This window comes from Pseudomonas sp. GW821-FHT03E01, from assembly GCF_059420765.1.
The window spans coordinates 57,672-288,357 of record NZ_JBWKUI010000003.1; the positions used below are offsets into that span (position 1 = coordinate 57,672).

Genomic DNA, 230,686 nt, shown 5'->3' on the forward strand with positions numbered 1-230,686 from the left:
ATCGTTCCCTGGAATTCTCCGTTGATGATCACCGTCTGGAAGCTCGCCGCGTTGCTGGCGGCAGGCTGCACCGTGGTCATCAAACCTTCGGAAGAGACGCCGCAGTCTGCCCTGCACCTGGCGGTGCTGGCTCAGGAAGCGGGCTTCCCTGACGGTGTGATCAACGTGGTCACCGGCTACGGCAATGAGGTGGGTCGCGCCTTGTGCGAACACCCGCTCGTTGCCAAGATCAGCTTCACCGGCAGCCCCGAGGCCGGACGCGAAATCCAGCGCACCGCCGGTGTGCTGTTCAAGCGCGTGGCATTGGAACTGGGCGGCAAAAGCCCCCAGATTGTCTTCGACGATGCCTCTTTCGAAGACGCGCTGCGCGGGTGTGCGCTCGGCCTGTTCGCCAACCAGGGCCAGGTCTGTGCGGCCGGCTCGCGCATCCTGGTGCACCGCAGCATCGCAGATCGCTTCGGCGCAGCGCTGGCCGATGCCGCAGAGGCAGTCAACGTGGGCGACCCTCGCCAGCCCGGTGTACAGATGGGACCGGTGGCCAAGAAAGCGCAATTCGATCGCGTTAACCGATACATCCAACTGGGAATAGACCAAGGCGCCTCGCTGCTGGCCGGTGGTGTATCGACGCCTGAACAGGGCTGGTTTGTCCGGCCGACGATCTTCACCAACGCGAACAACGCCATGGCGATCGCCCAAGACGAAATCTTCGGGCCCGTCGGCACGCTGATCACGTTCGACAGCGAAGAGGAAGCTATCGCACTGGCCAATGACTCCTCCTACGGCCTGGCGGCCACGGTCTGGACGACCGACCTGGTGCGAGCGCACCGCGTAGCCGCTGCGGTGAAGGCCGGTGCCGTGGGTATCAACTGCTGGAGTCCGCTGGACGCCAACCTGCCCTGGGGTGGCGTAAAGACCAGCGGTATCGGCCGTGAAGGCGGGTTTGCCGGCGCGGTGGCCTACACCGAGGAGAAAGTCATCACCGTGCTGCTACCTTCCTGAGCACGATCCCTGTCCTGACCGAATAACCCTCCGGCCCCTGTGCCGCGAGGGTTAGCGTTCAAAAGTGCATCCCTGATGCCGTTGATAATCAATGGAGAGACTGCGATGAACCCGATAGATCAACAAACAACCGATCGGTATCCGACGTCCCTGCGAATGTTGCACTGGGTGCGTGCCGCACTCATCGCAGGCCTCCTCTGGGCAGGCTGGCATATGACCGGTCTGAATGACGAAGTGGCGAGCAAGTACGAGCTCTATTACCCGTGGCACAAATCCTTTGGGCTGTTGGTGTTTCTGGTTGTCCTGACCCAGATCGCCCTGCGCTTTCGGACCCCCGTGCTTCCGCAGCCGCTGGAAACGCTGGCAAGTTATGAAAGGTTCCTGTCAAGGCTTACGCAGCGTGTCATGTATGCGCTCGTCGTGATCGTGCCGTTGATGGGCTACTCAATGTCGAGCACTTACACGATGAGCGACGGGGTGTTCTTTTTTGGGGTCAACCTGCCGGAGCTCCTTCCGAAAAATGACAATTGGTTCGTCGTCTTCCAATGGCTGCACAAAGTGCTCGCCTACACCCTGCTCGGACTGATCCTGTTGCATGTCGTAGGCGCCCTCAAACACCGGTTTTACGACCGGGACCCTCGAAACGACGTCCTGCGCCGCATGCTGTAACTTGATGAGGCGTGGGCGCAAGATGTCCACGCCTTCGTGGCTCTGACCTGAGGGGGCCCGGTACAGTCACTTGCGTACGGGGTTCTTGAAGTTTTCAGTTCTGTTGTGCTTACCTGCTATCAGTTTGGCCCAGGTCTGACGAGGTGAGCCCGCCATGCTGAAATCACTCGCAGTTATCGCCGTTGGTGCGTCACTTGGTGCCTGGTTGCGCTGGCTCCTGGGCATGAAGCTGAACGCCCTGTTCCCCACGATTCCCCCGGGCACGGTGGTCGCGAACATGGTCGGGGGCTACATCATTGGCCTGGCTATCGCGTTTTTGGCCGCCTCACCCACCTTGAGTCCTGAGTGGCGCCTGCTGATCATCACGGGTTTCTGCGGTGGGCTTACCACCTTTTCTACGTTTTCGGCCGAAACAGTTGCCCTGATCCAGGAAGGCAGACTGCTCTGGGCGCTCGGCTCAATTTCATTGCACGTCGTAGGCTCGTTGGTGATGACCGCTGCCGGGCTTTTGTCCTATCAAATCATTGGCATGCGATGAGGAGATGAAAATGAAAGGTTTTCTGGTGATTTTCTTCACTCAACAGAACCGCCGTTATCAGGGAAAGATGCTTGGCGAATGGATCGTCGATGTGGCCAAGGAGATGGGGCTGCGTGGTGCGACTCTCTCTACGGCTATCGAGGGTTTTGGACACACCGGTCGACTGCACTCTTCGCATTTTTTTGAACTCGCGGATCAGCCTACGGAGATTCGCATGGCTATTACCGAGGACGAATCCGAAAGGTTGCTCAAGAGGCTGGAGGCTGAGGAAATCTCTGTGTTCTACATAAAGACCCCAATCGAGATGGGCTTCGTCGGCAAAAAAACCACCTAGCCTGGCCCCTCCTCGATCGCCTGTTGCCTGGCGACCTCCCATCGGGAATGCGCCACCGCGGGTGGCGCCCCCGATCAAGATACCGGCAACAAACCTTCGTCGTTACGGCGTGAGCGGCGACTCAGAACGTCATCCAGACGATGAACTGGAAGTAAGTGTTCGTTGATGCGCTCCCGCTCTGCAGACCACCGTCCCCGAGCCACTTTTCGGGCTTGTAGAAGCCGACCAGAGGCGAGAGTGTGACGTTATCCGTCACCATCCAATCCAGAAAAAGGTCGACCTCACGTGCAGCGAAGTCCTGCTCATGCGTACGGGAGAGCTGGTGGTAGTTGAAGGCCATTGCGTTAAGGGTCAATTTATCGGTCGGCTTGACTGAGAGGAGCACGTCGTTGATCGCCATGTTCGAGGTCACTGAACCTGCGTAATTGGCGGCGACTTCACCCTGGTATCGCTTGCGAAAACCTCCCTGGAACAGAAAGTCGTAACCTTCGGAATAGCGCGAATATCGATAGCTCACCGTCGGTTGCCATTGGGTGTCGGCAAAGGTGTAGCCCGCTTCGAAGAACATCGCCCGCTGTGAGCCCGAGCGTTTTTCCTGACGTGCGACCTCGAACGCAAAGTCGGCATTCTCGATCCCGGCATTGCCCTGCCCACGAATGCTGTAGATGTTCATGCCCTTGCGCTCAAGCCGATCACCAAAGGCATATCGCTCGTCAACATCCAGACCGTGCACGTACGTCGAACCGATCGAGCCGACGGGCGTCGTGTAGTCGAGGGTGGCGGCAGCCACTTCGGTCTTCGACTGCCCGGGGTTATCGGATTTGAGCCATATCAGGCTACCGTGCAGGCCCTCCTGACCACCCAGTTTCAAGACTGCCGTATTCCCGAATGCCAACCGCGGGCCAAGGTAAAAGGCGCCACCGCGATTGAACCGGCCATCCCTTACGCCCTCGATAGGGCTGAAGGCCTTCCCGGGGGCGAACCCGTCGTCAGTGATCAGGAAGCCGTCCACCGTAACGAGCTGCCGGCCAAAAGAGAAATCAACGCCGTCCTTGCCCAGTGCAGGAATCAGATCACCTGACTTCCAGCCCAGGTAGGCGTCTTCCACAGCCGTTCTCCTTTCATCCCCGGCGGTGACCCCACCCGCGTCCCCGTCGCCCCATGACCCCGTGCTGATCCAGCTGAGTCCGCCATAGATCGAACCGGCATTGATCTTGTCTGTCGTGCCGTTGAGACCGTACTTGGCGAAGCCTTCTTGCCACCGCATCCCGCCGGGCTCCCTCTGCGGGTCACCGATGTAGTTCTTCTCGCTGCCGAACCAGCCAAACCCCGCCGAAAGGTCGGCGTTCAGAACGGTTCCACCATCGTCTTCGTTGTAGAGCTGATAGGCGTGTGCCTGCGGCTCAAATGTACAGAGTGCAACCAGCGAAAGTAATGGGGCGTAACTGAGGGTGCGCATGACGTCTCTCCTGTTTTTATATTTATGAGGCGAGCCATGAGTGTTCCGGCTTGGGTCGCGCAAGCGGTAACCCAAATCAGCACTTTCAAGGGGCTGGCCACCCATCCCTTCGCGCGATACCTCCCCCACTGCAAAACATCCTCAGCGCCTTCAATGGTTGCCGTTTTGGGCTACGGCCTCTGAGCGCACTCCCCCTATGCTGGGCCCATAAGAACCATAAGAACCGAGGCACCTGTCATGACCCCTTTGTCACCCTCCCCGTTGTTACGTCAGGGGCTTTGTCTTCTGACCCTCTTCGCCTGCAGTGCCCTGGCACCTGTTGCCAGTGCTCACCATTCGTTCGCGCTTTTCGACCAGACCCAGACCGTCTCGATCAAGGGTGTCGTCGAGCGCTTTGCCTGGAGCAATCCTCACATCACGATTTACCTCGATACACCCGGCCCGCCGGCCCAGCGATTCAAGATCGAAACGGGCAGTGTCAACGCGTTACAGCGCACGGGCTGGACCGCTGAGTCGATCAAGGCCGGCGAGACTGCCGAGGTGTCCTTCAAACCGTTGAAAAACGGTGAGCCAGGAGGGCTGCTCGTGGAGATCAAGATCGGTGACGTCGTACTCACGGGCGGCGGATGAGAAATCCTTCCCTGGCTTCATGACGACCTAACCGACCGGACCAGACCAGCAGCGTGGAGACGTTTCAATGAAACCGACACGAACCTTGAACACGGCAATGATCGTCCTGGGCATCGCCCTCGTGACTGTCGCCGGGATGTGCAACGCCGCTACACCTTCCAAACCTCTAAGCGACAAACACAGCGTCAGCGCACGCCCCGACATCAGCGGCACCTGGGAACGAACCCCGGACGACTGGTTCGGTGAGAACCCCGACAACCCGGTGCACCCAGGCGGACCGATGGACCTGAAGGCGCCCTATGCCGACGAATACGTCGCGCTGAAGAAGAAACAAGCCGCTGCGAACGAGGCCGGAACGCCGTTGGCCACAACAAGTTCCAGATGCCTGCCCGAGGGAATGCCAACGTTGATGGCGGCGCTTTTTCCGATCCAGATCATTCACGACGACAAGCAAGTGGTTGTCCTCGGTGAGTATCTCCAGCAGGTCCGCCGGATTCTCTTGAACGAAGCGATGCCTGCAAAAGAAACCCTGGACCCTAAATATCAAGGCCATTCACGCGGCCATTGGGAAGGCGACACGCTCGTCGTGGAAACACAACGGGTGCGAACGGACGTGAGTTTCTACGACGTTCCACACGGCAAGGACATGAAGATCATCGAACGCATCAGGCTGACGGCGCCGGATCACCTGGAGAACCAGGTCGTGATCGAGGACCCGCAGGTGCTCAAGACCCCGTATCGCTTCACGTTCGAGTACAAACGGTCCAACTACGCCATTCAAGAGTATGTCTGCGAGAACAATCAGATCGTGATCGATAAAGAGGGCAAGGCATCCCTCAGTCTCGAGTGAAGTCGCCATTAATCGCCATCGGAGCTGACCAAATGGAAAGACTGACAACCTTCAGCATCCTGCGGCCGACGCTGCAAAGCGCCCTGCTGTTGCTGATCCTCACGTCGAACACATTCGCAGAAGTGCCGCGCATGCCCACGGCCATCGCGGTGCCGCCCTCCGGCAAGCCACCGCTCTCGTCGGCGAAACGCCCGGGCACCGAATACAGCGACCTCGACAAGTACGGCTACATCGAGGAGGAGTTTTACCTGCAAGGCGTTGCCCCGGCCATTACCGCCTCGGGCAAAACCCTGTTGGAGGCGCCTTACACCACACGCATTCTGGTGCGCAAACCGGCTGACCCCGCGCGCTTCAATGGCACGGTCGTGATCGAGCCGTTCAGCTGGTTCGGCGAGCGCGCCGCGGGATGGATCCTGACCCGCGACTATTTGCTGCGTCGCGGCTACGCGTACGTCGGGTACACGCTGAATGTGAACAAGCCACCAGTCGATCCCAAGTTCATCTCGGACACCCCGGCTGCCGAGGCCGAGCAGATCGCTCAGTACGGACGGATCGTGAACTTCGAGTTCATGCGCCGCTTCGACTTTGCACGCTACGCGCCGCTGGGCACCTATTACGACCCGGAACACTTCACCCGCGGTGAAGCTCCCGATCCGTTTGCTCCACAGTCCCAGGGCATCGGGGCGCAACTGGCGTTGCTGCTGAAAACCAATGCAGCGCAAAGCCCGTTGGCCGGTCTCGATGTTCAACGCATCTACGTCAATAGCTGGGCCGTGACCGCGCAAGTCTGGATGGACTACCTCGACCAGGGCCGGCACCAGCAATGGCGTATGCCCGACGCAAGGCCGCTGATCGATGCCTACATGACCGGCCGCATGGCCTACGGAGAAGTGGGCGGCGACGTCATCCGGGTGCCGCGCCATACGCCCGATGGCGTGCCGTTCGTGACCGTCTACAGCCAGTCCGAACTGATGCACGACGTGATCGAAGGCATCAACCTGCCGCCGGACACCGACAGCCCGCAGATTCGCTATTACGAAGTGACCGGCATGCCGCACCTGCGGCTGGCCGACCTCGGTACGGAGCATACCGAAAAGCTCGCTGCCGACATCGGCAAGGGCGACGACCCACGGTGCCGGACGCTGTACGACGAACCGGCGGAGCTGGTCGTCTCGGCGCTCCTGGATCGCATGGACCAATGGGTGCGCCAAGGCAAACCCATGCCGAATGCTCCGCGGGTCGCCCGCGATGGCAAGACCGCCGCGCGCGACCCTGTTACCGGCAACCTGCAAGGGGGCGTACGCCCACCGTGGATCCAGGTGCCCAGTGCGACCTACCTCACGGATCAGGAGACCGGCTGCGGACTGATCTACGACACCAAGGTGCCTTACTCCAAGGACGTGCTTGACCAGCGTTATGGAAGCTTCAGCAACTACGAACAGAAATTCGAAGACGCCAAAGCCCTTTCGATAAAGGAAGGCTACCTACTGCCAGAAGATGCGGCGGGCCTGCGTTCGATCGCAACGCCTCAAGACTTCTAACCCATTGGGAAGAACAGCAAATGTCATCATCACTCATCATTGCCTGGATCTATGCGTCACCTTTGAGCACAGCCATCCGGGACATTCTCTGGATCATACCCACCGTCCAGAGCATTCATATCCTCGCTATCACAGTGCTCTTCGGCTCTGCGGTCATCTCCGATCTTCGGCTGGCGGGTGTGTTCGCCACGGACGAGCCCTTGCGTGGCGTCGTTCGCCGGTACTACCCGTGGATGCGCAATGCGCTCCTCGTCCTGCTCTTCACGGGGTTGATCATGATCATCGCCGAGCCTGATCGCGTACTCGTCAACTCGACCTTCTGGCTGAAGATGGCGCTGGTCGTGAGTGCGTTCACGCTGACCTTGCTTCTGCGGCGCCCCCTTCTGCGCCCTGCCGACGATGCACAACATGATGGCAAGCCTCCTCTTGTCAAGGCGCTAGCCTGGCTGTCGATCGGCTTGTGGTGCGTCGTCATCATCTGTGGTCGCTGGATCGCCTACGCGATCTAAGCGTTTTCAACGAAAGCTCCCAGGTATTCGCCATGGACATTCAACCAACACTACAAGCCCTCCAGGACACCTCTGTCGCCACCTTCATCCGAGAGTCGGGCTCCGCTTTTCCAACCCTTGAATCGGTGCATGTGATCGGCATCGCCCTTGTGTTCGGGACCATCGCCGTCGTCGATTTGCGTCTGCTCGGCGTTGCCTCCCATCGCCGCAGCGCGCTACGGCTGATAAAAGATTTGCTGCCGTTCACCTGGGTCGCTTTCGTGGCTTGCGTGATCACCGGCCTGCTCATGTTCGCCGCCAATGCCACGACCTATGCCGAGAACACCGCGTTCTTGTGCAAGATGGGCGTGTTACTGCTGGCGGGGCTCAACATGGGGGTATTCCATTTGGGCGTCTTTCGCCGCATTGCCGAATGGGACACAACGCTAACGCCTCCCAGCCAGGCGCGTGTCGCAGGGTTCAGTTCGTTGGCATTGTGGGCGGGCGTGGTGTTCCTCGGCCGCTGGATCGCGTTTCTCTGATGGCTCGTCTATCGCCGCGTCGCGCATCTGGTGCAGCTATGCCCAGCGATCACGCAAACAGCGCAATCAAGGTGGTGCGCCCGGTATCCGGCCGATGGGAATCGCTGGCACTGTTGCTTGCGGCCCTGGCAGTCATCGCCAGCGTGGCAGGCTATATAACGCTGCGCCCCCAGAAAGTCGGCCCACCGATAACCTTGAGCTGGCAGGTGCGTTCCTTCGATGGCCTGGGTGCGGTCGATCAGGCGATTCACAGCGCTCTGCTGCCGGCCGGTGAAGAAATCATCTGGTTCAACAACGATACCGGCGGCTGGATCACGCTGGAGCGTGCGCAGAAAATCTTGCTGCCGCCCTTCTACCGTGACGCCTTCTGGAAGACCAATGGCGAGGTGCAGTGGCAATTGATTCTGCCTGGCACTCACCTGCCGCATGCCGCTTCCGGCGACGTGCACGCCGATGCGCCTGTCACCCCGCCGGACCAGACCGCCAACAAGGTGTCGCAAGCCACCCAGGGCCAGGGCGCTACGGTCTATTACGGCTCGGGCGGCCGCGCGCCGGGCCAGAGCGCCTACCTGCTCGTCATCGGTCACGCGCATGCCGGTGTCATGTGGGCCAACCAAGCGACGATCTGGGTCCACCGCGACCCGAACGCGCCCTACCCTGGCATCGTCAAGCCCGAATCGCTGGTCGGCGATGGCTGGCGCCAGGTCATCCCTTACAACGGTGCCAGCGAAGTCGAACGCGTAAAAGGAACCCAGCCATGACCGTTTCTATGAAACACCGCGCACTGTGGCGCCGATGCATCGCGCTATTGCTGCTGATACCCGCCATCGCACTCGCCAGCCCGGCTCCCTCTTCGGGCAAGAAGCTCAAGATCGGCGTCACACTGCATCCCTACTACAGCTTCGTGGCAAATATCGTTGGAGATCGGGCGGAAGTCGTTGCGCTCATCCCGGCGGAAGCGAATCCGCACAACTACCAGCCGCAGCCCGATGACATCACCCGCGCGATGAATATCGATGTTCTGGTCGTCAACGGCATCGGACACGATGAATGGGCCTTCCAGATCATCAAGGCCGCTGGCCGCGGGGCGACCCTGCCGATCATCCAGGCCAATGCCTCCGTTGCGCTCATTCCAATCGGCGGCGGCCAGGACGGCGTCAAGGTGGTCAATCCGCATACCTTCGTATCCACCACGGCAGCGATACAACAGGTCTTCGAGATCACTCGCCGGTTGGGGGAACTGGACCCGGACAACGCTGCGGCGTATCGACAAAACGCCCTGGCGTATGCCGCGCGTATCCGGGCGCTAAGGGCCGGCTTCATGACCCGTTTCGCCGCGCTGGATTTGTCTTCCTTCCGGTGCGCGACAACCCACGCTGGCTACGACTACATGATGCAAGAGTTCGGCCTGTTCGTGAGTGCGGTGATCGAGCCGCGTCACGGCGTCGCGCCGACTGCGCGCCAGTTGGCCAACACCATCGACGCGATCAAGAAGGCCAATGTGCGTGTGCTTTTTGCCGAGAAGAATTTCTCCCTCGACCTGGCCAAGCCTATCGAGGCAGCCACCGGCGTGAAGGTGTTCGCGCTGTCTCACATCACCGGTAATACCTACAGCCCGGACGAATTCGAGGTGGCGATGCGTGAAAACCTCGAGACCTTGGCCGAAGCCGTTGAGTTTACGCAGCGATGAACGCGATGAAGGAGGAACAAGCGATGCGCGGCCCCGCCATAGTGTTCGATAACGTCTCCCTGCAACTGGGAGGTACGCAAGTGCTCGACAAAGTGAGCTTCCGGGTAGAAGCCGGTGCGCTGCACTGCCTGGTAGGCCCGAACGGCGGCGGCAAGACTTCACTGGTGCGTGCGCTGCTGGGCCAGATGCCGCATTCAGGGACGGTCCGGTTCGAAGGCGAGGTCACGACACCCATGGGGTATGTCCCGCAATTGCCGGACTTCGACCGCAACGTGCCGATGACGGTCAACGACATCATGGCCCTTCTCGGTCAACGCAGGCCGGCCTTCCTGGGCTCAAGCCGATCTGCCAAGGCGGCCAATGCCCAAGCGCTGGAGCGCACCGGCGTGGCCGGAATGGGCGCAAAACCTTTTGGCAGCCTGTCCGGTGGCCAGCGTCAGCGAGTGCTGCTGGCCCAGGCGATCAGCCCGGCGCCCTGGCTACTGATCCTTGACGAACCGACCGCCGGCATCGACGAACCGGGTGTGCGACTGGTGGAGGCGCTGGTGGCCGAGCTGAACGGCCGCGGCGTCACCATCCTCTGGATCAACCATGACCTGGAACAAGTCAGGCGCATCGCGCAATCGGTGACCGTTATCAACCGGCGGGTGCTGTTCCATGGTTCGCCCGACCAGGTCGCCTACCCTCTGGAGGCTACCCAATGAGTGCCCTGTACGAATTGATTCGCAACCAGCTCCAGGCGCTTGCCGCGAGTGGCATCCTGCCGCAACCGTTCGAGTACGAGTTCGTGATCAATGCGCTGCTCTGTGCAGTGCTCATCGGACCGCTACTGGGCGTGCTGGGCTCGATGGTGATGATCAAGCGCATGGCGTTCTTCAGTCAGGCCGTCGGTAATGCGGCGATGACCGGCGTTGCCATTGGCGTGCTGATCGGCGAGTCCTACACCTCCCCCTACTTCTCAATGTTCGGCTTCTGCCTGCTGTTCGCCCTGACGCTGAAGTACACGCAGCACCGCACCACGCTGGCCAATGACACGCTGATCGGCGTGTTCTTGTCCATCTCGCTGGCGGTCGGGGCCTCGTTGCTGCTGTTCGTGTCGGCGAAGATCAACACGCACGTAATGGAAAGCGTGCTGTTCGGTTCCATCCTGGCGGTCGACTACACCGACATGAACGTGCTGCTTGTGGTAACGGCGACGTGTGCTCTGCTCGGACTGCCGATGTACAACGGCATGCTGTTGGCCAGCCTCAATCCGAGCCTGGCACATGCTCGCGGCGTGCGCGTGCGAAGCGTCGAGTACCTGTTTGTCGTACTGGTCACCCTGGTGACGGTAGCCTGCCTGAAAATCATCGGCGCAGTACTCGTCGAAGCCCTTCTGCTCATACCGGCCGCGGCAGCACGCAACATCAGCCATTCGCTCCCGGGGCTGGTCGTGCGCGCCATCCTGATCGCGACTTTTTCCTGCGTGGTCGGCATCCTGGCACCCATGCAATTTCACATTCCCGTACCGACAGGCGGCGCAATCGTGATCGTCGCCGCCCTGGTGTTCGTCGTCACCACCGTCATCCGCGCTACCGGGGCCCGGTTCAGAGGTGCCAGCGTATGAAATGGCTTTGCATGTCACGTCGACCCTGGCTAGCGATGCTGGTACTGCTGCTGGGCAATCCGCTTTCTGCCTTCGCGGATACCGGCAGGCAGCAGGTGCTTGTCGCACTGCCGGCGGTGTATGCGCTCACCTCGACGCTCAGCGACGGCACAACCCTCAAGGTCGTCCGCCTTCCGGCAGACGCTGCCGTGCCCATGGAAAGCCAGGCCAACGCGCTGTCGCGCCTGGAGCCCGCCGTGTTCCAGCAGGCCACCGCCGTAGTTACCCTGGGCAACCTCTGGCGCGCGGATCCGCTTTACACCACGGCACGTCGCCACAATCTGCGAATCGTCGAGATCGATGCCTCGCACTCATGGGACACCGTCAAGCCCGGAGTGGCCGTGGCCCGCGTGCCATCGAACGACGTTCCCTGGGTAACCGAACGCGACGTCGATGGCGGACTGTCGCCGTACGCCTGGCTCGGCCCCGTCAACGCCATGCGCATGTCGGCGATTATCGCTACCGACCTGGCACGCCTGTCTCCCCCCGATGCGCCTCGGATAGAGCGCAACCTCGCCGCACTCGAAGGTCGATTGCGCCAGCTCAAGGCCAACTACGGTGCCCGACTGCTGGCAGTGCCGGATCTGCGCGTGCTGTCGCTGGCCGATGAGTTCACCTACTTGTTCGGCGAGTTCGGGATTTTTGTCGACGGCTGGTTCGTCCGACAGGACATCGACTGGAGCGACGCCGACTGCACCGCACTGACCCGATACCTGCGCGAGCGTGACATCCACGTGGTGGTCCACAAGTGGGCACCGGACGCCAGGATTGCCAAGGCCATCGAGGACGGCGGCGCACGGTTGTTGATACTGGACGCCGGCAACCCGGGAATGCTCGCCGACGCGGCCGACGGGTACGAAGCACTCCTGAGTTCGAACCTGGATTCCTTACTGACGGCCTTCGCGCCACCTGGCCCCAATACGAGCGGCGACCACAAATCGCCGCTCCAATGATCAACCTCGACCGTGGAGATCGAAGACCTTATGAAACCCCTAGGCTCAGCACATCGGATACTGATCGCCGGCGCCCTGGTGTTCTGCCAGGCAGCCTTCGCTCATGGCCCCGTCTTCGACTGCTACATCGAGAGCGATGATCTGGTGAAGTGCGAGGCGGGTTACACCGACGGCAGCTCCGCCGCTGGCAGAAAGGTCCATGTCCAGGACACCAGCAACAAGGTGTTGCTCGAAGGAAACGTCGGCACCGACAACACCTACGCATTCCAGCCCCCAGCCGGGAAATACTCCGTTGTGTTCATGGGCGGAGACAACCATCAAGCCACGATTCAGTCATCCGACATTTCAAGGTGAAATCGACCATGCCGATCAAACGACGACTGCTCCAGGCACTTGCCGCCGTTACATTAGGTTGCCTGACAGGCGCTGCACAGGCCCATTTCCAGATGCTCTACGTCGAGGAAACGGCGCTGCCGCGTGCGGATAAACTGGAGTTCGCGCTGGTGTTCACGCATCCCTTCTCCGGCGGCCCCACCATGACCATGGATGAACCCCGCGCCTTTAGCCACATCAGCTCGCACGGCGGGGAAAAAATCGATCTGCGCCAATACTTGCGCCCTGTCCAGTGGCAGAGTCGCGATAACCAAACGACTGCCTATCGTGCGTCGATTCCGCGGGAGTTGGTTCGCTCACTGGGTGACCATATCTTCGTACTCGAGCCCGAGCCCTACCTGGAAACCGAGGAAGACGTCTACATCCAACAGTTCACCAAGCTGATCGTGAACGTGGGCGGCGTACCCGGCAACTGGGCAGAACCACAAGGGTTGCCGGTTGAGATCCAGCCACTGAACAAGCCTTATGCAAACTGGACAGGCGGAGTGTTCCGCGCCTTGGTGCTGGCCGATGGCAAGCCCGTTCCGTTTGCCGAAATCGAAATCGAATACATCAACCATTCCGTCGATATCGAGAAAAACGCCTTTGGCCAGCAAGACTATGTAACGGCACCTCAAGCTTCATTCAAATCCCTGAGCTCCTACACGGACGCCCAGGGCATCGTGACCATCGGCCTGCCCCGGGCCGGCTGGTGGGGTATTGCAGCGCTCGACATCGGTACAACAAAAACCCACAAGGGCAAACCCTTGTCGCAAGACGCGGTGCTGTGGGTGCAGGCCAGGGATATGAAATGACACAAGCACATCCACGGTCGGTCGTCCGAACCGTTCTGCCCAAAAAATCAATGTCCGCGAATGTACCGTTCAAGCTGCTGTATCAGGTCTGCTTGCTCTGCAATAGAAGCCTTTACCAGATCGCCAATCGACAGCAAACCAAGCAATTCTCCGTTTTCCACAACCGGCAGATGACGAAGATGGCTATCGGTCATGATCCCCATGCAAGCCTCGATACTCTGACGAGAGTCCACAGTTATTGCTGGAAAACTCATGACATCCCTCACGGGTGTACCCGCTGAAGAGCGCCCTTGAAGCACCATCTTGCGCGCATAATCCCGCTCACTGATAACGCCGATTACGCTCCCGTTCTCGACGACCGGCAAAGCACCAACGTTCCGTTCGGCCATAGTCCTGATCGCGTCCAGAACCATTTGACCCGGTAGAACAGTGTGAACTTTATGATTAGCTTCTGGCTTTAAACGAAGTAGTTGCGCAACCGTTTTCATAATGCTCTTCTCTTATTTTTTCCACGCAAGCGCCTTTACCGGGCGATCAGACCGCAATCAATCAAAATAGATAATAAAAGCTCGCACAGACTCAGTGACTGCGACTTCTCTCAACCGTCTTCGATGGCACTTCCGAAAATAATTTCTTATAGTCGGATGAGAACCGACCCAAATGATTAAATCCCCAGCGCATGGCCACCGCAGTAATATTTTCATTGCAGCCGCCTTCCATCAACGCCTGCCTTACAGCTTCAAGCCGAAAACGCTTTAAGTACACAGTTGGCGTGACACCAAAGTACTTCTTGAAGTCATCATGCAGTTTGAAGCGAGACACGCCCACCGCCCGCCCGACTTCGTCCAGATCGACGTCATCGCCAGCATGCTCATTGATAAACTGCTTGGCCTTCAACAAATACTCAGGGCAGCGACTTTGCGAAACGCCAGCCAACTCGCTTGAATAATTGTTTGGCTGCGACAAGATCAAGCCCTTTATCAGCGCTTTTTCCATATCACGAACCATGGAAACATGACCAAAAAAGTTACGCGCCTGATCCATCTCCGCAAGCAGGTATCTGACCAGTCGCCACCATGCCGCCGGCGCGCCCTGACTTGTACCTACTCGCGTCTCGAAGACAATTGGCTGTTGCGTGGGTCGCTGTAATAGTTCCTCCAACATCTGTCGCATGGCTGCACACTTGATGGCGACCTGAATTTTCCGGCAATTACCTGCAATAGAAAGCTCTTGCTGATCATAAGGCGACACGATGAGTCCGTTATCACTATCGGACATCAGCAATCCATTGGGTTTTCGAAGCTCCTGTTGCCCCCGGATCGGAAGACTGATGCTGTAGCTGTTGAGCTCTGACGCATCAATATCAATAGTGACATCGGTACCGTATTCGATATACCCAATCACTGTAGACATCGACTTCAAAACGTTTCCGGCATGTTGAAAATGAAGACGTTGTGGAGACGAGGCCTTGAGCTCGTGGGGACCGCAAATATTAACCATCCAGGCCTGCGCATTCTGCAGGTCATGATGCACCGCATGGATGTCTTGAAAATCAACATCGGACCCCGCATGAGTTTGCAGATTCATCGCAGCACCCTAATGGTTACAGATTAGCGACAACCCTACGTTTAAAGCCCCGGGATCGCTATCCGCATAATGCAAAAATGATCAAGAAAACGCATAAAACACCCTCGCCTGATGGTCCTCACGAAAAGCGCCCCCGCCCCCCCTCAGAAATGGATAGATATCGCCTCGAATCCGGATAGATGCACCACACAGAAAGGCTTTCAATCGGGTCGTGCCTAAAACTACAAAAAGGGTGTACCTGATGAACAGCTCTAGAAGCATTGCGCAGTGGCAAGATTACATTCAGGGTTGCCTGGATTTTCGGCCGGCCGAAGGTATTTACCGCGTCGCCCGTGACATGTTCACAGAGCCGGAACTGTTCGACCTGGAGATGGAACTGATCTTCGAGAAGAACTGGATCTACGCCTGCCACGAGAGTGAAATCGCCAATCCCAATGATTTCCTGACGATGCGCGCAGGTCGTCAGCCGATGATCATCACCCGCGATGGAAGCAATCAGCTCCACGCGCTGATCAACGCTTGCCAGCACCGGGGCGCGACCCTGACTCGCGTCAGCAAAGGTAACCAATCTACCTTCACCTGTCCGTTCCACGCCTGGTGTTACAAAAGTGATGGCCGCCTGGTCAAGGTCAAGGCTCCGGGGGAATACCCGGAAGGTTTCGACAAAGCAACCCGCGGCCTGAAGAAGGCCCGGATCGAGAGCTACAAGGGTTTCGTCTTTATCAGCCTGGACGTCAATGGCAGCGACTCGCTGGAAGACTACCTCGGCGATGCCAAAGTGTTCTTCGACATGATGGTCGCGCAGTCTCCGACCGGCGAGCTGGAAGTACTGCCCGGCAAGTCGACCTATAGCTATGACGGCAACTGGAAACTGCAGCACGAAAACGGCCTGGATGGTTATCACGTCAGCACCGTGCACTACAACTATGTCTCCACGGTACAGCATCGCCAGCAAGTCAACGCGGCCAAGGGCGGCGGCTCCGACACGCTGGACTACAGCAAGTTGGGCGCCGGCGATGCCGAGACCGACGACGGCTGGTTCTCGTTCAAGAATGGCCACAGCCTCTTGTTCAGCGACATGCCCAACCCGACTGTACGCGCCGGGTATGCCAGCGTCATGCCGCGCCTGGTGAAGGAATACGGCCAGCAACAAGCCGAGTGGATGATGCATCGTCTACGCAATCTCAACATCTACCCAAGCCTGTTCTTCATGGATCAGATCAGCTCGCAGCTGCGTATCGTGCGCCCAGTGGCCTGGAACAAGACCGAGATCACCAGCCAGTGCATCGGCGTCAAGGGTGAGTCCGACGCAGATCGGGAAAACCGGATCCGCCAGTTCGAGGACTTCTTCAACGTTTCAGGCATGGGCACTCCCGACGACCTGGTGGAGTTTCGCGAAGCCCAACGCGGATTCCAGGCCCGCCTCGAGCGCTGGAACGAAGTGTCCCGCGGCAGTGAGAAATGGGTCGAAGGCCCCACCCCGAACAGCGAGGCTCTGGGCATCAAACCGGTACTGACCGGCACCGAGTTCACGCATGAGGGGCTCTACATCAATCAGCACGGATCCTGGCAGCGCTTCCTTCTGCAAGGTCTTGCACAAAAAGCCCTGAAGTTGAAGGAGGTGTGAAATGAGCGCACTACAACATTCCATCGAACAATTCCTCTACCGCAAAGCCGAGCTGTGTGATCAGCAGGATTGGGACGCCTACATCGCCCTGTTTGATGAACAGAGCGAATTCCACCTGCCGCAATGGGAGTCGGAGCATGTGTACACCACCGATCCCAAGCGCGGCATGTCGCTGATTTACTACTCGAACCGCTCCGGCCTGGAAGACCGGGTATTTCGTCTGCGCACAGGCAAGTCGGCAGCTTCAAACCCGATGCCGCGCACCTTGCATCAAATCAGCAATGTGCGAATCAAGGAGATCGATAACGGCTTGCTTGAAGTCAAGGCCGCCTGGGTCACGCTCTACACCCGGCAAGGGCTGTCCGAGCAGTTCTACGGCCATGTGACCTACCACCTCAAAGCGGACGCAGACAGCTGGAAGATCACCCGCAAGCACATCGTGCTGCTCAACGACACGATCAACTCAGTGCTTGATTTCTATCACCTGTGAACTGTGGGGCACGCTGTCATGAACCATAAAGTCGCTTTCAGCTTCGCAGATGGCAAGACCTCGTTCTTCGAGGTCAAGCCCAACGAACTGCTGCTCGACGCCGCGCTACGCAATGGCGTGAACATCCCGCTGGACTGTCGCGAAGGTGTCTGTGGCACTTGCCAGGGTCGCTGCGAATCAGGCCAATTCACTCAAGACTACGTCGATGAAGAGGCTCTTTCCGAGCAGGATCTGGCGCAACGCAAAATGCTCTCTTGCCAGACCCGCGTGCAATCGGATGCGTCGTTCTATTTCGACTTCGATTCGAGCTTGTGCAACGCTGGCGCAACCCGGTTACTGCAAACGGTGATCACCGGTGTAGAACAGGTGTCGGCCACCACGGCGATCCTTCATCTGGACGCTTGCGCCCACCAGCAGCAATTGGACTTTCTTCCGGGGCAATACGCTCGACTGCATGTACCGGGCACCAGTGAGTGGCGCTCCTACTCATTCGCCAACCGCCCCAACCCCACCAACCAATTGCAGTTTCTCATCAGGCTCCTGCCTGATGGCGTGATGAGCAACTTCATCCGCGAGCATTGCCGCCCCGGTCAAGTACTCGAGCTCGAGGCCCCATTGGGGAGCTTCTATCTACGTCAGGTGACCAAACCTCTCGTACTGGTGGCAGGAGGAACCGGCCTGTCGGCCTTCCTCGGGATGCTTGATAACATTGCAGAAAAAGGTGGCTGCGGGCACCCGATCCAACTGTTCTATGGCGTCACGCAGGACAATGACCTGTGCGAAACTCAACGCCTGGCTGATTATCGCGACCGCATCGCCGACTTCGACTATCACCTTGTGGTTTCGAAACCCTCCGTGGATTGGCAAGGTAAAACCGGGTGGATTCCTGATCACTTCGACCGTCAGTCGTTCGACGCCAACCCATTCGACATCTACCTGTGCGGTCCTCCGCCCATGGTCGACGCGATTAAAACCTGGTTCAACGATCAGAAGATCGAGCAGTTCCAGATGTATTACGAGAAGTTTATCGATAGCAATTCCAAACATTGAGCAACAGGGAAATATCCGGAGAAGCATCCAGATATTTCCCTGTTTTTTTTATCGCCTGATTACGTCGCAGCCAATCTCCCTTCCGCAAAAAATCAACGATCAAAACGCTCAGCCAAATGACGCAATGCTTCGGCCTGAGCTTTCAAGTCCTCACCAATTCTTTGACCATCCAATGCCTTGTCGACGCTTTGCGCGGATAGCTCAGCCACTTGCAAAACCTGCTGTGACAAGCTCTCGACTACCTGTGATTGCTGCTCCATGGCAGAGGCGATCTGCATGCTCATGCAGGATACTTGGGTCAGTGATAAATTCACTCCAGCCAGATTGCCCTGCACTGACTCCACTTCACGAGTGCTGTGTTGCGCAAATTCTCGGCCCTCATCGGTCAGTTGTACGGTGCGCTCGGTGGCATTACGCAGTTGCAACAAGAGCGGTTGAATTTGCTGGGTGGCTTGCTGGGTACGTGTTGCCAGTTGCCGTACCTCGTCAGCGACAACACTGAACCCCCTACCCGCTTCGCCGGCGCGAGCAGCCTCGATGGCGGCGTTCAGCGCCAACAAATTGGTTTGTCCGGCAATCGAACTGATAATGTTGGTGATAGCGCCGATGGACTCAGTGGAACTGGCCAGTTGTTGCACCGCCAATGCAATATCCCCAACGGATGTGCTGAGCTGCTGCATCGCATCAAGACTCTTGCCGGACAATTGTTCGCCATGACTGGCGAGCCTGACCGCTTCCTGAGTGGCCAGATTGGTCGCCTGAACGTTACCGGCAACCTCCTGGATAGTGGCCGCCAGTTCGCTCAGAGCGGTTACCGATAAGTCGGTTTCATCGCGTTGACGTTCCAGGCGCAGCGTTTCGGCCTGGATCAACTGGGCAAGCTCGACCACCCGCTGCTCGACAACTCCCCCGGTCGTCCCTATTCGCGACAACGCACTTTGCAGGCGGCTTTCCTCCGCAATCAGCGCCATCTCCATCAACGCGGCAGTACCGGGCGCATGACTGTAAATATTGGCGGTCAACGAATCGGTAAACGCTTTTGGATGGGCGATAAAAACCTGCTTGACGGCACGGCTCTGCCGCCAGTCCTGGACACCTGCCATAACGGCTAATCCAGCCACCACCACAGCGCTCTGAGCCCAAAAAGAGTCCAGCAGCCAAAGACCTGCCGACAACAATAATCCAAGAGGCAGGCTCGGTAATGCACAGGCCACCAGTCGATTGATACGAGCGCCCCACTGAAGAACGACCCCTCCAGCACTCAAACGCGAATAGAGCTTTTCTGCACGCGCGGCTTGCGTTTGCGATGGCACGCTATAGACGGCCCCGTAGGCCTGAATCCCATCCGCGCCAAACACCGGTTTTATGTAGACGTTCAGCCAATAGGTCGAGCCATCCTTGCGCTGATTCTTCAACAGTCCCATCCAGGGTTTTCTTTGCAGCAGTGCACCCCACAGGCTACTGAAAATCTGCGGGGGCATATCAGGATGTTTAAGAAGGCTACTTGGCTGTTGCAACAACTCCTTACTCGTATACCCGCTAAGTTTGATAAATGCATCGCTACCGTGGGTAATGCGCCCCTGTAGGTCGGTACGACATATCAGGACAGCATTGTCTGAGGAAGTACGAGGTGTGGACATGACTGAAAGGTCCCAAAAAGGAAAAAAAAAGCCTGCCCATAAGGGCAGGCAGAAGACCAAAGTAATAGCAAGCGATGGAGCACGATGACTGCGGCGGTCTTAAAAGTGATGGACGTAGCGCACTTGCACACGACTGCCGTCAGGGCGGTTCTCTACGTCCTGTTCGAAGTACGCGTTCAAAAACACATGATCGTCCTTGGAGAAGCTATACATCGCCCCCGGACCAATGGCCCATACCTTTTCGCGACGACCGGAAACCTCATGGCCATCGACTTTGGTGTCGGTAATTTGCTTCAGCCAATAACCGTTGATACCCAGACGCAACTGCGGCGTCACCGCATACTCGGTCGCAAAGTTTGCATGTAAGGCCTGGCCAGCTTGAATATCATCAGCGCCACCAAACTCCGGTCCCGGATCATCATTCTTGCCGTTGTAAAGATAGTGAGCACGTACCGACGCGGTCCATTTTGGGGTAAACCAATAAGTAGCTGCCCAATAGGGGTCAAACGACCAGGCGTTGGCTCCGGGGTTGATGCCATGCTTATTGTCGTATTTGCCAGTCGGCACATTGACCTGCAATTCAATACGGTGCGCAAAACGCGGCCCATCGGGCCCCATGATCGGATCAAACTGGATCATCGGGCCTAACAGAAGATCACCCAGACCACTTTGAGCCTTTATCGCCGCATTATTCAGTCCGTCATCAACATCCATGCTGGTCACAAAAGGCAGCACGGCGTTCATGCCCAGCGTTGCGTTACCCAAGCGAATATCGGAAAAGTAGCTGACTTGCGTCACTGCGACCTGATAATCCAGTTCCTGTTTGGGCAAACCCAGTGCCTTGCCATTTTGATCTCGAAAACGATTAGCGCTGTAGTTCTGGAAGTATTCCTGAAAGTACCAACCCGGTCCGGCTGGCGGAGCGCCGTCGAGGAAACTGGTCAACCCCAGATTGACCACCGGCAAGTCATACGCCTGTGCCGGTTCAACTCCCAAGAGGCCAGAGCCCAGCACGCACACCGATAGCAGTTTTATTTTTGTTTTCATAACGCTCTCCACTTGCAGCAAGGCTAAAGGCAAGACTCCTGACTTATCGACTCAACCCGGGATGCTCTGCGGCCACTCGATACTGCCCGCAGTGAAACACCAGCGGTTCCCCTGCACCGTGGCGGTAGTGCTCGATTTGCCCAAGGAAAATCAGATGGTCACCGCCCTCGTACTGAGTGACATTGCGGCAGACCAGCGTAGCGATTACACCCTCGAGAAGCGGTACCCCGGCCTCCCCGGCCGTGAAGGCCACACCGGAGAACTTGTCGGGTGCGGGGCGTGCAAAACGTCCGGAAATATCGTGCTGTTCAGCCCCCAGAACATTGATCGCAAAATGGCTGCACGACAGGTAATCCACCAGGCTCGGAGCGTTGCGAGAAATGCTCCAAAGTATCAGTGGAGGATCGAGCGAGACTGACGAAAACGAATTAGCGGTCATGCCGACATTGCGGCCATCAGCCGTACGCGTGGTGATAACCGTGACCCCCGTAGCGAACTGCCCCAGCAGGTTGCGCAACTCGCGCGGATTACAGTCCTGTGCGCTAACCAGTTCGTGCTGGGTAGACTCTGCGGTAAATGCATTCATGATGAACTCCTGGCTCGATGGCGGCTCAAGCGGCCTGACGGGTCTTTTCCTGAATAAAGGCTTGGCAAGACTGGGCGTCGAACCACCAAGGGGCAAAGTTGCGAGGATCATCGAAGCCATTGGCGATGGCCGATGCCAGCGGCTTTGACTGACTCGCGGCGCCAAGCAGTTCGAGCAGATGTTGAGGCGGTGGTGTCAGCATGGTGTTGGTCCACTTGACCACATGCCGGGCATAGCTCCAGTACTGCTCGAAGGTTTCGTGCATCCAGTCGGGGCTGAAGCCTTGTGCGCCACGGGCGACAATCGCATCCAGATAAACCTTGCTGCACTTGGCTGCATTGTTCGAGCCCTGGCCAGTAATAGGGTCGTTGACCACAAGCGCATCGGCCATGCCAAAAACCTTGCGCCCCGACGGCAACGTCAGCACCGGTTTGCGCACCATCGGCGTGAAGCGCCCAGACAGGAAACCCTTGTCATCGGTCATTTCCAGGGACCGGCAGCGTTCGGCTTCCCAGGGTACGTAGCGATTGACCAGTTCCAGGCTTTTCTCAAGATGTTGCTCGGCAGACGTGATCCCCTGCCAGCAATCCATCGGCCCGCCCGGAATCCCTTCGAAGACCATGATTTCGCAAGGTCCAGTGGTCGTCAGGCAAGGAAACACAAAGTATTCGCCTACACCTGGTATCAGGTTGAAGCTGACCCGTGAAAACGGCGACATCGGTGTCATGCCCCTCACATAGGTCAATGACAGCGCCCGTTGCGGTTGCTGAAACTGAGTCCGCTCGGCATCTTTTTCGAACAGATTGACGATTTCGCCCTTGCCTGCTGCCAGCAGTACAAGGTCATGGCTGGTCGACAAAAGCTCCAACTCGGCCACACCGACATCCTGGATAATGACCTCGCCACCCCGCTTCGCGACTTCGTCCAGCCATACCGGCATTTTCAGACGCTGATCGACGGATTGGGCGTAGCGATCCAGCCGGGTACTCCAGCTGAACAGTGGCTCATTCGGATTCTCGGGGTTGGGCACGGTCAGACCAATCCCTTCAACGGCAGGACATTGGTCTTCCCAGAAGTTCAGCCCCAGATCACGCTCGCTTTGCAGGGCGGCGTTGAACATGCACTGGCTGGACATCACCTTACCGTTGCGAATGTCCTCGCCGTTACGGTTAGTGGTCAGGGTCACATGGTAGCCCTTGGCGAGCAGACCGAGTGCGAGTTGCAGGCCGGCTTGACCGGCTCCGACGATGGCGATTCGACGCATTGTTATTCTCCTGGTTATCGACGGTTACAGGTGCAGCATTCGGCAGTCGCCGAACTGAGTTTCTTGTGAGTGCTCAGTGTTACTCGGCAAGCCGTGGTATCGCTGGCAGGTTCTGTTCCGGCCCCATGACCGAGTAGCCGCCATCGACGGCGTAGTCAGCGCCCGTAACGAAGCTGGCGGCGGGTGAACACAGGAACGCCACTACGTTGGCCACCTCGCGGGGTTCCCCCAGTCGTCCCAACAGGTGATAAGAAGCGGCGACCGCATCAGCCTTTTCACGGTTACCGCCACTGACTTCGGCGATCACCCGCGACCAGGTCCAGCCAGGCGATACCGAATTGACGCGGATGCCGTCCGCAGCAAGGTCCATGGCCATGCAACGAGTCAGCTGCACCATGGCGGCTTTTGAAACCGGATAGAGCCAACGCCCGGTCTGGGCACACTTAGCCGAGATGGAAGTGAAGTTCACAATCGCGCCACGTCGGGCCTTGAGGTCCTGATGCACCGCCTGAGTCAAAGCCACTGCCGAAACCAGGTTCACATCAAGCGCCTGCAACCAATCCTGGCGGCTGGAGGCAAAGCCCTGGTCGCTGTAAGTGCAGGCCAGATTGATCAGCAAATCGATGCCGCCAAAACGTGCGCGCACCTCTTCGACCGCATGTGCAATGAGTTCGTCATCCGTCACGTCAAGGTGAAAAAACACGGCTCGCTCACCGAGTTCGGCCGCGACCTTGAGACCCGCTTCACGGTCGATATCGAACAACGCAACGCTAGCGCCTGCGTCCATCAGCGCCTGCGCGACGGCGGAGCCAATCAGGGTTGCGCCACCGCTGATCACGGCGATTTTATTCTGCAGATGAGACATGGTTACCCCCTTAAACCGGCTTGTCGGCGCTGGAGGCCCAGCTCGGCATTAACGTATTGGAAGGCAGCGATTCATCGAGCAGTTTTTGCGCGGTCACCACACCCGCCACTGGCAACCCGGTCGGATCAAGCAGGCCGATTTGTACCAGCACGCTGGCCTGATCCCAGTAGATATGTTCGTGATAAAGCTTGGGACCGCGGAACTTGACTACCCCAAGCATAGGGATCTCGACATGACGCCCCGTCGGTGCCACCCCGGGAAGCATCCAGTCGATCTCGCAGTCATGGGTAAAGCTCATGATGAATTCATCAACGATCTGCGACGCACCGACCGTGCGAGACAGCGGAGTCAGCGCCATATCCTTGGGATTGCCATGGACGAAGTGATGCTGGTAGAAGCGGCTCAACTCTTTTGCCCCCACCCCACCGGTCATGGTCGGGATGTGGTTGACGTAAGGTTCAGCAACCATGGTGGCCATGGTCGCAGGTACGTCCCGGGTATCGAACTCGTGACGCACGTGCTCATCCCAGAGATCAGAAAGGTTGTAATCCGGCCCTAGCACCCGACGTAGCGCAGCAATGGTCCGTTCGTGAGCCAGCAGCGCTGAGGGCTTGTGATAGTGATGGCCGTTAGGGCGAGCGAAGGCGTGATCAACCCCCGGGTAAACGTAGAGCTCAACACCCGGCTTGTCGTGCAGGACCTCCTGGATCGCGGACCGTGCCTCGGCGGGACAGAATTGATCCTGTTCAGCCATATGCAGCACCAGGCGACCCTGCAGTCCTTCCGCTTCCGACAAGGCGTTTTCAATGCCTACGCCGTAGTAACCGACGGCACAAGCCACTTCAGGTAACCGGCAGGCCGCCAGGTAAGCCAACTTGCCCCCCAGGCAATAGCCCACAACACCCAGGTCACCCGGCTTGCATTGGGGCAAGGTCTCCAGGGCATTCAGACTGGCGCGGATATCATCAATGCCCAGTGCCTCGTCGAAACCCTGGTACAGCTCATAGGCGCGACCAAAGTCGGCCTCGGTGTAACCTAATTCGACACCGGGCTCCTGGCGCCAGTAAAGGTCCGGAACCAGCACGGTGTAACCTTCCTCGGCCAACAGATCAGCGACTTCACGCATGGCCTGGTTAACGCCGAAGATTTCCTGACAGAGCACCACGCCCGGCCCGCGACCATCGACAGAGGTCGCCAGGTAAGCCTGGAAGTGACCGCCGGACGAAACCGGCACGCTGACATACTGGCCTTTCATATCGAATCTCCAAGGGTTCAGGAACGTTGGAGACGATATTGGGCACCTTGCGCGGTGCGGACTATCCGCTGAATGCGACGCCTGTCCGTGACCTGCGGGAAGTTACAAGGGTGGCAGGACCTGATGTGCAAAATGTAATAAAGGGGTGTGAGTGGACTGAAGATGAACAGGGCCAGATCTGAGCAGAGGGCCGCCCTTGCTCCTCGATAGGCTCGACGATAAAAAGAAAAAAGGTGGTCGACTCATACGTGAATCAAATGCATACGCTGCTCAGCGTGATCATTGATTCGAAGGGCAAGAACGAAGCACTAAACGATGGCGGTGCGCTGAAACAGTTCCGGCACGGTTTGCAGAAGCAGGCGCAGTGCTGCGAAAGGATGAACCGCGAAATTGCGCACCTGGTCACTGCGACTCTCGCCGTACAGGCACCAATTGCAGAAATGTTCGCAGTTGTTGGTCAGCAGTCGGTATTGATTTTCTCCCACTCGAGACAGCGCTCGCCGGACCACTTCTTCGCGTTCGAATCTGACCTGCCGGGCACTCCGGACCCAGACCGGTTTCCCCGAGGCAAACCACTGCAATGCAAGCACTTCTACAGGGCCTGCGTGCAAGCCGGCGCAAAGGCCGGAGTAGTGAACGACTTGAGAGGCGCCCAGGTAAATCCCATGATGGTAATAACCATTTCGTGAGGTGATGAGATGGCTTCCCGGAGGTACCTCTGCGCCAGCTTCCCAATCCCAGTCATGCCATTGACGGGTAAGAAGTTCCTCTGCTGGAGAGGATTTAAAGGAGATGTTCATCGAGCTTCGCCTTACCAGAATTGTGGAGGAGTGCCCCCCGTAATGATCTGGACGGCACTCCCACCTCAGTTAATTCAGAAGCGTTGATACGATATTGAACATCTGCCCCGAGAGGGACTATCCGCTGGGTGCTAAACCTGTCCACGGCATGCGGAAAGGTTTCTGATTTGACCTACAGGGCTTTTCGCAAACCCTGATTGTCCATCCTGCAAAAAACACGACACCGCCAACGAAAAAAAACGTTGGACGCCTAATGCTCACAGAGGGATTCTTTGAGCTAATCAAATGCTCAGCAACCGCCCGAACAAACGGAGCCCGGCATGGCATGTCCATTGCTTGAGCAGGTAGATAGCCCCGATGAGGGCACAAAAAGAAACAGACATGCTCACAGGTTATCCGGTTAATGCAGTGACTATCCTTATCCTGCAAAACCTCGGTAACACAACGGTGAGCAATGCCTTGAAACCGTGCATGCAAGTGAGGCGACCATGGGCCTGAACATCATTGCGGAGAGTTGCGGCAGTCTCTTTGACAGAGCTTCGCTGTTCACTCCCAAGAACCAGTTGTTCCTTCTCAATGACCTGGATGCCATCCGCGAAGGTGTCAGCAGCGTATTCACCACTCACGATCTGCGTTGCGTGGAAGAAACCGACCGCATCAGCGCTCGAATGCACCATGTCAATCGTGGGCGTCTGTCCTTGAACAGGCTGGAATATGGAGCAAGGGTGTATATCGACCCCGGCCGCCTGGAAGACTTCTATTTAATCCAGATCCCCATCAGTGGCCAGGCACGCATCATTTGCGGCGACCATGACTTTATCTCCACCCCGCATAAGGCCTCGTTGATTTCACCCAACCTGCCGTTATCAATGTGCTGGGATGCCAACGCCCCTCAGTTGGCACTTCGAATAGAACGAAGCGAAGTTGAGTACCACTGTGCACAGCACCTTGGACATGTGATGGACAGATCACTTGAGTTTCAGCCGGAACTCGACCTGACGACCCCGGGCGGAAACTACTTTCTTCAACTGATTGCCATGCTGGCGGACGCGATTACATTGGACGAACATCCGCTCCACCACTCCCTGGTGCTCAAGCAGTTCGAGTCAGTCCTGATCAATGCATTGGTCTATGGCCAACCCAACAATCTGCGAGAACAACTGGAGTGCGCCAGTAAACCAAAAGCGCTCTTGCCCTATTTCGTCAAAAGGACTGAGGAGTACATGCGGGCTCATGCGAACGAACCGCTGAGCATAGAGCAGTTAGCCGAGCACGCCGGGGTTAGCGTTCGCACACTGTTTGCCGGCTTCCGCGATTTTTGCGATACCACTCCCATGGCCTATCTACGCAACCTGCGACTGGAGCAGGTGCATCTTGAATTGAGCAGCCAGTCTAATGATGCTTCAGTCACCGATATCGCGTTCAAATGGGGCTTTGCCCATTTGGGACGGTTTGCCCAGGAATACAAAAAACGTTTTGGCGAAGCACCTTCAACGACGCTCAGATTCCGAAGCTGAATCCAGAAATCATAAACGGTGCAACGTCTGACGGTGGACTTACACGAATCTGCGAAGTTTGGCGTGCACTAGACGCCATCATCCGCTGTCTTGTCTGTGACGATGAGGGGCTCGATTCCCCAGTCGCCAGACAAATACCAATCCTCTCCGAACATCTCGGCCGGATGCATCGTACGGTCGGAGCCATTGCCGCATGCCAGGGACTTGGCCGGACAATACCGGTCACATCCCCAACAGATCCGCTCGGGGTGCTTGGGGTTGACGGGGAAGTTCTTGGCCATTTCGATCTCCGGTCATTGAGAGACGTTCTTCCAACCTACAGCCTTTGTGCAAAACCATCCTTGATGGATATCAAGAATCGACATCGAGCGACTGCCCTCCCTATCGCGATCCTGGAGCTAAGCTTCTAACGGTTTAATTGATCAAAACTTGATAACAATCATTATTGTTCGCAGCAAAGCTTCCTAGACTCGGGTTCCTACTCGTCAGTGCCCAGGAAGACATTATGCGTACCCACCTCTCACTCGCCCTGCTCTTGCTCGTACCGCTGGCTCACGCAAAGGAATACCCGATCGGGGAGCCACAGCTGTGTCAGGGGCTGGAAGTCGGGGCGGTGTATCTGCAACCGATCGAAATGGCCCCGGCTGGCATGATGCGCGCTACTGTCGATTCTGATGTTCACCTGGAAGCCGACATTCGGGCCACCGCGGACAATCGACAGGGCTTTCAGGAAGGCAGTTTCGTGCCTTACCTCAATGTCTCGTTCAACTTGAGCAGAGCGGGTAACCCGGACGAAATCAAGGGCGACTTCCATGCCATGGTCGCCAATGACGGCCCGCACTATGGCGACAATGTGAAGCTGCTGGGGCCGGGCAAATATCGGCTGACGTTCACCGTGCTACCACCCACCGGTCACGGCTCCCTCGGGCGTCACACCGATAAGGAAACCGGTGTGGCGCCCTGGTTCGAACGCTGCGAACTGCACTACGAGTTCATCTACGCCGGCATCGGTAAAAAAGGCGGCTATTGAATGAAGCGCCTGCATCTTGCCTGGCTGATCGTGGCCGGAACAGTTGCGCCGTTGACGGCGCATGCCGAGTTGCCGAGCTTTGAGCTGACCCTGCGCGATGGCCACTTCTCCCCTGCCTTGCTTGAAGTCCCGGCCGGACAGCGCTTCAAAATCGTGCTGAAAAACGTCGGCCAAGGTCCGGCCGAGTTCGAGAGCACGCCGTTGCGGGTTGAAAAAGTACTGTCGCCGGGCGTGACAACCTTCGTCGTCATTCACCCGCTCAGGCCCGGCCACTATCCCTTTTTCGACGAGTTCAATCCGCAATTGCCCGAGGGCGGCATCCTCGCGAAATAACCTGTTAGCGCACGGAGCTTCCATGAATCAATCAATGTTCATCGTCTGGCGCGAAAGCGTCGAGGCGTTGCTGGTGATCGGCATTCTCCAGGCCTGGGCCAGCCAACAAGGCCAGCGTCATCGCTTGGTCAAATACCTGTGGGCGGGTGTGATGCTGGGGTTGATGCTCTCGGGCCTGCTGGCGGTGTTGATTCTGTTTGCCGGTGAGGCCATGAGCGGGTCGGCCAGTGAATGGTTCCAGGCCGCACTCGCACTGTTTGCCAGCCTGTTAATGGTGCAAATGGTCGGCTGGATGCACCGTCACGGGCGCACCCTCAACCACGATTTGCGACGTCACGCCGATAGCCACCTGGCCCGCCAAGGAGGCGCAGGTCTATTACTGCTGGCCATGCTCGCGATCAGCCGCGAAGGCAGCGAAACGGTGGTATTTCTCTATGGCGCCGGCGCCCGGTTGCGAGGTCCGCAGCTCGGTTTGTTTGCCGTCGGCGGCGTGTTGGGGCTGGTGCTGTCCGCGCTGACCATTACGCTGCTGCACAGCAGTCGCCGCTTCATTTCATGGCAACGATTCTTTGCCCTCAGCGAAGTCATCTTGCTCATGCTCGGCGCGGGGTTGCTGGTCAGCGGCACCGAGCGAATCGGCGGCCAACTGCTCGCCCTGGATGTGCCGGACGTGGTTTACAGCCTCGTAGGCGAATCGCTTTGGGACAGCAGCGCTTGGCTGAGCGACAGCCATGGATTGGGTGGCTTTCTGGCCAGTTTTGTCGGTTACCGCGCAACGCCCAGCGGCATGACCTTACTGGTGTGGGTCGGTTACTGGCTGGTCGTCAGCGCCTGGCTACGCCAACGGGCTGCGGAGAAAGTCCCATGCCTGACCTGAGCCGGCACAATCGATGGCTCCAGCGCCTGGGTGACGGGATGCGTCGCCATGCGTCCGTCATCCGTGCGCTGCAGTGGACTGTCGTAGTGTTTTACGCAGTGCTGTTGGTGACCCCGGCGCTGTTGCCGTTGCCGGACAGCCAGGCACGGATACTCGACAACCTGACCTTGCTCGCGCAGTTTTTATTCTGGGGAATCTGGTGGCCGTTCGTGTTGCTGTCGATGGTGTGCTTCGGTCGACTCTGGTGTGGCGTTCTGTGCCCGGAAGGTTCGCTCAGCGAATGGGCCAGTCATTACGGCAAAGGCCTGGGTGTGCCGCGTTGGTTGCGTTGGGGCGGTTGGCCCACATTGGCGTTCTGCCTGACGACCCTCTACGGCCAATTGATCAGCGTCTATGACTACGCCCAGGCCGCACTGTTGATTCTGGGTGGCTCGACCGTCGCAGCGGTCATCGTCGGGTTGTTGTTCGCCCGGGGCAAGCGGGTCTGGTGCCGTTACCTGTGCCCGGTCAGCGGGGTTTTCGCCCTGCTCGCAAGGCTGGCCCCCGTGCACTTTCAGGTCGATGAGCAACGCTGGATAGAGAATGCCGCGCCACGCCTGCCGCCCCCCAACTGCGCTCCCCTGCTCGATATCCGTCGCCTGCAAGGCGCCAGTGATTGCCACGCCTGCGGACGCTGCAGCGGGCAACGCGGCGCCGTGCAGCTGATCGCCCGCTCCAGCAATCAGGAGATTCTTCACGCAACCGCGCAGGCGCTGTCCCCTTGGGATACACGCTTGCTGCTGTTCGGCGTGATCGGCTTGGCCATGGGCGCGTTTCAGTGGACGGTCAGCCCATGGTTTATCGCCCTCAAACAAACCCTGGCCCAGTGGCTGGTGGAACACAACCAGCTCTGGGCCTTACGGGACAACGCCCCCTGGTGGTTGCTGACCCATTACCCGCAACTCAACGACAGCTTCAGCTGGCTCGACGGCTTCAGCATTGTCGCTTACTTGAGTGTGAGTTCGATCATGCTCGGCACGGCGTTGATGCTGCTCCTGCGCCTGACGGCCCGACTGGCGCGAGATCGCGCACTGTATTGGCCTCTGGCGCTGACACTCACGCCTGTGGGTGGTGCCGGACTGTTTCTCGGGCTGTCGGCCACCACCGTCAAATTACTGCGTTATGAAGGTCTGCTGCTGGAGTGGGTACAACCCGCCAGGGCCTGCCTGCTATTGGCCGCCATGGGGTGGAGCCTGCTACTGGGTTGGAAACGGCTGAAACACGAAGGTATTCCCCTGGCTCGGCGCGTGTCGGGTGGAGTTTGCCTGTTCCTCGCCAACGGCCTGATCGGGTTTGGCTGGTGGTTGCAGTTCTGGGGCTGGGCTTGAGTTTCCCCAGCCCCCGTTACCCCCGCAGCACGAAGGCTGGGAACAACTCGCGCATGGCCTCCCACAACTCTGGCAACAAGGCTTGTGCCGAAATGCTTGGCAGTAGCGGATCGAACATCCGCTCAGTGCGGACCAGTTGCACGGCGAAGCGTTTGACGCCGAGCGCACTCAAGCGTTTTGCCAGGATCAGCAGACGCGCCGGCTCGAACAGATGCCAATGCACTGTGGTGCGACATTCGTAGTCCACACCACTGGCCAGCAGATGCTCAAGGCTGCGCCAGTTAGCCGTTCCACTGCCCTCGACCCGGGTGATGGCCAGGCAATCTTCGGGCAACGCCTTGACGTCGAAACCGACCCAATCCGTGCCAGTCAATGCCTTGGCGAAGGCGGCAGGCTTGATGCCGGCGCTGTGCAAGCCGATGCGAAATCCCATCGCCCGCACTTCATCCATGGCGCCGAGCAAGCCGTCCTGCAGGGTCGGCTCACCGCCGCTGAACACCACGGCATCGAGCAGGTCCTGACGACGTTGCAGAAACACCAACACCCGCCGCCAATCCACTTCCTCACTGCCACGAGGCGGAATCAGCTGCGGATTATGACAGTAACGACAACGCCAGGCGCAACCCTGGCAAAACAGCACGCAGGCGAGCTGTCCCGGATAGTCGATAGTGGTCAGGGGCACCATGCCCCCGACCCGAAGCATTCGACTCATTGGCGCCCGGCCAGTGCCGCGCTTTCAGTGAAGTGCAGCCGCTCGCGGTGCTCCGACTGTTTACCTGGATTGAACGCCGACACAGGACGGTGATAGCCCATCACCCGGGTCCAGACTTCGCAGCGTTGACGTTGAGCCTGGGGCAGTGGTTGCGATGCAGTCATGGTGAAGCTCCTTGCAGTTGAGTGGATCAAAATCAATGAACAGCGCCGGCCTTCTGTTCTTGTAGCAACAGGGCCTCGTCGCATTTGGGGCAGAACTCATGTTCGCCATCGAGGTAGCCGTGCACCGGGCAGATGGAGAACGTCGGGGTCACGGTCAGGTACGGCAGGCGGAAACGTCCAAGGGCCTTGCGCACCAGTTGCTTGCAGGCCTGCACCGAGGAAATCCGCTCGGCCATGTACAGGTGCAAGACCGTGCCGCCGGTGTATTTGCATTGCAGTTCGTCTTGAAGCTCCAGGGCCTCGAAGGGGTCTTCGGTGTAGCCCACGGGCAGTTGCGAGGAGTTGGTGTAATACGGTGCCTGCGCACTGCCCGCCTGGAGAATGTCCGGATAGCGCTTGAGGTCTTCCTTGGCGAAGCGGTAGGTGGTGCCCTCCGCCGGTGTCGCTTCCAGGTTGTAGAGATGACCGGTTTCCTCCTGGAAACGCAGCAAGGTGGCGCGCACATGGTCCAGCAGATTCAGGGCAAACTGTCGGCCATGTTCGGTGTGCATGCCCTCCTCGTCGCCAGTGAAATTGCGCAGCATTTCATGCAGGCCGTTGAGGCCGATGGTGGAAAAATGGTTACGCAAGGTGCCCAGGTAGCGCTTGGTGTAAGGGTACAAACCGGCATCCATGTGGTGCGCAATGACCTTGCGCTTGACCTCCAGGCTCTCCATTGCCAGCTCCATCAGCGTGTCCAGGCGTCGCAACAAGCCACTGGTGTTGCCCTTGAACACATAGCCCAGGCGTGCACAGTTGATGGTCACCACGCCGAGCGATCCGGTCTGTTCCGCCGAACCGAACAAGCCACCGCCGCGCTTGAGCAACTCGCGCACATCGAGCTGCAACCGGCAGCACATCGAACGCACCTGATTGGGCTGCATGTCAGAATTGAGGAAGTTCTGGAAGTACGGCAAACCGTAACGCGCCGTCATCTCGAACAGACGGTCGGCGTTGTCACTGTCCCATGGAAAGTCATGGGTGATGTTGTAGGTCGGGATCGGAAAGGTGAACACTCGCCCTTTCGCGTCGCCAGCCTGCATCACCTCGATGTACGCGCGGTTGAGCAGGTCCATTTCGACTTGCAGGTCACCATAGGCAAACGGCATCTCCTCACCGTTGATGACGGGTATCTGCTCACGCAAATCCTGCGGGCAAACCCAGTCGAAGGTCAGGTTGGTGAACGGCGTCTGGGTGCCCCAGCGTGACGGCACATTGAGGTTGTAGATGAACTCCTGGATCGCCTGGCGCACCTCCTGGTAACTCAGCCGGTCCTTGCGCACGTAAGGCGCCAGGTAGGTGTCGAACGAGCTGAACGCCTGGGCGCCGGCCCATTCGTTTTGCAGGGTGCCGAGGAAATTCACCATTTGCCCCAGGGCACTGCTCAAGTGCTTTGGCGGACCCGCTTCGACACGCCCCGGCACACCGTTGAGCCCCTCGTGCAACAGAGTGCGCAGCGACCAACCGGCACAGTAACCGGCGAGCATGTCCAGGTCGTGCACATGCAAATCCGCCTCGCGATGGGCCTGGCCGATGGCCTCGCTGTACACCTCGTCCAGCCAGTAGTTGGCGGTGACCTTGCCCGACACGTTCAACACCAGCCCGCCCAGGGAGTAGCCCTGATTGGCGTTGGCCTGGACCCGCCAGTCTTCACGGTCCAGGTACTCATTCATAGAAGTCGCCACCTCGACCATGGTCCGGCGGTCACGACGCAAACGTCCGTGCTGTTCGCGGTAGACGATGTAGGCGCGCATGGCGAAGAAGTAACCGGCATCCATCAATACCCGTTCGACCCGATCCTGGATCTGTTCGACGTGCAGCCTTGGCAGCCCTTCCAGTCGGGTGAGTACCGCCTGAAGCAGGCCTTCAACCTCAACCTCGGTGTACTCCCCGGTTGCCTTGCCGGCGGCGATCAACGCCTGGCGGATCTTGTCGGCATCGAAGGCGACCAGACTGCCATCGCGTTTGTGCAAGCGGTTACATCCCACTGAGATCAGCGTGCTCTGCATTTGGCCTCCAGATACTACATATAGATGTTCATACACAAACAAACACAACATGCAGTGAAGACTACGGACAAAGTGCTGTTCTGCAATTGATCGATATCAAGATTTGCCGGTGAAAAAAACCGCCCGAAGGCGGTGAAGGGAAAATCGGTGTGAACACTGTGGCGAGGGAGCTTGCTCCCGCTCGGCCGCGAAGCGGTCGCAATCCTGCAAGCTCGATTTGTCTGAATAATCGTGGTGCCTCATTTAGGGTTGCTTCGCAACCCAGCGGGAGCAAGCTCCCTCGCAACAAGTATTGTGTTTAGCAAACTCTTTCCTTAACAGAACAGCTCAACCGCCACTCATGTTCATGAACCGCACAATCTGCACCTCCCCTTCGGGGTTGAAGTCGTGGCGCAATGGCTTGCCGCGCAAAGCCTTTTGCACCGCATTGATCAGCGGCTGGTCGTCCAGCGGATAACGCCGCAGCAATCCGCGCAAGTCCAGCGCGTCTTCCTGGCCAAGACAGAGCAACAGCTTCCCTTCAACGGTCATCCGCACCCGGTTGCAGGTGCCACAGAAATTGTGACTGTTGGGTGAGATGAAACCGATCCGAGTCTCGGGATGGCGTTCCAGGCGCACATAGCGCGCCGGTCCGCCGCTGTTTTCAGTGCTGTCGAGCAACCGGTGACCACTGGCGATCAGCGCCCGGACCTCATCGCTGGAACAAAACGATTCGCCCCGGGAACGCCCGACATCACCCAAGGGCATTTCCTCAATGAAACTGATATCGATGCGCTGATCGATGGCGTACTGCACCAACGCCGGGACTTCATCGAAGTTGCGCCCCTTCATCACCACACAGTTCAGCTTGATCCGCTCAAACCCCGCGCCCCGCGCGGCTTCAATGCCGCCCAGCACCTGATCGAGATCGCCGTTGCGGGTGATTGCGCGAAACTTCTGCCCGTCCAGGCTATCGAGGCTGATGTTCATCCGCTTGACGCCTGCCTCCGCCAACGGCCGGGCCAGACGGCCCAGCTGCGAGCCGTTGCTGGTCATCACCAGCTCGCGCAAACCGGGCAATGCGGCGATGTTGCGGCACAGATCGACAATGCCCGGACGAATCAGCGGCTCACCGCCGGTGAGGCGGATTTTGCGGACGCCCAACCCGACGAACAGCGTTGCCAGGCGCTGCAATTCCTCCAGTGTCAGGACCTGCTGACGCGGCAGGAAGGTCATGTTTTTCGCCATGCAATACACACAGCGAAAATCACAACGGTCCGTCACCGACATCCGCAGATAATCGATCTGCCGTCCAAAACCATCCTGCATGACAGCGTTCATCACATCTCCCGGTTTGTCTCGATGCTCACTGCACCAGCGGTGAGTCGGCGCCCTGCAAGTGGATGCCACGAATATCCGCCGCTCCGATCAGGGTTTGCAGGTACTGCACCAGCGCTTTTTGCCAGACGCCCTGCTGCAACTGCGTGCGGATCGCCGTCGACACCACTTCATAAGGCAACGGCATGCCTTCAATCCGCTGATCGACACTCACCACATGCCAGCCGTAGCGACTTTCCAGCGGTTTACTGGCCAGGCCGGGCGCCAGCGTGAACAGCTGACGCTCCAGTTCCGGCACGGTCTGGCCCTTGCTGATCTGCCCCAGAGAACCGCCTTGAGCCTTCGACGGGCAGGCCGAATATTTCACCGCCAGCTCGGCGAAACTGCCGGGGAAATCCTCCAGACGTTGCAGCAATATCTCGGCCTGAGCATGCGCAAGGCTGCGAGCCTCGACATCATCCGGCGCGCACTCGAGCAGGATGTGTCGCACCGCCAGCAACGGCGCGCTGTGAAAGCGCCCGCGATTGTTTTCGTAGTAGCGCAGGCTGGTTTCCTCGTCGCACTGCGGCACGTGCACCTCGCGTTCGAGCAACAAACGCGTGGCCGCTTCTTCTTCGTTCTCACCAGCGCCGATCTCCAGCGCCAGGCCGAGTTCGGCAATGCGCTGCTGCAACAATTCGCGGATCACCAGTGCCCTGGCGGCCAGATAGACCGCCTCTTCACGGCTTTCGGCCGGGTGATATTGCAGCTCCTGGGCCATTGCCTCAGGCGTGATCGACACCCCGTTGACGCTGATGATCGGCCACTCCTGTTCGCTGCTGGCGATCAACTGCACCGGGGCGTCCTCGGCCGCCGCCGGCTCGACCGGCAGTGCTTCAAACTGCGCGATGTCGACAACTTCCGGTACCGAAAGCTCTGCATTTTTAGAAGAACCGCAGCCACCGCTGCCGCCGTTACCGCCGCCACATCCACATCCACCTGACATGATGTTCTCCTCAGACTTTCTGCCGAACGATTTGATAACGACGCCCCAGGTACCAGATCGGTGCACTGACGATGTGTACGAGACGGGTGAAGGGGAACAACACGAACAGGGTCAAGCCTAGAAACACATGCAGCTTGTAGGTCAGCCCGACCGGCGCAATGGACGCCGCCGCTTCCATCGGCCGCAACAGCACGGTGTTCTGCGCCCAGTCGGCGAGCATCACCATCACCGAACCGTCCATGTGCGCGGTGGACGCTGCAATCGTCAGCAAACCGAGCAGCAACTGCACCAGCAGCACCAGCAGAATCAAAATGTCCGAAGCGCTGGAGGCGGCACGTACCCGAGGATCGGTGAGCCGCCGATTGACCAGCATCAGCAAGCCGATCAGGCACAACAGGCCGAAGAGCCCGCCGGAGACCATCGCCAGCAACTGCTTGTTCTCGGTGCTGATCACATGGTGATAAACCGATGCAGGCGTCAGCAGGCCGACGAAATGCCCGGCCAGTACAAACAGCACACCGATGTGGAAGAGGTTGCTCGCCACGCGCATGCCGCGCTGGTTGAGCATCTGGCTGGAGCCAGCCTTCCAGGTGTACTGCGACAGATCGAAACGGGCCCAACTGCCAATCAGGCAAATCGCCAAAGCGACATAGGGATAGATCCCGAACAACAACAGGTTCCATTTAGACATTGCCTACCTCCTTGGCTGGCACGGTGGCCAACCCTTCATGCTGAAAATCCACCCAGTGCAACGGCACGGCGCTTTCTTCCCGGGCCTTGCCCGGGGCGCCAGGCAACGAACTGCAACGGTCTTGCTGTTCGGCCTGGAGAAAGTCCACGGCCTCCTCTTCCCAGATCTTGTCGAGGGCTTCGAGGGAGTCGTCGCGCGGTTCCGCCGCCACCTGCGCCCGCAGGTCGGCCACCGCCTGATGCGGCTCGGCCCCGGCGATTTGCAGCAACGCCCGGAAGCAACTGGCATAGGCGCTTTCGCGCTCTTCCAGACGCGCCGCGAGCAAGGCCAGCAAGTGCGAAACATCCGCCAGGCCCTCGCGGGCCTCGAGGTCTTCGCGGGTGGACAGGAACTCCAGGTACAGCGGGATATAGTCCGGCAGCTCCTTGACGCCGATGGCAAAACCGGCGGCTTCGTATTGCGCCATCATGTCGACCATGGCCTGGCCACGATCGCGGGATTCGCCGTGCACATGCTCGAACAACAGCAACGACAGCGAACGCCCCCGGCCGAACAGCGCGCCGTAGTGCTCCTGCCCGTCCATCAGGTCATTGGCGCAGATCAACTCCAGCAATTCGAACAACGCACCGCGCTGTTTAGGGCTGATTTCCCGTGACTGGATAATCGCTTGCTCCAGTTCGTCGCGCCCGCCAATCAGCGTCTCGGTCGGATAGTCGAGCAGCAGCGAAATCACTTTGAGAATTTGCATGCTCATTCCTCCCACAACTGGACGGTTTTCAGGACGTCGCGGCGGTTGGCTTTCTTCGCACCGAACATGTTGGTGTCGGAGCTGCCGCTGCAACCGCTGCCGAAACTGAAGCCGCAACCGGAGCGCTCGGCAAAGGCGTCGCTCATGGCGTCTTCACGGTGGGCACTCGGTACCACAAAGCGGTCTTCATAGTTGGCAATCGCCAGGTAGCGATACATCTCTTCGACCTGGGCCACGCTCAAGCCGACGTCCTTCAACACTTGCAGGTCCTGAACGCCATCGACTTGCTCGGAACGTTTGTAGGCGCGCATCGCCAGCAAGCGTTTAAGTGCGCGCTTGACCGGTTTTTCATCGCCCGCTGTCAGCAAGTTCGCCAGGTACTTCAGTGGAATACGCAGGCTGTCGACATCCGGGATCACCCCGTTCATGCCCACGGTGCCGGCGGTGGCGGCGTTCTGGATCGGCGACAGCGGCGGTACGTACCAGACCATCGGCAAGGTGCGGTATTCCGGGTGCAGCGGCAGTGCGAGTTTCCAGTCCACGGCCATTTTGTAGACCGGCGAACGCTGGGCGGAATCAATCACCGACTGCGGTACGCCATCGGCCAGGGCCTGGCGAATCACTGCCGGGTCGTTCGGATCGAGGAAGATCTCCAGTTGTTTCTCGTACAGGTCTTGCTCATTGGCGGTGCTCGCCACTTCGCTGATGCGGTCGGCGTCATACAGCAGCACACCGAGGTAACGGATACGCCCGACACAGGTTTCGGCGCAAACAGTCGGCATCCCGGCTTCGATACGCGGGTAGCAGAAGATGCACTTCTCGGATTTGCCGCTTTTCCAGTTGAAATAGATCTTCTTGTACGGGCAGCCGCTGATGCACATCCGCCAGCCACGGCATTTTTCCTGGTCGATCAGCACAATGCCGTCTTCTTCGCGCTTGTAGATCGCCCCGCTCGGGCACGACGCCGCGCACGCCGGGTTGAGGCAGTGCTCGCACAGGCGCGGCAAATACATCATGAAGGTGTTTTCGTATTCGCCGTAAATGTCCGCCTGGATCTTGTCGAAGTTCTTGTCCTTGCGGCGCTTGGCGAACTCGGTACCGAGGATTTCTTCCCAGTTCGGGCCCCACTCGATTTTTTCCATGCGCTTGCCGGAGATCAGCGAACGCGGGCGCGCGGTGGGCTGATGCTCGCCCAGCGGCGCGGTATGCAGGTGTTGGTAATCGAAGTCGAACGGTTCGTAGTAATCGTCGAGGCTCGGCAGGTCCGGGTTGGCGAAAATGTTTGCCAGCACGCGGAATTTACCGCCGATGCGCGGGTTGATCGTGCCGTTGGCATTGCGGATCCAGCCGCCCTTCCACTTGTCCTGGTTTTCCCATTCTTTCGGGTAACCGATGCCGGGTTTCGATTCGACGTTGTTGAACCAGGCGTATTCCATGCCTTCGCGGCTGGTCCAGACGTTCTTGCAGGTAATCGAACAAGTGTGGCAACCGATGCACTTGTCCAGGTTCAGCACCATGCCGATCTGTGAGCGAATCTTCATCTCAGTTCTCCTCGATATCGGTCGGCAGAGGACGCGGCAGGTCATCGCCGTTTGAGCCATCGAGCCAGTCGACTTTGGCCATTTTGCGTACCACGACGAATTCATCGCGGTTGCAACCGACCGTGCCGTAATAGTTGAAACCGTAGGCCTGCTGTGCATAGCCGCCGATCATGTGGGTCGGTTTGAGCACCACGCGGGTGACCGAGTTGTGGTGGCCGCCACAGGTCTTGGTGGTTTCCGAACCAGGCACGTTCACGATCCGTTCCTGGGCGTGGTACATCATCACCATGCCGTCCTTGACCCGCTGGCTGACCACCGCTCGTGCGGTCAGCGCACCGTTGGCGTTGAAGCATTCGATCCAGTCGTTGTCTTCGATGCCGGCGCGTTTCGCGTCGTTCTCCGAGAGCCAGACAATCGGCCCGCCGCGGCTGAGGGTCAGCATCAGCAGGTTGTCGCTGTAAGTGCTGTGGATGCCCCATTTCTGGTGCGGAGTAATCCAGTTCAGGACGATTTCGGTCTCGCCGTTGCTGCGCTTGCCTTTCACCCCTGCAATGGTGCGGGTGTTGACCGGCGGGCGGTAACTCATCAGTTGCTCGCCGAATGCCTGCATCCACGGGTGATCCTGGTAGAACTGCTGGCGACCGGTGATGGTGCGCCATGGGATGGCTTCGTGAACGTTGGTGTAGCCGGCGTTGTAGCTGACGTGATCGTCTTCGAGACCCGACCAGGTAGGGCTGGAAATGATCTTGCGCGGCTGCGCTTGAATGTCGCGGAATCGGATCGCCTCGTGTTCCTTGGATAACGCCAGGTGGCTGTGATCGATGCCGGTAAATTCCGACAACGCAGCCCAGGCCTTGACGGCGACATGGCCATTGGTTTCCGGCGCCAGGGACAGAATCACTTCAGCAGCATCGATCGCCGAGTCGATTTTCGGCCGACCATGACTGATCCCGGCAGCCCCTTCGCGGTGATTGAGCGCACCGAGGAATTTCACTTCGGCGTCGGTGTTCCAGTTGATGCCCTTGCCACCGTTGCCGTGTTTTTCCAGCAATGGCCCCAGCGAGGAAAACTGCTTGTAAATGTTCGGGTAATCACGCTCCACCACATGCAGGTTCGGCGCGTTCTTGCCTGGCACTGGGGCCACGCCGGCGCTTTTCCAGTCGGTGCCGCCAAAAGGTTGAGCCAGTTCACCGACGCTGTCGTGCATCAGCGGAATGGTCACCAGGTCCTTCTCAACGCCCAGATGCCCTTCAGCCATGCTGGAAAAGGCCTTGGCGATGCCTTTGTAGATTTCCCAGTCGGAACGCGATTCCCACGCCGGGTCGATGGCGGCCGACAGCGGGTGAATGAACGGGTGCATGTCCGAGGTGTTCATGTCGTCCTTTTCGTACCAGGTCGCGGTCGGCAAGACGATGTCGGAATAGACGCAGGTCGAGGACATGCGGAAATCCAGCGTGGTGACCAGATCGAGCTTGCCGATGGCGCCCTCGTCCACCCATTCGGCTTCTTCGGGTTTGCAATCCCCGACCTGGCCGATGTCTTCGTTCATCACCCCATTCTTGGTGCCGAGCAGGTACTTGAGCATGTACTCGTGGCCCTTGCCCGAGGAGCCCAGCAGGTTGGAACGCCAGATAAACATGTTGCGCGGGAAGTTCACCGGGCTGTCCGGCTGTTCGCAGGAGAAGCGCAGCGAGCCGTCTTGCAGCGACTTGACCACGTAGTCTTTCGGGTCCATGCCGGCTGCCGCGGCATCGCGGCAAATGTGCAGCGGGTTGGTGTTGAGTTGCGGTGCGCTGGGCAACCAGCCGGCGCGTTCGGCACGGATGTTGTAGTCCAGGGCATGCTCGGGAAACTGTGATTTATCGGCCAGCGGCGAGAGCACGTCGTGCATGCTCATCTTCTCGTGGCGCCATTGCGAACTGTGGGCGTAGAAGAAGCTGGTGCCGTTCATCTGCCGTGGCGGACGGTTCCAGTCCAGGCCGAACGCCAGGGGCAGCCAGCCGCATTGCGGACGCAGTTTTTCCTGACCGACATAGTGCGCCCAACCGCCACCGGTCTGGCCGACACACCCGCAGAGCATGAGCATGTTGATCAGCCCGCGGTAGTTCATGTCCATGTGGTACCAGTGGTTCATCGCCGCGCCGACGATGATCATCGAGCGCCCCTTGGTCTTGTCGGCGTTATCGGCGAACTCGCGGGCGATCTGGATCGCTTTCTCGCGGCTGACGCCGGTGATCTGCTCCTGCCAGGCCGGGGTGCCGGGTACGCTTGCGTCGTTGTAGTCCTTGGCGACGTTAGCGCCACCCAGGCCACGATCGATCGCCAGATTGGCGGCCGACAGGTCGAACACAGTGGCGACTTTGGCCACACTGCCATCGGCCAGTACCACGTTGTGCACCGGCACGCGGCGGTATTGCACGGCATCGCCAGCGACGTGCTGGAAGTGCTCGTGGGACTCGCCAGCGAAATACGGGAACGCCACTTCGGCGACGTCATCGCCGATCAGGCTCAGCTTCAGATCGATCTCACGCCCTTCGCCGCCTTCACGAGGCAGGATGTTCCACTTGCCCTTCTCGCCCCAGCGATAACCGATGGAGCCCTGAGGAGAAACCAGTTCACCGCTGACATCCAGCGCGATGGTTTTCCATTCCGGGTTGTTTTCCTGGCCGAGGTTGTCGGTAAGGTCCGAGGCGCGCAAGAAACGGTCCGGCTGGTAACCGGCGCCCGGCGCCTTGTCGACCATTTGTTTGAGCAGCACCAGCACCGGCAAATCGGTGAAGCGCTTGGCGTAGTCGGTGAAATACGCGCTCGGTTTGTCCAGGTGAAACTCTTTGAAGATCACATGGTTAAACGCCTGGGCCAGCGCCGCATCGGTACCCTGCTTGGGGTTGAGCCACAGGTCGGTGAGCTTGGCGACTTCCGAGTAGTCGGGGGTGATGGCGACGGTCTTGGTGCCCTTGTAACGGACTTCGGTAAAAAAGTGCGCATCGGGGGTACGGGTCTGCGGGACGTTGGAGCCCCAGGCAATGATGTAGTTGGAGTTGTACCAGTCGGCCGATTCCGGCACGTCGGTTTGCTCGCCCCAGACCATCGGCGAGGCCGGTGGCAAGTCGCAGTACCAGTCATAGAAACTCAGGCACGCACCGCCGATCAGCGACAGATAACGCGAACCCGCGGCATAGCTGACCATCGACATGGCCGGAATCGGCGAGAAACCGACGATCCTGTCCGGGCCGTATTGCTTGATGGTGTAGACGTTGGACGCGGCAATGATCTCGTTGACTTCCTCCCAGTTGGAGCGAATGAAGCCCCCCATGCCGCGCTTGCTTTTATAGGAGTCGGCCTTGGCCTTGTTCTCGACAATGCTCGCCCAGGCTTCCACCGGCGCCATGGTCTGCCGCGCCTCGCGCCAGAGCTTGAGCAACGGCTTGCGGATTTTCGGGTACTTGAGGCGGTTGGCGCTGTAGATGTACCAGCTGTAACTGGCGCCACGCGGGCAACCGCGGGGTTCGTGGTTAGGCAAATCGTTGCGGGTGCGCGGGTAATCGGTCTGCTGGGTTTCCCAGGTGATCAGGCCGTTCTTGACGTAGATTTTCCACGAGCACGAGCCGGTGCAGTTCACCCCATGGGTGGAACGCACGATCTTGTCGTACTGCCAGCGCGAACGGTAGACGTTCTCCCAGTCGCGAGACTCTTTGCGAGTCTCTCCATGACCATCGGAAAACTCGTTTTGCTTGCGATTGAAAAACCGCAGTTGATCCAGTAAATGACTCACGGTGTGTCCTCTCAGGCTTGCTGCGGGGTTCTGTGCCCCGCCCACGCAATGGTTGGATTCAGGTCGTCTCAGCAGGGTGTCGCGGCGCCTTTGCGCGCGTACCACCACCAGGTCACCACGATGCAGCTCAGGTAAAAAACGACGAACATGTAGAAGGCCATCTCAGGGCCGCCGGTCTGGGCCATCGAAGTGCCGAAGGATTTGGGAATGAAGAACGCACCGAAGGCGCCCATGGCCGAACTGAAGCCCAGGACGGCGGCCGATTCCTTGCCGGCATCCTTGAGCGCCTGTTCACGCACGGCTGGCGATTTCCCGGCCGAGGCTTTTTCGTGCTGCGTGCGGAAGATCACCGGGATCATCCGGAAGGTGGAGCCGTTGCCCACGCCAGTGGTGATGAACAGCAGCATGAACAAGCCGAGGAAGCCGTAGAAGCTGCCGCCCGCGCCGTTCTGCGGCAAGAAGTGCATCACGCCGAAGACCATCGCGATCATCGCCACGAAGTTCCACAGGGTCACTTTCGCGCCACCGAGCTTGTCCGCCAGCCAGCCACCCAATGGCCGCACCAGAGCGCCAACCAGTGGGCCGAGGAAGGCGAATTTCAAGGCAATGACATCCGGAAAGGAGGTTTTGATCAGCAGCGGAAACGCGGCGGAAAAGCCGATGAACGAACCGAAGGTCGCCAGGTACAACCAGCACATCAGCCAGTTGTGCTTGCGCTTGAAGATCACCGCCTGTTCGCTGAACGAGGCCCGGGCGCTGGACAGGTCATTCATGCCGAACCAGGCCAACACTGTCACCAGGACGATAAATGGCACCCAGATGAACCCGGCGTTCTGCAGCCACAACTGACCGCCGTCCGGCAACGCTTGCGGCGAGCCACCCATGAAGCCGAACACACCGAAGGTAATCACCAGCGGCACGCAGAACTGCATCACCGAGACGCCCAGGTTGCCCAGTCCGGCGTTGAGGCCCAGAGCTGTGCCCTGTTGGGACTTGGGATAGAAGAAGCTGATGTTGGACATGCTCGAGGCGAAGTTGCCGCCACCGAAACCGCAGAGCAAGGCAATCACTACGAACACGCTGTATGAGGTGCTCGGGTCCTGCACGGCGAAGCCCATCCAGATCGATGGCAACAGCAGCGACGCGGTGCTCAGGGCAGTCCAGCGCCGGCCGCCGAAGATCGGCACCATAAAGGAATAGAAGACCCGCAAGGTCGCACCGGACAGCCCCGGCAATGCCGCCAGCCAAAACAGTTGGTCGGTGGTGAAGCTGAAGCCGATGGCGTTCAAGCGCACAATCACCGTGCTCCAGACCATCCACACCGCAAAGGCCAACAACAGCGCAGGAATGGAAATCCACAAGTTGCGAGTGGCGGTCTGTTTGCCGCTACTTCCCCAGAACGCGGGGTCCTCGGGGCGCCAGTCATGAATGACCGGGCCTTTGTCAGGCGTTTGCAGAACGGACATGTTCTTCTCCTTGGGCAATGCTGGAAATCGGGGACGGGATCAGCAGCGGCTCTTTACCAAGCACCGGGCTTTTGCGTATTTCGCTGAAGTACATCCAGGTGAGGGAGACCCAGACCACGCCGTACATCAACATGAAGCAGGAAGAGCGCACGCCGGTGAGGTCCACCAGGGCGCCGAACAGGATCGGCAGCACGAAACCGCCCAGGCCACCCGCCAGGCCAACGATGCCGGACACCGCGCCCATGTTTTTCGGGTATTCATTGGCGATGTATTTGAAAACCGAGGCCTTGCCGAATGCGAAGGCGATGCCCATGACGAACAGCAGCACGGTGAACAACGCGGGGCTCAGGCCAATGTGGAAATCCAGCGGGCCGTCGATGGTCTGCACTTGCAGTTGGGTCTGGGGATACGAGAGCAGGAACAGGCAGATCCAGCTGACCCACAACACCCACCAGGTCACGCTTTGCGCCCCCCAGCGATCCGACATCCAACCGCCGACGGCACGCAGTACGCCGCCGGGCAGGGAAAAACAGGCCGCCAGCAGCGCCGCGCTTTGCAAGCTGAAACCGTATTCCTGCACGTAGTACTTGGTCATCCACAGTGCCAGGGCAACGTAGCCGCCGAAGACGATCGAGTAGTACTGGCAGTAGCGCCACACCGCAGGATCCTTCAGCGAGCGCAGTTGCTCACGCAAGCTGGCGCCCGTGGCACTACGATGGCCCTTGTTTTCTGAGGTCAGGAACCAGAACAGCAGCGCAGTGATAAACAAGATCGCACTGAAGACTTTCGGCACCAGCTGCCAGCTGCCGGCGGCGATCAGCGCCGGGGCCAGGAACTTGGTCACCGCCGACCCGGCGTTACCGGCACCGAAGATGCCCATGGCGAAGCCCTGGTTCTCCTTGTCGAACCATTTGGCGACGTAGGCAATCCCAACGGAAAACGAGCCACCGGCCAGGCCGACGAACAAACCCAGTACCAGGAACTGCCAGTAGGCGGTGGCGTGACTGATCAAGTACAGCGGCGTGACGCAAGTCAGCATCAGCAGGAAAAACACGCTGCGCCCGCCAAATCGGTCGGTCAGCAACCCCAGCGGCAAACGCACCAGCGAGCCGGTCAGCACCGGGGTCGCGGCCAGCAGGCCGAATTGGGTTTCGTTGAGCTGGAGCAATTCCTTGATCGGCACGCCGAGCACGGCAAACATCATCCAGACCATGAAGCACACAGTGAAGGCCAGCGTGCTCATGCCCAGCACCAAGCCTTGTCGTACACGCGGTTGGGTCACAATGCTCTCCCGTCAATTAGCCATGGCGGCAGACTAGAGAGGCAAACCCCGCAAAAACTTGACCCAAGTCAACGATGCCCATGTGAGCCTAAGCCTATGCTTAGCCCGCCTACCTCCAAGGAGGTAGTGCTAGAAAACCTTGAAAACCTTTATTTATCAGCTTGTTAAGGGTTTCAACCCACGCTTTTGCCGACAAGGAACTGTCGACAACTCTTTAGAGGTAGCTCGCCCAGGAACGGCGGCAAAACCCCACGCTGGAACGTGCATGCTCTGTTTTCTTATCGCTTTCCCGGACCTGCGCCGATGATCCGCTGGTTGCGCAGCTCCCTGCCCGCTCGCGCCGGGCTGGCGGTGATCCTGATCGCCGTGCTGGCGCTCGCCAGTTCATTGAGCGCCGGGCTGATCGCCTGGTTCAGCCAGGGCGATGCCGCTGCCATCAACACCGCAGGCTCGGTGCGCATGGAGACCTATCACCTGAGCTGGAAACTCGCCGCTGGCGTCGCCGACGAAGAAATCACCACCATCATCGACAGCCTGCAAAACCGCTTGGACAGCCACTCTCTCAAAGCGGTACTGGAAGATGGCCCGACCACCGCATTGCAACTCAGTTATGGGCAAATCCAGCAACACTGGAATGAGGATTTGCGTCCGGCACTGGAGCGCGGCGATGCGGCGGCCTTTCAGGCCCAGGCGCAGTCCTTCGTTGAGCAACTGAACCAGTTCGTCGATCTGTTACAGCGCCAAAGCGAACAAAAGCAAGGCTGGCAACAGGCGATCCAGGGCCTGGCCCTGTTCACCACCATGATCGTCCTGCTGCTCGGGCTCTACGAACTGCAGTACGGCGTCGTTACCCCTTTGAAGGAGTTGGTGGATGCAACCCAGCGCTTTCGTCGCGGCGACTTCAAGGTGCGGGTCAACCATCAGTCCGAGGATGAGCTGGGCCAGTTGGCCATGAGTTTCAACACCATGGCCGAGACGATCGAAGAGTCGCATCGCACCCTGGAAAGTCAGGTCCGGCAAAAAACCCTGAACCTGCAACAAGCCAATGCCGCCCTGGAGCTTCTGTATCAAAGCAGCCGAAGCCTGGCCACACGCCTGGCCAATGCCGAAGGCCTGGATGAGTTGATTCGGCGCTTCCAGCAACGCCTGCCCGGCTTGCGCCTGTCGCTGTGCCTGCAGGGACAGTTGCAGGCACCGGCCCAGCAGTTGCTCGCCCTGCATGGCGCAAACATCCGGGAAGTCTGCGCCAGTAGCGACTGCGCCACGTGCCAGCGACACCCTAAAACCAACCCGCAAATCTTCAGCATCAGCAACCAGGGCAGTGAACTGGGGGAACTCAAGGCGCACTTTGTCGACGGGCACCCCATGCAAGCCTGGGAAACCCAACTGATCCAGGCCCTGGCCAATCTGATCGGCACCTCGCTCTCGCTCAAGCGTCAACGGGAACAGGATCATCGCCTGCTACTGCTCGAAGAACGCACGATCATCGCCCGCGAGCTGCACGATTCACTGGCCCAGGCCCTGTCCTACATGAAGCTGCAAGTCAGCCGCATGCAAACCCTGATGCGCCGGGGCGAACCGGTCCAGACCCTGGAAACCGTCACCAGCGAATTGCGCGAGGGACTGAACAATGCCTATCGCCAGTTGCGCGAGTTGCTGACCACGTTTCGCTTGCAGATTCACGACGCGGGACTGGTACAGGAACTCAAGGACACGGCCGAGGAGTTTTCCCGTCGCGGAGAATTCCAGGTGCACCTGCACGTCGACACGCTGGCCTTTCAACTATCGGCCAGCGAACAAATCCACATTTTGCAGATCACCCGCGAGGCACTCTCCAACTGCCTGCGCCACGCCCATGCGCAAAACGCCTGGCTGCAACTGCGCCAGGATGGCGAGACCGTCAGGTTGTCGGTCGAAGACGACGGGCGTGGGTTCAGTGGCAACGTCGACCAGCGCGAACACCACGGCCTGAACATCATGGATGAGCGGGCTCGCAGCTTGCGCGGCCAACTGCAGATATTTTCCAGGGAGCCCCAAGGCACCCGTGTCCAACTGGAATTCCACCCGGAGTTTCTCGGGCAGCAAACAGAAGGTAGCGCCACATGACCCCGTCCCCACAACACAAAATCCTGCTGGTAGACGATCACCCGATGATGCGTCACGGCATTCGCCAGATGCTCGAACTCGAAGATGACTTCCTGATCATCGGCGAAGCCAGCCAGGGTGAAGAAGCACTCAGTCTGATTGAGCCGCTTCAACCGGACCTGGTTTTGCTCGACAACAACATGCCGCAAATGAATGGCATCGAAACCCTGCGCCGACTACGAGCCATGCACTACACCGGCAAAGTCCTGCTGTTTACGGTGTCGGACGCCGAAGACGACATTCGCGATGCACTGCGCCTGGATGCCGACGGCTATCTGCTCAAAGACATGGAGCCCGAACTGTTGATTCAGTACATCCGCGATGCCCTGAACGGCGCGCTGGTGATCAGCCCGGGACTGACCCAAGTCATGGCGCAAGCACTGCGTGCTCCTGCGCGTCAGGCCGTGGTGGAACTGACCGAGCGTGAGCGTCAGGTGCTGAAAACCATCGCCAGCGGCTTCAGCAACAAGGTCATCGGGCACAAGCTGGGCATCACCGAAGGCACGGTCAAGGTTCACGTCAAAAACCTGTTGCACAAACTCGGCTTGCGCTCACGAGTAGAGGCGGCGGTGTGGGCCATGGAACATCTGCGCAACGCCGGCTGAAGGGTATTCCTCTTTGGAGGTAGGCCTGCAGAGGCATAGGTCATCAAGCCTGCGCTCTCTACTATGGTCGTCAGCGGAGGTACGCCATGCTGACTCACCCTTCCATCGTTTTAACGTTGCGCCGTCATCATCTGTTCAGCCAACTGCCGGAGAAAGTCTTCGAGGAAGTCTGCGGCCTGGCCATGCTCAAACGCCTGAGTTGTCACAGTACGCTCATGCATCAAGGGGATCCGGCCAGGCGTTTTTTCCTGCTGGTCAGCGGCCAGGTCAAGTTGTACCGGCTCACCGGCGAAGGCCAGGAGAACCTGGTGGAGATCATTCAGCCCGGCCAGACTTTTGCCGAAGCCTTGCTGTTCAGCCAGGCTCGTCTGTATCCGGTGAGCGCCACCGCGCTGAAGGACAGCGTGCTGGTGAGCATCGACGGCAACCATTACCGCAATGCCCTGGAGGACCAGCCAAAAGTCTGCCTGGCCATCCTGGCGAGCATGAGTGTGCACCTGCACCTGCGTCTGCGCGATATCGATACCTTGACCATGGCCAGTGCGAGCCGTCGGGTGATCAATTTCCTGTTCCAGGAACGCCACCCGGTGACCGGCCAGATTGTCTTGCAGATGTCCAAACGCCTGGTGGCGTCGAAGCTGGGAATTCAGCCGGAAACCTTTTCGCGGATACTGCATCGCCTGGTGGAAAGCGGCCTGATTGCCATGGAGCGACGCCACATCAGCATCCTCGCTGAAGAGGAACTGGCCGCTTTCCAATAGCCGGAATTGACCGTCATCAAGGTACCCATCCACACCTCTTGCACACTGACAGAGCCCATCCACGGAGAGTGCAAATGCCCCGTTCAACCCTGCCTTTGGTTTACTCCTGCTCAGGCTGCTCCAACGTCGCCCAACTGGCCAACACCCTGGCCGTGCGCCTGGATCGCAGTGGTCTCGCTGAAATGTCCTGCATCGTTGGTGTCGGCGGGCATGTGGCAGCGCTGGTCAACAAAGCGCGCTCGGGGCGCCGGATCTTCGCGCTGGACGGCTGCCCGCTGCAATGCGTCGAGAACTGCCTCAAGCAACATGGCCTGCACGCGGACGTGCACCTGATCCTCAGCCACTACGGGCTGCGCAAACGCTATGGCGAGGACTGCACGCTGGCGCAGAGTGATGAGTTGTTTGAAGGGATCAGGCAGTTGATTGCCAGTGATGCCCGACAGCACGGAAGCCGCCAGTAAACGATTAATGCTGTTCACTTAAGCAATTTCAGCCGCGACGCATTCCTTGTAGCAGCTGCCGAAGGCTGCGTTCGGCGGCGAAGCCGTCGTCAAACCAGTGATTGCGGCGTGTCAGGCAGACCGCACTAGCCGGATTCACGACGGCTTCGCCGCCGAACGCAGCCTCGCAGGCTCGACAGCTGCTACAGATCGCATTACGGCTTAAGTGAACAGCATTACAGTAAACGATGGCCTGAGGGCCAACGAAAATCCAACTGTGGGAGCGGCGGTGCGACGATTCAACCTGCTCGCTCCCACATTTAATCTACGTTGCTCATCCCGCCGCCAAGCCCTTCCCCGCCCGCTCCAGATTGCGCCACAACCACACGGGCAGAACATCGGGATCAAGGCTGTCAATCAGGTTCTTCAGCGCCAGCCCCAGTTCGGTATCACCCTCGATGACCAGCCGCCGGCGAAAGAACAACGTGTCGGGATCTTCCTGACGGCTGGCCAGCAATAAAAATTCGCGCCAGTTACCGCTGATGGTCACGTTCGCCGTAGCGTGCTCGGCAATCCGCAAGCCCTGACGACTGAGCGTCAGGTACCAGGACAAACCCAGGTCCGGAATCCGCAAGCACAGCCAGCGCCCGCGCAGCACTTCGAACTCGCCCTCGCGCAATGGCTCGGCGAGGCAGCGATTCAGCGCCTGCTGCAACGCCAGGCGCTGCACGGCAAAAGGCACCCGGCGCACCAGTGGCAACAACCGGTCGGCGCCTTTCAACAGCCACTTCTTTCGATTCAGCACAGGCCAACCTCCTCGACGCGCAGCATGCCGGCCTGACCATGCCAATAGCCATTGCAACCTTCGACGAACAGCGGCGGTGTTTCGCCCAAACGAACCCGTTGATAGGCCGCGATCACTTCGTCCATGCCCTGAGCACGAGGGCTCAAGCGCAACAGATCGGCACCACAGGCCACCAGTCCGGCGTAATCGGCCAGCAGGTTGGTCACCTCGGCCGACATCGTTTGAATACCGTTAAGGGTAAACAGTGGTTGCCCCTCCTGGCTGGTCAGCGCCAGGCCATCGGGGTAGTTGATGCAGCAGAACCGGCAGTCGTCCTTGGGCCGGTTTTCTGCACGGGCAGTGAAGCAGCGGGCGGAATAGGCCAACGGCAGATGCCCATAGGCGAAGATTTCAACTTCCGGCACTGCACGGCCCAGCTCGCGCACTTGCCCGATCACGTCGCTGATCAGCGTCGCCGAACACTCCACGGGCGGCACCCAGCGAGTCATTCCGCTGTCGAGTAATTGTGCCAATGAGTGGCCGTTGTACAGATTGAGCGCCGGGCCGCCCACGAAAGGTAACTTGCGCTCGGCCAGGAAATGCACCGCGCCCATGTCGTTGGCCTCCACCAACAACTCGCCGTTGTCGCACAGCCGGCGCAGGCTGGAGAGTTCGGAGGCAGCCTCGATCAGCGTCAGGCTGGAAAGCACCAACTGTGCCTGGCTGCATTCCTGTAACTCGCGCCCCAGCCCCAGCCATTGATCCAGGGAAAAGGCCCGGCGTTTGGAGCACACGGTTTCCCCCAGATAAATCACGTCCAGGGGCAAGGTCGACATGTCGGCGTAAAAGTTGCTGAGTTGCTCTTTGTCCCAATAAAACAGGACCGGTCCCAGGCTGAGCTTCATGTCGCGTCCCTCATTGCCATGATCGATGATAAGCGCCCAGGGTGGTCTGGCTGCCTTCGGACAAACCGGCCAGCACCTGACGCCATTCTTCCTTGACCCGAAAACTGCCGGGCGCGCCACGGTGAGCATCCAATGCCGCGCGCCAGACCCGGGTGACTTGTTCGACATACGCCGGGCTGCGTTGGCGGCCCTCGATTTTCACCGCTTCGACGCCAATGGCCGTCAATTCCGGGAGCAAGTCCAGGGTGTCGAGGCTGGTGGGCTCCTCCAGCGCATGAAAGCGTTTGCCATCGACCAGAAAACGGCCTTTGCACAAGGTCGGGTAACCGGCCGATTCGTCAGGGGTGTAGCGATCGATCAGCACTTCGCTGAGGCGCGCGCTCAAGCCTTCGGCGTCCTCGCTCCAACGCACGGCTTTGGCTGGCGAACAGACACCGCACAGGTTCGGCGACTCACCGGTAATGTAGGAAGACAGGTGGCAACGCCCTTCGGCCATGATGCACAAGCTGCCGAAGCCAAAAACTTCGATGGGCACCGAGCTGCTGGCGGCGACTTGACGTACCTGCGCCAACGACAACACCCGTGGCAATACCGCGCGACGAATGCCGTAGCGCTGCGCATAAAATTCCAGCGCCGCGGCATGGGTTGCCGACCCCTGAACCGACAGATGCAGGGCCAATTGCGGGTGACGCTGACTGGCATAGTCGAGCACCCCGGGGTCGGCGGCGATCAGCGCATCGACGCCGAAATCGGCGGCACGATCCACCGCCCGTTGCCAGCGCTCCCAACCCTTGGGTTGTGGGTACGTGTTGACCGCGACGTAGAGTTTGCGTTGATGTTGGCGGATGTGGGCGACGGCGGCGTCGAACTGTTTGTCGTCCATGTTCAACCCCGCGAAATGCCGGGCATTGGTGTCATCGCGAAAGCCGACATACACGGCATCGGCGCCTTGGCGCACCGCCGCTTTAAGCGCAGGCAGATTCCCTGCCGGGCAGACCAGTTGCATGGGTAATCCTCATCAAAAAGCGCAGTCCGGAGCCTGATCAGCCATGGTTGGAATGCGCTTGTGGCGAGCGAGCTTGCTCCGGGCGGCATTCCGACGCTGGACTGCGCAGCAGGCCTGAATAACAGGGCCGCTTCGCGACCCAGCGGGAGCAAGCTCCCTCGCCACACAGTCTAGCCAGACCGGCAGGCACAGCCTTGACGGCAATCAATTGCCATCACTGCATCAGGTCGGCGAAGGACAGGAACATCACGTTGTCGTGCTTGAGCACTTGCTGCTCGCACTCGATCACCGCCAGCCCGTCGGCCCAGCACGCGGCGGTCAACATGGCCGAGCTTTGCTGAGGGTGCAGTTCCACACTCAACTGGCCATCGGCACCGGGAATCAACCTGGCCCGCAGGTATTGTCGACGCTTGTTACGCTGCAACCAGTCGAACCCGGCGGGTACAGCCAACGGCACTGGCAGCACGTCAGTCACGCCCTGGGCCCGGAGCAGGAACGGACGCACCACCACCAACGCGGTAATCAGCGCCCCTGACGGGTTTCCCGGCATACCGATCCACGGTTTACCGGCCACTTCGCCATAGGCCAATGGCTTACCCGGCTGGATGGCCAGCCGCCAGAAATCCACACTGCCCAGTTCCTCGATGGCCTGTTTGAGGTGATCTTCCTCGCCGACCGACACGCCACCGGAGCTCAACAGCAAGTCGCATTCCGAAGACGCCAGGCTCAAGGCATGCCGGCTGGCCACCAACTCATCGGCCATGACGCCATAGTCATGCACCTCGACGCCCCAGCCGCGCAACAACGCAGCAAGGCAATACCGGTTGCTGTTGTAGATCTGCCCCGGTGCCAAGGAATCGCCCGGCTCGCGCAGTTCATTACCGCTGCTGAGCAGGCACACTTGCAACGGCCTATAGACCTCGACCCGGGCGATCCCGGCGCCGGCCAGCAACCCCAGTTCTTGTGCGCGCAGGCGTTTGCCAGCCTTGAGCAGCAGATGCCCGCGGCGAACTTCCTCCCCTTCCTTGCGCACGTGATCGCCAACGGCTACGGGCGGGAACCAGACTCGCTCGCCTTCGACCCGGCAGCGCTCTTGCGGCACGACGGTATCGGCACCCGGTGGCAATGGCGCGCCGGTAAAGATCTGCACCGTTTGCTGCGCAAGCAAGGGCGAGCGCGCCTGATCCCCCGCCGCAATTCGCCCGCCAATCGTCAAACAGCCACCTTCCGCTGGCAGGTCACCAGCCCTGAGGGCATACCCGTCCATGGCACTGTTGTCCCAGGCCGGCAGGTTCACCGGGCAATGAATGTCCACCGCCAGTACCCGCCCCATGGCTTGGTCCAGACGGACCATTTGCGCCAGGGGCGGTGGCGGCGCCTGGTCGAGCAGACGGCTGATGGCCTCGTCCACGGGCATCAGGTTGCCGAGGTCGCACACCCGGCCGCTCATGAGCGTGTCTCGCAGGCGTCGATGACCCGCTGTGCTTGCGCTTTCAAATGCGGGGCGAAGTTACACGGGCCGGTGCGACTGTCCAGTTGCTCGAGCAGAATCTTGTTCCAGGCAGTCCGGCAGGCACCCGGCGAGCCAGGAACGCAGCACACCAGTACACCGTTACTCATCCCGGCCAGTGCCCGGGACTGCAGACTGGACATGCCAATCTCCTCCAGCGACACCTGGCGGAACAATTCGCCGAAGCCTTCCACATGTTTGTCCAGTAGTGGCAGCACCGCTTGCGGTGTGTTGTCACGAGCGGTGAAACCGGTGCCGCCAGTCATCAATATGACTTGCACCCGGGGGTCGGCGATCCACTGGGAGACCGTTGCGCGGATCTGATAAATGTCGTCCTTGACCAGGCCACGATCGATCAGCACATGCCCGGCCGTTTGCAGCAAATCCGCCAGGGTCTGTCCTGAAGTGTCGGTGTCAAAGGTGCGCGTATCGCTGATGGTCAGCACGGCAATGTTCAGGGGTTCGAAACTGCGTTGCGTCAGATGGGCCATATCCAGGCTTTCCCGTAGATGAGGGTATGGCCCAAAGCCTGAACCGGAATAGCGAATGAGCCTATTCCTCCAAGGAGGTACCTCGTCGGGGTCTATGGATTAATGGGGGACTCAAGCCCGTAGCAGCTGCCGCAGGCTGCTACGGGGGAACTTACTCGTCGCTCAAGGCGCCAAGCGGCGCCGTAGCCATGCACCATCTCGCAACCGGTAATCGAGACGGTCATGCAAGCGGTCGGCACGGCCCTGCCAGAACTCCAGACGTTCAGGGTGCAGGCAGTAGCCACCCCAATGCTCGGGACGCGAAACGGTCTGGCCAACGAAGCGCTTGATGGTCTGCGCCAACATCGACTCCAGCGCAGCACGACTGGCCAACGGACGGCTTTGCGGTGAAGCCCAGGCGCCCAGGCGACTAGCCATCGAGCGGGAATCGAAGTATGCATCCGAGAGTTGCGGGTCGAGCCTGGACACCCGGCCTTCGATGCGCACTTGACGCTCCAGCCCCGGCCAGAAAAACGTCATGGCGGCATAGGGATTGGCGGCCAGTTGCCGCCCCTTGTCGCTCTGATAATTGCCGAAAAAAGTAAAACCTTCATCGCTCAAGCCTTTGAGCAACAGCACACGGCAGTGCGGCCGCCCTTCATCATCGACCGTCGCCAGCACCATGCTATTGGCCTCGACAGGTGCGCACTCGGTGTCGCGGGCCTGTTGCAGCCATTGCCGGAACATCGCCAGTGGATCGTCCAGCGCTGCCTCATCTTGCAGGCCATTAAGGGTGTAGTTACGGCGCATTTGGGCCAGGGACAGGGGCATGACGGTGATCTCCGGAAGGTTTTGCGCAGTGTGCGAGGCACTGCGCGATACCACCTTGACCGCCATCAACACCGAGCGTCGACACGGCAGCGCCCTGACCTACTTCAGACGCAGGCGCCGCGCCAGTTTGTGCAAATTGCTGGGGTCGACTTCCAGCATCCGCGCGGCGCTGGCCCAGTTGTCCCCGGACAGGCTCAGGGCCTCGAGGATCTTCTTGCGCTGGTAATCGTCGACGGCTTCGCCCAAGGGCAGGAACGGCAGATCAGCCGTAATGTCCCGGGATGGCTCGACCTCTGCCCCCGATGCTGCCACCGGGCTGTCGAGATCGAGAACCTCTGGCTCCAGCGTCATGATCGATGTGCGACTCGTCCCGCGACTGAGCTGCTTCAATGCGGCCCGACTGATGACGTGCTCCAGTTCGCGCACATTGCCCGGCCAGGTGTATGCCAGCAAGGCTCGCTCCGCCGCCGGCGACAAACGCAAACCTCGCAGGCCGAGCCGCGCCCGATTGAGCTCCAGAAAATGCCCGGCCAGCATCAACACATCGTGACCACGCTCGCGCAGCGCTGGAATCGGCACCGGGTACACCGAGAGGCGGTGATACAGATCGGCGCGAAACAAGCCATCGCGGATGCTGTCCGGCAGGTGCCGATTGGTGGCGGCGATGATGCGCACATCGACGTGCAACGGCTTGTCGGCGCCCAGGCGCTGGATCTCGCCGTTTTGCAGGGTGCGCAGCAATTTCGCTTGCACACTCAAGGGCAACTCCCCGACTTCATCGAGAAACAGCGTGCCACCGTTGGCGGCGTCGAAGCGTCCGGCACGGTCACTCGTAGCACCGGAAAAGGCGCCTTTGACATGCCCGAACAACTCACTCTCTGCCAGCGACTCCGGCAAGGCTGCGCAGTTAACCTGTATCAGCGGTTTGTGGTGGCGCCTTGAAAGACGATGCAAGCGCCGTGCGAACAGCTCTTTGCCGACGCCGGTCTCGCCCAGCAGCAATACCGGCAGATCGGAATCGGCCAGTACATCCAGCTCATTGAGCAACTGATGCAACACCTCACTTTGCCCAAGGATCTCGCCTTCTCCGACGGGCACGCGCAAGTCCTGAGGATCGCTGCGGGACAGGCGCAAGCTGCGGTTTTCCTGCTCCAGGCGGGTGACCCGCACGGCGGCTTCGATCTGCAAAGTGCAACGCTTGAGTTCTTCCCGCGCCCGGTTGTCAAAGGTCCCGGCGTGCAGCGCATCGAGGGTGATCGCGCCCCAGATCCGCCCCTCGACATAGAGGCTCACGCCCATGCAGTCATGCACCGGCAGCGGTTCGCCGACATGGTTGTCGAGCAAGCCGTCGTAGGGGTCCGGCAGGCGGCTGTCGGGCTCGAACCAGGTCGGCTCGCGCGACGCCATGATTGCCGCCAGCCGAGGATGCTGGGCAATGACGAACCGGCGCCCCAACGCTTCATGAACCAGCCCCACCGTTGCAACGGGCCTGAGGCTGTCGTCATCCAGACGCAGCAAGCCCACGGCGCCACTGTTGAAGTATTCGCGCAGGGTCTGGACCAGTCGTTGCAACCGCACGGCATTGGGCAACTCGACGATCAGGTCGGCCGCCAGGCTTTCTCGCAGCATGGTAGTCATCACCCTCTATGGTTGTATTTACCCTGAAGCATCAGGGTGAATATCACCACAACTAAAAATTAATCCATGTTTTTCAATACGTTAAAAATGGCATGCCGGGTGCAATGAGCCTGGGGAACCGTTGAAACCCAAACAAGGAACCCTGATGAGCCAGCCCCTATTGGAACAAAGCCTCGGCCAACTGGCCTGCGACATTCCCGGTGCCACCCGGATCTTTCACACCTTCAAACTGGACTTCTGTTGCGGCGGGCATAAAAGCCTGCGTGAAGCGGCCCTTGGCAAAAACCTCGATCCGGTCCTCATTGCCGACGCCCTGCAGATTCTGCAAGACGCCGGCGAAACCCAGCACGACTGGCGCAACGAACCGTCGGAACTGCTGATCGCCCACCTTCTGACGCGCTACCACGCCCGCCACCGCGAGCAACTGCCGGAGCTGATCCGACTGGCTCGCCGCGTCGAGCAGGTCCATGGCGCGCGCAGCAGTTGCCCCAACGGCCTGGCCGATCTGCTGACAGACATGCAGCAGGAACTCGAAGGCCACATGCTCAAGGAAGAACAAGTGCTCTTCCCGATGTTGCAACAAGGCGTTGGCCCTCAGGCCGCACCGCCGATCCAGGTGCTGCGTTTCGAACACGATCAACATGGTGAAGCGCTGGAGAAGATGCTCGCCCTGACCAATCACATCATCCCGCCCGCCGATGCCTGTAACACCTGGCGTGCGCTCTACCGTGGGCTGCTGGAGTTCAAAGACGACCTGATGCAACACATCCACCTGGAAAACAACGTGCTGTTCATTAATGCCCTGAACCCCCGCCATTGATCGATTACCGGCCCCCCCCAACCCGCGCCATCCAACCGGATGACGCGGGTTTTGTTTATGAGGGACGTATTGCGATCAGCCGTGCCAATAGAACATGGCCTTGGCCAGGATCACGATCAACACCATGTGCCCGAGAATGCTGCGGCGAATCCAGCTTGCGCGGGTCGCGGTCAGGCGCCCGTGGGTCAGCCAATAGGCCAGCAGCAAGTAATGACCAATGATGCTCAAGGCCAACAGGATTTTCAGGCTCAGCAACGTACCAAAACTGCTGGCCAGCGGCTGACTCAATGCGCCACGGTACTGCCACGCCAAACCGATGCCGGCGCCATACAACAGCAACACCACGCCGTGCAGAACCTTACGCGAACGCAGGGCAATCGCCTGATCCGCCGTCACTTGCGCAATCTCCGTCAACGGCTGGCGGGCGCGATGCCAGATGACCACCTCGAAAAACAGCGTGCCAATGAAGGCGATTGCCGCCAGCAAATGCGTGACCAGTAAAAAGGGATACATCAGCGGCTGCCTCCATTCATTCGCGTATTCATCCTGGATGACCGTCGACCCGGGCCCGCAACAGCATCGGCCCATAGCGCCAGGCATACAGTGCAAACGCCAGCGCCCAGCACAGGCCCGCCAACCACAATGCGGCCAAGGGGAAAAACAGGATCAACACCACCCGGCTCAGACACGCCAGGTTGAGCAGAATGAACGCCAGGGTCATGCCCGATGGCGGTTCCAGGGGGCGACCGGTGTGGCCGAGGCTGACCCGCGCGATCATCGCCAGCACCAGGCCAGCCATGGCCCCGATGGTCAGGCAATGCACCGCCAGACTCGGGTTGATCGGCACACCGAAATGCCACAGCGCCATCCCGAGACACGCCACCGCCAGCCAGCCATAGGCCAGATGCAGCGACCACAACAACGGCACGCGCCAGAGTGCCCGGTCATGCCAGCGCACCAGGCGCACCAGATGCCCTGCCGCCAGCACCGCGAACAGCAGGCCCACCCAGACATTGGGGTTGAGCGCCGGTCCTGCGGCATACAACAACGCCACCAGCGGCGAACCGACCAACAGCAGGCGATCCAGCCAGGGCCAGGCGGCAACGCCTTCAACCCGACCAAGGCCGCGCTGGGTGAAGAACGGAATGACCCGCCCGCCGATCAACCCCATCATCGCCGCCACCAGCCAGAGGCCGCTCAGCACGCCCTGGCGTTGCCAGCCTTCGTGCCCCTCGACCAGGCCGTACAGAGACAACCCGTCAGCCAAGGCCAATAACATCAAGACCACCACAATCGGGTAGTTACGTTTCTGCCGCACTTTCCACAAGGTGAAGCCCATGAGTACCGCCACCGCCAACGGGAACGCCAGTTCCAGCACGGCGAGCAACGGCCATGGCGCATTGGCCAGCCAGGCCACCCGCGCCAACAACCACAGCAACGCCAGCGCGGCCAACGGTTTGCTGCTGAGGCCGGGGCGACCGGTCCAGGTCTGCACCGCCGTCAACAGAAAGCCCGCGATAATCGCCAACCCGAACCCGAACAGCAATTCATGCCGATGCCAGCCCAGCCAACCGCCCGCCGGCTGCCAGTTGGAAATCGAACCACTGAAGGCCGCCAGCCAGAGCGGAATGACCAGCACTGCCAAAAGGCAACCGGCGAGGAAAAATGGCCGAAAGGCCAGCCGAAACAGCGGCGTGATTGCCATCGCTTTACGGCGGTCAAGCACTTGCATAAAACCACTCCTCTACCTTGTTGCTGACCTGACACCAACCCGCAGGCGCCGAGGTAAATCCAGGGGCAATCATCGGGTATTACCGATCCATTGCCGTTGTCGCAGATCAAGTGTGCAAGGGGCGTGCCCTGATGCTTTCTCGTATTCCTGTGGCGAGGGAGCTTGCTCCCGCTCGGGTGCGCAGCAGCCGTAAAACCGGCGAATGCGTTCTATCAGACATACCGCGTAGATCGATGTTGGGAGTGCTTCGCACTCCAGCGGGAGCAAGCTCCCTCGCCACAGGGCATTCCGGATCAGGGTACAAATGACCATTAAAGGGTTATTTTCACCCTAATCCTCAGGGTCTTTTTTACCCTCACGCCTGAGAACCCCGCTAAATAAAGGCCTCCAAGCCTGGCCCATGTCTTGCTCAAGCTTGTGGAAATCAAACAAACCGATCCCAGGAGTCGTCATGAAAAAAGTCATCCAGCCACTGGCCTGGTTCGTGGTGTTGACCTCAATCCTGGCCGTGGCCAGTGGCGTTTCCCTGGGCCTCGTCTGACTTGATCACCAGCCCCCCCCTTCTCAATCTTCAGGATGAATTCTCATGGTGCTTCACCGCGTCCATCACCAGATTCTGCGCAGTCATCATCTGTTCGAGCCGTTGAACGAAGAACAGCTGGACGAATTGATGAGTACCAGCCAATTGCTGAGCATCGACAAAGGCGAGCCGTTGTTCCGTCAGGGGGAGCCAGCCGATGCGTTCTACTTCGTGATTGCCGGCGCGGTAAAAATCTACCGGCTGACACCGGATGGGCAGGAGAAAGTGTTCGAGGTCATCAGCGAGCGGCAAACCTTCGCCGAGGCGATGATGCTGATGGACACCCCAAACTATGTGGCCTCGGCCGAAGCGATCTGCCCCACCCAGCTCTATCGTTTATCCAACAGCACCTACATGCGCCTGCTGCAGAGCAATAGTCGGTTGACCTTCGCACTACTGGGCAAGCTCTGCGTTCGCTTACATCAACGGGTCAACGAAATCGAAACCCTGTCGCTGAAAAACGCCACCCACCGGGTCGTGCGTTATCTGCTGACGCAACTGGTGCGCCAGCAAACCGTTGACTGCCAATTCGAACTGCCGATGGCCAAGCAACTGATTGCCGGGCATCTGTCGATCCAGCCAGAAACCTTTTCGCGAATCATCCGCCGCTTGATCGATGAAAACATCATCACTCAGGACGGCCGTCAGATCGCCATTCTTGATCGTCTGCGCCTGGAACAGTTCGAGTGAGTGCCATGCCCCTCTGCCTGTATTGCCAACATGCCAACCCTTCACAAGAAACCGAGTGCCACCAATGCGGCATGCCCCTGCCGGCACTGGCTGAACACGCCGGGGAACGTCGGCAGCGCCGATTCATGTGGTTCTGCGTTGGCCTGACGGTCTTTTGCGTGGTGATGTTTTTCTGGCTGCCGCGCAGCTGAAGATCGCACATATCCCTGTAGCAGCTGGCGCAGCCTGCGTTCGGCTGCGCAGCAGTCGTAAATCCTGAGCCCACGGTACGACTGAAACACCGCGTTGTATGGTTTTGCGACTGCTGCGCAGCCGAACGCAGCCTTCGGCAGCTGCTACAGGGACGCAGGTGGTCAAGGACATCACAGTTGGGTCAGCTGGCGGTACAACTGCGGCAAGCGCAGGGGCAGTTGTTCGGGCTGGCGGATCAAGGTGTAGCCATTGGCGCCGAACATGTACGGCAGGTAATCCCCGGCCTCGCGATCGATCGTGATACAGAACGGCGTCAGCCCCTGACGCCGTGCCTCCAGCACCGCCTCGCGAGTATCTTCAACACCGTAGCGCCCTTCATACAGATCCAGATCATTCGGTTTGCCATCCGTCAGCAGCAGCAACAGTTTGCTGCGCCGCTTGCTCGTGCCCAATAGTTGCGTGGCCTGGCGAATGGCAGCCCCCATGCGTGTGTAATACCCCGGTTTGAGACCTTGAATACGACCTCGGGTGGTGTCGTCATAACGCTGGATGAACGACTTGAGTTCCTGCATGCGCACTTGCTGACGACGCAACGAGGAAAACCCGTACAGGGCGAAATCATCACCCAGCACCGACAAGGTTTCGCCGAACAGCAGCAGGCTGTCGCGGATCACGTCGATGACACGATGCTGATCGTTCAGGTGGGCGTCAGTGGACATCGACACGTCGGCCAGCAACAGGCACGCCAGGTCGCGGCGAGTCTGCCGCTGCTCCATGAACAAACCGCGTTCGGCGCACTGGCCATGCTCGCGATCAACGTGAAAATCCAGCCAGGCCTGCATGTCCAGCTCTGATCCCTGAGGTTGTTGGCGTAACCATTGACGATCATTGCGCAGGTGCTCGAACTGACGCCGCAAACGGTGCGCCGAGGCCTTCAGGCGTAGCGGCAGCGGCTGCGCCTCACAGTCGCGGGGCACCAGCATTTGCAGGTTGACGAAGCTGTCCTGCATCCGTTGTTTGCGATAGTCCCACTCCGGCAACTTGATGCCCTCGCCGAGGGGAATATCGTCGACATCGGCCGGTGGTAAATCCAGATGCAGCTTGAGACCGCCACCCTTGCGCAGGCGTGTGCGCGACAGCGTCAACTCATCCAGGTCGTCGGCGACTCGGGCAGCGTCCGGGTCTTCGCTGTCATCCGACCAGCGATCCAGGTCCACGTGCTCGGTCCAGCTGAACAGGTTCTCCAGACGCACCACCAGCAACCCGCCTTCACGGGTGCTTTCATCGATCCGCGTCGCGCGCTTACGCCCGCCTTTCTGCTCGCCGGGTGGCGTGGTCAAAGACTCTTCGGACTCATCGCCCAGATCGGCAGCCTGGGGACTAGCGAGATTTTGCGGCGGGTACAACCACAGCGGCAACGGCCACGCGGCCCGTTCGCTACGGGGGAAGTGCTCGACACTGCCGGGCTCGCGCAACGCCTGGCATAACGCCCGTTCCAGTGCCGCTTCGCTGCCGTTCAACGAGGCCGGATCGGGGCGCAATTGCAGATGGGCATCGACCAGTCGTTGGTAACGAACACGCAGCGCGGGATAGCGTTGCAGCAGCTGTTGCGTCCAGCGTTGATTGTCCCGGCCCCAGTGGCGCATCTGCCCGGCCTGTGCCGCCAGCAACGCGAGCCAGCGATAGAGTTCCTCATTCAGTGCCACTTCGGGAAACACCGCCAGGCTCGATGGCAGCCGTAAATTACGCTCGTCACACCACGCCAGCGGCACTTGTTTGCAGGTGCCGGCGATTTGCTGCAACACGTTGCGTCGCAGCAGCAGATCGCGGTCGCTGGCCGCTTCCACACCGACGCCATTGGCACCGCCCATGGCGCGGAACAACAGCGCCAGCGGGCGTTGCTGGCTGGCCAGTTCAACCCGTGCTTCGGGGAAATCAGGGCTGGCGCGCCGGGTGATGAAACGATGCCAGACACTGCCTACCCACTCTTCCAGTTCGACGGTAAACGCCATGATGCTTGCCCTTGCTGGAACCAAAAAACGGCCCGCTGTATCAGCCGGGCCGACCTTTTCCTAGCCATTGCACCCGATCATGAAGGTACAACCGCCGCCGGAGCGCGCAAGGCTGCGCGGCCACGTTGCTTGAAGCTGAACAGGTAACAGAGCAGCCCGGCGAAGAAGCCGATACCAGCACCCAGACGCGCCCAGAACAGCACTTGCAGATGTTCGACCGTGGCCATGAATGGCAACGCGATCCCATCGGCCTGCCAGCGTTGCAGGTAAACCTGTACGACACCGGCCGCGGTGAGGAACAGCGTGATCATCACCATCGACAGGGTCATTAACCAGAAGCCCCAGACTTCGAGGGTCTGTGAACGCTCGTCACCCGCTTCACCCAGCCCGCGCAGGCGTGGCATGGCGTAGCTGATCAAGGTCATCACGATCATCGCGTAAGCACCGTAGAAAGCCAGGTGACCGTGCGCTGCCGTCAATTGCGAACCATGGGTGTAGAAGTTGACCGGCGCCAGGGTATGCAGAAAGCCCCAGACGCCCGCACCGAAGAACGCCGTGACCGTGGTGCCCTTGGCCCACAGCGTGGCGGCACGGTTCGGGTGTTGCCGACGACGGTTCTTCACCATGCTGAAGGCAAAGATCACCATGGCCAGGAACGGCAGCGGCTCGAATGCGGAGAAGATCGAGCCGACCCACAGCCAGACCTCGGGCGCACCGATCCAGAAGAAGTGGTGACCGGTGCCGATGATCCCGGTAATCAGCGCCATGGCGATGATCACGTAGAGCCATTTCTCCACGACTTCCCGGTCGACACCGGTGATCTTGATCAGCACGAAGGCGAGCATCGAGCCCATGATCAGTTCCCACACGCCTTCCACCCAAAGATGCACCACCCACCACCAGTAGAACTTGTCGCGGGCCAGATTACCGGGGTTGTAGAAGGAGAACAGGAAGAACACCGCAAGGCCGATCAACCCGGTCATCATCACCATGCTGACGGTGGTCTTGCGACCTTTGAGCAAGGTCATGCCGATGTTGTAGAGAAAGCCCAGGCACACCACCACAATGCCCATCTTGGTGATGGTCGGCTGCTCCAGGAACTCCCGGCCCATGGTCGGCAGCAGCTCGTTATGCGTCAGTTTGGCCAGGCCCGCATAAGGCACCAGCAGATAGCCGAGAATCGTCAGCACACCAGCAGCGGCGAATACCCAGAACAGAATGATCGCCAGCTTCGGGCTGTGCAGTTCGCGGTCGGCCTCTTCCGGAATCAGGTAATAGGCGGCGCCCATGAAGCCGAACAGCAACCAGACGATCAGCAGATTGGTGTGCACCATCCGCGCCACGTTGAAGGGAATGATCGGGAACAGAAAGTCTCCGATCACGTATTGCACCCCCATGATCAAACCGAACAGCACCTGACCGAGAAACAGCATCAGGGCAAACACGAAGTACGGTTTGGCCACGGCTTGCGAGGCGAATTTCAGATGCGGATTAGCGATGCTCATCTCTTAGCCCTCCTTGTTTGGCGGCCAGCCATTGGTGTTGATGTTCGAGCTCCATTTGAGGAACTCGGCGATGTCATCCACCTCTTGCTCGCTCAACTTGAACTGCGGCATCGCTCGTCGGCCCGGTACGCCCAGCGGCTGCATTTTCATCCAGGCATGTAGAAAAGGTTTAAAGCCCTCCTCCCCGCCGCGCCGCTGGAATACGTTGCCCAGCTCTGGCGCAAAGTAGGCGCCCTCGCCCAGCAACGTGTGGCAGCCGACGCAGTTGTTTTGCTCCCAGACCGTCTTGCCGCGAATCACTGATTCGGTTAACTGCGCTTCGTTGCTGCGCACTGGAAAGGTCTGTTCCGTGTGATAGGTCAAGGCCAGGAATATCAGGAAGAAAAAGACGCTTCCCCCAAAGTAGATATTCCTGGCCATGCCTTTGGTGAAGGTCTCTGACATGGTCGCTTCCTCTTTGCTTGGCGTGCCCATGATAGAAAGCGAGGGGGTAAAACCTGCTTGATGGCGATCAAGAAAGGCAGATGGTTTTGGTCGGGTATCAGGGCCAACCTGTAGCAGCTGCCGAAGGCTGCGTTCGGCTGCGAAGCAGTCGCAAAGTCAGACGCCGCGGTGTTTCAGGATGATTGAGGAGGCAGGGTTTACGACTGCTGCGCAGCCGAACGCAGCCTTCGGCAGCTGCTACAGGGTTCGCATAACGACTTAGCGGAACGACGCCAGCGTCAGCCCCACTACTGCCGCCAACACCAGCGCCCAGCTCACCATCAACCGGCGCCACAATCGCGGCGCATGGCGCATCTCCATGAAGCCATCGGTGATCAGCCAGGCCTTGCCAACCGCCACCAGCAAAATGGCAATGGACAACAGCCACGTCGCGCCGACTTGTGACAACACAACGGTGCACACGCTTAATGTGGCCAACGCTGCCCAGCAGACGAGCAACAACCTGGAAGCCGACATCAGAACCTCCGTCAATTCAGCACGTACACCAGCGGAAACAGCACGACCCAGATCAGATCGACCATGTGCCAATACAGCACGCCCGATTCAAACCCGCTGCGGTTGGCGGCGTTGTACAGGCCTCGACGGCAGCGCTCGGCCAGCCATCCGAGAATGACCATGCCGAGCAATACATGGAGAAAATGAAAACCGGTGAGGATCCAATAGAGGGTGAAAAACGTGTTGTGCTCCATGCCCAGCCCCGAGGCCAGCAAGTGCCGGTATTCGGTAAGTTTCAACACCACGTAGACGCTGCCGGCAAGCAACGCGGCCAGCAGAAGTACGGCGCCGTGGCGGGACCGGGAACGCCTGACCTGCTCCTGAGCCAGCGCGGCGAACAGCCCGGCGGTGAGCAGGCTCAGGGTCATCGCCAGGCCGGTAGAGGTGTTGAGCAATTGACGGCTTTCACCGAACAACTGCGGCTTGAGTGCCTGGGTCACGGCGAACGCCAGAATCAGGATGGCGAACACCGACAACTCGGCCAAAATGAAAAACCACATCGCCAGATCGCCCGGCAGGTGGCCACGCGCAACGCCCCTGGACTCAGCCGAAGTGGACATCAACCACGCCCATCAGCGCCGCAACCGTCAGCGGATCATCGCTCAGCGGCTCGGCCAGGCAAGCCATGCACGCTTCACGCGGGCTCATGCCGGAGCGGATCATTCGCGCAGTAAAAATCAGCAGCCGTGTCGAGGCGACTTCCTCAAGATCATGTTGATCCAGCCTTCGCAGGGCCTGCCCCAGCCTGACCACTTGCGCCGCCAGCGCGCTGTCCACCTGCGCTTCCCGGCTGACAATACGCTCTTCGTCGGCCACCGGCGGATAGCCGAAACGCATCGCCACGAAACGTTGTCGGGTGCTGGGTTTCATGCCTTTGAGCAGGTTCTGGTAGCCGGGGTTGTACGACACGACCAGCATGAATGAGGACGGCGCCTGCAACACTTCGCCGGTGCGCTCCAGGAACAACTCGCGACGATCATCGGCCAGTGGGTGCAGTACGACCACCGTGTCCTGCCGCGCCTCGACCACTTCGTCCAGATAACAAATGCCGCCTTCACGCACCGCGCGGGTCAGCGGCCCGTCCTGCCACCAAGTGCCTTGGGCGCCAATCAGATGACGGCCAATCAGGTCGGCGGCACTCAGGTCGTCATGGCACGCCACGGTGTACAGCGGCAGCTTCAGCCGATGGGCCATGTGCTGGACGAAACGGGTCTTGCCGCACCCCGTCGGGCCTTTGATCAGCACCGGCATGCCGTGTCGCCAGGCTTGCTCGAACAGCGCCTCCTCATTATTGAGCGGTTGATAGAAGGGTTCGCAAGACTGGATTCGGTCCATGGGCTGTCTGTTCCAAAAAGCGGATTCAAGTCACACGCTACGGGCGCCTGCGACAACCTGGCAAGTGACATGGCCGGCAAACTTGATCGCGGTCAAGCAAGCATTGGCCTGCTCGGGCATAGCCTTGCACGGCACTAAGAACCTGCGTTCTGCGCTGCCGTTCCAGCACATCGCAAAGGTCTTGCCTGAGGAGAAATGGAATGCTGATCAGCAATAGAAAAACGTTTGCTCTGACTGTCGCCACACTGTGTTCGGCGCTGGCCCTTGCGGTGACTCATGCGGCCCGGGCCGACGAGCCCGCTGCTGCTGCTGCTGCGGCGGCCAGCCCGCTGATGGTCAAAACCGCCGGAGCGCCCGACATGAGTCAGGCCGAGTTCGACGCGTCCAAGGAAATCTACTTCCAGCGCTGCGCCGGCTGCCACGGCGTGCTGCGCAAAGGCGCCACGGGTAAACCACTGACGCCGGACATCACCCAGTCTCGCGGCCAACCGTATCTGGAAGCGTTGATTACCTTCGGTTCACCAGCGGGCATGCCGAACTGGGGAACATCGAATGCACTGACCAAGGATCAGATCACGGCCATGGCCAAGTTCATTCAGCACACACCGCCCACGCCACCGGAATGGGGCATGGCCGAGACGCTGAAAACCTGGAAAGTGCTGGTCAAGCCCGAGGATCGTCCGAAGAAGCAACTGAGCAAACTCAATCTGCCGAACCTGTTTTCGGTGACGTTACGCGATGACGGCAAGATTGCCCTGATCGACGGTGACAGCAAGAAAATCGTCAAGCTGATCGAGACCGGTTACGCGGTGCACATCTCGCGCATTTCTGCCTCCGGTCGCTACCTGCTGGTGATTGGTCGAGACGCCCGGATCGACATGATCGACCTGTGGCCGGTGGAGCCGACCAAGGTCGCCGAAGTCAAAGTGGGCATCGAGGCGCGCTCGGTGGAGACTTCCAAGTTCAAGGGTTACGAAGACAAATACACGGTCGCCGGCTCCTATTGGCCACCACAATTCACCATCATGGATGGCGAAACCCTGGAGCCAAAACAGATCGTCTCGACCCGCGGCATGACTGTCGACAAGCAGGAATATCACCCAGAACCCCGGGTCGCGGCGATCATCGCCTCCCACGAATGGCCGGAGTTCATCGTCAACGTCAAGGAAACCGGCAAGGTCATGCTGGTCAATTACCAGGACATCAAAAACCTCACCATCACCTACATCGATGCCGCCCCTTTCCTGCATGACGGCGGTTGGGACAGCACCCATCGCTACTTCATGACCGCCGCCAACAACTCCAACAAAGTCGCCGTGATCGACTCCAAGGATCGCAAGTTGGCCGCCCTGGTGGACGTCGGCAAAACCCCTCACCCGGGTCGTGGCGCCAACTTTGATCATCCTGTCTACGGGCCGGTCTGGGCCACCAGCCACCTGGGAGACGACGGTATCTCGCTGATCGGTACCGACCCGGCCAAACACCCGCAATACGCCTGGAAACAGGTCGCCTCGCTCAAGGGCCAGGGCGGCGGTTCGTTGTTCATCAAAACCCACCCCAACTCGCGCCACCTGTATGTCGACACCACCCTCAACCCGGACGCCAAGCTGAGCCAGTCGGTGGCGGTGTTCAACCTCGACAAACTCGACGCCGGCTACACCGTGCTGCCCATCGCCGAGTACGCCGGCATCAAGCAAGGCGCCATGCGGGTCGTGCAGCCGGAATACAACAAGGCTGGCGACGAGGTCTGGTTCTCCGTGTGGAGCGGCCAGTCGGACGAATCGGCGCTGGTGGTGATCGACGACAAAACCCTGAAGCTCAAAACAGTCATCAAGGACAAACGACTGATCACGCCCACGGGAAAATTCAACGTCTACAACACCCAACACGACATTTATTGAGCTCCATCAATGAAAGGAATCCTCATGAAAAATACCCTGCTTTCACTGATCGCCCTGACCGGCGCATTGAGCCTGCAACCGGTGGTGGCCCAAGACGCGCCGGAGCTGTTCAAGAGCAAACCCTGTGCAGCCTGCCATTCCATCGACACTAAATTAGTCGGCCCGGCACTCAAGGAAGTAGCCGCCCGGAACGCTGGCGTGGCCGGTGCCACGGACACCCTGGCCAACCACATCAAGAACGGTACGCAAGGCAACTGGGGCCCGATACCAATGCCGGCCAACCCGGTGACGGATGATGAAGCGAAGACACTTGCAACTTGGGTCCTGAGTCTCAAATAGCCAACGGAGGGCGCCATGATGGTTCATCGACACGCAGTGGTTCTGGCGGCCCTCCTCCTTTTTTGCGCGACCTCGGTTGCGGCGCCGAACGCCAAGCGTCAGGCCCAACTCGAGCACCTGCTGGCCCAGGATTGCGGCGCCTGCCATGGACTGCACATGACCGGCGGGCTGGGTCCCGACCTGACGCGCGCAACGCTGGCAGGCAAGTCCCGCGACAGCCTGATTGCCACCGTCACCCAAGGTCGCCCCGGCACCGCGATGCCCGGTTGGGCCCCGTTGCTCAGCCCGGACGACATCCGTTGGCTGGTCGATCTTCTTCTCCAGGGATATCCCGCACCATGATCCGTTCAACCCTGCTTTTAGCGGCGACCGGGCTGTTGTTGTCCGCCTGCGCTCTGTCACCTTTGCGTGGTACCGGCGATCTGGGCGTGGTGGTGGAGCGCACCACCGGCAGCGTGCAAATCATCGAAAGCGATACCCGCACGGCACTGGCCCGACTCGAAGGCTTCGGCGATCTGTCCCATGCCTCGGTGGTGTTTTCCCGCGACCAGCGTTATGCCTATGTGTTCGGCCGCGACGGCGGGTTGAGCAAAATCGACCTGCTGACCCAACGCATCGACCATCGCGTCATCCAGGGCGGCAACAGCATCGGCGGCGCCATCAGTCAGGACGGCAAGTTGATCGCAGTCTCCAACTACGTGCCCGGCGGCGTAAAGGTGTTCGATGCCGTCACTCTGCAACAGGTGGCCGATATTCCCGCGACACCGCTCGCCGATGGCAGCAAACGCTCACGGGTGGTCGGCCTGGTCGACGCGCCCGGACAGCGTTTTGTGTTCAGCCTGTTCGATACCGGCGAGATCTGGACCGCCGATTTCAGTCAGGGCAGCACGCCACGGATCAGCCGCTTCACCGGCATCGGCCAGCAACCCTACGACGCGCTGATTACCCCCGATGGTCGCTATTACATGGCTGGGCTGTTCGGCGAAGACGGCATGGCGCAACTCGACCTCTGGCACCCCGAGCGCGGGGTGCAGCGAGTGCTCGGTGATTACGGACGCGGCCAGGCGAAGTTGCCCGTCTACAAGATGCCGCATCTGGAGGGTTGGGCCGTTGCCGACAACCAGGCCTTCGTACCCGCCGTCGGCCGTCATCAGGTGCTGGTGATGGATTCCCGCACGTGGCAGCAGACCGCTGCCATCCCGGTGGCCGGTCAACCGGTGTTCGTCACGTCGCGGCCGGACGGTCGGCAACTGTGGGTCAATTTCGCCTACCCGGACAACGATCGGGTCCAGGTCATCGACACCGAAACCCGTGCCGTAGTCGCCGATCTGCGACCGGGGCCGGCGGTGCTGCACATGGAATTCACCGCGCGCGGCGACCAGTTGTGGCTGTCGTTACGCGATGGCGATCAGGTTCAGGTCTGGGATCCGTACAGCCTGAAGCAGCTGAGCACCCTTCCCGCCACCGCGCCGAGCGGCATCTTCTTCAGCAGTCGCGCGCAGAAAATGGGCTATTGAAATGAACCTCGACCTGCTCAGCCGCCAACTGATCGACCGCTTCCAGCACGGCATGCCGTTGTGCCCGGAACCTTACAAGGAGATGGCCCGGATTCTCGGTTGCCGCGAGGCCCAGGTGATGGATTGTCTGGAAAAAATGGCTCAGGCCGGCCCCCTCTCACGCATCGGCCCGGTGTTCGAACACAGCCGCGCCGGGGCCAGCACCCTCGCCGCCTTCGCCGTGCCCGCCGAACGTCTGCAACAAGTCGCCGAGCGCGTCAGCCAGTATCCCGAGGTCAATCACAACTACGCACGGGAGCATTTCTACAACCTGTGGTTTGTGCTGACCGGGCCTGATCGCCCCCACATCGAACGTGTTCTCGAAGCACTTGAGAACGAAACCGGCCTTGTTCCGCTGGATCTGCCGATGTTGACCGCTTACCGCATCGACCTCGGTTTTGCCTTGGGAGAAGGCCCATGAAGACGGGATTGAGCCCCGAACAGACACAAGCCTTACGAAGGCACCTGGAAGACGGATTACCGCGTGTTTCGCGCCCCTATCAAACCCTCGCGGAACGGATAAACGCCGACGAAAACCAGGTGCTCGCGCAGATGCACCAGTGGCACGAACAGGGGCTGTTTCGCCGGGTCGGCCTGGTGCTCAACCATCGCGCCCTGGGCTTTACCGCCAACGCCATGCTGGTGCTGGATGTTCCGGACGCGCTGATCGACGAAGTCGGCCAGCGCCTGGGGCGAGCGTCCGGTATCACCCTCTGCTATCAACGGCCACGGCGCCTGCCGCAGTGGCGCTACAACCTGTTCTGCATGGTTCACGGACGCCAACGCGCGCAGGTCGAGGCGCAGATCCAGGCGTTGCTGGAAGAACACTTGCTGAGTGACCTGCCCCATCAACTGCTGTTCAGCACCCATGCCTTCAAACAATGCGGCGCACGCTTTGTCGCCTCCTCAACGGGAACCAAGCCCCATGGATGATCTTGACCGTCGGTTGATCAACCGCTTGCAACTGGGCCTGCCACTGGTGCGTAACCCCTGGCAGGCGCTGGCCAGCGAACTGGACAGCAGCAGTACTGAATTGCTCCACCGCCTCCACGAACTGCTCTGTGAAGGAATACTCACGCGCTTCGGCCCGATGTTCGACATCGAACGCCTCGGTGGCGCCTTCACCCTCGCGGCGCTGGCCGTGCCGGAAGAACGGTTCGAAGAGGTCGCCGAGCAACTGCATGCCCTGCCTGAAGTGGCGCACAACTATCGACGCGAACACGCCTGGAACATGTGGTTCGTGCTCGCCTGCGCGACCGAACAAGACGTCACCGATACCTTGCAATACATCGAAACCCTGACCGGTTTGCCGCTGCTCAACTTGCCTAAAGAGGAGACTTACCATGTCGGTCTGTACTTCCCGGTCTGAAGACACCCTGGCGCACCGGCTGATTGAACTGACCCAGGCCGGCTTGCCGCTGCTGGATGACCCGTGGGCCTGGCTCGCCGAACAGCTGGACCTGAGCATCGAATCCACCCTGGATCTGCTCAAGCGCCTGCAGGCCGAGGGCGCGATCCGGCGCATCGCTGCTGTCCCCAACCACTATCGCCTGGGCTATCGCTACAACGGCATGACCGTTTGGGATGTGCGCGACACCGACATGCCGCGCCTCGGCGCGCTGATCGGCGCACAGCCTTTTGTCAGCCACTGTTATCGACGCCCGCGACGAACCGCGTGGCGCTACAACCTGTTCGCCATGGTGCACGGTCGCAGCCGCGAGGAAATCGACAGCTACCGCGAACACCTGCGCTACTTGCTGGGCGACGCCTGTGTCGCCGACGAGATGCTGGTGAGCAGTCGCATCCTGAAAAAAACCGGTGTGCGTTTAATGCCGCTCAGTTCAACGCATACCTTGTAGCAGCTGGCGAAGCCTGCGTTCGGCTGCGAAGCAGTCGTGAAATCAGGCGATACGGTGTTTCAGATAAACCTTGCACACAGGTTATACGACTGCTGCGTCCGATCGCGGCCCGAACCGAACGCAGCCTCGCAAGCTCGACAGCTGCTACGGGCATCAGGCTTGCGTTTGCTTATTGCTTCGCGCTGAACACACCCTGACTCAAGGAGAGTTGCATGTTGAGGATCAGCCAATACCTGCGTGCCCTGACCGGCCAGGTGCCCGCCCCCAGAACCAGCCCACCGGGCAGCAACCGGCCGCCGGTGGTGATCTGGAACCTGCTCAGGCGCTGCAACCTGACCTGCAAACACTGCTACGCCACGTCCGCCGACAGCGTCTTTCGCGACGAACTGGATACGCCCGCCGCGCTGACCGTGATCGACGATCTGCACGATGCCGGCGTGAAGGTATTGATTCTTTCCGGCGGTGAACCCCTGCTGCATGACGATCTGTTTGTGCTCAGCGCCTATGCCCGCACAAAGGGTTTCTTTGTGGCTTTGTCCACCAACGGCACATTGATCGATGAGCAGAACATTGCGCAGATCCGCGCAGCGAATTTCGACTATGTGGGGATCAGCATCGATGGCCTGGAAGCCACCCACGATGCGTTCCGCCAACTCAAGGGCAGCTTCGCCAGTTCCATGCGGGCGATCCGGCTCTGTCGCGAACAGGGCATTCGCGTCGGCCTGCGCACCACCCTGACCCAGGAGAACCATGCGCAGCTGCCGCAATTACTGGCACTGATGCGCGAATACGACGTGCAGAAGTTTTATCTGTCGCACCTCAACTACAGCGGTCGCGGCAAACGCAGCCGCCAGCTCGACGCCCGACAGCAGATGAGCCGCGAGGCGATGACGCTGATCTTCGAACGGGCCTGGGAAGATATCCAGCACGGTCGCGACAGCGATTTTGTCAGCGGCAACAACGATGCCGACGCGATTCTCCTGCTGCAATGGGTAGGCCTGCATCTACCCGAGCATTACCGGCGCCTGGAACACATGCTCCGCGCCTGGGGCGGCAACGCCTCGGGCAGTGGCATCGCCAACATCGACAACACAGGCGAAGTGCACCCCGACACCTATTGGTGGCAGCACTCGGTGGGCAATGTCCGGCACACGCCGTTTCGCACGCTGTGGCTGGACCGCCCGGACGCCTTGTTGCAGCAGCTGCGCGAGCATCCTCGGGCCGTCGGTGGCCGCTGTGCTCAATGCCGCTGGCTAAGCATCTGCAACGGCAATACCCGCACCCGCGCCTGGGCCGAAGGTGATCTCTGGGGCCAGGACCCCGGTTGCCACCTCAGCGATGAAGAAATCGGCATACCGCCATTAACGACCATCCCTTGCGTCATGCACTGAAGCACCCGCCTGGCGAGCCATCTGACAAAGGATGGGGCCGGCCCACCTGATGAAGTACCAAGGACGTCCCATGCATCCATCGATTATTTTACCGGCTGCACTTGAGTCCCCGTTCAGACCGGGCGAAGTTGCCCTGGTCGGCGCTGGCCCCGGCGATCCACGCTTGCTGACCCTGCGCGCCTGGAGCCTGTTGATGCAAGCCGACGCCGTGGTTTACGACCGCCTGATCAGCCCCGAGCTGCTGGCATTGATCCCCCTCACCTGCGCCCGGCATTACGTCGGCAAGGCCAGCGGCTGCCACAGCCTGCCACAGGATCAGATCAACGAACTACTCGCCGACCTCGCCGATCTGGGGCAGCGTGTGGTCCGGCTCAAAGGTGGCGACCCGTTCATCTTCGGCCGTGGCGCCGAGGAACTGGAGTACCTGCTGCAACGCAACATTGACTGCCAGGTGGTCCCCGGCATTACTGCCGCCTCCGGGTGTAGCGCTTACGCTGGCATTCCACTGACCCATCGGGAGCTGGTCAACTCCTGTCGATTCATCACCGGGCACCTGCAACACGATGGTGAGTTGCAATTACCCTGGAGCAGCCTCGTCGACAGCAGCCAGACCCTGGTGTTTTACATGGGGTTATCCAATCTCGGGATTATTGCCCAGCGCTTGATCGAAGCTGGAATGCCCGCCGAGACACCGGCGGCGCTGATCAGCAATGGCACGCGTCCCGACCAGCATGTTGCACGAGGCAGGCTGCACCAATTGCCGACCCTGGCGCGGGAATGCCCACCTGGCATTCCGACGCTTGCGGTGATCGGCAAAGTGGTCGATCTGTTCGCTGCCCAACAACAGGAATTCCCGGCGCGCTTTTACCCCACAGCGCTGCAACGCCAGCGCAAGGTGGCGATATGAGGCGCATGGTGCTTGGCCCATTGTTATGGATCGGTGCGGCTCACGCCGGTGCAGCGATTCCGCCCACCGACGCGGCCGCCAACCTCTACCAACAGCATTGCCAGAGCTGCCATGGCGCCAATCGTCTCGGCGGTACGGGACCGGCCTTGCTGCCGGAAAGCCTGAGCCGGATCAAACCCGACGAAATCCGCAGCGTGATCCAGGACGGTCGTCCCGCGAGTCAGATGAGCGGGTATGCCAACGTGTTCAACGCCACGCAGATCGACGCGTTGGTGGACTACCTCCAGCAACCACCCGCCACCCCACCCACCTGGAGCAACGATGACATTCGCGGCAGTCATTCGATTCTCGCCGATATCAACAAACTGCCCGACACACCCCAGCATCGCGCCGATCCCCTGAACCTGTTTGTGGTGGTGGAAGCCGGTGATCATCACATCGACATCCTCGACGGCGACCGCTTTGAAGTGCTGGCTCGGTTCTCTTCGCACTTTGCAGTGCATGGCGGGCCGAAGTTTTCGCCGGACGGACGCTTCGTCTACGTGGCTTCTCGCGATGGCTGGATCAGCCTGTATGACTTGCATAACCTGAAACTGATCGCCGAGGTCCGCGCCGGGCTCAACACCCGCAACCTCGCGGTGAGCAAGGACGGCCGATGGGTGCTGGTGGGCAACTACCTGCCTGGCAACCTGGTGGTGCTCGATGCCCGTGATCTGTCATTGGTCAAAACCATTCCGGCGATCGGCCAGGACGGTACCGCGTCACGGGTCAGCGCGGTCTACACCGCGCCGCCACGGGACAGCTTCATCGTAGCGCTCAAGGACGTGAAGGAAGTCTGGGAACTGCCCTGCACCGGCACACCGGATTTCGAACCGCGACGGATCCACGCCGAAGATATGCTGGACGACTTTTCCTTTTCACCGGACTACAAGCAACTGCTGGCCACGTCGCGCGCGGCCAAGGGCGGTCAGGTGATCGACCTCGACAGTGGCAAGGTGGTCACCGACATTCCACTGCCGGGCATGCCGCACCTGGGGTCCGGGACCTACTGGAAACGTAACGGTGAGTGGGTGTTCGCCACGCCGAACATCAGCAAGGGCCTGATCTCGGTCATCGACTTCAAGACCTGGAAACTGCTCAAGGAAATACCGACCCTGGGGCCGGGCTTCTTCATGCGCAGCCACGTCAACTCGCGGTATGCCTGGACCGACGTGTTCTTCGGCCCCGACAACGATGCGATCCACCTGATCGACAAACAGACCCTGGAAATCGCTCACACCCTGCGCCCGATGCCCGGAAAGACCGCCGCCCACGTCGAATTCACCCGCGACGGTCGCTACCTGCTGCTGAGTATCTGGGCCACTGACGGTGCGCTGATCGTCTACGACAGCAACACCCTCAAGGAGGTCAAACGCCTGCCGATGAACAAGCCGTCGGGTAAGTACAACGTGGGCAATAAAATCGAGTTTGCCGAGGGTACGTCGCACTAGATTTTGTGTCTGAACATCGAAATACACATCGCACTTGTGGCGAGGGAGCTTGCTCCCGCTGGGGCGCGAAGCGGCCCTAAAAGCAGTCACTGCGTACATTCAGATTAAACGCAGGTGCTGATTTTACGACTGCTACGCAGCCGAGCGGGAGCAAGCTCCCTCGCCACAGGGTTTGTGTTCACCTCTTCAGCTCAGGGTATAACCGTTATCGACTTTCCAGTCCTGACCATAAACACCCCGCGCGCCTTGAGACAGCTGAAAAACAATCACGTTGGCCACCGCAGACGCATCGAGGAAATGACCGGGCAGCAGACGTTTGCCGAGGGTGCCGGCAACGTCGTCGAGTTCCCCGTCGCTCAACCCCAGGTTGTCCCACATCGAGGTCGCGGTCGGCCCCGGGGAGACCAGATTGATGCGCACGTCATAACGCGCGAATTCCACCGCCAACGTGCGCGCCTGCGCCGCCAGCGCGGCCTTGCTGGCAATGCAGGCGGCCAGACCGGGAAAACTCGAGCCGGTCAGGAAGCTGCCGACAAACACCACCGAAGCCGGACTCGCCAACTCCCCGCGTAACGCCGCCAGGGTATTCAACGCCCCGGCGCCGTTGACCGCCCACTGACGCTGGAAGGCCGGCATGTCGAGGCTATCGGCCATTTCGGCGATACCCGCGTTGGGCACCAGATAATCCACCTGGCCCAGTGTCGATGCACGTTGGGCCAGCGCCTGCAGGTCATCCTGACAGGTCACGTCACCGGCACACCATTGCAAGCGCTCGCCATAGATCTGCTGCAAGGCCGGCAGTTCCCCGATTTTCCGTGACATCGCCAGCACCTTGACCCCGCGCGGCAACAGCGCCGCACACAGGGCCAGGCCTATCCCGGAACTGGCACCCGTGACCACCGCCAAACGATCCTGAAACTCGGTTCTCATCATTTCCTCCTGGCATCGCGGACGCCAGCACTGGGGACTTCAAACGGTACGTGAAAACCGGCCTTTTTGATCAGCGCCCAAATAGGCATCAAACGCCATCGCCGCGCTGCGCATCATCAAATGCCCGTGGGGCAACAACACCAACGCGTCTTTGTGAATCTGCAGCAAGCCATCGCGAACATGCTCGTCCAGTTGCATCAGCGCATCGGCAAAGTAATCGGTAAAGCAGATGTCATGACCCGCTTCAAACTTGCCGAAGTCGATCCGGCCGTGGCACATCAGATCGCTGATCACTTCACGGCGCAGACGATCATCGGCGCTCAACCGGTAACCCCGATGCACAGGCAACAAGCCTTGATCAATGCGGGCGTAGTACTGCGATAGCTCCTTGACGCTCTGGCTGTAGCTGTCGCCGACCTTGCCGATGGAGGACACCCCGAGACCGATCAAATCGCAGTCGGAATGGGTGGAATAACCCTGGAAATTGCGTTGCAACGTGCCATTGGCCCGGGCCAACGCCAACTCATCGTCCGGCAAGGCAAAATGGTCCATGCCGATATAGATATAACCGGCCTCAGTCAGACGACGGACAGTCAGTTCAAGCAATTCCAGTTTGCGCTCCGGTGGCGGCATGTCGGCCGAACGAATCAGCCGTTGTGCGCGCACCAGTTCCGGCAAATGGGCATAGCTGTAGGCGGCAATCCGGTCCGGACGCAGCGCGATGATTTTGCCGAGGGTGACATCGAAACTCTCCACGGTTTGCAATGGCAGGCCGTAAATCAGATCGACACTGATCGATTTGAATCGCGCCTGGCGTGCCGCAGCGACCAGCGCATGGATTTGCTCTTCACTTTGCTGCCGATTGACCGCAGCCTGCACATCGGGATCGAAGTCCTGTACGCCAAAGCTCAAACGATTGAACCCCAACTGACGCAACAACTGGATCTGCTCCGTACTGATGGTGCGAGGGTCGACCTCGATGGAAAACTCATGGTCATCGCTGTCATCCATGTCGAATGCCTGGTGCAGGCAGTCCATCAGGTCAGCCAGTTGCTCGCCGGTCAAATAGGTCGGCGTGCCACCTCCCAGGTGCAGTTGCGTGAGTTTGCGGGTGCGGTCGAACAAGGCAGCCTGCATCACGATTTCGCGCTTGAGGTACGTCAGGTACTCGACGGCGCGGTGGGTTTTCTGGGTAATGATTTTGTTGCAGGCGCAGTAGTAACAAAGGCTCTTGCAGAACGGGATGTGGATGTACACCGACAGCGATTTTGGCGTTGTCGCCTGGTTGCTGTCCGAGGCCGCACGCTGATAGTCATCGACGGCGAACGCCTGATGAAACTGCGGCGCGGTCGGGTAAGAGGTATAGCGCGGCCCCGGGAGGTCATACTTTTCGACCAGGGCACGATTGAAATCAAATGAAGTTGTCATGATCAATCCATTCGTAATGGGGTTCATGCCCCGCACCGTCCGAATCCTTTTCAAACAGGTTGCAGACGGCATCCACGTGCGGCCGACCGGCCGGAAGAATGCTGATGAAACGGTCAGACAGTTCAATCAACCCGTCATGGCTCAATTGCTCAAGCACAGGCCAGGCGGTGAAAAAGTACTGGCGAAAAATGACTCCATGACGCGTCTCGATTGCCTGGATATCCAGCTCCAGATCACACGCCAGGCGTTCCATGACCATGTGCCTGACCTGATCCCCTTCCTCACAGCGCCAGCCACGACTCGTCGGCAGTTGGTCCATGTCCAGTTGCTGCTGGTACCGTTCCAGTTCGTCGGTGTTTTGCGCATACAAACCGTCGATCTGACTGATAGCGCCCAAACCGAACCCGATATGGTCGCAATGCCCGTGACGGGTAAACCCCTCACAATTGCGACGTAATCGGCCGCGCTCCTGAGCAATCGCCAAATCGTCATCGGGTCGGACAAACTGCCCCAGGCCAATGTAGTGATAACCGGCGCCGATCAACTGTTCAAAGCAGATCCGGCGCATGGCGCCTTTATCTTCCTCGCTGCAAAACGCCCCGATTGTGTCTGCAGTCTTTGGCCGATAGCGTTGGGGTGGCCGGGCATAGTCAAACACCAGCAGCCGGTCCGGCTCCAGTTCGATGATGGTCGCCAGTTTCAGCGCAAAACTTTCTGGCGTCTGCCAGGTATGGCCATAACCCAGATCGACATTGATGGATCGATAGCCGAAGGTACGAGCGGCATCGATAAGCGAATGGATCGGTGCCGGATTCTGGTAGCAGGCCACCGACATCGCACGGTCGGCACCGATGTCCGGAACGCCGATGCTGACATGGTTGAACCCCAGGTCACGCAGCATGCCCATGGTCGACCAATCCGTATGGTGAAGGTCCACTTCTATGCTGTAGTCACCGCACTCATGTCCAAGAAAGTTGAATCGGCCACGAAGGTGATTCATCAGCCGTCTCAGTTGGGCGATGGCGGGTGTTCCGCCCCCCAGATGGAACTGCTCGACCCGCTGCCCGGCTCCCAGATGACAACCGACGAGGTCGATCTCATGTTGCAGACGCTGAAGATAGTGTTCGACACCACTGTGCTCGCATGAAGTTTCGCGAGGGGACCACAAGGCACGCTTGAGGTTAGAAGGCAGTTGCACGTTCAGCGACAGCGGACGGCACTTCTGACGGCTGACGCGCAATGCACGATGCAAATCCAGAGAGCCGATGCCGTCGTGAAATTTTTCAGTGTCGACATGGCCGTTGGGGTCGAGCACGCCTTGATCGCACCGGACGTTCAGCTCTCCAGGGCTGTGAAACGAATTGAGCATAACGGGTCTCCGAGACTGGCTGCGGACCGCCAGTGTCGGAGCCTGGCGACCCATGCTCCTTGATTTGCATCAAGCGCGAGCGAAGTGCTTGTCGCGCAACGGACACCAGGTAAGCCCAGTCACCACGTCAGGTAAAACATCCACTTGGCCAACAGCACAATGACAACCATGTGGCAGAACAGGCTGCCATGGATGAAATGCAGGTATCGAGCACTCATCCGGCCACTTTTGAACAAAAACATGGCGACCAGGAAATGCAGCAGTACGCTGACGGCCACCACGATTTTCAACATCAGCAACGTGCCAAACGATGAGGCCATTGGTGTGGCAAGGACCGGTAAATAGCGCAGCCAGACCATCCCCAACCCGGCACCGAACAACACCAGCAAGACCCATGGAATCAAGGTGCGTGCACGTCGACCGACACCCTGCTCGACCAGTAACATGACCTTGACCGGCAGTTGTTTGCGGATACTTTCAAGGAACAGGACTTCGAAGAATACCGTGCCGATGAAAATCATCGCGGCAAACAGGTGCAACGTCAGAAACAGCGGATAGAGCATGGGATTCTCGCTCTCAATACAGCTGAACACGTTCCACTCACCGCGAGGGAAACGTCACTCCCATCGTTGCGCCGCCTCGCGATCACTGTGGCGAGCCTCGACCCAATGGGAACTCTCGGCCACCTGTTCTTTCTTCCAGAATGGCGCTCGGGTTTTCAGGTAATCCATTACAAACGCACAGGCATCAAAAGCCGCTTGACGATGACTGCTGCTGACGCCGACAAAGACAATGGGGTCTCCCGGTTGCAGCGCGCCGATTCGATGGATCAGCACCAGTCCGAGCAACGGCCAGCGCTGCCGGGCTTCGTCGGCGATCTTGCCCAGGACCTTTTCGGTCATACCGGGGTAATGTTCAAGAAACATCCCGGCGACTTCTTGTCCGACGTTGGTGTCACGTACATACCCGACAAAACTCACCACGGCACCGACATTCAGGCTCAAAGCCTGCAGGGCATTGATTTCGGTGCCGGGGTCGAAGCGCTCTGTCTGCACTCGAATCATCGAATCACCCTCCCGTTACGGTTGGGAAAAAACCCACTTCATCACCGTCTATCAACGGCTCATCGAGCCCACACATGTCCTGATTGCGGGCACACATGAGGTTCTGTTCGGCCAGCACCTGCCAGACGCCAGACCGATGTATCAGGTGCTGACGCAACTGATCGACAGAAGTGAAATCACCTTCAATCGTTTCATCGTCCAGGCCAAGCGTTTCGCGGTACCGCGAGAAATACAAAACATTCAGCTTCATTGTTGCGGCGCCTGATACCAGCCACTTTTACCACCCTGCTTCTCCAACAGCCGCACCGATTCGATACTCATGCCCCGGTCCACGGCCTTGCACATGTCATACAGGGTCAAGGCCGCCACACTGGCGGCGGTCAGTGCCTCCATCTCGACGCCGGTCTGTCCGGACAGCTTGCACCGAGAAACAATGCGTACGCGTTGGTCACCTTCAAAACTCAACTCAACGTTAACACTGCTCAGAAGCAGCGGATGACAGAGCGGAATCAACTCGCTCGTGCGTTTGGCCGCCTGAATGCCGGCGATCCGCGCTACCGCAAATACATCACCTTTAGGGTGAGCACCACTGGCAATCAGTTGTCGGGTCTCGGCAAGCATATGAACCCATGCCTCAGCCACGGCTTCTCGGGACGTCACGCATTTATCCGTAACATCGACCATTCGCACGCGTCCCAGTGAGTCGAGGTGAGTCAGCATCAATTCAGTCATGAGCAATAAGCCTTGCGCTACCAACAGTCGGTTTCAGCGCAGAATACAGAGCAGGCCAACTGATGCCGTTGACATCAATCAAGTAATCCAGACAACGCCATTGCTCAACCGATTTCCATGGTGCGTAAGCGCGACTCCGAAGCTGCAATCAGCCCGTCTACTTGTGCCGGAGGGCGAGCTCCGATAATGACACCCGTCACTGCCGGTTTGCGAAGTACCCAGGCGATCGGCTTCTGACACAACAGCGTTTTCACTAAGTCATTAACGCCCGGGCATTGGACTGCGTGGACGTTTTACATCGCGTTTTCGCCTTACCGTGTCAGGGCTGGTAATGCGGCTCGGTTGAGGTAATCGGGGCGTGCGCAGTAACAGACTGATTTCCTCTGCGCTGACCGCTCTGCTGAAAAAGTGGCCCTGAATTTCATCGCAGCCGTTTTCACGCAGGAAGGTTTGCTGCTCTTCGGTTTCGACACCTTCGGCTATGACCTTGAGGTTCAGTTGGTGCCCCAACGAAATCACTGCGGTAGCGATGGCTTTGTCGTTCTCGTTGTCGGGCAGATCGTGCACGAAAGACTGGTCGATCTTGAGTCTTGCGATGGGGAAGCTTTTCAATGCCGCGAGGCTGGAGTAGCCGGTGCCGAAGTCGTCGATCGACAGACTGATCCCCATTGATTGCAGTTCCTTCATTTTGCTGATGGCTTGCTGAAGGTCTTGCATGATCAGACTTTCGGTCAGCTCCAGCTCAAGGTACATCGGGTCCAGTCCGGTCTCTTGCAAGGCATGCCTCACCCGGTCGATCAGGTCCCTTTCGATGAACTGGCGTGCTGAAATATTCACCGACATGGTGATCGGCGGCCAGCCCGCATCCTGCCAGTCCTTGTTCTGTCTGCACGCGGTATGAATCACCCAATCGCCTATGGGCACGATCAACCCGGTCTCTTCGGCCTGCGGAATGAATTTGACTGGAGACACCATGCCGAGCTCGGGGTGCTGCCAGCGGATCAGTGCTTCTACGCCGATAATCTGACCTGTCTGCAAATCCACCTGCGGCTGGTACAGCAGCAGGAACTCGTCATGGTTGAGTGCGTTTCGTAGCCCGTCTTGCATGGCGAGCTTGCCCTGATCCTTGTTATTCATCTCGCTCGTATAGAACTGGTAACTGTTGCGACCCAGTTCCTTGGCCCGGTACATGGCGGCGTCCGCATTGCTGAGCAACGTGTCGGTATCGCTGCCGTCGGCTGGGTAGGTGGCCAACCCCATGCTGCAGGTGACGTGGAGTGTATGCCCGCTGAGCTGAATCGGCCGCAGGATGGCTTCCTGGATCTTGTGCAGGGCTGGAGTAACGCCGTCGAGGTCTGAGGGCTGGTCGAACAGGATGATCACAAACTCGTCGCCACCCAGTCGCACGACGGTGTCGGTGCGGCGCACACACTCCTGCATGCGCTGGGCGACGGTTTTCAGCAGTACGTCTCCAGCGCTGTGCCCAAGGCTGTCATTCACCAGTTTGAATTTGTCCAGATCGAGAAACACCACCGTCACCAGCCGGCTGTAGCGCTGGGCATAAAGTATTGCCTGCTTGAGACGGTCTTCGAGCAGGGTGCGATTCGGCAGCCCGGTCAGTGCGTCATGGTCGCCCATATAGCGAATGCGCTTTTCGGTCAGTTGGCGTTCTATCGCAATACCGGCAAGAGGTGTCGCCATGTCGATCAGTCGCGTCTCGGTCGAGCTGGGGCTGCGGACGGTGTTGGAATACAAGGCAAACGTACCCAATACCTTTCGTTCATGGGACAGAATCGGCGTCGACCAGCAGGCACGAAATCCATAGGGCGCAGCGGCTGATCGGTACTCCTCCCACAGCGGGTCCAGCTCGATATCCGTGACGATGACCGGTTCTCGTCGATACACCGCGGTGCCGCAAGAGCCTACGTTTGGACCGATCGCAATCCCGTCAATGAGCTGGTTATAGGCTTTCGGCAAACTGGGGGCAGCCCCGTGCAGCAGGTGTTTGCCATCCTCATCCAGCACCAGGATGGACACCATCATCCCCTCCAGTTGGGACTCGACCAGGTGAGCCAGGCTCTCGAGGACTTCTGCAAGCTCGGTGCTCCTGGCGATCAGCTCCAGGACATGACCTTGTCCGGCACGGATGATGGCCTCTTGCTCTAATCGGTTGTTTTGCAGGGCGAGCCGCTCTGTGGCGATACTCAATTGGACCGTCTTTTTTTCCAGCTGAAGACGGTCTTTGAGGAATTGATTCACCGCGCGAGCCATGTTGCCGATCTCGTCTTTCCCATGTTCCACCATCATCAAATGCGTTTTGTCAGTGCGTTCCTGACGCAATTGCCGGCTTATTTCATTCAGGCGCACAAGCACATGACGGCCCATGAAGACCCGGGTCACGAACCAGGCGAACACCAGGCTGGCGCCCAACATGATCAGCACCCATTGCTGGCTACGATTTGAGGCCTCGACCAGGCGCTGCACGGCTTCGCGATAGTCTTCGGTGTAAGCACTGGATTGCGCACGGGCCACCGCGACCAGAACCCCGGCCTCATTCTTCAGTTCCTCATTGAAGCGCTGTATGACGTTGCGCTGATTGATGAGTCTCAGGCGCAGGGAGAAGAGATCGGCCGTCTCCACATCAGCGTCGGGTAATTTGCCTGCGGCGCGTGACAGGCGCTCATATCGGATCCGCAGCCGTTGCACGGCATCGCTGTCATTAGCCTGCGGCAGATCGAAAAGTAACACCGCCAGTTCCAGGCTGGCCCGGGTCTGGGTCGCGGTCAACCGGGCAGCGTGATCCTCCAGGGCTTGCTCGAAGGTGACCTCGGTCTGCAACAGGCTTTCTCGCAGTTGCGCAACGATGTTGGCGGTATTGCGGAACATCTGACTCGACTGATGCATGTCGAGTATCGCCTCGCCACTGTTCGCGGCAGTCAGCTCCTGCACCAGTTGATCAAGGGCTTCAAGCTGTTCGACGGTCGCCGCATAGCTTGAACGCAGGGCGTCGGGGGAACGGGTTGTCAGAAGCTGATCGGTCTGGCGTTCGATCAGCAAGGTCCGCTGCACCATGTCTTGCCCATTTTGCATGCGCACCAGTCGTTCATCCGTCAGCTGGCGGGTGGCGCTGTTTGACGTGCGCAACGCGTAGACCGCTGTGGCACCACCCGCCAGGATCAGCAGCGCCAGCGTCAGGAACGCCAGTGTGAACTGGGCGCGCAACGACTGCGGCAATAGCCGGCGTCCGAGCCGGGAAATAGCGTCCAATGTCAGGGATTCCATAGGTGGCGATAGATGTCTCGATAGCCATTGTCAGGGTCGTACTGAAATTTCTTCCCGCCGTCGAAGGCAATATTGTCGGCATTGACCAAGTGAATCGGTGCTACGAAGCCGCTCACCGGCTGCCCTGCAAACAACCGGTTCAATTCATCCATCACTTGCCAGCCATGCAGGTTGAGCGGCTCGGCCACGGTGACGGTCTGGTAGGTTTTTGCCTGTATGCGCAAGAAAGCCGAAGCGCTGCCATCACCGGCAGATAACAGACTGATGCCGTCACTGGGCATTGCGGCGTTGGTCAATGAGGCAATCGAGTAGTCGAAATAGATATCGTTGATGGCCAGCGTGTGGGTCCAGCGCTTGCCATAGCGCTGAAGCAGCTCCTTGGTGAGCGCCGGCATCTTCTCGCCACTTTCGGAGATCGCCACATCGCGCACTTCCAGCAACGTACATTCTCGACAGGCCCGAATGACGTTTTCCATGGCCTTGGCTTTCGCCATGGCGATGCTGTATTTGGAGTCGGTCAGGATGACCACGCCGGCGTGTCCGTTTGACTGTGCCACTGCCGCCATGGCCGTGAGGCGAGCCACTTCGAGCGGGTCGGTCGTGACGTTCATGGCCACCGGCGTGCCGTCAATCGGCCCGGGGCGTGCCCCGGCGTGCCAGCCAACCACCGGCACATCCCTGTTGGCGAAGAGGATCAGCGCCGCATTGTTCTCAAGGGCATCGGAACCGCACAGAATGAGGCCGTCGGGTTTCTCTGCCAGGGCATCGGAGAAGGCCTTTGCGCGCCCGGCCGATGATCCAGCGCCATCGAATATCTTCAGCGTCCAGCCCATCGCCTTGGCTGCCTCGCGAGCGCCCTGCGCGACACCAACGATGCCTCCGTTACGCAAATCCTCTGCGACAAGGGCGATGCTCTTGCCCCGCTGGGCTTTCGGGCCGGATTCTGGGCCGCTCCAGCGAACGGCTTCGAGGGTGGCCCTGGAAACGATTTCCTGCGCTTGAATCACCGTTACCGTGGCGTTTTCGACACCTGCCGCGGTTGGCAGGTTCTGGCCGTATCCGGGTGTTGCCGTGAAAAGACAGAAAACCGTAATTGAAGCCATCAGGAGTAGCCAGGGCCTGAGTAACCAGGGCCCGATCAGACAGGTTCGATCACCGTATGGAATGCCGGGTGTGGAGCCGATGGCGCGATCATAGTCTGGCATGGCGTCCCTTTTTGCCAAGAGTGCAGCGTTCACTATCCGAAAGGATAGTCGGTTCTGCTGTCATCAGGTCTTCGGTAGTTAAAAGTGCGCGAACTTTAGTTTTACAGTACTCATCCTTTACGCAACTTTGAAAGATGCTCTTCATAAGCACGACTGAATTCGCGCCTGAATAAATTGCGCGGGTACTCACTTTTTAGAATAAATCCTATAACCAAAGATACTAAATAATGACCTCCGATCACCGATCTTGAAACGCCTCGGTGTTCACCCCACTGGTCGGAGAGTTTCTTGACAAGAATTGAACAGCGCTAACACTTCCTTGAATTGTAAGGATTAGAGATAACGCCAAAGAGGCGTTGGGCAAAAGGTTAATCCGCTGAAAACGGATTCAGTCGTACGTTGCGTTATGTATTCGAGACGGCCGACTGACGCCCAAACACGAGGCAGAGGAAGCCGTGCATGGCAATCACGCAAAACAACCGTTTGGTGCAGGTCAACTGCCCCCTCGGCGGCGATGTCCTGCTGCTGCGGAGCATGGAAGGCAACGAAGAATTGGGGCGGTTGTTCCACTACGAATTGAACCTCACCTCCGAAGACCGGGCGATCACGTTCGACCATTTGCTGGGCAAGCCGATGGGCCTGACCCTGGAACTGCACGACGGCGGCAAACGCTACTTCCACGGCATTGCCTGCAGCTGTCGACAACTGACCGGCCATGGCCAGTTCGCCGGCTACCACGTCAGCCTGCGGCCCTGGCTCTGGCTGCTCACGCGCACCTCGGATTGCCGGATTTTCCAGAACAATACGGTGCCGGACATCATCAAGCAGGTGTTCCGCGACCTCGGTTTTTCCGATTTCGAAGACAGCCTGAGCGGCAGCTACCGCCAGTGGGAATATTGCGTGCAGTACCGCGAAACCAGCTTCGATTTCGTCAGCCGCTTGATGGAACAGGAAGGGATCTATTACTACTTCCGCCATGAGCAAGCGCGTCATGTACTGGTGTTGGCCGACGCCTATGGCGCCCACTCCACGGTGGCAGATTACGACTCAGTGCCGTTCTACCCGCCCGATCGGCAAATGCGCGAGCGCGATCATTTCTACGATTGGCAACTGACGCGGGAAGTCCAACCCGGTTCGCTGGAGCTCAACGATTACGACTTCCAGCGCCCCCGCGCCAACCTTGAGGTGCGCTCCAGTGTGTCGCGCAGCCACAGCAACGGCGACTACCCGCTCTACGACTACCCCGGTGAATACGCACAGAGCAATGACGGCGAGCACTATGCGCGTACCCGCATCGAAGCCATCCACAGCCAGTTCGAGCGCGTACAACTGCGCGGCCGTGCCCGCGGACTGGGCTCCGGCCACCTGTTCTCGCTGACCGGCTATGAGCGCGAAGACCAGAACCGCGAATACCTGGTGGTCAGCGCGCGCTACCACATCCACCAGGAGCCCTATGAAAGTGGCACCCAGGATCTCTCCGAGCAGTTCGTGGGCGAACTCGCTTGCATGGATGCCAGCCAGGTTTTCCACCCCCTCCCCCTGACCCCCATGCCGATTGTCCGAGGGCCACAGACCGCGGTGGTGGTCGGCCCCAATGGCGAGGAGATTTGGACCGACCAGTATGGCCGGGTCAAAGTGCACTTCTACTGGGATCGCCACGACCAATCCAACGAGAACAGCTCCTGCTGGATGCGCGTCTCCCAGGCCTGGGCCGGCAAGAACTGGGGGGCGATGCAGATCCCGCGAATCGGTCAGGAAGTGATTGTCAGTTTCCTCGAAGGCGACCCGGATCGGCCGATCATCACCGGCCGCGTCTACAACGCCGAACAGACCGTGCCCTACACGCTGCCGGCCAATGCCACCCAGAGCGGCGTGAAGAGCCGTTCAAGCAAGGGCGGCTCACCGGCCAACTTCAATGAAATCCGTATGGAAGACAAGAAAGGCGCGGAGCAACTGTTTATCCACGCCGAGAAGAACCAGGACATTGAGGTCGAGAACGACGAGACCCACTGGGTCGGCCACGACCGCAGCAAGAGCATCGACAACGACGAAACCGTGCACGTCAAACACGACCGCACCGAAACCGTCGATAACAACGAGACCATCACCATTGGCGTCAACCGTACGGAACGCGTCGGCAGCAACGAGACCATCAACATTGGCAGCAACCGCACGATCAGCGTCGGCGCCAACGAAACCGCGACCGTGACCCTGCAGCGCACCCATGCGGTAGGTATCAACGAGACGATCGCCATCGGCGCAGCGCAGGAAGTTGTCATCGGTGCCTTTCAAACGGTGAATGTCGGGGCCTACCAAAACGTCAATGTGGGCCTCTACCAGTCGACCAATGTGGGCGCCAACCGCTCGGTGGACGTGGGTGCCAATCTTTCAACCACGGTAAAGGCAAACGAATCGCGCAAGGTCGGTGCAGGACGCACGACCGATATCGACAACAACGATGCGCTGACGGTGGGCAAGGACCTTGTCATCGATGCCGGTGACTCGGTGACCATCACCACCGGCAAAGCCAGCATCGTCATGAAGAAGGACGGCACCATCAGCATCCGCGGCAAGGACATCACCATAGACGGCTCTGGCGCGATCAACATCAAGGCCAACAAGAACGTGGTGATCAAGGGACGCAAGATCCTGCAAAACTAGGAGTCACGCGTATGACGGTTCAATACCCACTACCCACCCAGGCCCGCATCGATGGCGTGGTCATCGGCGTCCTGCTCGACCTGCCGCAGGCCAGTGCGCCCCTGGTGACCTACCCCGGCTGCCCCGAGGAACAGAGCATCGCCGCCCGCAGCACCACCCTGCTCGCCCCTGAGGACATCGGCACCCAGGTAGCGCTGATGTTCGAAGATGGCGACCCTTTCCGCCCGCTAGTGATCGGCCGCCTGCTTGGCCAGGCCGCGGCGCCCGCACCGGTTGCCTGCGTGCAACTGGACGACCAGCGCCTGGAATTGAGTGCCGACCGCGAGATCGTGCTGCGTTGCGGCAAGGCCAGTATCACCCTGACCCGCGCGGGCAAAGTGATTATCCAGGGCGCCTACCTGTCCAGCCGCTCCAGCGGGGTCAACCGCATCAAGGGTGGTTCGGTGCAGATCAACTAGACAGGTATTCGGCCCATGGAACTGCTCAACGCCAGCAAACTGCTTGCTGCCTATACCCAGGGCATGGAGCCCGATGGCCGCGAATCCTTGGTGGTGGTGGTCAAAGGCACTTTCAATCTGCCGCTGGACGGCCGCGCGGCGACCCTCGCCGACAGCCAGCAACCGCTGCTGATGGCCGATACCTTCCTCGGCGAGCCTGGTCTCAGCACCCCGCTGCAGGAAATGGACTTCGCCCCGATCAAGCCATTCTGCGATGTGCTGGTGCGCGGCAAGGCCTATGCCCCAGGCGGGCGGCCCGTGAGGCAACTGGCTGCGGGCATTCGCGTCGGTCAGATGAGCAAAGCCTTTTCCGTCCTCGGCCCCCGGCAGTGGCAACCGGGGCTGTTGGGCGTTTCTCCCGGCTTGCCGCAGCCCTTCACCGAGCAGCACATCTCTTATGCCCAGGCCTTTGGCGGCAGTCATCCGATGGCCAAAGACTCCGAAATGCGTCACTGCTACCTGGACAATCCAACCGGTTGTGGCTGGTTCCCACGCCATATGGGTAGTGCTGACATCGGTGGCATGCCGATGCCGAACACCGAGGAATTGGGCAAGGCGATCGACAGTCCCTCTGGCGACTACCGTCCGATGGCCCTCGGCCCCATCGGCCGTAGCTGGCCGCAACGCGCCCGCTTCGCCGGTACTTACGACGAGGCTTGGTTGGCCCACTGCTTTCCGTTTCTGCCGGGCGATTTCGACCGCCGCTACTTTCAGGCGGCCCCTGACGATCAGCAGATCCACTATCTGCGAGGCGGCGAGGACGTGCTGCTGCTCAACCTCACGCCCCAGGAGCGCGCGGGCTTTCGCATACCCGAAATCGATGTGCCGGTTACTTTCTTCCTGAAAAAAGGCGGTCATGAGACTGTGCAGGCGGTGATCGATACCCTGCTGATCGACACCGACGCGCTCCAGGTGCAGCTGACCTGGCGTGTCGCCCGCCCGCTACGGCGCAACATGTTCGAGATCGCTCAGGTGCTGGTCGGCACGATGTCCACGGGCTGGTGGCGTGCCCGAGAACTGGGCAAGGATTACTACCCGTCGCTCTCCTCCCTGGTAAAAGACAAGCACGCACCCGAGGAGACGGACTGATGACCGCGCTTTGCATCATCGGCTCCGGCATGGTCAGTGCTGTCGGCCTCAGCGCACCCGCGAGCTGCGCGGCGATCCGCTGCGCCATCGACAATTTCCAGGAAACCCGCTTTATCGACCAAGGCGGCGAATGGCTGATTGCCGCCAGCGTGCCTTTGGAACAGCCCTGGCGCGGCCGCACCAAGCTGATCAAGATGGCCGCCCGGGCCATCGCCGAGGCGCTGCAAAGCACCCCCAACGTCGACCCGGAAAAGACCCCGCTGCTGCTGGGGGTGGCGGAAGTCGAGCGCCCCGGCCGCCTCGATGGTCTCGATAAGGGGCTGCTGCACGCCATCGAAGCCGAACTGGGCCTGCGCTTTCATCCCGGTTCCAACGTCATTGCCCGTGGTCGGGTCAGCGCTGCCGTGGCCCTGCTGAATGCACGCACGCTGATCTACCAGGGCGGCCATCGCCATGTGCTGATTGCCGGCGTCGACTCCTTCCTCAGCGGACCGACCCTGGCCGCTTTCGAAGCACGCGAACGCCTGCTCACCAGCCAGAACTCCAACGGATTTATCCCCGGCGAAGGCGCCGCCGCCGTGGTGCTGGCCGCCCCCGTTACCAGCAAAGAGCCGCTATTGGCCTGCATCGGCCTGGGGTTCGGTATGGAGAAGGCCACGGTGGAGGCCGAAGACATTCCCCTGCGCGCCGATGGCCTGACTCAAGCCGTACGCGCCGCCCTGAGCGAAGTCGGCTGTGGGTTGGAGCAAATGGATTATCGGCTCACCGACATCTCCGGCGAGCAGTACTACTTCAAGGAAGCGTCCTTGGCCCTGAGCCGCACCCTGCGCGTGCGCAAGGAGTTCTTCCACCTCTGGCACCCCGCCGACTGCATCGGCGAAGTCGGCGCCGCCATCGGCCCGGCGATGCTCGCCGTGGCCCTGGCCGCCAGCCGCAAGGGCTATGGCGAAGGCCCGAATATCTTCTGCCACTTGGGCAACGACGCCGGCGAACGCGCCGCCGCGATGCTCAGTTACCAGACTGTGAGGGCTGCGTGATGGCGAATGAGGTCTACGCCAACAATATGGAAGTTTCTTGCAAGGCGGCGGCTGGCAAGTCGATCGCCTGCTTTCCGGATGTCTGCTTCACCCCGCCTCAGGCGCCGCCCACGCCAACGGGAGTGCCCATCCCCTATCCGAATACCGGTATGGCCAAGGACACGACCAAGGGCAGTCGTACGGTGAAGATCAGTGGTAAGGAAGTGATGCTCAAGAACAAGAGTTACTTCAAGACCAGCTATGGGGATGAGGCCGGTTGCGCGCCGAAGAAGGGCGTGATCACCAGTAAGATCAAGGGCAAGGTGTACTTCACCTCCTGGTCGATGGATGTGAAGTTCGAAGGCGAGAACGTAGTGCGACACATGGACCTGACAACCCACAACCACGCATCATCACCTGGTAACACGCCAACGTGGATGCATGTGGATGCGATAGCGTTCGACACTAGCGAAGGCCAGGTCTGCAAAGACGAGCAAAACGCTGCCGAGGATAAATGCAAGGATGCGAAGATACGTCCCAAGCGGGAGACCGAGAGAGGCAACAAAGTACCGGATGGAATGGATTGCGACGATGAATGCAAGAAAGCCAAGGCATGCGTGCTCAAACCGAAAAAAAAAGACAAGAGTTTTTGCTGTCACCCGGAGATCACAGGTCACCACCTGATCGAGGTACATTGTTTCTCTAAGACGGGGGAACGTGGCACTGCCTTGACTGGCTTCGAGAAGTACAAGCAAGACAACGCGCCGTGCGTGTGTGCATCCCAGTCGCGCGACGACGGTACCCATGGAATCCTCCATGCGGTCCAGGGCCAGATGGAGGCGGCCCACAACGACGGTCCGGTGTTGCAATCCTGGCCGGACTCCGGTGACAAGATCAAACCAGGCAGCGACCAGCGACTACCCGCTAATGCCAAATGGACTTACAAAAATGCCCGTGAAGCAGGTGCACTTGCCCACAGTACGGCATTCCCTCATTGCAACTCGAAGTGCATAGCCAACCAGCTGGACGACTATCACCAGAAAAAATGTGACATGGAAGACAACACACCAGTGCGCAGCGATCCAGGCTCGGACAAGCGCTCTTCCGGCACGCTGACTGCCACGCAGCAGAACGCCGTCGACCAGGCGATCGAGGCCATCAAAGGCATCACATCCAACGCCCACTCTGCCGCTTAATTTTCAATTTCAAGAACGATAGGTTTGCTATGTCTAACGAATACTCCTTCCTTTCCGGCTTCATGCAGAGCCGCAATGTTGGTCGAGTCATCGCCCAAGTCGATGTATTGAAGGAAAGTGGCTCGACCGCCTCCAAACTGCTCAAGTGGGACAGGTCCCAGAACCGCTGGTTCTCCTTCAACCTCGAGTGGCACGCCACGCGAATCTGCGCAATTGAAGTACCGGAAATCATGGTTTTCGCTACAGGTCCAGACGGTATTGTGTCAGTCAGCACAATGGTTGGCTCAACCGAAGAAGAGATCGACGACTCGCTCGATGGCCCTGCTCGTCGCGGTCCTATTCGGGATCTGCAACTCATCAACGGTGTTCCCTACGCCACTGGCATGGGCCGCCAGGTTTACCGTCGCGAGGGACCAGCCAAATGGACGCGTCAGGACCAGGGAGTGGTTTTACCCAGAGGCGAGATTGAACTATGCGGTTTCAACTCCATCGACGGTATCAGAGAAGAAAATCTCTATGCCGTCGGATTCAATGGCGAAATTTGGCAACGCCTGGAAGGCAAATGGTTCAATCGGGAAAGTCCAACCAATCTCGTATTGCATCGGGTCAAGGTCGTTCGCGAAGACTTAGTGTTTGTATGCGGGCAGATGGGCACTTTGCTGCGTGGCGATGGTTCGCAGTGGGAAGCCGTTGGACAGGACGCAACCAGCGAAGACCTCTGGGGTATGGAGTGGTTCAACGGCGAGCTCTATTTGGCCTGTGATTCCGGTCTATTGCGCCTCGACGGCAATGACAATCTGGTTGCAGTCGACATGAATTTGCCCGGTAAGCCCAGTAGCCGCCATCTCCATGCAAATGATGGTGTTCTCTGGTCCTGCGGACCGAAGAACGTAGTCTGGACCGAGGATGGGCAGCGTTGGACCGAGGTGACCCCGTGATATCGACCCAGGCAGGCTTAGTTTGATATCCCTACCCATCATCATCGACCAACACGCCGAAGAAGCCGGCTTCCTAGCCGTCCTGCGCGACTATGCCCAGCGCGCGCCGCATTACGATCTGGATGACCTCAGCAAGCTCGACAGCCGCATCGACGCCCACCTCGACGGCCTTCGAATCGCCGGCACCACCGGCCTGGAAACCCTCCTGACCCAACTCGGCCCACACGCCATCGGCGAGATGTTCGCCAGTGCAGTACTGGCCTTCGAGGCGGGTAACGCGCAGGTGTTGTCACGGCTCAGCGAGCACTTGCGCAGTGCCGTGGATACAGAGCGCGGTTATCTGATGGCCTTGGGTTGGCTCGACTGGGAATGGATATCGCCCTGGATCGACCGCATGCTCGCCTCCCCTGAACCTCTGTTCCACCGCCTCGGCCTGGCCGCCTGCGGCATGCACCGCTACGACCCTGGCCCTGCCCTGCTTACCGGACTTTCCCACGCCGACCCAAGCGTGCTGGCACGTGCCGCCCGCACTGCCGGCGAGCTGCGTCGTCGTGACCTGATGTCGACAATTCGTGCCCACCGTCTACACCCGGATCCAGCCACGCGCTTCTGGGCCAACTGGGCCACCGCACAGATGGGCGATGAGCACGCCCTGGAACCGCTGCGCCAGTTCGCCGAGCAACCGGGCGAGTTCCAGTACCGCGCGCTCTGCGTATCGCTGGCCTGGCAAAAGCGTGAAAACAGCATCGCCTGGATACGCCAATTGATAGAGCACCCTGAGCAACAGCGCATCGGCATCCAGGCCATCGGGCTGCTGGGCGATCCGTTCAGTGTGCCCTGGTTGATCCAGCAGATGAGCGACCTGTCTCATGCCCGCGTCGCCGGCGAAGCCTTCAGTCTGATCACTGGCGCTGACCTGGCGCTGCTCGACCTGGAATTGCAGGACCTGCCGGATTTCGATGCCGGCCCGAACGACGATCCTGAGGACGCTAATGTCGCCATGGACCCCGATGAAAACCTGCCCTGGCCCGACCCGCAATTGATTGCAGCCTGGTGGCAGGCCCATGGAGGCGATTTCCAGGCGGGCATGGGCTATGTGCTGGGGCTACAGCAGAGCGAGAACAGTTACCGGCGCGTCCTTGTCCAGGGCCAGCAACGCCAGCGTATTGCGGCCGCCTTCGGCGTTGCTCGCTGGCGACCGAACGAAGTGCTGTTCCCCACCAGCGCACCCGCCTGGCGGCAAAAGATGTTGTTGGGGGAGCCAGCGTCGCTCGTTCGGCCCCTCTGAGGTTTTGCCAAAATAGAATGCAGCCCCTAAGCCCGCAGTTTGTCGACCCGCACCGCGGCTCAGTGAGTATCCAGATGCAGGTGTACGGCGTGTGATTTGCTGTACTTACGGCAGCTGGATTCGCGCTCATGGGCGCTTTCGCCACTACACTTTCCGGTTTTCTACGCCAGCGGCCACGACTTGTGAATGGTCTGACGTGGGGGCAGGAATGACGTTTGTGGCATCGGGGGTATCGATCGCGGCGCTCAGCCAAAAATAGAGCAAGGGACTCGCCCCGCTGAGCACCCTACGCGCGCGCGCCTCGTATGGCTTTAATCACCCACGCCGATCGGTCGCGGCGTTTCATAATTCTTAAGGTTTGATTAAGGACTTTAAAGGTCGCCGGCGGACAGACTTTCCCTAACGATCAGGAGAGCCGCCATGAACCCGCAATCGGTGAATTCAGACCATCCATGTGAACTTGCGAGACCGCTGGGCGCCCTGTCCAGCTGGCAAGAGCGCCGCGCCAAGGAACTGATGCTGCGTGATATGGGCAGTTGCGTTCGCATCAGCGAGATTGCCGAACACTGCAACCTTTCGCGCAGCCATTTTTCCCGGGCGTTCAAAAAAAGTACCGGACACTCACCCCAAGGTTGGCTGGTGAGGATGAAAATCGAAAAAGCCAAAAGCCTGCTGATCACCTCGATGCCGATCACCGACGTCGTCTATGAATGCGGTTTCGCGGACCACTCGCATTTCACCCACACCTTTAGCCGGCTGGAAGGGATGACACCCAAGGCCTGGCGGCGGGCCGTTGATCACGTGATCACAAACCGACGTCCCAACACACCAATGATTGATCGAGACATATCCGACAGGAGAATCCCCGATAGCGTGGTCGACGGCTTGCGACAACTTCGCGCGCAGGCGCTGCACGCGTGAACTGATCGAGGCCAACAGAACGAACTCCTCCCCTTTGGCCGCTCATGCGGCCTTTTTTTATCCGACGCTGGCCGCCGCGATCGGCAGATTGAAACAGATCCTGGCGCCCTGCTCGCTGTCCTGGACCACCAGCGTCCCGCCGTGCGCACCGATCACTGACCTGCAGATGGCCAGCCCCATCCCCATGCCGCTGCCTTTGGTGGTGTAGAACGCATCGAAGATTTGCTCGCGCTGTGGTGCGTCAATTCCCGGCCCATTGTCCTGGAAGCAGACTTGAACATGATCATCCTTGACCGCTGAGCCGATGATGATGCGTCCATCTGGCAACCCGGCTCCGACGATGGCTTCCTGCGCATTGGTGATCAGGTTGAACACCACTTGCTGGATCTGCACCGCATCGACCCAAACCGGGCATTGCGCATCAAGCCGGGTTTGCAGTTGCACGTTGCGGTTCGCCAGATCGGTGGCGGTCAGGCGCACGACCTCACCAATCAACTCGTCGATCTGCACCGGTAGCCGTTGCAACGGCGCCTGTTTGGCGAGCGCGCGAAGTGCCTGGACAATATCGGCGGCGCGGGCGCTGTCTGAGCGAATGTCTTCCAGCCCCTGAATCGCCTCTTCCAGATCGGGCTGATCGCGCTTAAGCCAGCGCAGGCTCGCCGAGGCGTTAGACAAGATGCCCAGCAGCGGCTGGCTGATTTCATGGGCAATTGAAGCAGACAACTCGCCCATGACTTTAAGGTGCGAGCTACGCGCCAGTTCTGCCCGGGAACTGCGCAAGTCCGCTTCCATTTGCGCACGCAGTCGGGTGTCTTCGACCAGCTGCGCATACAGCCTGGCGGTATGCAGTGACACGGCGGCCTGGGAGGCGAGTATTTCCAGCATGGTCAGGCGCTCGGCGCTGAACAGCTTGGGGACCAGGCTGTTTTCGAGATAGACCAGACCGATCAATGTGCCTTGTCTGAGCAACGGCAGGCACAACATGGAACGCGTCTGGCGCTGTAGGAGGTCGGCGCTGTAGGCCTCGGGACAATCTGCCCGGGCATCGTCGAGCACCAGAGTGTTGCGGGTGCGCTTGCTGGCGTTGAGCACCGAGGCAGGCGCCATCTGTTCGAGCGGCTGCCCGGTGTCCAGCGCGACCCGCACGTTGCCGGCCTCGACAGAAGCGGTTGCCGCGAGTTGCAGCTCGGCGCCGCTGACAATCATCAGAACGCCATGATCGGCACCCGCCTGAATCATCAGGTGGTTCATCAGGGTTTCGACCAGTCGTTCCAGCAATACCTCTTGCGAAAGTGCGCGCGCCGCCTCGATTCCCACTTCAAGATCGAGGCGGACCTGGGTCACAGGCCGGACAGGTTCGAACGACGACTCTGCGCTCAGAAACGGGTGCAAGGCTTCCAGCTGGCGGGCCTTGCTGTTGGCCCCCCAGAGGTTGTAACAGTCGCGCGCGACGCGCAGGTGGTGATTGGCACCCGACACCAGCCCGTTAGGTAAGCAGATATCGGCTAGCTGTTCATGCGCCAGCGCCTGCTCGTGGATGAAACCGGCCGCTGCAGCAGCTATCTGGGACTGATCAAAACAGCGGATGGCAACCAGCTCCTGACCGCGTAAACGGGCGATGACCCCTTCGATCAGCAGCAATTTGTTGCGAAAGGTTGCCGGGTTGAGCTCGACCCATGACAGAAACCGCAGACGTTGCCGTTCGAGTTGTTCCAGTTTATCGGCCACCTCCCCCGGTGCCTGCGCACTGCCCAGCGCCAGGCTGTAGAACAGGTAGTAATCGGCGAGATTGATGTGCGCCGGAATGGACCAGGTCAGCGCGGCCGCCTCTTCGAAACGCCGCAATGCGTAAGGGATATCGCCGTAGTAAAACGCGGACATGCCTGAATACAGCCACGTCCAGAACAGAGTCGGCTGTGACACGCTGGTGCGGTCGATGGGGCCGAAACGGTCATGTTCAGTGCCGTCCAGTTCGGTCAGCGGCCGGTGCTGACGCCCATCGCGCAGATCGCTGGCGTACGCCTGTTGCGCCAGCAGGATGCGTTCGATGTCGATATAGTGAAACTGACGCACCCAGGCCAGGCCATGCTCCAGTTCGCTCAACACTCGTTGTAAGGGTTCGCCCATGAACAACAGATCGGAGCCGATGTGGTTGCAGGCATAACAGGACATACCCAGATCACCGCCGGCCTGACCGCACTCGAATGCTGCGAACGCCTTCTGTCGGGCGTACGCCATCGGTCGGGTCCACGGGCTGACTTGATCAAGCGCCACCAGCGTACCTGTGCGTCCGGCTTCGTAGCCGTGTTTGTCAGTGAGTTCAAGGGCCACTTCGGCGAAGGACTGCCCGTCCACATACTCGCCATAGCGCTCGGCAATCATCACGCCAAACCAGGCAAACCCATAACCGCTGCTCGGCGTGGTGCCATGCATCAACGTAAGTTCGACCATTTTCGCCAAATGCAGAAAACGAATGTCGTCGTTGATGAAGAACGAGGAAATCAATGTGCTGAGCAACTCCATGGCCACTTCGACAAGCGGGTCATCGGCCTTGGGCAAATGCACCAGATCGGCGATGCGGCGCGCGCCCACGAGTGCGCGTACCTGGGCAAACACGAGGCTCAGCTGATCGTGCGAGGGCTTGCGCTGCAGGGGAATATCCAGCAGGGTCAACCCGGTCAACGCCTCGGTTATCGCACCCTCGTAATCGGAGTGCAACGTGCGCAAGGTGGCCCGTAACCGATAGGTTTTCGCGCGGTCGAGGGCTGTGGTGGCGTGATTCAGGCAGTCGTCGAGGCGGCGTTGGGCGCTGGCCAGATCGGCCAGCAGCATGTCACATTCGGCAGCCAGCCATTGGGTGGCGAACGCCTGAGTGTAAAGGCTCGACCAACCGGTCTGCCCGAGCAGACGCTCGGCCGTGCGCAGATAGCCCACGGCCTGCTCGACAGCCGCGGTGTCCCTGGCACGTTCGGCAGCTTCGACCAACAGCTCGACGAACGCGGCACGGCGATGCGCCTCCAGTTTATCCACGTCAATACGCTGAACCTGGCTGGCGACTTCAAATACACGCTCATGGATCTGCTCACCCCACTGATCAAGCATGGCGACGGCGATACGGGCATGCTCGGCGGCGCGTCCCGCTGGCGCAGCAAGCTGACAGGCTGCCTCAAGTACACGGTCGTGGGGAAACACCAGTTGCTCACGCTCACGCAACAGAAAACCGGCATCGACCAGACTTTGCACTTCACGGTTGATCTGTTGCTGATCACACGGTAACAACCGGTGCAGCAGCGATTCATCACAGCGCCCGCCGACATATCCGGCCGTGCGCAACACTTCGCGTTCCATCGGTGCCAGCCGTTCGAATCGCTGCACCATCAAGTCCGCGACGTTATCGGCGTAACGGTAACCATCCACCTCCTCCTGGTTCCAGACCCAGCGGCGACCGTGCACGTCGAAGCACACCAGACGTTCATCGATCAACGCGCGCAACACCTGGCTGATGAAAAGAGGGTTGCCGGCCGTCTTGTAGTGCACGACTGGTGCGAGCGACTCGATAGCCTCGGGGTCGGTGTCCAGTTCAGCGGCGATCAGTTCCGCGACTGCTGGCACCGATAGTGGACCCAGCATGACGCTTGTACAGGGTAACGATTGCCCATGCTCCAACACCTGCAGCAATCCACCCTCACGCTGGAGGGACTGCGATTCGGCCTCACGGTACGCCAGAATGAGCGCCAGATGCCGGGGCGGCCGGGCGATGAAGGCTTGCAAGAACGACAGCGTCGAGTCGTCGGCCCACTGCACATCATCTACGAATAGCACCAGGGGTCGTCCCGGCTGAGCGAAGACTTCCAAAACATCGAGCAGCGTTTGATTGGCGCGATCAAGCGCATGCCGGGCCGGCATGTTCGGCAGTTCAGGCGCGACACCGATGACCAGCTCGGCCTCGGGCGCCAGCTCCGCCAGGAGTTTGCCCCGTCCCTTGAGGCGTTCGATCAGTTGCTCGCCCAGCGTCTCCAGTTCCAGAGCCGGCTTGCCCAGCAGTTGGGTCATCAGCGACTTGAGGATCTCTGCCAATGGCGCATAGGGAATTTCCTGCTGCAGCAGATTGCTCTTGCCGCTGGCCCAGTAGCCGGGCGCCAAGGGCCGGACACCCTGGTGGATCAGCGTCGACTTGCCGGCACCCGGCGCGCCACCGATCAGCAGGACCCGGGCGATGCCATCGCTGCGCACTTGACTTATCTGCTCGATCAACTGCATGCGTTCGGCCTCGCGGCCGAACAGAACATCACCGCGGGCCGCAGAAGGCAACGCATCGAAGGCGCCTAGCCGAAACCCATCGATGCGCTCGTGCTCCAGCCACTGCTGTTGGCACCAGGCCAGATCCGCGGCCATCGACTCTGCGCGCTGATAGCGGGCACCCGGTTCCTTCGCCAAGCCTTTGAGCAGCACTTGGCAGATGCCTTCCGGCAGATCGGCAACATGAATTGCCGGTGATTGCGGTTGCACGGCGGCGTGCACGTGCAGCCATTGCGAGGGGTCGCGGGCGGTGAGCGGCAGTCGGCCGGTCAGCGCTTGATAGAGGATTACGGTCAGGGCGTAGATATCGCTGCGCGCGTCAAAACTGGCGGCATCGCGCCGTACCTGTTCGGGCGCCAGGTACGGCCATTGTTCCAGACCGGGCAACTCAGCGGTGGGCGCCTCTGCGGCATGACTGTGAAAACCCAGGAGTCTGACCGAATCGGTGGTTTCCACCATCAAATGGTGGGGCAGCAGGCTGGCATGGCGCACACCCGCGTTCTGCGCGCTGGCCAGCGCGTTGGCCGCCGCCACGGCGATGGCCAACAAGCGCCCCAGCGGCAGCCCGGCGTCACCGATCAGATCCATCAGCGGCGTCCCCGATGCGGGATAGATCAACAAGGGCCCCTCGGCCGAGCGGATAAACGCGACAGGTGCAATCGCCCATGCCGGATCCAGGCGCAGATGAAAATCGCGCTCCAGCCGCTGGCACGTGGCGGGCAGCTGAATCGGTGCCCGGGCGGCAAGCCAGTGTGTGCCCGACGGCCGGTCCTGAAGCGTGAACCAGGTCAGGTCATTTTCCCGGCGCAGCATGGAGAAGGTGCAGCGTTCCAGCCAGGCTTCATCGTGGACGACCTCAAGACTGCGGGAACCGGATGATGAGAGAGGACGGCTGGACATGAACAATCACCGCTGAAGATTCGTTTCGGGCTGAGCCCTGGAGTATACGCAAGGCTCTGGCCCAACGGCTGCATGCCGGTAATCCTGTCCGTAATCGGCACCATGATGGCTGTCTTGCTGCCCCGTTGCCGATGGTTTTTGCGCACTGAAATCACGGTGTGTTATCCCTCGGGATAATTGCATTATGCGGGGCCGTCCCCTAGCGTGTACCTCTGATGAATCGATGCTCCGGCGTCACTCTCCATCCACGCAGTGCAGAGGAACGCATGATCCGACTCGGCCAAGCCACTATTTCCCTGGAGCGGCGCGAAGCCTTTCTTGATGGACGGCCGCTGCGTGTCGGGGGCCGGGCGTTCGAAATCCTCTCGGTGCTGATGCACGCCGATGGCCGGATTGTCAGCAAAGATGAATTGATCACACAGGTCTGGCCCGACACCGTCGTCGAGGAAAACAATCTGCAGGTGCAGATTTCCTCGCTGCGCAAGCTGCTCGGGGAAAAAGAACTTATCCAGACGGTCCCGCGCCGAGGTTACCGATTATTGAAAAAACGTGAACCGCCCCTGCCCCTGTTCCATCCGGTGGCACCGGGCCCTTTGGCGACCGAGGATCAGAAGACGATCGATCCTGACAGCGTGCCGGTGTTCATCGTCGACGATGAAGCGAGCGTGCGTACAGCACTCAGCCGACTGCTGCGGGCCGAAGGCATCGCGCACCGGATATTCGCCTCGGCCGAAGAATTGCTCAACGCTGACCTCGACACCGGCCCCGCTTGCCTGTTGCTTGACGTCAGTCTGCCCGAAACGACAGGCCTGGAACTTCAATCGGCGCTCGGACAGCGCGGGCATCCGTGGCCGGTCATTTTCATGACCGGTTTCGGCACCATCTCGATGTCGGTGCAGGCCATGAAAGCAGGTGCGGTCGAATTCCTGACCAAACCATTCAACGACGACCAGTTGTTGGACACCCTGCGCGCCACCCGTCAGCGTGCAGCGACGGCGTTCGAGCAATGGCAACGCATACAAAGCGCCCGTCAAAGGGCTGCCCTGTTGACCCCCCGTGAGCGCGAAGTGCTGCCGCTGATCGTCGCGGGTCTGTCCAACAAGCACATCGCCAACCAGCTGGGCACCAGTGAAGTCACCGCCAAGGTCCATCGCAAACACATCATGGAGAAAATGCAGACACGCTCGCTGGTCAATCTGGTCAAGCTGTATGGCTTGATCAGCACGGAGCCAGCGTTTGGCATGCAGGGTTCTTCATGACTACGGAGACTGGCTGCGCCCCCGAATCATCCCGTAGCGCCATGATCATCGTCTGCATCGTGGACGACGATGCGTCCGTACGCAAAAGCCTGGCCAATCTGCTCCGGTCGGCCGGATATCGTTCTCGGCTGTTCGCCTCGGGCGAGGAATTCCTGGCCCTCGAAAACTTCGATGACGTTGCCTGCCTGCTGTTGGATCTGAAAATGAACGGCCTGTCAGGGCTGGACGTCATGCGTGCGCTGACGCTCAAGGGCCGAAAGTTTCCAGTGATTTGCATGTCGGCACACTGGGATGAAGCCACACTGGCCGAATCCAGCCGCTATGAGCCCATCGAATGCTTGCGTAAACCCTTCAACGGCGATGCCTTGCTAAGCGCCGTCGAGTTTGCGCTGCAACGTGAGCAATGAACAATCACGTGTTGGACGGTGATTGCGGCGTATCAGGATTGAGTTGCTGACGCCTGAATTGCCCTGGAGGCTGGCCGTGGATCTGGCGGAAGCGTCGCGAAAAATAAGCCTCGTCAGCGAAACCGCACAACCTCGCCACCTCCCCCACCGGTCGTGTCCCATTGAGCAAATAATTGCGTGCCGCGTGCATCCTGCGCTCGAGCACCAGCTCAGTGAAGGTCTTGCCGATTTCCTTGCGCAACCAGTGCGTCAGGTACGTCGGTGACAGGTAAGTCGCAGCAGCCACCTTGATCAGGTTGAGGTCGGGATCGGCAATGTTCTTGCGCAAGTATTCGGACATCCTGCTCAGCGCATCGCGTCGGCTGACTTCGGCGGCATTCTCCTCGGCCAACCGCTTGAGCGGCTCGGCATACAAGGCACAAACGCTCCCCACCAGTTGCAGCAACAATCCCTTGAGCATCTCGCGAGTGCCGAACTGACGGTTTTCATCGAGCACGCGCATCTGTTCGATCAGGGCACAGACTTTGCTGAAATCTTCATCGGACAGAATGAAATCCAGATGCTCCTGAAAGCGGAACGGCGACAACTCGGGTGCCAGCAGAATCGAGACCTCCTCCAGGTCCATCGGGTCGCACTGCAAATGCGGCAACAGGAAGGTCTGGGAAAAGTTGATCACCATGAAATTGCTGTCGGCCGGATGCGGAATCACGTGCACGCGATGCGGCAGGATGAAGGCCAGCGTGTTGCGCGGAAACGGCCGCTCGACGTTGCCGATGTGCTGCACGGTATCGCCACCGAGGTTGACCTGGATCTGGAAATACTCATGGCGATGCGGGCTGGTTTCGGCGCGCCGGCCCTTTTTGTCGCGGATGTAAAAGTCCGTCAATTCGCTGCGTTGCTGCATGACGTAAGTGGGTACTCGACTCGGTGACGACATCGCCTGAGGATCCTCGACAGGTACATGGACAGGTTGTCGTCGCGCCGCGACGCAGGCGGCGACCGCAGTGATTGTGAAGGCAGACACCGCTGGCTTCAACATGTCATAGGATGACAACGAAACACAGAGAATTAATTGTATCCGTGTGTGATGTGTCGCCTGTCCAAAAAAATACGAGCACACAAAAATATTTAATCCTTTAAAAACATAAACTTATTAAGTAAATAACGCATAACGAAGGAAATGAGCCGATTTGATTTCTCTTGGACACCTGCATGAATCACCTTTTACAGGAGAAAAAACGATCTAACGCCTCCGTTGATTTTGAGAGGTTGTACGACCACTGTAACAACCAATGCAGCCCGACCCTTCCAAAAACAATCAAAAGGTGCGCTCGTGATGAACCTGCTTTTTTCCCTCGCCAACCCTCCCCCGACCGAGCCAGTCCGAAGGCGTATCTGAGCGCCTGACAGTAGCTGTCCGCGCCCTCATTCAAGTAGCGATCGCCCTGCCCCGGCACTGGGGGCATCGGCTTCGGCTGCGCGCGAACATCTCGATTCTCCTAACAATAAAAAGGTCTACTCATGTCGAATTCGCAAACCTCCCCGTCCACCGCGCCGTCGGTGAGCGCCGGCGCCCGGGACGCCCTGTTGCCTCAGCGACTACCGACGCGTCGACGCTGGTTCATGCTGTCATTGCTGCTGATTGCGACCATCATCAACTACATCGACCGCGTAAATATCTCGATTGCCGCACCGTTCATGGCCAAGGACCTGGGCCTGGACAAGATCGAAATGGGCCTGATTTTTTCCGCGTTTGCCTGGACCTATGCACTCGCCCTGGTCCCCGCCGGGTTCATCGCCGATCGCTTCGGTTCCCGGTTCACCTACGGGGTGTCGCTGATCAGTTGGTCGACGGTCACCGTGTGCCAAGGCTTTGCCACAGGATTCGCTTCGCTGTTCGGGCTGCGCCTGGCTGTCGGTGCCATGGAGGCTCCAGCGTTTCCGGCCAACAGCCGTGCGGTGACGGTATGGTTCCCGGCCCGTGAACGGGGCCTGGCCAGCAGCATTTACGTGTGCGGCCAGTATCTGGGCACGGCATTGTTTACCGGCATGCTGTTATGGCTGGCCACGACCTATGACTGGCGCCATGTTTTCTACAGCACCGGGATACTCGGCATTGTGTTTGGTGTGATCTGGCTCTACGTGTACCGCGATCCGCTGAGCTGCAAGAACGTCAGCCAGGAAGAACTGAAGTACATCGAAGCCGGCGGTGGACTGGTCAAGAGCAGTCAGGAGCGCACCCGGTTCAACTGGCGGCAGATCGCCGAGCTGTTCAGCTATCGGCAGATCTGGGCGATTTGCATCGGCAAGTTCGCCAGCACCTCGGCGTTGTACTTCTTCCTGACCTGGTTCCCGACGTACCTGATCGAAGAACGCAAGCTGACCATGATCAAGGCCGGGGTCTTCGCCGTGCTGCCGTTCGTAGGTGCAACGGTCGGCATTCTGCTGGCCGGCATCGTCTCCGACTTGCTGATCCGTCGTGGTTACTCAATGTCCTTCGCTCGCAAGTTGCCATTGGTGGTCGGCTCGATGCTGGGGATGTCGATCGTGCTGGTGAATTTCACCGACTCGAACGTGATCTGCATTGCCGTGCTGACCATGGCCTTCTTCGCCCAGGGAATCGCCTCCTCGTCGTGGGCGGCGGTGTCGGAAGTCGCGCCGAAGGAGTTGATCGGATTGACCGGCGGGGTCACCAGCCTGGCCGCCAACATCGGCGGGATCGTCACCCCGATCGTGATTGGCGGCATCGTCCACGCGACAGGCTCGTTTGCCTATGCCTTCTGGTTCATTGGCGGCGTGGCGCTGATGGGGACCTTGTCCTATTCGTTGCTGCTCGGTCGCTTGTATCGCATCGAACTCAAGGCGCGCTGAGCCAAGAAACCGTTTTTCTCCAACACGAGGCGGCTTTCGTCCAACTTTGCAAAAGATTGCCGCCGTACGCTGACGCTTCAAACAGGACGACAACAAAAATGACGATGACCGAGTACGTGTTTACCCCGGACCTGCCCGTGACCTTGCCAGTCGTGGGCAGCCAGCAACGCTTTCCCGTTGGCCGAGTATTTTGCGTCGGCCGCAACTACCCTTGGCCAGACACCCAAGGCCAGTCCCGCCAGCCGCCGGTGTTCTTCATGAAACCGGCGAGCAACGTGGTGGATGCGACGGGCGAAGTGACTTTCCCGCCATTGACCGAAGAGTTTGTCCACGAAATCGAATTGGTCGTGGCCATCGGCGAAGGCGGCGCCAATATTCCGGAGAGTCAGGCGCTGGCCTATGTCTGGGGCTATGCCGTCGGCCTTGACCTGACCCGTCGTGATGTCCAGCGCGCGGCCAAAAGCAATGGTTTGCCGTGGGAAGGCGCCAAGGTGTTCGACGGCTCCGCGCCGATGACCGCCATCGTGCCGGTGACTCGCGCCGGACACCCGGACGGCGAATTGTGGCTGAACGTCAACGGCGAAGAGCGCCAACGCGACAGCCTCGACAGCCAGATCTGGTCGGTCAGTGAAATCATCAGCCGCATCTCGCAATCGGTAGCGCTCCGGGCCGGTGACTTGATCATGACCGGCAGCCCGGCGGGCGTCGATGCGCTGCAACCGGGCGACATCATCAATGCCGGGATCGACGGCATCGGCCAACTGGAAATGCGCGTCGGTCAGCGACCTTGAACCCGACGTACGCTCTCGTGAATTGAAAAAAGGAGATAACAACATGTCCAGTCCTTTGAAAGTGGCCCTGGTCACCGGCGCCGGCAGCGGAATCGGCCGCGCCGTGGCGCTGGCTCTGATGGCAGACGGATTCACCCTGGTGTTGGCCGGTCGCCGAGCGGAGCCTTTGCAGGCCTTGGTCGAATTGGCGCTCAGCGAAGGACACGAAGCGTTGGCGGTGCCCACTGATGTGCGCGACCCGATCAGTGTCGATGCGCTGTTTGCCACCATCACCGAGGTATACGGACGCCTCGACGTGGTGTTCAACAACGCCGGGGTCAACGCCCCTGCTGTGCCGCTCGATGAGCTGACGTTCGAGCAGTGGCGAAACGTGATCGACACCAACCTCAACGGCGTTTTCCTCTGCGCCCGTGGTGCCTTCGCACTGATGCGCCGGCAACAGCCACAGGGCGGACGCATCATCAATAACGGCTCGATCTCGGCGCATACCCCACGCCCCTTCAGCAGCGCCTACACCGCCAGCAAACATGCGGTGCTGGGGCTGACCAAATCCCTGGCCCTGGACGGGCGTGAATTCAACATCGCCTGCAGCCAGATCGACATTGGCAACGCCCTGACCGAAATGTCGGTGCGCATGACCAAAGGCGTGCGCCAGGCCAACGGCACCATCGCCGTGGAGCCGATGGTGGACGTCAAACATGTGGCCGATGCCGTGCGTTACATCGCCGGCCTGCCGCTGGAGGCGAACGTCCTGAACATGACCGTCATGGCCACTGCCATGCCGTTTGCCGGTCGCGGTTGAACCGGTCTTTTTATTCCGCTACACGAGGTTTACATGAAGCCAGAAGTCTTGCAGCTCAGCCCGATCCTGATCCCTGAAATCAACGCGCGGCTCGATGAGCTGTTTACCGTCAGACGTTACTTCCAGCAGGCCGACAAGCAGACTTATTTGCAGGAACACGGCGCGAACATTCGCGGGGTGATCACCGGCGGGCATACCGGGATCAGCCAGGCGCTGATGGCGCAACTACCGAAACTGGAAGTGGTGGCGGTCAACGGCGTGGGTACCGATGCGGTGGATCTGGCTTACGCCCGGGATCGCGGAATCCGCGTAACGGCAACCATCGGAGCGCTGACCGAAGACGTCGCCGACCTGGCCATCGGCTTGTTGATTGCCGTGTGCCGGGGTCTGTGCACCAGTGATCGTTATGTGCGTTCGTGCCAATGGCCCCATAGCCCGACGCCGTTGGCTCCGTTGCCGTTGGCACGTCAGGTATCGGGCATGCGCATCGGCATCGTCGGCATGGGCCGGGTCGGCCGTGCCGTGGCGACCCGGGCCGCGGCGTTCGGCTGCCCGATCAGTTACACCGATCTGCAGCCGATGAGCGATGTGAACCACACGTTCATCGCCGATCTGAAGCAGCTGGCCAGCAACAGTGATGCACTGATTCTCGCGGCCGCTGCCGACAAGGCTGAAGCCATCATCAATGCCGAGGTGCTGCAGGCGCTGGGCAAGGACGGGTATCTGATCAACGTGGCGCGCGGCAAGCTGGTCAACGAGGTCGATCTGGTGACGGCACTGGCCGCTGGAGAGATAGCGGGTGCGGCGCTGGATGTGTTTGTCGATGAACCGAACGTGCCCGAAGCACTGTTTGGTAACGAGAACGTGGTGCTGCAGCCCCATCGCGCGAGTGCGACGCTGCAGACTCGCACGCGAATGGGAGAGATGGTGGTGGCGAGCCTGGTGGACAGTTTCGCCGGGAGAATACCGCAGGGGTCTGTGACTGACTGAACGTTGGCCGCCGAGGAGACGTTGCGTCCCCTCGGCGGTTCGGTGTCAGGTAAACAGCCACGTCGACGCCCACTAAAGCAGCACGCTATGGCCTACGGCTAAAGCTCTGTGGTTTGGTGAACGTCGAGAGGACGAGGTGGCGTCCTATCCACCAGGCTTGCTTGCTTATTGGCGGGTTCAGTTTTCCCCGCATGGTCGGGACGGATCTTGAACCAGATGGAGTACATCGCTGGCAGGAACACCAGCGTCATGATGGTTCCGACGAACGTGCCTCCGATCAACGTGTAGGCCAGCGTCCCCCAGAAGACGGAGTGTGTCAGGGGAATGAATGCCAGGATTGCCGCCAGCGCTGTCAGCAGTACCGGGCGGGCACGTTGGACCGTGGCTTCGACCACCGCGTGAAACGGATCCAGCCCTTCTTGCGCGTTGTGATGGATTTGCCCAATCAGAATCAGCGTATTGCGCATCAAAATGCCTGAAAGGGCGATTAGACCTACCAGAGCGTTGATACCAAACGGCTGCTGGAAGATAAGCAGTGTCGGCACCACACCAATCAACCCCAGTGGCGAGGTGAGGAACACCATGACCATCGCCGAGATCGAACGTACCTGCAGAATAATGATCAGCAGCGTCATGGCAATCATGATCGGGAACAGCGGCAACATCGCTTTACCGGCTTTGCCCGACTCCTCGATTGCACCTGCCTGCTCGATCCGGTACCCGTCAGGCAGCTTGTCGATGACCGGCTGCAGCTCCTTCATGATCACGCTCGAGACGTCCGGTGGCTGCAGGCCTTCGGCAATGTCACCGCGCACGGTAATGGTCGGCGTGCGGTCACGACGTCGGAGGATCGGATCCTCCATACGAACATCGACCTCTCCCACCTGAGACAGCGGAATCCGCTGACCCGCCGTGCCCACCAGCGTAAAGCCTTCTATCCTGGCGGGATCGAGCCTGATATCACCCGCTGCGCGACCGACCACCTGCACCGAGCGAATGTCCTCACGAACTGCGGTGATCGGTACTCCGGTCAACAGGAATTGCAGTTGCTGCGCGACTGAGTTTGACGTCAACCCCACCGCCTCCAAGCGATCCTGATCCAGAGCGAAATGCAGCGTCGGCGTCAGTGGCCCCCAGTCAGTGTTGACGGTTCTCATCATCGGGCTCGACTGCATCACGTCCAGCACCTGGCTCGCGATCTCGCGCAATTTTGACGGATCAGGCCCCATCACCCGATAGGCAACAGGGAACGGCGAATATGGACCAAACACAAGCTGAGTCACCCTGACACGCGCTTCTGGGGCAAGTCCCTCAGCAGCGGCTTCGCGGAGACGGAACTTGAGGGCCTCGCGCTCCTCCTGGCTGTCCGTCAGCACCACAATCTTCGCGAACGATGGATCAGGGAGTTCCGGCGCCATCGCCAGATAGAAACGCGGCGCGCCTTGCCCGATATAAGCGGTGACGATTTTTGCCTCACCCTGCTTTTGCAGCCAGGCCTCTATCTTGGCGGTGGTGGCGCTGGTCTGCTCAATGGAGGTTCCATAAGGCATTTGCACTTCAATCAATACCTCTGGACGGTCCGAGGTAGGGAAGAACTGTTTCTTGACCAGGCTCATGCCGAGAATCGCCACGCCAAACATTGCGATAACAGTACCGGCTACCAGCCATTTTCGAGCGATGACACGCGTCAACACCTGGCGGAAGCGGTTGTAATTTCGGGTGTTGTAGATGGCCGCATGACCACCCTCCACCTTCTTGATGTTCGGCAACATCTTCACACCCAGGTACGGGGTAAAAGCTACCGCAACCACCCAGGAGGCAATCAGGGCAATGCCCACGATCCAGAACATGTTGCTGGTGTACTCGCCGGCTGTCGACTGCGCGAAACCGTTGGGCATAAAGCCGATAGCCGTCACCAGCGTACCGGAAAGCATCGGCGCGGCTGTATGACTCCAGGCGTACGCGGAAGCTTTGATGCGGTCGTAGCCCTCTTCCATTTTCACCACCATCATTTCGATAGCAATGATGGCGTCGTCCACCAACAGTCCGAGCGCCAGAATCAACGAGCCAAGGGTGATACGGTCAAAGTTCTTTCCAGTGGCCGCCATCACCACAAACACCACCGCCAACGTCAACGGCACAGCCGCAGCGACCACAACGCCTACACGCCAGCCCATGCTGAGAAAGCAGACAAGCATCACCACAAGCAGCGCGACGAAAAACTTGACCATGAACTCGCCGACGGCCGAACTGATATTTACAGATTGATCGGTGACCTTGGAGAGCGTCATGCCCAACGGCATGCCTTGATTGATCTTGACCGTCTCCGCGTCCAACGCCTTGCCCAGGTCAAGACCGTTCCAACCCTCACGCATCACGATCCCCAGCAACAAGGCCTCTTCACCGTTATTACGCACGAGAAAGGTTGCCGGATCTTCATAACCACGTTCGATCGTCGCCACGTCCGAGAGCTTCAGCGTCCGCCCCTGAACCGCAATGGGTGTGTCACGAATCTTCTGCACCTTATCGAAGGCGCCATCCAGCCGAAGAAAGACCTGCGGCCCGTCGCTTTCGATCGAGCCGGCAGGCGTGAGCACGTTCTGATTATTCAGCGCGGCAAAGATGTCCTGAGGCGATACGCCCAAGGTAGCCAGCCGATCATGGGAAAAGGAAACAAAGATGCGCTCGGGTTGCTCCCCAATGATGTTGACCTTCTTCACGCCCGGCACATGCAACAGTTGTTGGCGCAACGACTCTGCATCACGCACCAACAGTCGCTGCGGTTCGCCTTTGGCTTTCAGGGCGAACAGTGCAAATGTCACGTCCGAAAACTCGTCGTTGACCATTGGCCCGATGACACCCGCCGGCAGCTTCCTGGCCTCATCGTCGAGCTTTTTACGCGCCTGATAGAACTCCTCCTGCACTTGCGAGGGCGGCGTGCTATCGCGCAGTGACACCATGGTGAAGGCGAGGCCAGGACGGGTGTAGGTTTCCGTGCGGTCGTACCATTTCAGTTCTTGCAGGCGCTTTTCAAGTGGCTCTGCTACCTGATCCTGCATCTCCTGCGCCGTGGCGCCCGGCCACGCGGTAATGACCGTCAACTGCTTGACCGTAAACGGAGGATCTTCCGCACGCCCCAGCTGGAAGAACGACAGGATGCCCGCAACGGCGATCAGGAAGATCAGAAACACCGTGATGGAGCGCTCGCGAACGGCGATCGCAGAGAGATTGAAGCGCCCCTCGCTCATGGATGACTCCCTGCGACCTTGACGCCATCCGGTTGAGCCAGCCTCACCTCCTCACCATCGCGCAGCAGATGCGCGCCTAACGCTACAATCTGCTCGCCGACCTTGAGATCGCCTGCGACTCGCGCTGCGTCGTCGCTCAAGCCCAAGACTTGAACAGGTCGCCAGGCCACCTTCGCAGGTGTACCGGCAATGACCCATACGCCAGTGCCTTGGCCTGGGTCATAAACGGCGGCGATCGGCACTTGCAGCCCCTGCCCTTGCGTGGTGCTTTCAGCGATCCGAAGCGTGACGGTCGAACCTAGCGGTGCATTGGCCAGCGCGCCCTCAAGCACATACCGCGCCTCGAAGGTGCGTGTCATTCGGTCGGCCGAGTCAGAAAGCAACCTCAGCTTCGCTGTAACAGCACCCGTTGTATTGCCATAAAGCGTCGCCTGCGCGGTGGATCCTGCTGCGGGGCGTAGCGTCTCGGGCAGATGCACGATGGCTTCACGTTGCCCCGCCCGCGCCAGTCGAACCACGGGCTGTCCCGGGCTGACGACTTGTCCGGGCTCGGCGAGCGTCTCCACCACTACGCCGTCGGAATCCGCAAACAGCACCGCATAACCAGAAGCATTGCGGGCTACATCAGCCTGCGCTTCAGCGGCGCTGAGCTGCGCCTTTGCGGTATCCGCTGCGGCTTTGATCTGGTCGTAAGCCGATGCGGAAATAGCGCCTGCGGCGACCAGGTCGCGATATCGCGCCTCGTCATCTGCAGTCTGCTTGGCTCGGGCCCGAGCGGCGATGACCGACTCTTGCTGTGCTCGCGCCTGCAACCCCAGGTCGATTGGGTCGAGACGCATGAGTGGCTGACCGCGCTTAACGGTCTGACCGGTGTCAACCAGACGCTCAAGCACCTTGCCTGATACCCGGAAGCCCAGGTCGCCCTGGACGCGGGCAGCCACGACGCCCGTGAAAGAACGTGAGACGTCGGACGAACCCTGAACCGCAGAGGACCTCACCAGAGGGGCATGCGTGCGTGGATCTTCAACGGTGGATGAGTCGCCACACGCCGTCAGGACGAGAGGCAACAAGCAAGCGGCAATGGGGACAGGTCGAAGCCGGCGCATAGGTTCCCTTACTGAAAAAATAGGACAGGCGCCTCATTCTCAGTCTAGTGACCATATCTGTCAATGGTCACGAATCATGAAGTACCGAACCCCATGATCTCAGCACTAGTATTGCCGAATACTGCTGGCCAACCTCGAGCTCAGCCCAAAGAGCGTCGATTGACAGATAGTGACCATAACGTAATATAGTCACAAACATCCTCAATTGAAGGTACCTCAATGCCTCCCCTCCGCCCCATTGCTCTCTTGGTGAGTGCCAGCTTGATGACAGGTTGCGCGGTCGGTCCGGACTATCACCGTCCGGACGCCCCACTGTCGGACCATTACTTGGGGCAGTCTTCTGTCGAACAGAGGCCTGGGGCGACGCCGGCCAGTCTTGTCGCCTGGTGGGAAGGCTTTGGTGATCCGCTGTTAGCCGACTTCGTCTCCAAGGCACTTGAGCAGAACCTGGACCTGGCGCAGGCGTCGGCGCGAGTCACGCAGGCGCGGGCAGGACTGGGCGCTGCAAATGCCGCTTTACTGCCCTCGGGGAACATCAGCGGACAGGCCGCGCGCTCCTACCAGTCAATCGAGACTCCGCTCGGTCAGGTGTTGAACTCAACGCCTGGCTATGACCGGTACGGAAGTTCCTACGAGGCCAACCTCGATGCCAGCTGGGAGGTAGATGTCTTTGGCGGATTGCGCCGCGGACGCGAGGCTGCTCTGGCCGAGTACCAGGCTTCCCAGGCGGGCGTCGCTGCCACACGATTGGCCGTCGCTGCACAGACCGCCGATATCTACATCACTATCCGCGGACTGCAGACCCGGCTGGACATTGCGAACCGACAAGTCAAAACACAGCAGGAGCTACTAGAGAAAGTCCAATTGCTCTACAGCAAAGGGCTCGCCGCCAACTATCAGGTTCGCCAGGCCGAAGGGGCGCTATCGCAGGTCCAGGCGACAGTGCCGGTCCTGCAGACCGGTCTGGATGCTGCCATGAATGCGCTGGATGTCATGCTCGGCACGCCGCCAGGCACTCACCGCACACAACTGGCAAGCGCGGGGAGCATTCCTGTAGCGCCGCAGTTAAAGACGATGGGAACGCCGGCCGATTTGCTGCGCCGCAGGCCAGACCTCATTGTGGCTGAGCGCCGTCTTGCGGCTTCAAACGCACGCATCGGGGAGGCGATTGCTGAGTACTACCCGAAATTCTCCCTCAGCGCATTGCTGGGTAGTGCTACGGCTGTATCCGCAGGCAATCTTTTCACCAGCGGCGCCAGCCAGTCAGCGGGCGTACTGGGCCTGCACTGGAGACTCTTCGACTTCGGTCGCATAAACGCCCAAATCGACCAAGCCAAGGGACAGGAAGCCGAAACCCTGGCCGCTTACCGTCAGTCCGTGCTGCGCGCCACCGAGGATGTGGAGAACGCGCTCTCCTCACTGGTGAATCGGGAAGCTCAAGCAACCACCCTCACCGGGGGAGAGGCGTCTCTGACACAGGCTCGCCAATCGTCGTTCATTGCCTATGAGAAAGGCACGGCCAGCCTGATCGACGTCCTGCACGCCGACGAGACGATGCTGCAGGCTTCCGATGCCCGGGCACAAGCACGAACGGAATCAGCACGGGCGGCGGTCGCGGCATTCAAGGCGCTCGGTGGTGGCTGGCAGCCTCCTGAAGCCCAGCCTGTTGCGACACGATGATTTAACCAGGTGATGTAGCACTTGATGCACGCACCTCCCCCCTCTTTCAGCTACTACCCAATCCGAGAGTGGGTTCGCTCACCGACTGACGCGGTCAGCAGCCAATTGCTCAATAGAAACCAACCGGAGTAAAGCGAAATGAAGTCGAACGAAAATTCCTGGGTGCTCATCACCGGCGCATCAAGCGGATTTGGCGAGGAGTTTGCCCGGCAATATGCAGCGCAGGGAAAATCGCTCGTTCTGGTAGCAAGAAGGCTGAGTAAGCTCGAAGCGCTATCGGCGCAGTTGCGCGAACGCTTCGGCGTTGATGTGATCGTCGAACAAGTAGACCTGTCCTCGATCCCGGCGATCATCGGACTGCATGAGCGACTCAGCGAACGCAATATAGTGATCGATGTGCTCATCAACAATGCGGGTCATGGATTGCAGGGGCCTTTCCTGGATCAACCTCTGGATGAGTCCCTGACCATGATTGATTTGGATATCGCCAGCCTGACAGCCCTGACACGCCTTTTCGCGGCCGACATGCGAGCCCGCAAACGTGGGCACATCCTGATGGTCGCCAGCTTGCTGTCCTTCCAGGGCGTGAAGAATTTCGCCGTTTACTCTGCCGCGAAAGCCTATGTTCTTCGCTTCTCTGATGCGCTTCATCGCGAACTGAAAAAAGACGGCGTCGTCGTTACCGCACTGTGCCCAGGAATGTCGGATACCGGATTTGCAGAAAGCGCCAAGCAACGGATCACACCGGCCTTAAAAATGGTGATGATGCAGCCTCAACCCGTCGTACGCGCAGGAATCCGTGCGCTGCAAGCCGGACGCATGAGCGTGGTGCCGGGTTTTGGCAACAAGGCCATTACTGTCTTGACTTGGGCCACACCTCGTCGGTTTCATCAGGGCCTTATGGCGCAGGTGATGGGAGTCTGAGGGGACGACAAAGAGGCCTTTTACCTCAGGGGAAAGGCCCGAGATGTGTTCCTAAAGGTCGGGAGGCAACGCGTGCTCCCGACAGGACATTCATCGTGTAACAGCACTCAATTAGAAGCGGTAACTCACAGACGTACCGAGCCCGTTCGCACTGTTCTTAAATTTGGCACTGTATGCACCTCTGTTCGCAGAGGCGTCGTTGATCTGCACGCTCTCCTCCCATAAGTAGGAATAAGCAACATCGATCGTGACATTGTCCGCCGGAGTCCAGCCAGCACCGAAGCTGATAACCTTCCGGTCACCCGTAGGAATGCGCGGTCCACGGTTGGTGTTGTTGGTGGGAGACTGGTCGACCGAGAAGCCTGCGCGAAGTACCCATTGGCTGTTCAATTTGTACGCCGTGCCGATAGCGTGAGCCCACGTATCATGCCAGTTCTGTTCTTCGGTAATAGTGCCCAGCGAGCCGCTCAACAAAGGGGGTAAACCCGTGTTCTCGATGGTTAATTCTTTAAAGCGACTCCAGCGTGTCCAGGTACTCCCCAAATATAGAGTCCAGTCATTATTGAGCTGATGAGTCACCGAGAAATCCACTGACTCTGGGGTATCCACATCCAGCGAAGCGTCATAACTCCGGCCGCTGACCCCCAACACGCTAAAGATGCCGTCGGTGACCTTGGTCTTGGCGTCCAAGTGGTAACTGACCTTGGAATGGTAAGTCATGCCCAAGCGAGTTTGGTCTGTAGCCTGCACCAGGATACCGGCGTTGAAACCGAGGGCCGTGTCATCGCCCGTGCTTTTGAGTTTTCCGTCATTGCGACCTGGGCTAAGTGGATTGGGCACCATCCCGGACAGCTCACCGGTGATGCGGTTGATGGTCGGACCGAAGCCGATCGAAACTTTGTCGTTAAAGGCATAGCTGATGGTGGGCTGGAACGTAAGGGTCGTGACCTCACTTTTGTTGGCGTAGTAACGCCCGGCAAAACCGCTGCCATAGTCAGTCATCAGACCGAAAGGTACATAAAAACCTACACCGAACGCCCAATGCTCATCGATGGGTTTGACGTAGTAACCCATAGGCACTGTGGTGGTTGGCACCATGTCGCCGTCTTCCTGGCCTCCGAATGTACTGCGGGTTTGGCTTATGTCGGTCTTCGCGAATAGAGTCGCCGCGCCCACGCTGACCTGCTCTCTTTTCAATCGAGACATACCCGCCGGATTACCGAAGACCGTGCTCGCATCTTCAGCGGATGAGGAGCGCCCGGCAAACCCGGACCCCATCCCACTGACGCTTTGTTCATTGAGAGCGAAACCGCTTGCAAACACATTTGAAGATGCGAGCACGACAGCGAGGCCAAATGGGCTCTTGAGCAACATTTTTTTCATTGTTTGAACTCTATGGGATCACTGAGATGAAGCAGTAGAAGTAACGGCTCACCATATTTATTCATGTGACCAATTCAGTCAACGGTCACAATGCGAATAAATGAAATGCCCTTCGACGACTGGAAGAAGGGCAAAGTGAAAAGCCGTTTTGGTGATGTGTCGCTTACACAGGCGTGACGTAAAACCGTTAGCCGAAGGTCAAGGCATGAGGCTACGCAAAATGAGGTTGGCGGTGAGCGTGGGCGCCTCCTCGACATAATCGAGGTTGTACTGCAGGAGTAAAGGATTGACGAAAGGCCGCAAAGCCAGATGTATCGCTTCTACTGTTTCGTCCAGGGGAGTCTTGCGTTCAAATTCGCCGATCTCTCGCCCCTCCCGCACGATTTGCAACACGAAGCGTTTGATCTGTGCGTCATAAGCCTGCGTACTGGGCCAGCTTTCCGACGCCGCAAATGCTGCAATGTCATAGAGTTTTCGGTCGTTAAAGAACAGATTCACGCCTGTGGCGACCACAGTTTTGACCAATCGTCGAAAGCGTTCCGTCGGCGACAGGTCTTCTACATTGATCGCCTGCTCCACAGCCGCGACGATTTCTGCCAGACAATTTGCGCAGATGGCTTCACCGATCGCCTGCTTGGAATCAAAAAATTTGTAGATGTAGGCCTTGGAAAACCCAATGGCCCTAGCCAGGTCGGAAACCGTGGTTTTGCCGTAGCCGTACTGACTGAAGTGTTCGTTGGCCGCCGCAACAATCTGGTCTCGAATGTCGTGATCGGCTGGGCCACGGGGGCTGGGCGAAGCTGAAGATATTGATGGCTGATTCATGGGAACAGCTTACTCACCCAATCGCCGACTGACAACTTGTGACCGATAAGATATCTAGTCACGAATCGGCCATTTTGAACGACTTTTCCAAGCGCCCACAAACTTCATCACTTGAGCCGGTCGACAGTGGCTGCCTCGAAGAGTTGTTGCAGCGCGACACACGACTGATTTATTGGAGAACATTATCTGATAGTCCTTCAGTGGTGAGTGCGGCCGCCCTTGACACCGTTAACGATCGGCTGTGGATTCAACCGGTCGATGCAACAGATTGGCTAACCCTCCGTATGTCGAGACCAAGCACTGCAAAAGGAGTAAATTTTGAGAGTCCTTGCCCAAGTGGTGTCTATAATTTTTCAGATATCGGCCCCATTGGTCAGTGAATACAAATGCCCGCAGATGACGACTCGCTGCCCGGTTCTGAAATTCTCTTCGATGAAGCTGATTGTGGCTTACTGCTTACCGCAGAAAATGGCCAGATCGCACAGGTCAACCTCACCTTCTGCCGCTGGATTGGCTACCGCAGGAGTGAGCTGGTCGGTCGTCACATCCAAGACCTGATGAGCCCTGAAGGGAGGACGTTTCACAGGACGTACTGGGCGCCCCTTATGCAAATCCAGGGCGTGATCGCTGATGTCAAATTCGATCTCGTTCACTACAACGGACATTCAATTCCGATGATGCTCAGCGCCGTCCGTTGTGAGAGTTCTGCTGGCATATTTCATGAAATGACGCTGTTCAAAGCCGAAGATCGGCAAAGATACGAGCGTGAGCTGCTCCATGCCCGAATGCTCGCAGAAAGACATTTGGCAAAACACCTCAAGGATCAACGGGTGATGGATATCACCCAAGACAAGCTGCGCATCACTTACGCCGCGGCGGAAGACCGGGCCCTGTTCGCCGAGCAGCTTATCGGGATTGTCAGTCACGACCTGCGCAACCCATTGTCGGCGATAAAAATGGCAACAGAACTGCTGGGCCGCAGGGAGATGGATGCTAAGCAGGCACAAATCCTTGGCCACATCACCCACTCCGCAGAGCGCGCGCAGCGGCTGGTGGCCGATCTGCTGGATTTCACCTTGACGCAGGTCGGGCGAGGTATCGCAGTTCTGCCCAAACCCGTCGATCTACACGAACTGGTGGCCGACTGTCTGGACGAGTTGAGTCTGGCGTTCCCCGGGCATGAATTGACCCACCTGCGTTATGGGCAAGGTGACTTTACTGCCGACAGTGATCGACTCTATCAGCTCATCGGCAACCTGGTCGCCAATGCAGTCGCCTACGGTGCTGCCGATAGCGGAGTCACCGTTTCTTCGCGCATCGAAGATCCAGCGGTCATTATTACAGTCCACAACCTTGGCACACCCATACCACCTGAGTTGCTCAAGGACCTGTTCGAACCGATGATCCGCGGCAGTCATGACAATGCTGAACTTAGAAGTGTCGGGCTGGGTTTGTTCATTGTTCGTGAGATCGCCAGGGCGCACCACGGCGACGTGGCTGTAACGTCTTCTCTAACGAGCGGAACAACATTCACTGCAACCTTTCCTCGCACCATAAATTAGCTTGGGTTGACCTTCGCTCAACCCCGTCGCCCTCCTTTGCTAGCCGTCGATAGCGTGGTGTGTTGCTTGCCAATCTGGTCCGCGAAGACTGGTGCCCTTCAACGACAAAACGCCTACCAGTTTACTGTTTGCCCGCAAATTGCCCAATCGCTCAGGCTGGGAAAACACTGGAGTAAGCCGAACGGGGTGTGTCCTGCAGCCACGGTGCACTCCTCGAGCACATGCAAATTAGCCGAGGTTGCCGCGAGGTGCCGCCGTCGAGACTGGTTCGGGGAACGGAACTGCGAACGAAGGTGTCATCTGTATTAGGCACCGTGGTGTCGCAATCCTGTTGGGATAGAGAGGTGATTTTCATGAACAATATTATCTACATCGTCGGGGCAGTTGTGATTGTCCTGGTTATTCTGTCGTTTGTCGGCCTTGTATAGCCTTAGCTGCCAGCTGAGAACCGTCCTGATGGCGCCTGCCTGACAGGGTGCATTTATGTTGCTACCTCCTGCCCTCGCAACATCGCAATATCCCGCTTGGGGGGTACGCCAAACAGACGGCTGTATTCGCGGCTGAACTGCGACGGGCTTTCATAGCCGACCTGGTAGGCTGCGCTTGATACTTCCTGATGCTCGTTGAGCATCAATCGCCTCGCCTCGTTCAATCGCAACCACTTCTGGTACTGCAACGGGCTCATCGAGGTGAGCTGGCGGAAGTGGTGATGAAAGGTGGGTGTGCTCATCTGCACTCGCGCCGCAAGTTCTTCGACGCGAAGTGCCGAGGCGTAATTCAACTTCAGCCAGTCGATGGCTTTTGCGATGCGATAACCCTGGCCATCGACCGAGGTAATCTGCCGCAACCTGGCAGCCTGATCGCTCTTCAAGAGACGATAGTGAATTTCGCGCTGAATCAGGGGCGCAAGCACAGGGATGGCTTCGGGTTCATCGAGTAGCGCCAGCAAGCGCTCGAACGACGCCAACATGGCAGGCGTTACTGAACCAATCCCGACACCTTTCACCACTGATCGATCACGGGCTGGCGGCAAGTCACCCTGCACTATCAGCTCAGCCAGCATGCGCAGATCGAGCTTCAAAGTCAGCCCCAGGCATGGCTGCTCCGGGCTTGCCACCAGCACCTCAGAATTGGCGGGCAAGTCCAATGAGGTGATCAGAAATCGCGACGTGTCATACGGGTAGCCCTCGCCACCTACCCACAGCTGTTTCTCACCTTGGGCGACGAGGATGATGCTTGGCTCGACCATGCAGACGACGGGCGGCGACGGATGTTCGCGCCTGAAAAAGCCCAGGCCCGCAATGGGCGTTCCGTAGTCACCTGGTTTCGGGATCTGCTCGCCAATGATCCGCGCAAGCGTTTCTTGTGGCGACAGGTGTTGAGCAGCGGTGTCGTGTTTGATCGTCATGTTCGCCTTGTACCTCTTCGCTGAACTCTAACTCGCCCGCTTACGACCGTCCTGCAAAAAAACAGAGACTCATAGAATCAGGCAAGTAATCCAGTGCAATGCACTACAGGGAGTCTGGGCAGAGCCGGAAAATGTTCATCCGACAAAGCCATTGAGGACTCTCCCATGCTTGTACAAGCCTATGGTGCTCATGCGGGCGACAAGCCCCTTGAACCGTTGCAAATCATTCGCCGCACACCCGCCACCCATGACGTTCAGATCGATATTGCCTTTTGCGGCATCTGCCATTCGGACTTGCACCAGGTGCGCGCCGAGTGGGCGGGCACGCAATTTCCCTGCGTACCGGGGCACGAAATTGTGGGTCGTGTATCGGCGGTCGGCGCGCATGTTGTGGATTTCAAAGTCGGCGATCTGGTCGGTGTCGGTTGCATCGTCGACAGCTGCAAACACTGTGAAGACTGTGCCACGGGGCTGGAAAACTATTGCGACGGCATGGTCGGCACCTACAACTTCCCGACCCCGGACGCACCTGGCTGGACGCTCGGCGGCTACTCACAAAACATCGTGGTGCATGAACGTTATGTTCTGCGTATCCGCCATCCCGAAGAACAACTGGCCGCCGTCGCACCACTGCTGTGTGCGGGCATCACCACCTATTCCCCACTCCGTCACTGGAACGCCGGGCCGGGCAAGAAAATCGGCGTGGTCGGCATTGGTGGCCTGGGCCACATGGGCATCAAGCTGGCCCACGCGATGGGCGCCCACGTCGTGGCGTTCACTACATCCGAATCCAAGCGCGAAGCGGCGAAGGAGTTGGGCGCTGACGAAGTGGTGGTATCGCGCAACGCTGAGGAGATGGCCGCGCATGCCAAGAGCTTCGACTTCATCCTCAACACCGTCGCAGCCCCCCACGATCTCGATGCCTTCCAGGTTCTACTCAAGCGCGATGGTGCGCTGACCCTGGTCGGTGCGCCCGCCTCGCCGCATCCATCGCCCAATGTGTTCAACCTGATCATGAAACGACGAACGATTGCCGGCTCGATGATCGGCGGTATCCCCGAGACGCAGGAGATGCTGGATTTCTGCGCCGAGCACGGCATCGTCGCCGACATCGAGTTGGTCCGGGTCGATCAGATCAACGAATCCTATGAGCGGATGCTCAAGGGCGACGTCAAGTATCGCTTCGTGATCGACAACGCCACATTGGCTGGCTAAGCGAAAGGCGCCAGCGAATAACCACTCATCAAAAGGACTATCCAGTGAAAGGCATTTTGCTTGCCCTAGGGCTGCTTGTTACCTCTTTTTCTTCAACGGGAGCCGATTTGTCGAACGGCGCGGACAACTTCTACAAAAGCGAAAAAGTGACGGTAGAAAAGGTCACCTTCAAGAATCAATACGGCATGAAGGTGGTGGGCAATCTGTTCATCCTGAAGAACCTCAATCCTCAATCGAAGAATGCCGCGATCATTGTCGGTCATCCAATGGGGGCAGTGAAGGAGCAGAGTGCAAACCTCTACGCCACAAAAATGGCCGAACAGGGATTTATCACACTGTCGCTGGACTTGTCCTTCTGGGGTGAAAGTGAGGGCACGCCTCGCCAGGCCGTTTCGCCTGATATCTACGCCGAAGACTTCAGTGCCGCCGTGGACTTTCTCGGCTCTCGCCCATTGGTCGATCGTGAACGTATCGGCGTCATCGGTATTTGCGGCAGTGGCAGCTTCGCCATCAGTGCGGCCAAGATCGATCCGCGTCTAAAGGCCATCGCCACCGTCAGCATGTACGACATGGGCGCCGCCAATCGTAATGGCCTCAAGCACAGTGTAACGATCGAACAACGCCAGCAAATCATTCGCGAAGCGGCGCAGCAGCGCAACGCCGAATTCTGGGGTGGCGAAGTCCGCTATACCAGCGGCTCACCACTGAAGCTGACCGGCAACGCCGTGGGTGACGAGTTCTACGATTTCTATCGCACACCGCGTGGTGAGGTCACCCCTGCCGGCGCATCGGCACAGACAACCACCATGCCGACGCTGACCAGCAACGTGAAATTCATGAACTTCTATCCGTTCAACGACATCGAGACGATCTCCCCTCGCCCACTGCTGTTCATTGCTGGCGCCCGGGCACACTCACTCGAGTTCAGCGAGGATGCCTACAAACGCGCGGCAGAACCTAAAGAACTGCTCATCATTCCAGATGCCGGCCATGTGGATCTTTACGACCGGGTCAACCTCATACCATTCGCCAAGTTGACCACGTTCTTCAAAAGCAACCTGAAGTAGCCTGAACAGAGCCCTGGCCGGGCATCCGTTCTCACGCGCGGCCTCGTTCCCGGGGCCGCGACGCTTCGCGCATTACAGGATTCAATCAATGATCCAACACACGCTCTCAGCCCCGCGAAAACCTGAACAATCATGGGGCGCCGTGTTCGCCATGTCGCTCGCCGCCTTCGTCCTGGTGGCATCGGAGTTCATGCCCGTCAGCCTGCTGACACCGATTGCCGCCGATCTGCATATCACCGAAGGGCAAGCGGGCCAGGGCATTTCAGTCTCTGGGCTGTTTGCGCTATTCGCCAGCCTCCTGACCGCTTCGGTGGCGGCGCGGGTCGACCGCAAGCCACTGCTGTTGTCCCTGACGCTGCTGATGATCGTTTCAGGAACCGTGGTCGCGTTCGCGCCGAACTACTGGGTGTTCATGGCCGGCCGCGCGCTGATCGGCGTGGCAATTGGTGGCTTCTGGTCATTATCGGCGGCAACTGCCATACGCCTGGTGCCCGACGACCAGATCGCTCGCGCCATGGCAGTCGTCAATGGCGGCAACGCTCTGGCGACAGTGATTGCAGCACCTCTGGGGAGTTTTCTCGGAGCCTTCATCGGATGGCGCGGTGCATTTTTGTGCGTCATCCCGGTCGCGGTAATCGCCAGTCTCTGGCTTTGGGTGAGCCTTCCTGCGATGAAGTCGCAAAGCGGTTCAGGCACTGGAAATGTTTTCAGGTTGATGAAAAGCACACCGGTCGCGTTAGGCATGGCGGCGGTCAGTGTCTTTTTCATGGGCCAGTTCATGCTATTTACCTACCTGCGCCCGTTCCTTGAAACGGTCACGCACGTCAGTATTTCCATGCTGTCACTGATGTTGCTCGTCCTCGGCCTGGCAGGCCTCGCGGGAACCTTCCTGATTGAAGCATTCTTGAAAAATGGCCTGCATCGCACCCTCATCGTCATCCCGATATTGATGGCGGCGATCGCGCTGGCACTCGTTTCGTTCGGCAGCTCTGCGGCTACCACCACCGTCTTGTTGGGTCTCTGGGGGCTGGTTGCGACAGCGGCGCCGGTGGGATGGTGGACATGGCTGGCCAGAACATTGCCAGAGGATGCTGAAGCCGGAGGCGGCTTAATGGTGGCGATCATCCAACTGGCCATTGCATCCGGCGCAACCGTTGGCGGGCTGGTATTTGATTCGAACGGCTATCGAGCGACTTTCGAGTTGAGCGCCACGCTGCTGGGCGTGGCGGCAGTTCTTGCCTTCCTGGCGGCACGCGCTGCCTCGCGAGAACCTGTTGCATCGGAGAGCATCGCTTGAAAAAACACAAGACATGCCAAGGCGAGTCTTGTGTTCCCTGTGGGGCAATCGGTTGCAGACTGGACGGTAAAATCAGCGTGCGCTGTCGATGATTTGGCCACCGTCAGGCGTCAGGCTATACCCCGTCAAAAATTGCCCATCCTTGCTGGCGAGAAACAGCACCACCGGTGCGATGTCCTCTTCGGGTGATCCATAACGGCCAAGTACGTTAGTGGGTGCAGGCACATCGGCCGCAGTACCCCAAGCGTCTGCGACCGGCATGACATTGTTCACCGTTCCTCAAAGGGCCGTGGACGTTGATTACTAATTCAGGGGCAGATGAATCGCTGCTGGCGCCGTTCCGGGCAAACAAAATGATCACCCTTGAAATAGCTGACAGCTGACTGTTCTATGTACGGGCTCAAGGGACAAGCTTTCTTCTCTCGATGGGGACAGACAAGACAATGCTTGTACGTGTCTCACCGTACGCGTTGATCTTCGCAATGATATTTTCGATATCGGCCATTGACCTGGCATAGATCCTGATCAGGTAGGAGTCGTTACCCGTGACGTGCAGGCACTCAACGACTTCGGGTATGTCGTTGAGCGTCGCTATCAATTTGGATTTCGCAGGCTTGAGGGTGGTCATGCCGACGACAGCAGATATGCCGAACCCTAGTTTGGTTGGATCTAACTGAGCGCTATATCCCTTGATGACCCCAGAATCTTCGAGCTTTCGCAACCGATCAGTGGTGGCGGGAATAGAAAGACCTGCGTGCTTGGACAGCTCCGTGATGGAAATGCGACCAAAGTCCTGCACCTTCCCCAAGATTTTGATGTCTATACGGTCCATGTAAGCTCCCACAGCAAAAAGTATAAATTTTAATGAAAAGCACCCGGTTTTCATTAAAAAATAATGCACCAAAATAAAGCAGAGTGCTAGTCTATTTGCAGCCCGGTAAAGCCTAACAAGAACCCGGGTAATCAATAGCTCTGAATCCTTAGCGTTACGCACTGCATAATAAAATATTCTCCTCCAGGGATGGTGTTCGTATGGAAGATGAAAAAATAAAGTGTGAAAAAAAATCCTATCCATCATTCGCGAATTATATTGGAACGCAAGTCCTAAGTTTTCGTGATTTCAAGATGGATCAGATTTTTATGTATTTGGCTGGCGTCGCCCTTTTCTCGGTGGGGGCCAAGTTTTTCATAGTCAGTCAACTGGGGACTGACCCATTAGATGTCCTGATCATCTCGATAAATAAAATACTCATGCTCGGAATGGGCGTTTGTTCGGGTATCGTTTCTCTATTCTTTCTGCTGTGGTGGATGCTCTGGAACAAGAAATATCCTCCGATAAGCCCATTTGTTACAACCACACTTACAGGTCTGTTGATTGACCTCTGGTCCGTGCTGGGGCTTGGAGAGTATTTGATTGTCAGAGTGAATGAGTACACGATATTGGCGATGGGTCTGGTGCTGTGTGCTTATTCGTCTGCACTGATTATCATGAGCGGTATTGGTATCAGAATCATGGACCTTGTGGTGCTTACCATGGTGTCCAAATGGGCGTGGTCATTCACCAAAGCCAAAATGATAATTGAAATTGGCATCTTTTCAACCGGATGGCTTCTAGGCGGGCCCTTCGGTATGGGAACCATTGCATTCTTGTTGGTCATAGGCCCTCTTATACAGCCATTCATGAATATAAACGCCAGGCGTTTTTCACTTAAAAATTATGGATTGACCAGCGTTTCTTCCGCCTATCAATAACTACTAGGGGATTGCTGCCACTGTGGCGGCGGGATTGTTTCGCCTCGACTATTTAAACCGATGATATTGACAGCAACTTCCGTGAAATGAGGAGTGAGAGATGGACACTACAAAAAATAAAAACTGGACCTTGGAAAGCACGCCTGCAAAGTTGGAAGAAATACTCCCGAACGGCGTTGTAAAGTGTCATCTTTCTCCCCGAAACTGTGTCATTCAGGAGGGTAAAGTAGGTTTTTGCAAGGTGCGCGGAAACAGAGGCGGCCGGTTAGTTACATTGAATTATGGCAAAGGCGTTCACAGCACCGAAGAGACCATCGAAACCGAGGCGGTATTCCACTTTGCTCCCGGAGAGCGAATCCTTTCCCTAGGCAATATCGGCTGCATGCTTAACTGCGGCTACTGCCACAATTGGAAGACCTCTCAGGCCAAGTATGTGACAGACAAAGATGTTTACTACTATACGCCTGAACAGGTTGTAGAAACCGCCTTAAAGCATGGTATACGCGTTATCTCCTGGACGTATAACGACCCTGTTGTCTGGCATGAATTTATCCTCGATACGGCAAAACTGGCAAAGGAAGCGGGCTTAATCAATTTATATAAATCAGCTTTTTTTATCAGTGAAGAAGCCATTGATGAACTATTGCCCGTCATCGACATATTCTCGATTTCGCTAAAGTCCATCTCCCCCGAATACTATCGAAAAGTCACAACAGGCTGGGTAGAGCCCGTTCTGGCTGGCATCAAGAAAGTATACGATGCTGGTAAATATGTTGAAGTCAGCACCTTGATGGTTACCGATATCAGTGACGATGAGGATACCGCCAGGAAAATCAGCCAGTGGGTACTGGATGAACTGGGCCCGAATGTACCGCTCCACTTTGTAAGGTTTCACCCTGATTATAAAATGAGTAATAGCATCAGGACGCCCGTGGATAGACTCCTGAAGGCCCGGGACATTGCCCGGAGCATGGGGGTTGAGCATGTTTATCTGGGTAACGTAAATGATGTCGAGGGCACCAATACCAACTGCAATAATTGTAACGCTCTACTCGTTACCCGCTACGGTTTGAATGCTGAACTGATCGGATTGGATAGCAACGGTTGCTGCACCCGTTGTGGGCACGACGCACACTTCAAGTTACTGGGCGAACACAAAGCGAACATGCCTGTTGAACTGCGAGAGGCTGCATTGACCTCTTACGAGAAGCGAAAGTTCGAGTGGCATGGGGATATCGTATCGCTGCACGCCCAAGTGCTGAATACTGAAGACTTTGAACAGACCGTCTACCTGCGGCGCAACTATACCGACGGGCTCAACAGTGATTGGAAATCACTGACATTGCGGCCGTATGAAAGCTATCGATTTATTATTGCCAAGGCACGAATTGATGAATCAGGCCCTGAAGTCTGGCTTCCCAAGGGGGTGAACTCAAATCTTCATGAAGTATTCGACAGGGCTCACTTCCCAACCGAGTCGATTGAAGAGATTGGTATTTCGCAAAACGACATCACGCCGACCATTGGGTATGAAGGCAAGCAGAACATGTATGAGCAGGTTATCAAACTGGTGAGCAAATCATGAGCGTGTCTACTGAAATACTCCACATCAGGGTCGATGACCGAGAGGCCCACCCATCCGTGACGCCTATTTATCAGTGCAGCGCTTTTAGCGCTGACTCGGCGTTCTTCTACTCGAGAAAAGCCAATCCCAATGTGACTGAGCTGGAACAGGTTGTCGCTGCACTGGAAGGAAGCGAATACGCCTTGGCCTACAGCACCGGAATGAGTGCCATCTACATGGTGCTGGAGCTGCTGAAACCTGGTGGGTCGCTGGTGATCAACAAATATATCTATGGCTGTTCTTATAAGCTGTTTCAGCGATATGCGGCACGTATCGGTGCGAAACTGACGATTCTGGATCTCACCACGGAAAGTGGATTGAAAGAGTTGCCGTCGGACGTGGACATGGTCATTTTCGAAACGCCGACCAACCCCTTCCTGAAAGATATTGATATTCATGCGGTCAGCAAGGCGGTTAAGCAAAACAACCCACACGCTCTGGTGGTCGTTGACAACACGTGGGCCACTCCGATATTTCAAAAGCCTCTGAACTTCGGCGCGGATATTTCTCTGTACAGCGCAACGAAGTATTTCTCCGGGCATAGCGATGTCATGGGCGGCCTGGTACTCGTCAACAATGAAATGATTTATACGCGCCTCCTCGAAGGCCGCTTTTACTCAGGCTCAATATTAGCGCCTAACAGCGCATGGCTGCTTCGCAGAAGCATGCAGACATTTAACCTGCGCATGGAGAAACACAGCAACACAACCTCCAGCATGCTCAACTATCTGCGGGAACTGCCCTTTATTGAGCATGTATATTATCCACGAGTCGATGGTAAACAATTGACCGGCTACGGTGGCATTGTGTTTGTTGATATTCGGCCCGATCTGGTCCCCTTTTACAAAACCTTCACCAGCTCCCTCAAATGGTTTGGAACGGGTACGGGAATGGCCTGTGTCACGTCAATGGTTGCGCAACCCTTTAGTGGAAGCCATGCCTCGATGACTGAGCAGGAAAAAGCGGATATGGGAATTGAAAAGGGTTTGGTTCGATTGTGTTTTGGTTTAGAGGCCCTTGAGGATCTTAAAGAGGATCTGCTTCAGGCATTTGTAGCCATGGAAAATATGGCCGATCAAAAAAGCGCACTTAAACCTGCGTAACAGATGTTAATCATGAGCAACGAGCCTTCAATGGCTCGTTGCTTTTTATGGAGAAGCGAGATTGCCCAGCGTACTCGAAAAAACGATATTCGAAGACCCTACTCTGAACGTTATCCATCTTCTAAATTCCATTTCCAGTGAAAATCCAGAGGCAATCTCTCTGGCTTCCGGTCGACCTGACGACGAGCAATGCGACCTGTCCCTTATTGATAAAGGGCTGGCCAGCTATGCACGATACGCCGTCAATCCGGAACACTCGCTTGCGACACTACTTTGCCAATATGGAAAAACCACCGGAATTATCAACGGCATAATAGCCGAACACTTGCAGGTGGATGAAGGCATAAAGATTTTCAACCCTGAAAGTATTGTCGTGTGCATGGGGTTTCAGGAAGCTGCGACCTTGACACTGCTATCAATTTTTGAAGGAGGTGGTGTTTTATTAGTGCCTGACCCTGTGTTTTCCGGAATAACGGGTATTGCGAAATTATTAAGAATAAAAATTGTACCCGTTCCCGAGGACACCTTCCTCGATCCATCTGCCCTGCGCAAGGTAGCTGAAGATCTTGAGTCCAGAGGGGAAAAGGTAAAAGCGCTGTACGCGATTTCAGATTTTAGTAACCCTACTGCTAACAGCCTTTCCTATGAAGACAGAAAGGCCATGCTCTCCTTGGCCAATGAAATGAATTTTTTTATCCTGGAGGATAATGCCTACAGCTACTTCAGGTACGAGGGAGATAAAATCCCCTTGATGAAGTCGATCGACAGTAGTCGAGTATTCCTTCTTGGCTCTTTTGCAAAGTCAATTTTTCCGGGATTGCGTATGGGCTACGTAGTCGCCCCGGAGAGCGCTGGGGTGATTTCCTTTAGCGCCAGGTTATGTAAAGCCAAAAGCTTGATCACCGTCAATACACCTGCCCTGTGCCAGGCAATTGTCGGAGGTTTGCTGATAGAGAACAATTACTCTTTAAAACAGCTTAATCAACCAAGAGTGTTGTCTTACAGGCAAAAAAGAAACCATATGATTGAATGCCTTGAACGTGAATTCCCGGTCAAGGCTGGTTCTGAAAGAAGTGTCACCTGGAACCATCCAGAGGGAGGTTTTTTCATCAATGTACAGTTGCCCTTCACCTTTGAATATTTTGAAATGTGCGAGTGCGCCAGGAACTTCAAGGTTATTGTATTTCCCACTTCCTTGTTTTCGCTGACGAATCAGGCTGTCACTCAGGTCAGATTGTCGTTTAGCAATGCGACAGAATCAGAAATCAAACAAGCGATAGGCAGCCTCAGGGCGTACATTGAATCCAGAATTCAGTAAAGCATCCTCCCGTCAAACCGTAGGGGATTGATGCCAAGGCTTACTCATCAGCCAATAAGAAATAAGCCTTGCCTCATTTCCCTATTAAGCTGCTGTGGCGAGCATAACGCCAGTGGCGACTTGGTAGGCACCCAGAATGGTGATGGTTGACCCGGAAAAATAGTTGATCAACCTGAGCTTTGATTGGGAGATTCTGGTCTTGAATATGGAGGAGAATCCGCTCAATCCCAGCCACCAGACAGCCGAGCCTAGAAATATACCTGTCACCATAGGCAGCACTGAGTGCTGACCGCTTTGATCATTAGCCATGCCGTCGCTCATGGCAGCAAATATCGCAATAAACGACAGGATGGTCATTGGGTTCGACAGTGTCAAAAACAGTGTACTCAAGTAGGCTTTTAACAGGTTGGCTCGTTCACCCGCCAGGGCTGTTGAGCTCGCTTTCGATTTTATTGTTTGATAACCAATGTACGCGAGGAACATCCCCCCCAAAATACACAACCATGGCTTAAAGCTAATGAGTGTCGCTATGATGACTGTGATTCCCAGCGCACCGACAAATCCATAGATCGAATCGGCTGTGGCCGCCCCTAACCCTGTCGCGAAACCTGCTCTCCATCCAAGCGCAAGGCTCCTCTGTATGCACAACAGCCCAATGGGTCCCACAGGGGCTGCAATACAAAGCCCAATGATCATCGACTTAATGAAAATCAACATAAATGCACCTCCACAATTGATGCTTAAAGGTTAGGAGAAGTACATTTTTTTATGAATTAATTATTAATTCCCATAGAGGTTTTTTCGATTTTTTTTAAGAAGTATTCTTATCTTACCTTCATTATTAAGGTGCACTCTGTGATGAACCTTACTAAACACGATCGGGATGCCATTCGCCTTTGACGATGATGCCGGCCAGGACGTTGCAGGCATTCCTGGACGACTTGGGTTTTGAAGGGCTTTGGATAAGAGGTTCGTTGGCGCATGGCGATCCGCTTGTGAGGCCAAAAATGGTGTCCACTGGGTCCATCCATATGACAGGATAGTTCGCGCAACTTGCACCGGGATCTGTTTACCAACGCATTCAAGATCGGCCCGCAATCCCCAGAACCGCTCATGCATTCAGCCTGTGTCGCCTTCGGCATGGAGCGTCTGCTGTTGTCGCTGCTGGCGCAGATTGGAAATCCCGACACACTGCTGGCTCCTTTACGCGATGTGTTGGGCGACCATCGCGGCAGCCGCGAGACAAAGGAATGTGAATATGCGGCACTGGTTTGACGCAGGGGTGGCGAAAAGAATCGCCATCGTCTCGTTTCCATTGATGGGGACGATGGTCGGCAATTTATTGATGATGCTTGTCGACAGGCTATGCCTGGCACACTACTCACAAGATACGCTGGCCGCCTCCGGTCCAGCAGTATTCACGAGCATGGCGATCATCGCTTTCTTCTGTAGCACCGTAGGCGTGTCACGTTCCTTTATTGCGCAAGCGAATGGTCGATCGGGGCTCAGCGAGGCTTGGAATGAAGCCGCACTGGGACTGCTCCTTGGTATTGCCTGCGGTGCCCTGCTGTTTGTCGCCGCTCCGTTGATCGCGATGATCCCACAGCTCAGCTCCCGCCCACCGCAGATTGTCAGCCTCGAATCGCAGTACATGCTCTGGGCGGCGATCTTCGGCGGCGTAATGACGATCGACACAGCGCTGTCCTCATACTTCAACGGTGTGGGTCGAACCCGCGAAACGCTCATGGTCGGCATCGTTGGTCAAGTAGTCGACTCAATCTTCACCGTCGGCCTGGTCTTCGGAAAGTTCGGGCTGCCCGAAATGGGAATGGCCGGAGCCGCTATCGGTACATTGATCGGCACTCTGTCCATGCTGACGTGCTACGCAGTAATGCTGCCTCGAGAAATCTGGCTTGAGTTGATGAACATCTTCATTGCCCGTAGCGAGCGCCTACTGCCTCGGCTGTTTTTCCGGCTGCGTAGAGGTGTTCCCAGTGGCTTATCCGCCGGAGTGGATCAGCTCGGCAACACTGCATTCATCTGGATAGTCGCGGTACTGGGCTCTAGCGCGCTAGCGGCAAACAACGTCAATCTGACGATCAATTACCTGGGCATCATCCCGATTATCGGTTTGGGTATTGGTTGCAGCATTCTGTGCGCCACTGCAGTGGGCAAGGAGCAATACACTGAGTTGGCAACGATCCTACGGGTGACCGTGACCATCGAGCTGTTCTACGTACTGCTGGTTTCCACCGTTCAAATCACTTTGCCACAGGTCTTGCTCAAGGCTTTCGGCGACCTGGGGCACAACCCGGAGATCGTCGCCCTGGCCATCGATACACAACGCGTACTGTGGACATTCTCCGCCGCCTTTGTCTTCTCTATGACGGGTGCAGCCGTCTTGGAGAGTATTGGCATGGCCAGATTTTCGCTGGTCGTGCGCCTGGTTCTGATGTGGTTTATAAGCATTCCGTTGATCTATTACGTCGCAATGAGCAATCGCGATGTCCCGTCGTCGCTGATGACATGCTGGGTCATCGGTTCGGTGTTCGAATTTTCGATTGGCGCAATTTATTTCTGGCGAATCGCCAAAGCCATTCGAGGGGCCGAAAACCGTCTTCACGCCGATCCTCATCCGGCGAGCGAGAGCGCCCTATGAACCTGAATGAAGTCATTCGTTTCGCACCTTTAGCGATCAACTGCTTTACAGGAAGTCTGGCACAACTATCCAGACGAGGCGGTGTCCTCATCAATGAAGCACAACTGCTTGAGGCCAGCGACGGCTACCTCTGTACCGCGCAGGCCTCGATGAGTGGGGCATGCCCGAATACACCTTCGCGGTTGAGAACGTCGGGCTTCGTGCTTGCAAGGCATTAGGCGGCAGAGTTGACCCACACGACTACGCCGGCGTGCTCAATCAGTAGCGTCTTGAGTTGCGTGACCCAATCTTTACCGATCACCAATCGCGCCAGTAGCTAAATAGAGGAACTGCTTGCATACCCAGCAAGGAATCAGGCTTCCTTCAACAACCCTCGCACCATCGACCCAATTGCAGAAGAACCATTCCTGCTGGTCGATTTCCGGGCTCCCGTTGGCAAGTTCTCAAACCCTGTACTACTGTCATCTCGTGCTGGATGCTCGGGATCGTGGACGTTCGATCTCCCCCAAGGTCATGGAATGAAGACCCCATCGTGAACACGCACGTGTTCCAACCGCTGTGCATACGACGTGTACGACGAGCCCAATGTGGCTCCGGTTCACAGGGAGGTGCTTATGGTGGCTTCAGGTCTAAAGCCGCGGCAGCAAATGCTGAGTATTTGCCAATGCATTGATACAAAGCACTCTGCTTTTCTCCCCTACCTCCCCTGGCATCCCCGCTCCAGATTTCAGCCCGCTAAGTACCAGTAACTGAGCATGCGCAGCGTGCACTGCCTGAGCATGTGCCTGGTATGACTGGCATTATAGGAATGATTGGTAGTGCAATGGATCCAAGGGTTATGAATGGACTTTGCTCTGCGAGATCAATGCACTGCCAAGGCAAACAAGCAGTGGTCATTATATACATTAGGAGTGATCGCATAGTGAGCAACATAACTGTATTCAAGTTTCAGGGGCAGTATTTCATTGCTCTATGGATGTGCGTCACCAGCGGTTTATGCATTTTTTTAGGAGGGATATGGATTAAGCGTGACGGTGCATTAGGAGGCGGGATATTTTTATTAATATCCTTATCTTTAATCATATTAGTCGGAGGATTGATTTTAGCTGGACGCTCAACTTTATCCATTGATGATCAGTGCTTATCCAGACAAATTCTTGGTAAAACCTGGCAAAAAATAAGGTGGGAGAATGTCAGCTTAATTACTGCCTTCCCTGTATCTAGCATGCGCGGACTTAATGCCAGAGGATTTAATATATATCCTACAACAAAACCAACATTCCGGATTACTCCATCAGGGAAGATCACATTCACCGACCAGCTTGAAAACATTTCAGAGCTCATCGCTCTTATAAACGACTACGCCAGCCAGAAAAAAATACCAATTAAAATCAGAAAAACATTGTTCGACGAGCTAAAACCCTCAGACAAATTATGAATAATTTCAATATAACAAGCCGACACTCCTGAGGCTTCTGCTGGAGTGCAAATCGCCCAACAGCCAGCAGTACACTGGGCGGAAAAATGATGGCACGGGTGTCTATTATTATCGGGCACTCTCCGGGATTTGGGCGATTTATCTCGGGAGATTCGATTGGCCTTGCGGGTGGGATTAATACGTACGTCTATGTCAGCGGCAATCCGTTAAGTTACAAAGATCCGCAAGGTAAATGGCTAGTCGGTGCAGTAACCGGTGCAGTTATTGGCGGGATCAGTGGCTATGCTAGCGCGTTTGAAATCGGTGGCGATGAGACTGATGCTACTTGGGCTGCTTTATCGGGGGCGCTAGCTGGCGCTGCAGTCGGCGCGATTGCGCCTGAAAGCCCATGGGCTCCTGCTGCAACCAGTGCTGCAGGCGGAGCTGTAGGTGATTGGGCTGGTCAAAAGTTATCGAATCACGCTAAAAGCAAAGAGAATGCTTGTATCCCTCAAGGTAAGGTAAATTGGGGGAGAGGTAGTAGGCGCGGGTATCGGCAGCGCGATTGCCGGCTTGGCGCAGGGCAAAGGAATCGCCGCTGCCATCCTCAGTGGAGAACTAGGCTTTATGGGCGGCGCTGCAGGAGCCGGCATCTGTAATCAGCTTGGAAAATAATTCCACCATGAATACTTGGCATGATAAGACGTTTGGCAGGACCGGCATATGGATTTGGCTTCCTGGAATAAGCCCTATTGTTCTTTTGGGAGTTTTTATTTTTCTTGCTTCTCCATACTATTACCTACAGGACTTTATAGGAGGTGGGATATTATTAGGCCTGCCTGCTGCTTGGGGTATATTCTACATTTCCCAGGTCCGAACAGTACTGCAAGAAATTTCGCTGGATGATGATCGTATTTTAGGGAGGTTGTATTTCGGTAGGCACATAGAGATCAAGGCGCCTGACATCAAGTCAATATCTTATTATCCGATGACGTGGAAAATCCGACAAGTCAACCTATTTGACCGAAATAAGCCCGGTATCAATATTGAGCTTCACAATGGCAGAATACTGCGAATAAATGCAAAAACCGAAGGGTTCGCCAGTTTGGTAGAAACATTAAAGGCGTTTGCTAAAGCATCCGACCAATTTTTTTGCAGCCTATAAAATAACTGTGATTTCTCCTCTGCACCACTCATATGGTGTCGTTCATAAATGTCGCAATTCCAAATCCAATAACGGGTACGGTTTTTGGCTGGTCGGGAACTGCTAGCTTAGATCGACATGGGAGCTGGTACGAGAGTGTATTAGGTGCAGGACTTGGAAAGTCTGCTAATATTATAATTGGAAGTATTACTGCATATGGAATTCGTACATAATCTCATAACACCTGCCCCAGCAACATCCATGACTGCTATCATCAACAACGTCAATACTCCTCAGTTTGGTACGCAACAGTAGTGTGGTCGACAGGGTGATAATCATGATGTTCATCAGATTTTTATGCACTCGCTCCCTGATCTTCTTAGTCTTGTTGTTCGGACTTGGATTGGGATGTGTGTCACTCTCTCAGGCTTCGGCATACGGAAACTGCCCTCCCGAAATGAATAGCCAAGCAGGGTCTTTTTTAGTTGATGCACGTGGAGATTGGCCCTCCCTTTTCAAGCATCAGAGAGTCTTCGCTTCTTGTGATGATGGTGAGCTTGGCGAGGGCTATTCTGAAGCAGTGGCGAACCTCTTCGCCCAAGGATGGGATCAGTTCGATACATTTGTTGCACTTGCAAAAACACACCCTGACTTTCAAAATTGGGCGATACGACATATCGATGCGACTGTCTCAGATGACGACCTAAATAGAATCATATTAAATTCCAATACATGCATTAATAATGCACCGGTGGAAAAACTTTGCAGGGTTATTCGACAGAGTGCTGAAAATGCCCTGATGGAATCTGCACGGATGCGACGATAAAATTTGGGGATAGGTTCTACGCCTATGTCAGCGGCATCCTTGCTGTATGACGCCAACGGCAATATGACCAGTGACGCTCCTGGTACGGCGCGCCGACTTTGTATCGTTACAAAGGAAATTAACCGATGAGCATTCCAAACATTAAGATCTTCATGATTGCAATTTCGTGCCTATTGCCGCCATTGACTGCATGGGCCAAATCACCCTGTGATGGTATTGACCGACGTTTAAACTTATCTGAAATACCGAAGCTACGCATAGAGGCGGGACATCAATTAAATGTCGACAACGTAGAGATTTTACAATCTTTTAAAAGCCTTAGCTGGACGATTTTGTATGCAGCCTCAGATGAGACTGACCCTGCATTTTTATTTTATTCAGACAACCCAATCAACCATCACTTTATAACTCTATGGAGTGGCGGAGCGAAGCCTGATGAGGAGCAAGCTATTAGTTCATGGCTTCAGAAAAACGCCAAAGGCATTCCTACCAATCTAGCGCAATGTTTTGTATGGCATGTGACGAAAGATCGAGACATGTAAACAAATCTCCGCTCGAAAAGCTAAAACATCTTTCCCCATGCTGGGGGGGGGGGAAGATCGATAATTTAGGCCACATCAAACAAGGTCAAGCCCGACTCCCCACATTGCTTTACGGTGAGGGCGGCAGTTGTCAAATATACGCCCCCAAGCGACAATCAGTTGCACTGGCAGCTAATGCACCCGATTAGCCCCGAAACTCCGCATTCCACCGATCGCCTTGGTGACACAATAAACACCATGAATAGAACCAACAACATTATCAGCCCTGATGGAACTGGAAGAATTACAGCATCTGTTAGTCCAATCGAATGACTTGTTTTACGACGAATGAGAACACCCTGCGTACGGGGGTAATTCTCTTGAAAGGTGGTGCGCCATGATCATAAAAAAGTCGACACTTGAATTTTTGTTTACGCTACTCACACTTACAAGCTTAGGCATGCCAGCTTCGGCGAGTGATAGTTCACCCCATTGCCGAGAGGCAGTCATGATGTTTTTAACCACTCCAGAAAAGCGTACTCGTATTGCATTATCAGAATGCTAGCGAAACTGAATGCTGGTCGATTATCGAGCAGTCGAACAGCAACCTCAACCAATTGATGCATTTGGTTGAACAAGGAAATGATTGGAGCGCTCAGTATTTAGTTGAGCACTTAAGAGTGCTAGATGGCGGAGATTTAGAAGACTCACTTATAGCGCTGGGGTTATTTTCTGACCACCATATGGAACGCTTATTGATTTTCGCGAAGAAAGGACAGCTCTCAAAGCAGGAACTCAGTGACACCTTAACCATGCTTCCACTTTCATTGAGTGATAATCCAGCGGGCCAATTGGATTATCTAAAAGCAAGAAGAAATCGAGTGATGCGTGTAACGAGAAAAAATCTATCTGAGCAAAAGACTCTAGCACTAAGCGCTATCGATAATTTTGAGTCCGAGATCAGGTCAAAAAACCCGCAACTCATTGAAAATCCTCAGCATTAGATTAGTGCTTTCATCACCCCCAAGCTCTACATCAAACTGGGCCGAGCCTCAATGTAACCACCTTGAAGGTTCGCCAGGCCAGAAAGACTGCTGTAAGAGAATTCTCGCCAGCAGCCAAGGCAGTGAGACGATCCTCTCTTCGAGCGGTTCGAGGATTAATCCCCTTTCGCATTTTCAGTCAAAGGCATATGTACATCTCCTCGTCTCGATCGATTGAGGAGAGATGTACGGGTTCCAGCAATGCGTCATCTATCTGAAAACCGGCATGCCCTGGGACCGGATTTCGACGTACGTTTTAATGTACAAAAAAGCGTGGCTGGGGGTGGTTCTCAGTAGAAATCACTGGAACGAAAAAAAGAGGCAAAAGCCTCTTTTTTCAATGCTGACAACAAAATACCGCGCAAAAAAAACGCCACTCAATGAGTGGCGTTTTTCTGTATTTGGAGCGGGAAACGAGACTCGAACTCGCGACCCCGACCTTGGCAAGGTCGTGCTCTACCAACTGAGCTATTCCCGCGTCTTGGTGAGGCGCATTCTATAGAATCCAGATGCCCCGTCAACCCCTTGATTCAAAAAAGTTTTATTTCTTTTCCACATCCGTCTTCAGATGCGGCCAGGCGGCCCGCAAGTACTGGACCATGGACCACAAGGTCAGGCCAGCGGACACCATCAGCAAAGCGTAGCCCATCAGGACCCAGAAGCTGAAGTCCGACGGATTGGCCAGCAGGATCACCAGCGCCAGCATTTGCGCGGCGGTTTTCCATTTGCCCAGGTTCGATACCGCCACATGGGCACGGGCACCGAGTTCGGCCATCCACTCGCGCAGTGCCGATACGACGATCTCGCGACCGATGATGACGGCGGCCGGCAGTGTGAGCCACAGGTTGCCGTGTTCTTGCACCAGCAGCACCAGCGCAACGGCGACCATCAGCTTGTCCGCAACAGGATCGAGGAAAGCCCCGAACGGTGTGCTTTGTTCCAGACGTCGGGCCAGATACCCGTCCAGCCAGTCGGTCGCGGCGGCAAAGGCAAAAACCGAAGCCGACGCCAGATAGCTCCAGTGGTAAGGCAAGTAAAACAGCAAAATGAAGATCGGGATGAGCAGGACGCGTAGAACGGTAATCAGATTAGGGATATTCATCGACACAACTGGCTACGAGGTGAGTTGGGCATTCTACTCGCTGTGCAGATTTGCATAAATCGACTCTGCGAGCTTTTTACTGATCCCGGGTGCTTTGGCGATCTCTTCGATGCTGGCACGAGACAGCTCCTGCAATCCACCAAAATGTTTCAACAAATCCCGTCGACGTGTTGGTCCTACACCGGCAACCCCCTCAAGCGTCGAGGTGCGGCGGGTTTTACCGCGCCGTGCACGGTGCCCGGTGATGGCAAAACGGTGAGCTTCGTCGCGGATCTGCTGGATCAAATGCAGCGCGGGGGAATCACCGCGCAAGGTGAATTCATGGGCCGCATCGTTGAGGTACAAGGTTTCGAAACCGGCCTTGCGCGTCGCCCCCTTGGCCACGCCCAGCAGAATCAGGTCGGGCACGGCCAGCTCATTGAGCACGTCACGGGCCATCGACAGCTGACCTTTACCGCCGTCGACCAGCAGAATGTCCGGCAGTTTGCCCTCCCCGTCCTTCAACTTGCTGAAGCGTCGGGTCAGGGCCTGGTGCATCGCGGCATAGTCGTCGCCCGGCGTGACGCCTTCGATGTTGTAGCGGCGGTAGTCGGACTTGATCGGGCCTTCCGGGCCGAACACCACGCAGGACGCCACGGTGGCCTCGCCACTGGAATGACTGATGTCGTAGCACTCGAGACGTTGCGGCGGCTCGTCCAGGCTCAGCACTTCGGCCAGGGCATCGAAACGTGCCGCGACGTGTTGCCGGTTCGCCAGACGTGCGCCCAGCGCCTGCTCGGCATTGGTGACCGCCAATTGCTGCCAGCGCGCTCGGGTGCCCCGTACACGATGACTGATGGTCAGTTCACGACCGCGCAGCTCTTCAATGGCCGCGATCAGGGTCGGAAAGTCTTCGTGAACCACGTTGACGATCAGCTCGCTCGGCAAGTCGCGTTCGGGGCTGCTGATGAAGTACTGACCGAGAAACGCCGCCATGACTTCGGAAACGTCTTCTTCAATACCCACCTGCGGGAAGAAGTTCTTGCTCCCCAACACCCGACCGCCGCGTACACTGATCAAGTGCACGCAGGCGCCACCCGGATTGACGAACGCTGCGATCACATCGACATCGCCCGTCCCGCCTTCCATGCTCTGCTGGTCCTGGACCCGGCGCAGCAATGAGATCTGGTCGCGCAATTCGGCGGCACGTTCGAACTCCAGATTGACCGCCGCCTCCTCCATGGCCGCGGACAACTCGTCCGCCAACGCGTTGCTGCGCCCTTCAAGAAACATCACCGAGTGGCGAACATCTTCGGCATACACCTCAGGCTCCACCAGGCCGACACACGGCGCCTTGCAGCGCTTGATCTGGTATTGCAGGCAAGGTCGCGTGCGGTTCTTGTAATAGCTGTCTTCGCACTGACGTACAAAAAAAGCCTTTTGCAGCAGGCTCAGGCTTTCGCGGATCGCTCCTGCGCTGGGGTAAGGGCCGAAATACTTGCCCTTGGCCTTTTTCGCTCCGCGATGGATGCTCAAACGCGGGAACTGGCCATCCGAGAGAAAGACATAAGGGTAGGACTTATCGTCGCGCAGCAGGATGTTGTACGGCGGGCGCCATTCCTTGATCAGCGTCTGCTCGAGCAGCAAGGCCTCGGTTTCGTTGGCCGTGATGGTGGTTTCGACCTGGGCGATACGCCCTACCAGCGCGGCGGTCTTGGGAGCCAGACCGGTTTTGCGGAAGTAGCTCGCCAAACGTTTCTTGAGATTCTTGGCTTTGCCGACATAAAGCAGACGGGCATCGCTGTCGAACATGCGATAGACACCCGGCCGCCCACTGACCGTCGACAGAAAAGCACTTGGATCGAAGGTTTCAGTCATTTTCAGAGGCTGGCATCAACCATGCCGTGACGAACCGCCAACAGCGTCAACTCGACATCGCTGCTGATCGAAAGCTTTTCGAAAATACGGTAACGGTAGGTATTCACTGTTTTTGGCGACAGGCACAGTTTGTCGGAGATGATCTGCACCTTCTGACAGCCGACAATCATCAACGCAATCTGGATTTCCCGCTCAGACAAGGCGTCGAACGGCGAATCATTGGTTGGCTGGAACGACTTGATTGCCAGTTGCTGGGCAATTTGCGGGCTGATATAGCGTTGCCCGGCAAACACCAGGCGAATGGCCTGGACCATTTCCGGCAGTCCGGCGCCCTTGGTCAGGTAGCCCGCGGCACCTGCCTGTAACAGGCGGGTAGGAAACGGATCTTCTTCGCACACGGTGACCGCGACGACTTTGATGTCGGGATGACTGCGCAATAATTTGCGCGTGGCTTCAAGACCGCCGATCCCGGGCATCTTGACGTCCATCAGCACCACATCGGGTTTCAACTCACGCGCTTTGAGCAGGGATTCCTCTCCCGACTCGGCCTGACCGACTACTTGCAGGCCATCGATGTCAGCCAGCATTCGTGTAATGCCTGTACGAACGAGATCATGGTCATCGACTACTAGCACCCTAATCAAGCAGACACCTCGCGATTTGGTCTTATTGGGTTGCCGGACACCTTAGCAAAAAGCGACTGGCAGACCTAGCGGAAAGCAGCATATAAAAAGTGTCAATTCTTCTGGCGAGGCTTGCTGGCAGTGTGTTTCAGCGATGCAGTCCATTGATATCACGCTGCATTCTCAGGAAACACTGGTCCTTGCCGACCACCTTCAGTCCTTTTCTCTCGTAAAGTATTTTTGCCGGATTATTTTCAAATACAGTCAGACGCAATGCCGGGCGCCGTTCCTTGCAGGCCATGGCGAATACCTGATCGATCACCCAGGAGCCAGCACCCTGCCCCCGGTACGCTTCAAGTAAATGCAATTCGCGGATATACAAGGCGCTGGCGTCACGGCTCAGGCTGACATACCCCATCAGTGTGTCATCACGCACAATCAGCCAGTTTTCGCGTCCCTCCCAAGCAACATCGAAAGCCTCGTCCTGCCACAACAGTTCATGTTGAATGTAGTAGCGCAGCATATTTCGACAAGTCAGGTCACGTGCGAAGTCCAGGTCACGAGACGTTGCCGGGCGCAATTCGAACCCCATTCAAGCCTCCGCGACCGTCACGATTTGCCCCTTCCAGCCGTCAGCATTGCGACGAGCAACCACCATGAGATTCCCCGTCCCCGGTGCCGCCGCAACCAACGAGCCGTCCGCCGCCCAGATTGCACTACGCCCTGCCGACTCCCAGCCACCCGTTGCGCCACCATGGTTGGCCATCAGTACCGCCATCGAGTGGGTGCGGGCATAACCTTGCAACAGTGCGGTATCTGGAGCGTAGCCGCTTTCTGTAATCAACACGCCCGCGGCATAAAGATCAGCGCCCTGCCGTGCCGCGGCGGCTGCATGACTGGCGTGAGAAAAATCGGCGCATATCGCCAACGCGACGGTGTCGGTACCGATCTTCAACGTCGAACCGCCTGTTCCCGGGGCAAATGCCACCTCCTCCCCTGGGTGCAAATGCTGCTTGCTGTAGATCTCGAGCGAACCATCGGCCCCCAATACCAGGGCACCGATCAACACCGGCGAATCGTCCGACAGACGAATCGGCATCCCGACGACACTGATCACACCGACTTCCCGCGCGAAATCGCGCAGAGGTTGCAGCACTCTGGCGTCTGGCGCGATGGCCAGCTCCGCTGCCAGACCGCGCTCGTAGCCGGTCAGCGACAGTTCTGGAAACACCAGCAATTGCACGCCCTGCTCCGCGGCAACCTGCATGAAGCGCAGGTGCCGGGCAATATTGGCGGCAAGATCACCGGCGACGGAGATCGATTGTGCGGCGGCGATGGTCAGCGTCGTCATGGTTCGTCCCTCTGAGGTTGATGGTTTGGACGCCGGTTACACGCCGCCCGTTGCGTAAAGTGTGTCACAACTCCCAACGTACCCAACCGATAGAAACGCCCCGTGATGCTCGATAGCATTTTCTGATTGAATCCGCGCACCGGCCTCTAGTAAGCTCGGCTCATTCTTCGGAGACAGACCATGTTCAACGCCCTCTCACCGCTTCGTACCGCCAGCGCCCCGCGCTCGGTTGCGGCTGCCCGGGCGAATGACGTTTGTGCTTCGGTCAGCTTTTATTTTGGGTATTGGTTTAGCCACTGGCGCGCCTGATACCCACACGGCGCCCACTTTAAACGGGTCGCCACCAGAGAATTCTCAACCCCCGGTCGGCCTCCCGACCGGGGGTTTTGTTTTTTCAGCCCTGAACATTTTTTGCGTTACACCAGACAACTTGAGGATTTACGACATGAATTACGCCACTTATTACCGTTACGACACTTTTACCGCCTGGCGATTTACCAGCTTCCGCTCGGGACAGCCTGCCGCCTCCGATCGGTCACCCACAGGTGGCAAGCACACACACGCAGCCAATCCGGCCAATTGTCGAACACCCCACTAGGGCCGAGCGCGCGGGACGACCCCGCCGCCAGCCCAGGAAGCCCGAATATGAACTCGTCCGTCTCTGCTCTGCCGCTGTCCACCTTGAGCCCTGCCAATGAAGCGCTGACCTTGCGTCTGCCCAGCTCATTGCAACTCAAACAGCAACTGCCACTCAGCAATGCCCTGACCCAACAAGTCGCCGCCCACCGCCAGGCCGTCCGCGCGATCCTCAACGGTGAAGACTCCCGTCTGCTGGTGATCGTCGGTCCCTGCTCGATTCACGACCCACGTTCTGCCCTCGAATACGCCGCCAACCTGGCCCGTCTGTCTGCACAAGTCGGCGACGAGATGCTGCTGGTGATGCGCGCCTACGTCGAAAAACCCCGCACCACGGTCGGCTGGAAAGGCCTGGCCTACGACCCGCACCTGGATGGCAGCGATGACATGGCGGGCGGTTTGACCCTGTCCCGCGAATTGATGCGCGAAATGCTCCAACTGGGCCTGCCCGTTGCCACCGAGCTGCTGCAACCGATGGCCGCCGGTTACTTTGACGACCTGCTGAGCTGGGTCGCGATCGGCGCCCGCACCACCGAATCGCAGATCCATCGGGAAATGGCCAGTGGCCTGAGCATGCCGGTAGGGTTCAAGAACGGCACCGATGGTGGTGTGGCTGTCGCCAGCGACGCCATGCGCTCGGCCGCTCATCCGCACCGCCATTTCGGTGTCGACAGCCAGGGCCATCCTGCGATTATCCAGACACCGGGCAACCCCGACACTCACCTGGTATTGCGCGGTGGCCATCGCGGGCCGAACTACGACCGCGACAGCATTGCCAAAGTGCACAGCGACTTGACCAGACTCAAGATTCCGGCGCGGATCATGGTCGACTGCAGCCACGCCAACAGCGGTAAAGATCCGTTACGTCAGCCCGCCGTGTTCAACGACGTGCTGGAACAACGCCTGCAAGGTGATCGCTCGCTGGTCGGCATGATGATTGAAAGTCATCTGTTCGAAGGCTGCCAACCGTTGAGCCCTTCGTTGCGGTACGGGGTGTCGGTAACGGACGGCTGCCTTGGCTGGACCGGGACGGAACAATTGTTGTTGCAGGGCGCCGAGCGACTTCGTGCACAACGAAGCGCTCAGCAGCCAAAGTAAGCCGTGTCGCCGAGAACCGCGATGCAGCGCGATCGGGTCGGTTTGCACGGAAAAATGACCTACCAGCGGTAGGTCATTGAAAGAAATATCTCGGCCATCGTTAAAAAGATGTCCGGATATTCCGACCAAGACCTCACGCTCATTCGAGTTTTCGTACGATTTCTATTCCGTTTTCATCAGGTTACAGCGGCTTTTTCATACATCGCCGAGCGGTGGGTGTGCTTTAGAGTGCCCCCTTGAGCACACACCTGACCTACTCCGAAAAAGGAAATGTACATGCTACGGAATGCAACCACTGACTATCCGATCCTGCTGGTCCACGGGCTCTTCGGCTTTGATCGCATCGGCAAACTCGAACTGTTCCATGACGTCAAACAGGCCCTGAGAAGCGCCGGTGCGAGGGTTTTCATCCCGCACCTGTCGGCGACCCACAGCAATGAAACCCGTGGCGAACAGTTGCTGGTGCAGATCGAACGGGTACTGCAAGGAACCGGTGCAAGCAAAGTCAATCTGATCGGTCACAGCCAGGGTGCATTGGCCGCACGATATGCGGGGGCGCTGGCGCCACAGATGGTCGCTTCGGTGACATCGGTCAGCGGCCCGAACCACGGCTCGGAACTGGCCGACTTCCTGCGCAAGGCGCTGACGCCCGGGCGCCTGCCGGAACAGGTCGCCGGGGCGGTGGCCACCCTGTTCGCCGACTTCCTGTCGTTGCTCAGCGGCAACCGGCACCTGCCGCAGAACGCCATCGCCGCACTCAACGCGCTGACCACCGAAGGCGTTGGTGCCTTCAACGACAAGTACCCTCAAGGGTTGCCGAAAACCTGGGGCGGCAAGGGTCGCGAACTGGTGAACGGCGTACGCTACTACTCCTGGAGCGGCACCCTGCAGGGAAACATCCTCGACGAAGGGCTCTATGCGCTCAACCCGCTGCACGGGTTCCTGCGGGCGTTCTCCCACTACTTCACCACCGAAGCCGAGCAGAATGACGGCATGGTCGGCCGGTTCAGCTCCCATCTGGGTAAAGTGATCCGTTCCGACTATCCGCTGGATCATCTGGACAGCCTCAGCCAGACCACAGGTCAAGTCCGCAAGGGCATCGACCCCATTGACCTGTATGTGCAACATGCCGAACGCTTAAGAAATGCCGGGCTTTAGACAATGCCTTAAGCTGGACGGCATTTTGAGAAGAAATAGCCCTCTGAATCCGGTAGGCTCCGCACTTTACTGAACATTGAATGGAGTATTTTCCCATGGCCAAAGCCACCGCCCGCCACATCCTGGTTTCCAGCGAAGCCAAGTGCAACGAACTCAAGGCCCAGATCGAAGCCGGCGCCGATTTCGCCGAAGTCGCCAAAGCCAACTCCAGCTGCCCATCAAGCCGCCAGGGCGGTGACCTGGGTTCGTTCGGTCCAGGCCAGATGGTCAAGGAATTCGACACCGTGGTTTTCAGCGCGCCAATCAACGTGGTGCAAGGCCCGGTCAAGACCCAGTTCGGTTACCACCTGCTGGAAGTGACCAGCCGTCAGGACTGATCAACCCCTGAGTTTTCTCCACAACGGCCCGCCTTTTGGTGGGCCGTTGTGTTTTCGTTACGTGATACGGCTGGCGAGGGACGCGCCGCTAGCGTACAAATTGTGCTTATCGATCACCCGGCTCTAAGGCTGACAATGCGACTGGCTTTCCCCACTTTACTGTTCACTGCCGTGGCCCTGCTGTTGGGCGCCGCCGGTGTGAGCGCTGCACCGCAACAGGCGTTGACCGTGTACGGTGAACCGGCGAAGTATCCCGCCGGTTTCAGTCATTTCGACTACACCAACCCGCAAGCGCCCAAGGGCGGCACGATGCGTCGCTCGGCGCTGGAAATCGGTCATTTCGACCACATCCTGCCGTACATCGACAAAGGGATTGGCGTCACACAAGTCGATGGCTTGATCTACTCGCCCCTGGCCGTGCGTTCACTGGACGAACCCTACACCGTGTACGGCCTGGTGGCGCAGCAGATGGAGCGTTCCGACGATGGACTGTCCCTGCGTTTCTACCTGAACCCGAAGGCCCGTTTCGCCGATGGCAAGCCGATCACCGCCGAAGACGTGCGCTACACTTTCGACCTGCTGATGACCCAGGGCAGCCTGCGCTATCGCACGCAATTCGCCGACGTCAAAGGCGTCGAAGTGGAATCACCGCAAACCATTCGGTTCGACTTCAAGAGCAACGAAAACCGCACCCTGCCCCTCGACATCGCCACTTTGCCGGTGCTTCCCGAACACTGGTGGAAAACCCGCGACTTCGCCAACGGTGGCGGTTACGAGCCGCCGCTGGGCAGCGGGCCGTACCGCGTGAGCAAGGTCGACTCCGGGCGCAGCATCACCTTCGAGCGTAACGCCGACTGGTGGGCCAGGGATTTACCGGTCAGTCGCGGCCTCTACAACTTCGATCATTTCAGCATCGAGTACTTCGGCGACACCGACGTCGCCCGTCAGGTCCTGCGTGGCGGCGCCTACGACTACAACCGCGAATTCTCCGCCACCGCCTACTCCATCGGCTACGAGAGCCCGGCCTTGCGCGACGGTCGTCTGCAAAAAGCCCACCTGGCAACGCAGGCACCACAACCGTCCCAAGGCTTTGTGTTCAACCTGCAAAACCCGATGTTCCAGGACCGCCGCGTGCGCCAGGCGCTGGCCATGCTTTGGGACTTCGAGTGGAGCAACCGGCAGATGATGCGCGACCTGTACATCCGCCAGCAGAGCTTCTTTTCCAACACCGACCTCGCCGCCCGACAACTGCCCGACGCGGGTGAGCGGGCGATTCTCGAACCGCTTCGCGGGCAGATCCCCGACGAAGTCTTCACTCAGGTCTTCGAAGCACCGAAAACCGATGGCAGCGGCGTGATTCGCGACAAGCAATTGCAAGCCCTGGACCTGCTCGAACAGGCCGGCTGGAAACCCGATGGCGATCAACTGGTCAACGCCGAAGGCCAACCGCTGAGCTTCACCTTCCTGATCAGCCAGAACGGCATGGACCGATTGCTGCTGCCTTACAAGCGCACCCTGAAACAAATCGGCATCGACCTGAACATTCGTCGCATCGACGCCTCCCAGTACGTCAACCGCCTGATGTCCCGGGACTACGACATGATCGTCACCGGCTATCCGGTCACCAACTCGCCGGGTAACGAGCTGTACAACTACTTTGGCTCGGCGGCGGCCAGCGATCCGGGCTCCAACAACTACATGGTGCTGAAGAACCCGGCGGTCGATACGTTGATCAACGGCCTGGTCCGCGCCAACACCCAGGCCGACATGCTGCGCTACGCCCATGCCCTGGACCGTGTCCTGCAATGGAACTTCTATTGGATTCCCAACTATTACCCGCCCGGCAGTTCGACCGTGTGGTGGAACCGCTTCGGCATTCCCTCTGTACAAGCAAGCAATGACGAAGCCATCGAGAGTTGGTGGGAAGTCAGCTCCACACCCCTGACCAACGAACAGATGACCGCCGAACTCATCAAGCGCGGCAAATCCGGAGGGTCGCACTGATGTGGGCTTACGTACTGCGGCGCTTGCTGCTGATCATCCCGACTTTAGTGATCATTCTTCTGGTCAACTTCGCCATCGTCCAGGCCGCGCCCGGTGGCCCGGTGGAACAGGCCATCGCACACCTGCAAGGCATCGGTGGCGCAAGTATCGGCGGCGGTTCCAGTGAGACCATGCACGGCAGCTCTCGGGCCAGCCGCGGGCTCGATCCGCAGCTGATCAAGGAGATCGAAAAGCAATACGGCTTTGACAAGCCAGCGCCGGAACGCTTGTGGCTGATGCTCAAGAGCTACGCCCACCTCGACTTCGGCAAGAGCTTTTTTCGCGGTGCCACGGTCACCGACCTGATCCTGGATAAAATGCCGGTGACCATTTCCCTCGGGCTCTGGGCGACGTTGATCACTTATCTGGTGTCGATTCCGCTGGGCATCCGCAAGGCCGTGCACCACGGCAGCCATTTCGATATCTGGAGCAGCACCGCGATCATCATCGGTTACGCGATGCCGGCGTTCCTGTTCGCGATGTTCCTGATCGTGGTCTTCGCCGGTGGCACCTCGCTGAACTGGTTTCCGGTGCGCGGCCTGGTCTCGGACAACTTCGATTCGCTGTCGACGGTGGGCAAGATCGCCGATTACTTCTGGCACCTGGTGCTGCCAGTAACGGCGCTAGTGGTCGGCGGCTTTGCGACCCTGACCATCCTCACCAAAAATTCCTTCCTCAATGAAATCACCCGCCAGTACGTGGTCACCGCCCGGGCCAAGGGCTTGAGCGAACGCCAGGTGCTTTACGGCCATGTGTTTCGCAACGCCATGCTGCTGGTGGTCTCGGGAATTCCCCAGGCCTTTATCAGCGTTTTCTTCGCCGGCTCGCTGCTGATCGAAGTGATTTTCTCCCTCGATGGCCTGGGTCGCATGAGTTACGAAGCGGCGGTATCGCGGGACTATCCGGTGGTATTCGGTTCGCTGTTCATCTTCACCTTGTTCGGCCTGCTGATAAAAATCATCGGTGACCTGTGCTACACCCTGGTCGATCCGCGTATCGACTTCGCCGCGAGGAACGCCTGATGTTCAAACTCTCGCCGCTGGGCCGTCGCCGTTTTGAACGCTTCAAGAAAAACCGCCGGGGCTGGTGGTCGTTGTGGTTGTTTGTCGGTTTGTTCCTGCTGACCCTGGGCGGCGAACTGATCGCCAATGACCAACCGCTGGTGCTCAGTTATCAGGGCTCGCTGTACTTCCCGGCGTTCAAACACCACACCGAGCAAGAATTCGGCGGCCAGTTGCCGTTTCAGGCCGATTTCCGCAGCGATTACGTGCAGAAGCTGATTCACAAGGGCGACGGCTGGATGCTGTTTGCGCCGATCCCGTTCAGCGACGACACGCCCAATTACGATCTCAATCAACCGGCGCCGAGTCCGCCGTCGAAGGTCAACTGGCTGGGCACCGACGATCAGGCCCGGGACGTGCTGGCGCGAGTGATTTTCGGGGCACGGGTGTCGATCCTGTTTGCGCTGATGCTGACGTTTATCAGCGCCTTGATCGGTATCGCCGCCGGTGCATTGCAGGGCTATTACGGCGGCTGGGTCGACTTGCTTGGTCAGCGCTTGCAGGAAGTCTGGTCGGGGCTGCCGGTGCTGTACCTGCTGATCATCCTGTCGGGCTTCGTCGAGCCGAATTTCTGGTGGCTGTTGGGGATCATGGCGCTGTTTTCCTGGCTGGCGCTGGTGGACGTAGTGCGCGCCGAGTTCCTGCGCGGGCGTAACCTGGAATACGTCAAAGCCGCCCGTGCGTTGGGCCTGACCGACCGCAAGGTGATCGTGCGACACATTCTGCCCAACGCAATGAACGCCACCCTGAGTTATCTGCCGTTCATCCTGACCGGGGCGATATCCACCCTCACGGCGCTGGATTTCCTCGGTTTCGGCATGCCGGCCGGCAGTGCGTCCCTGGGCGAATTGATTGGCCAAGGCAAACAGAACCTGCAAGCGCCGTGGCTGGGGCTGACGGCGTTTTTCACCCTGGCGCTGATTCTTTCTTTGCTGGTGTTCATTGGCGAGGCGTTGCGTGATGCCTTTGACCCTCGTTCTTGAAGCGGACTGGTGAAATGACTGACAACCTGATCGAAATCCGTGACCTCAACGTGGCCTTCAGTGGCCAGACCGTGGTGCGCAACCTATCTCTGGACATTCGCCCCGGCGAATGCCTGGCGCTGGTCGGCGAGTCCGGATCCGGCAAGTCGGTGACCGCCCACTCGATCCTGCAACTGCTGCCCGAAAACGGTACGCAAACCACCGGCAGCATTCGCTATCGCGGCCAGGAGTTGATCGGCGCCGACGCTAACGTCTTGCGCGAACTGCGCGGTAACCGGATCGCGATCATATTCCAGGAGCCGATGACCTCCCTCAATCCGCTGCACAGCATCGAGAAACAGATCGGCGAAACCCTGCTGCTGCACAAAGGGCTGGGTGGCAAAGCGGCGCAAGCGCGGATTCTCGAATTACTGCAACTGGTGGGCATCCAGAAGCCCGAAGAGAGGCTCAAGGCCTACCCTCATCAACTGTCCGGCGGCCAGCGACAACGGGTGATGATCGCCATGGCCCTGGCCTGCGAACCGGAATTGCTGATCGCCGACGAGCCGACCACCGCGCTGGATGTGACGGTGCAGCGCAAGATCCTGCGGCTGCTCAAATCCCTGCAACAGCAGCTTGGCATGTCGCTGCTGCTGATCAGCCACGACCTCAATCTGGTGCGCAGCATGGCCCAGCGGGTGTGCGTGATGCACGCTGGGGAAATCGTCGAGCAGGCACCTTGCGAAACGCTGTTCACCGAGCCGAAACACCCATACAGCTGTGTGCTGCTGAACGCCGAACCGGAAGGTGAAGCCCTGCCCCGGGACGAGCGTGAAAACGTGCTGGAAGTGGAGAATCTGCAAGTGCAGTTCACCCTCGGTGGCGGGCTGTTCCAGCGTAAGACGTACCTGCGCGCAGTGGACGGCATCAGCCTGAACGTTCAGCGCGGCAAGACCCTGGGCATCGTCGGTGAGTCCGGTTCAGGCAAGTCCACGCTCGGTCAGGCGATCCTGCGCTTGCTTGATTCCGAAGGCAGCATTCGCTTTCAGGGGCAGGCGCTGGATGGCCTGACGCAAAAGCAACTGCGGCCATGGCGCAAGAAGATGCAGGTGGTATTCCAGGATCCCTTTGGCAGCCTCAGCCCGCGAATGTCCGTGGCACAGATCATCAGTGAAGGCCTTGAGGTCCATAGCCAGTCCACCCCTGCCCAATGCGAAGCCCAGGTCATCCGGGTGCTGGAAGAAGTCGGCCTCGATCCGCAAAGCCGTCATCGCTACCCGCACGAATTTTCCGGCGGGCAGCGCCAACGCATTGCCATTGCCCGCGCGCTGGTGCTCAAACCGGCGTTGATCCTGCTCGACGAACCGACCTCGGCCCTCGATCGCACGGTGCAAAAACAAGTGGTCGCCCTGCTCCGCCAGCTTCAGGAGAAATATGGCCTGACCTACCTGTTCATCAGCCACGACCTGGCGGTGGTGCGTGCCCTGGCCCACGACATGATCGTGATCAAGGACGGCAAAGTGGTGGAAAGCGGCGCTAGCCACACGGTGTTCGAATCACCGCAGCACCCATACACCAAAGAGCTGTTGGCGGCGGCGCATCCGGGGTTGGCATAATCCCTGCGATCTTTTGATCTTGATTTCCAAAAATGGACACTCCGATGAACACCACCGAAAGCCTCAAGGACTACCAGCGCGTTCGCACCCTGGCGATCCGCTCGCTGTTCGAGATCATCGAGCAATCGAGCGAAGGCACGGTGATTGTCGACCGCGATGCGAATATTGTCTGGATGAACGAGCGCTATGCCCGGCGATTCGGCCTGGAGTCGGCCGCAGGCGCCATCGGCAGGGCCTGTGAAAGCGTGATCCCCGGCAGCCTGTTGCGCGAGGTGGTGCGTACCGGACGGCCGATCCTGCTGGACATGCAAGACACCCCCAAAGAACCGCTGGTGGTGATGCGCCTGCCGATTCACGACGATGCCGGCGCGGTGATCGGCGCCATCGGTTTTGCCCTGTTCGACGAATTGCGCAGCCTGTCGCCGATGCTCAAGCGCTACCTGAGCATGCAGGAAGAACTGGCGTCCACCCGCTCGCTGCTGCGGGCGCGACAGACCAAGTACAACTTCGCGCACTTCATCGGCACCAGCGCCGCCAGCCTCGAAGTCAAACGCCGCGCCCGACGCAGCGCCAGTGCAGAGTCGCCGGTGTTGTTGCTCGGTGAAACCGGCACCGGCAAGGAACTGCTGGCCCAGGCGATCCACGGCGCATCGCCCCGGGCACATAAAGCCTTCGTCAGCATCAACAGCGCAGCGATTCCCGAGTCGCTGCTGGAAGCCGAGTTCTTCGGCACCGCGCCCGGTGCGTTCACCGGCGCCGATCGCAAGGGCCGCGCCGGCAAGCTGCAGATCGCCCAGGGCGGCACGCTGTTTCTCGACGAAATCGGCGACATGCCGCTGCCGCTGCAAAGCAAGTTGCTGCGGGTGTTGCAGGAGAAGGAATTCGAACCGGTGGGCTCCAACGAGGTGATTCAGAGTGATGTGCGAGTGATCGCCGCCACCTCCACCGATCTGGTGGCGGCGATCAAACGCGGCGAGTTTCGCGCCGACTTGTATTACCGCCTCAACGTGCTGCCGATCCAGGTCCCGCCCCTGCGTGATCGCCTCGACGACCTGCCGGCCCTTAGTGAAGCAATCCTCGAAGAGCTGCGCAGTCAGCATGAATTGAACCGCGAAGCCCTGGAATTGTTGGGGCAACACGCCTGGCCGGGGAACATTCGTGAACTGCGCAACGTGCTGGAACGGGCGGCGCTGCTCAGTGATGACTTGATGCTGAACGCGGCGGATATCCGCGCGGCGATTGGCAGCTTTACCCCGGTGGAGCGTGCGGCGCCTCTGCCCCTTGAGCCGATTACCCATGAAACCTTCAGTGAGGCTCGCGAACGGTTTGATCGGCAGTTGATTGAATCGACCCTCGCGCAATGCGGTGGGAAGGTAATCGAAGCGGCGGCGCGGTTGGGGCTGGGGCGGTCGACGTTGTACAAGAAGATGGCGGCGCTGGGGATTGCCGAGTCTCTATAAAGAGACATGCATCTCTATTGGTAGATAGGGCCTCTTCGCGGGCAAGCCTCGCTCCTACGGGTCGTGCGATTTCGTAGATAACCACACTCCCGTAGGAGCGAGGCTTGCCCGCGAAAGCGGCAGCACAATCGCCAAAAATCTCAATACAGAGACAAAAATCACCAAAATCACTTCACAAACAAATAATCTCCTTATATTTCAATAGCTTAGATATATGGCACGAAACCCGCTATAGCCCTCCCACCAAGCTTCACCCTACAAAAATAACAATCCTGGAGAGACACACCATGAGTGTGATCATTGCCTTGGCAGCCCTCGCGCTGCTGATGGTGGCTGCTTACCGTGGCTACAGCGTTATCCTCTTTGCCCCGATCGCCGCCCTCGGCGCCGTCCTGTTCACCGACCCTTCCGCCGTAGCCCCCGTCTTCACCGGGGTGTTCATGGAAAAGATGGTCGGCTTCGTCAAACTGTATTTCCCGGTGTTCCTGCTCGGTGCGGTGTTCGGCAAGCTGATCGAGCTGTCGGGCTTCTCCCGCTCCATCGTTGCGGCGGCGATTCGCTTGCTCGGCACCCGTCAGGCGATGCTGGTGATCGTGCTGGTCTGCGCCCTGCTCACGTACGGCGGTGTGTCGCTGTTTGTGGTGGTGTTTGCGGTGTACCCGTTTGCCGCCGAGATGTTCCGCCAGAGCAATATTCCCAAACGCCTGATCCCGGCGACCATCGCCCTCGGCGCGTTCTCGTTCACCATGGACGCCCTGCCTGGCACGCCGCAGATCCAGAACATCATCCCCAGCACCTTCTTCAACACCACCGCCTGGGCGGCGCCGTGGCTGGGAGTGATCGGCACGATTTTCGTGTTCAGTGCCGGCATGCTGTTTCTGCAGCCCCAGCGCAACAAGGCCCAGCGCACGGGTGAAGGTTACGGTTCAGAACTGCGCAACGAACCGGAAACCGCACCGGACATCAAACTGCCCAACCCGTGGATCGCGCTGTCGCCGCTGTTGATGGTGGGCCTGATGAACCTGCTGTTCACCCGTTGGATTCCTGTGTGGTACGGCAAGACCCACAGCCTCTCGCTGCCGGGCATGGCCGTTCCGGTGACCACCGACATCGCCAAGCTGACGGCGATCTGGGCGGTCCAGGCAGCCTTGCTGGTGGGCATCGTCATGGTGCTGGTGTTCGGTTTTCAGGCTATTCGCGGCCGGTTGGCCGAAGGCAGTAAAAGTGCGGTCAGCGGCGCATTGCTGGCAGCGATGAATACTGCATCGGAATACGGTTTCGGGGCGGTGATCGCCTCGTTGCCAGGTTTTCTGGTGCTGGCCGACTGGCTCAAGAGCATTCCCAACCCGTTGGTCAATGAAGCGATCACCGTGACCTTGCTGGCCGGCATCACCGGCTCGGCGTCAGGCGGGATGAGCATCGCTTTGGCGGCGATGTCCGAGAGTTTCATCAGCGCTGCCCACGCCGCCAATATTCCGCTGGAAGTGCTGCACCGGGTCGCCGCGATGGCCAGTGGCGGCATGGACACCCTGCCGCACAACGGCGCGGTGATTACCTTGCTGGCGGTCACCGGGTTGACCCACCGCGAGGCCTACAAAGACATTTTCTGTATTACGCTGATCAAGACACTCGCTGTTTTTGTGGTGATCGGTACTTTCTACGCCACTGGCATTGTGTGAGGTATTCATGACGACTCTTTCGGGCAAGACCGCACTGGTCACCGGTTCCACCAGCGGCATCGGTCTGGGGATCGCCCTGAGCCTGGCCAAGGCTGGCGCCAACCTGATCCTCAACGGTTTCGGCGATGCGTCGACGGTAATCGCTGAGGTCGAGCAATTCGGTGGCAAGGTCGGCCATCACCCGGCCGACGTCAGCGACCCTGCACAGATCGCCGACATGATCGAGTACGCCGAGCGTGAGTTCGGCGGCGTGGATATCCTGGTCAACAACGCCGGCATCCAGCACGTGGCGGCGGTGGAAGATTTTCCGGTGGAGCGCTGGGACTCGATTATTGCGATCAACCTGTCGTCGGTGTTCCACAGCACCCGCTTGAGCCTGCCGGGCATGCGTACCAAGGGCTGGGGACGCATCATCAACATCGCTTCGGTGCACGGCCAGGTCGGTTCGGTGGGCAAAGCGGCGTATGTCGCGGCCAAGCATGGCGTGATCGGCCTGACCAAAGTGGTCGGCCTGGAAACCGCCACCACCAACGTTACCTGCAACGCCATTTGCCCAGGCTGGGTGCTGACGCCGCTGGTGCAGAAGCAGATTGATGATCGCGCCGCGACCGGGATCGACCCGCAGCAGGCGCAACACGATTTGCTGGCCGAGAAACAGCCCTCCCTGGAATTCGTGACGCCGCCGCAGCTGGGTGAGTTGGTGCTGTTTTTATGCAGCGAAGCCGGTAGCCAGGTGCGTGGCGCAGCGTGGAATATAGATGGTGGGTGGTTGGCGCAGTAGCCTGCCGCCCGCCCCTGTGGCGAGGGAGCTCTGTGGCGAGGGGGCTTGCCCCCGTTCGGCTGCGAAGCAGTCGCCAGCGACTGACTGTGCATCGAAAGTGCGGCGTCTATCCGGGGGCCGCTTCGCGACCCAACGGGGGCAAGCCCCCTCGCCACAGTAGACTGTGTGTAGACATAAGAAAAAGAGGCCAAGCCATGTCCGACATCCTCTGGCAACCCGGCACCGAGCGCATCGGCAAGAGCCGCATGGAGGCCTTCCGGCGTTTCGTCAATCAGCGACACACCCTTGGGATCGCCGACTACCCTGCCCTGCACCAATGGAGCATCGACCAGCGTGAAGCCTTCTGGCAGGCCATCGTCGATTTCTTTGACATCCGTTTTCACGATCAGCCAGACGCGGTGCTGATCGAAGGCGCGCAAATGCCCAGCGCGCAGTGGTTCCCCGGCGCTACCTTGAACTTCGCCGAACACCTGCTGCGCCGTCGTGACGATGCCGTGGCCGTGGTCGCCATTGGTGAAAACGGCCAACGGGAACAGCTGACCTGGGCCGAACTGGCAAGCCACGTCGCCGGTTTTCAAAATAGCCTGAAAGCCGCCGGTGTCGGCCTCGGCGACCGCGTGGCAGCGTGCATGCCGAACACCTGGCAAACCCTGGTGGCCATGCTCGCCACCACCAGCCTGGGCGCGATCTGGTCCTGTTCTTCACCGGATTTCGGCACCCACGGGGTGATCGATCGCTTCGGCCAGATCGAACCGAAAGTGCTGATCACCTGCGCCGGTTACCGCTACGCCGGCAAAGAGATCGACCAGACCACCAAAGTCAATGAAATCCTCGGACAGTTGCCGTCCTTGCAGCAATTGATTGTTGTGCCTTATGCGCGTCCTCAAGCGCGCATCGAGGATTTCCGCTGCCAGGCCAACGTGACGCTGTGGGACGATTTTTACGACCCGGGCGGCGAGCCGCAATTCGTTCCCGTGCCCTTCGCCCATCCGCTGTACATCCTCTACTCCAGCGGCACCACCGGCGTACCGAAGTGCATTGTGCACGGCACCGGCGGTGTGTTGCTGCAACACGTCAAGGAACATGGCCTGCACACCGACCTCGGCGCCGGTGACCGTTTGTTCTACTACACCACCTGCGGCTGGATGATGTGGAACTGGCTGGTCTCGGCGTTGGCCGTCGGCAGCGCCGTGGTGCTGTATGACGGCTCGCCATTTCATCCAGGGCCAGAGCGCTTGATCGACCTGATCGACGACGAACGTATCAACGTCTTCGGCACCAGCCCGAAATTCCTTACCTCGCTGGAAAGCAATGGCTTGAAGCCGTGCGAAAGTCATGACCTGAGCAGCCTGAGAACCATCCTGTCCACCGGCTCGGCGCTGTCGCCGCAAAGCTTCGATTACGTCTACCGCGCGTTCAAGTCCGACCTGTGCCTGTCTTCGATGTCCGGTGGTACCGATATCGTTTCGTGCTTTGTGATTGGCAACCCGGTCCTGCCGGTGCGCCGTGGTGAGATGCAATGCAAGAGCCTGGGCATGGCGGTCGAAGTGTGGAACGACGATGGCAAGCCTGTGATCGGTGAAAAAGGCGAGCTGGTGTGCACCCGACATTTTCCGGCCATGCCCATCGGCTTGTGGAACGACCCGCAACAGGAAAAGCTGCGCGCCTCATATTTCAGCCTGTTCCCCGGTGTCTGGGCCCAGGGAGATTACGCCGAACAACTGCCCCACGGTGGCATGCTGATCCACGGCCGCTCCGACGCAGTGCTCAACCCCGGCGGCGTACGCATCGGCACGGCGGAAATCTACCGTCAGGTGGAGAAAGTCCCGCAGGTGCTGGACAGCGTCGCCATCGGTCAGCAATGGCAGGATGACGTGCGAGTGGTGCTGTTCGTGCGCTTGCGCGAAGGCGTCGAGCTGGACGAAGCGCTGCAACAACAGATCCGCCAGGTCATCCGCGCCAACACCACGCCACGGCATGTGCCGGCGAAGATTGTCGCGGTGACGGACATTCCGCGGACCATCAGCGGCAAGGTGGTCGAGTTGGCGGTGCGCAACGTGGTGCATGGCCAGAAGGTGAAGAACACCGATGCACTGGCCAACCCCGAAGCCCTGGAGCAATTTCGAAACCGCCCCGAACTGAACGACTGACGCCGTAGATCTACTGTGGGAGCAAACCCGCTCCCGCATTTTTGAACAGCGTCGGCCCCTTCAGTCCATCAACCCCCATTCACCCGGCGGCGTATGGGGGCCGGGTGTTGCCTCGGCGTGCATTTTCAGGCGCAAGCGCAGATTGTTCACCGAATCAGCATGTTTCAACGCCTCTGCCTCATCGATTGCGCCCTCGGCAAACAGCGCGAACAGCGCCCCGTCAAACGTCTGCATCCCCACCTCTGAAGACTTCTCCATGATCCCCTTGAGTTCGCCAAACTCATTGCGCCGGATCAGGTCACCGATGGTTGGTGTGCCCAGCATCACCTCCACCGCCGCCCGGCGCTGCCCGTCGCGGGTACGCACCAGACGCTGGGACACAAACGCTTTGAGGTTGTTGCCCAGGTCGTTGAGCAACTGCCCCCGACGCTCTTCGGGAAAGAAGTTAATCACGCGGTCCAGCGCCTGATTGGCGTTGTGCGCATGCAACGTGGAAATCACCAGATGACCGGTATCGGCAAACGCCAGCGCATGTTCCATAGTCTCGCGGTCACGGATTTCGCCGATCAACACCACGTCCGGTGCCTGGCGCAACGTGTTTTTCAGCGCAGCGTGGAAACTGCGGGTATCGACGCCGACCTCGCGCTGATTGACGATCGACTTCTTGTGCCGATGGATAAACTCGACCGGGTCTTCGATAGTGATGATATGGCCACTGCTATGGCGGTTGCGGTAATCGATCAGCGCCGCCAGCGAGGTCGACTTGCCCGAGCCGGTCGAACCGACGAACAGCATCAGCCCTTGTTTGAGCATCACGGTTTCGAGCAGCACCGGTGGCAAGTTGAGGTCTTCGAAGCGTGGAATGTCGAGCTTGATGTTGCGCGCCACGATGGACACATCATTGCGCTGCTTGAAGATATTGAGCCGGAAACGCCCGACCCCGGGCAGGGAAAGTGCCAGGTTCATTTCCAGGTCCCGATCGAACTCCTGGCGCTGTTCGGCGTCCATGATGGACGCGGCAATGGCCGCCACTTCTCCCGGCTTGAACGGTTGATCGGTCAGGGCTTTGAGCACACCGTCAAATTTCGCGCTGGGTGGCGCGCCCGTGGACAGGTAAAGATCGGAGCCATGGCGGCTGGCCAGAATCTGCAACAGTGCATCGATTTCCATGGCAAAAAGCACCCGCGAAGCATTCAATGAAAAAAAATGACCCCATGCGGGTCATCCAGCGTCTACCGCCTTGCAAGGATAGTAGACGCCGCCACACTGACTCATGCGCAGGACATGTAGATGAACGCACCACCGACCGCCAGCGATGCCCAGGCCTTGATTGCCCGACTGGACTGGACAAACAACCCGCTGGGCGCCGCCGAAAACTGGCCGCAGAGCCTGCGCACCGCGGTGGACATCGTGATCCACTCGCCAATGCCGATGCTATTGCTGTGGGGCCCGCAGCTCACGCAGATCTACAACGACGGCTTCGCCTTCCTCGCCGGCAGCAAACACCCTCACGCTTTCGGACAACCGACGCACCAGATCTGGCCGGAACTCAAAGACTTTACCGACCCGATTTACAGCGCCGTCCTACAGGGCCAGGTGCGGACCTACAGCGAACAGCGCTTCACCTTGCAACGCGACGGTCGGGATTCTGACTTCTGGCTGGATTTGACCTACAGCCCCATTCGCAACGAAAGCGCCGAGGTTGCCGGGATTCTGGTCACGGCCATCGAAACCAACGAACGTCGCCGCATCGCCCTCGAACTGGAACAACGCTCTGCCGCCAGCCTCAAGGCCCAGCAAGAAACCGAGCAGCGCCTGCAACTGGCACTGGCCGCCACCGATGCCGTCGGCACCTGGGACTGGGACATTGGCGAAGACCGTTTCATCGCCGATGCGCACTTCGCGCAATTGCATGGCGTCGATCCGGCCATGGCCAGCCAGTTGCCGATCAGCGAATACCTCCACGGCGTGCACCCGGAAGACCGCGCCATGATCGCCCGCAGCATCAAGCACTGCATCACCCATGGCAGCGAGTACGCCGAGGAATATCGCTTGCTGCAAGCCGACGGCCAGTTGCGCTGGGTGTTTGCCCGGGGTCGTTGCTACAAGGACCACCATGGCCGGCCGATCCGCTTCCTCGGCGCCGCGCTGGACCTGACCGAACGCAAACACATCGAACAGGCCTTGCGCCAAAGCCAGACCGAGCTGCAACTGATCATCAACGCGATGCCGATCCTGATCAGTTATGTGGACCGCGAAGAGCGCTTTCGCCTGAACAATGCCGCCTATCTGGAATGGTATGGCCTGACGCCCCAGGAGCTTTACGGCCGCACCATTCGTGAAGTGCTTGGCGATGAAGCCTATGCCCTGCGCGCCGAATACATCGCCGAGGCGCTGAAAGGCAAGACCTGTTGTTTCAGCATCAGCGCCGATCACCGCGATGGCAGCACCCGCCAGGCCCTGATGAACTACCTGCCACGCCACGGCGCAGACGGCGCGGTGAATGGTTTCTACATCTTCGTGATCGACGAGACCGAGCGCAAACAGACTGAAGAGGCGCTGCGCAACCTCAACGAAACCCTGGAAGAACGCGTGAGCGCTCGCACCCAACAACTGGCCGAAGCCAACCAGCGACTGCAGAACGAGATGTTCGAGCGTGAGCGTGCCGAAGACGCCTTGCGGCATGCGCAGAAAATGGAAGCGGTCGGCCAGCTCACCGGCGGCATCGCCCATGACTTCAACAACATGCTCACCGGGATCATCGGCAGCCTCGATTTGATGCAGCGCTACATCGCCGATGGGCGCGCGGCCGAGATCGGTCGCTTCACCGAAGCGGCGGTGTCCTCGGCCCATCGCGCCGCCGCCCTGACCCATCGGTTGCTGGCATTTTCACGGCGTCAGTCACTGGATCGCAGGCCACTGGACGCCAACCAGCTGGTGCATTCCCTGGAAGACTTGCTCAGCCGGACCAAGGGCGATCACATCGAGCTCAAACTGAAGCTGGCCGATGAGGTCTGGCCGGTCAGTACCGATGTCAGCCAACTGGAAAACGCCTTGCTCAACCTCGTGATCAACGCCCGGGATGCGATGCCCGATGGCGGTGAGTTGTTGATCGAAACCGCCAATGTTCACCTCGACGGCAGCGACGTCACTCCGCTGGAGCCAGTCAGGGCCGGGGATTACCTGATGATTGCCGTCAGCGACAACGGTGCCGGCATGACCCCATCAGTACTGGCCAAGGCCTTCGATCCGTTCTTCACCACCAAACCCATCGGCCAGGGCACCGGCCTTGGGTTGTCGATGATCTATGGTTTCGCCCAGCAGTCGGGCGGGCACGTCAGCCTGCACAGCCGGCCTGGCCAGGGCACCAGCGTTCGCCTGTATTTGCCACGGTTGCACGTCGCCCTGCCGGAACACGCGCAGCTGCCGGTCACCGGCGAAGCACCGCCAGCGGTTGCCGGTGAAACCGTGGTGTTGGTGGAAGACGATCCGGCGGTGCGCATGCTGGTGCTCGACCTGCTCAAAGAGTTGGGTTATCACGCCCATGAAGCCGAAGATGCGCAGAGCGCCCTGCCCTTGCTGGAGTCCGACCTGCGGGTCGATCTGCTGGTCACCGATGTCGGGCTGCCGGGCATGAACGGTCGGCAACTGGCGGAAATCGCTCGTCAGCACCGCCCGGAGCTCAAAGTGCTGTTCATTACCGGTTATGCCGAGAAAGCCGCCGAACGCCAGGGCTTCCTGGAGGAAGGCATGGACATGGTGGCCAAACCCTTTTCCATGGACCTGTTGGCCAACAAGATTCGCACGATGATCGGCCAAGCCGGCTGAGTTAAGGCATAATCGCGCGCCCCACGCTGGCACCAACATAGCCACCACCGTTGCAAGGTACGCCCAATGAAAGCCCAAGCCCGCCATATTCTGGTGAAAACCTCGGAAGAAGCCGAGCAGCTCAAACAACGCATCGCCAAGGGTGAAGCCTTCGATGTGCTGGCCAAGAAATACTCCACCTGCCCGTCCGGCAAACGCGGCGGGGATCTTGGCGAAGTACGGCCCGGGCAGATGGTCGGGGCAATCGATGCGGTGATCTTCAAAAAACCGCTGCGGGTGGTGCATGGGCCGATCAAGAGCAAGTTCGGGTATCACCTGGTGCAGGTGTTTTACCGGGACTGATCGGCTGGCTCGATATATAGGGTGAGGCTTGCCTGTGGCGAGGGGGCTTGCCCCCGTTCGGCTGCGAAGCAGTCGTAGATCCTGCGCACTCGGTGTGTCAGGTCGATCAAGGTCACAGGTTTTGGGGCCGCTTCGCGGCCCAACGGGGGCAAGCCCCCTCGCCACAAAAATCACAGCCACCACAGGCATTGCATTTCAATCTTTGGGGATCAGTGCCCCCGGCACTTGAATCACCCGACTCGCCAAGCGATGCCCCGCTTCAGCAGCCTCGACCGGGCTCCCACCCTTGAGGCGGCAAGCCAGATACGCCGCGCTGAACGAATCCCCCGCCGCCGTGGTGTCCACCACCCGTTCGACCACTTGCGCCGGCACTTCGAACGACTCGCCGTCACAGCGAATCAGACACGCCTCGGCACCGCGCTTGAGCACCACTTCGGGCGTGCCCATCTGCTCATAAGCGGCAAACACCGCCGCGCAATCGGAAAAGTGGAACAGCGCCTGCTCGTCATCAACCGTCAGCAACGCCAGGTCGACATAGGGCAACACTTCGCGATAAGCCGCTCGTGCGTCCTCGACCGAAGCCCATAGGCGTGGTCGATAATTGTTGTCGAACACGATCCGCGCATCCCGCTGTCGGGCTTCGATCAGGGTGTCCAGCAGTTTCTCCCGGCCCTGCTCACCGAGCACCGCCAGGGTGATGCCGCTGAAATACAGCACGTCGTAATCCGGCAGCGCTGCCAGGATCGGCGCGGCCGCCGGGGTGGTAAAGCAATCGCGCACGGCCGCTTCATTGCGCCAGTAGAGAAAACGCCGCTCGCCGGCCGCGTCGGTCTGGATGCAATACAGACCGGGCAAGCGACCGGGCAAACGCTGGACCATACCCAGGCCGATGTGTTCGCTGGCCCAGCTCTGGCACATCGCATCGCTGAAACTGTCGTCACCCAGGGCAGTGACGTAATCCACCGTGCCGCCATCGCCCAGTTCACGGGCCAGATAGACCGCGGTGTTCAGGGTATCGCCGCCGAAGCTCTGTTGCAGAGAGCCGTCGGCGCGCTGCTGCAGTTCGATCATGCACTCGCCGATCAGGGCGATGCGCGGGATGTTGGGGCCCAGAGGGCTGATGTTGTTCATGTTGTGGGGGCTCTTAGAAACAGGTTTCCATGGTCTCGATAACATTCAGCTGCTCATCCACCAGACACCCGATACGCCACTTGTCGAACGTCAAACACGGGTGCGAAGTCCCGAACGAAATGATATCGCCCACCCGCAACTCAACCCCCGGCGCCACGGTCATGAATGCGTGCTGGTCCATCACCGCCGTCACCTTGCAGGCACTTACATCATCGCCGGTCGCCGGCACCACGCCGGCCTTGTAACGCAGCAACGGCACCGGCAAACCGGCGTCGTAGGCCACGTCGCGCTTGCCCAGGGCGATCACCGCAAAACCCGGTTCGGGCAACGACTGCACATGCGCCCAGACTTCCAGCGCCGGGCGCAAACCTTCGTGCAGGTCGCTGCGACGGTCGAGCACGCAACATTGCGCTTCTTTGTAGATGCCATGGTCGTGGGCCACGTAACTGCCGGGGCGCAGCACGCTGAGAAATCGACCGCCGGCATTCTGCGCTTCGAACGACTCGGCGATCAGGTCGTACCAGGCCGAGCCCGACGCGGTGATGATCGGTTTGGCAATCGCGAACGCGCCGCTGTCCTGCAACTGCACCGCCAATCGCACCAAGGAGGCTGCGAACTCGCGGATGCCGCTCACCGCATGATCACCGTGAATCACCCCTTCGTAGCCCTCGATGCCGGTCAGCGCCAACGCCGGTTGAGCGTTGATAGCCTTGGCCAGTGCCAGCACTTCGGCTCCGGTGCGGCAACCGCAACGACCGCCGACCACGCCGTACTCGATCATCACGTTCAGGCGCACGCCCCGCGAGGCGAAAAACGCGCCGAGGTCGGCGACGTTATCCGGGTGATCGACCATGCAATAGAAATCGAAAGTCGGGTCAGCCAGCAGGTCGGCGATCAACGCCATGTTCGGCGTGCCAACCAGTTGATTGGCCATCAGCACCCGGCGCACGCCATGGGCGTAAGCCGCGCGGGTTTGCGTGGCACTGGCCAGGGTGATGCCCCAGGCACCGGCGTCCAGTTGGCGACGAAACAGCGCCGGGGTCATGCTGGTTTTACCGTGAGGTGCCAGTTCCGCGCCGCTGTGGCTGACGAAGTCCTGCATCCAGCGAATGTTGTGTTCCAGCGCGTCGCGGTGCAGCACCAGCGCCGGCAGACTGACGTCCCGCACTAGGTTGGCGCCGGTCTGGGCGGCGCCCTTTTCCACGGCGGCGGTATTGATGGCAGTAGACATGGTCGATCTCCTCACACACGGCCGCAGGCAGCCGCTGTTATTCGTTGATACGCCGGGCGAGGCTGTTGGCGCTGTCGATCAGCACCCGGCGATAGTCGTTGTAATTGTTCTTCGCATCGGCCCGTGGGGCGACGATGCACAGGGTCGCGATGGCCACGCCGTTCGGGTCTTTGACCGGGGCGGCGAAGCAATGGGTAAAGGTGTCGGCGACGCTGTCGAAGGAAAAGAATCCGTCGATGGCGGCCTGGCGGATTTCCTCAAGAAACTGCTCCAGTGGCAGGCGTTCGCCGTCGGGCAGGATGAAGTCGTCGGGGTCGATCAAATCGACAATTTGCTGATCGCTCAGGTGCGCCAGCAGCAGGCGCCCGGAAGCGGTCCAGGGGATCGGCGCGTTTTCGCCGATGTCCGAGGAAATGCGGAAATGCCGCTCCCCCTCTTTCATCAATGCCACGGTGTATTTGCGCCCGTTGAGCAGGCACATCTGCGCGGTTTCGCGGGTCTGGCTGACGATTTCCTGCAAGGCGTGATCGGCCTCGCGGGACAGGTCGAAATGACGCAAATGCGCCTGCCCGAGGAAGTACAGCTGACGACCGAGGTAAACGTGACCTTCCTTGCCCACGGGTTCGAGGATGCGCCGCTCCAATAAGGACGCAACCAGTTCGTAGACCGTGGATTTCGGGCTGCCGATGCCGCTGGCGATTTCGTTCGGGCGCAGGGGCTGGCCGATTTCCTTGAGGAAATCGAGGATGTCGAACGCCCGGTCCAGACCGCGAGCCCGGCGCTTGATGGTGTCTTCGGTCATTTCAGTGGTCCCATTCAAAGTGCCGGGAGTTTACCCAGAAGGCCGCCTTCGCGGGCAAGCCTCGCTCCTACAGGATTTCGCCGTTTGTAGGAGCGAGGCTTGCCCGCGAAGAATTCACTGCGGTTCAGGCCTTTTTCTTGTACGCGATGCAATCAATCTCGACCTTGCAATCGACCATCATGTTCGCCTGCACGCAGGCCCGGGCTGGGGCGTGTTCGCTTTTGAAGTACTCGGAAAACACCTTGTTGAAACTCCAGAAGTCCCGCGGGTCTTCCAGCCACACGCCCGTGCGCACCACGTCTTCGAGCCCGTAACCGGCCTCTTCCAGAATCGCGATCAGGTTTTTCATGGTCTGGTGAGTCTGCTCGACAATCCCGCCCACGATGATTTCACCATCCACCGCCGGCACTTGGCCGGACACGTGCAGCCAGCCATCGGCTTCGACGGCGCGGGCAAAAGGACGGGGCTGGCCGCCACCGGCAGTGCTGCCGGTGCCGTAACGAGTAATGCTCATGGGTGTTTCTCCTGATTAAAAAGTGAAGGCTTAAAAGCGGGTGCTCTTGAGAAATTCCGCCAGTCGCGGCGACTGCGGGCGCTCGAACAGTTCCTTGGGCGGCCCCTGCTCTTCGATCCGCCCCTGATTCATGAACACGATCTTGTCCGAGACCTCGAAGGCAAAACGCATTTCGTGGGTCACCAGCAACATGGTCATGCCATCCTCGGCCAGGCCCTTGATCACGTTCAGCACTTCGCCCACCAGTTCCGGATCGAGGGCCGAGGTGACTTCATCGAACAGCATCAAACTCGGGTTCATCGCAATCGCCCGGGCAATCGCCACGCGCTGTTGCTGACCACCGGACAACTGACCGGGGTAATGATCGCGGCGCTCCAGCAGGCCGACCCGCTCCAGCCATTTCTCCGCCAGCGCCACGGCTTCATCCTTGTGCAGTTTTTTCACCTTGAGCAACCCGAGGGTGACGTTCTGCAACGCGGTGAGGTGCGGGAACAGATTGAATTGCTGGAAGGCCATGCCGGTCATGGCGCGATGGCGGGCGATGACTTTTTCCGGGTGGCGCACGCGCTTGCCGTTGACCTCGTCATAGCCGATGGATTCACCGTCGAGCAGAATCTGCCCGCCCTGGAACTCTTCGAGCATGTTCACGCAGCGCAGCAGCGTGGTCTTGCCCGAGCCGCTGGAGCCGATCAGCGTGACCACATTGCCGCGCTGCATGGTCAGGTCGACACCCTTGAGCACTTCGAGCTGGCCGTATTGTTTGTGCAGGCCGCGGATGTCCAGCAGCGCCTGATTCTGGGTCGAAACTTGAGCTTGTGTCATGGCAAGGCCACCCGCTTTTCAATGTGCCGGCCGAGTAATTCGATGGCGTAGTTGATGACGAAAAACAGCAATCCGGCGAACAGGTAGAACTCCAGGGTCATGAAGGTCCTGGCGATGATCTGTTGAGTACTGAGCAGCAGCTCGGCGACGCCGATCACCGACAACAAGGTCGACGCCTTGACGATTTCAGTGGATGAGTTGACCCAGGTCGGCAAGATCTGCCGCAACGCCTGGGGCAACAACACATAACCCAGCGCCTGGTAAAACGTCAGGCCGATGGCCTTGCTCGCTTCCATCTGACCGCTGGGCAGCGCTTGCAACGCACCGCGCACGATCTCGGCGACATGGGAACCGCAAAACAGCGTCAGGCCCAAAGTGCCTGCCCCGAAGGCGCTGATTTGCCAGCCCAGTGCCGGCGCCATGTAAAAGCAGGCCAGTACCAATACAAACACCGGCGTGCCGCGAATGATGTCGACGTAGAACCGGAACGGCGCGCGCATCCAGAACGTGCCGTAGGTGAGTACCAGGCCGGCGACGATGCCGACCAGCGTACCCAGCAAAATCGCCAGGCCCGAGCACTGCACACTGGTCAGAAAGCCCTGCCACAGGACATCCCGGGCCACCCATAACTCATGCAACCAGCTGGGGGATTCGTACATGGGGCCTCCTATCGGCGAATCGCCAGACGCTGCTCGAGGTAACGCAGCATCATGGCAATGAGGTAACAGGCCGCAACATAGAGCGCTGTGGTCACCAGCCAGGTTTCGATCACCCGGTAGCTCTCGACATTGATCTTGCGCGCGTAATAGGTCAGCTCCGGCACAGCAATCGCCGCCGCCAGCGAGGTGTCCTTGAACAGCGAAATGAAGTTGTTCGACAGCGCCGGCAGCACATTGCGCAGCATCACCGGCACGGTGACGTACGCCTTGACCTGCCACTCGCCCAAGCCGATCGCCAACCCGGCTTCACGTAGTCCCTTGGGAATGCTCAACAGCCCGCCACGAAACACTTCAGTCAGGTACGCCCCGGCATACAGCGACAGGGTGATGATGAACGAGGGGATCTTGTCCAGGCGAATACCCAGGCTCGGCAACGCGAAGTAGATCAACAGAATCAACACCAGAATCGGCGTATTACGGATCACCGTCACATACACCGACGCCAGCCCCCGCAATGCGCGGTGCTTCGACAGCAAAGCAAACGCCATCAGCAGGCCGATCACGCAGCCGATGGCGATCGACACCAGCGCCAGCTCAAGACCCAGACCGAGCCCCGCCAGCAAGGTGTCGAAGTCGCGCCACACGGCGGCAAAATTCAACTGATAGTTCATGGTCAACAGTACCTTGAGCGGGGCGATTTATCACCGCCCCGCTCTCACGGGATCATTTGAATTCGACTGGGAAACCGATTGCAGGTGTAGGCAGGTCGACACCGAACCATTGTTTGAAGGAAGCCGCGTAAGTCGGGAATTCAACGCCGGTCATGCCTTCATGCAGCACGGTGTTGACGAAGTTCAGCCAATCCTGATCGCCGCGTTTGACCGCACAGGCGTAGGTCTGCGGGCTCCAGGCGTAGGTCGGGCTGCGATAACGGCCTGGGTTCTGCACCATCAGGTATTTCACCGACGACTGATCGGTGGCCGCCGCGTCGGCACGGCCGGAGTTCACCGCCTGATACATCAGATCCACGCTGTCGTACTGATCGACCTTGGCCTTGGGCAGCGCCTGATGCACCAGTTCTTCGGCGTACACGTTCTGCAGTACCGCCACGGTCACACCGTCGGCGGCGGCCCTGAGGTCCTCGATTTCCTTGTACTTGCTGTTGGCCGGCAGCAACAGACCAACACCTTCGCGGTAGTACGGCAGCGTGAACGCGACCTGTTGGGCGCGGCTGGCGGTCACGGTGATGAACTGGCAACTCATGTCGACCTTGTCGGTCAGCAGATTCGGAATCCGCGCATCGGACGACTGCACCACGAACTCGACCTTGCTCGGGTCGTTGAACAACCCCTTGGCCACCATCCGCGCGATATCGATATCAAAACCCTGCAACTTGCCGTCCGCTCCCTGGAAGTGCCACGGCGCATTGGTACTGCCCGTGCCCACAATCAATTTCCCACGGGCCAGCACGCTGTCGAGCTTGCTGTCTGCCGCTTGAGCGACACCCACGGCAGCGGCCGAAGCCGCGAGAACGAAAACACACGCTTTAAACAAGGAAGGTCGGCGATGCATGGCAAGCACTCCAGGGCTGTGTTTATTCCGTTATACCGGAACAAGGTATGTAACAACGGAATAGACAGCAGAAAGTGTGCCACAGGATGTGGCCGGAATCTCGGAGGATTTGAAAAGTGTTTTGAATCAAATGGATGCGCACAGGCGCGAAGAAAGTGTTACGAAAAGACAGCTGGCTGAACGCTACCGTTGGCTACAGGCTGTGTGTGGTTGAGTCACATTGCGGTGCATTGCAGGTCAAAAAGAAGCAGAGCACACCTGTAATTTCTGACAGTAGACCCACCCGCTCGCCTCCTTTAACGTCAAAGGGCCTTCGATAGTCTTTGAAAAGGAGATTTCAATGAGTTCGATGTCCACCCAGTCATTGGATCCGGCCTACCGCAAAGCGCTCAACACTTGGCGCCCGGTGATTCTGTATTTCGGCAACGACCACTGTCCCGCCTGCGAAGGGGCCGGACCGGTTTTCCGGGCCATTGCCGAGAAGTACAAAGATCATGCGTGCATCTATATGCTGGATACGAGCAAGTCCCCTCGGCATCCGGAAGTCAAAGGCACACCCACTTTGCTGTTCTACGAGGAGGGGAAGCTGCTGACGAAGCTCAAGGGCATAGGCACCCCGGAAACCCTGGAAGAACATTTCAAAAAGCACATCGGCAAGCTCAGGCCCAAACAGATTGCCCACAAACCCCGCCACGACTTGCCGTGGTTGCAGAGAACCCTCAGCACTTTATGCACTGCGCCTCGGGCACGGGAGCGGTTGAATGCACGTTTGATGAGTAATGCAATGGGCAGATAACTGACCTGTAGCAGCAGCCTTGCGCTGCTCGGCAGCTGCTACAAAAAGTGCCCGCCGGTGTGTTTATCGTCCGGAAAAACGCAGCCGCGACAACATCCGCAGGTCGCCCTCGCGGTAATAGTCATCGGTCCAGCTGTCATCCGCCGCCAACGGCCGGACCTGCTTGAGTTGCAGTTTCTTTGCGAAGTAGCGGAACCGGTAATGTTCGTAGAAGCGCAGCAGTTCCAGCCCGTAACGATCGGCCAGGTCGGTGTCGCCACGGATGATCAGGTAGTTTTCGTCATTGCCGTTGCTGGCCGCGTCACTGAGGTTGTGGCTGCCGCTGATGATGGTCGGTGAATCGCTGGTGAAATCGACGACGATGGCTTTGGTGTGCACCAGCAGGTTGCCCTTCTGGCCTTTCATGTTTTCCTTGAGCCAGCCTTCAAGGCCGGTGTTGAGCAGCGCGGTGGCGGCGAATTCGGCGGTGCGGTCGGCATGGAAACCGGTGATGTTGCTGACCGTGTTTTGCAGGCCGTAACGCAAGATGTCGTCGTGGGGTTGGCCGAGCAGCGCGTTGAGTATTTTGTCCGGCAAGGTGAATGCGGTGACAAACAGCAGGTCTTTTTTGGCGGCGTTGATGATCTTGATGAACTCACTCAAGTCGCCCTCGCCCGAGCGCGGTGAAAAACCGGCGAACAGCGGCTGGTCAGGCTGCATCGGATTATGTTCCGTGAGCCAGTCCCGTGTGGCGCCGACGTCCGTCGGTGTGGCCCAGACCTGCTCGAAGGTTTGCAGGTAAGTGGCGCCGATCCGAGCGTCGTCCAGCACATGCACGACATTGGCCTGACGGTAAACGCCGTTGGCAGTGAAGTTGGTGCTGCCGCAGAGTACTGCTTCGGGCTGATGCTGCCCCGCGGCATCAAGCCGGCTCAGGACCATGAACTTGTCGTGAAAGATATTGTGGGTGACTCGCCCGCGTTTGTTCGCCGCCGGGATTTTTTCCAGGCTGGCTTCGTTCAGCGCCGTGGTGTCTTCGCCAGGTTGGGCGTGATACAGGACCCGAACCTTTACGCCACGCTCGAAGGCGGCGTTCACCGCATCGACGATCGCCTGCAGCTGGTATTCATAGATCGCGATGTCCAGCGCCCACTGGCCATCCACGGCACGCTCGATAAACCCGAGCAAACGTGCGAGCAGACCATTTTCCAGCCATTGGCGCGGCGCATCGGGCCACTCTTCGATGGGCAGTGTCTTGTTGACGCTGAGTAGCGCATCGAGGTCGGCGAATTTGCGCTGGAACGCCTGACTGGCAGCCACTGCCCGGTTGAATATCACGTTCTGCCCCTTGGGCAGGCCATCGTCCGTGGTGACCGTCACTTCCAGGCTTTCACCCAACTGTGGCGCATCGGCAGTGCCATAAGCCAGGTGAACCCGATAATGGATCGTCACACCCGGATTGACCGCGTAATCGGCCCAGCGAAATTTCTGCAAAGGCGCGGCATCGCTGGGGGTGGCGTGAAACTGAGGGAACGTATGATCCTTGCCGGGGAAGGTCAGGCTGTTGAACAGAAACAACCAGGGTTTGTCACCTTGCTGTTTTTCGATGGCAAACCCCAACAGGCCTTTGCGGCGGGGTTCGGCCAGGTCGATGGCCAGCAGCACACCGTTGGTGCCAGCGTAGGCTTTGACGCGGAAATCGTCCTGATCGTTGCGGGCTAGAACGCGCATGGGTCACTCCTGTGATGGGTTTGCTTACAGAGCATAGGGCAGCGATGCGATGGGGCCAGCACTGTCAGCACAAAATTCAACCTTAAATCAGCTCATCGATATGCCGATAATCAATCTGTAACTGAGCTGCCAACACCTTTGCCCGCCCGAGCCGAATCGGACCGCGCTCGATGTCGATCAGCAACCCCGGACAATCCAGCTCCGGCAATGTCGACCATTCCTTCAACCGTCCATCTGTCACTAGCAACAGCCGCTGCTGTTCGGCCGGAAAACGCTTTTGCCGTGCCACCAGCCAGTGCCCCGCCTCGCCCAGCGCCGCCAGCATCGGCGTCCCGCCGCCGGCGCCCAATCCCTCGAGCCAATCGCGTAAGCCCGCAGAAGCTTTCAACCCCTGCACCTGCCACTTCGGCAAGTGACCGCTGGCGGTCAGCAAAGCCAGGCGTGCGCGCTGGCGATAGGCATCGTCGAACAGTTGCGCCAGCAAGCCCTTGGCATCGCTCAACGCCTGATGGCGCCGGGTCGAAGCCGAGGCATCGACGATCACCAGCCACAGTTCATGCGGGGTGCGGGTCCGCAGATGGAACAATAGGTCATCGCGTTGACGCGGTCGGCCATTGAGCAAGGTGCCGGGCCAGTTGACCGATCCGCTACGGGCGGCGTGACGCTTGCCCTGTTTACCGTGATCCAGCCGGCCTGCGCGGGGTCTGGCATTCGCCCCCGCGTCTGATCGAGGGCGAATGCCTAGGGCTTTTTTGGCCAGCTCGGCACTTCACGTCGAGCACCGACCGGCAGCGCCTGGGCGGGCATTTCGCCCCACTGGCCCTGACCTTCGTTCGGGTTGGTGGTTTGCGCAGGGGATTGCTGTGGCGCTTGGGAGTTTTGCGGCGCAGAGGTCGAATGCTCCCGACGACGATGACGCAAGGCAAATTCGGCGACCGCGTCGATATCCTCTTCGGCAATGGCGTTCGCACCGCGCCACGCCGCATGTGCCCGCGCCGCGCGCAGCCAGACCAGGTCGGCCCGCAAGCCATCGACGCCGGCAGCAAAGCAGCGCTCGGTGATCTGCGCCAGTGCGGCATCGTCGAGCGGGATACTCGCCAGGGCCGCACGCGCCTTCTGGCAACGCTCGCGCAGGGCGTGTTGCTGACTTTCCCACTCGGCGCAGAACCCTTGCGGATCGCTGTCGAAATCCAGTCGACGACGGATGATCTGGCCGCGCTCGGCGGGTGCGGTATGGCCACTGAGGGCGACGTTCAGGCCAAAGCGGTCGAGCAGTTGCGGGCGCAGTTCGCCCTCTTCCGGGTTCATGGTGCCGATCAGCACAAACTTCGCCGAATGCCGATGGGAAATCCCGTCGCGCTCGATCAGGTTGGTGCCGCTGGCGGCCACGTCGAGCAGCAGGTCCACGAGGTGATCGGGCAGCAAGTTCACTTCATCGACGTAGAGCACGCCGCCGTCGGCCTTGGCCAATACACCCGGAGAAAACTGTGCGCGCCCTTCGCTCAAGGCCGCGTCGAGATCGAGGGTGCCGACCAGCCGTTCTTCGGTGGCGCCCAGGGGCAAGGTAACGAATTGACCGCTGGCCAGCAGGTCCGCCAGGCCTCGGGCCAGGGTCGACTTGGCCATGCCGCGCGGGCCTTCGATCAGCACGCCTCCGATTTTCGGGTCGATGGCGGTCAGGTACAGGGCGAGCTTCAAGTCATCGGCGCCGACCACGGCGGAGAGCGGGAAATGGGGGGTGTCGGTCATGTTCAAATCTCGGTCATGGTCGGTGATTACTCTGTGGCGAGGGAGCTTGCTCCCGCTCGGCTGCGTAGCAGTCGTAAAACCTGAAAATGCGGTGTGCCTGACAGAGCCTGGTTTTTTGTTTTGGGGCTGCTGCGCAGCCCAACGGGAGCAAGCTCCCTCGCCACAAATTTCCTTTGCTCACCGGCTAACTGTCTTCTTCTATGTCCAGCAACAAATTCTCCAGCGCCTCGCGGTATTCACCCGGCTCCTGCCACATCCCCCGTTGCTGCGCTTCGAGCAGGCGCTCGGTCATGTCGCGCAAGGCGTGGGGATTGTGTTCGCGAACAAACTCCCGGGTCGCCGGATCAAGCAAATAGGCGTCCGCCAGCAACGCATACTGGTGATCGTCGATCAACTGCGTGGTGGCGTCGAACGCAAACAGGTTATCGACCGTCGCCGCCAGTTCGAACGCGCCTTTATAGCCATGACGCTTGATCCCGTCGATCCATTTCGGATTGGCCGCCCGGGAACGGATCACCCGGTTCAGCTCTTCCTTCAATGTGCGGATCTTCGGCAAGTCCGGCTGACTGTGGTCGCCGTGATAACTCGCCGCCGCTGCGCCGCCGAGGCTTTCGACGGCCGCCAGCATGCCGCCCTGGAACTGGTAATAGTCGTTGGAATCGAGCAAGTCGTGCTCGCGGTTGTCCTGATTTTGCAGCACGGCCTGCACCTGGCTCAGACGCTGGGCGAACTGCTCGCGTGCGGCGGTGCCTTCATCGGAGCCGCCGTAAGCGTAGCCGCCCCAGTTCAGGTAAACCTCGGCCAGGTCTTCGCGGCTCTGCCACAAACGACCGTCGATGGCACCTTGCACGCCGGCACCGTAAGCACCCGGTTTGGCCCCGAAGATCCGCCAGCCGGCCTGTCGCCTGGCCGCTTCTTCATCCAGACCGGACGTCAGCAGCGCTTCGCGCTCGGCACGAACCTTGGCTGCCAACGGGTTGAGATCGTCCGGTTCATCCAGCGCGGCGACCGCTTGCACGGCGGCGTCGAACAGCCGGATCAGGTTGGCAAAGGCATCGCGGAAGAATCCGGAGACGCGCAAGGTCACGTCCACCCGCGGCCGGTCCAGCAGGCTCAACGGCAGAATCTCGAAGTCGTCGACCCGCTGACTGCCCGTCGCCCACACCGGCCGCACACCCATCAAGGCCATGGCCTGGGCAATGTCATCGCCGCCGGTGCGCATGGTCGCGGTGCCCCAGACCGACAGGCCGAGCTGACGCAAGTGATCGCCGTGATCCTGCAAGTGCCGCTCAAGAATCAGGTTCGCGGATTGAAAACCGATGCGCCACGCCGTGGTGGTCGGCAGGTTGCGCACGTCCACCGAATAGAAATTGCGCCCGGTGGGCAACACGTCCAGCCGTCCACGGCTGGGCGCACCACTCGGCCCGGCCGGGACGAATCGCCCGCTGAGGGCGTCCAGCAGGCCGCGCATTTCCGCCGGGCCGCAGGCGTCCAGGCGCGGGGCGACGACCTCGCGCAAACTGTCGATGATCGCGCTCACGTCGGACCAGCCTGGCTGGTTCAACGGAGCAATTTCAGCGCTCAAGGCTTGCTCGATCAACTGCGCGGCGAACAGTTCCAGACGCTCACGGGTATCCCCCGCCGTGCGCCACAGCTCATCACTGACCGCCTGCAAGGCATCCGGCCGAGGACCGTTCCAAGGATCAGCCAACACGCAATCCAGTGGATCGAAGCCCAATTCGAACGCCTTGGCCAGCGCCCGCAGCACGCTCGATTGCGCGCCACGACCGTCACCGCGAGGAATGCGCAGCAAGGCCAATAAAGTGTCGATGCGCAATCGCCCGGTCGGCGACTCGCCAAACACGTGCAGGCCATCGCGGATCTGCGATTCCTTCAAGTCACACAGGTAAGTGTCCAGGCGCGGCAACCAGATCGCCGCGTCGGCATCGCTGTCGAGCTTCTCGTCCAGCTGCAGTTCGCGATCAATGTGCGTGTCGCGCACCAGTTGCAGAATGTCGCGTTGCAGTTCCCGGGCGCGGCGCGGATCGAGCAACTGCGCTTCGTAATATTCGTCAGCCAACAACTCAAGGTTGCGCAGCGGGCCGTAGGTTTCGGCGCGGGTCAGCGGTGGCATCAGGTGATCGATGATCACCGCTTGCGTGCGGCGCTTGGCTTGGGCACCCTCGCCCGGGTCGTTGACGATGAACGGATAGATGTTCGGCAGCGGTCCGAGCAGCGCGTCGGGCCAGCAGTTTTCAGATAACCCGACGCCCTTGCCCGGCAGCCATTCGAGGTTACCGTGCTTGCCGACATGGATCACGCCGTGGGCGCCGTAGGTGTTGCGCAACCAGAAGTAGAACGCCAGATAACCGTGGGGCGGCACCAGGTCCGGGTCGTGATAGACCGCGCTCGGGTCAACCTGATAACCCCGCGCCGGTTGAATGCCGACGAAGGTCAGGCCGAAGCGCAACCCGGCAATCATCATTCGCCCGCCACGGAACATCGGATCGCTTTCGGGCGTGCCCCAACGTTGCAGCACCGCCTCGCGATTGGCTTCGGGCAGTGCGTTGAACATCAAAAAGTAATCATCCAGCGCCAGGCTTTGCTGGCACGGACGTTGATCGATAGTGTCCAGATCATTGCTGACACCACCAAGCAGTTGCTGGATCAGCGCGGTGCCGCTGTCCGGCAACTCGGCCGGCAACGGATAACCTTCGGCGTACAGGGCACGCAGGATGTTCAGCGCCGCGGCCGGGGTGTCGAGACCGACGCCATTACCGATGCGTCCATCGCGAGTCGGGTAGTTGGCGAGGATCAGGGCGATGCGTTTTTCGCTGTTGGGCAGCCGCGCCAGATCGATCCAGCGCCGCGCCAGTTCAGCGACAAAATCCATGCGTTCCGGTTGTGGTCGATAGCAAACCACGTCGGACTGACTGCGCTCGCTGCGCCACGCCAGATCCTTGAAGCTGATCGGCCGACTGATGATTCGCCCGTCCAGCTCCGGCAGCGCGATGTGCATCGCCAAGTCACGGGGACCGAGGCCTTGCTCGCTGGCAAGCCAGCCGGGCTCGTTGTCCTGGGCGCAGATCGCCTGGATCACCGGGATGTTGCGACGAAACGGCCGCAGGTGCGGCGCTTCAGGGCTGGACTGGGCGAAACCGGTGGTGTTCAGAATCACCCCCGCCTCAACTTCATCCAGCCAGTCCTCGACCACCGCCAGGCAGCCTGGCTCTTTCAGACTGGCCAGCGCAATCGGCAACGGGTTGAGCCCTGCCGCCTGCAAACGCTGGCAGAAAATATCGATGAAACCGGTGTTCGCCGCCTGCAAGTGCGAGCGGTAAAACAGCACCGCCGCCACCGGCTGATCGGCCTGCCAATCGGCTTGCCAATCCTGAAGGTGCGCGGGGCTTTTTTGCGGGTGGTAGATCGCGGTGCGTGGCAGGGTTTGCGGCTCGGACCATGGATAATCACGACCCAGCCAACGACTGGCAAGGCAGCGAAACAGGTCGAGCGCATTGGCCATGCCGCCCTGACGCAGGAAGTGCCAGAGCCGGTCGCGGTCTTCGGGGGCCACGGTGCTCAGATCGCTGAGTTCCGGGTCCGGGCGATCGTCACCCGGCACCAGAATCAACTGCACACCGCGCTGGGACAATTCCACCAGACGCTCGATGCCGTAACGCCAATAGGCGATGCCGCCGTGCAGCGAGATCAGAATCACCTTGGCGTGGCGCAGCACTTCGTCGACATAAAGATCGACCGAGGCGTGATTCTGCACCTGCATCGGGTTGGCCAGGCGCAGGCTCGGGTAATCGTCGGGCAGCTGCTGCGCCGCCTCGGCGAGCAACGCCAGACTGGAATCGCCGCTGCACAGGATCACCAGCTCGGCGGGAGTTTGTCCAAGGTCGGCAATGTTGTCATCCGACACGAAACCGCCGGGCTGGGTCCTGAGCAGGTGCATGGGTTAAACGCTGAGCGCAGCGCGCAATTGCGCTTCGAGTTGAACGGCGTCCAGCGCCTGACCGATCAACACCAGACGGGTGGTGCGCGCTTCCTCGGTGCCCCACTGACGATCGAAGTGCTTGTCGAAACGCGTGCCCACGCCCTGAATCAGCAGGCGCATCGGCTTGTTCGGCACCGCTGCAAAACCCTTGACCCGCAGAATACCGTGCTGCACCACCAGTTGCGTCAGCGCGTCCATCAGCAGGCTTTCGTCGGCTTGTGGCAGCTCGATCGAGATGGAGTCGAACGCGTCATGGTCGTGATCGTGGTCGTCTTCACCTTCATGGTGATGATCGTGATGGCTGTGACGGCTGTCGATGTGTTCTTCGGAACCGGCACCGAGGCCGATCAGCACGTCCAGTGGCAAGCGACCGCTGCTGGCTTCGATGACTTTCACCGCCGGTGGCAGCTCTTCGGCGACTTCCAGGCGCACGCGGGCCAGGTCTGCGGCGCTGATCAGGTCGGCCTTGTTGAGAATCACCAGGTCGGCGCTGGCCAGTTGGTCGGCGAACAGTTCGTGCAGCGGCGATTCGTGGTCCAGGTTCGGGTCGAGTTTGCGCTGGGCGTCCACTTGATCCGGGAATGCAGCGAAAGTGCCGGCAGCGACGGCCGGGCTGTCGACCACGGTGATCACCGCGTCAACGGTGCAGGCGCTGCGGATTTCCGGCCACTGGAAAGCTTGAACCAAAGGCTTTGGCAGGGCCAGGCCCGAGGTTTCGATGAGGATGTGGTCGAGGTCGCCGCGGCGAGCAACCAACTCGCGCATCACCGGGAAGAATTCCTCCTGAACGGTGCAGCACAGGCAGCCGTTGGCCAACTCGTAGACGCGGCCGCTGGCCTCTTCTTCGGTGCAGCCGATGGAGCATTGCTTGAGGATCTCGCCGTCGATGCCCAGCTCGCCGAACTCGTTGACGATCACCGCGATGCGACGGCCCTGGGCGTTGTCGAGCATGTGCCGCAGTAAGGTGGTTTTGCCCGAACCGAGGAAGCCGGTAACGATGGTGACGGGGAGTTTGGCCAGTGTTTTCATCGGATGCCCTTTGGCAAGGTGGCGGGCATACGGGACGACAACCGGCAACGCGGGCGCGCGTGCCTGAAGAGTTCGCCACCGGATCACCCCGCCCGGTTGAAAGTGAGAATCTGTGTCGAGGCAGGTCTCCTGGCTGACGGTGTGCCAGGCATTGGCCCGGCATTCGCTGCGCCTTCCCGCGAACCCGTTGCACAGGGTTTGCAGTGGCGTGGCAGCGAACATCACCGTTCACAGTTGCGGGGGCAGCCGCGGCATCGACCGCGTTCCCTTCTTAGCTTCGACAGACGCCGAAGAACCTCGAAAGCGCAAGGCTACGCATCGTGTGGGGGCGGGTCAATGTCTTGTCGGCGAATGCGATCACCTGTGGCGAGGGGGCTTGCCTGTGGCGAGGGAGCTTGCTCCCGTTCGGCTGCGAAGCAGTCGTGAAACCATGCACTGCAAATCTTACAGACAGACCGCATGAATCCGATGCGACCGCTATGCGCTCGAGCGGGACCAAGCCCCCTCGCCACAGATATTGGGTGTTAGTGAGAACCCCTGCCAATTGACTCCCCGCCCTCGCCCATGCTCTCCTACACGCCTTGTTACGGGTGCCCTTCACAGGGTGAAACGGGAAACCGGTGAATCATGTGCTTTACTCTAAAGCCATGTCAGTCCGGTGCTGCCCCCGCAACGGTAAGCGAGTGAAGCGTCAGATCCACTGTGCCGGTCATATGGCATGGGAAGGTGATGCTTGCAGGTCCAGGCGCAAGCCCAGCCCCTCGCGAGCCCGGAGACCGGCCCGCAACACAAAGTGACTTTTACGTTCACTGAATAACAAACCCGCGGTGGGCGGGCGCTGTTCGAAATCTCTGCGAGCCCTTGGCGTGCGGAGATTTTCATGCGCTCTATTCACCCGCTGACAGACCAGAGGGAAGCGCCATGACGATCATCAGCAGCACCGCCAGCAACACCGACAAGAGCATCGCCAGCACCACCACGACCCTGACTCAACGCCTGACCGCCGCCGTGTGTGCGTCGATCCTTGGCGCCAGCCTTGTGTATTTCGCCGGTTTCTCGCACATCGAAGCGGTGCACAACGCCGCGCACGATACCCGTCACAGCTCCGCCTTTCCGTGCCATTGAGACCTGCTGAGATGATCAAGCGTATTGCGCAAACCGCAGGTTTCACCGGGCTGCTGGCCGCCCTGCTATTGACCCTGCTGCAAAGCTTCTGGGTCTCCCCGCTGATTTTGCAGGCCGAGACCTACGAAAAATCCGAGCCGGCTGCTGTTGAAATCCACGAGCACGCCGCGGGCGCAGTCGCTCATACCCACGATGCCGAAGCCTGGGAACCGGAAGACGGCTGGCAGCGCGTGCTGTCCACTACCGGCGGCAACTTGGTGGTAGCCGTCGGTTTCGCCCTGATGCTCGCCGGTCTTTACACCCTGCGCGCACCGACCAAAACCTCTCAGGGCCTGCTCTGGGGCCTGGCCGGTTATGCGACGTTCGTACTGGCTCCGACTCTCGGCCTGCCGCCTGAGCTGCCGGGCACTGCCGCGGCTGATCTGGCGCAACGGCAAATCTGGTGGATCGGCACTGCCGCGTCCACGGCCGTCGGCATCGCGTTGATCGTGTTCAGCCGTCACTGGCTGATGAAAGTTCTCGGCGTGGCGATCCTGGCCGTGCCGCATGTGATTGGCGCACCACAACCGGAAGTCCATTCGATGCTGGCGCCGGAAGCCCTGGAAGCACAATTCAAAATCGCTTCGCAGTTGACCAACGTGGCGTTCTGGCTGGCCCTGGGCCTGATCAGCGCCTGGTTGTTCCGCCGCAAAAGCGATGGCCATTACAGCGCATGACTGAAAACGGCACAGTGCCGACCCTGGTGGTCGGCCTGGGCTGCCAGCGCGGCTGCCCCGTCAGCACGCTGCGGGCGCTGCTCGATCAGGCGTTACAGGCCCATCAAATCGAGCTTCGTGAGATCAAGGCCCTGGCCAGCATCGACCTCAAGCGCGATGAACCTGGCCTGATCGAACTGGCCGAACAGCTGGCATTGCCGCTGATGTACTTCAGCAGCGAACAATTGGCGACCTATCAAGCACAACTGAGCCACCACTCGGACATCGCGTTTGAACGCACCGGTTGCTACGGCGTGGCGGAAAGCGCTGCGTTGGCCCTGGCCGAACAATTGGCCCAGGCACCGGCAAAGCTGCTGATTCCACGACAAAAATACGCCCAGGCCACCCTGGCATTGGCCAGCGCCGCGTAAAATCCCCGATAATCCCCGCCTTCGATCATGAGCATTCTTCATCTGAAGCATGCCCAGGCCCTATTTCTGACAGGAAACGACGATGACCGTCTACTTCATTGGCGCCGGCCCCGGCGACCCGGAACTGATCACCGTCAAAGGCCAGCGGCTGATTCGTAGCTGCCCGGTCATCATCTATGCCGGCTCCCTGGTCCCCGCCGCCGTGCTGGAAGGCCACCGGGCCGAACAGGTGGTCAACAGCGCCGAACTGCACCTGGAACAGATCGTCGAGCTGATCAAGACCGCCCACGCCAACGGCCAGGACGTGGCCCGGGTGCATTCCGGCGACCCGAGTCTGTACGGCGCGATCGGCGAGCAGATTCGCTACTTGCGTGAACTCGACATCCCTTTCGAAATCATTCCCGGCGTCACCGCCACCGCCGCCTGCGCGGCCCTTTTGGGGGCCGAACTGACCCTGCCGGACGTGTCACAGAGCGTGATTCTGACCCGTTACGCCGACAAGACCGCCATGCCCGCTGGCGAAGAACTGGGCAGCCTGGCGCAACACGGGGCGACCATGGCGATCCACCTGGGGGTCAATCATCTAGAGAAGATCCTTGCCCAATTGCTGCCGCACTACGGCGCCGACTGCCCGATCGCGGTGATTCACCGGGCGACCTGGCCGGATCAGGATTGGGTGGTGGGAACGCTTGCGGACATTGCGCAGAAGGTACAAGCCAAGGGTTTTCGCCGAACGGCGCTGATTCTGGTGGGTCGAGTGCTGGGCAGCGATCACTTCAGTGAATCGTCGCTGTATCGCGCGGGGCATGCGCACCTATACAGACCCTGAAGCACTTGTGGCGAGGGAGCTTGCTCCCGCTGGACCGCGCAGCGGTCCCAAAATCAGCCAACGCATTCATCACGGGAAAATGCATCGGCTGGATTGCGACTGCTTCGCAGTCGAGCGGGAGCAAGCTCCCTCGCCACAGGTTATCGATCATCCATAAAAAAACGGTGCTCACGGGCACCGTTTTTTTATGTCGCAGCGAACACCTTAGTAGTAGGCGTTTTCTTTCTGCGTATGGTCCGTCACGTCACGTACACCCTTGAGCTCGGGAATGCGCTCGAGCAAGGTGCGCTCGATGCCTTCCTTCAGGGTGACGTCTGCCTGGCCGCAGCCCTGGCAACCGCCGCCGAACTTCAGCACGGCGATGCCGTCTTCGACCACATCGATCAGGCTGACCTGACCGCCGTGGCTGGCCAGCCCCGGGTTGATCTCGGTTTGCAGGTAGTAGTTGATGCGCTCGTTGACCGGGCTGTCGGCGTTGACCATCGGTACTTTGGCGTTTGGCGCCTTGATGGTCAGTTGGCCGCCCATGCGGTCGGTGGCGTAGTCGACTACCGCATCGTCCAGAAACGCTTCGCTGAACGAGTCGATATAGGCGGTGAAGCTTTTGAGCCCCAGCGCTGTATCTTCAGGTTTTTCTTCGCCCGGCTTGCAGTAGGCAATGCAGGTTTCGGCGTACTGGGTGCCAGGCTGGGTGATAAAGACGCGGATGCCGATACCCGGGGTGTTCTGCTTGGAGAGCAGATCGGCCAGGTAATCATGGGCGGCGTCGGTAATGGTAATAGCGGTCATGGAAACTCCTCGCAGGCTTGGACGCAGTTTACGCCAATCGACGCGCCGCACAAAGTCCTAGTATTTTTGTCGGGAACTGTGGCTCCCACACCGGGTTGCAGGCATTTCAGAGATTCTCGTAGCGATTCATGTCCAGCACGCCCTCTTCCACTGGGTCGGTGTCGTGGATGTACCGGCTCAGATCATGGAAATACTGCCAGAATTGCGGATGACTGCGACGAATGCCCCAGCGTTCGACGATTTTTTCGAAACTCGCGGCGTCTTTGGCATTTTCCATCTCGTCGACAAACGCCGGCACCTGCCCGGCCGGAATGTTGAACATGAAGTTCGGGTAGCTGCTCAGAACACCCGGATAGATCGTCAACGTGTCGAGCCCCGGCTGATAACGCAGCGACTCCCCGAGCAGGAACGCCACGTTGCTGTGGGCGCGGTTACGCAGCAGGCTGTAGACCTCGCGCTTGCCGCTTGGGGTCTCGATGCGCAACATCGTGGCCTCCGGCAACTGATCGATGACTTTCAAACCGGCGGCCGGGCGCGACGTCAGGCGGCTCAAGGCTTGCTCGGCGTTCTGCAACGCCGGATCGATGTTCGGCCGCGAGCAGTAAGCGCCGTCGCAACGGTTGATCGGATCAGGCCGGGCATTGAGTTCGCCGTAACGGGACAGCAGCTGCAAGGCGAAATCGCGTTTCGGGTCGTTTTCGTCCAGCGTCAGCGCCGTCGGCTTGTCGTTGTCGATGTCCTCGTAATCCAGCCACATCTTGAACTTGCCGCTGTTCTGGTACCAATCGTCGAGATAGCCGTCCCGTGAGCTGGCCGGCATCAGGCGCAGGAAGTTCTGCTCGGCGCCGTTGCGGATCAGGTCGAAGTACAGCCGGGTCTGGGCCTGATGGGACACGTTACCGAACACATCGAAGTTGACCGCCAACTGGTAATACGTGCGTTCCAGCAACGGGTAATCGAACAGCCACATCGTCTGCGGCACATCGCCGATCAGGCCCTTGGTCACCGAGGCGCTGTCGAAATGCCGGAAGATACTCAGCAACGCATTGTCATTACCGGCCCACAGGGTCGACCAGCTCGGCGCTGGCAAGTCGGCATAGCTGTCCCGGCGCAGGGCCTCATATTCGTTGCGTTTGTTGCGGTAGTCGTGCCACAGGCTCAGGACACTGCCGACGTCATCGTTCTGCCCCGGCATCGCCAGCAACGGCGTAGCCTTGCCGCGATATTTCGGGTCGGTGATGTAAAGGTCATGTTCCGGGGCCTGGAACAGTGCCCAGAAGTTGTCGCGAATCACGTCGGTGGCGATCTGGCCCCGGCAGACCGGGCCGCGAATAAAGGTGCGCACGAAGTATTCGGCGTTATCGAGCATGAACTGGTAACGCGCCTGGGCCGGGATCGCTTCGAACGTGGCAAACGGATTGGCCCGCCGCTCCGGCCCGTAGCCCGGTAACGCGTTGACCTGCCAGTTACCGTTGTAAAACAGGCTCTTGATCCGCGCCATCTTCGCCGCGCTCAGCGGGTAGGTGATGTGGGTCTTGTGCACGATCACGCCTTGCACCGGCCACAGACGGTAATAGACCTGAGTGCCCGGATCATCATTCGGACGGCGGGTGTTGATCAGGTCGATGGGCTGCCCCGTCGGCGTGCGCGAACGTACCCACTGAAAGAAATGCCCCGGCTCGCCGTCCTTGAAATAGATATGGGCCAAGAACCAGTGCTCGAACAGCCAGCGCCCGACCAGGCTCTCCCGGGCGCCCGGCGCATTCAGCAGGTTTTCCCACTGCACCACTTCCAAGGCTTCCCTGGCGCTGGGCACCAGGCCCTGCTGATCGATCGGCGCGCCAGAGGCCAGCCAGCGCTGCAGCGTCTGGTATTGCTGATCGGTAAGACCGGTGACCGCTAGCGGCATGCCCTCCTTCGGATGAGAGCTGGCGTAACCGTCGAACTCCGCCGGCATGGCGCACAGCGTTTCCCGGTTCAGGCCCAGGACGATCTCTTCCGGCAATTTGGCGTTGGGTTGTAACGGCGTTCTATGGCCTAGTTCAAGCATCCGCGCCATCAGTGCCGCCTGGCTGCCTTGGGCGTCGAGCACTGAATAGAAGCCCTTTTGCTGCCAGGCACGCTTGCCGAAGGCGTCATAAAACAACCGGGTCGGCGCGGCGGCCTTGCTCCGTTCGCCGTCATAGACCGGCGCCTTCGTCGCACCTCGGGACGCCCCTTCGCCACTGCCCAGATTGAGCTGACAGGCGGAGTCGTAGCAGGCATGGCAGGCCACGCACTTTTCGGTGAAGATCGGTTGAATGTCGCGAACGTAGGAAATGTCCGGACCTTGCGCAGCGGCGCCCCCGCTTAAAAACAGCATCAATAGGCTGGTGACGACGCGATACGACATATCCCTGGTCCTGATCATGAGAAAACGCCGCGATTCTACCGGTCCAACCCGCGCACCAACATGAACGATATTCATGCAAAACCGGCATATGCTCCAAAAGCACACAGGTTTGTTATTATCCCGGCCCTTCGTCATGGCCTTACCGAGTAGTCCAAATGTCCGATCGCAGCGTTCGCCTTCAAGCTCTCAAGCACGCCCTCAAAGAGCGCATCCTGATTCTCGACGGCGGCATGGGGACAATGATCCAGAGCTACAAGCTCGAGGAACAGGATTACCGTGGCAAACGCTTCGCCGACTGGCCGAGCGATGTCAAAGGTAACAACGACCTGTTGGTGCTGACCCGCCCGGATGTGATCGGCTCTATTGAAAAAGCCTACCTGGATGCCGGCGCCGACATTCTGGAAACCAACACCTTCAACGCCACCCAGGTGTCCCAGGCCGACTACGGCATGCAAGGCCTGGCGTACGAACTCAACGTAGAAGGCGCACGCCTGGCGCGCAAGGTGGCGGACGCCAAGACCCTGGAAACCCCGGACAAGCCGCGTTTCGTCGCCGGGGTGCTCGGCCCTACAAGTCGTACCTGCTCGCTGTCGCCCGACGTGAACAACCCCGGCTACCGCAACGTGACCTTCGATGAACTGGTGGAGAACTACACCGAGGCCACCAAAGGCCTGATCGAAGGCGGCGCCGACCTGATCCTGATCGAAACCATTTTCGACACCCTCAACGCCAAAGCGGCGATCTTCGCCGTGCAAGGGGTTTACGAAGAGCTGGGCGTCGAGCTGCCGATCATGATTTCCGGCACCATCACCGATGCCTCTGGCCGCACCCTCTCCGGCCAGACCACCGAAGCGTTCTGGAACTCCGTGGCCCACGCCAAGCCGATTTCCGTCGGCCTGAACTGCGCCCTCGGCGCCCGTGAATTGCGCCCATACCTGGAAGAGCTGTCGAACAAGGCCAGCACCCACGTGTCGGCGCACCCGAACGCCGGCCTGCCGAACGAATTCGGCGAGTACGACGAACTGCCGGCCCAAACCGCCAAGGTCATCGAAGAGTTCGCCCAAAGTGGCTTCCTCAACATCGTCGGCGGCTGCTGCGGCACCACACCGGGCCACATCGAAGCCATCGCCAAAGCGGTCGCCGGTTACGCCCCGCGTGAAATTCCGGACATCCCCAAGGCTTGCCGCTTGTCGGGCCTGGAACCGTTCACCATCGATCGCAGCTCGTTGTTCGTCAACGTCGGCGAGCGGACCAACATCACCGGTTCCGCCAAGTTCGCCCGCCTGATCCGTGAAGACAACTACACCGAGGCCCTGGAAGTCGCCCTGCAGCAGGTCGAAGCCGGCGCCCAGGTGATCGACATCAACATGGACGAAGGGATGCTCGATTCGAAGAAGGCCATGGTGACCTTCCTCAATCTGATTGCCGGCGAACCGGACATCTCCCGCGTCCCGATCATGATCGACTCCTCCAAGTGGGAAGTGATCGAAGCCGGCCTCAAGTGCATCCAGGGCAAGGGCATCGTCAACTCCATCAGCATGAAGGAAGGTGTCGAGCAGTTCATTCATCACGCCAAACTGTGCAAACGCTACGGCGCCGCGGTGGTGGTGATGGCCTTCGATGAAGCCGGCCAGGCCGACACCGAAGCGCGCAAGAAAGAAATCTGCAAACGTTCCTACGACATTCTGGTCAACGAAGTCGGCTTCCCGCCGGAAGACATCATCTTCGACCCGAACATCTTCGCCGTGGCCACCGGTATCGAAGAACACAACAACTACGCTGTGGACTTCATCAACGCCTGTGCCTACATCCGCGACGAACTGCCCTACGCCCTGAGCTCCGGCGGTGTGTCCAACGTGTCGTTCTCGTTCCGTGGCAACAACCCGGTGCGCGAGGCGATTCACTCGGTGTTCCTGCTGTATGCAATCCGCAACGGCCTGACCATGGGCATCGTCAACGCCGGCCAACTGGAGATCTACGACCAGATCCCGGTGGAGCTGCGCGACGCCGTTGAAGACGTGATCCTCAACCGTACTCCGGAAGGCACCGACGCCCTCCTCGCCATCGCCGACAAGTACAAGGGCGACGGCAGCGTCAAGGAAGCCGAGACCGAAGAGTGGCGCAACTGGGACGTCAACAAGCGTCTGGAGCATGCGCTGGTCAAGGGCATCACCACGCACATTGTTGAAGATACTGAAGAATCGCGGTTGTCGTTCGCGCGCCCGATCGAAGTCATCGAAGGCCCGTTGATGGCCGGCATGAACATCGTCGGCGACCTGTTCGGCGCCGGCAAAATGTTCCTGCCGCAAGTGGTGAAGTCCGCCCGCGTGATGAAGCAGGCCGTGGCCCACCTGATCCCGTTCATCGAACTGGAAAAAGGCGACAAGCCGGAAGCCAAGGGCAAGATCCTCATGGCCACGGTCAAGGGCGACGTGCACGACATCGGCAAGAACATTGTCGGCGTGGTGCTGGGCTGTAACGGCTACGACATCGTTGACCTCGGCGTGATGGTGCCGGCGGAGAAGATCCTGCAGGTCGCCAAAGACGAGAAATGCGACATCATCGGCCTGTCCGGCCTGATCACGCCTTCGCTGGACGAAATGGTTCACGTGGCCCGTGAAATGCAGCGTCAGGACTTCTATCTGCCGCTGATGATCGGTGGCGCGACCACCTCCAAGGCGCACACGGCGGTGAAGATCGAGCCCAAGTACAGCAACGACGCGGTGATCTACGTCACCGACGCCTCCCGCGCCGTGGGCGTGGCGACGCAGTTGCTGTCCAAGGAACTGAAAGCCGGTTTCGTCGAGAAGACCCGCCTGGAATACATCGACGTTCGCGAGCGCACCGCCAACCGCAGCGCCCGCACCGAGCGCCTGAGCTACCCGGCAGCCATCGCCAAGAAACCGCAGTTCGACTGGGCCAATTATGAGCCGGTCAAACCGACGTTCACCGGCGCCAAGGTACTGGACAACATCGACCTGAAGGTTTTGGCCGAATACATCGACTGGACACCGTTCTTCATCTCCTGGGACCTGGCCGGCAAGTTCCCGCGCATCCTGCAGGATGAAGTGGTCGGTGAAGCCGCCACCGCGCTGTACGCCGATGCCCAGGAAATGCTTGCCAAGTTGATCGACGAGAAGCTGATCAGCGCCCGTGCGGTGTTCGGTTTCTGGCCGGCCAACCAGGTGCGCGACGATGACATCGAAGTCTATGGCGACGACGGCAAGCCATTGGCCAAGCTGCATCACTTGCGCCAGCAGATCATCAAGACCGACGGTAAGCCGAACTTCTCCCTGGCCGACTTCGTCGCGCCGAAGGACAGCGGCGTGACCGACTACGTGGGTGGTTTCATCACCACCGCCGGGATTGGCGCCGAAGAAGTGGCCAAGGCCTATCAGGAAGCGGGCGACGACTACAACTCGATCATGGTCAAGGCGTTGGCCGACCGTCTGGCCGAGGCGTGCGCCGAGTGGCTGCACCAGCAAGTGCGTAAAGACTACTGGGGCTACGCCAAGGACGAGACGCTGGACAACGAGGCGCTGATCAAAGAGCAATACACCGGCATCCGCCCTGCTCCGGGCTACCCGGCGTGCCCGGATCACACCGAGAAAGCCACGCTGTTCAAGCTGCTGGACCCGGAAGCGGAAGAGCTCAAGGCCGGCCGCAGCGGCGTATTCCTCACCGAGCACTACGCGATGTTCCCGGCGGCGGCGGTCAGCGGCTGGTACTTCGCTCACCCACAGGCGCAGTATTTCGCCGTGGGCAAGATCGACAAGGATCAGGTGCAGAGCTACACCTCGCGCAAAGGCCAGGAGTTGAGCGTGACCGAGCGCTGGCTGGCGCCTAACCTGGGTTACGACAACTAACCCCTTCCCCTGTGGGAGCGAGCCTTTGTGGCGAGGGAGCTTGCTCCCGTTGGACTGCGTAGCAGTCCCATTTTTTGGGGCCGCTTCGCGACCCAACGGGAGCAAGCTCCCTCGCCACAACGGCTCCCACAGAGTTCGAGTCTGTTGTCTATGCTTGCCTCATACACATTCGTGACGGGGGATTTATGGACGATCCAGTCGACAACAATAATCACAACAAGCCGCCGACCTTCTGGCAGATGCTGCACAGCGTCATGGCGGCGGCGTTCGGGGTGCAGAGCGGGAAAAACCGGGCCCGGGACTTCACCCATGGCAAGCCCAGTCATTTTGTGATTCTGGGGATTCTGTTCACGGTGGTGTTCGCCCTGACGCTGTTCGGCATCGTCAAACTGGTGTTGCACCTGGCCGGGATCTGAGCCGGCTCAATGCATCAAGGTTTGCAGGTTGAACGGGTAGCGGTACGACGTCGGCCGCCCCTTGGCCGAGAGCTTTTGAAAATCCACGTCGTAATCCTGAGTGGTACTCAAGCCCAGCAATCGCCGGGCTTGCGCGTGGTCGATCAACTGCAATAAGGGAATCTGTCGGTCGCGCCCGCCGTACTGGCTGACATCCACCCCCTGATCGTAGTCATGCAACTGCACAAGAGCCCAGCCGCCCAGAGTGAAGTGCCCGCCCAACAACACGCTTAGCCGCCCTTCCAACAGCGCCTGCAACGCGGCCGGTGAATTGTTGATGGCACTGAACAGCACACCCTTGCCCGGCTGGCCTCCCGTTTCGGCGTATGCCTGCATGGCACCGAACGCCATTTCATCGTTGGCCGACCAGACCAGCGATGTTTGCGGGTAACGCTTGAACAATAACCTGGCCTGTTCATAGGCGCGCTCGCGGGTCCAGCCGCCGTACACCAACTGGCGCAACCGCACTTCGGGGTGTTCGGCCAATGCCCGCATCATGCCCTGCTCACGCTCTTGCGCGGCCGGCGTGATTTTCAGGCCGGAAAAGGCCACCAGTTCAATGACCTCACCGGGTGCTACCGGGCCATGCAGGCGAATCAGTTCCTTGAGCATCAGGTAGCCGCCCTCCTCATTGTTGGGCACCAGGCTACCCAACCAGTCGGGATACTTGTCCGGCTGGGCGCCGAGCAGACGCATCTGGTCGGCGGTCAGGCCGTTGTTGACCAAAAACAGCTTCACACCGCTGCCTTGAGCCAGGCGCAGGATTTCGGGGGCGACATACAGTTCGTTGGAGAACACCAGATAGTCCGGCCGACTCGGCCCTTGCAGCGCTTCGCGGGCCTGTTTGAGTGTGGTCTCGGCGTTTCGCTCGGCATACTGGATTTGCAAATCCATGCCCAGGTTCTTGGCCGCGGTCTGCATGAACTGCGAGTAACTGACCCAGAACGTCTCTTGGCTGGTCCCGGGATTGAGGAACAATACGGACGCCGCCTGGGCACACGGCCCCAGCACCGCGCCAAGCGCCAGCACTACACCATAGAAGAACTTCAACATTGATCGTCCGAGCCCCCGAAAATCCGCCGCGCATTATAGCCAGCGAAGTCCCTGGAAACGGCGCATATTCCGGCTTTTTGTCCGACAATCGTCGGCGCCGGGCCCGGACGGGGTCGTTTATTGATGGCTGACCCAGAATACCGCCGTACCCACGACCAGGATGATCAGGAACAGAATCGCCCAAGCATCGACCGTGCTATCGCTTTTCCTTGCTTTGGTTGGGTTGCTCATTGCATCGCCTCTTGTCGGTTTTATCGGTGATTGCATAAAGACTCGAGCACAGTTAAGACGATGATTGCCCGCACGACAAATGAGGGTTTTATCACAACGACTTTCATTAGTCGTTTTGGTTCTTTGCATATACTCAAACATCACTTTTGCGCATAACTGCAAACTGGTATCTTGCGTCGGCTCCGTTGGGAGTGCGCGGCCGTGCGCGCAGAATTGCCGAGGCAGAATCGGATGAAAGCTTGCGAAAACGCAGCTGTATCCGACCGGCCCAAGCCTGAGAACAGGACTTATATGTACGTATACGACGAGTACGATCAGCGGATCATCGAGGACCGCGTCAAGCAGTTCCGTGATCAGACCCGACGCTATCTGGCAGGCGAGCTGAGCGAAGAAGAATTCCGCCCCCTGCGCCTGCAAAATGGCCTTTATATCCAGCGCTTTGCCCCGATGCTGCGGGTGGCGGTGCCTTACGGCCAACTCACTTCGCGCCAGACGCGAATGATGGCCAAGATTGCCCGCGACTATGACAAGGGCTACGCCCACATCAGTACCCGGCAGAACGTGCAGTTCAACTGGCCGGCCGTGGAAGACATCCCGGACATCCTGGCTGAGCTGGCGACCGTGCAGATGCACGCGATCCAGACCAGCGGCAACTGCCTGCGCAACGTCACCACCGACCAGTTCGCCGGTGTCGCCGCCGACGAGTTGATCGACCCGCGGCCATGGTGCGAAATCGTCCGTCAGTGGACCACGTTCCACCCGGAATTCGCTTACCTGCCGCGTAAATTCAAAATTGCCATCAACGGTTCGACGTCCGACCGTGCGGCCATCGAAGTCCATGACATCGGCCTCGAGCCGGTGCACAACGCCGCGGGCGAACTGGGCTTCCGTGTGCTGGTCGGTGGCGGCCTGGGCCGTACTCCGGTGGTGGGCGCGTTCATCAACGAATTCCTGCCGTGGCAGGACCTGTTGAGCTACCTCGACGCCATTCTGCGGGTCTACAACCGCTACGGCCGTCGCGACAACAAGTACAAGGCGCGGATCAAGATTCTGGTCAAGGCCCTGACGCCTGAAGTGTTCGCGCAGAAAGTCGATGCGGAAATGGAACACCTTCGCGGTGGCCAGACCACGCTGACCGAGGCCGAAGTACATCGCGTGGCCAAGCACTTTGTCGATCCAGACTACAAGGCTCTGGACAACCAGACGGCCGAACTGGCCGACCTCGACAAGCAACACCCGGGTTTCGCCCGCTGGCGTGCCCGCAACACCCTGGCCCACAAAAAGCCGGGTTACGTCGCCGTGACGCTGTCCCTGAAACCGACCGGCGTTGCACCGGGCGACATCACCGACAAGCAGCTCGATGCCGTTGCCGACCTCGCCGACCGTTACAGCTTCGGTCAGCTGCGCACCTCCCACGAGCAGAACATCATTCTGGCCGATGTCGAGCAGAGCCAGTTGTTCGCCATGTGGGGCGAGTTGCGCGAGCAAGGTTTCGCCACACCGAACATCGGCTTGCTGACCGACATCATCTGCTGCCCTGGCGGCGACTTCTGTTCCCTGGCCAACGCCAAGTCGATCCCGATCGCCGAATCGATCCAGCGCCGTTTCGACGACCTGGACTACCTGTTCGACATTGGCGAGCTGGACCTGAACATCTCCGGCTGCATGAACGCCTGTGGTCACCACCACGTCGGCCACATCGGTATTCTCGGAGTGGACAAGAAAGGCGAAGAGTTCTATCAGGTGTCCCTGGGTGGCAGCGCCAGCCGCGATGCGAGCCTGGGCAAGATCCTCGGCCCTTCCTTCGCCCAGGAAGCCATGCCTGATGTGATCGAGAAGCTGATCGACGTGTACATCGAACAACGTACCGAAGACGAGCGCTTCATCGACACTTATCAGCGTATCGGCATCGACCTCTTCAAGGAGCGCGTCTATGCAGCGAATAATTAAGAACAACGAAGTCGTCGACGAAACCTGGCACTTGCTGCCGAAAGATTTCAACATCGATGAAATCAGCAACTGCGACGACCTGATCGTCCCGTTGCACATGTGGCGCGAACACAGCCGCATGCTCATGGCCCGCGATGGCGGCCTGGGTGTGTGGCTGGATGCCGATGAAGAAGCTGAAGAAATCGGTGATGACGTGGCGAACTTCCAGGTCATCGCCCTGAACTTCCCGGCCTTCACCGATGGTCGCAACTACTCCAACGCCCGTCTGCTGCGTGACCGCTATGGTTTCAAAGGCGAACTGCGGGCAATTGGCGATGTGCTGCGCGACCAGTTGTTCTACATGCACCGCTGCGGTTTCGATGCGTTTGCCATTCGCGCCGATAAAGACCCCTACGAAGCCCTTGAAGGCCTCAAGGACTTCTCGGTGACCTATCAGGCCGCCACCGACGAACCGCTGCCGCTGTTCCGTCGCCGTTGATCGTCACACCTTGAACCCCTTGCGGGGTTCAAGGTTTTTCCCTTACTGCGTGCCTATCGGAAACGGTCGCCCCATGGCCTCCCAGTTCCGATAAAACCGGGCACGGTCCTCAAGTGCCGTGAACAGCGCAAACGGGTTTTCAGGATCGACCTCGGCCGATTCAATATCCTGGACCAGTCTTTCCCAAAGCGCTTGCGAAGCATCGGCTTCACCGAGCAGTCGCCACACCCTCGCCTGAAGCGGCAGATAATCGACCCGGAAGTCCGCCGTCAGGCTCAGTCCATCCATTACCCTCAAGAACCGGGCGCCAAGGGGCCTGGCTGCCAGCCTCTGCCAGATCAATCGTCGCGTCGCTTGCAACTCCTCATCGCCCTCGCGCAACCACTCGATGACATTCCCGTAATTAACCCCGGGATCACTTAACCACAGGTTGATACCCGTTCGCCGCCGATGATCGACAATGCGCAACAAGGTGTCCTCATCCGTCAATGGATTGCCCTGCAGCAGCACACGGTCCCTCGAGATAGCCTGGTTCAGTACTGCTGGCGGCACTCGGGTTATCTGGTTATTACGCAGGTCCAATGACGTCAGATAGGGCTGCTCCATGATTCCGACTGGGCAACCAGTGATCCCGGTGTTGCTCAGGTTCAGCCAGCGCAAGTCGTTCATTCCGAGCACCAAAGGCGGGACGCCCAGCGGGTTGTTGCTCAGGTCCAGCGTCTGCAAGTGTGTCAACCCGGTCAATTGAGAGGCGGCGCGCTCATTGAACGTCAGATTCGTCGACCTCAGATTCAGCGAAGAGAGACGCGCCATCTGGTTGATCGAAGGAGGCAGTGCACACTCCGCAAGGCCGCCATGGTTGAAGTGACTCAGGTCGACATTTTCCAGGTTCAGCACTTCAAGATTTGGAAAACACTCGAGAAATCCGTTCAGACTTTCTTCTTCAGTCAGGTGAAAGCCGCGCATCGATAACTCGAGAATATTATTGAACCGGACATTCAACGTGGGTAACCGGTGATAATTCTCGAAGTCGAGATCCAGCCTGACGCCGCGTATCTGATCAGCAGGCAATAACGGATCCTGCAGCGCCCTGCGTCGTTGCCAGATGGAGACCAGCTCCTCGGCCAACTCATTTCGAATCGCTCGCTCCTGTTGCATTTCGGTCTGCACCAACTGAACGTTATAGGCCTCGATTTGTGCAGCGCTCAATCCCGCTGCTTCGGGATCATTCGGGGCCAGGAAATCGATAGCCATGTCATGAATGTCATCCGCCACCTGATCTACCCAGGCGGTCAGGTCGATGTCGAGTTGCTGCAGCTGTTGCTTCAACCACTCAATGTGCGCCTGCGCGTTTACACCTTCGCGTTGAAGAACCGCATCTGCCTGGGCATCGGTGAAGTCTGGATAGACCTCTTTGAGTTGCAGCCTCATCATCTGGTGCGTCAGCGCCTCGGCCTGGGGCGTTCCCGGAAAACCGCCGCCGCTGAGCCCGTGGGCATCGAATGGCAACCCACCGTCCATTCTTTGCAGCCCGAGTATCACCTGTGATCGGGGCAACGCCTGGTTGCTGATGGCAAGTCGCAGTTCGTCGACTGAACCAGGCGACGTCAGGAGCAGCGCTGAACGGTCGTCGTCCGTCAACACACCGAGAAGCGCCGTATAAAAGTCTGTTGGCGAGGCCTGATGCAGATAGTGCTGTCCGACTCTGACCAAGCGCCGGACCTCCGTGGCATCCTGCGCGCCGATGCGGTCCAGCACTCGCCCCGCGACGGATTGATCAAGGACATCGATCCGCAGGTTCCGCGGCCAGCCCGGCAGGTTTTGCAGCGAGTGCAAGGCCAGGATGTCCGAGTCCGGGCTCGCCACCGAACGCAGATAAAGTCCTTCATAAGCGCGATTGAGCCGCACATGCTGCTGGTACTGCCGCGCCTTGCTGTCCAGACGCGTGAACACTTGCCTGACCTCGGTCACATCGGGGGCTTGCTGGATATCCACGCCATAGCGGTCGAGCATTTGTTCGATGGCACCTTTGGGCAGCGCCGGGTATTGCTGCTGAAACAGCCGCACCCATTCATGTTCCGACTGTTGAAGTGCGGCGTAACGCCTGTTGAATTGCTCAGGCGTGCCGGCCGCCCCCAGATCCTGATCGATCTTGAAGCGACTGATCGTATCCGTCAGTAAAGGCGTAGGTGGACGCCCCGTTTGCATCAGTCGCAGCATGTCATCGTCAATCACACTGACCTTGCCGATCTGTGCCAGGACTTCATCGCTGAAAGACGCCACAGTCGGGCCGATTCCGCGGATCAGCTCCACGCGGGAGGACAGCACGGAAACCGGTGGCTCGGGCGTCGGGGCAACGGCGATTTGCGAAGACGGATGTACTGACTCGACAGCCGCTTCATCCTTCAGCGCCGCTTGTGCGCCGATCGGCAGCGCATTAAGCAAACCGAACACGGTGCGCGACACGCCCTCCGACCGTTCACGTGGTGTCTCACCGTTTACTGCCTGATCAAGACCGTAACCGGCGTCAATAAGCCCGGCCAGCGCCAATATGCCTTCGCCTCCCGGGACGAACAACGCCAATGGCCCGAACCGGTTGATCCATTGCACCACCGGTTCGACCACCGCACTTAAATTGTCACGATTGACCTGTGCATCGGTACGAATGCTTTCGATACTGGCGTGGGCGGCCTGCTTCATCGTCAGCACCAGTTGCGCAAACGGATCGGTCGCCGATGGCGGATTGTCGTAGCCAATGTAATCGGCGGGGTCCCAGTAGCCGTCGTTATTGAAAAAACCGGCGTTGTTGGTCAGCCGATGCATCGCGGGGTACTGCGCCATGCCGTCCAATGCCGTCAGCACTCCCGCATGAAACGTACCGTCCTCGCGATCATCTTCGGCAAAATGGGCGGCCAATGCCTGTTTTGTCTCGCTGAGCTTGCCCTGCGCGACGACCCATTGGTGCAGTTGAGTGGCATCGGTGAATTCGTGCAGCGGAGAAGAGTTGCCAGGGATGTACAGCAGCACTCGGGTACTGGCAGTGTCACGGAACGCCCAGATATCTGTTGCGGTGTAACGGTATAGCTTCAAACGGCCGGCCCTGACGGACAAAGGGGTGCGCGTCGCCGCTTGCAGTTGTTCGATGGTCAGCGTTTCCCATGCCTGACCGGGCGGCAAGCCAGCCGCCTCCATCGCGAGCTCAAGTCCTTTTTGCGACAGGCAGCGCTCCTTGAACTGCAACCAGGCCGTCATCACAAACGCTGCCTTGACCGATGTCCTCAAGGCGTACGGGCCGGACGCAGTGAGCACCTCGTCAGAGGGCCAGACCTTTTCAAGATAGGTCTCGTACACGTGCTTGAAGTCCAGCTCCCAGACCCATTTCTTGAAATCGGCCGGCCTCAGCTTCAGTTGTGAGGCGGGACCGTAAGTCTGCGGCGTCGTTTGCCGATAGATGCCTTCATAGGTGTCGTGATTGCCGCTGCCGTAATCAGCGAACTCGTCGACATGCTCGACAATCCGCACCGTCGGGCCGACGTCCGGCGGTGTGTACAGACCAAAGGCGGTTTCAGCAAAACGGCCGTCCCCAACCGTCTGGTAATTTGAAAGCAGCGCTTGCAGCAGCGACCGCGAGTTCGCCACCTGGCCCTGCTGGAAACCGTTCTCTTCAGGGTGGCCCTTGTAGTGGTAATCGAGGGTGACCATCAAGGTCGTCTGCGGGTCGATGTCCTGCCCCCATTTTTCCTTGATCAGGTGTGCGCCCAACTGGCCGGGGGTTTGGGGGAGAGCGATGTCCAGTGCAGCTTTCAGTTCGTCGCGCATTCGCAACGATGGGGCTGGATGAGGTGCGGCAACGTGGTGAAGGAGCTCATTCATGGTGCAATCCATTGCAGTCAATTCAGGCCAGTCACCCTACCCCACCTGACTCCACACTAAAGCGCGACCGATCGACAATGGCATTAGGAAAATTCGTTATTTCTTGAGGGTGAGTGGACACTTTCTGAAGGTCAAAAAAAAACCGTGGGCAATCCACGGTTTTTTTACTGACGGTGATGCCTGGTACGGTTACCAGAAGCGTTGCTGGGTCAACCGGCTCCACCAGCTCAGCAATACGCGATCGATCGAACCGCTGGCCGCCATGCCGATGCGCTCCTGCAGGGTTTTACGTTCGGCGTAATGCAAATGATAGAGCTCGGACTGTTTAGCGCGCTCAGCGAGGTATTCGTCGCTGGTCTTGAGCTCGTCCACCAGTTGCTTGTCGAGTGCCGAAACACCGAGCCAGATTTCACCGGTGGCCACTTCGTCGATAGCCAGTTGCGGGCGATAGCGGGAAACGAAGTTCTTGAACAGCTGATGGGTGATGTCCAGCTCTTCCTGGAATTTCTCCCGGCCCTTCTCGGTGTTTTCGCCAAACACTGTCAGGGTGCGCTTGTACTCACCAGCCGTGAGCACTTCGAAGTCGATGTCATGCTTTTTCAGCAGGCGATTGACGTTGGGCAACTGCGCCACCACGCCGATCGAGCCGAGAATCGCGAACGGTGCGCTGATAATTTTCTCGCCGATGCACGCCATCATGTAGCCGCCGCTGGCCGCGACCTTGTCGATGCACACGGTCAACGGCACGCCGGCCTCGCGAATGCGCGCCAGTTGCGAAGATGCCAGGCCATAGCTGTGAACCATGCCGCCGCCGCTTTCCAGGCGCAGCACCACTTCATCCTTTGGCGTGGCGAGGGTCAGCAGCGCGGTGATTTCGTGGCGCAGGCTTTCAGTGGCCGACGCCTTGATGTCACCGTCGAAATCCAGCACGAACACCCGCGGCTTGGCCTCGGGCTTCTTCTTTTGCTTTTTCTCGGTTTTAGCCTGGGATTTGCGCAAAGCCTTGAGCTGGTCCTTGTCGAGCAAGGTCTGCTCCAGGCGTTCGCGCAGCCCTTTGTAGAAATCATTGAGTTTGCTGACTTGCAGTTGGCCGGTCGACTTGCGCCGACCTTTGCTGCGCAACGCCGCAAAACTGGCCAGGACCACCAGAATGGCGATCACCAGTGTCACGGTTTTAGCCAGGAAACTGGCGTACTCGGACAAAAACTCCACAGAGACTCCTTCAACACGATGCGCGGCATGAACACGCGCGGGATACCTTCAGCATACCCATGAGCCGGCCCGGCGACCAGTCGTGAAACCTCGAGTGTCCTGTCTCACAAATACTGTTCCCTTTTTACGGCGTCCGTTGCCGTCATGCTGCGTTGCCGCTCCTCGCCTGACGACAACACTCGTCAAAAGAGAAACGTATTTGTAAGACAGGACACTAGCAACAGGCCTGTAACAGGCATTTCAAACAAGCGTATGTTTTTTCATTGACAGCTCACCGTCATCCTCATAACCTCGCCAAACCTTCAACGTACCGGGATGACGCGGACGTGGGCAGCATCTATTTGATTCGACATGGCCAGGCCTCCTTTGGTGCAGACGACTATGACGTTCTGTCGCCGACCGGTATTCGCCAGGCAGAAGTCCTTGGCCGGCACCTGGCCGAGCTTGGTGTGAGCTTCGATCGCTGCCTGTCGGGCGACCTGCGCCGTCAGCAACACACGGCCACCAGCGCGCTGGAACAGTACGCCACCGTCGGTTTGCCGGTGCCGCCCCTGGAAATCGATTCGGCCTTCAACGAGTTCGACGCCGACGCGGTGATCCGCGCCTTGCTGCCGGCCATGCTGGAAGACGAGCCCGAGGCGCTGGAGACCCTGCGCAACGCCGCGCAAAACCGTGCCGAGTTCCAGCGTATCTTCGCCCTGATTATCGAGCGCTGGCTCGCCGGTACCTATGACACACCGGGCCTGGAAAGCTGGCCGGGCTTCGTCGATCGTGTGCAGGCTGGCCTGCAGCGGCTGCTCGAACATGCCGACAACACCCAGAAAATCGCCGTGTTCACCTCCGGCGGCACCATCACTGCCCTGCTCCACCTTATTACACAAATGCCTGCCCGGCAGGCCTTTGAGCTGAACTGGCAAATCGTCAACACCTCGCTCAACCTGCTCAAGTTTCGTGGTCGCGAGGTGGCCCTGGCTTCCTTCAACAGTCATACACACCTGCAACTGCTGAAGGCCCCGGAACTCATCACGTTTCGTTGATTCCGGACTATTGTGACCCTGGCTGTATTCACCCAGCTCTTATTACCCAAGAAAGGATCGAACCATGACCTCCGTAGCTGATGCCGTACAAGCAATGAAAGCCAAGTTCAACCCAGCCGCTGCTGCCGGTCTGGACCTGGTATTCGGTTTCCGCATCGACGACACCAAGAACTTCTCGTTGATCGTCAAAGACGGCACCTGCGAGCTGCAAGAAGGCGAAAACCCGGACGCCCAGGTGACTCTGGTGATGGACGGCGAAACCCTGGAAGGCATCGTCGACGGTTCGACCGACGGCATGCAAGCGTTCATGGGCGGCAAGCTGCGCGCTGAAGGCGACATGATGCTGGCCATGAAACTGTCCGAGCTGTTCCCAGGCTAAGACGACGGCTCCCGCTCTCGGGAGCCTCTCTGGCTGCATGCGAATCCCGCCCCTCGTGGCGGGATTCGTCGTTTTTCACCCTCGGAAAACGGCTATCTGTGGATATGCCGTCTATATTCCTTCTGGCCGCATGCGTCAGACATCGGCTGTTTGCCCTCGCTTCTTTTATGAAGAACTGTGTGGAGAGCACTGCCATGAGCCCACCTGACGAGCACAATGACTTCAGTCGCCGCCGTGTACTGCAAGGTCTTTCGGCAGGCGCCATCGGTGCCTGGATCAGTCCGCTAACCGCAGGGAGTAAAACCATGCCCGACACCCCCGCCGACCTGATTCTGTACAACGGACGCCTGCACACCGTCGACCGCAAGAAACCCCAGGCCAGCGCCGTCGCGATCAAGGACGGGCACTTTGTGGTGGTCGGCAGCGATGCCCAGGCCATGGCCCTGCAAGGCCCCGGCACGCAAATCGTTGACCTGCATGGGCGCACGGTGATTCCCGGCCTCAACGACTCACACTTGCACCTGATTCGTGGCGGCCTCAATTACAACCTCGAACTGCGCTGGGAAGGCGTGCCGTCCCTGGCTGATGCGTTGCGCATGCTCAAGGATCAGGCCGACCGCACCCCTACCCCGCAATGGGTGCGGGTGGTCGGTGGCTGGAATGAATTCCAGTTTGCCGAAAAACGCATGCCGACCCTTGAAGATCTGAACAAAGCCGCGCCGGACACTCCGGTATTCGTCCTGCACCTCTACGACCGCGCCCTGCTCAACCGTGCCGCACTGAAAGTGGTCGGCTACACCCGTGACACGCCGAACCCACCGGGCGGCGAGATCCAGCGCGATGCCAATGGCGACCCCACCGGCATGCTGATCGCCCGCCCGAATGCGATGATCCTCTACTCAACCCTGGCCAAAGGGCCGAAGCTGCCGCTGGAGTATCAGGTCAACTCGACCCGCCAGTTCATGCGCGAACTCAATCGACTGGGCATCACCAGCGCCATCGATGCCGGCGGCGGTTATCAGAATTACCCGGACGACTATCAAGTCATCCAGCAACTGGCCAAAGATCAACAGCTCACGGTGCGCATTGCCTACAACCTGTTCACCCAGAAACCCAAGGAAGAACTGACCGACTTCAAGAACTGGACCAGCACTTCCCATTACGGCCAGGGCGATGACTTCCTGCGGCACAACGGCGCCGGCGAGATGCTGGTGTTCTCGGCAGCGGATTTCGAAGACTTCCTCGAACCACGCCCCGACCTGCCGCAAACCATGGAGCAGGAACTGGAACCGGTGGTGCGCCATCTGGTGGAACAGCGCTGGCCCTTCCGCCTGCACGCCACCTACAACGAATCCATCAGCCGCATGCTCGACGTGTTCGAGAAGGTCAACCGGGATATTCCGTTCAACGGTTTGCCGTGGTTCTTCGATCACGCCGAAACCATCACCCCCCGGAACATCGAACGGGTCAAGGCCCTGGGTGGCGGCATCGCGATTCAGGACCGCATGGCGTTCCAGGGCGAATACTTCGTCGACCGTTACGGCGCCAAAGCGGCCGAAGCTACGCCACCGATCGCACGCATGCTCGCCGAGGGCGTTCCAGTGGGCGCCGGCACCGATGCCACGCGCGTCTCCAGCTACAACCCCTGGACCTCGCTGTACTGGCTGGTCAGCGGCCGCACCGTCGGCGGATTAGCCCTGTACCCACAAGGCTTGAGCCGCGATACCGCACTGGAACTGTTCACCCACGGCAGCGCCTGGTTCTCCTCCGAACAGGGCAAGAAAGGTCAGATCAAAGTCGGGCAACTGGCGGACCTGATTGCGCTGTCGGCAGATTACTTTCACATCGAAGACGAAGCCATAAAGTGGATCGAGTCGGTGCTGACCATTGTCGACGGCAAGATCGTCCACGGTAGCGTCGAGTTTGAAAAACTGGGGCCACCGCCAATCCCGGTGGTGCCTGAGTGGTCGCCCGTGGTGAATGTGCCGGGGCACTGGAAACCCCTGGCGCCAATGACCGCGCAAGTGCACCAGTGTGTGGGCGCTTGCGCGGTGCATGCCCATAGCCATGAACGAGCGCGATTGTCGTCGGCACCGGTCAGTGACTTTCAAGGGTTCTGGGGGGCGTTTGGCTGTTCGTGTTTTGCGTTTTGAAAAGAGAAAAGATCGTCCGAAGGCGCGGGACGCGTTCGGACGATCTTTTGATTTTGAGCCTCTGCAACACTCGCTGACACAAGCTTGATCTCGATCAGTTGCCCTCCCCCCCACACTCTCTACTATCGCTCTTCCATCGAAGGCCAAGGACGGCTCATCGGGAGCCTGCGGCCGATCATTCTCAAGGAAGAGTCAATCATGCGGTCATTGAAGATCATTCTGCTGGCATCGGCGTTCAACGGCCTGACCCAGCGGGCCTGGCTGGACTTGCGTCAGGCCGGCCACTCGCCCAGCGTGGTGCTGTTCACCGATGAAGAGGCAGTGTGCGAGCAGATCGAGCATTCCGGCGCCGATCTGGTGATCTGCCCGTTCCTCAAGGATCGGGTGCCACAACAACTGTGGAGCAATCTCCAGCGTCCTGTGGTGATCATTCATCCGGGTATCGTCGGCGACCGTGGCGCCAGTGCGCTGGACTGGGCGATCACCCGTGAACTCAGCCGTTGGGGCGTGACCGCGTTGCAAGCGGTGGAGGAAATGGACGCCGGGCCGGTCTGGGCCACTTGTGAATTCAACCTGCCCCAGGGTCTGCGCAAATCCGAGTTGTACAACGGGCGCGTCAGCGACGCGGCAATCACCTGTATCCGCGAAGTCGTGGAAAAGTTTATCGACGGTTTCGAGCCAGTGCCTTTGGACTACAGCCAACGCCATGTGATTGGCCGCTTGCAGCCGAACATGAAGCAAGCTGACCGGATCTTCAGCTGGCACGACAGCGCACACTTCATCAAACGCAGCATCGACGCCGCCGACGGTCAGCCCGGCGTATTGGCCAGCCTGGCCGGCGGTCAGTATTACCTGTATGACGCTCATCTGGACTCGCGCAGCGGCACGCCGGGGGAGATTCTCGCGGTGCACGACGATGCGGTGCTGGTCGCGACTGGTGATCACAGCCTGTGGATCGGCTCGCTGCGACGCAAACCCCGGCCCGATGAACAAACCTTCAAGCGTCCGGCCCGGCATGTGCTCGCTGAACAGCTTGCGCACGTCCCGACCCTTGATTGGTCGATCGCCTCTCAGCCGTTTAACAACGAAAGCTATCAACCGATCCGCTATCGCGAGTCGGGGCATGTCGGCGAGCTGACCTTCGAGTTTTACAACGGCGCCATGAGCACCGAACAGTGCCAACGACTGGTGGAGGCCCTGCGCTGGGCCAAGTCCCGGGACACCCAAGTGCTGCTGATCAAGGGTGGACGCGGCAGTTTCTCCAACGGCGTGCACCTCAACGTGATCCAGGCCGCAGCGGTTCCGGGGCTGGAAGCCTGGGCCAATATTCAGGCGATCGACGACGTCTGCCAGGAACTGCTCAGCGCCCGGCAACTGGTGGTCAGCGGCCTGAGCGGCAATGCCGGGGCCGGTGGCGTGATGCTGGCGCTGGCTGCCGATATTGTTTTCGCCCGCTCCGACATCGTGCTCAACCCCCATTACAAAACCATGGGCCTGTACGGCTCCGAATACTGGACCTACAGCCTGCCCCGCGCCGTCGGCCCGGCGATGGCGGAAAAACTCACTGAAGACTGCCTGCCGATCAGCGCCCTCCAGGCCTTGCAGTTAGGCATGGTCCAGGAAATCGGTCCGCGCTGCCCGGATGAGTTTGGTCTTTGGTTATTGCAGCGTGCCAATGGTGCGTTGAGTGATCCGGCGTACCAGGCGATACGTGAGCGCAAAAGTCAGCTCGATCCTCAACTGATGCAGCACTGCCGTAATGCCGAGCTGGAAGAAATGCATCAGGACATGGTGCAAAACCGTAAACAGTTCGCCGAGAAGAGCAAAAATTTTGTGCTTAAGCGCAAGGCGTGTGGCACGCCGCAGCGGTTGGTGGCCGATTGGGCGGTGGTGAGGGAGGTTGAGTTGGCGGACTGATTGTTTGGCACGGGTGATCAGGCGGACAGTGAACTCTGTGGCGAGGGAGCTTGGGGCCGCTTCGCGCCCCAGCGGGAGCAAGCTCCCTCGCCACAGACGGTATCGGAAGACCATGGCTGCTCTTACAATGCCCGCACCTCCCACATCGGCCTGCCCATGGACATCGACCTCGCCCGCACCTTTCTGGAAATTGTCCGCCACGGCAGCCTGGCCGCGGCGGCTGAAAAGCTGCACGTCACCCAGACCGCGATCACTGCCCGGGTGCAGAAGCTCGAAAGTCAGCTGGGCAGCACGCTGTTTGTGCGCAATCGCGCCGGCGCGCGCCTGACGCCGAACGGCGAGGCCTTTGTGGTTTACGCCAATCAACTGGTGCAGACCTGGGAAGCCGCACGCCGGGACTTGCCGCTGCCCGAGGGCTACCGCGACGTGCTGCACATCGGTGGCGAGGTCAGCCTGTGCAACCCGTTGATGCTCAGTTGGGCCGGGGAACTGCGCGAGAAGATTCCCAGCCACGCCCTGCGCATGGAAATCCGCGATGGCGAAAACCTGCTGCGCCAACTGGAATTGGGGGTGTTGGATGCGGCGCTGGTCTATCAGCCCGAATACTGGCCACGCCTGCAAGTCGAGCAGGTGCTGGAAGAAAAACTGATTCTGGTACGCTTGGCCGGAAAACCCGATCCTTACGTGTATATCGACTGGGGCCCGGATTTCCGTCGCCAGCACGATGCGGCGCTGCCGGAAAAAGCCAAGGCAGCCCTGAGCTTCAACCTCGGCCCGCTGGCCTTGCAATACATCCTGGAAAACGGCGGCAGTGGCTATTTCCGCACCCGCGTGGTCCAGAGTTACCTGGAAAACGGCTTGCTGGAACAAGTGCCCAAAGCTCCGGAGTTCAGCTACCCGACCTATCTGGTTTACTCCCGGGACCGCGATTCGGCGACCCTGCAACGGGCGTTCGACCTGCTGCGGGAAGTGATCAAGACGGACGACGACTGGTCCCAGCGCTGGAACCCGCTGACCTGACACCATACGGGCGTCTTGCACCGGAGCATGGCGCTTGTGTCCTCAAGGTTCGGCCTGCCTGTGCGGCGGGATCGGCTAATCTGCTGGTTATAACAATAACCACAGGTGAACCCAGTGAGGCAGACCACCGAAGCGTTCCGCGCGCGCTACCGTGCCGACATTCATCCGCTCTACAACCCTTGGTTGCACGGCGCCTTTGTGATGCTGTTCGGGTTGCTGGCCATCGGTGGGTTCTGGAGCACGGTGCATCAGGTGCAACCGCTGGAATGGCTGGCGGTGCCGCTGACCCTGTTGTTTTTCAACTTCGGCGTGTACGTCGTGCATCGGCATCTGGGGCATCATAAAAAGCGCCTGGCGCGGATGTTCTATGACCGTCACACCGGTGACCATCACAGCTTTTTCACCCCCGGCCACATGACCTACGACAGCGCCCGCGACTGGCGGGTGATTCTGTTTCCAGCCTGGCTGATCGTGTTGCACACCCTCGTCATCACGGGGCCTGCCTGGTGGTTGCTAGCTCAGCTCAATAGCAACGTCGCGGGGCTGTTTGGCGGCTGCATGGTGCTCGGTTACCTGACCTACGAGGTGTTCCATGCCTGCGAGCATCTACCGCCCGGCAACCCGGTGACGCGTTTGCCGTGGATCCGCCAGATGCGCCGTCTGCATGAGCTGCATCACCGTCGTGAGCTGATGCAGGAGCGCAATTTCAATATCGTGTTGCCCCTGATGGACTACCTGTTCGACACCCTCTACTGGGAACCGGAGCAAGCGCCCCCGCACCTGACGAGCACGTCCATGACCCGTATGCAGCATGTGATCGACATCGCTGGAAACCCAGTGGCTGTGCTCGCCTACGCCAGCACCGCGACCCATTGGCCGCAGTGGCATCCGTCCTCCCTCAAGGTCGACGGCCAGAGCGGCCCGCTGTATGCCGGGGAGCGATTCGAGGAAGACATTCGGGCCGGCGGGCGTGAGGGGCATTTGAGCTGGGAAGTCGACGAATACCTGCCCGGACGCCGCTGGAGGGCTCGGGCCCGAGGCAGTCATGGTCTGTCGTTGATGGTGACTTACGAGTGTGAGGTTGAGGGCGATGACACGCGGTTTGTCCGCACTCTGGAATACAGCTTCAGCGGCCTGGCAATGCGCATTGCCAATCGTCTGGTGCTCAAGCGGCGCATTGAGCGCGAATCGGCGGAGTCGATGCTGGCGTTACGCGAGATGGCGCAAAAACATCTGGCCCTGACAGGAGTCAGCGCATGAAAAGACCCCTCAAGTTTCGGCATTGGTTGCTGCTGCTGATCATCGTGATCAGTGCCTTGCTGTTTCTATTGCCGACCAAGGTTCAACCGGTAGCCTGGACACCGCCAACGGCGCCCTCCCTCGTCGAGGGCATCTACGCCGACAATCAGCGACTCAAAGGCGTGAAACGGGTCGGTGCTGCTGACATCGACGGCCCTGAGGCGTTGCTGCTGGAGAAAGACGCCCTTATCACCGGCCTGCATGACGGCCGATTGATTCGCACCAGCCTCGACGGCAAAACCACCCAGGTGCTGGCTGATACCGGTGGCCGGCCGCTGGGCCTGGCGCGGCACCCCAATGGTTTGTTGGTGATCGCCGACGGGGTCAAAGGCTTGCTGTCGCTCGACGCTCAGGGCCGGTTGATTCCATTGACCACCACGGCCAACAACCTGCCCTTCGGTTTTACCAATGACGTGGCCATCGACAAGCCCGGGCATTACGCTTATTTCAGCGACTCCTCCAGCCGTTGGGGCTACGGCAAGGACGGCGAGGCGATCATCGAGCACGGTGGCGACGGCCGTTTGCTGCGTTATAACTTCCAGACAGGCAATACGGCGGTCCTGCTGGACAAACTGGAGTTCGCCAACGGCGTGACACTGGGGCCTGACGACGCGTTTGTGCTGGTCAATGAAACTGGCGCCTATCGCATCAGCCGCTATTGGCTGACCGGGCCGAAAGCCGGCACCCACGATCTGTTCATCGACAATTTGCCGGGGCTGCCGGACAACCTGGCATTCAATGGCCGCGACCGTTTCTGGGTGGCACTGTATGCACCGCGCAATGCACTGCTCGACACCACGGCGCCCTACCCTCTGGTACGCAAAATGATCGTGCGGGCGATGACTATTCTGCCCAAGCCCCTGGAGAAACGTGCCTTCGTCCTGGGACTGGACCTCGACGGCAAAGTGATTGCCAATCTGCAGGACGCCAGCAGCGGCAACTACTCACCCATCACCACCGTGCGCGAATATGGGGACTGGTTGTATCTGGGGTCGCTGAAAGCCCGGCACATGGCGCGGTTGCCGTTGAGTGCAGCATTGAAATAGAGGGTGTAGCCAAAAGATCGCCCGAAGGTTCGGACCGCGTTCGGACGATCTTTTGATTTTGAATCAACGCAGATCTCGTATTGATCCCCGTTCCAATTGTTCAGCCACCGGTCGTCGGTGATTCTGCACAGCGTCCTCAGGACGGCGTCTTAAGTCGCTCAGCGATCTTGTCCTTGACCTGCACACGCTTCTCCTTGAGCTTCTTCAGTACCTCATCGCTGGGCGCATCCGATTGTGCGGACTCGGCCTTCACCACCTCTGCGTCCGCCTGGGTGTACTTGTTGAGCAGTGAATCCAGTAACGGATCCTTGGTGCGTTTTTGCTGGATCTCTTCCTTCGTGCAGCGCAAGTCCTGATAAAGGTCATGGGTCACCGGCATGGAACACCTCCGTTTGTTAATCGGTGGCAAACGTGATCGATGGCGTTCGCCAATTATCAGAATGGCCTCGCTTACCCGGTTCTGTCGACCGTCTATCAGACCAGCGGCGTCCGTTCGTCGTCCTGTCGCAAACGCGATACCCCCTTGCCCGAGCGCCTGGAAAGCCCCCCTTGAATCAACCACCGAGTACCGTACGAACCATTCGTGTCAGCGCCTCGGGACCATAAGGTTTGCTCAGCAAATAAGTGTCAGAGCTGAGTTGGTGATCGCGCGAAATGATGTCGCGGGTGTGTCCGGAGGTAAACAACACCGCCACCGGAGGGTTTTGCACCTTGGCCCAGGCGGCCAGGTCCGAGCTTTTGATCAAGCCGGGCATGACCACGTCGGTAAAGATCAGGTCCACTGTCGTACCGTCGAGCAACATCTGCATCGCCAGGTCACCGTTGGCCGCGGTCAGGACCTGATAGCCCTCTTCGCACAACAAGTCCACGGCCGAACTGCGCACCGCTTCGTTGTCCTCGACCACCAGAATGGTTTCATGCCCGCCCCGGTGCTGCGGAGCATGGCGCATTGTTTCGTCAGGCAACGGGCGCAAGCTGCGAGGGAAATACAGCTGCACCCGAGTGCCCCGCCCGACGACGCTGGAAATCTCGATATGCCCGCCGCTCTGTTTGACGAACCCGAACACCATACTCAAACCCAGGCCGGTGCCTTGACCATCAGCCTTGGTGGTGAAAAACGGCTCGAAGGCCTGTGCAAGCACTTGCGGCGGCATGCCGACGCCCGAGTCCGCCACCGTCACGCAGACATAATCGCCAGCGACGATGCCCTTGCCGGCGCAAAACTTGCGGTCGAGGACGATGTTCTCTGCGCTGAGGGCAATGGTCCCCTCGCCGTTCATGGCATCTCGGGCGTTGATCGCAAGGTTGAGAATGGCGTTTTCCAGTTGATTGCAGTCCACGTAGAAGTGCCATGGATCGTCAGGTGCGGACACCTTGATCTGGATCGTCTCTCCCAGCGCGCGCTGCAATAATTCCCCGAGGTCTTCGAAGATCTGCCGTGGGTCGCATACGGCCGGTGACAACGGCTGACGTCGGGCAAAGGCGAGTAATTGCGAAGACAATTTGGCCCCGCGCTCGACTGCGGCAATTGAGGCGCCGACCCGGCGCTGCACGTTGGCGTTATCCGGCTCATGACGCGCCAGCAAGTGCAGGTTGCCGGCGATCACCTGTAACAGGTTGTTGAAGTCATGGGCCACCCCGCCGGTGAGACCGCCAATGGCTTCGAGTTTCTGTGATTGACGCAGCTGCTCTTCGGCCGCCAGCCGCGCCTCGACTTCTTCAGCGACTCGTTGCTCCAGGTTGCGGGTGAACTTGAGCAAGGACTCTTCGGCAATCTTGCGTTCGTGGATGTCGATCAACACCCCTGGAAAGCGCAACGCTTCACCTTGCTCATTGAACTCGCAACACCCGCTGGCGAGCACCCACAGGTAACTGCCATCGGGACGCAGGACCCGATATTCGGCGTTATAGGGCACGCCGGTTTCCACCGACTGATTCATCCGCTCCCGGGCCCAGCTGCGATCATCGGGATGAATCTGCATTTGGGCGATGGCTGGTGGCAAGTTGGCCAGGTCCTGGCCTGGCGGATAGGAAAACGTGCGGGCGAATCGCTCGTCGCCCGATAGCACATCAGCCTTGATGTCCCAGACAAACGAGCCGAGCAAAGCCCCGGCATTGAGGGCCAGGCGAACCCTTTCATTATCGGCACGATAGGCGTTTTCGGCTTCCTGGCGTCGGCGTTCGGAAATCACATGGTCAGTGGTTTCGACCACCATTGCCATGACCCCGGCGGGACACCCGTCATCATTGGAGACAGGACTGTAGTAAAGGTCCATCCAGACGTCTTCGGGAACGCCGTCGCGCAGCAATACCAGGGCTTTGTTGTGATAAGACAAGGTGCCGCCCGCAAGACAGGTGTCCACCACATGCCGATTGAATTCGGCGACCTCCGGCCAGCCCAACTCCACCGGGGAGCCCAGCAGGTAAGGATGGCGGCCACCGGCAAATCTTGAGTAGGCGTCGTTATAGATCATGTAACCGGGGCGGCCCCACAGCATCACCATCGGCAGCGGTGAAGCGAGCAGTAACTGCACCGCGCTGCACAGACTCCCGGGCCAGGTGTCGATGCGTCCGAGTTCGGTCAGGCTCCAGTCGAACGCACGAATGCGTTCGGCCATTTCGCCGCTCCAACCGGTACAACCGTGGCTATTGTCTAGAAACTGCATCGACTGGCCTATGTCTTGTGAATGACATGTTTTCAGGCAGTGCAACAGCATGAGGAGACGGTGCCTGCCCGTTTGTTTCGAGCACTGCCGACGCCAATGGTTTCATTGAGGTATAGCTGATTCTCGACCGGCCCCTGCGACAAGCTGCTCCTGCGCAGGTGACATATCCACCGCCAAGGCTCAGTGGAAATCCCGACTGCGCACATGGATACCGTCGAGCAATGAACTCAGGTCGCTCAAGCGTCCGGCAATCAGGTGCCGCACCTCGCCCACCTGTTCCCAGCGCCCGTCGACCTTGAGCAATTGCGAGCCGACCAATACCTGCCGTTGCCGTTCGGCCAGATCGCGCCAGACCACCACGTTGACGTTGCCGAATTCGTCTTCAAGTGTCACGAAGGTCACACCGCTGGCGGTTCCCGGACGCTGTCGACCGGTGACCAGCCCGGCGACGCTGACCGGACGCCCATGCTCGACCATCAGCAATTCCCTGGAGCTGCGACAGCGCCGGGCCTTGAGTTCCCCCCGCAGCAACGCCAGCGGATGCGGGCCGAGGGTGGTGCCGACACTGGCGTAATCGGCTTGCAGGTCCTCGCCCACGGTGGGTTTGGGCAGCTCCACTGCCGGCTCTTCCTGACTCGGCAGACCGGCAAACAAACCGAGCTGCTTCTGCACCCCCGCCACCTCCCAGCGCGCCCGATGCCGGTCACCGGCCAGCCCGCGCAGTGCACCGGCATCGGCCAGTTGTTCCTGGGCGCGGGCATCGAGTCGTGCCCGTTCGCCGAGGTCGGCGATGTCGGCAAACGCCCCTTTCGACCTTGCTATCTCGATGCGCCGGGCATCGTCTTCGCGAAAGCCCTTGATCATCCGCAGCCCCATGCGTATCGCCGGCTGCGCGCCGGTGATCGGTTCCAGGCTGCAATCCCAGTCACTGGCCCGCACGTCCACCGGGCGAATCTGCAAATGATGGCGGCGGGCGTCCTGGAGAATCTGGTCCGGGCTGTAGAACCCCATCGGCCAGCTGTTGATCAGCGCACAGGCAAAAGCCGCCGGCTCGTGGCATTTCATCCAGCAACTGGCGTAGGTCAGCAAGGCGAAACTGGCGGCGTGGGATTCGGGAAAACCGTAATCGCCAAAGCCTTTGATCTGCTCGAAGATCTGCGCGGCGAACTCCGCCGTGTAGCCGTTTTTCTTCATTCCGTCCGCCAGGCGTTCCTTGTGCGGTTCCAGTCCGCCGTGGCGTTTCCAGGCCGCCATGGAGCGGCGTAACTGATCAGCCTCGCCGGGGCTGTAGTCGGCGGCGACAATCGCGATCTGCATCACCTGCTCCTGAAACAGCGGCACGCCCAGCGTACGTTTCAGCACCGCTTCAAGTTCTTTCGACGGGTATTTCACCTCTTCTTCGCCCTTACGCCGCCGCAGGTAGGGATGCACCATCCCGCCCTGAATCGGCCCCGGACGAACGATCGCCACCTCGATCACCAGATCGTAGAAGTTCTTGGGCTTGAGCCTGGGCAGCATCGACATCTGTGCCCGGGACTCGATCTGGAACACCCCGATGGTGTCCGCATGGCCAATCATCTCGTAGGTTTGCGGGTCTTCGGCCGGCACCGTCGCCAGGCTCAGGTCGCGGCCCCGGTGCCGACGCAGCAGATCGAAACAACGGCGAATCGCGCTGAGCATGCCCAGCGCCAGAATATCGACCTTGAGCAGCCCGACCGCATCCAGATCGTCCTTATCCCACTGGATGATGGTGCGCTCAGCCATGGCGGCGTTTTCCACCGGCACCAGGCTGTCCAGAGGCTGCTCGGAAATCACGAAACCGCCGGGGTGCTGGGACAGGTGCCGGGGAAAACCGATCAGCTGTTGGGTCAGGCTCAGCACTCGGCGCAACACCGGGCTATCGGGGTCGAAACCACCCTCACGCAGACGCTCGACGGGCGGCGCCTGATTACTCCAGTGGCCGCAACAGTCGGCCAGGGCGTTGACCTGATCCGGCGGCAAACCCAACGCCTTGGCCACGTCGCGGATTGCGCCGGCACCGTGGTAAGTGCTGACCACCGCCGTCAGCGCCGCACGAGCCCGGCCATAACGCTGAAACACATACTGCAGGACTTCTTCGCGCCGCTCGTGCTCGAAATCCACGTCGATGTCCGGCGGTTCGTTGCGTTCCCTGGAGAGAAAACGCTCGAACAGCAGCGTGCTGCGTTCCGGGTCGATCTCCGTGATCCCCAGCACGAAGCACACCGCCGAGTTGGCGGCAGAACCGCGGCCCTGGCAAAGGATGTGTTGCTGGCGGGCGAAATTCACAATGTCGTGAACCGTCAGGAAATAACTCTCGTACCCCAGCTCGGCAATCAGCTCCAGTTCCTTGTCGATCTGCGCCAACACCTCGGCCTTGGGGCTTTTTTCCCAGCGCCAGCGAATCCCCTTTTCTGCCAGCACCCGCAGCCAGGACGTGGCCGTGTGCCCCTCGGGCACCAGTTCCCGGGGATATTGATAACGCAACTGACCGAGGTCGAAAGTACAGCGCCGGGCGATGTTCAGCGTCTCGTCGAGCAGCGCTTGCGGGTAGAGATCGCGCAAGTCGTCGAGGCTGCGCAAATGCCGTTCGCCATTGGGGTGCAGACGCAACCCGGCCTCGGCCACGGGAACGTGATGGCGGATTGCGGTCATGGTGTCCTGCAAGGCGCGCCGGCCGCGGGCGTGCATATGCACATCGCCGCTGGCCACCGCCGGGATCCGCAGTTCCCGCGCCAGGGTCAGCAGTGCCGCCAGTCGCCGAGTGTCGTCCTGCCCGCGATGTAACTGAACGCTCAGCCACAGGCGCTCGGCGAAGCTCTGCTTCAGCCAATGGCCCTGCGCAAAATCATCGACGGCGTCCGGCGCCCACAACGCCAACAGCCCCGGCAACGGCTCGCTGAAATCCTCCCGCCGCACCTGATACTGGCCTTTCTGCGTGCGACGTCTGGCGCGGGTAATCAGTCGGCACAGGGCTTGATAACCTTCGAGGTTTTCCACCAGCAGCACCAGTTTCGGGCCATTTTCGATACGTATTTCGCTGCCGATGATCAGCGGCAGCTCCACGGTCTTGGCCGCCTGCCAGGCACGGACGATACCCGCCAGGGTGCATTCGTCGGTGATCGCCAGCGCCTGATAGCCCTGCTTTTTCGCCCGTTGAAAAAGCTCAAGCGCACTGGAGGCACCGCGCTGGAAACTGAAGTTGGACAGGCAGTGCAGCTCGGCATAGTCGACGCTCATGCGAACCAGCCTTGCAGCCACAACGGACCGTCTTCGCCCACCGCCCGATAGGCCCAGCCCTGCTGACCAGAACGGGTTTCGATCAGGTAGTAATCGCGGCGCACGTCGTCGCCGTCCCACCAGCCGGACTCGATGCGCTCCGGCCCCATGAGGATGCGCGTCGAGCTTTCGTGTACCGCCTGCGGTTCAGTCAGCAACCAGCCTGGACGTTGCACGGCAGGCAGCCCCTCGCAGGCCTGGCTGTCGACAGTGGTCTGCCACGCGCATTCCGGCCGGTGATCGGCCTGGAAGCGCAAGCCCTGCACCGCGTCATCCCCCAGCCGTGCGCGCAAGCGTTCACGCAGTTGCTCCCAGGGCAAGGACTGCTGCGGACGGTCGTCGAACAGCTCCTGACGCTGGGGCACGAAGGCCGGCAGATCTTCGGCGCGCAGACGAAAACCGCGCACCGGCGCCTCGACCTGAACCTGTTCCAGCCGCCCCCGGGCCAGTTCGAACAGCATCGCCGGATCGCGCTCGGCGCTGAGCAGGCCGACCTTGATCACGGTGTCCGGCAAGCCGGCGTGTTCCAGGTGCAAGTCGAAACGTTGCACGCCGCTGTCCCGGCCGCAGAGGAACGCCGACAGATCGCCGGTCAATCGTCTTAAAGGAAACAACAATGCCTGATGGGATTGCACATCGAAATTGAGTTCGATGCGCACATCGAAACGGTCCGGCGGCAGGTAAAACGCCAGTGCCAGCCGCCGCTCACCGAACAGGCTGTCCAGATGCTTGAGCACCTGGGCCTCGAAACGCCGGGCCAGGCTATGCCGGGGCAGCGCCTGCACCTGACTCAAGGTGCGCAGCCCCATGCGCGATAACGCCGTAGCAACGCTGGGCTCCAGGGCAATGCGATCGACGGGCAGTTGCCCGAGGTGATGCTGCAAGGCTTGATTGTCCGGCACCACCAGACCGTCATAAACGTTGGCCAGCACCCGCGCCGCCACCGGATTTGGCGCGGCGACAATCCGATGGCGAAACCCCAGCTCAGCGAGCTCGGCGCGCAGCCGCGCCTCGAACTGCGGCCAGGGCCCGAACAAGCCCAGGCTGGATTCGATTTCAAACACCACGGCACGCGGGTAATGCACGCTGACCTGGGAGCTGAACCGATAGGCCCAGGCGGCCAGGAACTGCTGCCAATGTTCGATTTCGGCGGCATCGTATTCGACGGTGACGAACCCTTTGCTCAGCGCCTGGGCGGCGGTCATCGACTGACCGGGTCGCAAACCCAGCGCCCGCGCCGCACCGTTGACCGCCTGCAGCACCCGCCGCTGGGCCGGGCCGGTCAGCAGCGCCAACGGCTCATCGGGGTCGGGGCGCTGACGCAGTACCGCGTCCAGCGCCAATTGCGGGAAGACAATGCACACCCAGCGCATGGCAACCTCAATGCCCCACGGCAAAGGCAATCGGCGCCGAACGGGCCAGCCCGCCCCGGCACTTGAGCACCCGCAACTGAGCAGGCTTGGCGTCGATGGCGATGCGCAGGGCCGCTGGCGACGGGTTGATGGCTTCACTGAGCGAGCGATAGGCGAACGCCAGGGTCTGCCCGGTTTCGGCCGCCACCTGCAAACGTCGCAACGCCCGGTCATCGGCCTTGTGCGGCCAGCACAACACCGCCCCGCAACTGCCCGAACGCAGGCATTGTTCCGCCGCCCACAGCGCATCGCGCTCGCTGGCCTGGATGATCGACAACTGGCGCAGATCGACCCCGGCGTTCTGCCAGGCCTGGGGATACGGCACGTAAGGCGGCGCCACCAGCACGATGCGCTCGCCCGCCGCCGACAGCCGTGCCAGCGTCGGCCACACCAGTTGCAACTCACCCACGCCCTGCCCGGCCAGGAGGATTTCGCTCAGCGCCGCTTCCGGCCAGCCACCGCTCGGCAACGCCGCATCCAGCGCCGCATGCCCTGTGGGTTGCGGGCTAACGGCCGGTGGCGCAGGTCGGCCCTTCCAGACCTGGCCGCCATTGAACAGCGTATCCAGCGCAACGACGGCGCCCATCACCCTTGCCTCACCAGACCACAGAACACGCCTTCGATGGCCAGCTCCTGATCGGCTCGAACAATGATCGGCTGGTAAGCCGGATTGCGCGGCAACAGGCGAACGGCATCGCCGACCCGCTCGAAACGCTTGATGGTGACTTCGCCGTCGAGCCGCGCCACCACGATCTGGCCGTTGAGCGCTTCAGGATTGCGCCGCACGCCCACCAGATCGCCGTCGAGAATGCCGTCCTCGATCATCGAATCACCCTGGACCCGCAGCATGTAATCCGGCACCCGCGAGAAGATCGACGGATCGAGCAGCAAGCGGCTGTGGACCTCGGCATCGGCACCGATCGGCGCACCGGCCGCCACGCGGCCCAGTACCGGAACGTCCAGCAGCTCGGGCCGCGGCGGCTGGTTCAACAAGCGGATGCCGCGCGCCTGATGCGGATTGACCTCGATGAAACCCGCCTCGGTCAGCGCCAGCACGTGCTTGCGCGCCACGCTACGGGAGGCGAAACCGAAGGCCTCGCTGATTTCAGCGAGGCTCGGGGGCTGACCGTGTTCGGCGATGCGATCGCGGATGAAGGTCAGGATGGCGGTACGGCGGGGAGTTAAAGTCGTCATGGAGTACATTTGTACTCTTTCGGCTTTTTCCTGGCAAGGACTTGTAGGAGCTGTCGAGTGAAACGAGGCTGCGATCTTTTGATCTTGTCCTTAAAGATCGCAGCCTCGTTTCACTCGACAGCTCCTACAGGAGAGGCCAGAAACCCTGCGATGTAATCGATAAAAGCCACGACTTTGGCGGTCGCTCGCCGATGGCTCGGGTACACCGCCAGAATGTGCGGGCCAAAGCTGTCGGGATCGATGTCGTAGTCCGCCATCACCCGCACCAGTCGACCGTCGGCCAGATACGGCGCAGCGCTCCATAGCGGCGTGTGCAACAACCCGCGTCCGGCCAGCGCATTGGCCAGCAGCAAGTCGTAATTGTCGCTGCGCAGCCGTGGCGCCTGGGGTTGCGGCAGGCTCAAGCGCTGCCCATCGCGCTCGGCCCACCAGAATTCGCGGCTGAGCAAGGGATGGCGATACAGCAACCATTCGTGCTCATCGAGGGTTTGCGGAGTGACCGGCAACGCCTTGCGCGCCAGATAGGCCGGGCTGCCACACAACGCCAGACGATTGCTGCCAACGACGCGGGCGATCAGCCCCGGCAGGTCGTCATGGCCTTCGCGCAGGGCCAGGTCGTAGCCGCTTTCCAGCAGATTGACGAACTCATCGCACAGGTCCACTTGCAGATTGATCTGCGGATACTGCTCCAGAAAACCGCCACACACCTGATCGAGAAAGGCATGCCCATAGGCCAGTGGCGCGGTGATTTTCAGATTGCCGCGCAGGCCATGCTGCAACTGCTCGATTTCCTCACCGGCCTCGTCCAGCCGCTGCAACACCTGACGCGCGGTTTCCAGGTAGAGCCGCCCCACTTCCGTCAGCAGAATCCGCCGGGTGCTGCGCTCGAATAGCCGGGCACCGAGCTCGGCCTCCAGGTGATTGACCGCTTTGGTCAGGGCCGACGGGGTCTTGCCCAGTTGCTCGGCGGCGCGGCTGAAACTGCCCAGTTGCGCCGTGACCACGAACATTTTCAACGCACCCAACTTGTCCATTTTTTTCCATTCCGGCAAAAACGTTTTTCGTGAGTGAGGCGTTCTGTTGAGCATAAGCAGCCACTAATCTGGCCATCAGACGCAATAACAAGGAAACATTCAATGAAAAGATTCCTCCCGAATCTATTGGTGGCCGCTGTGGCTTTTGCCTCGATGGAAGCCATGGCAGCGACCGATCTGGTGCTGCTCAACGGCAAGATATTCACCGCCGACCGCAACCAGCCCAAGGTGCAGGCCCTGGCGGTGCAGGACGGCAAAGTGCTGCAAGTTGGCAGCGATGCACAGATAAAAGCCTTGATTGAATCGCAAACGAAAGTGATCGACCTCGGCGGCAAGACGTTGATGCCCGGCCTGATCGACAGCCATTCCCACGCGATTTTCGGCGGTCTGGAAATGGCCTCGGCCAATATGGAAGATGAGGTGGTCGACCTCGATGAGCTGGAAAAACGCCTGCGCGGATGGCGTGATGACGGCAAGGCGAAACACGGCGATGTGCTGAGCGTGGCCGGCATGAGTTCGGCGTATTGGGCCCAGGCCGAGGCCCTCGGCAAAAAATTCAACAGCGGCGAATGGGCCAAGGTGCCTGTGGTGTTCACCGGCAGCGACCACCACACCGCCTGGGCCAACAACGTCATGCTCGAACGCGCGGGCATCGACGCCATCCTGCTGCAAAACCTGCCGGCCGCCGAACTCGACACCATAGGCAAGCTTGCCGATGGTAGCCCCAACGGTTTTCTGGTGGACGCCGGTTGGGATCGGGTTGCGTTAAAAATGCCCGCGCCCAGTGCCGCCGACATGCTGCGCGCCGCGCAAACCGCCGTGCGCTACAACAACAGCCTGGGCATTACGGCCTGGATGGACCCCGCTGCCAACGCCGCCCCCGGCGAGCCGGTGTTTGCCCTTAAACCCACGGAGAAAACCGTCGGCGTACTGCCGGTGTACAAAGCGCTGTCGCAAAGTGGTGGCATGACCGCCCACGTCGCGGCCCTGCTGGTGGCCAATCCGAAAAGCGTACCGGCCGATCTCGACACGCTGGACAAGGTCCGCCAGCAATTCCAGGGCATCCCCAACCTGACCCTGCCCGGTATCAAGATTTTTGCCGACGGCGTGATCGAATACCCGGCCCAGAGCGCGGCGATGATCGATCCTTACACCAACTCGCAAAAACAGGGCGAGTTGCTGATCGATCCGAAGCACTTCGGCGAACTGGTCAGTGCCATCGATCAACGCGGCTGGCGGGTGCACATCCACGCCATCGGCGACCGCGCGGTACGAGAATCCCTGAACGGCATCGCCCAGGCGCGCAAGGATCGCCAGAGCGGCGTGACTCACTCGATCACCCACTTGCAAATGGTCAACCCGAAAGAGTTTGCGCGGTTCAAACCGCTCAACGTCATCGCCTCCATGCAGTTGCTCTGGGCCTCCGCCGACGATTACACCCTGGACATGATCAAGCCTTACGTCAGCGCCCTCGCCTTCCGCTATCAGTACCCGGCGCACTCGCTGCTCAAACAGGGCGCGACGATCGCCGGAGCCAGCGACTGGCCGGTGTCTTCACCCAATCCATGGAACGCCATCGCCCAGGCGATCACCCGAAACGGCCCGTTGGGTGTGTTGAACGCCGACGAACGCATCGACCGGGAAACGATGTTCTACGCCTACACCCTCAACGCCGCCCGCACTATCGGTCTAGAGAAGCAAATCGGCTCGTTGAGCCCCGGCAAGCAAGCCGATTTCATCGTTCTGGACCGCGACGTGTTCAGCGTCGATGAGAAAGCCCTGCACGACACCCAAGTGCTGCAAACCTGGTTCGCCGGTCGCGAAGTCTACGCCCCGACACTCTGAGAAAAATCGCCTGTACACGCAGCCCAACTCCGCGTTCATCGCTGGGGTCTGGAGCAGCGTTGTCTCAAATCTGCCCATAACAATCACAACAAAGGCACTGCACCATGAAAGCGTTCACCCTGTTCGCCCTCGCATCCTTCAGCCTGTTGCCCCTGGGCAGCCAGGCCCTGCCCTTGAATGACGACTTCGCCGTGCTGGTCGACCTGACCCTGGCCAGCGACTATCGCACTCGCGGGATTTCGCAAACCCAGAACGACCCCGCCGCGCAAGCCGGTGTAACCCTGGCCCACAGCAGCGGCCTGTATCTGGGCGCCTGGAGTTCGAACGTCGATTTCGGCGGTGGCCTGAAAACCCGCCAGGAAGTCGACTACTACGGTGGTTGGCTGTGGCAGGCGACCGACGCCGTCAGCCTGGATGTCGGCTATCTCAAATACGCGTATCCAAAAGAGAGCCAGTTCAATCAGAGCGAGGTCTACGGGATTCTCGACGTCTATGGCGTGAAACTCGCGGCCTATTACTCTGCCGATGCACCGGGCATCGACAGCAAACAGAGCACGTTGTACCGCTACGTTGGCTACGAAACCGAATTGCCCTATGGGCTGGGGCTGAAACTGCGCTACGGCGAAATGGACTTCAAAGACCCGCGCCTGTATTCGGCCTCGGGGCATGGCGAGGAGGCTTACCACGAGTGGGAGGCGAAGCTGACCCGCGAAGTGGCCGGGGTGCTGCTAGGGTTGAGTTACATCGATACCGATTTGTCGAAAAGCCAATGCATCAGCAACTGGGGGTTCGACGATGTGTGCAGCGCGACCCTGGTGGCGAGTGTCAGCAAATCCTTTTAATGGTTTTTTGTAGGAGCGAGGCTTGCCCGCGAAAGCGTTTTACCTGACACACCGCCTTCGCGGGCAAGCCTCGCTCCTACACGTGTACGCGATCCGCTATTTAGCCGACACGCAATGCGCACAGGTCGAGGCGACCGTCCTTGAGCGGCGGGCACCAGTAGTAGCCGCCAGTGATCGGTCGGCTGATGCGGTACAAACCGTCGGTGATGCCGTCCTCCAGACCGCTCATGCGTCGCAGTTGGGCTTCGAATGCATCGAGGGAAAAACCGAATGCCAGGAACATCAGGCCGGCGCGATCGCCTTCGATCCACGGCATCGAGCGACGGACCACGAAGGCTTCCGGTGCGAAGCTTTCCTGGGCGGTGCGTTTGACGTGGGCGGAGATCGGCGCGTCGTCGAGTTCTTCGTTGTCGCTCAGGCGCCGGCCCATGATGTTGTCCTTCTCGTGGGACGGCATCGCGTGGAAGCCTTTCAAGTCATGCTGCCATTGCTGGATCGCGGCGAAGCTGCCACCGACCAGCCCCTCAGCGCCCTCGCCCAGCAGCGCGGCGGCGACAGCGGCTTCATCGTGAGGGTTTTCGGTGCCGTCTTCGTAACCGGTCAGGTCATGGCCAGTCATGTGGCGGAAGGTTTCGTTCATCTGCACCAGACGCAGGGCCGGTGCCAGCGCGGCTTCGATCGCGTGGCTGCGATTGAGCAGTTCGCCACGGTCAACACCGTGCAACCAGCACCAGAGCGCGTGTTGGGTCGACGGGTTGTCGACGCCGACACCGACCAGCGCAGGAAAGGCGCGCAAGCCGTCGATCTGCGCGTGCAGCGCCTTGACCAGGGACTCGCCGAAACCGACCACCGCCGATTTTCCGTCCACCAGGCGCGTCAGGTTATCCAGCGCTGCCGGCAGTGCCTCGGCGGATTCGAGGGCGAAGAACATATGACGAGCTTGAGGCGGAACTGGGGTGGCGAGGATGCCCGGCTGGTAGTAACTCATATGAACTCCTTTGAGAAAGAGCGCGAAGTTTAACCGGGGGATCGTTACTTGTGTGTTCTCAAGGGGAAAAGATCGGCTTTCATGAGCGGATGAGCCGACAGATTCGCGATCCACAACGCCGAGCCCAAAAAACCCTAAGATGAATCATGACAAGCCAGGCCGAGGTCTGCTAAAACGATTCATCAGTGCATCACCCAATCCAGACGGGGTAGCGACATGACCACAGCATCGATCCTTGGCAACCTGTTTCCCACCGCCGACGGCATCCCGGAAAAGTATCGCCTCAACGGCCAGACCGAACAGCGCGAATACCTGGTCGACGGTGAACTGAAAACCTGGTCCGGCCCCCTCGCCCAGGTGCGCAGCCCGGTGTACCTGAGCGGCGCGAATGGCGACGAACAAGTGATCCTCGGCAGCACGCCGCTGCTCGATGCCGACACCGCCCTGACCGCGCTCGACGCGGCTGTCCGTGCCTATGACCGGGGCCAGGGTTTGTGGCCGACCATGCGCGTGGCCGAGCGTATCCAGCATGTCGAGACCTTCCTCGGTCGCATGCGCGAACAGCGCGAGGCGGTGGTCAAGTTGCTGATGTGGGAGATCGGCAAGAACCTCAAGGACTCGGAGAAAGAGTTCGACCGCACCTGCGACTACATCGTCGACACCATCAACGCCCTCAAGGAACTCGACCGCCGCTCCAGCCGCTTCGAACTGGAACAGGACACCCTCGGCCAGATCCGCCGCGTTCCGCTGGGCGTGGCGTTGTGCATGGGGCCTTACAACTATCCGCTGAACGAGACCTTCACCACGCTGATTCCGGCGCTGATCATGGGCAACACTGTGGTTTTCAAGCCGGCCAAGCTGGGGGTGCTGTTGATTCGTCCGCTGCTGGAAGCCTTTCGCGACAGCTTCCCGGCCGGGGTGATCAACGTCATTTACGGCAGTGGCCGCGAGACCGTCAGTGCCCTGATGGCCAGCGGCAAGATCGATATCTTTGCGTTTATCGGCACCAACAAGGCTGCCAGCGACCTGAAAAAGCTCCACCCGCGGCCTCACCGCTTGCGTGCGGCACTGGGCCTGGATGCGAAGAACCCCGGCATCGTGTTGCCAGAGGTGGATCTGGACAACGCGGTCAGCGAAGCCGTCACCGGCTCCCTGTCGTTCAACGGTCAGCGCTGCACCGCGCTGAAAATCCTCTTCGTCCATGAAGACGTGGTCGAAGCGTTCATCGAGAAATTCAACGCCAGGCTCGCCTCACTGAAACCCGGCATGCCGTGGGACAGCGGCGTGGCCCTGACACCGCTGCCGGAGGCGAGCAAAGTCGATTATCTGCATTCGCTGGTGGCGGACTCGGTCAGCAAAGGCGCCGCCGTGGTCAACCCCAATGGTGGTGAGTCCCGGGCATCGTTCTTCTACCCGGCCGTGTTGTACCCGGTGACACCGCAGATGCGCGTCTATCAGGAAGAACAGTTTGGCCCGGTCGTGCCGATCGTGCCTTACCGTCATCTGGACACCGTGATCGATTACGTCCTGGAATCCGACTTCGGCCAGCAACTGAGCATCTTCGGCACCAACCCGGTGGCGGTCGGCAGGCTGGTGGACACCTTCGCCAACCAGGTCGGCCGGATCAACCTCAACGCCCAGTGCCAACGCGGCCCGGACACCTACCCGTTCAACGGCCGCAAGAACTCCGCCGAGGGCACGTTGTCGGTGCATGATGCGCTGCGGGTATTTTCGATCCGGACCCTGGTGGCGACCAAGTTCCAGGAAAGCAGCAAAGAGCTTCTCAGCGAGATCATCAGCGGCCGGAACTCGAGCTTCCTGACCACCGACTATATTTTCTGAGGACACCAAAATTTTCTGAGGACACCAGACCTGAGCATCATCAAAGGCCTTCGACTGCCACCACTGTTGCGCCGAATACTGCGTCCATTGCTGGACCCGTACCGGCGCTACCGCCACGCCAAACTGATCCATGCGGTGCGGGTTTCGTTGGGGTTGCTGGCGACGATTCTGCTGACCACCGGCATCCATCTGCCCCACGGCGAATGGGCGTCGGTGACCATGCTGGTGGTGATCGGCGGCTTGCAGCACCACGGTAATATCGGCAAGAAAGCCGCCGAGCGAGCCATCGGCACCTTGATCGGGGCCGGTGTCGGCTTGTTGCTGGTGGCGCAACAGGCCTGGCTCGGGATGCCGTGGCTGACCTATTTCGCAATGTCGGTGGTGTGCGGGTTTTTCTCGTACCACGCCATCGGCAAGGGTGGTTATACGGCGCTGCTGTCGGCGATCACCGTGTTTATCGTTGCCGGGCACGGTGACAACCCGGTCACCGATGGCCTGTGGCGCGGGGTGGATATTCTGATCGGCATTGCCCTGGCACTGGCTTTCTCCTTTGCCCTGCCGCTGTACGCGGTGTACTCCTGGCGCTACAACCTGGCCGATGCGTTGCGCGACTGCGCGGCAATCTATGGCCGTATCATCAACGGCGAGTCCGTCGCCGCTGACGAGCACTTGAAGCTCATGAATCGCTTGAACGCAGTCATGGTGCAACTGCGCTCACTGATGCCCTCTGTGTCCAAGGAGGTGCGGGTTTCCATGACCGAACTCGATGCGATTCAGCGCAACCTGCGGATGTGCGTCAGCATCCTGGAAATCCTCGGCAATAGCCGGCCGAATGCCGATGACTCTGAGGCAATGGCCCACCTGCAATCGGCATTGAAAACCGAGCACCGACAGATCCGGGTGCAACTGATCGGTATGGCCCGGGCATTGAAATCGGGCGCTTCACAACGGCTCAGCCGGCCAGCCGAACCGCCATTGGACTCTACGCTTGATATGCCGGTCTACAGTCCACTGGATGGCTACCGATTGCTGACCCGACAATTGGCCGCGAACATCGGCGAGATGCGCCAGCGTCTGGCGAAAACCGCACCGCGCTGGAACATCTGAGAGGCCGTTTATTGTGTAGCCACCCGCCGAAGCTTCAGGCCCCAACCCTGTTGCATCCCGGCGGCGGCCAGCAGAATCGCGGCGACACCGATCCATTGCAGCGGCTCCAGGCGATGACCGAAGGCAAACCAGTCCACGAAAATCGCCGCAATCGGATAGATGAACGACAACGCGCCGGTCAGGGCGGTCGGCAGCTTTTGAATTGCCCCGTAAAGCAGCACATACATCAAACCGGTATGCACGATACCCAGGGTCACCAGGCTGGCCCAGGCACTGGGCGCTTGCGGCATCGCCGAGAAGTGCGCAAAGGGCGCGAGCAACAGCACGCCGGTGCAGACCTGGATCAACGCGATCAGATGCGGTGGCGTGCCGGTCAGGCGTTTGATGATCAATGCGGCAATCGCGTACAGGAAGGCAGCACCCAAGGCCAGAGCGATCCCCATCAGGTAATCGTTGCCACCCTCGCCTTGCTCACCATGTGCGCTGACAATCGCCAGCATCCCGAGAAACGAAATGCCCAGCCAGAACAGTTTTTGCAGGGTGATTTTCTCCCCGAGAAACAGCGCGGCCAGCCCCACCAACATGAACGGCTGGACGTTATAAACCGCCGTGCCGATGGCAATCGAGGCGCGAGAATAGGACGCGAACAACAACACCCAGTTACCGACAATCGCCACACCACTCAGTACGGCCAACAAGAAAGTGGTGGACGTCAAAATGCCCGGGCGCAGAAAGCCGAACGCCGCGCAGATCAGCAACAGCGTGACGGCACCGAACACGCAGCGCCAGAACACCACGTCCAGCACCGGTTGCCCGGACACCAGCACGAACCAGCCAATGGTCCCGGAAATCAGCATGGCGGCGGTCATCTCGAATGAGCCGCGACGTAGTGTTCTGTCCATCATCAACCTCCTGTGTTTGAGGCCAAAGTATGCCAATCCGCCGAGGGGCTTCTCCAGCGCAAAAAGCAGGCTAAACTCGGTATCTGCCTTTTTTATCAAGGCTTATCCAGCCGATTGCCTAACAGGGGATTCGCCATGACCGACGACATCGACCAAGTGCTGATCAGCGCGTTGATGGAAGACTCCCGCCGCTCGCTCAAAGCCCTGGCACAGATCAGCGGCCTGTCCTCGCCCAGCGTTGCCGAGCGCCTGCGCCGCCTCGAAGAACGCGGCGTACTCAAGGGCTATACCGTCGAAATCGACCCTAAATGCTTCGGCTATCAACTCCAGGCCATCGTCCGCATCCGCCCGTTGCCGGGCCAGTTGCAGGAAGTGGAGCGGCAGATTCAGGCGATTCCCGAATTCACCGAGTGCGACAAAGTCACCGGTGACGACTGCTTCATCGCCCGCCTGCATGTGCGCTCGATGGAACAACTGGACACCCTCCTCGACCGCCTCAACACCCACGCCGAAACCAACACCGCCATCGTCAAGAAAACCCCGATCAAACGCCGGCTGCCACCGATGGCGTGAGTGCTGTTTGGTTCGCAAAGACGTGGATATCCCGATTCCCAGACGATAAAAAACCCGCCGAAGCGGGTTTTTTACTCAAGGCTGGCGATCAATCATCGCGGCCCATGATGCCGAACAGCTGCAGCAAGCTGATGAACAGGTTGTAGATCGATACATACAGGCTGATGGTCGCCATGATGTAGTTGCGCTCGCCGCCGTGAATGATGGCGCTGGTCTGGAACAAAATGCAGACCGAGGAGAACAGCACGAAACCTGCGCTGATCGCCAGTTGCAGACCGCTGATCTTGAAGAAGAAGCTCGCCAGCGTCGCACCCAGCAGCACGAAGAAACCGGCCGTGATGAAACCACCCAGGAAGCTCATGTCCTTACGGGTGATCAGCACATAAGCCGACAGGCCGCCGAACACCAGCGCGGTCATCGCGAAGGCCGAGCTGACCACTTCCGCGCCGCCCTGCATGCCCAGGTAACGGTTGAGGATCGGGCCGAGCAGGAAACCCATGAAACCGGTCAGCGCGAACGCAGAAACCAGGCCCCACGCCGAGTCACGGAGTTTGTTGGTGAGGAAGAAAAGGCCGTAGAAGCCGATCAGCACCACAAAGACGTTCGGGTAACCGACACGCATCTGCTGTGCGACAAACGCCATCACGCCGCTGAATGCGAGGGTGAGGGCGAGTAGGCCGTAAGTGTTGCGCAGGACGCGGCTAACCTCTAGCTGCTCAGCCTGCACGCTGTTATTAACTGCGTAATCCTGTTCGCGCATGGCGACACTCCTGTTGGTTTGAAACGTTCAGTCGCAAAGATCATAACAGACGCTCTGTAACAAGCCATGCAGAGAGTTTGACAGTGTGTTTCATTCAGGTATTATGGCGCCCGCAACGCAAACGGAGGTGTGGCCGAGTGGTTTAAGGCAACGGTCTTGAAAACCGTCGACTGTAACAGGTCCATGAGTTCGAATCCCATCGCCTCCGCCATCTTTATAGGACAAAGCCCTGATTGTTCAGGGCTTTGTCGTTTCTGGGGTTTGTGATTTTTACCCCTCCCTTTCTGGATCGTTTCCGCATCTTTTCAGCCATTTCCGCAACCCCGCCCCTACGACACCACCCCTCCGACCAACTCCATCGGCTGCACCAAAGCGTGACGAATACATCCGAGGGTGTTTCGATAGGCAGCTTTCGTTCGATTCTGTTGAAAAAGTCAGTCATGGTTTGCGCAGCAAAAAAGTGCGCTTTCGAGATTGAAATCTTCACTTTCGGCAGAGGCTTCCAGACGCAGATTTCACGTAGCAGCGTGTAAAAAAGCGTTTTCACCATTCAATGATCAGGCCGTTTCGGATGACCGAGTTTTTCAACAGAATCGGCCAAAAGCTGCCATTCACTTAAGTAAATCGTAGCGATATAGCAACACAACACCTCAGGACTTTGATTTACTTAATTCGGTGGCGCCGCACCGAACTCGCGGAGCGCGAGTTCGGCGTCTTCCAAATCGCCACGGATAGCGACGAGCTTCAGACAGGCGCAGAGATAAAACAGAGACCCTCTTGTGGAGAGTGCACCGACAGCAAGGTGCCTGGTAAAGCACCTGGATCAGGCATGGCTACTAACGCCGTGGAACGCGTAGCGTCCGCCCGCTGTAAAGAGCCCCCATGACAGGTTCAGTCACGAGCGCCGGAAAAGCATTCAATCTGTTCGTAGTGCAAATGCGCTGCGCGGTCAGTACCGATAGGTGGCCTGAACCGAAACACCATTCGCACTATTGTTGTAGTTGGCACTGTATTGCGGTTGAAGACCGGAGTTGTTCGACTGGTTTACGGACACTTTCGAATCCCAGAGATAACCATACGCAAAGTCGATCGTCAGATCGGAATTCGGCGAATAAGCACCACCCAGGGTCACCGCCTGGCGATTCCCAACCGGAATGCGCACGCTGCGATCGGCGTTTCTGATCGGCGACGGATCATAGGCGTAGCCAGCGCGCAGCAGCCATTGCTGGCTCCACTGATAGGATGCGCCCACCGCCGTAGACCAGGTGTCACGCCAGTTCATTTCTTCGGTCATACGTCCCAAGCCAGCCGCCTCGCCCAAGGGGGAAAGACCGCTGTTATTGGTCTCGACCTTCTCGATCCGGCTCCAACGTTTCCAGGTGGTCCCCAGGTACCCCGTCCAGCGATTATTGAAATGATGGGTGATGGACGTATCCACCGACTCGGGCATCGTGATGTCTATCTTGCTTTTGTAGTTTCCGTCCAGCGGGATAACGCTCGGGGAGCCGGCAACCTCAGTATGCCCTTCGAGGTGATAATCCACTTTTGAGTGATAGTTAATCCCCCAACTTGTCGCCTCACTCAAGTCAAACAAGATGCCGAGATTGTAGCCAAGTGCCGTGTCATCGCCTTTGATAGTGACCTCTGTGTCCTGGCCGTTGTTCAGGGCGCCGGTGGCCAAGTCATTCTTAAGCTTTGCGGTGAAACGGTTGATGGTCGGTCCGCCACCAATGGACACGTAATCGTTGATCCGATAGGCAATGGTGGGCTGCAGGGTTACTTCCTTGGTCGTGCTATAGGAACCATGGTATCGGCCCTGGAAACTGTTCTCGTAGTCATTGATCAGACCACTGGGGGCATAAAGGCCCAGACCAATCGAAAAACGATCGTCAAGCGGCGTTGACATATAGACGAAGGGCACGACCCCCAAAGGTACCGAGTCCCCTTTATTCGTTCCCGGGGCACTGCTCTGCGCATTACTGATGTCATCGCTCACCGAGATGACCGCGGCTCCGCCGGAAATCTCGGTACGCTTCAATTTGGTCAAGCCCGCAGGGTTGCCAAAGATGGTGCTGGCGTCCAGCGCGGAAGACGATCTTCCGGCATAAGCAGTTCCCGCGCTACTTGCACTTTGTTCGTTCAAGGCAATGCCATTGGCCCCAGCGCTTGTGGAAGCGCCGAGTATCGCCACGGCACCTGCGAATCCAATCCAGGAAGACACTTCTCGCACGCCGGAGAGACACGGGGTTGCACGGTTGCTCAGTTTCATTTCTCACCTCGTATTGTTGTTATTGATTGGTGCGCAGGCAAAGCTTCGCCTTCCGGTGCACTTGCAAGTGCCGGTTGCAGTTGATCGAAGTTGTGAAAGGCCCTGACTGACTACTATCAGGGCCGAGGTATCGAACTTACGAAGTCAGGATCAATTGAGCCACTCCACCTGGAAACTGTAGCGACCTAAAAGAAGGGCCAGGGACTCTTGCTCTCGCCCGGCCCGGATGCAGGCGACCAGCCCACGTCGTTCATGCTGAATCACCTCTACAGCAACGTCCTTCAGACACATGCGCTCCACTTCCTGCCGAACTGTTCGGGCCACCTCGCGCTGCTGCAAGACGGGCTTGAAGATTTTGCCAACCGCCGTCAATGGCAGTGCTTCGAGGATTTCGATCCGCTTGGGCACGGCTGCTCGCTCACTGATGTGGCGCTGAGCAAATTGCTCAAGTTCCTCGACGGAGCACTCGTGGTCCGGTCGCAATTGCACATAAGCGACCGGCACTTCACCCGAATGGGCGTCCGGGCTACCAACAGCAGCCGCCATCGCCACGGCTGGATGGGCTTGCAGAGCCTCTTCGATTTGCTTGGGATCGATATTGTGGCCGCCGCGGATAATCAGCTCCTTTTTGCGCCCGGTCAGCCAGAAGTAGCCATGTTCATCCTGGCGACCCAGATCGCCGGTATTCAGCCAGCGCTGACCATCGATCTCAATCCAGACGCCGCGGTTATGGCTTTGCTCGACGTAGCCCTCGAACAAGTTCGGACCCGTGATGGCGATCAGGCCCACTTCGTCGATGCCGGCGTCGCGCAAGTACTCACCAGCGTCATCGAGCATGACGGCGCGCATGTCCTGGTAGGCAACCCGTATACCGATGGAGCCGATGTGGCGCTCGCCATGGGGTGGATTAACCGAGGAGACGCACGCGCCTTCCGTGAGTCCATAGCCTTCGAGGATCTTCACCCCGGTCCGGCTTTCAAACTCCCGGAAAAGTTCGATCGGCATCGGCGCGGCACCACACATGGCATACCGAAGGCTAGACAGGTCGCGACCCTCCAGCCCGGTTTGCAACAATGCGGAATAGACGGTTGGAACGCCGGAGAAGAAGTTGATGCCGAAGTGCTCGACCATCTCCCAGAAGCGGGGAATTACACCCTCGCCGCGATAACCGTGCGGTGTGCCGAGGATGACATGATCACCTTGGGTCCAAGGCATCAGGCCGGTCACCAGCTGAGCGTTTACATGGAACAGCGGTAACCCACAGAAAATGACCTGGCCACGCCCAAGTGGTTGCATGTGCGCAGCCATGGCCCACGCATTGAAGACTTCCGCGCCATGGGTACGCATCGCGATCTTGGGCAGCCCAGTGGTACCGCCTGTGCAGAAGTAAGAGGAACGATCTTCAGGGCGCAATTGCCGGTCGCTTTTCAGGCGCGTGCCTGGCTGAGCATCCATTAGCGTCCGTAGCTCGTGAATCGCGGCCCCCTTGTGCAACTCACGTTCTTGCTTTGCAAGGGATGCAAGCAATACACGCTGAGTGACATCGACATAGGGCCCCATGTCCACCCAAACGACGTGCTTGATCTCGGGAAGTTGATCCAGCTGCGAGGCCAGCTTGGGCCACAGGTCACTGCCGGGCGTCGGTGCGAGCGTTACCACCACACTAGCCTTGGCGGCCCGCAGCAAGGCCGCCATCTGTTTGGCCTCTTGCAGCGGATTGATCGCCATGACGACACCGGCCGCTTCCCCTCCCCAGATGGTGAAGTGGGTTTCCGGCAGGTTGGGCAGGATGAAAGCCAGCACTTCACCCGGCGTTATGCCCAGGTCGTGGAAGGCATTCGCCGCGCGGGTGATATCTTCGACGAGCTCGGCATAGCTCCAGTAGTGGGTGTTCCTGAAGCAGGTCGCGTCGGCGAAGAAACTCAATGCAGGCGCGTTGGGGTCAAGCTCGGCTGTGCGTGTCAGTGCTTCATAGGTGCTTGAAGCCAGGCCACGCTCCGCCATAGGGACCTGCTCGATACGTTCAATGTCGTTCAGCGTTCGCACCATCATCGTCAAGCTTCCTCTACGACTCGGTTACGTTGCACGCCCAGGTCAACGACACCATCGGCGCTGCGAATGCGCGCTTCGACGACGTCTCCGGGCTTGAGATATTGCGTGCGCCCTTCCTGCGCCTTGAGGAAAAGCTTCCACTTCGTGGCTTCTGGCATAAGGGCCGCAATGCGTTGTTTGGCGGGCGAAGGGATGGTCAGCGCGCATCCCGCCGGCGTACCGGTGGCGATCAGGTCACCCGGGGCGAAATCTTGAACAGAGGAGAATTCAGTCAGGGTTTCAGCGGGGCCATACACCAGGTTGGCCGTGGTGTCGCTTTGACGCACCTCGCCGTTGACCGTCAGGCGCAACTGCAATGCTTTGAGGTAATGCATGCCCTGGGCATCCAGCAGACAGAGGTAGGGGCCAACCGGACCAAAAGTACGGAAGCTCTTGCCCTTGTAGAACTGCATCTGAGGGATCTGAATGTCGCGTGCCGAGTAGTCGTTGACAATGACCACGCCCGCAATGAACTCATGCAGGTTGGCGTCGGTGACGGTCACCGGGCCGCTGATTGCGCGTTTCATCACGAGCCCAAGTTCGATCTCATAATCAAGGAAGCGCACTTTGCGCGGCTTGATCAGCACGCTGTCGGCGGCCACCAGGCAACTGGTCGCCTTGGTGAACATCATGTTGTATTTCTTCGCGTCCGGGTCCATGCCCGACTCGATCATGTGCTGACGGTAGTTGGCCCCCTGGCAGACGAACTGTTGATTACGGGTCACCGGCGACAGCAGTTTCACTGTATGCGCTTCGAGCTCGGAACCGTTCAGCCGAGCGAGGTCATCGATACTGTTCTGGCTGATGAAGTCACCCGTGGTCTCGAAAAAGCCCGGGACGATCGTGATACGGTCTTGGCGCAATACGCCCCAGTGGATACCGTTCTCAAACTCAAAGCGGACTACGTGTACAGCAGACATTGAAGGTACTCCTGGAGCAATGTTTGTCCCGCACTCGATGGCGCGAGAACTGTGGTGTTGTTCTGAGTGTGGGCTGGCGACGCTGTCGATCAACGCGCCGCGGGCGATCAATGCAACGGCTTTGCGCACGTCTCGACGGCCCTGCCGTTTAGCGTTGTCCGACAGGGCGACCGCCCTACCCGAACATCCGCATCAGCGTGATCAACTTGCCAATCGTCAAATCCGGGCTGCGCCGCAGGTTGCGGATCAGCGCTCGTACATTGCTGAAGCTCATCCTGGGTTTTGTAAAACTCTTGGGCATGCGCTGGCCCCACTGCGCCATTGCTTCGGGACTCACGGGATGGATGCCCGTCGGTTGTGTGGCGGTAAAAATATCCCCGTCGCAGTAGTGCTCGTGCTTGTCACCCCAAGGGTCTTGCCAGTAATCAAAGATCTGACTGCCCAGGATGTGCCGGCCGATTCCCCAGGAGTGCTCCCAGCCCCGCTCTCGCAGGACCCGTTGCCCCATGCCCACCGCATCTGCATCGACGACCTCATAGGCGCTATGGCTGTAGGTCGCCATGAACCCCTGCGCGATCGCGAGCGTATGGTGATCTGCCGGCCTGTCACCGAGATCAAGGCGCATGAACGCGACGATGGGGGTGCCGTCGGGGAGCACTTGTACATCGCTGGGAATGAACCCGAAATGCCGGGTGTACCAGGCACAGGTCGCCTGATAGTCGGCCACTTCAATGACGACGTGACCCAGTTTGAGCACTTCAGGCGGCTTGATCGGCGGGCGCTGTGTGGCATTGATTCGCGGCTGCTCTTGCGCCAGATTCCAGGGAAGTGGCGCCCTGTGTTCCAGGCGCTCACCGGGCGACTGGCCGTAAACCGCTTCGACGATAAAGCCTGAAGGATCGGGCAATCTGACGCAGTGCCCGCCGCCAGGATGTATCGAGGCCTCGACCCTGGATGCACCTGGAATTTGCATCAGCTTTTCCAGATCCTTGAGCGATTCGACTGCCAGGCCGAAACCGACAAAACCTGCCTTTTCCGAACGGTGCACGCGATAACAATAGGCCGTTGGCTCAGTGCCGCGCAGATACAGCGTTTCGGCGCTCTGATGGCTGGCGATCAAACCGAAGTCCGTCAGAAACCGCGCGGCCTCATTCAAGTCCGGCCGTTGAAAAATCAGGTGAGTCAGACCTTGGGCCTTCACCGTCGGTTGCGGATGTCGGGCAGGCTGTGGCGTCGTCAACTGGGGCATTGCATTTTTGTTGTTCATTGTTCTTGTTATCCGGTTTTCTAGGGCAAAGCGGTCCCTGAACCCCTGAAAACGCCAGGGGTTTTGTCGTGTGTCGTTACCGCGCTTAGTCGATCGGGGGAAGTACCGGCAACTCTATGGTCGCCAGCGCTCTGGCCTCCTGGAGAGACACACCCAGGGACCGCAACACGAACTCGGCCGTATCAGCGCCTGATTCGCGCCACGTTCTGTGCCCTTCCAGAACAAGGAAAATGGATCCGAGGACGCTGCTCGATATCAG

204 protein-coding genes, 2 tRNA genes, 2 pseudogenes and 2 riboswitches (2 of these 210 only partly in view) are annotated in these 230,686 nt (G+C 59.2%); of the genes and pseudogenes, 111 read left to right on the forward strand and 97 right to left on the reverse strand.

The window, feature by feature from the left end; all coding sequences use genetic code 11:
* The 4 genes from AC07VO_RS05760 to AC07VO_RS05775 form a co-directional block, all read left to right on the forward strand.
* A protein-coding gene (locus AC07VO_RS05760; RefSeq protein ID WP_026286552.1) for an aldehyde dehydrogenase family protein crosses the window boundary here: on the forward strand, positions 1-999 show its 3' portion. Its footprint begins 456 nt before the window's first position; the window shows 999 of its 1,455 coding nt (coding positions 457-1,455); its start codon lies off the left edge, out of view; the stop codon is at positions 997-999.
* 105 nt (positions 1,000-1,104) lie between these two features.
* Positions 1,105-1,668, forward strand: coding sequence for a cytochrome b (locus tag AC07VO_RS05765; protein ID WP_018927842.1), 564 nt, complete (start codon positions 1,105-1,107; stop codon positions 1,666-1,668).
* Positions 1,669-1,822: 154 nt separating this feature from the next.
* On the forward strand, positions 1,823-2,206 hold the full coding sequence (gene crcB, locus AC07VO_RS05770) for a fluoride efflux transporter CrcB (protein WP_064617293.1): 384 nt from the start codon (positions 1,823-1,825) through the stop codon (positions 2,204-2,206).
* Between the two features lie 10 nt (positions 2,207-2,216).
* Positions 2,217-2,540 carry a DUF190 domain-containing protein gene (locus AC07VO_RS05775; protein WP_019578582.1) on the forward strand — a complete coding sequence of 108 codons (324 nt, stop codon included), beginning with the start codon at positions 2,217-2,219 and terminating at the stop codon, positions 2,538-2,540.
* A gap of 121 nt (positions 2,541-2,661) precedes the next feature.
* On the opposite strand, the gene AC07VO_RS05780 is transcribed toward AC07VO_RS05775, so the two are convergent.
* A complete protein-coding gene (locus AC07VO_RS05780; RefSeq protein ID WP_192351205.1) occupies positions 2,662-3,999 on the reverse strand; it encodes an alginate export family protein in 1,338 nt (445 codons plus the stop codon).
* A gap of 237 nt (positions 4,000-4,236) precedes the next feature.
* Here AC07VO_RS05780 and AC07VO_RS05785 point away from each other — a divergent pair, with 237 nt between their 5' ends.
* The 12 genes from AC07VO_RS05785 to AC07VO_RS05840 all read left to right on the forward strand — a co-directional run bounded on the left by AC07VO_RS05785 (position 4,237) and on the right by AC07VO_RS05840 (position 13,525).
* Positions 4,237-4,629 carry a DUF6152 family protein gene (locus AC07VO_RS05785; RefSeq protein ID WP_019649037.1) on the forward strand — a complete coding sequence of 131 codons (393 nt, stop codon included), beginning with the start codon at positions 4,237-4,239 and terminating at the stop codon, positions 4,627-4,629.
* Positions 4,630-4,696: 67 nt separating this feature from the next.
* A complete protein-coding gene (locus AC07VO_RS05790; protein WP_192351203.1) occupies positions 4,697-5,479 on the forward strand; it encodes a hypothetical protein in 783 nt (260 codons plus the stop codon).
* Positions 5,480-5,511: 32 nt separating this feature from the next.
* Positions 5,512-7,020 (forward strand): alpha/beta hydrolase domain-containing protein, encoded by a 1,509-nt coding sequence (locus AC07VO_RS05795; protein WP_019649039.1) that lies wholly within the window; start codon positions 5,512-5,514, stop codon positions 7,018-7,020.
* Between the two features lie 20 nt (positions 7,021-7,040).
* Complete coding sequence (locus AC07VO_RS05800; RefSeq protein ID WP_192351201.1) at positions 7,041-7,529, forward strand: DUF6644 family protein; 489 nt, start codon at positions 7,041-7,043, stop codon at positions 7,527-7,529.
* 32 nt (positions 7,530-7,561) lie between these two features.
* Positions 7,562-8,050, forward strand: a complete 489-nt coding sequence (locus AC07VO_RS05805; protein WP_018927834.1) for a DUF6644 family protein — start codon at positions 7,562-7,564, stop codon at positions 8,048-8,050.
* Between the two features lie 38 nt (positions 8,051-8,088).
* Positions 8,089-8,811: a DUF6162 family protein gene (locus tag AC07VO_RS05810; RefSeq protein WP_018927833.1), complete on the forward strand. Its 723-nt coding sequence runs from the start codon at positions 8,089-8,091 to the stop codon at positions 8,809-8,811.
* Positions 8,808-9,740, forward strand: a complete 933-nt coding sequence (locus tag AC07VO_RS05815) for a metal ABC transporter solute-binding protein, Zn/Mn family (protein WP_064617285.1) — start codon at positions 8,808-8,810, stop codon at positions 9,738-9,740. Before AC07VO_RS05810 ends, AC07VO_RS05815 begins: the two co-directional genes overlap by 4 nt.
* Entirely contained in the window at positions 9,737-10,444 is a 708-nt protein-coding gene (locus AC07VO_RS05820; protein WP_064617283.1) for a metal ABC transporter ATP-binding protein, read from the forward strand. Before AC07VO_RS05815 ends, AC07VO_RS05820 begins: the two co-directional genes overlap by 4 nt.
* Entirely contained in the window at positions 10,441-11,346 is a 906-nt protein-coding gene (locus AC07VO_RS05825) for a metal ABC transporter permease (protein ID WP_018927830.1), read from the forward strand. The genes AC07VO_RS05820 and AC07VO_RS05825 overlap by 4 nt, the downstream gene beginning before the upstream one ends.
* A gap of 35 nt (positions 11,347-11,381) precedes the next feature.
* On the forward strand, positions 11,382-12,338 hold the full coding sequence (locus tag AC07VO_RS05830) for a metal ABC transporter solute-binding protein, Zn/Mn family (RefSeq protein WP_192351197.1): 957 nt from the start codon (positions 11,382-11,384) through the stop codon (positions 12,336-12,338).
* Between the two features lie 30 nt (positions 12,339-12,368).
* Positions 12,369-12,692 carry a hypothetical protein gene (locus AC07VO_RS05835; protein ID WP_026331603.1) on the forward strand — a complete coding sequence of 108 codons (324 nt, stop codon included), beginning with the start codon at positions 12,369-12,371 and terminating at the stop codon, positions 12,690-12,692.
* Between the two features lie 8 nt (positions 12,693-12,700).
* Positions 12,701-13,525: a DUF4198 domain-containing protein gene (locus AC07VO_RS05840; RefSeq protein WP_019649044.1), complete on the forward strand. Its 825-nt coding sequence runs from the start codon at positions 12,701-12,703 to the stop codon at positions 13,523-13,525.
* A 47-nt stretch (positions 13,526-13,572) separates the two neighbouring features.
* Here the strand turns inward: AC07VO_RS05840 and AC07VO_RS05845 are convergent, their stop codons facing one another.
* Both AC07VO_RS05845 and AC07VO_RS05850 read right to left on the reverse strand, forming a co-directional pair.
* Positions 13,573-14,013 carry a CBS domain-containing protein gene (locus AC07VO_RS05845; RefSeq protein WP_192351193.1) on the reverse strand — a complete coding sequence of 147 codons (441 nt, stop codon included), beginning with the start codon at positions 14,011-14,013 and terminating at the stop codon, positions 13,573-13,575.
* Positions 14,014-14,104: 91 nt separating this feature from the next.
* Positions 14,105-15,112: an AraC family transcriptional regulator gene (locus tag AC07VO_RS05850; RefSeq protein WP_064617274.1), complete on the reverse strand. Its 1,008-nt coding sequence runs from the start codon at positions 15,110-15,112 to the stop codon at positions 14,105-14,107.
* A 241-nt stretch (positions 15,113-15,353) separates the two neighbouring features.
* On the opposite strand from AC07VO_RS05850, the gene antA reads away from it, so the two are divergent.
* The 3 genes from antA to antC are packed head-to-tail and all read left to right on the forward strand — an operon-like array spanning position 15,354 to position 18,279.
* Entirely contained in the window at positions 15,354-16,739 is a 1,386-nt protein-coding gene (gene antA, locus AC07VO_RS05855; protein WP_064617272.1) for an anthranilate 1,2-dioxygenase large subunit, read from the forward strand.
* A 1-nt stretch (position 16,740) separates the two neighbouring features.
* On the forward strand, positions 16,741-17,229 hold the full coding sequence (gene antB, locus AC07VO_RS05860; RefSeq protein ID WP_064617270.1) for an anthranilate 1,2-dioxygenase small subunit: 489 nt from the start codon (positions 16,741-16,743) through the stop codon (positions 17,227-17,229).
* Positions 17,230-17,247: 18 nt separating this feature from the next.
* Positions 17,248-18,279, forward strand: coding sequence for an anthranilate 1,2-dioxygenase electron transfer component AntC (gene antC, locus AC07VO_RS05865; RefSeq protein WP_064617268.1), 1,032 nt, complete (start codon positions 17,248-17,250; stop codon positions 18,277-18,279).
* 92 nt (positions 18,280-18,371) lie between these two features.
* Here the strand turns inward: antC and AC07VO_RS05870 are convergent, their stop codons facing one another.
* From AC07VO_RS05870 to AC07VO_RS05900, 7 genes are all read right to left on the reverse strand, one after another.
* On the reverse strand, positions 18,372-19,919 hold the full coding sequence (locus tag AC07VO_RS05870; RefSeq protein WP_064617266.1) for a methyl-accepting chemotaxis protein: 1,548 nt from the start codon (positions 19,917-19,919) through the stop codon (positions 18,372-18,374).
* Positions 19,920-20,018: 99 nt separating this feature from the next.
* On the reverse strand, positions 20,019-20,966 hold the full coding sequence (locus AC07VO_RS05875) for a SphA family protein (protein ID WP_064617262.1): 948 nt from the start codon (positions 20,964-20,966) through the stop codon (positions 20,019-20,021).
* Positions 20,967-21,009: 43 nt separating this feature from the next.
* Positions 21,010-21,552, reverse strand: coding sequence for a flavin reductase family protein (locus AC07VO_RS05880; RefSeq protein WP_064617260.1), 543 nt, complete (start codon positions 21,550-21,552; stop codon positions 21,010-21,012).
* 25 nt (positions 21,553-21,577) lie between these two features.
* Positions 21,578-22,816, reverse strand: coding sequence for a styrene monooxygenase/indole monooxygenase family protein (locus tag AC07VO_RS05885; RefSeq protein WP_064617258.1), 1,239 nt, complete (start codon positions 22,814-22,816; stop codon positions 21,578-21,580).
* 79 nt (positions 22,817-22,895) lie between these two features.
* Positions 22,896-23,681, reverse strand: a complete 786-nt coding sequence (locus AC07VO_RS05890; RefSeq protein ID WP_064617256.1) for an SDR family oxidoreductase — start codon at positions 23,679-23,681, stop codon at positions 22,896-22,898.
* A gap of 10 nt (positions 23,682-23,691) precedes the next feature.
* Positions 23,692-24,936 (reverse strand): dienelactone hydrolase family protein, encoded by a 1,245-nt coding sequence (locus AC07VO_RS05895; RefSeq protein ID WP_192351191.1) that lies wholly within the window; start codon positions 24,934-24,936, stop codon positions 23,692-23,694.
* Between the two features lie 308 nt (positions 24,937-25,244).
* Positions 25,245-25,736, reverse strand: a complete 492-nt coding sequence (locus AC07VO_RS05900; RefSeq protein ID WP_082920844.1) for a lecithin retinol acyltransferase family protein — start codon at positions 25,734-25,736, stop codon at positions 25,245-25,247.
* Positions 25,737-26,236: 500 nt separating this feature from the next.
* Between AC07VO_RS05900 and AC07VO_RS05905 the strand changes: the two genes are divergently transcribed.
* The gene (locus AC07VO_RS05905; protein WP_237229639.1) at positions 26,237-27,253 is read left to right on the forward strand and encodes an AraC family transcriptional regulator; all 1,017 of its coding nucleotides are present in this window, start codon (positions 26,237-26,239) and stop codon (positions 27,251-27,253) included.
* A gap of 68 nt (positions 27,254-27,321) precedes the next feature.
* On the opposite strand, the gene AC07VO_RS05910 is transcribed toward AC07VO_RS05905, so the two are convergent.
* A complete protein-coding gene (locus tag AC07VO_RS05910) occupies positions 27,322-27,534 on the reverse strand; it encodes a DUF3079 domain-containing protein (protein ID WP_018927823.1) in 213 nt (70 codons plus the stop codon).
* A 224-nt stretch (positions 27,535-27,758) separates the two neighbouring features.
* Between AC07VO_RS05910 and AC07VO_RS05915 the strand changes: the two genes are divergently transcribed.
* Genes AC07VO_RS05915 through AC07VO_RS05930 form a run of 4 tightly spaced genes read left to right on the forward strand, consistent with a single transcriptional unit; the run spans position 27,759 to position 30,860 of the window.
* Positions 27,759-28,283 (forward strand): iron transporter, encoded by a 525-nt coding sequence (locus AC07VO_RS05915; RefSeq protein WP_018927822.1) that lies wholly within the window; start codon positions 27,759-27,761, stop codon positions 28,281-28,283.
* Positions 28,284-28,616: a cupredoxin domain-containing protein gene (locus AC07VO_RS05920; RefSeq protein WP_192351189.1), complete on the forward strand. Its 333-nt coding sequence runs from the start codon at positions 28,284-28,286 to the stop codon at positions 28,614-28,616. It begins immediately after the preceding gene.
* Between the two features lie 22 nt (positions 28,617-28,638).
* Positions 28,639-29,493, forward strand: a complete 855-nt coding sequence (locus tag AC07VO_RS05925) for an FTR1 family iron permease (protein ID WP_026286551.1) — start codon at positions 28,639-28,641, stop codon at positions 29,491-29,493.
* Entirely contained in the window at positions 29,481-30,860 is a 1,380-nt protein-coding gene (locus AC07VO_RS05930; protein ID WP_018927819.1) for a 4Fe-4S binding protein, read from the forward strand. The genes AC07VO_RS05925 and AC07VO_RS05930 overlap by 13 nt, the downstream gene beginning before the upstream one ends.
* 16 nt (positions 30,861-30,876) lie before the next feature.
* Here AC07VO_RS05930 and AC07VO_RS05935 read toward each other — a convergent pair whose 3' ends face one another.
* From AC07VO_RS05935 to AC07VO_RS05985, 11 genes are all read right to left on the reverse strand, one after another.
* On the reverse strand, positions 30,877-31,572 hold the full coding sequence (locus AC07VO_RS05935) for an anaerobic ribonucleoside-triphosphate reductase activating protein (protein WP_177343082.1): 696 nt from the start codon (positions 31,570-31,572) through the stop codon (positions 30,877-30,879).
* On the reverse strand, positions 31,569-31,736 hold the full coding sequence (gene nrdD, locus AC07VO_RS05940) for an anaerobic ribonucleoside-triphosphate reductase (RefSeq protein WP_018927817.1): 168 nt from the start codon (positions 31,734-31,736) through the stop codon (positions 31,569-31,571). The genes AC07VO_RS05935 and nrdD overlap by 4 nt, the downstream gene beginning before the upstream one ends.
* A 32-nt stretch (positions 31,737-31,768) precedes the next feature.
* Positions 31,769-33,784 carry a ribonucleoside triphosphate reductase gene (locus AC07VO_RS05945; RefSeq protein WP_192351185.1) on the reverse strand — a complete coding sequence of 672 codons (2,016 nt, stop codon included), beginning with the start codon at positions 33,782-33,784 and terminating at the stop codon, positions 31,769-31,771.
* 327 nt (positions 33,785-34,111) lie between these two features.
* Complete coding sequence (gene moaA, locus AC07VO_RS05950; protein WP_192351183.1) at positions 34,112-35,104, reverse strand: GTP 3',8-cyclase MoaA; 993 nt, start codon at positions 35,102-35,104, stop codon at positions 34,112-34,114.
* Positions 35,105-35,129: 25 nt separating this feature from the next.
* Positions 35,130-36,086 (reverse strand): peptidylprolyl isomerase, encoded by a 957-nt coding sequence (locus tag AC07VO_RS05955; RefSeq protein ID WP_018927814.1) that lies wholly within the window; start codon positions 36,084-36,086, stop codon positions 35,130-35,132.
* 10 nt (positions 36,087-36,096) lie between these two features.
* Positions 36,097-36,777 carry a respiratory nitrate reductase subunit gamma gene (narI, locus tag AC07VO_RS05960; protein WP_018927813.1) on the reverse strand — a complete coding sequence of 227 codons (681 nt, stop codon included), beginning with the start codon at positions 36,775-36,777 and terminating at the stop codon, positions 36,097-36,099.
* Positions 36,770-37,525 carry a nitrate reductase molybdenum cofactor assembly chaperone gene (narJ, locus tag AC07VO_RS05965; RefSeq protein ID WP_018927812.1) on the reverse strand — a complete coding sequence of 252 codons (756 nt, stop codon included), beginning with the start codon at positions 37,523-37,525 and terminating at the stop codon, positions 36,770-36,772. Before narJ ends, narI begins: the two co-directional genes overlap by 8 nt.
* A gap of 2 nt (positions 37,526-37,527) precedes the next feature.
* Complete coding sequence (gene narH / locus AC07VO_RS05970; RefSeq protein ID WP_018927811.1) at positions 37,528-39,066, reverse strand: nitrate reductase subunit beta; 1,539 nt, start codon at positions 39,064-39,066, stop codon at positions 37,528-37,530.
* Between the two features lies 1 nt (position 39,067).
* The gene (locus AC07VO_RS05975) at positions 39,068-42,841 is read right to left on the reverse strand and encodes a nitrate reductase subunit alpha (protein ID WP_495007489.1); all 3,774 of its coding nucleotides are present in this window, start codon (positions 42,839-42,841) and stop codon (positions 39,068-39,070) included.
* Positions 42,842-42,909: 68 nt separating this feature from the next.
* Positions 42,910-44,307, reverse strand: a complete 1,398-nt coding sequence (locus AC07VO_RS05980; protein WP_111454555.1) for a NarK family nitrate/nitrite MFS transporter — start codon at positions 44,305-44,307, stop codon at positions 42,910-42,912.
* Complete coding sequence (locus AC07VO_RS05985; RefSeq protein ID WP_018927808.1) at positions 44,285-45,589, reverse strand: MFS transporter; 1,305 nt, start codon at positions 45,587-45,589, stop codon at positions 44,285-44,287. The genes AC07VO_RS05980 and AC07VO_RS05985 overlap by 23 nt, the downstream gene beginning before the upstream one ends.
* Before the next feature lie 303 nt (positions 45,590-45,892).
* On the opposite strand from AC07VO_RS05985, the gene AC07VO_RS05990 reads away from it, so the two are divergent.
* The 4 genes from AC07VO_RS05990 (at position 45,893) to AC07VO_RS06005 (ending at position 49,561) form a co-directional block, all read left to right on the forward strand.
* Positions 45,893-47,695 carry a HAMP domain-containing protein gene (locus AC07VO_RS05990; protein WP_018927807.1) on the forward strand — a complete coding sequence of 601 codons (1,803 nt, stop codon included), beginning with the start codon at positions 45,893-45,895 and terminating at the stop codon, positions 47,693-47,695.
* Positions 47,692-48,339, forward strand: a complete 648-nt coding sequence (narL, locus tag AC07VO_RS05995) for a two-component system response regulator NarL (protein WP_192351181.1) — start codon at positions 47,692-47,694, stop codon at positions 48,337-48,339. Before AC07VO_RS05990 ends, narL begins: the two co-directional genes overlap by 4 nt.
* Positions 48,340-48,425: 86 nt before the next feature.
* Complete coding sequence (locus AC07VO_RS06000; protein WP_192351179.1) at positions 48,426-49,100, forward strand: Crp/Fnr family transcriptional regulator; 675 nt, start codon at positions 48,426-48,428, stop codon at positions 49,098-49,100.
* Positions 49,101-49,174: 74 nt separating this feature from the next.
* Positions 49,175-49,561 carry a putative zinc-binding protein gene (locus AC07VO_RS06005; protein WP_064617227.1) on the forward strand — a complete coding sequence of 129 codons (387 nt, stop codon included), beginning with the start codon at positions 49,175-49,177 and terminating at the stop codon, positions 49,559-49,561.
* A gap of 313 nt (positions 49,562-49,874) precedes the next feature.
* Here AC07VO_RS06005 and ubiT read toward each other — a convergent pair whose 3' ends face one another.
* The 7 genes from ubiT to norR form a co-directional block, all read right to left on the reverse strand.
* Entirely contained in the window at positions 49,875-50,345 is a 471-nt protein-coding gene (gene ubiT / locus AC07VO_RS06010; protein ID WP_019649068.1) for a ubiquinone anaerobic biosynthesis accessory factor UbiT, read from the reverse strand.
* Positions 50,339-51,229 carry a U32 family peptidase gene (locus AC07VO_RS06015; protein ID WP_018927802.1) on the reverse strand — a complete coding sequence of 297 codons (891 nt, stop codon included), beginning with the start codon at positions 51,227-51,229 and terminating at the stop codon, positions 50,339-50,341. Before AC07VO_RS06015 ends, ubiT begins: the two co-directional genes overlap by 7 nt.
* Positions 51,230-51,239: 10 nt before the next feature.
* Positions 51,240-52,235, reverse strand: coding sequence for a ubiquinone anaerobic biosynthesis protein UbiU (gene ubiU / locus AC07VO_RS06020; protein ID WP_018927801.1), 996 nt, complete (start codon positions 52,233-52,235; stop codon positions 51,240-51,242).
* 214 nt (positions 52,236-52,449) lie between these two features.
* Positions 52,450-53,685 (reverse strand): molybdopterin molybdotransferase MoeA, encoded by a 1,236-nt coding sequence (locus AC07VO_RS06025; RefSeq protein ID WP_192351175.1) that lies wholly within the window; start codon positions 53,683-53,685, stop codon positions 52,450-52,452.
* A complete protein-coding gene (gene moaB / locus AC07VO_RS06030) occupies positions 53,682-54,236 on the reverse strand; it encodes a molybdenum cofactor biosynthesis protein B (protein ID WP_018927799.1) in 555 nt (184 codons plus the stop codon). Before moaB ends, AC07VO_RS06025 begins: the two co-directional genes overlap by 4 nt.
* A 162-nt stretch (positions 54,237-54,398) precedes the next feature.
* On the reverse strand, positions 54,399-55,046 hold the full coding sequence (gene pdxH, locus AC07VO_RS06035) for a pyridoxamine 5'-phosphate oxidase (protein WP_192351174.1): 648 nt from the start codon (positions 55,044-55,046) through the stop codon (positions 54,399-54,401).
* A gap of 99 nt (positions 55,047-55,145) precedes the next feature.
* Positions 55,146-56,675, reverse strand: coding sequence for a nitric oxide reductase transcriptional regulator NorR (norR, locus tag AC07VO_RS06040; protein ID WP_192351312.1), 1,530 nt, complete (start codon positions 56,673-56,675; stop codon positions 55,146-55,148).
* Between the two features lie 154 nt (positions 56,676-56,829).
* On the opposite strand from norR, the gene ytfE reads away from it, so the two are divergent.
* A complete protein-coding gene (gene ytfE, locus AC07VO_RS06045; RefSeq protein ID WP_028940883.1) occupies positions 56,830-57,504 on the forward strand; it encodes an iron-sulfur cluster repair protein YtfE in 675 nt (224 codons plus the stop codon).
* Between the two features lie 75 nt (positions 57,505-57,579).
* Here ytfE and AC07VO_RS06050 read toward each other — a convergent pair whose 3' ends face one another.
* Positions 57,580-58,017 (reverse strand): membrane protein, encoded by a 438-nt coding sequence (locus AC07VO_RS06050; RefSeq protein WP_018927795.1) that lies wholly within the window; start codon positions 58,015-58,017, stop codon positions 57,580-57,582.
* A 28-nt stretch (positions 58,018-58,045) separates the two neighbouring features.
* The gene (locus tag AC07VO_RS06055; protein ID WP_018927794.1) at positions 58,046-59,236 is read right to left on the reverse strand and encodes an NnrS family protein; all 1,191 of its coding nucleotides are present in this window, start codon (positions 59,234-59,236) and stop codon (positions 58,046-58,048) included.
* Positions 59,237-59,822: 586 nt separating this feature from the next.
* Between AC07VO_RS06055 and AC07VO_RS06060 the strand changes: the two genes are divergently transcribed.
* On the forward strand, positions 59,823-60,506 hold the full coding sequence (locus tag AC07VO_RS06060) for a Crp/Fnr family transcriptional regulator (protein WP_018927791.1): 684 nt from the start codon (positions 59,823-59,825) through the stop codon (positions 60,504-60,506).
* Complete coding sequence (locus AC07VO_RS06065; protein ID WP_192351172.1) at positions 60,503-60,697, forward strand: protein DnrP; 195 nt, start codon at positions 60,503-60,505, stop codon at positions 60,695-60,697. Before AC07VO_RS06060 ends, AC07VO_RS06065 begins: the two co-directional genes overlap by 4 nt.
* Before the next feature lie 171 nt (positions 60,698-60,868).
* Here AC07VO_RS06065 and AC07VO_RS06070 read toward each other — a convergent pair whose 3' ends face one another.
* The 6 genes from AC07VO_RS06070 to AC07VO_RS06095 all read right to left on the reverse strand — a co-directional run bounded on the left by AC07VO_RS06070 (position 60,869) and on the right by AC07VO_RS06095 (position 66,540).
* On the reverse strand, positions 60,869-62,710 hold the full coding sequence (locus AC07VO_RS06070) for a nitric oxide reductase activation protein NorD (RefSeq protein ID WP_192351170.1): 1,842 nt from the start codon (positions 62,708-62,710) through the stop codon (positions 60,869-60,871).
* Between the two features lie 77 nt (positions 62,711-62,787).
* Positions 62,788-64,215: a cbb3-type cytochrome c oxidase subunit I gene (locus tag AC07VO_RS06075; protein WP_018927788.1), complete on the reverse strand. Its 1,428-nt coding sequence runs from the start codon at positions 64,213-64,215 to the stop codon at positions 62,788-62,790.
* A 3-nt stretch (positions 64,216-64,218) separates the two neighbouring features.
* The gene (locus tag AC07VO_RS06080; protein WP_018927787.1) at positions 64,219-64,659 is read right to left on the reverse strand and encodes a c-type cytochrome; all 441 of its coding nucleotides are present in this window, start codon (positions 64,657-64,659) and stop codon (positions 64,219-64,221) included.
* Between the two features lie 258 nt (positions 64,660-64,917).
* Positions 64,918-65,175: a cytochrome C oxidase subunit IV family protein gene (locus AC07VO_RS06085; protein ID WP_064617215.1), complete on the reverse strand. Its 258-nt coding sequence runs from the start codon at positions 65,173-65,175 to the stop codon at positions 64,918-64,920.
* A gap of 11 nt (positions 65,176-65,186) precedes the next feature.
* Entirely contained in the window at positions 65,187-65,774 is a 588-nt protein-coding gene (locus AC07VO_RS06090) for a cytochrome c oxidase subunit 3 (protein WP_064617213.1), read from the reverse strand.
* The gene (locus AC07VO_RS06095) at positions 65,758-66,540 is read right to left on the reverse strand and encodes a CbbQ/NirQ/NorQ/GpvN family protein (protein ID WP_370695265.1); all 783 of its coding nucleotides are present in this window, start codon (positions 66,538-66,540) and stop codon (positions 65,758-65,760) included. Before AC07VO_RS06095 ends, AC07VO_RS06090 begins: the two co-directional genes overlap by 17 nt.
* 7 nt (positions 66,541-66,547) lie before the next feature.
* Here AC07VO_RS06095 and AC07VO_RS06100 point away from each other — a divergent pair, with 7 nt between their 5' ends.
* From AC07VO_RS06100 to AC07VO_RS06155, 12 genes are all read left to right on the forward strand, one after another.
* Positions 66,548-66,766, forward strand: a complete 219-nt coding sequence (locus tag AC07VO_RS06100) for a hypothetical protein (protein WP_064617208.1) — start codon at positions 66,548-66,550, stop codon at positions 66,764-66,766.
* Entirely contained in the window at positions 66,750-68,450 is a 1,701-nt protein-coding gene (locus tag AC07VO_RS06105) for a cytochrome D1 domain-containing protein (RefSeq protein WP_495007490.1), read from the forward strand. Before AC07VO_RS06100 ends, AC07VO_RS06105 begins: the two co-directional genes overlap by 17 nt.
* Before the next feature lie 24 nt (positions 68,451-68,474).
* Positions 68,475-68,789 carry a c-type cytochrome gene (locus tag AC07VO_RS06110; protein WP_192351166.1) on the forward strand — a complete coding sequence of 105 codons (315 nt, stop codon included), beginning with the start codon at positions 68,475-68,477 and terminating at the stop codon, positions 68,787-68,789.
* 15 nt (positions 68,790-68,804) lie between these two features.
* On the forward strand, positions 68,805-69,131 hold the full coding sequence (locus tag AC07VO_RS06115) for a c-type cytochrome (RefSeq protein WP_018927781.1): 327 nt from the start codon (positions 68,805-68,807) through the stop codon (positions 69,129-69,131).
* Positions 69,128-70,306, forward strand: coding sequence for a cytochrome D1 domain-containing protein (locus AC07VO_RS06120; RefSeq protein ID WP_192351164.1), 1,179 nt, complete (start codon positions 69,128-69,130; stop codon positions 70,304-70,306). The genes AC07VO_RS06115 and AC07VO_RS06120 overlap by 4 nt, the downstream gene beginning before the upstream one ends.
* Before the next feature lies 1 nt (position 70,307).
* Positions 70,308-70,766 (forward strand): Lrp/AsnC family transcriptional regulator, encoded by a 459-nt coding sequence (locus tag AC07VO_RS06125; RefSeq protein WP_064617206.1) that lies wholly within the window; start codon positions 70,308-70,310, stop codon positions 70,764-70,766.
* Complete coding sequence (ahbB, locus tag AC07VO_RS06130) at positions 70,763-71,278, forward strand: siroheme decarboxylase subunit beta (protein ID WP_192351162.1); 516 nt, start codon at positions 70,763-70,765, stop codon at positions 71,276-71,278. Before AC07VO_RS06125 ends, ahbB (AC07VO_RS06130) begins: the two co-directional genes overlap by 4 nt.
* Complete coding sequence (locus AC07VO_RS06135; RefSeq protein ID WP_192351160.1) at positions 71,271-71,714, forward strand: Lrp/AsnC family transcriptional regulator; 444 nt, start codon at positions 71,271-71,273, stop codon at positions 71,712-71,714. Before ahbB (AC07VO_RS06130) ends, AC07VO_RS06135 begins: the two co-directional genes overlap by 8 nt.
* Entirely contained in the window at positions 71,689-72,204 is a 516-nt protein-coding gene (gene ahbB / locus AC07VO_RS06140; RefSeq protein ID WP_018927776.1) for a siroheme decarboxylase subunit beta, read from the forward strand. The genes AC07VO_RS06135 and ahbB (AC07VO_RS06140) overlap by 26 nt, the downstream gene beginning before the upstream one ends.
* 212 nt (positions 72,205-72,416) lie before the next feature.
* Positions 72,417-73,595, forward strand: a complete 1,179-nt coding sequence (gene nirJ, locus AC07VO_RS06145; RefSeq protein WP_192351158.1) for a heme d1 biosynthesis radical SAM protein NirJ — start codon at positions 72,417-72,419, stop codon at positions 73,593-73,595.
* Between the two features lie 70 nt (positions 73,596-73,665).
* Positions 73,666-74,502 carry a uroporphyrinogen-III C-methyltransferase gene (gene cobA / locus AC07VO_RS06150; protein WP_192351156.1) on the forward strand — a complete coding sequence of 279 codons (837 nt, stop codon included), beginning with the start codon at positions 73,666-73,668 and terminating at the stop codon, positions 74,500-74,502.
* Positions 74,499-75,992 carry a nitrite reductase gene (locus AC07VO_RS06155; RefSeq protein ID WP_192351153.1) on the forward strand — a complete coding sequence of 498 codons (1,494 nt, stop codon included), beginning with the start codon at positions 74,499-74,501 and terminating at the stop codon, positions 75,990-75,992. Before cobA ends, AC07VO_RS06155 begins: the two co-directional genes overlap by 4 nt.
* Positions 75,993-76,178: 186 nt before the next feature.
* Here AC07VO_RS06155 and AC07VO_RS06160 read toward each other — a convergent pair whose 3' ends face one another.
* From AC07VO_RS06160 to AC07VO_RS06205, 10 genes and pseudogenes are all read right to left on the reverse strand, one after another.
* The gene (locus AC07VO_RS06160; protein WP_018927772.1) at positions 76,179-76,922 is read right to left on the reverse strand and encodes an SDR family NAD(P)-dependent oxidoreductase; all 744 of its coding nucleotides are present in this window, start codon (positions 76,920-76,922) and stop codon (positions 76,179-76,181) included.
* Positions 76,923-76,961: 39 nt separating this feature from the next.
* Complete coding sequence (gene hemN / locus AC07VO_RS06165) at positions 76,962-78,350, reverse strand: oxygen-independent coproporphyrinogen III oxidase (protein ID WP_192351151.1); 1,389 nt, start codon at positions 78,348-78,350, stop codon at positions 76,962-76,964.
* The gene (locus tag AC07VO_RS06170; RefSeq protein ID WP_192351149.1) at positions 78,334-79,719 is read right to left on the reverse strand and encodes an oxygen-independent coproporphyrinogen III oxidase; all 1,386 of its coding nucleotides are present in this window, start codon (positions 79,717-79,719) and stop codon (positions 78,334-78,336) included. Before AC07VO_RS06170 ends, hemN begins: the two co-directional genes overlap by 17 nt.
* A 119-nt stretch (positions 79,720-79,838) precedes the next feature.
* Positions 79,839-80,282, reverse strand: a complete 444-nt coding sequence (locus AC07VO_RS06175; protein ID WP_018927767.1) for a CopD family copper resistance protein — start codon at positions 80,280-80,282, stop codon at positions 79,839-79,841.
* Positions 80,283-80,336: 54 nt separating this feature from the next.
* A complete protein-coding gene (moaE, locus tag AC07VO_RS06180; RefSeq protein WP_192351147.1) occupies positions 80,337-80,783 on the reverse strand; it encodes a molybdopterin synthase catalytic subunit MoaE in 447 nt (148 codons plus the stop codon).
* A 4-nt stretch (positions 80,784-80,787) separates the two neighbouring features.
* On the reverse strand, positions 80,788-81,033 hold the full coding sequence (locus tag AC07VO_RS06185) for a MoaD/ThiS family protein (protein ID WP_018927765.1): 246 nt from the start codon (positions 81,031-81,033) through the stop codon (positions 80,788-80,790).
* Positions 81,030-81,503 carry a cyclic pyranopterin monophosphate synthase MoaC gene (moaC, locus tag AC07VO_RS06190; protein ID WP_026286545.1) on the reverse strand — a complete coding sequence of 158 codons (474 nt, stop codon included), beginning with the start codon at positions 81,501-81,503 and terminating at the stop codon, positions 81,030-81,032. The genes AC07VO_RS06185 and moaC overlap by 4 nt, the downstream gene beginning before the upstream one ends.
* Positions 81,504-81,619: 116 nt before the next feature.
* Positions 81,620-81,742 (reverse strand): annotated as a pseudogene (locus AC07VO_RS06195) (aldo/keto reductase); the annotation flags it as partial.
* Between the two features lie 34 nt (positions 81,743-81,776).
* Positions 81,777-84,797 (reverse strand): EAL domain-containing protein, encoded by a 3,021-nt coding sequence (locus AC07VO_RS06200; RefSeq protein WP_310391344.1) that lies wholly within the window; start codon positions 84,795-84,797, stop codon positions 81,777-81,779.
* Positions 84,785-85,804 carry a substrate-binding domain-containing protein gene (locus tag AC07VO_RS06205; RefSeq protein WP_192351311.1) on the reverse strand — a complete coding sequence of 340 codons (1,020 nt, stop codon included), beginning with the start codon at positions 85,802-85,804 and terminating at the stop codon, positions 84,785-84,787. The genes AC07VO_RS06200 and AC07VO_RS06205 overlap by 13 nt, the downstream gene beginning before the upstream one ends.
* Positions 85,805-86,461: 657 nt before the next feature.
* Here AC07VO_RS06205 and AC07VO_RS06210 point away from each other — a divergent pair.
* The 9 genes and pseudogenes from AC07VO_RS06210 (at position 86,462) to AC07VO_RS06250 (ending at position 95,608) form a co-directional block, all read left to right on the forward strand.
* Positions 86,462-88,663: a type VI secretion system Vgr family protein gene (locus AC07VO_RS06210; RefSeq protein ID WP_192351143.1), complete on the forward strand. Its 2,202-nt coding sequence runs from the start codon at positions 86,462-86,464 to the stop codon at positions 88,661-88,663.
* An 11-nt stretch (positions 88,664-88,674) separates the two neighbouring features.
* Entirely contained in the window at positions 88,675-89,121 is a 447-nt protein-coding gene (locus tag AC07VO_RS06215) for a DUF6484 domain-containing protein (RefSeq protein WP_192351141.1), read from the forward strand.
* A gap of 15 nt (positions 89,122-89,136) precedes the next feature.
* Complete coding sequence (locus tag AC07VO_RS06220; RefSeq protein ID WP_192351139.1) at positions 89,137-90,249, forward strand: DUF2169 family type VI secretion system accessory protein; 1,113 nt, start codon at positions 89,137-89,139, stop codon at positions 90,247-90,249.
* The gene (locus tag AC07VO_RS06225) at positions 90,246-91,286 is read left to right on the forward strand and encodes a hypothetical protein (protein WP_192351310.1); all 1,041 of its coding nucleotides are present in this window, start codon (positions 90,246-90,248) and stop codon (positions 91,284-91,286) included. Before AC07VO_RS06220 ends, AC07VO_RS06225 begins: the two co-directional genes overlap by 4 nt.
* On the forward strand, positions 91,286-92,461 hold the full coding sequence (locus tag AC07VO_RS06230) for a PAAR-like domain-containing protein (protein WP_018927754.1): 1,176 nt from the start codon (positions 91,286-91,288) through the stop codon (positions 92,459-92,461). The genes AC07VO_RS06225 and AC07VO_RS06230 overlap by 1 nt, the downstream gene beginning before the upstream one ends.
* Positions 92,462-92,490: 29 nt before the next feature.
* Positions 92,491-93,399 carry a WD40/YVTN/BNR-like repeat-containing protein gene (locus tag AC07VO_RS06235; RefSeq protein WP_019578536.1) on the forward strand — a complete coding sequence of 303 codons (909 nt, stop codon included), beginning with the start codon at positions 92,491-92,493 and terminating at the stop codon, positions 93,397-93,399.
* Positions 93,400-93,421: 22 nt separating this feature from the next.
* Positions 93,422-94,687, forward strand: a complete 1,266-nt coding sequence (locus AC07VO_RS06240; RefSeq protein WP_192351137.1) for a TIGR02270 family protein — start codon at positions 93,422-93,424, stop codon at positions 94,685-94,687.
* A gap of 32 nt (positions 94,688-94,719) precedes the next feature.
* Positions 94,720-94,946, forward strand: a pseudogene (locus AC07VO_RS06245) (LysE family translocator); the annotation flags it as partial.
* A gap of 161 nt (positions 94,947-95,107) precedes the next feature.
* A complete protein-coding gene (locus tag AC07VO_RS06250) occupies positions 95,108-95,608 on the forward strand; it encodes a helix-turn-helix transcriptional regulator (protein WP_018927751.1) in 501 nt (166 codons plus the stop codon).
* A gap of 57 nt (positions 95,609-95,665) precedes the next feature.
* Here AC07VO_RS06250 and AC07VO_RS06255 read toward each other — a convergent pair whose 3' ends face one another.
* A complete protein-coding gene (locus tag AC07VO_RS06255) occupies positions 95,666-100,720 on the reverse strand; it encodes a trifunctional serine/threonine-protein kinase/ATP-binding protein/sensor histidine kinase (protein WP_310392634.1) in 5,055 nt (1,684 codons plus the stop codon).
* 353 nt (positions 100,721-101,073) lie between these two features.
* Here AC07VO_RS06255 and AC07VO_RS06260 point away from each other — a divergent pair, with 353 nt between their 5' ends.
* Positions 101,074-102,066: a response regulator gene (locus tag AC07VO_RS06260; RefSeq protein WP_192351135.1), complete on the forward strand. Its 993-nt coding sequence runs from the start codon at positions 101,074-101,076 to the stop codon at positions 102,064-102,066.
* Positions 102,067-102,107: 41 nt separating this feature from the next.
* Complete coding sequence (locus AC07VO_RS06265; protein WP_192351308.1) at positions 102,108-102,473, forward strand: response regulator transcription factor; 366 nt, start codon at positions 102,108-102,110, stop codon at positions 102,471-102,473.
* A gap of 4 nt (positions 102,474-102,477) precedes the next feature.
* On the opposite strand, the gene AC07VO_RS06270 is transcribed toward AC07VO_RS06265, so the two are convergent.
* Positions 102,478-103,410: a helix-turn-helix transcriptional regulator gene (locus tag AC07VO_RS06270; RefSeq protein WP_026286543.1), complete on the reverse strand. Its 933-nt coding sequence runs from the start codon at positions 103,408-103,410 to the stop codon at positions 102,478-102,480.
* Positions 103,411-103,994: 584 nt separating this feature from the next.
* Between AC07VO_RS06270 and AC07VO_RS06275 the strand changes: the two genes are divergently transcribed.
* The 4 genes from AC07VO_RS06275 (at position 103,995) to AC07VO_RS06290 (ending at position 107,927) form a co-directional block, all read left to right on the forward strand.
* A complete protein-coding gene (locus AC07VO_RS06275) occupies positions 103,995-105,344 on the forward strand; it encodes an MFS transporter (protein ID WP_019649133.1) in 1,350 nt (449 codons plus the stop codon).
* Between the two features lie 98 nt (positions 105,345-105,442).
* Positions 105,443-106,135: a fumarylacetoacetate hydrolase family protein gene (locus tag AC07VO_RS06280; RefSeq protein WP_018927745.1), complete on the forward strand. Its 693-nt coding sequence runs from the start codon at positions 105,443-105,445 to the stop codon at positions 106,133-106,135.
* A gap of 43 nt (positions 106,136-106,178) precedes the next feature.
* The gene (locus AC07VO_RS06285) at positions 106,179-106,937 is read left to right on the forward strand and encodes an SDR family oxidoreductase (protein WP_192351133.1); all 759 of its coding nucleotides are present in this window, start codon (positions 106,179-106,181) and stop codon (positions 106,935-106,937) included.
* A 33-nt stretch (positions 106,938-106,970) separates the two neighbouring features.
* Entirely contained in the window at positions 106,971-107,927 is a 957-nt protein-coding gene (locus tag AC07VO_RS06290; RefSeq protein WP_192351131.1) for a 2-hydroxyacid dehydrogenase, read from the forward strand.
* A gap of 98 nt (positions 107,928-108,025) precedes the next feature.
* On the opposite strand, the gene AC07VO_RS06295 is transcribed toward AC07VO_RS06290, so the two are convergent.
* The gene (locus AC07VO_RS06295) at positions 108,026-111,175 is read right to left on the reverse strand and encodes an efflux RND transporter permease subunit (protein WP_192351129.1); all 3,150 of its coding nucleotides are present in this window, start codon (positions 111,173-111,175) and stop codon (positions 108,026-108,028) included.
* The gene (locus tag AC07VO_RS06300; protein ID WP_019649138.1) at positions 111,172-112,281 is read right to left on the reverse strand and encodes an efflux RND transporter periplasmic adaptor subunit; all 1,110 of its coding nucleotides are present in this window, start codon (positions 112,279-112,281) and stop codon (positions 111,172-111,174) included. Before AC07VO_RS06300 ends, AC07VO_RS06295 begins: the two co-directional genes overlap by 4 nt.
* A 219-nt stretch (positions 112,282-112,500) precedes the next feature.
* Between AC07VO_RS06300 and AC07VO_RS06305 the strand changes: the two genes are divergently transcribed.
* Both AC07VO_RS06305 and AC07VO_RS06310 read left to right on the forward strand, forming a co-directional pair.
* Entirely contained in the window at positions 112,501-113,961 is a 1,461-nt protein-coding gene (locus tag AC07VO_RS06305; RefSeq protein WP_192351127.1) for an efflux transporter outer membrane subunit, read from the forward strand.
* A 138-nt stretch (positions 113,962-114,099) separates the two neighbouring features.
* Positions 114,100-114,885, forward strand: a complete 786-nt coding sequence (locus AC07VO_RS06310; RefSeq protein WP_192351125.1) for an SDR family NAD(P)-dependent oxidoreductase — start codon at positions 114,100-114,102, stop codon at positions 114,883-114,885.
* Positions 114,886-114,996: 111 nt separating this feature from the next.
* Here the strand turns inward: AC07VO_RS06310 and AC07VO_RS06315 are convergent, their stop codons facing one another.
* Both AC07VO_RS06315 and AC07VO_RS06320 read right to left on the reverse strand, forming a co-directional pair.
* Positions 114,997-116,268, reverse strand: coding sequence for an OmpP1/FadL family transporter (locus tag AC07VO_RS06315; RefSeq protein ID WP_018927738.1), 1,272 nt, complete (start codon positions 116,266-116,268; stop codon positions 114,997-114,999).
* A gap of 198 nt (positions 116,269-116,466) precedes the next feature.
* Positions 116,467-117,093: a TetR/AcrR family transcriptional regulator gene (locus tag AC07VO_RS06320; RefSeq protein ID WP_018927737.1), complete on the reverse strand. Its 627-nt coding sequence runs from the start codon at positions 117,091-117,093 to the stop codon at positions 116,467-116,469.
* Positions 117,094-117,479: 386 nt separating this feature from the next.
* Here AC07VO_RS06320 and AC07VO_RS06325 point away from each other — a divergent pair, with 386 nt between their 5' ends.
* Positions 117,480-118,655 carry a PAS domain-containing sensor histidine kinase gene (locus AC07VO_RS06325; RefSeq protein WP_096480413.1) on the forward strand — a complete coding sequence of 392 codons (1,176 nt, stop codon included), beginning with the start codon at positions 117,480-117,482 and terminating at the stop codon, positions 118,653-118,655.
* A 481-nt stretch (positions 118,656-119,136) separates the two neighbouring features.
* Here AC07VO_RS06325 and AC07VO_RS06330 read toward each other — a convergent pair whose 3' ends face one another.
* Positions 119,137-120,063, reverse strand: a complete 927-nt coding sequence (locus AC07VO_RS06330; protein WP_192351123.1) for an AraC family transcriptional regulator — start codon at positions 120,061-120,063, stop codon at positions 119,137-119,139.
* Positions 120,064-120,228: 165 nt separating this feature from the next.
* Here AC07VO_RS06330 and AC07VO_RS06335 point away from each other — a divergent pair, with 165 nt between their 5' ends.
* From AC07VO_RS06335 to AC07VO_RS06345, 3 genes are all read left to right on the forward strand, one after another.
* Positions 120,229-121,278 (forward strand): NAD(P)-dependent alcohol dehydrogenase, encoded by a 1,050-nt coding sequence (locus AC07VO_RS06335; protein ID WP_192351121.1) that lies wholly within the window; start codon positions 120,229-120,231, stop codon positions 121,276-121,278.
* Positions 121,279-121,322: 44 nt separating this feature from the next.
* Positions 121,323-122,345, forward strand: coding sequence for an alpha/beta hydrolase (locus AC07VO_RS06340; protein ID WP_026331598.1), 1,023 nt, complete (start codon positions 121,323-121,325; stop codon positions 122,343-122,345).
* A gap of 88 nt (positions 122,346-122,433) precedes the next feature.
* Positions 122,434-123,642, forward strand: coding sequence for an MFS transporter (locus AC07VO_RS06345; RefSeq protein ID WP_064617133.1), 1,209 nt, complete (start codon positions 122,434-122,436; stop codon positions 123,640-123,642).
* 72 nt (positions 123,643-123,714) lie between these two features.
* Here the strand turns inward: AC07VO_RS06345 and AC07VO_RS06350 are convergent, their stop codons facing one another.
* Complete coding sequence (locus tag AC07VO_RS06350; protein ID WP_019649145.1) at positions 123,715-123,903, reverse strand: hypothetical protein; 189 nt, start codon at positions 123,901-123,903, stop codon at positions 123,715-123,717.
* A 139-nt stretch (positions 123,904-124,042) separates the two neighbouring features.
* Positions 124,043-124,474: an Lrp/AsnC family transcriptional regulator gene (locus tag AC07VO_RS06355; protein ID WP_019578517.1), complete on the reverse strand. Its 432-nt coding sequence runs from the start codon at positions 124,472-124,474 to the stop codon at positions 124,043-124,045.
* 200 nt (positions 124,475-124,674) lie between these two features.
* Between AC07VO_RS06355 and AC07VO_RS06360 the strand changes: the two genes are divergently transcribed.
* The 4 genes from AC07VO_RS06360 (at position 124,675) to AC07VO_RS06375 (ending at position 129,439) form a co-directional block, all read left to right on the forward strand.
* Positions 124,675-125,394 (forward strand): YczE/YyaS/YitT family protein, encoded by a 720-nt coding sequence (locus AC07VO_RS06360; protein ID WP_018927730.1) that lies wholly within the window; start codon positions 124,675-124,677, stop codon positions 125,392-125,394.
* Between the two features lie 100 nt (positions 125,395-125,494).
* Complete coding sequence (gene amrS / locus AC07VO_RS06365) at positions 125,495-126,979, forward strand: AmmeMemoRadiSam system radical SAM enzyme (protein ID WP_018927729.1); 1,485 nt, start codon at positions 125,495-125,497, stop codon at positions 126,977-126,979.
* Positions 126,976-128,121, forward strand: coding sequence for a trans-sulfuration enzyme family protein (locus AC07VO_RS06370; protein WP_192351119.1), 1,146 nt, complete (start codon positions 126,976-126,978; stop codon positions 128,119-128,121). Before amrS ends, AC07VO_RS06370 begins: the two co-directional genes overlap by 4 nt.
* 61 nt (positions 128,122-128,182) lie before the next feature.
* Positions 128,183-129,439 (forward strand): aminotransferase-like domain-containing protein, encoded by a 1,257-nt coding sequence (locus AC07VO_RS06375; protein ID WP_192351117.1) that lies wholly within the window; start codon positions 128,183-128,185, stop codon positions 129,437-129,439.
* Between the two features lie 84 nt (positions 129,440-129,523).
* On the opposite strand, the gene AC07VO_RS06380 is transcribed toward AC07VO_RS06375, so the two are convergent.
* Positions 129,524-130,156, reverse strand: a complete 633-nt coding sequence (locus tag AC07VO_RS06380) for a LysE family translocator (RefSeq protein ID WP_018927726.1) — start codon at positions 130,154-130,156, stop codon at positions 129,524-129,526.
* Positions 130,157-130,492: 336 nt separating this feature from the next.
* On the opposite strand from AC07VO_RS06380, the gene AC07VO_RS06385 reads away from it, so the two are divergent.
* The 8 genes from AC07VO_RS06385 to AC07VO_RS06420 all read left to right on the forward strand — a co-directional run bounded on the left by AC07VO_RS06385 (position 130,493) and on the right by AC07VO_RS06420 (position 137,010).
* Complete coding sequence (locus AC07VO_RS06385) at positions 130,493-130,714, forward strand: hypothetical protein (RefSeq protein ID WP_192351115.1); 222 nt, start codon at positions 130,493-130,495, stop codon at positions 130,712-130,714.
* A complete protein-coding gene (locus tag AC07VO_RS06390) occupies positions 130,698-132,098 on the forward strand; it encodes an MATE family efflux transporter (protein WP_192351113.1) in 1,401 nt (466 codons plus the stop codon). The genes AC07VO_RS06385 and AC07VO_RS06390 overlap by 17 nt, the downstream gene beginning before the upstream one ends.
* A 790-nt stretch (positions 132,099-132,888) precedes the next feature.
* On the forward strand, positions 132,889-133,536 hold the full coding sequence (locus tag AC07VO_RS06395; RefSeq protein WP_192351111.1) for a hypothetical protein: 648 nt from the start codon (positions 132,889-132,891) through the stop codon (positions 133,534-133,536).
* A gap of 89 nt (positions 133,537-133,625) precedes the next feature.
* Positions 133,626-134,174, forward strand: coding sequence for an RHS repeat-associated core domain-containing protein (locus AC07VO_RS06400; RefSeq protein ID WP_225609262.1), 549 nt, complete (start codon positions 133,626-133,628; stop codon positions 134,172-134,174).
* A gap of 23 nt (positions 134,175-134,197) precedes the next feature.
* Positions 134,198-134,680: a hypothetical protein gene (locus tag AC07VO_RS06405; RefSeq protein ID WP_192351109.1), complete on the forward strand. Its 483-nt coding sequence runs from the start codon at positions 134,198-134,200 to the stop codon at positions 134,678-134,680.
* Between the two features lie 316 nt (positions 134,681-134,996).
* A complete protein-coding gene (locus tag AC07VO_RS06410; RefSeq protein ID WP_192351107.1) occupies positions 134,997-135,485 on the forward strand; it encodes a hypothetical protein in 489 nt (162 codons plus the stop codon).
* A 125-nt stretch (positions 135,486-135,610) separates the two neighbouring features.
* Positions 135,611-136,027 carry a hypothetical protein gene (locus AC07VO_RS06415; RefSeq protein WP_310398332.1) on the forward strand — a complete coding sequence of 139 codons (417 nt, stop codon included), beginning with the start codon at positions 135,611-135,613 and terminating at the stop codon, positions 136,025-136,027.
* A 524-nt stretch (positions 136,028-136,551) separates the two neighbouring features.
* The gene (locus AC07VO_RS06420; RefSeq protein WP_192351103.1) at positions 136,552-137,010 is read left to right on the forward strand and encodes a hypothetical protein; all 459 of its coding nucleotides are present in this window, start codon (positions 136,552-136,554) and stop codon (positions 137,008-137,010) included.
* A 441-nt stretch (positions 137,011-137,451) separates the two neighbouring features.
* Here AC07VO_RS06420 and AC07VO_RS06425 read toward each other — a convergent pair.
* From AC07VO_RS06425 to AC07VO_RS06450, 6 genes are all read right to left on the reverse strand, one after another.
* Positions 137,452-137,527, reverse strand: a tRNA-Gly gene (locus tag AC07VO_RS06425).
* 63 nt (positions 137,528-137,590) lie between these two features.
* A complete protein-coding gene (gene pgsA, locus AC07VO_RS06430) occupies positions 137,591-138,151 on the reverse strand; it encodes a CDP-diacylglycerol--glycerol-3-phosphate 3-phosphatidyltransferase (protein ID WP_007933765.1) in 561 nt (186 codons plus the stop codon).
* Between the two features lie 33 nt (positions 138,152-138,184).
* Entirely contained in the window at positions 138,185-140,008 is a 1,824-nt protein-coding gene (gene uvrC / locus AC07VO_RS06435; RefSeq protein ID WP_192351083.1) for an excinuclease ABC subunit UvrC, read from the reverse strand.
* A 2-nt stretch (positions 140,009-140,010) separates the two neighbouring features.
* Positions 140,011-140,652: a response regulator transcription factor GacA gene (gene gacA / locus AC07VO_RS06440; protein ID WP_008015884.1), complete on the reverse strand. Its 642-nt coding sequence runs from the start codon at positions 140,650-140,652 to the stop codon at positions 140,011-140,013.
* 127 nt (positions 140,653-140,779) lie between these two features.
* Positions 140,780-141,223: a GNAT family N-acetyltransferase gene (locus AC07VO_RS06445; protein WP_028940931.1), complete on the reverse strand. Its 444-nt coding sequence runs from the start codon at positions 141,221-141,223 to the stop codon at positions 140,780-140,782.
* Positions 141,224-141,982, reverse strand: coding sequence for a carbon-nitrogen hydrolase family protein (locus tag AC07VO_RS06450; RefSeq protein WP_192351080.1), 759 nt, complete (start codon positions 141,980-141,982; stop codon positions 141,224-141,226).
* Between the two features lie 645 nt (positions 141,983-142,627).
* On the opposite strand from AC07VO_RS06450, the gene AC07VO_RS06455 reads away from it, so the two are divergent.
* The 11 genes from AC07VO_RS06455 to AC07VO_RS06505 all read left to right on the forward strand — a co-directional run bounded on the left by AC07VO_RS06455 (position 142,628) and on the right by AC07VO_RS06505 (position 157,003).
* Positions 142,628-143,716, forward strand: a complete 1,089-nt coding sequence (locus tag AC07VO_RS06455) for a 3-deoxy-7-phosphoheptulonate synthase (RefSeq protein ID WP_138867286.1) — start codon at positions 142,628-142,630, stop codon at positions 143,714-143,716.
* A 276-nt stretch (positions 143,717-143,992) separates the two neighbouring features.
* On the forward strand, positions 143,993-144,874 hold the full coding sequence (locus AC07VO_RS06460) for an esterase/lipase family protein (RefSeq protein ID WP_018927672.1): 882 nt from the start codon (positions 143,993-143,995) through the stop codon (positions 144,872-144,874).
* Between the two features lie 95 nt (positions 144,875-144,969).
* Positions 144,970-145,251 carry a peptidylprolyl isomerase gene (locus AC07VO_RS06465; protein ID WP_007933754.1) on the forward strand — a complete coding sequence of 94 codons (282 nt, stop codon included), beginning with the start codon at positions 144,970-144,972 and terminating at the stop codon, positions 145,249-145,251.
* A 135-nt stretch (positions 145,252-145,386) separates the two neighbouring features.
* Positions 145,387-147,255, forward strand: coding sequence for an extracellular solute-binding protein (locus tag AC07VO_RS06470; protein ID WP_192351078.1), 1,869 nt, complete (start codon positions 145,387-145,389; stop codon positions 147,253-147,255).
* A complete protein-coding gene (locus AC07VO_RS06475; protein WP_064617099.1) occupies positions 147,255-148,316 on the forward strand; it encodes a microcin C ABC transporter permease YejB in 1,062 nt (353 codons plus the stop codon). The genes AC07VO_RS06470 and AC07VO_RS06475 overlap by 1 nt, the downstream gene beginning before the upstream one ends.
* Positions 148,316-149,338: an ABC transporter permease gene (locus AC07VO_RS06480; protein WP_018927669.1), complete on the forward strand. Its 1,023-nt coding sequence runs from the start codon at positions 148,316-148,318 to the stop codon at positions 149,336-149,338. The genes AC07VO_RS06475 and AC07VO_RS06480 overlap by 1 nt, the downstream gene beginning before the upstream one ends.
* Positions 149,339-149,352: 14 nt before the next feature.
* Positions 149,353-150,933 carry an ABC transporter ATP-binding protein gene (locus AC07VO_RS06485; protein WP_018927668.1) on the forward strand — a complete coding sequence of 527 codons (1,581 nt, stop codon included), beginning with the start codon at positions 149,353-149,355 and terminating at the stop codon, positions 150,931-150,933.
* Positions 150,934-150,977: 44 nt separating this feature from the next.
* The gene (locus tag AC07VO_RS06490; RefSeq protein ID WP_192351076.1) at positions 150,978-152,393 is read left to right on the forward strand and encodes a sigma-54 interaction domain-containing protein; all 1,416 of its coding nucleotides are present in this window, start codon (positions 150,978-150,980) and stop codon (positions 152,391-152,393) included.
* Between the two features lie 287 nt (positions 152,394-152,680).
* Positions 152,681-154,072: a GntP family permease gene (locus tag AC07VO_RS06495; RefSeq protein ID WP_192351074.1), complete on the forward strand. Its 1,392-nt coding sequence runs from the start codon at positions 152,681-152,683 to the stop codon at positions 154,070-154,072.
* A gap of 7 nt (positions 154,073-154,079) precedes the next feature.
* Positions 154,080-154,853: a 3-hydroxybutyrate dehydrogenase gene (hbdH, locus tag AC07VO_RS06500; RefSeq protein ID WP_018927665.1), complete on the forward strand. Its 774-nt coding sequence runs from the start codon at positions 154,080-154,082 to the stop codon at positions 154,851-154,853.
* Between the two features lie 194 nt (positions 154,854-155,047).
* Positions 155,048-157,003 (forward strand): acetoacetate--CoA ligase, encoded by a 1,956-nt coding sequence (locus AC07VO_RS06505; protein ID WP_192351073.1) that lies wholly within the window; start codon positions 155,048-155,050, stop codon positions 157,001-157,003.
* A gap of 60 nt (positions 157,004-157,063) precedes the next feature.
* Here AC07VO_RS06505 and AC07VO_RS06510 read toward each other — a convergent pair whose 3' ends face one another.
* Entirely contained in the window at positions 157,064-158,173 is a 1,110-nt protein-coding gene (locus AC07VO_RS06510; protein ID WP_018927663.1) for a PilT/PilU family type 4a pilus ATPase, read from the reverse strand.
* A 120-nt stretch (positions 158,174-158,293) separates the two neighbouring features.
* Between AC07VO_RS06510 and AC07VO_RS06515 the strand changes: the two genes are divergently transcribed.
* Both AC07VO_RS06515 and AC07VO_RS06520 read left to right on the forward strand, forming a co-directional pair.
* Positions 158,294-160,831, forward strand: a complete 2,538-nt coding sequence (locus AC07VO_RS06515) for a PAS domain-containing hybrid sensor histidine kinase/response regulator (protein WP_192351070.1) — start codon at positions 158,294-158,296, stop codon at positions 160,829-160,831.
* Positions 160,832-160,897: 66 nt separating this feature from the next.
* Complete coding sequence (locus AC07VO_RS06520) at positions 160,898-161,173, forward strand: peptidylprolyl isomerase (protein ID WP_007933743.1); 276 nt, start codon at positions 160,898-160,900, stop codon at positions 161,171-161,173.
* 195 nt (positions 161,174-161,368) lie between these two features.
* Here the strand turns inward: AC07VO_RS06520 and AC07VO_RS06525 are convergent, their stop codons facing one another.
* The 8 genes from AC07VO_RS06525 to AC07VO_RS06560 all read right to left on the reverse strand — a co-directional run bounded on the left by AC07VO_RS06525 (position 161,369) and on the right by AC07VO_RS06560 (position 167,904).
* The gene (locus tag AC07VO_RS06525) at positions 161,369-162,304 is read right to left on the reverse strand and encodes a sugar kinase (protein WP_192351068.1); all 936 of its coding nucleotides are present in this window, start codon (positions 162,302-162,304) and stop codon (positions 161,369-161,371) included.
* 13 nt (positions 162,305-162,317) lie between these two features.
* On the reverse strand, positions 162,318-163,535 hold the full coding sequence (locus tag AC07VO_RS06530) for an amino acid deaminase (protein ID WP_192351066.1): 1,218 nt from the start codon (positions 163,533-163,535) through the stop codon (positions 162,318-162,320).
* A 37-nt stretch (positions 163,536-163,572) separates the two neighbouring features.
* Positions 163,573-164,337: an IclR family transcriptional regulator gene (locus AC07VO_RS06535; RefSeq protein ID WP_192351064.1), complete on the reverse strand. Its 765-nt coding sequence runs from the start codon at positions 164,335-164,337 to the stop codon at positions 163,573-163,575.
* A gap of 124 nt (positions 164,338-164,461) precedes the next feature.
* Positions 164,462-164,851, reverse strand: a complete 390-nt coding sequence (locus AC07VO_RS06540) for a RidA family protein (RefSeq protein ID WP_018927658.1) — start codon at positions 164,849-164,851, stop codon at positions 164,462-164,464.
* Positions 164,852-164,881: 30 nt separating this feature from the next.
* Positions 164,882-165,673 (reverse strand): amino acid ABC transporter ATP-binding protein, encoded by a 792-nt coding sequence (locus AC07VO_RS06545; protein WP_019578494.1) that lies wholly within the window; start codon positions 165,671-165,673, stop codon positions 164,882-164,884.
* Positions 165,670-166,332, reverse strand: coding sequence for an amino acid ABC transporter permease (locus AC07VO_RS06550; protein WP_018927656.1), 663 nt, complete (start codon positions 166,330-166,332; stop codon positions 165,670-165,672). Before AC07VO_RS06550 ends, AC07VO_RS06545 begins: the two co-directional genes overlap by 4 nt.
* An 8-nt stretch (positions 166,333-166,340) precedes the next feature.
* Positions 166,341-167,003 (reverse strand): amino acid ABC transporter permease, encoded by a 663-nt coding sequence (locus tag AC07VO_RS06555; protein WP_019649174.1) that lies wholly within the window; start codon positions 167,001-167,003, stop codon positions 166,341-166,343.
* A 52-nt stretch (positions 167,004-167,055) separates the two neighbouring features.
* Positions 167,056-167,904: a transporter substrate-binding protein gene (locus tag AC07VO_RS06560; protein WP_019578493.1), complete on the reverse strand. Its 849-nt coding sequence runs from the start codon at positions 167,902-167,904 to the stop codon at positions 167,056-167,058.
* A gap of 340 nt (positions 167,905-168,244) precedes the next feature.
* Between AC07VO_RS06560 and AC07VO_RS06565 the strand changes: the two genes are divergently transcribed.
* Positions 168,245-168,700 carry a thioredoxin family protein gene (locus AC07VO_RS06565; protein WP_192351062.1) on the forward strand — a complete coding sequence of 152 codons (456 nt, stop codon included), beginning with the start codon at positions 168,245-168,247 and terminating at the stop codon, positions 168,698-168,700.
* Between the two features lie 63 nt (positions 168,701-168,763).
* Here the strand turns inward: AC07VO_RS06565 and AC07VO_RS06570 are convergent, their stop codons facing one another.
* The 5 genes from AC07VO_RS06570 to cobW form a co-directional block, all read right to left on the reverse strand.
* Positions 168,764-170,410 carry a phospholipase D-like domain-containing protein gene (locus tag AC07VO_RS06570; RefSeq protein WP_018927652.1) on the reverse strand — a complete coding sequence of 549 codons (1,647 nt, stop codon included), beginning with the start codon at positions 170,408-170,410 and terminating at the stop codon, positions 168,764-168,766.
* An 82-nt stretch (positions 170,411-170,492) separates the two neighbouring features.
* The gene (locus tag AC07VO_RS06575) at positions 170,493-171,032 is read right to left on the reverse strand and encodes a vWA domain-containing protein (protein ID WP_192351060.1); all 540 of its coding nucleotides are present in this window, start codon (positions 171,030-171,032) and stop codon (positions 170,493-170,495) included.
* Positions 171,033-171,151: 119 nt separating this feature from the next.
* Complete coding sequence (locus tag AC07VO_RS06580) at positions 171,152-172,159, reverse strand: magnesium chelatase ATPase subunit I (protein ID WP_064617088.1); 1,008 nt, start codon at positions 172,157-172,159, stop codon at positions 171,152-171,154.
* Positions 172,160-172,343: 184 nt separating this feature from the next.
* The gene (gene cobN / locus AC07VO_RS06585) at positions 172,344-176,117 is read right to left on the reverse strand and encodes a cobaltochelatase subunit CobN (RefSeq protein WP_192351058.1); all 3,774 of its coding nucleotides are present in this window, start codon (positions 176,115-176,117) and stop codon (positions 172,344-172,346) included.
* Between the two features lie 3 nt (positions 176,118-176,120).
* The gene (gene cobW, locus AC07VO_RS06590) at positions 176,121-177,188 is read right to left on the reverse strand and encodes a cobalamin biosynthesis protein CobW (protein ID WP_192351057.1); all 1,068 of its coding nucleotides are present in this window, start codon (positions 177,186-177,188) and stop codon (positions 176,121-176,123) included.
* A 102-nt stretch (positions 177,189-177,290) separates the two neighbouring features.
* Positions 177,291-177,503, reverse strand: a riboswitch (cobalamin riboswitch).
* Between the two features lie 256 nt (positions 177,504-177,759).
* A riboswitch (cobalamin riboswitch) is annotated at positions 177,760-177,987 on the forward strand.
* A 122-nt stretch (positions 177,988-178,109) separates the two neighbouring features.
* Here cobW and AC07VO_RS06595 point away from each other — a divergent pair.
* The 4 genes from AC07VO_RS06595 (at position 178,110) to cobM (ending at position 180,268) form a co-directional block, all read left to right on the forward strand.
* A complete protein-coding gene (locus tag AC07VO_RS06595; RefSeq protein ID WP_018927647.1) occupies positions 178,110-178,313 on the forward strand; it encodes a CbtB domain-containing protein in 204 nt (67 codons plus the stop codon).
* An 11-nt stretch (positions 178,314-178,324) separates the two neighbouring features.
* Positions 178,325-179,029: a CbtA family protein gene (locus AC07VO_RS06600; RefSeq protein ID WP_111454625.1), complete on the forward strand. Its 705-nt coding sequence runs from the start codon at positions 178,325-178,327 to the stop codon at positions 179,027-179,029.
* Positions 179,026-179,439, forward strand: a complete 414-nt coding sequence (locus AC07VO_RS06605) for a cobalamin biosynthesis protein (RefSeq protein WP_064617086.1) — start codon at positions 179,026-179,028, stop codon at positions 179,437-179,439. The genes AC07VO_RS06600 and AC07VO_RS06605 overlap by 4 nt, the downstream gene beginning before the upstream one ends.
* An 82-nt stretch (positions 179,440-179,521) precedes the next feature.
* The gene (cobM, locus tag AC07VO_RS06610; RefSeq protein ID WP_064617085.1) at positions 179,522-180,268 is read left to right on the forward strand and encodes a precorrin-4 C(11)-methyltransferase; all 747 of its coding nucleotides are present in this window, start codon (positions 179,522-179,524) and stop codon (positions 180,266-180,268) included.
* 204 nt (positions 180,269-180,472) lie between these two features.
* Here cobM and nfuA read toward each other — a convergent pair whose 3' ends face one another.
* Entirely contained in the window at positions 180,473-181,057 is a 585-nt protein-coding gene (gene nfuA / locus AC07VO_RS06615; protein WP_007946504.1) for a Fe-S biogenesis protein NfuA, read from the reverse strand.
* Positions 181,058-181,163: 106 nt separating this feature from the next.
* Positions 181,164-183,449, reverse strand: coding sequence for a fatty acid cis/trans isomerase (locus AC07VO_RS06620; RefSeq protein WP_086946280.1), 2,286 nt, complete (start codon positions 183,447-183,449; stop codon positions 181,164-181,166).
* 155 nt (positions 183,450-183,604) lie between these two features.
* Between AC07VO_RS06620 and metH the strand changes: the two genes are divergently transcribed.
* Entirely contained in the window at positions 183,605-187,315 is a 3,711-nt protein-coding gene (gene metH / locus AC07VO_RS06625) for a methionine synthase (RefSeq protein WP_018927643.1), read from the forward strand.
* A 185-nt stretch (positions 187,316-187,500) separates the two neighbouring features.
* A complete protein-coding gene (locus AC07VO_RS06630) occupies positions 187,501-187,731 on the forward strand; it encodes a DUF2970 domain-containing protein (protein WP_018927642.1) in 231 nt (76 codons plus the stop codon).
* Between the two features lie 6 nt (positions 187,732-187,737).
* Here AC07VO_RS06630 and AC07VO_RS06635 read toward each other — a convergent pair whose 3' ends face one another.
* Complete coding sequence (locus AC07VO_RS06635) at positions 187,738-188,823, reverse strand: ABC transporter substrate-binding protein (protein WP_018927641.1); 1,086 nt, start codon at positions 188,821-188,823, stop codon at positions 187,738-187,740.
* Positions 188,824-189,345: 522 nt separating this feature from the next.
* Here AC07VO_RS06635 and AC07VO_RS06640 point away from each other — a divergent pair.
* Both AC07VO_RS06640 and AC07VO_RS06645 read left to right on the forward strand, forming a co-directional pair.
* A complete protein-coding gene (locus AC07VO_RS06640; RefSeq protein WP_018927640.1) occupies positions 189,346-191,004 on the forward strand; it encodes a nitrite/sulfite reductase in 1,659 nt (552 codons plus the stop codon).
* Complete coding sequence (locus AC07VO_RS06645; RefSeq protein WP_018927639.1) at positions 190,988-191,482, forward strand: DUF934 domain-containing protein; 495 nt, start codon at positions 190,988-190,990, stop codon at positions 191,480-191,482. The genes AC07VO_RS06640 and AC07VO_RS06645 overlap by 17 nt, the downstream gene beginning before the upstream one ends.
* 42 nt (positions 191,483-191,524) lie before the next feature.
* Here AC07VO_RS06645 and AC07VO_RS06650 read toward each other — a convergent pair whose 3' ends face one another.
* Both AC07VO_RS06650 and sohB read right to left on the reverse strand, forming a co-directional pair.
* Positions 191,525-195,355 (reverse strand): dermonecrotic toxin domain-containing protein, encoded by a 3,831-nt coding sequence (locus tag AC07VO_RS06650; protein ID WP_192351055.1) that lies wholly within the window; start codon positions 195,353-195,355, stop codon positions 191,525-191,527.
* A 189-nt stretch (positions 195,356-195,544) separates the two neighbouring features.
* A complete protein-coding gene (gene sohB, locus AC07VO_RS06655) occupies positions 195,545-196,567 on the reverse strand; it encodes a protease SohB (protein ID WP_018927637.1) in 1,023 nt (340 codons plus the stop codon).
* Between the two features lie 326 nt (positions 196,568-196,893).
* Between sohB and AC07VO_RS06660 the strand changes: the two genes are divergently transcribed.
* The 7 genes from AC07VO_RS06660 (at position 196,894) to AC07VO_RS06690 (ending at position 205,418) form a co-directional block, all read left to right on the forward strand.
* A complete protein-coding gene (locus tag AC07VO_RS06660) occupies positions 196,894-197,604 on the forward strand; it encodes a histidine phosphatase family protein (protein WP_086946277.1) in 711 nt (236 codons plus the stop codon).
* Positions 197,605-197,668: 64 nt separating this feature from the next.
* Positions 197,669-197,983: an SCP2 sterol-binding domain-containing protein gene (locus tag AC07VO_RS06665; RefSeq protein WP_007941766.1), complete on the forward strand. Its 315-nt coding sequence runs from the start codon at positions 197,669-197,671 to the stop codon at positions 197,981-197,983.
* 305 nt (positions 197,984-198,288) lie between these two features.
* The gene (locus AC07VO_RS06670; protein ID WP_064621239.1) at positions 198,289-200,136 is read left to right on the forward strand and encodes an amidohydrolase; all 1,848 of its coding nucleotides are present in this window, start codon (positions 198,289-198,291) and stop codon (positions 200,134-200,136) included.
* A gap of 198 nt (positions 200,137-200,334) precedes the next feature.
* On the forward strand, positions 200,335-202,053 hold the full coding sequence (locus AC07VO_RS06675) for a hydrogenase maturation protein (protein WP_086946276.1): 1,719 nt from the start codon (positions 200,335-200,337) through the stop codon (positions 202,051-202,053).
* Positions 202,054-202,209: 156 nt separating this feature from the next.
* Positions 202,210-203,073, forward strand: coding sequence for a LysR family transcriptional regulator (locus tag AC07VO_RS06680; RefSeq protein WP_007941771.1), 864 nt, complete (start codon positions 202,210-202,212; stop codon positions 203,071-203,073).
* A 114-nt stretch (positions 203,074-203,187) separates the two neighbouring features.
* Positions 203,188-204,333 (forward strand): SRPBCC family protein, encoded by a 1,146-nt coding sequence (locus AC07VO_RS06685; RefSeq protein WP_086946275.1) that lies wholly within the window; start codon positions 203,188-203,190, stop codon positions 204,331-204,333.
* Complete coding sequence (locus AC07VO_RS06690) at positions 204,330-205,418, forward strand: SMP-30/gluconolactonase/LRE family protein (RefSeq protein ID WP_018927631.1); 1,089 nt, start codon at positions 204,330-204,332, stop codon at positions 205,416-205,418. Before AC07VO_RS06685 ends, AC07VO_RS06690 begins: the two co-directional genes overlap by 4 nt.
* A 136-nt stretch (positions 205,419-205,554) precedes the next feature.
* On the opposite strand, the gene AC07VO_RS06695 is transcribed toward AC07VO_RS06690, so the two are convergent.
* From AC07VO_RS06695 to AC07VO_RS06725, 7 genes are all read right to left on the reverse strand, one after another.
* Positions 205,555-205,797 carry a DUF465 domain-containing protein gene (locus tag AC07VO_RS06695; protein WP_018927630.1) on the reverse strand — a complete coding sequence of 81 codons (243 nt, stop codon included), beginning with the start codon at positions 205,795-205,797 and terminating at the stop codon, positions 205,555-205,557.
* A gap of 175 nt (positions 205,798-205,972) precedes the next feature.
* On the reverse strand, positions 205,973-208,084 hold the full coding sequence (locus AC07VO_RS06700) for a hybrid sensor histidine kinase/response regulator (protein ID WP_086946274.1): 2,112 nt from the start codon (positions 208,082-208,084) through the stop codon (positions 205,973-205,975).
* A 180-nt stretch (positions 208,085-208,264) separates the two neighbouring features.
* Positions 208,265-211,363, reverse strand: coding sequence for an error-prone DNA polymerase (locus AC07VO_RS06705; RefSeq protein ID WP_207238863.1), 3,099 nt, complete (start codon positions 211,361-211,363; stop codon positions 208,265-208,267).
* Positions 211,339-212,754 (reverse strand): Y-family DNA polymerase, encoded by a 1,416-nt coding sequence (locus AC07VO_RS06710; RefSeq protein ID WP_086946272.1) that lies wholly within the window; start codon positions 212,752-212,754, stop codon positions 211,339-211,341. The genes AC07VO_RS06705 and AC07VO_RS06710 overlap by 25 nt, the downstream gene beginning before the upstream one ends.
* A 7-nt stretch (positions 212,755-212,761) precedes the next feature.
* Positions 212,762-213,379, reverse strand: coding sequence for a translesion DNA synthesis-associated protein ImuA (imuA, locus tag AC07VO_RS06715; protein WP_019578465.1), 618 nt, complete (start codon positions 213,377-213,379; stop codon positions 212,762-212,764).
* Complete coding sequence (lexA, locus tag AC07VO_RS06720; RefSeq protein WP_018927624.1) at positions 213,379-213,996, reverse strand: transcriptional repressor LexA; 618 nt, start codon at positions 213,994-213,996, stop codon at positions 213,379-213,381. Before lexA ends, imuA begins: the two co-directional genes overlap by 1 nt.
* Positions 213,997-214,097: 101 nt before the next feature.
* A complete protein-coding gene (locus AC07VO_RS06725) occupies positions 214,098-215,021 on the reverse strand; it encodes a LysR family transcriptional regulator (RefSeq protein ID WP_086946271.1) in 924 nt (307 codons plus the stop codon).
* Between the two features lie 102 nt (positions 215,022-215,123).
* Between AC07VO_RS06725 and AC07VO_RS06730 the strand changes: the two genes are divergently transcribed.
* Entirely contained in the window at positions 215,124-216,866 is a 1,743-nt protein-coding gene (locus AC07VO_RS06730) for an amidohydrolase (RefSeq protein ID WP_086946270.1), read from the forward strand.
* A 104-nt stretch (positions 216,867-216,970) separates the two neighbouring features.
* Positions 216,971-217,708, forward strand: coding sequence for a TorF family putative porin (locus AC07VO_RS06735; RefSeq protein WP_086946269.1), 738 nt, complete (start codon positions 216,971-216,973; stop codon positions 217,706-217,708).
* 100 nt (positions 217,709-217,808) lie between these two features.
* On the opposite strand, the gene AC07VO_RS06740 is transcribed toward AC07VO_RS06735, so the two are convergent.
* Positions 217,809-218,696, reverse strand: a complete 888-nt coding sequence (locus tag AC07VO_RS06740) for a Dyp-type peroxidase (RefSeq protein WP_086946268.1) — start codon at positions 218,694-218,696, stop codon at positions 217,809-217,811.
* Between the two features lie 216 nt (positions 218,697-218,912).
* Here AC07VO_RS06740 and AC07VO_RS06745 point away from each other — a divergent pair, with 216 nt between their 5' ends.
* The gene (locus AC07VO_RS06745) at positions 218,913-220,538 is read left to right on the forward strand and encodes an NADP-dependent glyceraldehyde-3-phosphate dehydrogenase (RefSeq protein WP_086946267.1); all 1,626 of its coding nucleotides are present in this window, start codon (positions 218,913-218,915) and stop codon (positions 220,536-220,538) included.
* An 87-nt stretch (positions 220,539-220,625) separates the two neighbouring features.
* The gene (locus AC07VO_RS06750) at positions 220,626-221,645 is read left to right on the forward strand and encodes an FUSC family protein (RefSeq protein ID WP_019578458.1); all 1,020 of its coding nucleotides are present in this window, start codon (positions 220,626-220,628) and stop codon (positions 221,643-221,645) included.
* A gap of 8 nt (positions 221,646-221,653) precedes the next feature.
* On the opposite strand, the gene AC07VO_RS06755 is transcribed toward AC07VO_RS06750, so the two are convergent.
* On the reverse strand, positions 221,654-222,547 hold the full coding sequence (locus AC07VO_RS06755; RefSeq protein ID WP_086946266.1) for a DMT family transporter: 894 nt from the start codon (positions 222,545-222,547) through the stop codon (positions 221,654-221,656).
* A 135-nt stretch (positions 222,548-222,682) separates the two neighbouring features.
* On the opposite strand from AC07VO_RS06755, the gene AC07VO_RS06760 reads away from it, so the two are divergent.
* Positions 222,683-223,120: an Lrp/AsnC family transcriptional regulator gene (locus AC07VO_RS06760; protein ID WP_007941786.1), complete on the forward strand. Its 438-nt coding sequence runs from the start codon at positions 222,683-222,685 to the stop codon at positions 223,118-223,120.
* Positions 223,121-223,208: 88 nt separating this feature from the next.
* On the opposite strand, the gene AC07VO_RS06765 is transcribed toward AC07VO_RS06760, so the two are convergent.
* Positions 223,209-223,880, reverse strand: a complete 672-nt coding sequence (locus AC07VO_RS06765; protein WP_018927616.1) for a Bax inhibitor-1/YccA family protein — start codon at positions 223,878-223,880, stop codon at positions 223,209-223,211.
* A gap of 123 nt (positions 223,881-224,003) precedes the next feature.
* Between AC07VO_RS06765 and AC07VO_RS06770 the strand changes: the two genes are divergently transcribed.
* Positions 224,004-224,091: transfer RNA gene (locus tag AC07VO_RS06770), tRNA-Ser, on the forward strand.
* A 738-nt stretch (positions 224,092-224,829) separates the two neighbouring features.
* On the opposite strand, the gene AC07VO_RS06775 is transcribed toward AC07VO_RS06770, so the two are convergent.
* The 5 genes from AC07VO_RS06775 to AC07VO_RS06795 form a co-directional block, all read right to left on the reverse strand.
* Positions 224,830-226,149, reverse strand: coding sequence for an OmpP1/FadL family transporter (locus AC07VO_RS06775; protein ID WP_192351052.1), 1,320 nt, complete (start codon positions 226,147-226,149; stop codon positions 224,830-224,832).
* 150 nt (positions 226,150-226,299) lie between these two features.
* Complete coding sequence (locus AC07VO_RS06780) at positions 226,300-228,201, reverse strand: acyl-CoA synthetase (protein ID WP_495007491.1); 1,902 nt, start codon at positions 228,199-228,201, stop codon at positions 226,300-226,302.
* Between the two features lie 2 nt (positions 228,202-228,203).
* A complete protein-coding gene (locus AC07VO_RS06785; RefSeq protein ID WP_192351306.1) occupies positions 228,204-229,160 on the reverse strand; it encodes a fumarylacetoacetate hydrolase family protein in 957 nt (318 codons plus the stop codon).
* 175 nt (positions 229,161-229,335) lie between these two features.
* Positions 229,336-230,427, reverse strand: coding sequence for a VOC family protein (locus tag AC07VO_RS06790; RefSeq protein ID WP_310398335.1), 1,092 nt, complete (start codon positions 230,425-230,427; stop codon positions 229,336-229,338).
* 85 nt (positions 230,428-230,512) lie between these two features.
* Positions 230,513-230,686, reverse strand: partial view of a TetR/AcrR family transcriptional regulator gene (locus AC07VO_RS06795; RefSeq protein WP_192351046.1) — the 3' end only. It continues 441 nt past the right edge of the window; only the last 174 of its 615 coding nucleotides appear in the window; its start codon lies off the right edge, out of view — the gene reads right to left on this strand; its stop codon occupies positions 230,513-230,515.

Coding starts and splice junctions, on each gene's coding strand:
- AC07VO_RS05765 (WP_018927842.1), top strand. CDS start 1,105: ATGAACCCGATAGATCAACAAACAACCGATCGGTATCCGACGTCCCTG.
- crcB (WP_064617293.1), top strand. CDS start 1,823: ATGCTGAAATCACTCGCAGTTATCGCCGTTGGTGCGTCACTTGGTGCC.
- AC07VO_RS05775 (WP_019578582.1), top strand. CDS start 2,217: ATGAAAGGTTTTCTGGTGATTTTCTTCACTCAACAGAACCGCCGTTAT.
- AC07VO_RS05780 (WP_192351205.1), bottom strand. CDS start 3,999: ATGCGCACCCTCAGTTACGCCCCATTACTTTCGCTGGTTGCACTCTGT.
- AC07VO_RS05785 (WP_019649037.1), top strand. CDS start 4,237: ATGACCCCTTTGTCACCCTCCCCGTTGTTACGTCAGGGGCTTTGTCTT.
- AC07VO_RS05790 (WP_192351203.1), top strand. CDS start 4,697: ATGAAACCGACACGAACCTTGAACACGGCAATGATCGTCCTGGGCATC.
- AC07VO_RS05795 (WP_019649039.1), top strand. CDS start 5,512: ATGGAAAGACTGACAACCTTCAGCATCCTGCGGCCGACGCTGCAAAGC.
- AC07VO_RS05800 (WP_192351201.1), top strand. CDS start 7,041: ATGTCATCATCACTCATCATTGCCTGGATCTATGCGTCACCTTTGAGC.
- AC07VO_RS05805 (WP_018927834.1), top strand. CDS start 7,562: ATGGACATTCAACCAACACTACAAGCCCTCCAGGACACCTCTGTCGCC.
- AC07VO_RS05810 (WP_018927833.1), top strand. CDS start 8,089: ATGCCCAGCGATCACGCAAACAGCGCAATCAAGGTGGTGCGCCCGGTA.
- AC07VO_RS05815 (WP_064617285.1), top strand. CDS start 8,808: ATGACCGTTTCTATGAAACACCGCGCACTGTGGCGCCGATGCATCGCG.
- AC07VO_RS05820 (WP_064617283.1), top strand. CDS start 9,737: ATGAACGCGATGAAGGAGGAACAAGCGATGCGCGGCCCCGCCATAGTG.
- AC07VO_RS05825 (WP_018927830.1), top strand. CDS start 10,441: ATGAGTGCCCTGTACGAATTGATTCGCAACCAGCTCCAGGCGCTTGCC.
- AC07VO_RS05830 (WP_192351197.1), top strand. CDS start 11,382: ATGCTGGTACTGCTGCTGGGCAATCCGCTTTCTGCCTTCGCGGATACC.
- AC07VO_RS05835 (WP_026331603.1), top strand. CDS start 12,369: ATGAAACCCCTAGGCTCAGCACATCGGATACTGATCGCCGGCGCCCTG.
- AC07VO_RS05840 (WP_019649044.1), top strand. CDS start 12,701: ATGCCGATCAAACGACGACTGCTCCAGGCACTTGCCGCCGTTACATTA.
- AC07VO_RS05845 (WP_192351193.1), bottom strand. CDS start 14,013: ATGAAAACGGTTGCGCAACTACTTCGTTTAAAGCCAGAAGCTAATCAT.
- AC07VO_RS05850 (WP_064617274.1), bottom strand. CDS start 15,112: ATGAATCTGCAAACTCATGCGGGGTCCGATGTTGATTTTCAAGACATC.
- antA (WP_064617272.1), top strand. CDS start 15,354: ATGAACAGCTCTAGAAGCATTGCGCAGTGGCAAGATTACATTCAGGGT.
- antB (WP_064617270.1), top strand. CDS start 16,741: ATGAGCGCACTACAACATTCCATCGAACAATTCCTCTACCGCAAAGCC.
- antC (WP_064617268.1), top strand. CDS start 17,248: ATGAACCATAAAGTCGCTTTCAGCTTCGCAGATGGCAAGACCTCGTTC.
- AC07VO_RS05870 (WP_064617266.1), bottom strand. CDS start 19,919: ATGTCCACACCTCGTACTTCCTCAGACAATGCTGTCCTGATATGTCGT.
- AC07VO_RS05875 (WP_064617262.1), bottom strand. CDS start 20,966: ATGAAAACAAAAATAAAACTGCTATCGGTGTGCGTGCTGGGCTCTGGC.
- AC07VO_RS05880 (WP_064617260.1), bottom strand. CDS start 21,552: ATGAATGCATTTACCGCAGAGTCTACCCAGCACGAACTGGTTAGCGCA.
- AC07VO_RS05885 (WP_064617258.1), bottom strand. CDS start 22,816: ATGCGTCGAATCGCCATCGTCGGAGCCGGTCAAGCCGGCCTGCAACTC.
- AC07VO_RS05890 (WP_064617256.1), bottom strand. CDS start 23,681: ATGTCTCATCTGCAGAATAAAATCGCCGTGATCAGCGGTGGCGCAACC.
- AC07VO_RS05895 (WP_192351191.1), bottom strand. CDS start 24,936: ATGAAAGGCCAGTATGTCAGCGTGCCGGTTTCGTCCGGCGGTCACTTC.
- AC07VO_RS05900 (WP_082920844.1), bottom strand. CDS start 25,736: ATGAACATCTCCTTTAAATCCTCTCCAGCAGAGGAACTTCTTACCCGT.
- AC07VO_RS05910 (WP_018927823.1), bottom strand. CDS start 27,534: ATGGCCAAGAACTTCCCCGTCAACCCCAAGCACCCCGAGCGGATCTGT.
- AC07VO_RS05915 (WP_018927822.1), top strand. CDS start 27,759: ATGCGTACCCACCTCTCACTCGCCCTGCTCTTGCTCGTACCGCTGGCT.
- AC07VO_RS05920 (WP_192351189.1), top strand. CDS start 28,284: ATGAAGCGCCTGCATCTTGCCTGGCTGATCGTGGCCGGAACAGTTGCG.
- AC07VO_RS05925 (WP_026286551.1), top strand. CDS start 28,639: ATGAATCAATCAATGTTCATCGTCTGGCGCGAAAGCGTCGAGGCGTTG.
- AC07VO_RS05930 (WP_018927819.1), top strand. CDS start 29,481: ATGCCTGACCTGAGCCGGCACAATCGATGGCTCCAGCGCCTGGGTGAC.
- AC07VO_RS05935 (WP_177343082.1), bottom strand. CDS start 31,572: ATGAGTCGAATGCTTCGGGTCGGGGGCATGGTGCCCCTGACCACTATC.
- nrdD (WP_018927817.1), bottom strand. CDS start 31,736: ATGACTGCATCGCAACCACTGCCCCAGGCTCAACGTCAACGCTGCGAA.
- AC07VO_RS05945 (WP_192351185.1), bottom strand. CDS start 33,784: ATGCAGAGCACGCTGATCTCAGTGGGATGTAACCGCTTGCACAAACGC.
- moaA (WP_192351183.1), bottom strand. CDS start 35,104: ATGAACGCTGTCATGCAGGATGGTTTTGGACGGCAGATCGATTATCTG.
- AC07VO_RS05955 (WP_018927814.1), bottom strand. CDS start 36,086: ATGTCAGGTGGATGTGGATGTGGCGGCGGTAACGGCGGCAGCGGTGGC.
- narI (WP_018927813.1), bottom strand. CDS start 36,777: ATGTCTAAATGGAACCTGTTGTTGTTCGGGATCTATCCCTATGTCGCT.
- narJ (WP_018927812.1), bottom strand. CDS start 37,525: ATGCAAATTCTCAAAGTGATTTCGCTGCTGCTCGACTATCCGACCGAG.
- narH (WP_018927811.1), bottom strand. CDS start 39,066: ATGAAGATTCGCTCACAGATCGGCATGGTGCTGAACCTGGACAAGTGC.
- AC07VO_RS05980 (WP_111454555.1), bottom strand. CDS start 44,307: ATGTCCGTTCTGCAAACGCCTGACAAAGGCCCGGTCATTCATGACTGG.
- AC07VO_RS05990 (WP_018927807.1), top strand. CDS start 45,893: ATGATCCGCTGGTTGCGCAGCTCCCTGCCCGCTCGCGCCGGGCTGGCG.
- narL (WP_192351181.1), top strand. CDS start 47,692: ATGACCCCGTCCCCACAACACAAAATCCTGCTGGTAGACGATCACCCG.
- AC07VO_RS06000 (WP_192351179.1), top strand. CDS start 48,426: ATGCTGACTCACCCTTCCATCGTTTTAACGTTGCGCCGTCATCATCTG.
- AC07VO_RS06005 (WP_064617227.1), top strand. CDS start 49,175: ATGCCCCGTTCAACCCTGCCTTTGGTTTACTCCTGCTCAGGCTGCTCC.
- AC07VO_RS06015 (WP_018927802.1), bottom strand. CDS start 51,229: ATGAAGCTCAGCCTGGGACCGGTCCTGTTTTATTGGGACAAAGAGCAA.
- ubiU (WP_018927801.1), bottom strand. CDS start 52,235: ATGCAACTGGTCTGCCCGGCAGGGAATCTGCCTGCGCTTAAAGCGGCG.
- AC07VO_RS06025 (WP_192351175.1), bottom strand. CDS start 53,685: ATGAGCGGCCGGGTGTGCGACCTCGGCAACCTGATGCCCGTGGACGAG.
- moaB (WP_018927799.1), bottom strand. CDS start 54,236: ATGGCCCATCTGACGCAACGCAGTTTCGAACCCCTGAACATTGCCGTG.
- pdxH (WP_192351174.1), bottom strand. CDS start 55,046: ATGCCCCTGTCCCTGGCCCAAATGCGCCGTAACTACACCCTTAATGGC.
- norR (WP_192351312.1), bottom strand. CDS start 56,675: ATGCTGCGAGAAAGCCTGGCGGCCGACCTGATCGTCGAGTTGCCCAAT.
- ytfE (WP_028940883.1), top strand. CDS start 56,830: ATGAGCCAGCCCCTATTGGAACAAAGCCTCGGCCAACTGGCCTGCGAC.
- AC07VO_RS06050 (WP_018927795.1), bottom strand. CDS start 58,017: ATGTATCCCTTTTTACTGGTCACGCATTTGCTGGCGGCAATCGCCTTC.
- AC07VO_RS06055 (WP_018927794.1), bottom strand. CDS start 59,236: ATGCAAGTGCTTGACCGCCGTAAAGCGATGGCAATCACGCCGCTGTTT.
- AC07VO_RS06060 (WP_018927791.1), top strand. CDS start 59,823: ATGGTGCTTCACCGCGTCCATCACCAGATTCTGCGCAGTCATCATCTG.
- AC07VO_RS06070 (WP_192351170.1), bottom strand. CDS start 62,710: ATGGCGTTTACCGTCGAACTGGAAGAGTGGGTAGGCAGTGTCTGGCAT.
- AC07VO_RS06075 (WP_018927788.1), bottom strand. CDS start 64,215: ATGAGCATCGCTAATCCGCATCTGAAATTCGCCTCGCAAGCCGTGGCC.
- AC07VO_RS06080 (WP_018927787.1), bottom strand. CDS start 64,659: ATGTCAGAGACCTTCACCAAAGGCATGGCCAGGAATATCTACTTTGGG.
- AC07VO_RS06085 (WP_064617215.1), bottom strand. CDS start 65,175: ATGTCGGCTTCCAGGTTGTTGCTCGTCTGCTGGGCAGCGTTGGCCACA.
- AC07VO_RS06090 (WP_064617213.1), bottom strand. CDS start 65,774: ATGTCCACTTCGGCTGAGTCCAGGGGCGTTGCGCGTGGCCACCTGCCG.
- AC07VO_RS06100 (WP_064617208.1), top strand. CDS start 66,548: ATGGGCTGTCTGTTCCAAAAAGCGGATTCAAGTCACACGCTACGGGCG.
- AC07VO_RS06105 (WP_495007490.1), top strand. CDS start 66,750: ATGCTGATCAGCAATAGAAAAACGTTTGCTCTGACTGTCGCCACACTG.
- AC07VO_RS06110 (WP_192351166.1), top strand. CDS start 68,475: ATGAAAAATACCCTGCTTTCACTGATCGCCCTGACCGGCGCATTGAGC.
- AC07VO_RS06115 (WP_018927781.1), top strand. CDS start 68,805: ATGATGGTTCATCGACACGCAGTGGTTCTGGCGGCCCTCCTCCTTTTT.
- AC07VO_RS06120 (WP_192351164.1), top strand. CDS start 69,128: ATGATCCGTTCAACCCTGCTTTTAGCGGCGACCGGGCTGTTGTTGTCC.
- AC07VO_RS06125 (WP_064617206.1), top strand. CDS start 70,308: ATGAACCTCGACCTGCTCAGCCGCCAACTGATCGACCGCTTCCAGCAC.
- ahbB (WP_192351162.1), top strand. CDS start 70,763: ATGAAGACGGGATTGAGCCCCGAACAGACACAAGCCTTACGAAGGCAC.
- AC07VO_RS06135 (WP_192351160.1), top strand. CDS start 71,271: ATGGATGATCTTGACCGTCGGTTGATCAACCGCTTGCAACTGGGCCTG.
- ahbB (WP_018927776.1), top strand. CDS start 71,689: ATGTCGGTCTGTACTTCCCGGTCTGAAGACACCCTGGCGCACCGGCTG.
- nirJ (WP_192351158.1), top strand. CDS start 72,417: ATGTTGAGGATCAGCCAATACCTGCGTGCCCTGACCGGCCAGGTGCCC.
- cobA (WP_192351156.1), top strand. CDS start 73,666: ATGCATCCATCGATTATTTTACCGGCTGCACTTGAGTCCCCGTTCAGA.
- AC07VO_RS06155 (WP_192351153.1), top strand. CDS start 74,499: ATGAGGCGCATGGTGCTTGGCCCATTGTTATGGATCGGTGCGGCTCAC.
- AC07VO_RS06160 (WP_018927772.1), bottom strand. CDS start 76,922: ATGAGAACCGAGTTTCAGGATCGTTTGGCGGTGGTCACGGGTGCCAGT.
- hemN (WP_192351151.1), bottom strand. CDS start 78,350: ATGACAACTTCATTTGATTTCAATCGTGCCCTGGTCGAAAAGTATGAC.
- AC07VO_RS06170 (WP_192351149.1), bottom strand. CDS start 79,719: ATGCTCAATTCGTTTCACAGCCCTGGAGAGCTGAACGTCCGGTGCGAT.
- AC07VO_RS06175 (WP_018927767.1), bottom strand. CDS start 80,282: ATGCTCTATCCGCTGTTTCTGACGTTGCACCTGTTTGCCGCGATGATT.
- moaE (WP_192351147.1), bottom strand. CDS start 80,783: ATGATTCGAGTGCAGACAGAGCGCTTCGACCCCGGCACCGAAATCAAT.
- AC07VO_RS06185 (WP_018927765.1), bottom strand. CDS start 81,033: ATGAAGCTGAATGTTTTGTATTTCTCGCGGTACCGCGAAACGCTTGGC.
- moaC (WP_026286545.1), bottom strand. CDS start 81,503: ATGCTGACTCACCTCGACTCACTGGGACGCGTGCGAATGGTCGATGTT.
- AC07VO_RS06200 (WP_310391344.1), bottom strand. CDS start 84,797: ATGGAATCCCTGACATTGGACGCTATTTCCCGGCTCGGACGCCGGCTA.
- AC07VO_RS06210 (WP_192351143.1), top strand. CDS start 86,462: ATGGCAATCACGCAAAACAACCGTTTGGTGCAGGTCAACTGCCCCCTC.
- AC07VO_RS06215 (WP_192351141.1), top strand. CDS start 88,675: ATGACGGTTCAATACCCACTACCCACCCAGGCCCGCATCGATGGCGTG.
- AC07VO_RS06220 (WP_192351139.1), top strand. CDS start 89,137: ATGGAACTGCTCAACGCCAGCAAACTGCTTGCTGCCTATACCCAGGGC.
- AC07VO_RS06230 (WP_018927754.1), top strand. CDS start 91,286: ATGGCGAATGAGGTCTACGCCAACAATATGGAAGTTTCTTGCAAGGCG.
- AC07VO_RS06235 (WP_019578536.1), top strand. CDS start 92,491: ATGTCTAACGAATACTCCTTCCTTTCCGGCTTCATGCAGAGCCGCAAT.
- AC07VO_RS06250 (WP_018927751.1), top strand. CDS start 95,108: ATGAACCCGCAATCGGTGAATTCAGACCATCCATGTGAACTTGCGAGA.
- AC07VO_RS06255 (WP_310392634.1), bottom strand. CDS start 100,720: ATGCTGCGCCGGGAAAATGACCTGACCTGGTTCACGCTTCAGGACCGG.
- AC07VO_RS06260 (WP_192351135.1), top strand. CDS start 101,074: ATGATCCGACTCGGCCAAGCCACTATTTCCCTGGAGCGGCGCGAAGCC.
- AC07VO_RS06265 (WP_192351308.1), top strand. CDS start 102,108: ATGATCATCGTCTGCATCGTGGACGACGATGCGTCCGTACGCAAAAGC.
- AC07VO_RS06270 (WP_026286543.1), bottom strand. CDS start 103,410: ATGTCGTCACCGAGTCGAGTACCCACTTACGTCATGCAGCAACGCAGC.
- AC07VO_RS06275 (WP_019649133.1), top strand. CDS start 103,995: ATGTCGAATTCGCAAACCTCCCCGTCCACCGCGCCGTCGGTGAGCGCC.
- AC07VO_RS06280 (WP_018927745.1), top strand. CDS start 105,443: ATGACGATGACCGAGTACGTGTTTACCCCGGACCTGCCCGTGACCTTG.
- AC07VO_RS06285 (WP_192351133.1), top strand. CDS start 106,179: ATGTCCAGTCCTTTGAAAGTGGCCCTGGTCACCGGCGCCGGCAGCGGA.
- AC07VO_RS06290 (WP_192351131.1), top strand. CDS start 106,971: ATGAAGCCAGAAGTCTTGCAGCTCAGCCCGATCCTGATCCCTGAAATC.
- AC07VO_RS06295 (WP_192351129.1), bottom strand. CDS start 111,175: ATGAGCGAGGGGCGCTTCAATCTCTCTGCGATCGCCGTTCGCGAGCGC.
- AC07VO_RS06300 (WP_019649138.1), bottom strand. CDS start 112,281: ATGCGCCGGCTTCGACCTGTCCCCATTGCCGCTTGCTTGTTGCCTCTC.
- AC07VO_RS06305 (WP_192351127.1), top strand. CDS start 112,501: ATGCCTCCCCTCCGCCCCATTGCTCTCTTGGTGAGTGCCAGCTTGATG.
- AC07VO_RS06310 (WP_192351125.1), top strand. CDS start 114,100: ATGAAGTCGAACGAAAATTCCTGGGTGCTCATCACCGGCGCATCAAGC.
- AC07VO_RS06315 (WP_018927738.1), bottom strand. CDS start 116,268: ATGAAAAAAATGTTGCTCAAGAGCCCATTTGGCCTCGCTGTCGTGCTC.
- AC07VO_RS06320 (WP_018927737.1), bottom strand. CDS start 117,093: ATGAATCAGCCATCAATATCTTCAGCTTCGCCCAGCCCCCGTGGCCCA.
- AC07VO_RS06325 (WP_096480413.1), top strand. CDS start 117,480: ATGCCCGCAGATGACGACTCGCTGCCCGGTTCTGAAATTCTCTTCGAT.
- AC07VO_RS06330 (WP_192351123.1), bottom strand. CDS start 120,063: ATGACGATCAAACACGACACCGCTGCTCAACACCTGTCGCCACAAGAA.
- AC07VO_RS06335 (WP_192351121.1), top strand. CDS start 120,229: ATGCTTGTACAAGCCTATGGTGCTCATGCGGGCGACAAGCCCCTTGAA.
- AC07VO_RS06345 (WP_064617133.1), top strand. CDS start 122,434: ATGATCCAACACACGCTCTCAGCCCCGCGAAAACCTGAACAATCATGG.
- AC07VO_RS06350 (WP_019649145.1), bottom strand. CDS start 123,903: ATGCCGGTCGCAGACGCTTGGGGTACTGCGGCCGATGTGCCTGCACCC.
- AC07VO_RS06355 (WP_019578517.1), bottom strand. CDS start 124,474: ATGGACCGTATAGACATCAAAATCTTGGGGAAGGTGCAGGACTTTGGT.
- AC07VO_RS06360 (WP_018927730.1), top strand. CDS start 124,675: ATGGAAGATGAAAAAATAAAGTGTGAAAAAAAATCCTATCCATCATTC.
- amrS (WP_018927729.1), top strand. CDS start 125,495: ATGGACACTACAAAAAATAAAAACTGGACCTTGGAAAGCACGCCTGCA.
- AC07VO_RS06370 (WP_192351119.1), top strand. CDS start 126,976: ATGAGCGTGTCTACTGAAATACTCCACATCAGGGTCGATGACCGAGAG.
- AC07VO_RS06380 (WP_018927726.1), bottom strand. CDS start 130,156: ATGTTGATTTTCATTAAGTCGATGATCATTGGGCTTTGTATTGCAGCC.
- AC07VO_RS06390 (WP_192351113.1), top strand. CDS start 130,698: ATGCGGCACTGGTTTGACGCAGGGGTGGCGAAAAGAATCGCCATCGTC.
- AC07VO_RS06395 (WP_192351111.1), top strand. CDS start 132,889: ATGACTGGCATTATAGGAATGATTGGTAGTGCAATGGATCCAAGGGTT.
- AC07VO_RS06400 (WP_225609262.1), top strand. CDS start 133,626: ATGGCACGGGTGTCTATTATTATCGGGCACTCTCCGGGATTTGGGCGA.
- AC07VO_RS06405 (WP_192351109.1), top strand. CDS start 134,198: ATGAATACTTGGCATGATAAGACGTTTGGCAGGACCGGCATATGGATT.
- AC07VO_RS06410 (WP_192351107.1), top strand. CDS start 134,997: ATGATGTTCATCAGATTTTTATGCACTCGCTCCCTGATCTTCTTAGTC.
- AC07VO_RS06415 (WP_310398332.1), top strand. CDS start 135,611: ATGAGCATTCCAAACATTAAGATCTTCATGATTGCAATTTCGTGCCTA.
- pgsA (WP_007933765.1), bottom strand. CDS start 138,151: ATGAATATCCCTAATCTGATTACCGTTCTACGCGTCCTGCTCATCCCG.
- uvrC (WP_192351083.1), bottom strand. CDS start 140,008: ATGACTGAAACCTTCGATCCAAGTGCTTTTCTGTCGACGGTCAGTGGG.
- AC07VO_RS06445 (WP_028940931.1), bottom strand. CDS start 141,223: ATGGGGTTCGAATTGCGCCCGGCAACGTCTCGTGACCTGGACTTCGCA.
- AC07VO_RS06450 (WP_192351080.1), bottom strand. CDS start 141,982: ATGACGACGCTGACCATCGCCGCCGCACAATCGATCTCCGTCGCCGGT.
- AC07VO_RS06455 (WP_138867286.1), top strand. CDS start 142,628: ATGAACTCGTCCGTCTCTGCTCTGCCGCTGTCCACCTTGAGCCCTGCC.
- AC07VO_RS06460 (WP_018927672.1), top strand. CDS start 143,993: ATGCTACGGAATGCAACCACTGACTATCCGATCCTGCTGGTCCACGGG.
- AC07VO_RS06465 (WP_007933754.1), top strand. CDS start 144,970: ATGGCCAAAGCCACCGCCCGCCACATCCTGGTTTCCAGCGAAGCCAAG.
- AC07VO_RS06470 (WP_192351078.1), top strand. CDS start 145,387: ATGCGACTGGCTTTCCCCACTTTACTGTTCACTGCCGTGGCCCTGCTG.
- AC07VO_RS06475 (WP_064617099.1), top strand. CDS start 147,255: ATGTGGGCTTACGTACTGCGGCGCTTGCTGCTGATCATCCCGACTTTA.
- AC07VO_RS06480 (WP_018927669.1), top strand. CDS start 148,316: ATGTTCAAACTCTCGCCGCTGGGCCGTCGCCGTTTTGAACGCTTCAAG.
- AC07VO_RS06485 (WP_018927668.1), top strand. CDS start 149,353: ATGACTGACAACCTGATCGAAATCCGTGACCTCAACGTGGCCTTCAGT.
- AC07VO_RS06490 (WP_192351076.1), top strand. CDS start 150,978: ATGAACACCACCGAAAGCCTCAAGGACTACCAGCGCGTTCGCACCCTG.
- AC07VO_RS06495 (WP_192351074.1), top strand. CDS start 152,681: ATGAGTGTGATCATTGCCTTGGCAGCCCTCGCGCTGCTGATGGTGGCT.
- hbdH (WP_018927665.1), top strand. CDS start 154,080: ATGACGACTCTTTCGGGCAAGACCGCACTGGTCACCGGTTCCACCAGC.
- AC07VO_RS06505 (WP_192351073.1), top strand. CDS start 155,048: ATGTCCGACATCCTCTGGCAACCCGGCACCGAGCGCATCGGCAAGAGC.
- AC07VO_RS06510 (WP_018927663.1), bottom strand. CDS start 158,173: ATGGAAATCGATGCACTGTTGCAGATTCTGGCCAGCCGCCATGGCTCC.
- AC07VO_RS06515 (WP_192351070.1), top strand. CDS start 158,294: ATGAACGCACCACCGACCGCCAGCGATGCCCAGGCCTTGATTGCCCGA.
- AC07VO_RS06520 (WP_007933743.1), top strand. CDS start 160,898: ATGAAAGCCCAAGCCCGCCATATTCTGGTGAAAACCTCGGAAGAAGCC.
- AC07VO_RS06525 (WP_192351068.1), bottom strand. CDS start 162,304: ATGAACAACATCAGCCCTCTGGGCCCCAACATCCCGCGCATCGCCCTG.
- AC07VO_RS06530 (WP_192351066.1), bottom strand. CDS start 163,535: ATGTCTACTGCCATCAATACCGCCGCCGTGGAAAAGGGCGCCGCCCAG.
- AC07VO_RS06535 (WP_192351064.1), bottom strand. CDS start 164,337: ATGACCGAAGACACCATCAAGCGCCGGGCTCGCGGTCTGGACCGGGCG.
- AC07VO_RS06540 (WP_018927658.1), bottom strand. CDS start 164,851: ATGAGCATTACTCGTTACGGCACCGGCAGCACTGCCGGTGGCGGCCAG.
- AC07VO_RS06545 (WP_019578494.1), bottom strand. CDS start 165,673: ATGACACAAGCTCAAGTTTCGACCCAGAATCAGGCGCTGCTGGACATC.
- AC07VO_RS06550 (WP_018927656.1), bottom strand. CDS start 166,332: ATGTACGAATCCCCCAGCTGGTTGCATGAGTTATGGGTGGCCCGGGAT.
- AC07VO_RS06555 (WP_019649174.1), bottom strand. CDS start 167,003: ATGAACTATCAGTTGAATTTTGCCGCCGTGTGGCGCGACTTCGACACC.
- AC07VO_RS06560 (WP_019578493.1), bottom strand. CDS start 167,904: ATGCATCGCCGACCTTCCTTGTTTAAAGCGTGTGTTTTCGTTCTCGCG.
- AC07VO_RS06565 (WP_192351062.1), top strand. CDS start 168,245: ATGAGTTCGATGTCCACCCAGTCATTGGATCCGGCCTACCGCAAAGCG.
- AC07VO_RS06570 (WP_018927652.1), bottom strand. CDS start 170,410: ATGCGCGTTCTAGCCCGCAACGATCAGGACGATTTCCGCGTCAAAGCC.
- AC07VO_RS06580 (WP_064617088.1), bottom strand. CDS start 172,159: ATGACCGACACCCCCCATTTCCCGCTCTCCGCCGTGGTCGGCGCCGAT.
- cobN (WP_192351058.1), bottom strand. CDS start 176,117: ATGCACCTGCTCAGGACCCAGCCCGGCGGTTTCGTGTCGGATGACAAC.
- cobW (WP_192351057.1), bottom strand. CDS start 177,188: ATGAAAACACTGGCCAAACTCCCCGTCACCATCGTTACCGGCTTCCTC.
- AC07VO_RS06595 (WP_018927647.1), top strand. CDS start 178,110: ATGACGATCATCAGCAGCACCGCCAGCAACACCGACAAGAGCATCGCC.
- AC07VO_RS06600 (WP_111454625.1), top strand. CDS start 178,325: ATGATCAAGCGTATTGCGCAAACCGCAGGTTTCACCGGGCTGCTGGCC.
- AC07VO_RS06605 (WP_064617086.1), top strand. CDS start 179,026: ATGACTGAAAACGGCACAGTGCCGACCCTGGTGGTCGGCCTGGGCTGC.
- cobM (WP_064617085.1), top strand. CDS start 179,522: ATGACCGTCTACTTCATTGGCGCCGGCCCCGGCGACCCGGAACTGATC.
- nfuA (WP_007946504.1), bottom strand. CDS start 181,057: ATGACCGCTATTACCATTACCGACGCCGCCCATGATTACCTGGCCGAT.
- AC07VO_RS06620 (WP_086946280.1), bottom strand. CDS start 183,449: ATGTCGTATCGCGTCGTCACCAGCCTATTGATGCTGTTTTTAAGCGGG.
- metH (WP_018927643.1), top strand. CDS start 183,605: ATGTCCGATCGCAGCGTTCGCCTTCAAGCTCTCAAGCACGCCCTCAAA.
- AC07VO_RS06630 (WP_018927642.1), top strand. CDS start 187,501: ATGGACGATCCAGTCGACAACAATAATCACAACAAGCCGCCGACCTTC.
- AC07VO_RS06635 (WP_018927641.1), bottom strand. CDS start 188,823: ATGTTGAAGTTCTTCTATGGTGTAGTGCTGGCGCTTGGCGCGGTGCTG.
- AC07VO_RS06640 (WP_018927640.1), top strand. CDS start 189,346: ATGTACGTATACGACGAGTACGATCAGCGGATCATCGAGGACCGCGTC.
- AC07VO_RS06645 (WP_018927639.1), top strand. CDS start 190,988: ATGCAGCGAATAATTAAGAACAACGAAGTCGTCGACGAAACCTGGCAC.
- AC07VO_RS06650 (WP_192351055.1), bottom strand. CDS start 195,355: ATGAATGAGCTCCTTCACCACGTTGCCGCACCTCATCCAGCCCCATCG.
- AC07VO_RS06665 (WP_007941766.1), top strand. CDS start 197,669: ATGACCTCCGTAGCTGATGCCGTACAAGCAATGAAAGCCAAGTTCAAC.
- AC07VO_RS06670 (WP_064621239.1), top strand. CDS start 198,289: ATGCCCGACACCCCCGCCGACCTGATTCTGTACAACGGACGCCTGCAC.
- AC07VO_RS06675 (WP_086946276.1), top strand. CDS start 200,335: ATGCGGTCATTGAAGATCATTCTGCTGGCATCGGCGTTCAACGGCCTG.
- AC07VO_RS06680 (WP_007941771.1), top strand. CDS start 202,210: ATGGACATCGACCTCGCCCGCACCTTTCTGGAAATTGTCCGCCACGGC.
- AC07VO_RS06690 (WP_018927631.1), top strand. CDS start 204,330: ATGAAAAGACCCCTCAAGTTTCGGCATTGGTTGCTGCTGCTGATCATC.
- AC07VO_RS06695 (WP_018927630.1), bottom strand. CDS start 205,797: ATGCCGGTGACCCATGACCTTTATCAGGACTTGCGCTGCACGAAGGAA.
- AC07VO_RS06700 (WP_086946274.1), bottom strand. CDS start 208,084: ATGCAGTTTCTAGACAATAGCCACGGTTGTACCGGTTGGAGCGGCGAA.
- AC07VO_RS06710 (WP_086946272.1), bottom strand. CDS start 212,754: ATGCGCTGGGTGTGCATTGTCTTCCCGCAATTGGCGCTGGACGCGGTA.
- imuA (WP_019578465.1), bottom strand. CDS start 213,379: ATGGGCGCCGTCGTTGCGCTGGATACGCTGTTCAATGGCGGCCAGGTC.
- lexA (WP_018927624.1), bottom strand. CDS start 213,996: ATGTACTCCATGACGACTTTAACTCCCCGCCGTACCGCCATCCTGACC.
- AC07VO_RS06725 (WP_086946271.1), bottom strand. CDS start 215,021: ATGGACAAGTTGGGTGCGTTGAAAATGTTCGTGGTCACGGCGCAACTG.
- AC07VO_RS06730 (WP_086946270.1), top strand. CDS start 215,124: ATGAAAAGATTCCTCCCGAATCTATTGGTGGCCGCTGTGGCTTTTGCC.
- AC07VO_RS06735 (WP_086946269.1), top strand. CDS start 216,971: ATGAAAGCGTTCACCCTGTTCGCCCTCGCATCCTTCAGCCTGTTGCCC.
- AC07VO_RS06740 (WP_086946268.1), bottom strand. CDS start 218,696: ATGAGTTACTACCAGCCGGGCATCCTCGCCACCCCAGTTCCGCCTCAA.
- AC07VO_RS06745 (WP_086946267.1), top strand. CDS start 218,913: ATGACCACAGCATCGATCCTTGGCAACCTGTTTCCCACCGCCGACGGC.
- AC07VO_RS06755 (WP_086946266.1), bottom strand. CDS start 222,547: ATGGACAGAACACTACGTCGCGGCTCATTCGAGATGACCGCCGCCATG.
- AC07VO_RS06760 (WP_007941786.1), top strand. CDS start 222,683: ATGACCGACGACATCGACCAAGTGCTGATCAGCGCGTTGATGGAAGAC.
- AC07VO_RS06765 (WP_018927616.1), bottom strand. CDS start 223,880: ATGCGCGAACAGGATTACGCAGTTAATAACAGCGTGCAGGCTGAGCAG.
- AC07VO_RS06775 (WP_192351052.1), bottom strand. CDS start 226,149: ATGAAACTGAGCAACCGTGCAACCCCGTGTCTCTCCGGCGTGCGAGAA.
- AC07VO_RS06780 (WP_495007491.1), bottom strand. CDS start 228,201: ATGATGGTGCGAACGCTGAACGACATTGAACGTATCGAGCAGGTCCCT.
- AC07VO_RS06785 (WP_192351306.1), bottom strand. CDS start 229,160: ATGTCTGCTGTACACGTAGTCCGCTTTGAGTTTGAGAACGGTATCCAC.
- AC07VO_RS06790 (WP_310398335.1), bottom strand. CDS start 230,427: ATGAACAACAAAAATGCAATGCCCCAGTTGACGACGCCACAGCCTGCC.